Origin of the sequence: Plantibacter sp. LMC-P-059a (genome assembly GCF_030209505.1) — a bacterium.
Lineage (GTDB): Bacteria > Actinomycetota > Actinomycetes > Actinomycetales > Microbacteriaceae > Plantibacter.
Genome location: NZ_JARVRZ010000002.1, coordinates 396515 through 619354, shown reverse-complemented (window position 1 = coordinate 619354; position 222840 = coordinate 396515). Strand labels below are relative to the sequence as shown.

223 protein-coding genes (1 of these 223 running past the window's edge) are annotated in these 222840 nt (G+C 70.4%); 119 read left to right on the top strand and 104 right to left on the bottom strand.

Going from position 1 to position 222840, the window contains the following annotated elements:
- Nucleotides 1-575: the end of an aromatic acid exporter family protein gene (locus QRN27_RS06395; protein ID WP_285041198.1), read on the top strand. It extends 610 nt beyond the left edge of the window; only the last 575 of its 1185 coding nucleotides appear in the window; its start codon lies beyond the left edge, outside the window; it ends in the stop codon at nucleotides 573-575.
- A gap of 67 nt (nucleotides 576-642) precedes the next feature.
- Here QRN27_RS06395 and QRN27_RS06390 read toward each other — a convergent pair whose 3' ends face one another.
- Nucleotides 643-1482, bottom strand: a complete 840-nt coding sequence (locus QRN27_RS06390; protein ID WP_285041197.1) for an SDR family oxidoreductase — start codon at nucleotides 1480-1482, stop codon at nucleotides 643-645.
- 187 nt (nucleotides 1483-1669) lie between these two features.
- On the opposite strand from QRN27_RS06390, the gene QRN27_RS06385 reads away from it, so the two are divergent.
- The 3 genes from QRN27_RS06385 to QRN27_RS06375 all read left to right on the top strand — a co-directional run bounded on the left by QRN27_RS06385 (nucleotide 1670) and on the right by QRN27_RS06375 (nucleotide 5412).
- Nucleotides 1670-3454, top strand: a complete 1785-nt coding sequence (locus QRN27_RS06385) for a glycoside hydrolase family 15 protein (protein ID WP_285041196.1) — start codon at nucleotides 1670-1672, stop codon at nucleotides 3452-3454.
- 106 nt (nucleotides 3455-3560) lie between these two features.
- Nucleotides 3561-4466, top strand: coding sequence for an SMP-30/gluconolactonase/LRE family protein (locus QRN27_RS06380; RefSeq protein ID WP_285041195.1), 906 nt, complete (start codon nucleotides 3561-3563; stop codon nucleotides 4464-4466).
- A 49-nt stretch (nucleotides 4467-4515) separates the two neighbouring features.
- A complete protein-coding gene (locus QRN27_RS06375) occupies nucleotides 4516-5412 on the top strand; it encodes an SDR family oxidoreductase (protein WP_285041193.1) in 897 nt (298 codons plus the stop codon).
- 145 nt (nucleotides 5413-5557) lie between these two features.
- Here the strand turns inward: QRN27_RS06375 and QRN27_RS06370 are convergent, their stop codons facing one another.
- Genes QRN27_RS06370 through QRN27_RS06360 form a run of 3 tightly spaced genes read right to left on the bottom strand, consistent with a single transcriptional unit; the run spans nucleotide 5558 to nucleotide 7324 of the window.
- Nucleotides 5558-6637 carry a YihY/virulence factor BrkB family protein gene (locus QRN27_RS06370; RefSeq protein ID WP_285041192.1) on the bottom strand — a complete coding sequence of 360 codons (1080 nt, stop codon included), beginning with the start codon at nucleotides 6635-6637 and terminating at the stop codon, nucleotides 5558-5560.
- On the bottom strand, nucleotides 6630-6872 hold the full coding sequence (locus tag QRN27_RS06365; RefSeq protein WP_056009218.1) for a DUF3618 domain-containing protein: 243 nt from the start codon (nucleotides 6870-6872) through the stop codon (nucleotides 6630-6632). The genes QRN27_RS06370 and QRN27_RS06365 overlap by 8 nt, the downstream gene beginning before the upstream one ends.
- Nucleotides 6869-7324: a phage holin family protein gene (locus QRN27_RS06360; RefSeq protein ID WP_285041191.1), complete on the bottom strand. Its 456-nt coding sequence runs from the start codon at nucleotides 7322-7324 to the stop codon at nucleotides 6869-6871. Before QRN27_RS06360 ends, QRN27_RS06365 begins: the two co-directional genes overlap by 4 nt.
- A gap of 166 nt (nucleotides 7325-7490) precedes the next feature.
- Between QRN27_RS06360 and QRN27_RS06355 the strand changes: the two genes are divergently transcribed.
- Together QRN27_RS06355 and QRN27_RS06350 are read left to right on the top strand one after the other, a co-directional pair.
- Nucleotides 7491-8405, top strand: coding sequence for a VOC family protein (locus QRN27_RS06355; RefSeq protein ID WP_285041190.1), 915 nt, complete (start codon nucleotides 7491-7493; stop codon nucleotides 8403-8405).
- Nucleotides 8402-9034, top strand: a complete 633-nt coding sequence (locus tag QRN27_RS06350) for an alpha/beta hydrolase (RefSeq protein ID WP_285041189.1) — start codon at nucleotides 8402-8404, stop codon at nucleotides 9032-9034. Before QRN27_RS06355 ends, QRN27_RS06350 begins: the two co-directional genes overlap by 4 nt.
- 19 nt (nucleotides 9035-9053) lie before the next feature.
- Here the strand turns inward: QRN27_RS06350 and QRN27_RS06345 are convergent, their stop codons facing one another.
- The gene (locus QRN27_RS06345) at nucleotides 9054-9518 is read right to left on the bottom strand and encodes an Lrp/AsnC family transcriptional regulator (RefSeq protein WP_285041188.1); all 465 of its coding nucleotides are present in this window, start codon (nucleotides 9516-9518) and stop codon (nucleotides 9054-9056) included.
- 106 nt (nucleotides 9519-9624) lie between these two features.
- Here QRN27_RS06345 and QRN27_RS06340 point away from each other — a divergent pair, with 106 nt between their 5' ends.
- Both QRN27_RS06340 and QRN27_RS06335 read left to right on the top strand, forming a co-directional pair.
- On the top strand, nucleotides 9625-10098 hold the full coding sequence (locus tag QRN27_RS06340; protein WP_285041187.1) for a DUF2000 domain-containing protein: 474 nt from the start codon (nucleotides 9625-9627) through the stop codon (nucleotides 10096-10098).
- 59 nt (nucleotides 10099-10157) lie between these two features.
- Complete coding sequence (locus QRN27_RS06335; protein ID WP_285041186.1) at nucleotides 10158-10892, top strand: Pr6Pr family membrane protein; 735 nt, start codon at nucleotides 10158-10160, stop codon at nucleotides 10890-10892.
- Here the strand turns inward: QRN27_RS06335 and QRN27_RS06330 are convergent.
- Nucleotides 10864-11916 (bottom strand): medium chain dehydrogenase/reductase family protein, encoded by a 1053-nt coding sequence (locus tag QRN27_RS06330; RefSeq protein ID WP_285041185.1) that lies wholly within the window; start codon nucleotides 11914-11916, stop codon nucleotides 10864-10866. The genes QRN27_RS06335 and QRN27_RS06330 overlap by 29 nt on opposite strands.
- A gap of 80 nt (nucleotides 11917-11996) precedes the next feature.
- On the bottom strand, nucleotides 11997-12542 hold the full coding sequence (locus QRN27_RS06325; protein WP_285041184.1) for a TetR/AcrR family transcriptional regulator: 546 nt from the start codon (nucleotides 12540-12542) through the stop codon (nucleotides 11997-11999).
- A gap of 57 nt (nucleotides 12543-12599) precedes the next feature.
- Here QRN27_RS06325 and QRN27_RS06320 point away from each other — a divergent pair, with 57 nt between their 5' ends.
- Nucleotides 12600-13085 (top strand): SRPBCC family protein, encoded by a 486-nt coding sequence (locus QRN27_RS06320; RefSeq protein ID WP_285041183.1) that lies wholly within the window; start codon nucleotides 12600-12602, stop codon nucleotides 13083-13085.
- A gap of 6 nt (nucleotides 13086-13091) precedes the next feature.
- Here the strand turns inward: QRN27_RS06320 and QRN27_RS06315 are convergent, their stop codons facing one another.
- Nucleotides 13092-13856 carry a YqjF family protein gene (locus tag QRN27_RS06315; protein WP_285041182.1) on the bottom strand — a complete coding sequence of 255 codons (765 nt, stop codon included), beginning with the start codon at nucleotides 13854-13856 and terminating at the stop codon, nucleotides 13092-13094.
- Nucleotides 13853-15082, bottom strand: coding sequence for an FAD-dependent monooxygenase (locus tag QRN27_RS06310; RefSeq protein ID WP_285041181.1), 1230 nt, complete (start codon nucleotides 15080-15082; stop codon nucleotides 13853-13855). The genes QRN27_RS06315 and QRN27_RS06310 overlap by 4 nt, the downstream gene beginning before the upstream one ends.
- Nucleotides 15083-15209: 127 nt before the next feature.
- Here QRN27_RS06310 and QRN27_RS06305 point away from each other — a divergent pair, with 127 nt between their 5' ends.
- Entirely contained in the window at nucleotides 15210-16193 is a 984-nt protein-coding gene (locus tag QRN27_RS06305; RefSeq protein ID WP_285041180.1) for an alpha/beta fold hydrolase, read from the top strand.
- A gap of 63 nt (nucleotides 16194-16256) precedes the next feature.
- On the opposite strand, the gene QRN27_RS06300 is transcribed toward QRN27_RS06305, so the two are convergent.
- The 5 genes from QRN27_RS06300 to QRN27_RS06280 all read right to left on the bottom strand — a co-directional run bounded on the left by QRN27_RS06300 (nucleotide 16257) and on the right by QRN27_RS06280 (nucleotide 22522).
- Nucleotides 16257-17711, bottom strand: a complete 1455-nt coding sequence (locus QRN27_RS06300) for an FAD-dependent monooxygenase (protein WP_285041179.1) — start codon at nucleotides 17709-17711, stop codon at nucleotides 16257-16259.
- Between the two features lie 168 nt (nucleotides 17712-17879).
- Nucleotides 17880-18473 (bottom strand): class I SAM-dependent methyltransferase, encoded by a 594-nt coding sequence (locus tag QRN27_RS06295; protein ID WP_285041178.1) that lies wholly within the window; start codon nucleotides 18471-18473, stop codon nucleotides 17880-17882.
- A gap of 73 nt (nucleotides 18474-18546) precedes the next feature.
- Nucleotides 18547-19770: an MFS transporter gene (locus QRN27_RS06290; RefSeq protein ID WP_285041177.1), complete on the bottom strand. Its 1224-nt coding sequence runs from the start codon at nucleotides 19768-19770 to the stop codon at nucleotides 18547-18549.
- 153 nt (nucleotides 19771-19923) lie between these two features.
- Complete coding sequence (locus tag QRN27_RS06285; protein ID WP_285041176.1) at nucleotides 19924-21321, bottom strand: epoxide hydrolase N-terminal domain-containing protein; 1398 nt, start codon at nucleotides 21319-21321, stop codon at nucleotides 19924-19926.
- Nucleotides 21322-21325: 4 nt separating this feature from the next.
- On the bottom strand, nucleotides 21326-22522 hold the full coding sequence (locus QRN27_RS06280) for a DUF418 domain-containing protein (RefSeq protein ID WP_285041175.1): 1197 nt from the start codon (nucleotides 22520-22522) through the stop codon (nucleotides 21326-21328).
- 45 nt (nucleotides 22523-22567) lie between these two features.
- Here QRN27_RS06280 and QRN27_RS06275 point away from each other — a divergent pair, with 45 nt between their 5' ends.
- The gene (locus tag QRN27_RS06275) at nucleotides 22568-23146 is read left to right on the top strand and encodes a TetR/AcrR family transcriptional regulator (protein ID WP_285041174.1); all 579 of its coding nucleotides are present in this window, start codon (nucleotides 22568-22570) and stop codon (nucleotides 23144-23146) included.
- A 7-nt stretch (nucleotides 23147-23153) separates the two neighbouring features.
- On the opposite strand, the gene QRN27_RS06270 is transcribed toward QRN27_RS06275, so the two are convergent.
- The 3 genes from QRN27_RS06270 to QRN27_RS06260 form a co-directional block, all read right to left on the bottom strand.
- Nucleotides 23154-23744, bottom strand: a complete 591-nt coding sequence (locus QRN27_RS06270; RefSeq protein ID WP_285041173.1) for a DUF6578 domain-containing protein — start codon at nucleotides 23742-23744, stop codon at nucleotides 23154-23156.
- Nucleotides 23741-24343 (bottom strand): GNAT family N-acetyltransferase, encoded by a 603-nt coding sequence (locus tag QRN27_RS06265; RefSeq protein WP_285041172.1) that lies wholly within the window; start codon nucleotides 24341-24343, stop codon nucleotides 23741-23743. Before QRN27_RS06265 ends, QRN27_RS06270 begins: the two co-directional genes overlap by 4 nt.
- Before the next feature lie 89 nt (nucleotides 24344-24432).
- Nucleotides 24433-24870: an HIT family protein gene (locus QRN27_RS06260; RefSeq protein WP_285041171.1), complete on the bottom strand. Its 438-nt coding sequence runs from the start codon at nucleotides 24868-24870 to the stop codon at nucleotides 24433-24435.
- Between the two features lie 85 nt (nucleotides 24871-24955).
- On the opposite strand from QRN27_RS06260, the gene QRN27_RS06255 reads away from it, so the two are divergent.
- Complete coding sequence (locus tag QRN27_RS06255) at nucleotides 24956-25843, top strand: exonuclease domain-containing protein (RefSeq protein ID WP_285041170.1); 888 nt, start codon at nucleotides 24956-24958, stop codon at nucleotides 25841-25843.
- 72 nt (nucleotides 25844-25915) lie between these two features.
- Here QRN27_RS06255 and hpaD read toward each other — a convergent pair whose 3' ends face one another.
- Genes hpaD through QRN27_RS06225 form a run of 6 tightly spaced genes read right to left on the bottom strand, consistent with a single transcriptional unit; the run spans nucleotide 25916 to nucleotide 32517 of the window.
- Nucleotides 25916-27055: a 3,4-dihydroxyphenylacetate 2,3-dioxygenase gene (gene hpaD / locus QRN27_RS06250; protein ID WP_285041169.1), complete on the bottom strand. Its 1140-nt coding sequence runs from the start codon at nucleotides 27053-27055 to the stop codon at nucleotides 25916-25918.
- 52 nt (nucleotides 27056-27107) lie between these two features.
- Nucleotides 27108-28622: a 5-carboxymethyl-2-hydroxymuconate semialdehyde dehydrogenase gene (gene hpaE, locus QRN27_RS06245; RefSeq protein WP_285041168.1), complete on the bottom strand. Its 1515-nt coding sequence runs from the start codon at nucleotides 28620-28622 to the stop codon at nucleotides 27108-27110.
- The gene (locus tag QRN27_RS06240) at nucleotides 28619-29344 is read right to left on the bottom strand and encodes a GntR family transcriptional regulator (RefSeq protein ID WP_285041167.1); all 726 of its coding nucleotides are present in this window, start codon (nucleotides 29342-29344) and stop codon (nucleotides 28619-28621) included. The genes hpaE and QRN27_RS06240 overlap by 4 nt, the downstream gene beginning before the upstream one ends.
- Nucleotides 29341-30879, bottom strand: coding sequence for a fumarylacetoacetate hydrolase family protein (locus QRN27_RS06235; RefSeq protein ID WP_285041166.1), 1539 nt, complete (start codon nucleotides 30877-30879; stop codon nucleotides 29341-29343). Before QRN27_RS06235 ends, QRN27_RS06240 begins: the two co-directional genes overlap by 4 nt.
- Nucleotides 30880-30937: 58 nt before the next feature.
- A complete protein-coding gene (locus QRN27_RS06230) occupies nucleotides 30938-31750 on the bottom strand; it encodes an HpcH/HpaI aldolase family protein (protein ID WP_285041165.1) in 813 nt (270 codons plus the stop codon).
- Nucleotides 31735-32517 carry a 2-keto-4-pentenoate hydratase gene (locus QRN27_RS06225; protein ID WP_285041164.1) on the bottom strand — a complete coding sequence of 261 codons (783 nt, stop codon included), beginning with the start codon at nucleotides 32515-32517 and terminating at the stop codon, nucleotides 31735-31737. The genes QRN27_RS06230 and QRN27_RS06225 overlap by 16 nt, the downstream gene beginning before the upstream one ends.
- Before the next feature lie 156 nt (nucleotides 32518-32673).
- Between QRN27_RS06225 and QRN27_RS06220 the strand changes: the two genes are divergently transcribed.
- Complete coding sequence (locus QRN27_RS06220; RefSeq protein WP_056779436.1) at nucleotides 32674-34047, top strand: MFS transporter; 1374 nt, start codon at nucleotides 32674-32676, stop codon at nucleotides 34045-34047.
- A 6-nt stretch (nucleotides 34048-34053) separates the two neighbouring features.
- On the opposite strand, the gene QRN27_RS06215 is transcribed toward QRN27_RS06220, so the two are convergent.
- On the bottom strand, nucleotides 34054-34752 hold the full coding sequence (locus QRN27_RS06215) for an IclR family transcriptional regulator (RefSeq protein WP_285041163.1): 699 nt from the start codon (nucleotides 34750-34752) through the stop codon (nucleotides 34054-34056).
- A gap of 26 nt (nucleotides 34753-34778) precedes the next feature.
- On the bottom strand, nucleotides 34779-35663 hold the full coding sequence (locus tag QRN27_RS06210) for a TolB family protein (RefSeq protein ID WP_285041162.1): 885 nt from the start codon (nucleotides 35661-35663) through the stop codon (nucleotides 34779-34781).
- Nucleotides 35664-35745: 82 nt separating this feature from the next.
- On the opposite strand from QRN27_RS06210, the gene QRN27_RS06205 reads away from it, so the two are divergent.
- Both QRN27_RS06205 and QRN27_RS06200 read left to right on the top strand, forming a co-directional pair.
- Entirely contained in the window at nucleotides 35746-36228 is a 483-nt protein-coding gene (locus QRN27_RS06205) for a MarR family winged helix-turn-helix transcriptional regulator (RefSeq protein WP_056009170.1), read from the top strand.
- A 97-nt stretch (nucleotides 36229-36325) separates the two neighbouring features.
- Nucleotides 36326-36604: a hypothetical protein gene (locus QRN27_RS06200; protein ID WP_285041161.1), complete on the top strand. Its 279-nt coding sequence runs from the start codon at nucleotides 36326-36328 to the stop codon at nucleotides 36602-36604.
- A gap of 11 nt (nucleotides 36605-36615) precedes the next feature.
- On the opposite strand, the gene QRN27_RS06195 is transcribed toward QRN27_RS06200, so the two are convergent.
- Nucleotides 36616-37824, bottom strand: coding sequence for a cysteine desulfurase-like protein (locus QRN27_RS06195; protein WP_285041160.1), 1209 nt, complete (start codon nucleotides 37822-37824; stop codon nucleotides 36616-36618).
- Between the two features lie 328 nt (nucleotides 37825-38152).
- Between QRN27_RS06195 and QRN27_RS06190 the strand changes: the two genes are divergently transcribed.
- The gene (locus tag QRN27_RS06190; RefSeq protein ID WP_285041159.1) at nucleotides 38153-38647 is read left to right on the top strand and encodes an FBP domain-containing protein; all 495 of its coding nucleotides are present in this window, start codon (nucleotides 38153-38155) and stop codon (nucleotides 38645-38647) included.
- Between the two features lie 77 nt (nucleotides 38648-38724).
- Here QRN27_RS06190 and QRN27_RS06185 read toward each other — a convergent pair whose 3' ends face one another.
- Both QRN27_RS06185 and QRN27_RS06180 read right to left on the bottom strand, forming a co-directional pair.
- Nucleotides 38725-39210, bottom strand: a complete 486-nt coding sequence (locus QRN27_RS06185) for an SRPBCC family protein (RefSeq protein ID WP_285041158.1) — start codon at nucleotides 39208-39210, stop codon at nucleotides 38725-38727.
- Nucleotides 39211-39237: 27 nt separating this feature from the next.
- Nucleotides 39238-39618, bottom strand: coding sequence for an ArsR/SmtB family transcription factor (locus tag QRN27_RS06180; RefSeq protein WP_285041157.1), 381 nt, complete (start codon nucleotides 39616-39618; stop codon nucleotides 39238-39240).
- A gap of 132 nt (nucleotides 39619-39750) precedes the next feature.
- Between QRN27_RS06180 and QRN27_RS06175 the strand changes: the two genes are divergently transcribed.
- From QRN27_RS06175 to QRN27_RS06145, 7 genes are all read left to right on the top strand, one after another.
- Nucleotides 39751-40614, top strand: coding sequence for a CPBP family intramembrane glutamic endopeptidase (locus tag QRN27_RS06175; RefSeq protein WP_285041156.1), 864 nt, complete (start codon nucleotides 39751-39753; stop codon nucleotides 40612-40614).
- Between the two features lie 30 nt (nucleotides 40615-40644).
- Nucleotides 40645-41304: an IMPACT family protein gene (locus tag QRN27_RS06170; protein WP_285041155.1), complete on the top strand. Its 660-nt coding sequence runs from the start codon at nucleotides 40645-40647 to the stop codon at nucleotides 41302-41304.
- 23 nt (nucleotides 41305-41327) lie between these two features.
- Nucleotides 41328-41939: a DUF1349 domain-containing protein gene (locus QRN27_RS06165; RefSeq protein ID WP_285041154.1), complete on the top strand. Its 612-nt coding sequence runs from the start codon at nucleotides 41328-41330 to the stop codon at nucleotides 41937-41939.
- A gap of 79 nt (nucleotides 41940-42018) precedes the next feature.
- Entirely contained in the window at nucleotides 42019-42402 is a 384-nt protein-coding gene (locus QRN27_RS06160; RefSeq protein ID WP_285041153.1) for a PadR family transcriptional regulator, read from the top strand.
- Nucleotides 42399-43166: a hypothetical protein gene (locus QRN27_RS06155; protein ID WP_285041152.1), complete on the top strand. Its 768-nt coding sequence runs from the start codon at nucleotides 42399-42401 to the stop codon at nucleotides 43164-43166. Before QRN27_RS06160 ends, QRN27_RS06155 begins: the two co-directional genes overlap by 4 nt.
- Nucleotides 43163-43786: a hypothetical protein gene (locus QRN27_RS06150; protein ID WP_285041151.1), complete on the top strand. Its 624-nt coding sequence runs from the start codon at nucleotides 43163-43165 to the stop codon at nucleotides 43784-43786. The genes QRN27_RS06155 and QRN27_RS06150 overlap by 4 nt, the downstream gene beginning before the upstream one ends.
- Before the next feature lie 38 nt (nucleotides 43787-43824).
- Entirely contained in the window at nucleotides 43825-44418 is a 594-nt protein-coding gene (locus QRN27_RS06145; RefSeq protein ID WP_285041150.1) for a short chain dehydrogenase, read from the top strand.
- A gap of 39 nt (nucleotides 44419-44457) precedes the next feature.
- Here the strand turns inward: QRN27_RS06145 and QRN27_RS06140 are convergent, their stop codons facing one another.
- The gene (locus QRN27_RS06140; protein ID WP_285041149.1) at nucleotides 44458-45738 is read right to left on the bottom strand and encodes a LuxR C-terminal-related transcriptional regulator; all 1281 of its coding nucleotides are present in this window, start codon (nucleotides 45736-45738) and stop codon (nucleotides 44458-44460) included.
- Between the two features lie 101 nt (nucleotides 45739-45839).
- Between QRN27_RS06140 and hxlB the strand changes: the two genes are divergently transcribed.
- The 5 genes from hxlB to QRN27_RS06115 all read left to right on the top strand — a co-directional run bounded on the left by hxlB (nucleotide 45840) and on the right by QRN27_RS06115 (nucleotide 49522).
- Nucleotides 45840-46460: a 6-phospho-3-hexuloisomerase gene (gene hxlB / locus QRN27_RS06135; protein ID WP_285041148.1), complete on the top strand. Its 621-nt coding sequence runs from the start codon at nucleotides 45840-45842 to the stop codon at nucleotides 46458-46460.
- Between the two features lie 71 nt (nucleotides 46461-46531).
- Nucleotides 46532-47158, top strand: coding sequence for a 3-hexulose-6-phosphate synthase (hxlA, locus tag QRN27_RS06130; RefSeq protein WP_285041147.1), 627 nt, complete (start codon nucleotides 46532-46534; stop codon nucleotides 47156-47158).
- A gap of 268 nt (nucleotides 47159-47426) precedes the next feature.
- Nucleotides 47427-48947, top strand: coding sequence for a carboxylesterase/lipase family protein (locus tag QRN27_RS06125; protein ID WP_285041146.1), 1521 nt, complete (start codon nucleotides 47427-47429; stop codon nucleotides 48945-48947).
- Between the two features lie 80 nt (nucleotides 48948-49027).
- A complete protein-coding gene (locus QRN27_RS06120; RefSeq protein WP_285041145.1) occupies nucleotides 49028-49204 on the top strand; it encodes a hypothetical protein in 177 nt (58 codons plus the stop codon).
- 153 nt (nucleotides 49205-49357) lie between these two features.
- Complete coding sequence (locus tag QRN27_RS06115; RefSeq protein ID WP_162852292.1) at nucleotides 49358-49522, top strand: hypothetical protein; 165 nt, start codon at nucleotides 49358-49360, stop codon at nucleotides 49520-49522.
- A gap of 91 nt (nucleotides 49523-49613) precedes the next feature.
- Here QRN27_RS06115 and QRN27_RS06110 read toward each other — a convergent pair whose 3' ends face one another.
- A complete protein-coding gene (locus QRN27_RS06110) occupies nucleotides 49614-50363 on the bottom strand; it encodes a type 1 glutamine amidotransferase (protein ID WP_285041144.1) in 750 nt (249 codons plus the stop codon).
- 135 nt (nucleotides 50364-50498) lie between these two features.
- On the opposite strand from QRN27_RS06110, the gene dcd reads away from it, so the two are divergent.
- Nucleotides 50499-51089: a dCTP deaminase gene (dcd, locus tag QRN27_RS06105; protein WP_056009122.1), complete on the top strand. Its 591-nt coding sequence runs from the start codon at nucleotides 50499-50501 to the stop codon at nucleotides 51087-51089.
- Nucleotides 51090-51152: 63 nt separating this feature from the next.
- Complete coding sequence (locus QRN27_RS06100; RefSeq protein ID WP_285041143.1) at nucleotides 51153-51680, top strand: hypothetical protein; 528 nt, start codon at nucleotides 51153-51155, stop codon at nucleotides 51678-51680.
- Between the two features lie 21 nt (nucleotides 51681-51701).
- On the opposite strand, the gene QRN27_RS06095 is transcribed toward QRN27_RS06100, so the two are convergent.
- Entirely contained in the window at nucleotides 51702-52181 is a 480-nt protein-coding gene (locus QRN27_RS06095) for a MarR family winged helix-turn-helix transcriptional regulator (RefSeq protein ID WP_285041142.1), read from the bottom strand.
- Nucleotides 52182-52226: 45 nt separating this feature from the next.
- Here QRN27_RS06095 and QRN27_RS06090 point away from each other — a divergent pair, with 45 nt between their 5' ends.
- Both QRN27_RS06090 and QRN27_RS06085 read left to right on the top strand, forming a co-directional pair.
- A complete protein-coding gene (locus QRN27_RS06090; protein WP_285041140.1) occupies nucleotides 52227-53150 on the top strand; it encodes an EamA family transporter in 924 nt (307 codons plus the stop codon).
- On the top strand, nucleotides 53147-53584 hold the full coding sequence (locus QRN27_RS06085) for a YdeI/OmpD-associated family protein (protein WP_285041139.1): 438 nt from the start codon (nucleotides 53147-53149) through the stop codon (nucleotides 53582-53584). The genes QRN27_RS06090 and QRN27_RS06085 overlap by 4 nt, the downstream gene beginning before the upstream one ends.
- A gap of 39 nt (nucleotides 53585-53623) precedes the next feature.
- Here QRN27_RS06085 and idi read toward each other — a convergent pair whose 3' ends face one another.
- The gene (idi, locus tag QRN27_RS06080) at nucleotides 53624-54169 is read right to left on the bottom strand and encodes an isopentenyl-diphosphate Delta-isomerase (protein WP_285041138.1); all 546 of its coding nucleotides are present in this window, start codon (nucleotides 54167-54169) and stop codon (nucleotides 53624-53626) included.
- An 85-nt stretch (nucleotides 54170-54254) separates the two neighbouring features.
- Between idi and QRN27_RS06075 the strand changes: the two genes are divergently transcribed.
- The 6 genes from QRN27_RS06075 to QRN27_RS06050 are packed head-to-tail and all read left to right on the top strand — an operon-like array spanning nucleotide 54255 to nucleotide 59463.
- Nucleotides 54255-55328 carry a polyprenyl synthetase family protein gene (locus tag QRN27_RS06075; protein ID WP_082455943.1) on the top strand — a complete coding sequence of 358 codons (1074 nt, stop codon included), beginning with the start codon at nucleotides 54255-54257 and terminating at the stop codon, nucleotides 55326-55328.
- Nucleotides 55325-56293, top strand: a complete 969-nt coding sequence (locus QRN27_RS06070; protein ID WP_082455942.1) for a phytoene/squalene synthase family protein — start codon at nucleotides 55325-55327, stop codon at nucleotides 56291-56293. Before QRN27_RS06075 ends, QRN27_RS06070 begins: the two co-directional genes overlap by 4 nt.
- The gene (crtI, locus tag QRN27_RS06065) at nucleotides 56290-57870 is read left to right on the top strand and encodes a phytoene desaturase family protein (RefSeq protein ID WP_285041137.1); all 1581 of its coding nucleotides are present in this window, start codon (nucleotides 56290-56292) and stop codon (nucleotides 57868-57870) included. The genes QRN27_RS06070 and crtI overlap by 4 nt, the downstream gene beginning before the upstream one ends.
- Complete coding sequence (locus QRN27_RS06060) at nucleotides 57870-58223, top strand: lycopene cyclase domain-containing protein (RefSeq protein ID WP_285041135.1); 354 nt, start codon at nucleotides 57870-57872, stop codon at nucleotides 58221-58223. The genes crtI and QRN27_RS06060 overlap by 1 nt, the downstream gene beginning before the upstream one ends.
- Complete coding sequence (locus tag QRN27_RS06055) at nucleotides 58220-58600, top strand: lycopene cyclase domain-containing protein (protein WP_285041134.1); 381 nt, start codon at nucleotides 58220-58222, stop codon at nucleotides 58598-58600. The genes QRN27_RS06060 and QRN27_RS06055 overlap by 4 nt, the downstream gene beginning before the upstream one ends.
- On the top strand, nucleotides 58597-59463 hold the full coding sequence (locus QRN27_RS06050) for a prenyltransferase (protein ID WP_285041133.1): 867 nt from the start codon (nucleotides 58597-58599) through the stop codon (nucleotides 59461-59463). The genes QRN27_RS06055 and QRN27_RS06050 overlap by 4 nt, the downstream gene beginning before the upstream one ends.
- Before the next feature lie 99 nt (nucleotides 59464-59562).
- On the opposite strand, the gene QRN27_RS06045 is transcribed toward QRN27_RS06050, so the two are convergent.
- A complete protein-coding gene (locus QRN27_RS06045) occupies nucleotides 59563-60363 on the bottom strand; it encodes an isocitrate lyase/PEP mutase family protein (protein ID WP_056009092.1) in 801 nt (266 codons plus the stop codon).
- 218 nt (nucleotides 60364-60581) lie between these two features.
- Here QRN27_RS06045 and QRN27_RS06040 point away from each other — a divergent pair, with 218 nt between their 5' ends.
- The 6 genes from QRN27_RS06040 (at nucleotide 60582) to QRN27_RS06015 (ending at nucleotide 68531) form a co-directional block, all read left to right on the top strand.
- The gene (locus QRN27_RS06040; RefSeq protein WP_285041132.1) at nucleotides 60582-61691 is read left to right on the top strand and encodes a LacI family DNA-binding transcriptional regulator; all 1110 of its coding nucleotides are present in this window, start codon (nucleotides 60582-60584) and stop codon (nucleotides 61689-61691) included.
- Nucleotides 61692-61878: 187 nt separating this feature from the next.
- Nucleotides 61879-63555, top strand: coding sequence for an ABC transporter substrate-binding protein (locus QRN27_RS06035; protein ID WP_285041131.1), 1677 nt, complete (start codon nucleotides 61879-61881; stop codon nucleotides 63553-63555).
- A gap of 8 nt (nucleotides 63556-63563) precedes the next feature.
- Nucleotides 63564-64535, top strand: a complete 972-nt coding sequence (locus QRN27_RS06030; RefSeq protein ID WP_056011596.1) for an ABC transporter permease — start codon at nucleotides 63564-63566, stop codon at nucleotides 64533-64535.
- Nucleotides 64532-65452 (top strand): ABC transporter permease, encoded by a 921-nt coding sequence (locus tag QRN27_RS06025; RefSeq protein ID WP_285041130.1) that lies wholly within the window; start codon nucleotides 64532-64534, stop codon nucleotides 65450-65452. The genes QRN27_RS06030 and QRN27_RS06025 overlap by 4 nt, the downstream gene beginning before the upstream one ends.
- Nucleotides 65449-67218: an ABC transporter ATP-binding protein gene (locus QRN27_RS06020; protein ID WP_056009084.1), complete on the top strand. Its 1770-nt coding sequence runs from the start codon at nucleotides 65449-65451 to the stop codon at nucleotides 67216-67218. Before QRN27_RS06025 ends, QRN27_RS06020 begins: the two co-directional genes overlap by 4 nt.
- A gap of 134 nt (nucleotides 67219-67352) precedes the next feature.
- Nucleotides 67353-68531 carry a glycoside hydrolase family 1 protein gene (locus tag QRN27_RS06015; protein WP_285041129.1) on the top strand — a complete coding sequence of 393 codons (1179 nt, stop codon included), beginning with the start codon at nucleotides 67353-67355 and terminating at the stop codon, nucleotides 68529-68531.
- Between the two features lie 288 nt (nucleotides 68532-68819).
- Here the strand turns inward: QRN27_RS06015 and QRN27_RS06010 are convergent, their stop codons facing one another.
- A complete protein-coding gene (locus QRN27_RS06010; RefSeq protein ID WP_285041128.1) occupies nucleotides 68820-69584 on the bottom strand; it encodes a winged helix DNA-binding protein in 765 nt (254 codons plus the stop codon).
- Between the two features lie 53 nt (nucleotides 69585-69637).
- Here QRN27_RS06010 and QRN27_RS06005 point away from each other — a divergent pair, with 53 nt between their 5' ends.
- Entirely contained in the window at nucleotides 69638-70303 is a 666-nt protein-coding gene (locus tag QRN27_RS06005; protein WP_285041127.1) for a MarR family winged helix-turn-helix transcriptional regulator, read from the top strand.
- Between the two features lie 149 nt (nucleotides 70304-70452).
- Here the strand turns inward: QRN27_RS06005 and QRN27_RS06000 are convergent, their stop codons facing one another.
- Together QRN27_RS06000 and QRN27_RS05995 are read right to left on the bottom strand one after the other, a co-directional pair.
- Entirely contained in the window at nucleotides 70453-71223 is a 771-nt protein-coding gene (locus QRN27_RS06000) for an SDR family NAD(P)-dependent oxidoreductase (protein WP_285041126.1), read from the bottom strand.
- On the bottom strand, nucleotides 71220-72131 hold the full coding sequence (locus QRN27_RS05995) for a fumarylacetoacetate hydrolase family protein (RefSeq protein WP_285041125.1): 912 nt from the start codon (nucleotides 72129-72131) through the stop codon (nucleotides 71220-71222). Before QRN27_RS05995 ends, QRN27_RS06000 begins: the two co-directional genes overlap by 4 nt.
- A gap of 181 nt (nucleotides 72132-72312) precedes the next feature.
- Between QRN27_RS05995 and QRN27_RS05990 the strand changes: the two genes are divergently transcribed.
- Genes QRN27_RS05990 through QRN27_RS05975 form a run of 4 tightly spaced genes read left to right on the top strand, consistent with a single transcriptional unit; the run spans nucleotide 72313 to nucleotide 75853 of the window.
- Complete coding sequence (locus QRN27_RS05990) at nucleotides 72313-73602, top strand: L-fuconate dehydratase (RefSeq protein WP_285041124.1); 1290 nt, start codon at nucleotides 72313-72315, stop codon at nucleotides 73600-73602.
- Nucleotides 73595-74548, top strand: a complete 954-nt coding sequence (locus QRN27_RS05985) for an aldo/keto reductase (RefSeq protein ID WP_285041123.1) — start codon at nucleotides 73595-73597, stop codon at nucleotides 74546-74548. Before QRN27_RS05990 ends, QRN27_RS05985 begins: the two co-directional genes overlap by 8 nt.
- Nucleotides 74548-75387 carry an amidohydrolase family protein gene (locus tag QRN27_RS05980; RefSeq protein ID WP_285041122.1) on the top strand — a complete coding sequence of 280 codons (840 nt, stop codon included), beginning with the start codon at nucleotides 74548-74550 and terminating at the stop codon, nucleotides 75385-75387. Before QRN27_RS05985 ends, QRN27_RS05980 begins: the two co-directional genes overlap by 1 nt.
- Before the next feature lie 49 nt (nucleotides 75388-75436).
- On the top strand, nucleotides 75437-75853 hold the full coding sequence (locus tag QRN27_RS05975; protein ID WP_285041121.1) for an RbsD/FucU family protein: 417 nt from the start codon (nucleotides 75437-75439) through the stop codon (nucleotides 75851-75853).
- Between the two features lie 18 nt (nucleotides 75854-75871).
- On the opposite strand, the gene QRN27_RS05970 is transcribed toward QRN27_RS05975, so the two are convergent.
- From QRN27_RS05970 to QRN27_RS05955, 4 genes are all read right to left on the bottom strand, one after another.
- On the bottom strand, nucleotides 75872-76282 hold the full coding sequence (locus QRN27_RS05970; RefSeq protein WP_285041120.1) for a hypothetical protein: 411 nt from the start codon (nucleotides 76280-76282) through the stop codon (nucleotides 75872-75874).
- On the bottom strand, nucleotides 76279-77376 hold the full coding sequence (locus QRN27_RS05965; protein WP_285041119.1) for a serine hydrolase domain-containing protein: 1098 nt from the start codon (nucleotides 77374-77376) through the stop codon (nucleotides 76279-76281). The genes QRN27_RS05970 and QRN27_RS05965 overlap by 4 nt, the downstream gene beginning before the upstream one ends.
- A gap of 26 nt (nucleotides 77377-77402) precedes the next feature.
- Nucleotides 77403-77975, bottom strand: a complete 573-nt coding sequence (locus QRN27_RS05960) for a helix-turn-helix domain-containing protein (RefSeq protein WP_285041118.1) — start codon at nucleotides 77973-77975, stop codon at nucleotides 77403-77405.
- A gap of 64 nt (nucleotides 77976-78039) precedes the next feature.
- On the bottom strand, nucleotides 78040-79506 hold the full coding sequence (locus QRN27_RS05955; RefSeq protein WP_285041117.1) for an MFS transporter: 1467 nt from the start codon (nucleotides 79504-79506) through the stop codon (nucleotides 78040-78042).
- A gap of 159 nt (nucleotides 79507-79665) precedes the next feature.
- On the opposite strand from QRN27_RS05955, the gene QRN27_RS05950 reads away from it, so the two are divergent.
- The 14 genes from QRN27_RS05950 (at nucleotide 79666) to QRN27_RS05885 (ending at nucleotide 95539) form a co-directional block, all read left to right on the top strand.
- Nucleotides 79666-82248, top strand: coding sequence for an ATP-dependent Clp protease ATP-binding subunit (locus QRN27_RS05950; protein ID WP_285041116.1), 2583 nt, complete (start codon nucleotides 79666-79668; stop codon nucleotides 82246-82248).
- A gap of 313 nt (nucleotides 82249-82561) precedes the next feature.
- Nucleotides 82562-84424, top strand: coding sequence for a molecular chaperone DnaK (gene dnaK, locus QRN27_RS05945; RefSeq protein WP_285041115.1), 1863 nt, complete (start codon nucleotides 82562-82564; stop codon nucleotides 84422-84424).
- A gap of 2 nt (nucleotides 84425-84426) precedes the next feature.
- Nucleotides 84427-85101, top strand: coding sequence for a nucleotide exchange factor GrpE (locus QRN27_RS05940; RefSeq protein ID WP_056009048.1), 675 nt, complete (start codon nucleotides 84427-84429; stop codon nucleotides 85099-85101).
- A gap of 2 nt (nucleotides 85102-85103) precedes the next feature.
- The gene (locus QRN27_RS05935) at nucleotides 85104-86105 is read left to right on the top strand and encodes a DnaJ C-terminal domain-containing protein (RefSeq protein ID WP_194669003.1); all 1002 of its coding nucleotides are present in this window, start codon (nucleotides 85104-85106) and stop codon (nucleotides 86103-86105) included.
- A gap of 24 nt (nucleotides 86106-86129) precedes the next feature.
- Complete coding sequence (locus tag QRN27_RS05930) at nucleotides 86130-86546, top strand: heat shock protein transcriptional repressor HspR (RefSeq protein WP_285041114.1); 417 nt, start codon at nucleotides 86130-86132, stop codon at nucleotides 86544-86546.
- 78 nt (nucleotides 86547-86624) lie between these two features.
- A complete protein-coding gene (locus QRN27_RS05925) occupies nucleotides 86625-87287 on the top strand; it encodes a hypothetical protein (RefSeq protein ID WP_285041113.1) in 663 nt (220 codons plus the stop codon).
- Between the two features lie 67 nt (nucleotides 87288-87354).
- On the top strand, nucleotides 87355-87747 hold the full coding sequence (locus QRN27_RS05920) for a RidA family protein (RefSeq protein WP_285041112.1): 393 nt from the start codon (nucleotides 87355-87357) through the stop codon (nucleotides 87745-87747).
- 42 nt (nucleotides 87748-87789) lie between these two features.
- Nucleotides 87790-88992: a class I SAM-dependent methyltransferase gene (locus QRN27_RS05915; RefSeq protein ID WP_285041111.1), complete on the top strand. Its 1203-nt coding sequence runs from the start codon at nucleotides 87790-87792 to the stop codon at nucleotides 88990-88992.
- A 107-nt stretch (nucleotides 88993-89099) separates the two neighbouring features.
- Nucleotides 89100-90017, top strand: coding sequence for a DUF817 domain-containing protein (locus tag QRN27_RS05910; protein WP_285041110.1), 918 nt, complete (start codon nucleotides 89100-89102; stop codon nucleotides 90015-90017).
- A gap of 104 nt (nucleotides 90018-90121) precedes the next feature.
- Nucleotides 90122-91921, top strand: coding sequence for a sensor histidine kinase (locus tag QRN27_RS05905; protein ID WP_285041109.1), 1800 nt, complete (start codon nucleotides 90122-90124; stop codon nucleotides 91919-91921).
- Between the two features lie 52 nt (nucleotides 91922-91973).
- Nucleotides 91974-92258, top strand: coding sequence for an ATP-dependent Clp protease adapter ClpS (clpS, locus tag QRN27_RS05900; protein WP_056009029.1), 285 nt, complete (start codon nucleotides 91974-91976; stop codon nucleotides 92256-92258).
- Nucleotides 92255-92821: a DUF2017 family protein gene (locus QRN27_RS05895; protein WP_285041107.1), complete on the top strand. Its 567-nt coding sequence runs from the start codon at nucleotides 92255-92257 to the stop codon at nucleotides 92819-92821. The genes clpS and QRN27_RS05895 overlap by 4 nt, the downstream gene beginning before the upstream one ends.
- Before the next feature lie 36 nt (nucleotides 92822-92857).
- Entirely contained in the window at nucleotides 92858-94063 is a 1206-nt protein-coding gene (locus QRN27_RS05890) for a glycosyltransferase (RefSeq protein ID WP_285041106.1), read from the top strand.
- 9 nt (nucleotides 94064-94072) lie between these two features.
- Nucleotides 94073-95539 (top strand): MGDG synthase family glycosyltransferase, encoded by a 1467-nt coding sequence (locus QRN27_RS05885; protein WP_285041105.1) that lies wholly within the window; start codon nucleotides 94073-94075, stop codon nucleotides 95537-95539.
- Between the two features lie 19 nt (nucleotides 95540-95558).
- Here QRN27_RS05885 and QRN27_RS05880 read toward each other — a convergent pair whose 3' ends face one another.
- Nucleotides 95559-97811, bottom strand: a complete 2253-nt coding sequence (locus tag QRN27_RS05880; protein WP_285041104.1) for a beta-glucosidase — start codon at nucleotides 97809-97811, stop codon at nucleotides 95559-95561.
- A 105-nt stretch (nucleotides 97812-97916) separates the two neighbouring features.
- Between QRN27_RS05880 and QRN27_RS05875 the strand changes: the two genes are divergently transcribed.
- Together QRN27_RS05875 and QRN27_RS05870 are read left to right on the top strand one after the other, a co-directional pair.
- A complete protein-coding gene (locus tag QRN27_RS05875; RefSeq protein WP_285041103.1) occupies nucleotides 97917-98585 on the top strand; it encodes an ABC transporter ATP-binding protein in 669 nt (222 codons plus the stop codon).
- Entirely contained in the window at nucleotides 98582-100321 is a 1740-nt protein-coding gene (locus tag QRN27_RS05870; protein WP_285041102.1) for a hypothetical protein, read from the top strand. The genes QRN27_RS05875 and QRN27_RS05870 overlap by 4 nt, the downstream gene beginning before the upstream one ends.
- Before the next feature lie 97 nt (nucleotides 100322-100418).
- Here QRN27_RS05870 and QRN27_RS05865 read toward each other — a convergent pair whose 3' ends face one another.
- Nucleotides 100419-101420 (bottom strand): iron-siderophore ABC transporter substrate-binding protein, encoded by a 1002-nt coding sequence (locus tag QRN27_RS05865; protein WP_285041101.1) that lies wholly within the window; start codon nucleotides 101418-101420, stop codon nucleotides 100419-100421.
- Nucleotides 101421-101729: 309 nt separating this feature from the next.
- Here QRN27_RS05865 and QRN27_RS05860 point away from each other — a divergent pair, with 309 nt between their 5' ends.
- Together QRN27_RS05860 and QRN27_RS05855 are read left to right on the top strand one after the other, a co-directional pair.
- On the top strand, nucleotides 101730-102287 hold the full coding sequence (locus tag QRN27_RS05860; RefSeq protein WP_285041099.1) for a hypothetical protein: 558 nt from the start codon (nucleotides 101730-101732) through the stop codon (nucleotides 102285-102287).
- Nucleotides 102284-103129: a hypothetical protein gene (locus QRN27_RS05855; protein WP_285041097.1), complete on the top strand. Its 846-nt coding sequence runs from the start codon at nucleotides 102284-102286 to the stop codon at nucleotides 103127-103129. The genes QRN27_RS05860 and QRN27_RS05855 overlap by 4 nt, the downstream gene beginning before the upstream one ends.
- A 158-nt stretch (nucleotides 103130-103287) precedes the next feature.
- Here QRN27_RS05855 and QRN27_RS05850 read toward each other — a convergent pair whose 3' ends face one another.
- From QRN27_RS05850 to QRN27_RS05835, 4 genes are read right to left on the bottom strand one after another with little or no spacing between them, the layout of a single operon-like run.
- Entirely contained in the window at nucleotides 103288-104091 is an 804-nt protein-coding gene (locus QRN27_RS05850) for an ABC transporter ATP-binding protein (protein ID WP_285041096.1), read from the bottom strand.
- 1 nt (nucleotide 104092) lies between these two features.
- Nucleotides 104093-105136, bottom strand: coding sequence for a FecCD family ABC transporter permease (locus tag QRN27_RS05845; RefSeq protein ID WP_285041095.1), 1044 nt, complete (start codon nucleotides 105134-105136; stop codon nucleotides 104093-104095).
- Nucleotides 105133-106203, bottom strand: a complete 1071-nt coding sequence (locus tag QRN27_RS05840; RefSeq protein WP_285041094.1) for an iron chelate uptake ABC transporter family permease subunit — start codon at nucleotides 106201-106203, stop codon at nucleotides 105133-105135. The genes QRN27_RS05845 and QRN27_RS05840 overlap by 4 nt, the downstream gene beginning before the upstream one ends.
- Before the next feature lie 4 nt (nucleotides 106204-106207).
- Entirely contained in the window at nucleotides 106208-107158 is a 951-nt protein-coding gene (locus tag QRN27_RS05835; RefSeq protein WP_285041093.1) for a siderophore-interacting protein, read from the bottom strand.
- Nucleotides 107159-107279: 121 nt separating this feature from the next.
- Here QRN27_RS05835 and QRN27_RS05830 point away from each other — a divergent pair, with 121 nt between their 5' ends.
- From QRN27_RS05830 to QRN27_RS05815, 4 genes are all read left to right on the top strand, one after another.
- Nucleotides 107280-109442: an ATP-dependent Clp protease ATP-binding subunit gene (locus QRN27_RS05830; RefSeq protein WP_285041092.1), complete on the top strand. Its 2163-nt coding sequence runs from the start codon at nucleotides 107280-107282 to the stop codon at nucleotides 109440-109442.
- A 228-nt stretch (nucleotides 109443-109670) separates the two neighbouring features.
- On the top strand, nucleotides 109671-110648 hold the full coding sequence (locus QRN27_RS05825) for a PrsW family intramembrane metalloprotease (RefSeq protein WP_285041091.1): 978 nt from the start codon (nucleotides 109671-109673) through the stop codon (nucleotides 110646-110648).
- 93 nt (nucleotides 110649-110741) lie between these two features.
- The gene (locus QRN27_RS05820; RefSeq protein ID WP_285041090.1) at nucleotides 110742-111161 is read left to right on the top strand and encodes a hypothetical protein; all 420 of its coding nucleotides are present in this window, start codon (nucleotides 110742-110744) and stop codon (nucleotides 111159-111161) included.
- A 60-nt stretch (nucleotides 111162-111221) separates the two neighbouring features.
- Nucleotides 111222-111875 carry a DUF1345 domain-containing protein gene (locus QRN27_RS05815; RefSeq protein ID WP_285041089.1) on the top strand — a complete coding sequence of 218 codons (654 nt, stop codon included), beginning with the start codon at nucleotides 111222-111224 and terminating at the stop codon, nucleotides 111873-111875.
- 154 nt (nucleotides 111876-112029) lie between these two features.
- Here QRN27_RS05815 and QRN27_RS05810 read toward each other — a convergent pair whose 3' ends face one another.
- Together QRN27_RS05810 and acs are read right to left on the bottom strand one after the other, a co-directional pair.
- Nucleotides 112030-112611 carry a nitroreductase family protein gene (locus QRN27_RS05810; protein ID WP_056008984.1) on the bottom strand — a complete coding sequence of 194 codons (582 nt, stop codon included), beginning with the start codon at nucleotides 112609-112611 and terminating at the stop codon, nucleotides 112030-112032.
- A 79-nt stretch (nucleotides 112612-112690) separates the two neighbouring features.
- A complete protein-coding gene (gene acs / locus QRN27_RS05805; RefSeq protein ID WP_502929471.1) occupies nucleotides 112691-114787 on the bottom strand; it encodes an acetate--CoA ligase in 2097 nt (698 codons plus the stop codon).
- A 174-nt stretch (nucleotides 114788-114961) separates the two neighbouring features.
- Here acs and QRN27_RS05800 point away from each other — a divergent pair, with 174 nt between their 5' ends.
- The gene (locus tag QRN27_RS05800; RefSeq protein WP_285041088.1) at nucleotides 114962-115918 is read left to right on the top strand and encodes an NADP-dependent oxidoreductase; all 957 of its coding nucleotides are present in this window, start codon (nucleotides 114962-114964) and stop codon (nucleotides 115916-115918) included.
- A 121-nt stretch (nucleotides 115919-116039) separates the two neighbouring features.
- On the opposite strand, the gene QRN27_RS05795 is transcribed toward QRN27_RS05800, so the two are convergent.
- Nucleotides 116040-116384 (bottom strand): hypothetical protein, encoded by a 345-nt coding sequence (locus QRN27_RS05795; protein WP_285041087.1) that lies wholly within the window; start codon nucleotides 116382-116384, stop codon nucleotides 116040-116042.
- 61 nt (nucleotides 116385-116445) lie between these two features.
- Nucleotides 116446-116823, bottom strand: coding sequence for a hypothetical protein (locus QRN27_RS05790; RefSeq protein ID WP_285041086.1), 378 nt, complete (start codon nucleotides 116821-116823; stop codon nucleotides 116446-116448).
- Between the two features lie 126 nt (nucleotides 116824-116949).
- Between QRN27_RS05790 and QRN27_RS05785 the strand changes: the two genes are divergently transcribed.
- A complete protein-coding gene (locus QRN27_RS05785; protein ID WP_285041085.1) occupies nucleotides 116950-118398 on the top strand; it encodes a lipase maturation factor family protein in 1449 nt (482 codons plus the stop codon).
- A 15-nt stretch (nucleotides 118399-118413) separates the two neighbouring features.
- Here the strand turns inward: QRN27_RS05785 and thrC are convergent, their stop codons facing one another.
- The 8 genes from thrC to QRN27_RS05745 form a co-directional block, all read right to left on the bottom strand.
- Nucleotides 118414-119859 (bottom strand): threonine synthase, encoded by a 1446-nt coding sequence (gene thrC, locus QRN27_RS05780; protein WP_285041084.1) that lies wholly within the window; start codon nucleotides 119857-119859, stop codon nucleotides 118414-118416.
- 87 nt (nucleotides 119860-119946) lie between these two features.
- Nucleotides 119947-121056 (bottom strand): threonine aldolase family protein, encoded by a 1110-nt coding sequence (locus QRN27_RS05775; protein ID WP_285041083.1) that lies wholly within the window; start codon nucleotides 121054-121056, stop codon nucleotides 119947-119949.
- A 161-nt stretch (nucleotides 121057-121217) separates the two neighbouring features.
- Nucleotides 121218-121652: a hypothetical protein gene (locus QRN27_RS05770; RefSeq protein WP_285041082.1), complete on the bottom strand. Its 435-nt coding sequence runs from the start codon at nucleotides 121650-121652 to the stop codon at nucleotides 121218-121220.
- Nucleotides 121649-122803 (bottom strand): ABC transporter permease, encoded by a 1155-nt coding sequence (locus QRN27_RS05765; protein WP_285041081.1) that lies wholly within the window; start codon nucleotides 122801-122803, stop codon nucleotides 121649-121651. The genes QRN27_RS05770 and QRN27_RS05765 overlap by 4 nt, the downstream gene beginning before the upstream one ends.
- Complete coding sequence (locus QRN27_RS05760; protein WP_285041080.1) at nucleotides 122800-123684, bottom strand: ABC transporter ATP-binding protein; 885 nt, start codon at nucleotides 123682-123684, stop codon at nucleotides 122800-122802. Before QRN27_RS05760 ends, QRN27_RS05765 begins: the two co-directional genes overlap by 4 nt.
- A gap of 177 nt (nucleotides 123685-123861) precedes the next feature.
- Complete coding sequence (locus QRN27_RS05755; RefSeq protein ID WP_285041079.1) at nucleotides 123862-124866, bottom strand: aldo/keto reductase family protein; 1005 nt, start codon at nucleotides 124864-124866, stop codon at nucleotides 123862-123864.
- Between the two features lie 63 nt (nucleotides 124867-124929).
- On the bottom strand, nucleotides 124930-125640 hold the full coding sequence (locus QRN27_RS05750) for a response regulator (RefSeq protein WP_285041078.1): 711 nt from the start codon (nucleotides 125638-125640) through the stop codon (nucleotides 124930-124932).
- On the bottom strand, nucleotides 125637-127037 hold the full coding sequence (locus tag QRN27_RS05745; RefSeq protein ID WP_285041077.1) for a sensor histidine kinase: 1401 nt from the start codon (nucleotides 127035-127037) through the stop codon (nucleotides 125637-125639). Before QRN27_RS05745 ends, QRN27_RS05750 begins: the two co-directional genes overlap by 4 nt.
- Nucleotides 127038-127201: 164 nt before the next feature.
- Here QRN27_RS05745 and QRN27_RS05740 point away from each other — a divergent pair, with 164 nt between their 5' ends.
- The gene (locus QRN27_RS05740) at nucleotides 127202-127846 is read left to right on the top strand and encodes a SatD family protein (protein ID WP_285041076.1); all 645 of its coding nucleotides are present in this window, start codon (nucleotides 127202-127204) and stop codon (nucleotides 127844-127846) included.
- Nucleotides 127846-128610 (top strand): hypothetical protein, encoded by a 765-nt coding sequence (locus QRN27_RS05735; RefSeq protein WP_285041075.1) that lies wholly within the window; start codon nucleotides 127846-127848, stop codon nucleotides 128608-128610. Before QRN27_RS05740 ends, QRN27_RS05735 begins: the two co-directional genes overlap by 1 nt.
- 63 nt (nucleotides 128611-128673) lie before the next feature.
- Here the strand turns inward: QRN27_RS05735 and QRN27_RS05730 are convergent, their stop codons facing one another.
- The 5 genes from QRN27_RS05730 to QRN27_RS05710 all read right to left on the bottom strand — a co-directional run bounded on the left by QRN27_RS05730 (nucleotide 128674) and on the right by QRN27_RS05710 (nucleotide 133966).
- On the bottom strand, nucleotides 128674-130107 hold the full coding sequence (locus QRN27_RS05730) for a DUF6421 family protein (protein ID WP_285041074.1): 1434 nt from the start codon (nucleotides 130105-130107) through the stop codon (nucleotides 128674-128676).
- Nucleotides 130108-130262: 155 nt separating this feature from the next.
- A complete protein-coding gene (locus QRN27_RS05725) occupies nucleotides 130263-131108 on the bottom strand; it encodes an ABC transporter permease (RefSeq protein ID WP_285041073.1) in 846 nt (281 codons plus the stop codon).
- Between the two features lie 104 nt (nucleotides 131109-131212).
- Nucleotides 131213-132274 (bottom strand): aliphatic sulfonate ABC transporter substrate-binding protein, encoded by a 1062-nt coding sequence (locus QRN27_RS05720; protein WP_285041072.1) that lies wholly within the window; start codon nucleotides 132272-132274, stop codon nucleotides 131213-131215.
- 61 nt (nucleotides 132275-132335) lie between these two features.
- Nucleotides 132336-133253 carry an ABC transporter ATP-binding protein gene (locus tag QRN27_RS05715; RefSeq protein WP_285041071.1) on the bottom strand — a complete coding sequence of 306 codons (918 nt, stop codon included), beginning with the start codon at nucleotides 133251-133253 and terminating at the stop codon, nucleotides 132336-132338.
- A gap of 131 nt (nucleotides 133254-133384) precedes the next feature.
- On the bottom strand, nucleotides 133385-133966 hold the full coding sequence (locus tag QRN27_RS05710; RefSeq protein ID WP_285041070.1) for a TetR/AcrR family transcriptional regulator: 582 nt from the start codon (nucleotides 133964-133966) through the stop codon (nucleotides 133385-133387).
- A 138-nt stretch (nucleotides 133967-134104) separates the two neighbouring features.
- Here QRN27_RS05710 and QRN27_RS05705 point away from each other — a divergent pair, with 138 nt between their 5' ends.
- Complete coding sequence (locus tag QRN27_RS05705) at nucleotides 134105-134491, top strand: DUF1304 domain-containing protein (RefSeq protein ID WP_285041069.1); 387 nt, start codon at nucleotides 134105-134107, stop codon at nucleotides 134489-134491.
- 103 nt (nucleotides 134492-134594) lie between these two features.
- Nucleotides 134595-135608 carry an NADP-dependent oxidoreductase gene (locus tag QRN27_RS05700; RefSeq protein WP_285041068.1) on the top strand — a complete coding sequence of 338 codons (1014 nt, stop codon included), beginning with the start codon at nucleotides 134595-134597 and terminating at the stop codon, nucleotides 135606-135608.
- Between the two features lie 67 nt (nucleotides 135609-135675).
- On the opposite strand, the gene QRN27_RS05695 is transcribed toward QRN27_RS05700, so the two are convergent.
- Nucleotides 135676-136773, bottom strand: a complete 1098-nt coding sequence (locus QRN27_RS05695) for a Glu/Leu/Phe/Val dehydrogenase family protein (RefSeq protein WP_285041067.1) — start codon at nucleotides 136771-136773, stop codon at nucleotides 135676-135678.
- A gap of 162 nt (nucleotides 136774-136935) precedes the next feature.
- Here QRN27_RS05695 and QRN27_RS05690 point away from each other — a divergent pair, with 162 nt between their 5' ends.
- The 3 genes from QRN27_RS05690 to QRN27_RS05680 all read left to right on the top strand — a co-directional run bounded on the left by QRN27_RS05690 (nucleotide 136936) and on the right by QRN27_RS05680 (nucleotide 141358).
- Nucleotides 136936-137856, top strand: coding sequence for an AEC family transporter (locus QRN27_RS05690; protein ID WP_285041066.1), 921 nt, complete (start codon nucleotides 136936-136938; stop codon nucleotides 137854-137856).
- 162 nt (nucleotides 137857-138018) lie between these two features.
- A complete protein-coding gene (locus tag QRN27_RS05685; protein WP_502929470.1) occupies nucleotides 138019-139611 on the top strand; it encodes an amino acid permease in 1593 nt (530 codons plus the stop codon).
- A 160-nt stretch (nucleotides 139612-139771) separates the two neighbouring features.
- Nucleotides 139772-141358 (top strand): DUF4832 domain-containing protein, encoded by a 1587-nt coding sequence (locus QRN27_RS05680; RefSeq protein WP_285041065.1) that lies wholly within the window; start codon nucleotides 139772-139774, stop codon nucleotides 141356-141358.
- A 19-nt stretch (nucleotides 141359-141377) separates the two neighbouring features.
- Here QRN27_RS05680 and QRN27_RS05675 read toward each other — a convergent pair whose 3' ends face one another.
- Nucleotides 141378-142253: an exodeoxyribonuclease III gene (locus tag QRN27_RS05675; RefSeq protein WP_285041064.1), complete on the bottom strand. Its 876-nt coding sequence runs from the start codon at nucleotides 142251-142253 to the stop codon at nucleotides 141378-141380.
- Between the two features lie 171 nt (nucleotides 142254-142424).
- Here QRN27_RS05675 and QRN27_RS05670 point away from each other — a divergent pair, with 171 nt between their 5' ends.
- On the top strand, nucleotides 142425-143123 hold the full coding sequence (locus tag QRN27_RS05670) for a DedA family protein (RefSeq protein ID WP_285041063.1): 699 nt from the start codon (nucleotides 142425-142427) through the stop codon (nucleotides 143121-143123).
- 16 nt (nucleotides 143124-143139) lie between these two features.
- Here the strand turns inward: QRN27_RS05670 and QRN27_RS05665 are convergent, their stop codons facing one another.
- On the bottom strand, nucleotides 143140-144090 hold the full coding sequence (locus QRN27_RS05665; RefSeq protein WP_285041062.1) for a LysR family transcriptional regulator: 951 nt from the start codon (nucleotides 144088-144090) through the stop codon (nucleotides 143140-143142).
- A gap of 71 nt (nucleotides 144091-144161) precedes the next feature.
- On the opposite strand from QRN27_RS05665, the gene QRN27_RS05660 reads away from it, so the two are divergent.
- Nucleotides 144162-144284 carry a hypothetical protein gene (locus QRN27_RS05660; protein ID WP_255353622.1) on the top strand — a complete coding sequence of 41 codons (123 nt, stop codon included), beginning with the start codon at nucleotides 144162-144164 and terminating at the stop codon, nucleotides 144282-144284.
- An 83-nt stretch (nucleotides 144285-144367) separates the two neighbouring features.
- Here QRN27_RS05660 and QRN27_RS05655 read toward each other — a convergent pair whose 3' ends face one another.
- The 5 genes from QRN27_RS05655 to QRN27_RS05635 all read right to left on the bottom strand — a co-directional run bounded on the left by QRN27_RS05655 (nucleotide 144368) and on the right by QRN27_RS05635 (nucleotide 149681).
- The gene (locus tag QRN27_RS05655; protein ID WP_285041061.1) at nucleotides 144368-145132 is read right to left on the bottom strand and encodes a FadR/GntR family transcriptional regulator; all 765 of its coding nucleotides are present in this window, start codon (nucleotides 145130-145132) and stop codon (nucleotides 144368-144370) included.
- Between the two features lie 52 nt (nucleotides 145133-145184).
- Complete coding sequence (locus QRN27_RS05650; protein WP_200921041.1) at nucleotides 145185-145973, bottom strand: 3-oxoacyl-ACP reductase; 789 nt, start codon at nucleotides 145971-145973, stop codon at nucleotides 145185-145187.
- Nucleotides 145974-146126: 153 nt separating this feature from the next.
- The gene (locus QRN27_RS05645) at nucleotides 146127-147482 is read right to left on the bottom strand and encodes an aldehyde dehydrogenase family protein (protein WP_285041060.1); all 1356 of its coding nucleotides are present in this window, start codon (nucleotides 147480-147482) and stop codon (nucleotides 146127-146129) included.
- Nucleotides 147479-148327: a gamma-glutamyl-gamma-aminobutyrate hydrolase family protein gene (locus QRN27_RS05640; protein ID WP_285041059.1), complete on the bottom strand. Its 849-nt coding sequence runs from the start codon at nucleotides 148325-148327 to the stop codon at nucleotides 147479-147481. Before QRN27_RS05640 ends, QRN27_RS05645 begins: the two co-directional genes overlap by 4 nt.
- The gene (locus tag QRN27_RS05635; protein WP_285041058.1) at nucleotides 148314-149681 is read right to left on the bottom strand and encodes a glutamine synthetase family protein; all 1368 of its coding nucleotides are present in this window, start codon (nucleotides 149679-149681) and stop codon (nucleotides 148314-148316) included. The genes QRN27_RS05640 and QRN27_RS05635 overlap by 14 nt, the downstream gene beginning before the upstream one ends.
- A gap of 238 nt (nucleotides 149682-149919) precedes the next feature.
- On the opposite strand from QRN27_RS05635, the gene QRN27_RS05630 reads away from it, so the two are divergent.
- The 3 genes from QRN27_RS05630 (at nucleotide 149920) to QRN27_RS05620 (ending at nucleotide 155494) form a co-directional block, all read left to right on the top strand.
- Nucleotides 149920-151476 (top strand): amino acid permease, encoded by a 1557-nt coding sequence (locus tag QRN27_RS05630; protein ID WP_285041057.1) that lies wholly within the window; start codon nucleotides 149920-149922, stop codon nucleotides 151474-151476.
- A gap of 161 nt (nucleotides 151477-151637) precedes the next feature.
- Entirely contained in the window at nucleotides 151638-152186 is a 549-nt protein-coding gene (pyrE, locus tag QRN27_RS05625) for an orotate phosphoribosyltransferase (protein WP_056008912.1), read from the top strand.
- Nucleotides 152186-155494, top strand: a complete 3309-nt coding sequence (locus QRN27_RS05620; protein ID WP_285041056.1) for a hypothetical protein — start codon at nucleotides 152186-152188, stop codon at nucleotides 155492-155494. The genes pyrE and QRN27_RS05620 overlap by 1 nt, the downstream gene beginning before the upstream one ends.
- 63 nt (nucleotides 155495-155557) lie before the next feature.
- Here QRN27_RS05620 and QRN27_RS05615 read toward each other — a convergent pair whose 3' ends face one another.
- Entirely contained in the window at nucleotides 155558-156598 is a 1041-nt protein-coding gene (locus tag QRN27_RS05615; protein ID WP_285041055.1) for a zinc-dependent alcohol dehydrogenase family protein, read from the bottom strand.
- Nucleotides 156599-156652: 54 nt separating this feature from the next.
- Nucleotides 156653-157447 carry an HAD-IIA family hydrolase gene (locus QRN27_RS05610; protein ID WP_056008903.1) on the bottom strand — a complete coding sequence of 265 codons (795 nt, stop codon included), beginning with the start codon at nucleotides 157445-157447 and terminating at the stop codon, nucleotides 156653-156655.
- Nucleotides 157448-157609: 162 nt separating this feature from the next.
- On the opposite strand from QRN27_RS05610, the gene QRN27_RS05605 reads away from it, so the two are divergent.
- Both QRN27_RS05605 and QRN27_RS05600 read left to right on the top strand, forming a co-directional pair.
- A complete protein-coding gene (locus QRN27_RS05605) occupies nucleotides 157610-158224 on the top strand; it encodes a TrmH family RNA methyltransferase (RefSeq protein ID WP_285041402.1) in 615 nt (204 codons plus the stop codon).
- Between the two features lie 254 nt (nucleotides 158225-158478).
- Complete coding sequence (locus QRN27_RS05600) at nucleotides 158479-158799, top strand: hypothetical protein (RefSeq protein ID WP_285041054.1); 321 nt, start codon at nucleotides 158479-158481, stop codon at nucleotides 158797-158799.
- Nucleotides 158800-159209: 410 nt separating this feature from the next.
- Here QRN27_RS05600 and QRN27_RS05595 read toward each other — a convergent pair whose 3' ends face one another.
- The 3 genes from QRN27_RS05595 to QRN27_RS05585 all read right to left on the bottom strand — a co-directional run bounded on the left by QRN27_RS05595 (nucleotide 159210) and on the right by QRN27_RS05585 (nucleotide 162463).
- On the bottom strand, nucleotides 159210-161087 hold the full coding sequence (locus QRN27_RS05595) for a YhgE/Pip family protein (protein WP_285041053.1): 1878 nt from the start codon (nucleotides 161085-161087) through the stop codon (nucleotides 159210-159212).
- Nucleotides 161088-161157: 70 nt separating this feature from the next.
- On the bottom strand, nucleotides 161158-161814 hold the full coding sequence (locus QRN27_RS05590) for a P-loop NTPase family protein (protein ID WP_285041052.1): 657 nt from the start codon (nucleotides 161812-161814) through the stop codon (nucleotides 161158-161160).
- Nucleotides 161804-162463, bottom strand: a complete 660-nt coding sequence (locus QRN27_RS05585) for a TetR/AcrR family transcriptional regulator (RefSeq protein ID WP_285041051.1) — start codon at nucleotides 162461-162463, stop codon at nucleotides 161804-161806. Before QRN27_RS05585 ends, QRN27_RS05590 begins: the two co-directional genes overlap by 11 nt.
- A gap of 125 nt (nucleotides 162464-162588) precedes the next feature.
- On the opposite strand from QRN27_RS05585, the gene QRN27_RS05580 reads away from it, so the two are divergent.
- Nucleotides 162589-163065 carry a DUF3151 domain-containing protein gene (locus QRN27_RS05580; protein WP_285041050.1) on the top strand — a complete coding sequence of 159 codons (477 nt, stop codon included), beginning with the start codon at nucleotides 162589-162591 and terminating at the stop codon, nucleotides 163063-163065.
- A 95-nt stretch (nucleotides 163066-163160) separates the two neighbouring features.
- Here QRN27_RS05580 and QRN27_RS05575 read toward each other — a convergent pair whose 3' ends face one another.
- Entirely contained in the window at nucleotides 163161-163913 is a 753-nt protein-coding gene (locus QRN27_RS05575) for an HAD-IIB family hydrolase (RefSeq protein ID WP_285041049.1), read from the bottom strand.
- Between the two features lie 251 nt (nucleotides 163914-164164).
- On the opposite strand from QRN27_RS05575, the gene QRN27_RS05570 reads away from it, so the two are divergent.
- The 11 genes from QRN27_RS05570 (at nucleotide 164165) to QRN27_RS05520 (ending at nucleotide 174596) form a co-directional block, all read left to right on the top strand.
- On the top strand, nucleotides 164165-165451 hold the full coding sequence (locus tag QRN27_RS05570; protein ID WP_056008884.1) for an adenylosuccinate synthase: 1287 nt from the start codon (nucleotides 164165-164167) through the stop codon (nucleotides 165449-165451).
- 25 nt (nucleotides 165452-165476) lie between these two features.
- Nucleotides 165477-165770, top strand: a complete 294-nt coding sequence (locus QRN27_RS05565; RefSeq protein WP_285041048.1) for a winged helix-turn-helix transcriptional regulator — start codon at nucleotides 165477-165479, stop codon at nucleotides 165768-165770.
- 42 nt (nucleotides 165771-165812) lie between these two features.
- Nucleotides 165813-166928, top strand: a complete 1116-nt coding sequence (locus QRN27_RS05560; RefSeq protein WP_285041047.1) for a lactonase family protein — start codon at nucleotides 165813-165815, stop codon at nucleotides 166926-166928.
- 45 nt (nucleotides 166929-166973) lie between these two features.
- On the top strand, nucleotides 166974-167612 hold the full coding sequence (locus tag QRN27_RS05555) for a GNAT family N-acetyltransferase (protein WP_285041046.1): 639 nt from the start codon (nucleotides 166974-166976) through the stop codon (nucleotides 167610-167612).
- A gap of 253 nt (nucleotides 167613-167865) precedes the next feature.
- Complete coding sequence (locus tag QRN27_RS05550) at nucleotides 167866-168975, top strand: ABC transporter substrate-binding protein (protein ID WP_285041045.1); 1110 nt, start codon at nucleotides 167866-167868, stop codon at nucleotides 168973-168975.
- Nucleotides 168975-169943: an ABC transporter permease gene (locus QRN27_RS05545; RefSeq protein ID WP_285041044.1), complete on the top strand. Its 969-nt coding sequence runs from the start codon at nucleotides 168975-168977 to the stop codon at nucleotides 169941-169943. Before QRN27_RS05550 ends, QRN27_RS05545 begins: the two co-directional genes overlap by 1 nt.
- Nucleotides 169940-170752, top strand: a complete 813-nt coding sequence (locus tag QRN27_RS05540) for an ABC transporter permease (protein ID WP_194669062.1) — start codon at nucleotides 169940-169942, stop codon at nucleotides 170750-170752. The genes QRN27_RS05545 and QRN27_RS05540 overlap by 4 nt, the downstream gene beginning before the upstream one ends.
- Nucleotides 170749-171849 carry an ABC transporter ATP-binding protein gene (locus tag QRN27_RS05535; protein ID WP_285041043.1) on the top strand — a complete coding sequence of 367 codons (1101 nt, stop codon included), beginning with the start codon at nucleotides 170749-170751 and terminating at the stop codon, nucleotides 171847-171849. Before QRN27_RS05540 ends, QRN27_RS05535 begins: the two co-directional genes overlap by 4 nt.
- Nucleotides 171850-171978: 129 nt before the next feature.
- A complete protein-coding gene (locus tag QRN27_RS05530) occupies nucleotides 171979-172281 on the top strand; it encodes a hypothetical protein (protein WP_285041042.1) in 303 nt (100 codons plus the stop codon).
- A 102-nt stretch (nucleotides 172282-172383) separates the two neighbouring features.
- The gene (locus QRN27_RS05525; RefSeq protein WP_285041041.1) at nucleotides 172384-173205 is read left to right on the top strand and encodes an ABC transporter ATP-binding protein; all 822 of its coding nucleotides are present in this window, start codon (nucleotides 172384-172386) and stop codon (nucleotides 173203-173205) included.
- Nucleotides 173202-174596 (top strand): FtsX-like permease family protein, encoded by a 1395-nt coding sequence (locus QRN27_RS05520; protein ID WP_285041040.1) that lies wholly within the window; start codon nucleotides 173202-173204, stop codon nucleotides 174594-174596. The genes QRN27_RS05525 and QRN27_RS05520 overlap by 4 nt, the downstream gene beginning before the upstream one ends.
- Nucleotides 174597-174685: 89 nt before the next feature.
- Here QRN27_RS05520 and aztD read toward each other — a convergent pair whose 3' ends face one another.
- The 4 genes from aztD to aztB are packed head-to-tail and all read right to left on the bottom strand — an operon-like array spanning nucleotide 174686 to nucleotide 179101.
- Nucleotides 174686-175933, bottom strand: coding sequence for a zinc metallochaperone AztD (gene aztD / locus QRN27_RS05515; RefSeq protein WP_285041039.1), 1248 nt, complete (start codon nucleotides 175931-175933; stop codon nucleotides 174686-174688).
- Nucleotides 175934-175962: 29 nt separating this feature from the next.
- Nucleotides 175963-176895 (bottom strand): zinc ABC transporter substrate-binding protein AztC, encoded by a 933-nt coding sequence (aztC, locus tag QRN27_RS05510; RefSeq protein ID WP_285041038.1) that lies wholly within the window; start codon nucleotides 176893-176895, stop codon nucleotides 175963-175965.
- Nucleotides 176896-176897: 2 nt separating this feature from the next.
- Nucleotides 176898-178223, bottom strand: a complete 1326-nt coding sequence (locus tag QRN27_RS05505; RefSeq protein WP_285041037.1) for a hypothetical protein — start codon at nucleotides 178221-178223, stop codon at nucleotides 176898-176900.
- Nucleotides 178115-179101 (bottom strand): zinc ABC transporter permease AztB, encoded by a 987-nt coding sequence (aztB, locus tag QRN27_RS05500; RefSeq protein WP_285041036.1) that lies wholly within the window; start codon nucleotides 179099-179101, stop codon nucleotides 178115-178117. The genes QRN27_RS05505 and aztB overlap by 109 nt, the downstream gene beginning before the upstream one ends.
- 50 nt (nucleotides 179102-179151) lie before the next feature.
- Between aztB and aztA the strand changes: the two genes are divergently transcribed.
- The 3 genes from aztA to QRN27_RS05485 all read left to right on the top strand — a co-directional run bounded on the left by aztA (nucleotide 179152) and on the right by QRN27_RS05485 (nucleotide 181270).
- Entirely contained in the window at nucleotides 179152-179844 is a 693-nt protein-coding gene (gene aztA / locus QRN27_RS05495; RefSeq protein WP_285041035.1) for a zinc ABC transporter ATP-binding protein AztA, read from the top strand.
- A 61-nt stretch (nucleotides 179845-179905) separates the two neighbouring features.
- The gene (locus QRN27_RS05490; protein WP_056008853.1) at nucleotides 179906-180247 is read left to right on the top strand and encodes a chorismate mutase; all 342 of its coding nucleotides are present in this window, start codon (nucleotides 179906-179908) and stop codon (nucleotides 180245-180247) included.
- An 81-nt stretch (nucleotides 180248-180328) separates the two neighbouring features.
- A complete protein-coding gene (locus QRN27_RS05485; RefSeq protein ID WP_285041034.1) occupies nucleotides 180329-181270 on the top strand; it encodes an SDR family NAD(P)-dependent oxidoreductase in 942 nt (313 codons plus the stop codon).
- 21 nt (nucleotides 181271-181291) lie between these two features.
- Here the strand turns inward: QRN27_RS05485 and QRN27_RS05480 are convergent, their stop codons facing one another.
- Nucleotides 181292-181984 (bottom strand): FadR/GntR family transcriptional regulator, encoded by a 693-nt coding sequence (locus QRN27_RS05480; RefSeq protein WP_056008848.1) that lies wholly within the window; start codon nucleotides 181982-181984, stop codon nucleotides 181292-181294.
- 236 nt (nucleotides 181985-182220) lie between these two features.
- Between QRN27_RS05480 and QRN27_RS05475 the strand changes: the two genes are divergently transcribed.
- From QRN27_RS05475 to QRN27_RS05455, 5 genes are all read left to right on the top strand, one after another.
- Entirely contained in the window at nucleotides 182221-183453 is a 1233-nt protein-coding gene (locus QRN27_RS05475; protein WP_285041033.1) for an aminotransferase class V-fold PLP-dependent enzyme, read from the top strand.
- Between the two features lie 97 nt (nucleotides 183454-183550).
- Nucleotides 183551-184849, top strand: coding sequence for an ABC transporter substrate-binding protein (locus QRN27_RS05470; RefSeq protein WP_056008845.1), 1299 nt, complete (start codon nucleotides 183551-183553; stop codon nucleotides 184847-184849).
- 6 nt (nucleotides 184850-184855) lie between these two features.
- A complete protein-coding gene (locus tag QRN27_RS05465) occupies nucleotides 184856-185836 on the top strand; it encodes a carbohydrate ABC transporter permease (protein WP_138946329.1) in 981 nt (326 codons plus the stop codon).
- Nucleotides 185833-186669: a carbohydrate ABC transporter permease gene (locus QRN27_RS05460; RefSeq protein WP_056008838.1), complete on the top strand. Its 837-nt coding sequence runs from the start codon at nucleotides 185833-185835 to the stop codon at nucleotides 186667-186669. Before QRN27_RS05465 ends, QRN27_RS05460 begins: the two co-directional genes overlap by 4 nt.
- Nucleotides 186670-186742: 73 nt before the next feature.
- Entirely contained in the window at nucleotides 186743-187735 is a 993-nt protein-coding gene (locus QRN27_RS05455) for an NADP-dependent oxidoreductase (protein WP_285041032.1), read from the top strand.
- Between the two features lie 196 nt (nucleotides 187736-187931).
- Here the strand turns inward: QRN27_RS05455 and QRN27_RS05450 are convergent, their stop codons facing one another.
- The 3 genes from QRN27_RS05450 to QRN27_RS05440 all read right to left on the bottom strand — a co-directional run bounded on the left by QRN27_RS05450 (nucleotide 187932) and on the right by QRN27_RS05440 (nucleotide 193098).
- On the bottom strand, nucleotides 187932-188072 hold the full coding sequence (locus QRN27_RS05450) for a hypothetical protein (protein WP_285041031.1): 141 nt from the start codon (nucleotides 188070-188072) through the stop codon (nucleotides 187932-187934).
- A 36-nt stretch (nucleotides 188073-188108) separates the two neighbouring features.
- Complete coding sequence (locus tag QRN27_RS05445; protein WP_285041030.1) at nucleotides 188109-190223, bottom strand: YhgE/Pip domain-containing protein; 2115 nt, start codon at nucleotides 190221-190223, stop codon at nucleotides 188109-188111.
- A gap of 76 nt (nucleotides 190224-190299) precedes the next feature.
- Entirely contained in the window at nucleotides 190300-193098 is a 2799-nt protein-coding gene (locus QRN27_RS05440) for an MMPL family transporter (protein ID WP_285041029.1), read from the bottom strand.
- Between the two features lie 159 nt (nucleotides 193099-193257).
- Here QRN27_RS05440 and QRN27_RS05435 point away from each other — a divergent pair, with 159 nt between their 5' ends.
- Nucleotides 193258-193938, top strand: coding sequence for a TetR/AcrR family transcriptional regulator (locus QRN27_RS05435; protein WP_194669077.1), 681 nt, complete (start codon nucleotides 193258-193260; stop codon nucleotides 193936-193938).
- 87 nt (nucleotides 193939-194025) lie between these two features.
- Here the strand turns inward: QRN27_RS05435 and QRN27_RS05430 are convergent, their stop codons facing one another.
- The 4 genes from QRN27_RS05430 to QRN27_RS05415 are packed head-to-tail and all read right to left on the bottom strand — an operon-like array spanning nucleotide 194026 to nucleotide 197568.
- The gene (locus QRN27_RS05430) at nucleotides 194026-195249 is read right to left on the bottom strand and encodes an ABC transporter permease (protein WP_285041028.1); all 1224 of its coding nucleotides are present in this window, start codon (nucleotides 195247-195249) and stop codon (nucleotides 194026-194028) included.
- Nucleotides 195246-195965 (bottom strand): ABC transporter ATP-binding protein, encoded by a 720-nt coding sequence (locus QRN27_RS05425; RefSeq protein ID WP_285041027.1) that lies wholly within the window; start codon nucleotides 195963-195965, stop codon nucleotides 195246-195248. Before QRN27_RS05425 ends, QRN27_RS05430 begins: the two co-directional genes overlap by 4 nt.
- An 8-nt stretch (nucleotides 195966-195973) precedes the next feature.
- Nucleotides 195974-197038, bottom strand: a complete 1065-nt coding sequence (locus QRN27_RS05420; protein WP_285041026.1) for a peptidoglycan-binding protein — start codon at nucleotides 197036-197038, stop codon at nucleotides 195974-195976.
- The gene (locus QRN27_RS05415) at nucleotides 197035-197568 is read right to left on the bottom strand and encodes a hypothetical protein (RefSeq protein ID WP_285041025.1); all 534 of its coding nucleotides are present in this window, start codon (nucleotides 197566-197568) and stop codon (nucleotides 197035-197037) included. The genes QRN27_RS05420 and QRN27_RS05415 overlap by 4 nt, the downstream gene beginning before the upstream one ends.
- A 203-nt stretch (nucleotides 197569-197771) precedes the next feature.
- On the opposite strand from QRN27_RS05415, the gene QRN27_RS05410 reads away from it, so the two are divergent.
- Both QRN27_RS05410 and QRN27_RS05405 read left to right on the top strand, forming a co-directional pair.
- Nucleotides 197772-198434 (top strand): response regulator transcription factor, encoded by a 663-nt coding sequence (locus tag QRN27_RS05410; protein WP_285041024.1) that lies wholly within the window; start codon nucleotides 197772-197774, stop codon nucleotides 198432-198434.
- The gene (locus tag QRN27_RS05405; RefSeq protein WP_285041023.1) at nucleotides 198434-199768 is read left to right on the top strand and encodes a sensor histidine kinase; all 1335 of its coding nucleotides are present in this window, start codon (nucleotides 198434-198436) and stop codon (nucleotides 199766-199768) included. The genes QRN27_RS05410 and QRN27_RS05405 overlap by 1 nt, the downstream gene beginning before the upstream one ends.
- Here the strand turns inward: QRN27_RS05405 and pnuC are convergent.
- Both pnuC and QRN27_RS05395 read right to left on the bottom strand, forming a co-directional pair.
- Complete coding sequence (gene pnuC, locus QRN27_RS05400; protein WP_194669083.1) at nucleotides 199699-200364, bottom strand: nicotinamide riboside transporter PnuC; 666 nt, start codon at nucleotides 200362-200364, stop codon at nucleotides 199699-199701. The two genes, QRN27_RS05405 and pnuC, sit on opposite strands and share 70 nt — an antisense overlap.
- A 107-nt stretch (nucleotides 200365-200471) precedes the next feature.
- Nucleotides 200472-201158: a GntR family transcriptional regulator gene (locus QRN27_RS05395; RefSeq protein WP_285041022.1), complete on the bottom strand. Its 687-nt coding sequence runs from the start codon at nucleotides 201156-201158 to the stop codon at nucleotides 200472-200474.
- Nucleotides 201159-201417: 259 nt separating this feature from the next.
- Between QRN27_RS05395 and QRN27_RS05390 the strand changes: the two genes are divergently transcribed.
- Together QRN27_RS05390 and QRN27_RS05385 are read left to right on the top strand one after the other, a co-directional pair.
- Nucleotides 201418-201873, top strand: a complete 456-nt coding sequence (locus QRN27_RS05390; protein ID WP_285041021.1) for a DUF8817 family protein — start codon at nucleotides 201418-201420, stop codon at nucleotides 201871-201873.
- A gap of 95 nt (nucleotides 201874-201968) precedes the next feature.
- Nucleotides 201969-202382, top strand: a complete 414-nt coding sequence (locus QRN27_RS05385) for a GntR family transcriptional regulator (protein ID WP_285041020.1) — start codon at nucleotides 201969-201971, stop codon at nucleotides 202380-202382.
- Nucleotides 202383-202613: 231 nt separating this feature from the next.
- Here QRN27_RS05385 and purL read toward each other — a convergent pair whose 3' ends face one another.
- A complete protein-coding gene (gene purL, locus QRN27_RS05380; protein ID WP_285041019.1) occupies nucleotides 202614-204947 on the bottom strand; it encodes a phosphoribosylformylglycinamidine synthase subunit PurL in 2334 nt (777 codons plus the stop codon).
- Nucleotides 204948-205188: 241 nt separating this feature from the next.
- On the opposite strand from purL, the gene QRN27_RS05375 reads away from it, so the two are divergent.
- From QRN27_RS05375 to QRN27_RS05350, 6 genes are all read left to right on the top strand, one after another.
- Nucleotides 205189-205647 carry an Asp23/Gls24 family envelope stress response protein gene (locus tag QRN27_RS05375; RefSeq protein WP_056008793.1) on the top strand — a complete coding sequence of 153 codons (459 nt, stop codon included), beginning with the start codon at nucleotides 205189-205191 and terminating at the stop codon, nucleotides 205645-205647.
- Nucleotides 205644-205835, top strand: a complete 192-nt coding sequence (locus QRN27_RS05370; RefSeq protein ID WP_056008790.1) for a DUF2273 domain-containing protein — start codon at nucleotides 205644-205646, stop codon at nucleotides 205833-205835. The genes QRN27_RS05375 and QRN27_RS05370 overlap by 4 nt, the downstream gene beginning before the upstream one ends.
- The gene (locus QRN27_RS05365) at nucleotides 205832-206245 is read left to right on the top strand and encodes a hypothetical protein (protein ID WP_285041018.1); all 414 of its coding nucleotides are present in this window, start codon (nucleotides 205832-205834) and stop codon (nucleotides 206243-206245) included. Before QRN27_RS05370 ends, QRN27_RS05365 begins: the two co-directional genes overlap by 4 nt.
- Nucleotides 206242-206850 carry an Asp23/Gls24 family envelope stress response protein gene (locus tag QRN27_RS05360; protein ID WP_285041017.1) on the top strand — a complete coding sequence of 203 codons (609 nt, stop codon included), beginning with the start codon at nucleotides 206242-206244 and terminating at the stop codon, nucleotides 206848-206850. Before QRN27_RS05365 ends, QRN27_RS05360 begins: the two co-directional genes overlap by 4 nt.
- Nucleotides 206847-207470, top strand: coding sequence for a hypothetical protein (locus QRN27_RS05355; RefSeq protein WP_285041016.1), 624 nt, complete (start codon nucleotides 206847-206849; stop codon nucleotides 207468-207470). The genes QRN27_RS05360 and QRN27_RS05355 overlap by 4 nt, the downstream gene beginning before the upstream one ends.
- A gap of 152 nt (nucleotides 207471-207622) precedes the next feature.
- Nucleotides 207623-207841, top strand: a complete 219-nt coding sequence (locus QRN27_RS05350) for a hypothetical protein (RefSeq protein WP_056008777.1) — start codon at nucleotides 207623-207625, stop codon at nucleotides 207839-207841.
- 140 nt (nucleotides 207842-207981) lie between these two features.
- On the opposite strand, the gene QRN27_RS05345 is transcribed toward QRN27_RS05350, so the two are convergent.
- Nucleotides 207982-208839, bottom strand: coding sequence for an SDR family oxidoreductase (locus QRN27_RS05345; RefSeq protein WP_285041015.1), 858 nt, complete (start codon nucleotides 208837-208839; stop codon nucleotides 207982-207984).
- A gap of 114 nt (nucleotides 208840-208953) precedes the next feature.
- On the opposite strand from QRN27_RS05345, the gene QRN27_RS05340 reads away from it, so the two are divergent.
- On the top strand, nucleotides 208954-209328 hold the full coding sequence (locus QRN27_RS05340) for a winged helix-turn-helix transcriptional regulator (RefSeq protein WP_285041014.1): 375 nt from the start codon (nucleotides 208954-208956) through the stop codon (nucleotides 209326-209328).
- A gap of 66 nt (nucleotides 209329-209394) precedes the next feature.
- Here the strand turns inward: QRN27_RS05340 and QRN27_RS05335 are convergent, their stop codons facing one another.
- The 11 genes from QRN27_RS05335 to gabT form a co-directional block, all read right to left on the bottom strand.
- A complete protein-coding gene (locus QRN27_RS05335; protein ID WP_285041013.1) occupies nucleotides 209395-210648 on the bottom strand; it encodes a four-carbon acid sugar kinase family protein in 1254 nt (417 codons plus the stop codon).
- A 49-nt stretch (nucleotides 210649-210697) separates the two neighbouring features.
- The gene (locus QRN27_RS05330) at nucleotides 210698-211585 is read right to left on the bottom strand and encodes an NAD(P)-dependent oxidoreductase (RefSeq protein ID WP_285041012.1); all 888 of its coding nucleotides are present in this window, start codon (nucleotides 211583-211585) and stop codon (nucleotides 210698-210700) included.
- Between the two features lie 234 nt (nucleotides 211586-211819).
- On the bottom strand, nucleotides 211820-213091 hold the full coding sequence (locus QRN27_RS05325; protein WP_285041011.1) for an HNH endonuclease signature motif containing protein: 1272 nt from the start codon (nucleotides 213089-213091) through the stop codon (nucleotides 211820-211822).
- Between the two features lie 245 nt (nucleotides 213092-213336).
- Nucleotides 213337-214044, bottom strand: a complete 708-nt coding sequence (locus tag QRN27_RS05320; protein ID WP_285041010.1) for a FadR/GntR family transcriptional regulator — start codon at nucleotides 214042-214044, stop codon at nucleotides 213337-213339.
- A gap of 274 nt (nucleotides 214045-214318) precedes the next feature.
- Nucleotides 214319-215020, bottom strand: coding sequence for a phosphoribosylformylglycinamidine synthase subunit PurQ (gene purQ / locus QRN27_RS05315; RefSeq protein ID WP_194669097.1), 702 nt, complete (start codon nucleotides 215018-215020; stop codon nucleotides 214319-214321).
- Entirely contained in the window at nucleotides 215017-215277 is a 261-nt protein-coding gene (purS, locus tag QRN27_RS05310) for a phosphoribosylformylglycinamidine synthase subunit PurS (RefSeq protein WP_056779175.1), read from the bottom strand. Before purS ends, purQ begins: the two co-directional genes overlap by 4 nt.
- 104 nt (nucleotides 215278-215381) lie before the next feature.
- Nucleotides 215382-216959 (bottom strand): APC family permease, encoded by a 1578-nt coding sequence (locus QRN27_RS05305; protein WP_285041009.1) that lies wholly within the window; start codon nucleotides 216957-216959, stop codon nucleotides 215382-215384.
- Nucleotides 216956-217852, bottom strand: a complete 897-nt coding sequence (locus QRN27_RS05300) for a universal stress protein (protein ID WP_285041008.1) — start codon at nucleotides 217850-217852, stop codon at nucleotides 216956-216958. Before QRN27_RS05300 ends, QRN27_RS05305 begins: the two co-directional genes overlap by 4 nt.
- A 230-nt stretch (nucleotides 217853-218082) precedes the next feature.
- On the bottom strand, nucleotides 218083-219441 hold the full coding sequence (locus QRN27_RS05295) for a flavin monoamine oxidase family protein (protein WP_285041007.1): 1359 nt from the start codon (nucleotides 219439-219441) through the stop codon (nucleotides 218083-218085).
- 330 nt (nucleotides 219442-219771) lie between these two features.
- The gene (locus QRN27_RS05290; RefSeq protein WP_285041006.1) at nucleotides 219772-221238 is read right to left on the bottom strand and encodes an NAD-dependent succinate-semialdehyde dehydrogenase; all 1467 of its coding nucleotides are present in this window, start codon (nucleotides 221236-221238) and stop codon (nucleotides 219772-219774) included.
- Between the two features lie 203 nt (nucleotides 221239-221441).
- Nucleotides 221442-222806 (bottom strand): 4-aminobutyrate--2-oxoglutarate transaminase, encoded by a 1365-nt coding sequence (gabT, locus tag QRN27_RS05285; RefSeq protein ID WP_285041005.1) that lies wholly within the window; start codon nucleotides 222804-222806, stop codon nucleotides 221442-221444.
- Nucleotides 222807-222840: the final 34 nt, after the last annotated feature.

The window sequence follows — 222840 nt, the reverse complement described above, 5'->3', positions numbered from 1 at the left end:
TGTGCACGACCCTGTCATCCGAGACGGAGCCGGCGGCCGACGACCCACCGCCGTGGGAACGGTCCGTGACGTCGCTGCGGCACGACATCGACGCCGCCAGGGGACTCGTGCGCGACGCGGCGGAGAGTCGCCGCGCCAACCCGCGGACCCGGTGGAACAAGCACGACTTCCGCGGCGACCAGGGTGCGCTGGAGGCGCTCGAGCGGATCGCCCCAGCAATCGTGGAGCTCGGCGACGCGCTCCGCGCCGCGCTGTGGGGGATCCCCGTGCCCGTGCGGCTCGGCACGGAGGTGCGCGGGACGCTCGCCGAGGCCTTGGACGCCGCCGCCGACCTCGTCGACGCCGCGATCGACGACGAACGGCTCCCGGAAGCCCTCGAGACCTCGGATCGGACCCTCGTCGCCCTGCGGCGGGCGGTCAGGTCCGCTCACGTCGATGCGGTGAACCAGGCCGGCTCGGACAGCGGATCGGCAGACGACCCGGCCGATGACCCGGGCGGGGAGAACCTGCTGTTCGCGCTCCGACGCATCCACGCCGAGGTCGAGAGCTCGAAGCGGACCGACCAGGCGGAGTGACGGGCCGGCCGACGGGCCGGAGCCGACGGAACGCCCGCTTGGGACGTCCCGTCGGCCCGGGCGCCGGTCAGAGGATCGGCTTGCCGCCCGTGACCGCGATCACGGCACCCGAGATGTAGCTGCCCTCGTCGGAGGCGAGCAGCACGTACGGCGGCGCGACCTCCGCGGGCTGGCCCGGGCGTCCGAGCGGTGTGTCCGTCCCGAACGATTCGACCGTCTCCGGCGGCATCGTGGACGGGATGAGCGGCGTCCAGATCGGGCCGGGCGCGACGGCGTTCACCCGGATCCCGTCCCCACCGAGCATCTGCGCGAGCGACGCGGTCATGCTCGCGAGGCCCGCCTTCGTCATGGCGTAGGGCATGAGCTGCGGCGACGGCGAGTCGGCCTGCACCGAGCTGGACGCGATGATCGCGGAGCCGGGCGCCATGTGGGGGACGGCCGCCTTGCTCAGGTGGAAGAACGCGCTCAGGTTCGTGGCGAGCGTGTGGTCCCACTCCTCGTCCGGGATCTCGGCGAGGCTCTCGCGGGTCATCTGGTAGGCGGCGTTGCTCACGAGGATGTCGACCTTGCCGAAGCGCTCGACCGTAGCTCGGACGATCTCGCGGCAGTGCTCGGGGCTCGTCAGGTCGCCACCGATGCTGAGCGCGGTCCGGCCGGCCTCCTCGATCCAGCGGACCGTGTCGGCCGCGTCCTCGTCCTCGTCGAGGTAGCTGACGACGACGTCGGCGCCCTCCCGCGCGTAGGCGATGGCGACGGCCTTCCCGATGCCGCTGTCGCCACCGGTGATGATGGCGACCTTGCCCTCGAGCTTGCCGGAGCCCTGATAGCTGGTCTCGCCGTGGTCGGCCTGCGGCGTGAGCGCTCCCTCGGTTCCGGGCGGCTGCTGCTGCTGAGCGGGCTGATTCATGGTGTTCCTCCCTGTGCTGCTGTGGATGTCGGCATGCTGCGGTGTGCGGTCCTTCCACCCAAGCCGATCCGGGAGATCCGCCTCCAGGGGTTGACGCCCGGCCCGGGCGGGGCGGACGGCGCTAGCAGTCGCGTGGGGGCCCCGCCAGCCCCGACGATTCCTGGAGGCGGCTCGTAGGGTGAAGCGCATGACCGCAGCTGGCGAGGACCTCCGTTCGTACGCACCGATCGGAGACGGCCGTACCGTCGCACTCATCGGGCTGCGAGGCCAGGTCGACTGGTTGCCCATCCCCGACCTCAGTTCGATGCCCGTGTTCGCAAGGCTCCTCGACGACGACACCGGTGGGTGCATCGAACTCGAACCGGTCGGCGAGTACACCGTGAAGCGGCGGTACGTCGCCAACACGAACGTGCTGCGGACGACGTTCACCACCGAGCACGGGCGCGCGTCCATCACCGATGCCCTCGTGACCGGCATCGCGGGGCGCCTCCCGTGGGCCGAACTCGCCCGCCGCATCGACGGCATCTCCGGCAGCGTCGAGTTCCGGTGGCGGGTGCGACCGGGGACCGCACTCGGCACGGCCTCACCGTGGATCGAGGACAGCACCCGGGGCCCGATCATCCGCTCCGGCGCCACCACGATCGCGGTCGTCGGCGACGAGCACGGCGCGGCACCGGTCGACGGCGACGGATCCGGCGCCACGGAACTCAACGGTGGTTTCACAACGAGCGAGGACTCCCGCCACCTGTTGATCGTCGTCGCCACCCATGGCGAGCCGATCCACCTGCCGGTGCCCGCCAACGTCGACGCCGGCATCGACCGGACGATCGAGAACTGGCGTGCGTGGTCGCGGGCGTTCTCCTACGACGGCCCGTGGGGTGAGCAGGTGCAGCGGAGCGCACTCGCCCTCAAGCTGCTGATCTTCAGCCCGACGGGCGCGATCGCCGCCGCGGCGACGACGTCCCTGCCGGAGAACCCCCGCGGGGCGAAGAACTGGGACTATCGCTTCGCCTGGGTGCGCGACCTCGCCTACACCGCGCACGCGCTCGTCCGCTTCGGCCTCCGCGAGGAGACCCACGCCGCGGTCTCGTGGCTGCTGAGGACCATCCGCGAGAACGGGCCGGAGCTCCACATCTTCTACGGCCTCGAGGGCGGGGTGCCCGACGGCGTGGTCGAGCACGACGTCGCCGGGTGGCGCGGCATCGGCCCGGTGGTCAGCGGGAACCCGGCGCAGGGGCAGCTGCAACTCGGTGTCTACGGGGACCTGATCGCGATCTGCCGCACCTACGTCGACGCCGGCAACGTACTCGACGTCGAGACGGGACGGCTGCTCGCCGAGGTCGCCGACCGCACCTGCGACCTGTGGCGCAACCGTGACGCAGGTATGTGGGAGCTGCCCGACGAGGAGCACTACGTCTCGTCCAAGATGGGCTGCTGGCAGGCGCTCGGCGACGCCGTGCACCTGGCGGAGCTCGGTCAGGTGGCGGGCAGTGCCGATCGTTGGCGGGCCGAGCAGACGAGGATCCGCGAGTGGATCGACGAGCACGGCTGGTCGGAGGAGCGCGGGGCGTACGTCATGCACCCGGGCAGCGACGACCTCGACGCCTCGGTGCTCCTCCACGCGATGAGCGGCTTCGACCAGGGCGAGCGCATGTCCTCGACGATCGATGCCATCACGGCCGAACTGGGGGACGGCGCGCTGCTGTACCGCTACTCCGGGGTGCAGCAGGAGGAGTTCACCTTCGTCGCCTGCGCGTTCTGGCGGGCGTCCGCCCTCGCCTGCGTCGGCCGCCACGAGGAGGCGATCGCCGCCATGGACGAACTCGTCGGCATGACGAACGACGTGGGCATCCTCGCCGAGATGATCGACCCGGCCGACGGCGCGCACTGGGGCAACCTGCCGCAGGCGCTCAGCCACCTCGCGCTCATCAACACGGCCCTCACGATCAAGGAGCTCACGGGCGAGGAGTGAGCAGCCGATCGGCGCTGACCGGCACGGTCGCGCACGGGAGTAACCCCTCGGCTCCACGATTGCAAGCCCCGGGGTCGGAGCCCGCGGAATCCGTACCGTTGCAGCGATGGATGTTCAACCGCAGGTCTTCCGAGACACCCCCGCCATCCTCGTCGAGAGCATCTGGTGGGACGCCCGCACGGACGAGCTCGTGTGGGTCGACATCGCTGCCGGAACGCTGCACCGCGGCCCGCTCGACGGAGCCGTCGACGGCAGCGACGACCGTGTCACCGAGCTGCCTCCGCCCCTCAGCGCGGTGCAGCCGCGCGTCGGCAGCGGGTACATCGCCGCACTCGGTGATCGCATCGTCACCCTCGACGAGGACGGGCTCATCGCCGAGACCGTCGCGCGGATCGACCACGCGCACGCCGGCATGCGGAGCAACGAGGCGAAGGTCGACCCGTTCGGACGCTTCCTCGTCGGATCGATGAACACGACCACCGGCGAGCCTGACGCGGCGCTGTACCTCCTCGACGACACCGGGCTCCGCACACTCCTCGGCGGTTTCGGGGTCGCCAACGGTTTCGAATGGTCCGACGACGGGCGGACGGTCTACCTCACCGACACCGCCGTCAAGACGGTCTATCGTGCCGCCTACGGCGAGGACGGCCGTCTCGGCCCGCTCGAACCCTTCCTCGTCGACTACGACTCGGACGGGCTCGCCCTCGACACCGATGGCCGGTTCTGGAACGGCGTCTCCGGAGCCGGAACCGTCCTCCGATGGGGCCCGGACGGCGCCGTCGAGGACCGACTCACCGTCCCGGTGCCCGGCGTCACCTCCGTCGCCTTCGGCGGGCCGGACCTCTCGATGCTCTTCGTCGGCACGTCCCGCGACGGCCTCTCCGAGGACGAGCTCGAGCGCGCCCCGCTGAGCGGCGCCATCTTCCGGTTCGACGGGCTGGCGACCGGCCGACCCGTCCACACCTACGGACGTCGGTCGACCGCCGCCGCCCCAGCAGGCACCCCGACCTGACCCCCCACGACCACCCACCGACCGAACACTGAACGAGAGGACCATCACCATGGCCGACGACCAGTACACCTTCACCGACCCGGCGAAGCTCTACGCCCACATCTCCGCCGAGAAGCAGCACCAGCCCGAGCCCGGGCTCGACGCGGAGCTCGACCCCAAGGCCGACCTCGGCGAGGAGAGCTACCGGGGCACCGGGCGGCTCACCGGCCGCAAGGCGCTCATCACCGGTGGTGACTCCGGCATCGGTGCCGCCACCGCGATCGCCTTCGCCCGCGAGGGTGCCTCCGTGGCGCTCTCCTACCTCCCCGAGGAGGAGGAGGACGCGCAGCGCATCGCGGGCATCGTGCGCGAGGCCGGCGCCACCGTGCTCACGCTCCCGGGCGACCTGCGCGACCCCGCCTATTGCCGCGACCTCGTCGCCAAGACCGTCGAGGGCCTCGGTGGCCTCGACATCCTCGTGAACAACGGCGGCAAGCAGAAGTTCAACGAGGACCTCACCACCCTCACGGACGAGCAGTTCGACGACACCTTCAAGACCAACGTCTACGCGATGTTCTGGATCACGAAGGCCGCCCTGCCGCACCTGCCGGCCGGTTCGTCGATCATCAACACCACGTCGATCCAGGCGTACTCGCCGTCGGACATCCTCGTGGACTACGCGTCGACGAAGGCGACCATCAACGCCTTCACGAAGGCACTCGCCCAGCAGCTCGCGCCGAAGGGCATCCGCGTCAACGCGGTCGCTCCCGGGCCGATCTGGACCCCGCTGCAGGTGTCCGACGGGCAGCCGCAGGAGAAGATCGCGGAGTTCGGCGAGGACACCCCGCTCGGACGCATGGGCCAGCCGGCCGAGCTCGCCCCCGCGTACGTCTTCCTCGCCTCCCCGGAGTCGAGCTACGTGCTCGGTGAGACGCTCAACGTCAACGGCGGCATGCCCACGCCGTAACCGCCGGCGACACGACGAAGCGCACGGTCCCTCGGGGCCGTGCGCTTCGTCGTGTGGGGCGTGCTGATCGTGGAGGTTGTGCTCAGTCGGCGCGGTCTGCCGCTCGGCGGACCCTGCGCAGTGTCGTCGGGCAGGTCGTGTTCCGTCAGTCCGCGCGGTCTGCCGCTCGGCGGACCCTGCGTCCCTCGAGGACGTCCTTGGCGTCACGCTCGGCCACGGCCTTGATGGCGGCGTCCGACCGCAGGGGGAGCTGCAGCTCGGTCTCCGCCGCCACCCCCGCCGCCAGCTGCCGGCCGCGCTGGATCTCGATGTCGAGCTGGGCGCCGAACAGCAGCGCCAGGTTCGCGATCCAGATCCACAGCAGGAAGATCACGATGCCGGCGAGCGAACCGTAGGTGGCGTCGTAGTTGCTGAAGTTCGCGATGTAGAACCCGAAGCCGAGCGAGGCGACGAGCAGGATCACCAGGGCGACGAGGGCCCCGATGCTGATCCAGCGGAACTTGGCGGGCTTCACGTTGGGTGTGGCCGAGTACAGCACCGCGATGACGAAGACGAGAGCCACGGCCATCACCGGCCACTTTGCGATCGACCAGACGGTGAGGCCGGTCTCGCCGAGGCCGACCGCCTGCCCGATGGCCTGGGCCACCGGGCCGGAGACGATGAGTGCCAGCGCGATCACCGAGATGACCAGCAGGACGACGAGCGTCACGCCGAGCTGCGTGGGGCGCAGCGACCAGATCTTCCGGCCCTCTTCGACGCCGTACATGCGGTTGAGCGCACGCCCGAACCCGCCGACGTAGCCGGAGGCCGACCACACGGCGCCGGCGATACCGGCGAAGAGCGCGAACCCGATCGCGGGGGATTCGACGAACTGGTTGACGGCGTCCGTCAGGAATCCGAGGCTGTCACCGGGTGCGAGGTTGCCGACGATCTCGAGGAGCGCGTCGGTGCCGCTGCGGCTCTGACCGAACAGGCCGAGGATCGACACGAGCGCGAGGACGGCCGGGAAGAGCGACAGGATCGCGAAGTAGGTGAGCCCCGCGGCGAGGTCGGTGCACTGGTTCGAGGTGAAGGAGTGCAGCGTCCGCTTCAGCACGTAGCCCTTCGGCACGGGGACCCGCTGCGGCCGCATCGTCTCCTCGCCGTCGTCCGCGTTCCGGTTCTCCGGGTCGTCGGGCTGGCTCGCGTCGCTGCGCTCACGGCTCTGCTTGGTGGTCTCAGACACGGTGTCCCCGGTTCGCGCGCCACAGCAGTACCCCGGCACCGACGACGGCCACCGAGGCGACGACGATCGCCGTGGTCCGGAGGTGGTACGCGACAGCGGTCCGGACGTCGAACTTCCGGAACAGCAGGTCGAGCGTCTGCGCGAGGTGCTCCCGCGTCTCCTCGACCTCGAGCTGGAGGCTGTTCAGACCGGCGCCCTCGGGCGGGGTGGGGCGGGTGAGGTCTTGGTCGCTCATGCTGCGGCCTCCTTGCGGTCGTGCTTCGAGTCGTGGTGCGGCTGGTCGGCGACGTGGTCGCCGGTGAGGGCTTCGACGCTGCGCTCCGGGACGGGCTTGGCACCGGCCTTGAGCTTCTTGACGCCCACGAGGGCGAGGATGACGGCGACGAGGATCAGGACGACGCCGACGATCAGGGCGGCGAGCCACGCCGGGAGGATGGTCGCGAGGCCGAGGACGGCCGCGGCGATCAGGGTCCCGAATCCGAAGAGGACGAGCACGAGTGCTGCGACGAGCAGGCCGGCCCCGATCCCGAGGTCCTTCGCCTTCTTCGTCATCTCGGCCTTGAAGAGGGCGATCTCTCCCGTGACGAGGCGGACGACGTCCTCGCGGAGATCGGTGAGGAGGGTCTTCATCGGGGGAAGTCCGCGGCGACTCCGTCTGCGGTCCGCCGCGCTTCTGGCATTGGTCATGTCAGCACTCTTCTCGTTGTGGTCCTCCAGCCCACACTCCTCACGCGCGCGAGGCAAGGGCTTGACAGGCGTGTCCGGCGATTCGGAATATCAACGCGCAGAAATGGTTATAGCTACAAGTAATGTCGACCTCGTGCGCACCGCCGCACCACCGAACGGAGACCGCATGTCCACTGTGCTCGACGAGCGTCTGCTCGCCCCGGAGACGACGATGGGTGCGGTCACGCTGCGCGTCGGCGACCTGGACCTCATGTCCGGGTACTACGCCAACGCCTTCGCGATGGAGCCGCTGGAGGAGCGGAGCCGTGCTCGCGAGGTGCACCGGGTCCTCGGGCGCGGCGACACCCCACTCGTTCGTCTCGTGCACACACCGGACCTCCCGGTCGTGGATCGCCGTCAGGCCGGTCTCTTCCACACCGCGTTCCTCTTCGAGGACGAGGCGAGCCTCTCGGCGACGGTGTACCGCGCCGCGCAGGACCCCCGCGGCCAGTTCGTCGGGTCGAGCGACCACTTCGTGAGCGAGGCGTTCTACTTCACCGACCCCGAGGGCAACGGCGTCGAGCTGTACACGGATCGCCCACGCAGCACCTGGGTGCGGTCCGGCGACCAGATCGCCATGACGACCACCTACCTCGACCCGAACGCCTACCTGCAGCGGCACCTCACCGAGGACGCCCTCGACGCCGGCCCCTCCCGCGCCGGCGCCGTCGGGCACGTGCACCTGCAGGTCGGCGACCTCGCGATGGCGCGTGCGTTCTACGTCGACGCCCTCGGCTTCGAGACGACGCAGACCGAGTACCCCGGAGCGGTCTTCGCCTCCGCCGGCGGGTACCACCACCACATCGCGATGAACGTGTGGAACAGCCAGGGCGCCGGGCCGCGGGCGGCAGCGCTCGGCCTCGGGGACGTCGCCATCACCGTCCCCGACCTCGCGAACCTCGATACGCTGACCGCACGACTGCGTTCGCACGCCATCCCGTTCGACGCGGACGGCCGGTCCGTGAGCGTGTCCGACCCGTGGGGCACGCGCGTCACCGTCGCCCTGCCCGACCTCTCGACCGAGGAGCTGCTGTCCCGATGACCACGACCCTGCGCGACGTCCGATCCGCCGACTGGGCGGACACCGCCGCCTCCGCGCCGACCGTCGCCGTGCTCCTCCACGGCTACGGCTCCCACGAACACGACCTGACCGGGCTCGTCGAGCCGCTCACCCTCGGGATGCCCTGGGTGTCGCTGCGTGCGCCGCTCGAGCTGGGCCACGGTGGTGCCGCGTGGTTCGAGATCACGACGCCGGGCAACCCCGACCCCGAGCCGATCGCCCGCGCCACGGACGCGGTCTGGGGCTGGATCGACGAGCACGTCCCGGCCGAGGCGCGCATCGTGCCCATCGGCTTCTCGCAGGGCGGCTTCATGGCCTCGCAGCTCCTGCGCACGCGCCCGGAGCGGGTCGTGGCTCCGGTGATCCTCGCCGGGTTCGTGCTGAGCGCCTCGCAGCCCGGCGACGAGGTGCTCGCCGCGACGAAACCCGCGGTGTTCTGGGGGCGCGGTCTCGAGGACCGCGTCATCGCCGCACCGGCCGTCGCGCGAACCGCGGCCTGGTTGCCGCTGCACACGACGCTCACCGAACGCACCTACCCCGGGCTCGCGCACGGCATCGACCAGGCCGAGATCGCCGACGTCCGGTCGTTCCTCGACGAGCACGCGCGCTAGCGGTCCGCGGAGCGCTTCCTCAGTCGGACGGCTGGGCCGGCGACACCACCTGGGGCCGGACGTGTTCATACACGACACTCGTCCGGACGTCGGCCACCTCCTCGCGCTCCGTGAGCTTGTCGATCACGAACGCGTAGAGGGCGTCGTTGTCGGCCACGGCGACCTGGAGGAGGAAGTCCTCGTTGCCGGACACGACGAAGACGCCGATCGTCTCGGGGAGGGTGATCGCCCAGCTGCGGAACGCGTCGATGTTCACCCGCGACGGTGGCCGGATCCGGATAGCGATGAGCGCCTGGACCGAGCGACCGATGGCCGGCAGATCGACGTCGAGTCGTGCACCGCGGATGACGCCTCGGCGGAAGAGCCCGCGCGTCCGGTCGAGTGCCGTGGTGGGGGAGACGCCGACCGCCGCGGCGATGTCGCGGTTGGTGCGCCGCGCGTCGCGTTGCAGTTCGCGCAGGATCGCCGTATCAAGTTCGTCCATGTGGTCGATTCTCGCAGCATCCCCGTATGACGTACGGCGTGGATTCCGAGCACGCGTCGATCGTCATAGCCTAATGGCCGTTCCACGCACGACATCAGGGAGAGACATGACGGAAGAGCAGTTCGTCGGCTTCGCGCCGGAGGAGATCGACACGGCCGCACCCACCCGGTCTGCGCGGCTGAAGTGGGTCGTCGTCGTCCAGGAGGGTGTCCCCGCCGGGCGCGCCGTGAACGCCGTCGCCTGCGTCGCCGCAGCCGTCGGCGCCGGGGTGCGCGGCCTGCTCGGTCCGGACGCCGTCGATGCCGACGGTTCGACCCACGCCGGCCTGCCGTGGGCGGGATGCAGTGTGCTCGCTGCATCGGTCGAGCAGTTGACGGCGATCCGGAGTAAGGCGGCCGGTTCCGACGGCGTGCTCGTCGTCGATATGCCGGAGGCGGCTCAGCTCACGCGGGTCTACGACGAGTACCGGCAGGCGGTCGCCGAGACGCCGTCCGAGGCCCTCGCCCCGCTGGCGGTCGCGCTCGTCGGCCCGCGCAACCGGGTGGACCGTATCGTCGGACGACTTCCGCTGCTGGCCTGAAAGCGCACTCGTCACGGCTTGAGGGAGGTGGGGTGGCGCGCGCTGGTTAGGGTTGGCGGGTGCGTTCCCCTGTCCAGCCCGCCGAGAGCGCGCCTCCCGCCGAGCGTGTCCCTTCCGCCGCGGCGGTCGCCACGAGTCGTGTGGTGTACCTGCTGATCGCCGTCATCATCGCGATCTCGCTCGTCATCCAGATCGTCCTCGTCATCACCGGCGGAGCCGACGCACGCTCGGGCGGCGTGGACATGTCCGTCGGCCTGGCGACCCGCTTCGCCCGGATCTTCAGCGCCTTCACGATCCTCAGCAACCTCATCGTGCTCACGGTGTCCGTCCTCCTCGCCATCGATCCGCTCCGCGACGGACGGCTGTGGCGGGTCGCGCGCCTCGACGCCCTGCTCAGCATCGTCATCACCGGCATCGTCTACGCCGTGGTGCTCGCGCCGCAGGTGAACCTCACCGGCTGGGCGCTCGTCATCACGATCGGGTTCCACTACCTGTCGCCGTGGCTCACGCTCGGCGCGTGGCTCGTGTTCGGCCCACGCCCGCGGTTCACCTGGGGCACGGTCGCGTGGGCGTTCATCTGGCCGCTCACCTGGGTGGTGTTCACCTTCGTCCGCGGTGGGATCACAGGCTGGTACCCGTACCCCTTCCTCGATGTGACCGAGCTCGGTCTGCCGGGGGCCGTACGGAACGCGCTACTGGTGCTCGTCGTGGCCATCGTGTTCGCCGTGCTCCTCAAGCTCGTCGACCGCGTGCTGCCGGCGACGCTCAGGGGTGCAGCACGACCTTCCCGTTGAGCGTCCGGGACTCGGCGAGTTCCATCGCGGGGACGATGTCGGCGAGCGGGAACCGGGCTGCGATGTTGGCCGTGAGGTCGCCGGGCTCGAGGAGCCGGAAGAGCTCGCCGAGGTCCGCTTCGAGGTGACGGCGGAAGCGGGCCGGGCGGAGTCGGTGGCCCGCCCACAGGTCGTAGAAGGTCGCGCTGCGGCCGTTCGGGAGGGCTGACCACAGCACCGCCTGCACGATCGCCTTGAGGAACGGGGTCATGAGGGCGCCGGAACCGCCCACCACCGAGATGATCGAGTAGGTCACGAGCGAGCCGCCTCGCGCGAGCAGCCTGAACGCCGTGCGGGTGGTCTCCCCGCCGACGTTGTCGAACACCGCGTCGACCCCGTCGGGAGCCAGCTCGCGCACGCGCTCGGCGAGCGCCGGGTCCGCGTAGTCGACGGGGATGACGCCAGCGGCGCGCAGGGCGTCGTGGTGTCGCGGTGAGGCGGCTCCGATGACCCGGACGCCGTGGAGTCGTGCCAGCTGGATGAGGATGCCGCCGACGCCGCCGTTCGCGCCGAAGAGGAGGATCGTCTGGCCCGGCCGCACGCGTGCCGTGCGGTGCAGCATCTGCCAGGCGGTGACGCCGTTCACGACGACGGTCTCGGCATCCTCCGAGCTGACGCCGTCGGGGACGAGGACGCTGTCGCGGGCGGCGACGAGGGCGTGGGTGGCCCACGCGCCCGTCTTCGTCAGGGTGGCGACGCGCTTGCCGAGCAGGCTCCGGTCGCCGCCGTCGCCGATGGCCAGCACACGTCCGACGAGGTCGTATCCGGGGACGAAGGGGAAGGCCGGCTGGCCGAGATAGCGGCCCTTCCGCATGGACTGCTCCGCGAAGGAGATGCCGGTCGCCTCCATCTCGACGAGCAGCTGTCCGGGGCGGGGCGACGGGAGGGTGCCCGTCGTGACGACGAGGCCGAACGGTTCGACGAGGCCGGGGAGCACGACCTGGGTGGTGGCGAGCTCGGATGCGGGGGTCGGTGTGGTGTTCATGATGGTCGACTTTCTGATTGTGTGTGACTGGACAGTCACTTCGTGGGTAGGGAACGATGACGACCGGCGGTCGTCATGGGTCAGTCGTGTCGGATGCCGTGGTCGACGACGCGAGCCCAGTCGGCGTCGACGTCGCCGAGCCCCGCCTGGACCACGAGGTGGCAGAGCTGGCCGTAGGCGAGACTGCGCTGCACGGAGACGGCGTCGGCCCCCGAGTCGCGCGACATCACGCGGACGACGAGGGCGATGCCGGCGCGGACGGCCTCCCGGATCTCCGGGACGTCGCACGCGCTCTGGGCGTGCACCTGGAGGGCGATGAGGCTGCGGTCGCGGATGAGTTCGATGTAGGCCTGGGTCATCGCGTCGAGCTTGTCCGCTGGACTCCACTCGGGGTGCTCGGCGACGGCGCCCGACATGGCGGCCGCCACCTGCTCGTAGCAGTGGTCCACGGCGGCGACGAAGAGTCCGAGCTTGCCGTCGAAGAGTCGGAAGACGTAGGCGGGCGAGATCTTGGCCGCCTTGGCGACGTCAGTGACGGGGGTGGCCCGGTAGCCGGCGATCGCGAAGACCTCGACGGCGCTCGCGATGGTGCGCACGCGCTGGTCCTCTGCGGTCGATCGGCTCATGTGACTGATTGAACACAAACAAACGACGGATGTCAAGGGCGCGTGCCAGGATGGGGCATGCCCGTCGTCGAATCCCGCTGCACCGTGCCCGTCACCCCGGACGTCGCCTTCGCGATCTCCCAGACCACCGGCGCGATCAGGATGCGCTGGGACCCGTTCATCCGTCGTCAGCACTTCCTCGACGGCGCGACGGCCGCGGCGAAGGGCGTGCGCACCTTCACCGTGCAGCGCTTCGGGTTCCGCATGGTCAGCGAGTACGTGTCCTACCACCCGCCTACCAACGTCGGCATGAAGATGACGAAGGGCTCGTGGTTCTTCGAACGGCTGGCCGGTGGATGGCGCTTCAGCGCGGTCGAGGGCGACGCGGGGAGCACGCTCGCCGTGTGGCGGTACAACTTCACCTGCCAGCCGCGCTGGTTGGCTCCCATCGCCGAACGCATCGGTGCGTTCGTCCTCCAGCGCGACATCGACCGCCGGATCCGCGGGTTCGCGCGCGGGTGTGAGGACCCGGTGGTCGTCGCCGCGGTCACCACCACCGACTGACCGGGCTCACGGTCGCAGGAACGACCCGATCCCGAAGCGGGCGTTCACGCCCGGACTGAACAGGACCGAGTCGGGCTCCCGCTCCACGACGCCCGGCAGACCCGCCGCCGCTGTCAGCTCGTCACGCAGGGTGGTCACCCGCGCCGGGTGGAGCACCCACGGCTCATGCTCGTTCGGCAACCACTGCGTCCGCCCGAATCGGCTCTGGAACAGGCCCCAGCGCGCGGTGAGGAACTGCGACAGCTCGTCGTCGACGGTCGTGGTGCTGTCGACGTCGACGCCCAGCTGGAATCCGGGACCGCGCTTCGTCGGTGACGCGGTGATCCGGCGGGACGCGTACTCCCAGCCGCCCGTCGTCGGACGTTGCGCGGTCCGCGCCCACTCGTATGGCAGGCCGAACATCGCTCGGGCCGCGAGGACCGCCGGCAGGCTCGACGCCTCGAGCGAGCGGAACACGACCCCGCGGCGCCCCTCGGCGTCGACCCCGTACAGCCGCACGTTCACCTCGGTGAACGACCCGCCGATCGGCGACGGCGGCAGTGGTCCGATGCGGGCGTCACCCAGTTCGAACGCGATCAGCCCGACCCAGGTGGAGCCGTCGAAGACGTCCGGGACGACGCCCGGCGGGAGGAGCGGCGCGACGGCGCTCGCCGGGACCCGCCAGTGCACGAAGGCGAGGTGTCGCCACTCCTGTGCCGCGACGACCGGACCTGCGAGTGCCGTTGCCGTGGGGGAGATGGTGGCGAGACGGGTTTCCGGGGCGTCGGTCACGCGCGGTCCCGGAGGGGTTCGAGGTGCTCGTACTCCGGGAGGTCGATCGTGTCGGCCGGCGGCGAGAAGAGCTGTGCGCCGACGAACTTCGCCGGTTTCGACCCGGCCACCCGCAGCGCCGTGCGGAAGGCGGTGACACCGGCCTTCGAGGTCGGGTTGGCGAGCTGCGGCGTGCCCGGCGGGAGCGTCTGCGCCTGTTCGACGTACGGACGCATGATCCGCTCGTACCCGCGGAACGCGTCCCGGTGGTGCACGTGCGCGGCGAGCTCGCCCGCGAGAACGTAGGCGCCCACGATCGACAGGCTCGTCCCCATGCCGCTCACCGGTGACGCACACCAGGCGGCGTCACCGAGCAGCGCGACCCGGCCGGACGCCCAGCGTGGCGTCCGGACCTGGCCGATGGACTCGTAATACACGTCGTCGGCGTGGTCCAGGGCGTCGAGGACCCGGTTCGCCTGCCACGGGAGCCCGGCGAACCGGTTCCGCAGGTGCCGTCGCTGCGCCTCGAGGTCGCGGCGTGCCGGCACGACCCCGTCGCCGCGGTCGGAGGTGACCTCCGTCAGGACGGCCCGAGTGGTGCCGTGGCGGTCCGGACGCAGGGTGACACTGCGGCCGCCGACGCCCGAGTACCACTGCCACCACGGGACGTCCGAGGCGTCGCGGGGGATGGTGAGGTAGGTCATCTCGAGCCCGAGTGACCTGATGACCGCTTCGCCGGGGAACGCAACCTCGCGCGTCGACGAACGCATGCCGTCCGCCGCGACGACGAGGTCGAACTCCTCGTCGTCGCCGTGCGCGAACGACACGCGCACGCGCTCGCCGTCGTCGTCGAGCCCGGTGATGTGGTCGCCATACCGGTAGGTGGTCGCGCCCTCGGTCGCGTCGACGAAGATGCGCGCCAGGTCGCCCCGGAGGATCTCGACCTCGGCCGTCGCGCCGTCGGTCTCCGAGGACTCCGACACGGGGAACTCGGCGATCGTCTCGCCGGCGTCGCCCACGAACCGGGTGCCGCGTTCACCGGTCGTCGCCTCCTTCGCGGCGTCCTCGAGGCCGGCGCGACGCAGGACCTCGCGGGCCGCCCCGCGCACGTCGATGTTCTGGCCGCCGTCGCGGAAGGCCGGAGCCCGCTCGATGACGGTGGTCTCCCAGCCGTAGCGGTTCAGCCAGAAGGCGAGGGAGGGGCCGGCGATGCTGGCTCCGGAGATGAGGACGCGGGGGACGGTCATGGTGGTGCACCTCTCGAGGAGCGAGGGATGGCCGCTCCGGTCTCTCCATCTTCGCGCCCGCCTGGCCGGATCCCGCACGGTTGACAGCTCCCGTCATCGGGGTGCCCACCACTTGTACGCTTGGGGCATGTCGAGGATCGAGCGCAAGCGTCGCAAGCGGAGTGTGCGGGTCGATCGCGTGTACGACGGCGACGTCTACGTCCGCGTCAACTCGGTGGGCTCCAGCGGCGACCGCTCCTTCATCCTCATCCCCGGCATCGGCGTCTCCTCGACCTACTTCGAGCGACTCGCCCCGCACCTCAACGAGTTCGGTCCCGTGCACGCCCTCGACCTGCCCGGGTTCGGCGGTGTCCCGCACCCGACGTCGACGCTCACGATCCGCGAGTACGCCGATCTCGTCGGCCGGGTCATCGACGAGCTCGACCTGAAGGACCCGATCATCGTCGGTCACTCGATGGGCAGCCAGGTCGTCAGCGACCTCGTCTCGCGTCGTCCCGAGCTGTCGACGCTCATCCTCATCGGCCCGGTGGTCGTCCCCGGTCAGCGTCGCGTGCTCACTCAGGCGGTGCGGTTCCTGCAGTCGAGTTGGCACGAGCCGTTCACCGTCAAGGTGCTCGCCATCAGCGCCTACATCTTCTGCGGCTTCAAGTGGTTCTCGCGGGTCCTCCCGGAGATGCTCAGCTACCCCATCGAGGAGGCGCTGCCGAAGGTCGAGGCGCACACCCTCGTGATCCGCGGCGAGTACGACGCGGTCGCTCCACGCGAATGGGTGGAGCGGGTCGGCGAGCTGCTCCCCTCCTCTCGGCTCTGGGAGATCCCGGGCGCGGCGCACTCCGTCATGTACGCGCACGCCGAGGAGGTCGCCAAACTCTGCGTCGATCACGCCAGGCGCACGGTGGCCGACGGCGACGACGACCGCCTCCAGGTCTACCCGGAGGACCAGGACCGGAGCGACGACCGGGAGCCGGAGACGCCGCAGCCCGCCGCAGTGCTGCAGGCCGTGCAGGGGCGGATCGTGGAGACCATCGGCATCGTCACGGACGACGACGACCGCGTCGCGGAAGGCAAGTCGCAGGTGGCCGACGCGGTCGCCTCGATCGACCACGACTGAGCGCGTGCCGCGGTGCGCGGGTGATCCCGCCGCGGTCAGCCCCGACTCGCGTGACGGATCGGCTCACCGCGACGCCGGTTCGCCGAACCAGCGTCGGAGGACGGGTTCGAGCGACTCACCGCCATCGGCCGACCAGACGACGTGTCCGTCGGGCCGCAGCAGCATCGTCGGAGTCGGGAGCTCGGGGCTCGTGGCGGCGACGCGGTCGACGCGGTCCTCCCATCCGCTCACGGCGGAGGCACCGGTCTGGTCGAGCAGGAGCCCGCGGCCCTCGTGGAGGAGGTCGTAGAGGCGCCTGCCGTCGTCCAGCTGGAGGTCCCGAAGCCGCAGGCCGAGCAGCGATCCGGGGTCCTCGGCGCCGTCCGAACCCCCGACGTCGTACCGGATGCCGGTGGAGGCGATCCGCTCGCCCAGGAAGCGGGCCACGTCGTCGAAGCGCATCAGCTCGGAGAAGAGTCGGCGCACCGCCTGCGGGCCGGGGTCCGGCGACAGGAGCACGCTCTGCGCCCTCGTCAGCGTCAGGACGTCGGCGGCGACGGGACGCCGCTCGCTCCCATAGCTGTCCAAGAGGCCGTCGGGTGCCCAGCCGCTCACCTCGGCCGCGAGCTTCCAGCCCAGGTTCGAGGCGTCCTGGATACCGAGGTTCAGACCTTGTCCACCGAGTGGTGGATGGACGTGTGCGGCGTCGCCGGCGATGAGCACGCGGCCGTCGCGATACCGCTCGGCGAGCCTCGTCGCATCGGTGAACCGCGACAACCAGCGCGGCGAGTGGGCGCCGAAGTCGGTCCCCGCGTGATGCTCGAGTCGCGCGCGGAACTCCTCGATCGTCGGAGCCGCCGACCGTTCGTCGGCAGGGGCGGCAGCGGGTGCCACCGCACGGAAATAGCCGTCGGACACCGGCCCGATCCCGAAGCCCCGGTGCGTCTTCCGCACCTCCTCGGCGATGGACGCGACCTCATCAGCGGGGAGCGTGACCTGGATCTCGCCGAGGATCCACTCGGTCTGCGCGGGCTCGCCGGGGAATCCGATGCCGAGCGCCTTCCTGACGGTGCTGCGCCCGCCGTCGCACCCGACGAGCCAGCGGGAGCGCAGGCGCGCGCCGTCGGCGAGCTCCACGGTGACGCCGTCCTCGTCCTGGTCCAGCCCGACGAGTTCACACCCGCGACGCAGCTCGACGCCGAGTTCGATCGCGCGTTCGGTCAGCAGCTGGTCGGTGATGGGCTGCGGGAGCCCGAGGATGTAGTCGTGCGCCGTGTCGAGCTGGATCGGCCGTGGCGGGACGATGCCGGCGAAGTGGCCCGAAGTGCCCGGGTACGGCGTGCCCTCCGCCAGGAAGCGGTCGAGCAGCCCGCGCTGATCGAGGATCTCGATGCTGCGCGGGTGGAGGCCGAGCGACCGCACCGCATCGCTCGGCCGATCGTCCCGCTCGACGACGAGCACGTCCACCCCGTGGAGTCGCAGCTCGGCCGCCAGCATCATGCCCGTCGGCCCGCCGCCGCTGATGATGACGTCGTACATGTCGACCCCGTTCCCGTGGCCACCGACGGCCGCGGCCACCCATTCTGAAGGCCCGTGGGGGTCTTGCGGCAAGCCCCGGTGCCAGGCATACTCTGGAACTGCAGGGAGACCGGCAATCGTGCTCGGATCCCGGCACCGCCGAAGCGGCGGGTCAGCCCCTCCGGGCTGTCAGGACCGTCTGGCGAGGATCGCTCCGTGCGGTCGGTGATCGAGGCTCGTCCGGCTGTACGTCTCCACGACTTCGAAACCAGTGCCCCGCAGTCGTTCGCTGAGTTCCGCGAGCGGCCACCGGTAGGCGGTCACGACGGCGTGGTCGAACGCCTCGACCGTCGGACCTTCGAAACAGCCGATGAGCAGCTCGCCGCCCGGCCGGAGGACGCGTGCGAACTCGGCGAGCGGCGTTCCGATCGTCTCGGGATCGTGGTGGATCAGCGAGTACCAGGCGAGTACTCCGCCCACCGAACCGGTGTCGGCATCGAGGGCGTCGACACTGCCGAGGTCGAACCGGGTCTCCGGGTGGTGGGCGCGGGCGTGCTCGATGAAGTCGGGGATCAGGTCGATCCCGCGGATGTCGAGTCCGCGTGCGGCGAGGTGCGCCGTCCAGTGACCCGGGCCACAGCCGGCGTCGATCGCGGGACCGGTGATCCGGTCGGCCCAGGAGGTCACGAGCTGCGCGTCGGACGGGTGCACCGAGGCCATCGATCCGAGGAGGTCGGCGTACTCCGCGGCCCGGTTTGTGTAGGCGTCTCCGACGATGCTCATCCGGCCACGGTAACGCGCGCCGGCCAGAGCTCCGCGACCGCGAGCTCTGACCGGCGCCGGATCACGATGCTGCTTATCCGTCCGTGGAGGACGCCCGACCCGGGGCGAGCCGGGTGAGCGCTGCCGCGACGACGACGAGGACGGCCGCCGCCGCACCGATGCCGACGACGGCGGTGGGGGCTCCGGCCGATTGGATGAGGACGCCGGCGAGCGCGCTCCCCGTCGCCGCACCGATGTTGTGACCCGTGTTCACCCAGGTCGTCGCGGCGTTCTGCTGGTACCGCCCGCCGGCCGCGTGCGCGGCGACGTAGGACACGATCATGATGGGTGAGAAGAACAGACCGGCGACCGCCAGCACGATGCTGACGGCGAGGAACCCGGTCACCGCGGCGATGAGCGATGCCGCGACGAGCAGCGCCCCCGCGAGCGCGACCAGCTGGCGGATGGCGGACCCCGGGACCGAGAGCGCGCCGTAGAGCAGCCCGCCGAGGGCGCTCCCGCCGGCGAAGAGGCCGAGGGCGATGCCGGCGGCCGCCGCGCCGCCGTGGTTCGCGAGGACGACCGGCACGGCGACACTGATCGTGCCGGAGACAGCGCCCGCGACCAGCACCGGCAGGAGCACGGCGATGAACCCTGCATCGAGGAGGAGCGACCGCCCACGGTCCTTCCGGGGGACGCTGTGATCCTGCGGAGCCATGCCACCGACGGTCGACGTGCTCACGAAGAGGAGCCCACCGATGAAGACGAATGCGGCGGGCACGAGGAGCGCCGTCCCCGGGGCGATGACGGCGAGGGCCAACCCGGCTGCCGCCGGTCCCGCGAGGTAGAGGAGCTCCTCGATGACCGCATCCAGGCTGAGCGCTTTCCGGAGCAGCGCGCCGTCCGGGGTGATTCGACCCCACGCGACGCGCATCGTCGGCCCGAGCGGCGGTGCGAACGCCCCCGCGAGCCCGGCGAGCGCGATCAACGACGCTCCCGGGGCTGCGGTGAGTGACGCGACGGCCAGGGCCGCGACGGCGGCACCGAAGACGAGGATCAGGACGGTCAGGACGCGACGTGCGCCGAAGCGGTCGATGAACCAGGCCCGGACCGGGGCGAGGAAGCTCGCCGTGGCGCCGTAGACGGCCACCGCACCACCGGCGAGGGCGATCGAACCGGTCGCCTCGGACACCGCGTAGAGCAGGGGGAGCAGGACCAGCGCGTACGCGGATCTGCCGACGAGTGCCGACCCGAAGGTCAGCCGGACATGGGGAAGAGCGAGCACGTCGAGATGGCGTGCTGTCGGGGTCGCAGACAAGGGGAAGACTCCAGGAAAAGGGCGCGCCGAACGGCGCGCGGGTGATCAGGATCGGTACGACGGGCGTCGGGAACGACGCACGGGCCGATCAATCACGAACTGGAGACATGTGGGGCAGCCTACCGGTGACAGCGCTTGTCGCGCCGGCGTCCGCTACAGCGTCGCCAGGAATGCCCGGATGTCGTCCGCGAGGAGCTCGGGTTCCTCATGCGGCGCGAAGTGGCCGCCGCGAGGCATGACCGTGTACCGGCGCACGTCGTAGCTCCGCTCGGCCCAGCTGCGCGGCGGGCTCGCCAGATCGTGCAGGAAGAGTGCGACCGCCGTCGGCACGTCCACCCGGTCGACGCGCGTCGTGATCCCGGTCGCGGACTCGTAGTACGGGCGGAGCGAAGTGCCGATCGCGTTCGTGAACCAGTAGACGGAGGCGAGCGTCGCGAGGTAGTCGTCGCTGAACCGGGATGAGACGTCACCGTCGCAATCGCTCCAGGCCCGGTGCTTCTCGAGGACCCACGAGAGCACGCCGGCGGGGGAGTCGGACAGCGCTGGGGCGAGGGTGAGCGGACGCGTGTGGTGCTGATGCTCGTACGCGCCCTCCTCGGCGTCCCAGACCTCCACCCGGGCGACATGTGCCCGCTCCTCCTCCGTAAGCGTCTCGGCGTCGACCTCGCGCGGTGCGGCGACCGCGAGGAGATGGATACCGGCGACCGCCTCGGGATGCGCCTGCCCGAGACGCGAGGTGATCCCCGCGCCGAGGTCCCCGCCGTGGGCCGCGTACCGGCTGAACCCGAGGTGATCGTGCATGAGCGTGTGCCAGAGCTCGTGCGTCTGCTGGCCGAGCGTCGGCCGCTGCGGGGAGAACGGCAGCCCGGGCAGGGCGGGGACGATGACGGTGACGGCGCTCGCCGGGTCGCCGCCGAAGCGGGATGGCGTCGCGAGGCGCCTGGCGAGTTCGACGAGTTCGAGGGCGGTGCTCGGCCACCCGTTCGTGAGGACGATGGGGATCCCACCAGGAGCCTCGGCGTCGAACCGGAGGTAGCCGATGTCCGCACCGTCGATCTCGACCCGGTGCCACGGCAGGGCGTTGATCGCCGACTGCTGCGCCGTCCAGTCGAACCCGTCCGCCCAGTAGGTGACGAGCCGCCGCAGCTCGTCCTGGTCGGTGCCGGCCTCCCAACCGTCCATCGGCCACCGTTCGGGCCAGCGGGTGTCGTGGAGTCGGCGGCGGAGGTCGGCGAGCTCGTCGGCACCGACATCCATGACGGTCTGGCCCGCTGGCGACCGCGTCACCTGATAGCGGCGCTCGATGCCGGCGGTCGCGCGGCCCCACTCGCTCGACGCGACGCGCGTCTGGTGCGCTGCGAACGCCTCATCACCGTCGAAGACCTCGGCGACGTCCCAGACGAGCGGGTCGTCCGACCGGGTCACCTCGAACGACACGCAGCCCGGTTCGGCGCGGGTGAGCGCGAGGTGCTGCGCGAGATGGGCCTCCACGGTCGCCGCCTCGGTCGGTGTCGCGCAGATCAGCTGGCCGGTCAGATGCACGGTGGTCATGGTCTCACCGTAGCGAGGGTCGGTCGCCCGAGCGCTTCGCCCCGAGCTCGGCGCCGCGCTTCCAGAGCCATTCGACGGGTCCGAGGGTGAAGCGGCGGAGCCAGAGGTGGGCGAAGCCGGTCACGAGGGCGGCGATCACGACGAACGCGGCGACCGTGACCGGGACGCGCCACTCGGCCGTGAGCTCGGCGAGACCGAAGCCCCAGCCGAAGAAGATCGCACCACCGAGGAGGTTCTGCAGGAGGTACGCACTCAGGGCCACCTTGCCGAGTTCCCGGAGGCGTCGCGCGACCCATCCGTCCGTGCCGAGGCGCCGGCACAGCTCGACGGTGGCCCCGAGGAGGCCGAGGGCGACGAGTGGTGCGGCGAGGTAGCGCTCGGCGAGGAGCCCCGCGGTTCCTCCGGCGATGCCGAGCAGGAGGTCGACCGGCAGCGCGCAGGCGCCGATGATCATCAGTCGGCGTCGGAGCGGACCGCCGGTCTCACCGAAGACGCCGGCCCGGAAGAGGTGCGCGCCGGCGAGGAACATCGCCAGGGTGAGGAAGCCGATGAGGACCGGTTCCGCGCGGAACACCGCGAGGTTGTCGAGGCGGAAGACCGCCAGCCCGAGGAAGGAGTCGGTGGCGTACGGGCTCGGCCCGGCGGGGAGTTCGAGGTCGCCGGACGCCGACGGTGTCGTGGCGATGAACGCGACGATCGCGGTGATGAGGAGGACGTGGAGCGTGCCGAAGACGACGATCATGACCCGCTGTGTCCTCGGTCTCGTGAGGAGGAGCCAGGCGACGATCGCGCCGGTGATCGCGTAGCCCATGAGGACGTCGAACTCCGCGATGAGGACGTAGTTCACCGCACCGTCGATGAGCAGCAGGGTCGCCCGCCAGAGGTAACGGCCGGGCCAACGGCGTCCGCGGCGTCGGGCTGCGTCGTGCTGGATGACGAGGCCGACGCCGAACATGAGGGTGAGCAGGGCGAGGAACTTCCCCTGGGTGAGCGCCATCAATGCGAGCTGGGTCACCCCGGCGGCGGGGCCGGTCTCCGGTGTGACTGGGGCGGCGAGCATGCCGAGCAGCCCCCAGGGGTGCGAGAAGACCCAGATGTTCGTGCCGAGCGTGCCGAGGATCGCGAGTCCGCGGACGACGTCGAGGGCGGCGATGCGCGGGGACGGCCGGACAGTCGAAGGCAATACGCTCGTATTGGTCATGGGAAGACCGTACCCTGTCGAGAGGACCGAGTGAAGGCGGAGGCGATGGCGGACGAGGGTGGCAGTCGGGCTCGGATCGTCGACGCCCTGCTCCGGATCATGTCGTCGCAGGGCGCCGACGCGCTGACGATCCGCACCGTCGCAGGCGAGGCCGGTCTCTCCGTCGGTGCCGTCCAGCATCATTTCGCGACGAAGGACCGCCTGCTCGTCGCGGCGATGACCGAGGTGAACGAGCGGTTCCGGGCCCGGGTCGCCAAGCGTCTCGAGGCCCTCACCTCGGACGAGGAGCGGCTGCGCGTCTTCTGTCGCGAGATCGCCTGCATCGAGGGCTCGGACCTCACCGACGGTGTCGTCTGGGTCGCGTTCGCAGCGCGGGCCAGCACGGACACCGACATCCGGGCGATCCACGCCGAGGACTGGGCCCGGACCGAGGAAGTGCTGCTCCGCCTCCTAGTCGCCGCATTCCCCGACGCGGCCCTCACCGGCGATGACGCGGCACTCCTCCTGGCCGTCCTCGACGGCATCGCGGTGGCGCGTGCGGCGGAGCAGTCCGACCGGATGACGTCGGCGCGGGCCGAGCGCCTGATCGACGCGACGCTGCGGAGCATCGGGCGCGCGGGCTGAACGCGGTTCAGTCGACGTCGAGCTCGACGAGGTAGCCGACGAGTCGGGGCTCGATCGGACCCGGTGGGGGGACGGTCCCGCGCGCTGCATGCGCTTCGGCTTCCGCCTCCGCGGCCGCGTGTTCCGCTGCCCGTGCTGCTGACCGGGCGTCAGGGTCCCCGGCCCCGTGCCGGGGTGGGATCCTCGGCGTCTCCTGCACGATGGGCTGCCCTGGCACGGTTTCGTGGTGCGTCACGAACGGGGAGTGCGGTACGCCGATGTACACGCCGCTGCCCGGGGGCCCGACGAGGCGTCTCGCCGCAGGCAGGGCTCCGAGTGGCAGCGGAGGGCGTTCGCTGTGGACGAGACGTGAGGGCATCGACACCGTCGACAGGGTTGCCAGAGTGCCCGTGAGCCGCTCCGGCGCCGGGTCTTCCTCGTGATGCATCTCGACGCCGTCGACCTGTGCCGTGAGTTCGGCCCCGATCGCTTCGGCCAGCCAGCTCCGCTGCCCGTCGTCCACGGGCCAGACCGAGAGGGTCACCCGCTGCCCAGGTTCCAGGGGCCCGCCACAGCATCCCCACTCCCAGCAGCTGAGCCAGAGCGTGCGCCGGGTCATCCGCCCACCTCCGGGTCCGGGACGCTGAGTTCCGCCGCCAACTCGGTGGTGGGCGCGGTGAGGACCCGGAGCGCGATCGCGTCACCCGGCATCGGTACCCGACCGATCTCATCGAGTCCCCAGTGGCGGTACATCGCGGCGACCGCGGTCGCGCGCTCGTAGACGCCGATGAAGGTCTGTGACTCCGTGCGATCCTGCAGCAGCGCGGCGAGGCACTGGCGTCCGATGCCGCGTCCGCGTTCGGGCGCCGTGACCGCGAGCTCGTGGACGACGACCGCATCGTCAGGCTGGGCGAGCGCTGCGCTCGCCGCATCGCTTTCCTCGGCGAGCTGAGCGAGGATGCCGAGCCAGGCAGGGTCGGCGTCGAGCCCGTGTGCGAGCGCGAAGCCCACGAGGCGACCGTCGGTGGACGCGGTGACGAGCCGCCCACCCCGGTGCCCGAGGTGCTCGGGACCCCACTGTCGGATGGTCCCGAGGTCGAGCGCGTCCTCCAGGTAGGGCTCGGCCGTGAACGCCTCCACGAACAGCGCGGTGACGTCGTCCCACACGGCATCGGGTGCGGATCCGGTGAAGGAGGTGTAGCCGACCGGGCTCATCATCCAGCCAGCATAGGGAGGAGGCGTGCGGGTGATCGAGCCCTGAGGTGGGACCGGGTGCCGTTCGATCGACGAAGTCGCGCCGCTCCACGTCACCTGTGCGAGTCGAGTTCGGAACCCAGCGCCGCGCGCTCTGCTGCGCTCAAGGGGGTGAGCGGGTATCGGCCCACATCTTCCCGGAACTCGTAGCCGTCGCCGGCGATACGCGGAATGACGTGCAGGTGGGCATGGGGAACACCCTGATCTGCAGCGGCCCCGTTCGACATCACCAGATTCGTTCCTTCGACGACAGAGCCGAAGACGGTTCGGATCGCTCGATCCGCTCGCTGCGCGAACACCGCCAGGTCGACGATCTCCTCACGTTCGAGTGACGCGAGGTCCGGAGTATGGCGCACCGGCAGGACGAGCACATGACCCCGATTGATCGGGTGCCGGTCGAGCACGACGACGACCGTGGGTCCCTGCGCGACCATCTCGAACGTGCCGTTCTCGAGGTTCGTGCAGAAGTCACAAGCATCGTCCTCGTTCATTGATCCGACGATAGCCGAGAGACGAGCGGGTCTTATGGGGTCTGCCCGCTTCCGAGGAGTCGGGTGTTCACCTGAAAATAACGATGTGCCCCTGAACTTCGTCGCCATCGACTTCGAGACCGCCAACTTCGACCGTGCGTCCGTGTGTGCCGTCGGTCTGACCAAGGTCGTCGACGGTCGAGTCACCTCGACCGATTCGTGGTTCGTCCGACCGCCGACCGGCCTCGACTTCACGAACACCTACCTCCATGGCATCGGCCCCGCGCACGTGGCATCGGCGCCGTCGTGGACGGAGACCCTGGAACGCATCGCCCGAGTGACGGAAGGCGTGCCGCTGGTCGCGTACAGCTCGTTCGACAAGGGTGTCTACAACGCGGCGAACACGCTCACAGGAACGGCATCAGGCGGGTTCGACTTCCTCGACGCACTCGCCGTCGTCAGGCACCACTGCCAGTTGCCCAGTCATCGGCTGCCTCTGGTCGTCGCCCACTTCGGGATGCCGGACTTCGACCACCACGAGGCCGGAGCCGACTCGCTCGCGTGCGCGCTGATCACGCTCCGCATCGCCGAGGAACGTGGCGTGGGGTCGCTGGAGGAGCTGTGGTCCTCCATTCCGACGCGTCAGCGCGCGAGAGCGGCCCGCCCGTACACGAGGCAGGCGGATCTGCCCCAAGCCAGCGCCGAAGCGGACCCGGGTCATCCACTCTTCGGCGAGGTCGTCTGCTTCTCGGGCGACCTCGACAGCTACACCAGGCCCGAAGCGCAGAAGATCGTGGCATCGTTCGGGGCGACGATCTCCGCCAGTGTGACGAAGAAGACCTCATTGGTCGTGATGGGCGGGTTCGATCCGGCCACACTCCGCCCCGGGGCGACACTCAGCACGAAGATCCAACGCGCGCAGGAGTTGGCCGCCGGAGGTCAGTCCGTCGAGATCGTCACCGAGCAGACGTTCCTCGAGATCCTGAGCGTCTGAGTCCCCGTTCATTCGCCCATCTTTGGGCGACGCGGCGCTCGCTCGCCCGAAGATGGGCGAACGAAACGGGCCCTAGAGCGTGTTGCCGAGCTTGAAGCCCTGCGCCTCGTCGCCCTTGCGGGTGTAGGAGAAGCCGTCGGCACCGATGGTGACTTCGAGCTCGGAGTCGTCGGTTCGGGAGAGGACCGGCTTCGGCTCGCCGTCGAGGTCGAGCACGAGGGAGGCGTCCGTGTACCAGCTCGGCACGACGGCGTTGCCCCACCAGTCACGCCGCTGGTTGTCGTGCACGTCCCACGTGACCACCGGGTTGTCCGGGTCGCCCGTGTAGTAGTCCTGCGTGTAGATCTCGATGCGGTGGCCGTCGGGGTCGCGGATGTACAGGTAGAACGCGTTCGACACCCCGTGACGGCCCGGCCCGCGCTCGATGACGTCCGACATCCGCAGTGCGCCGAGCTTGTCGCAGATCGCGATGATGTTGTGCTTCTCGTGCGTCGCGAACGCCACGTGGTGCATGCGCGGGCCGTCGCCACCCGTCATCGCGGTGTCGTGCACGGTCGGCTTCCGCCGCATCCACGCCGCATACGTGGTGCCGGCCTCGTCCTGGATGTCCTCCGTCACCCGGAAGCCGAGGTCCTCCATGTGAGCGACCGCGCGGGGCACGTCCGGCGTCACCTGGTTGAAGTGGTCGAGCCGCACGAGCGCACCCGGCGTGTACAGGTCGTACCGCCACGCCAGCCGCTCGACGTGCTCGACGTCGTAGAAGAACTCGATGGGGAACCCGAGCGGATCCTCGACGCGCACCGAGTCGCCGATGCCCTTCACATACCCCTCCGCACGACGCTCCACCCGGCAGCCGAGCTCCGTGTAGAACGCGACCGCCCGATCGAGGTCCTCAGGGCTCCGCACCCGGTAGCTGAACGCCGCGACGGCCGCCACCGGCCCCTGCCGCAGCACGAGGTTGTGGTGGATGAACTCCTCGAAGCTCCGCAGGTAGACCGTGGTCTCGTCCTCCTCCGTCACCACAAGGTCGAGGACCTCGACGTAGAACTTCCGACTCGCCGCGAGGTCCGTCACGACGATCTCCATGTACGCGCACCGCAGGATGTCCGGCGGCGTCGCGGTGGGCGTCGGGATCCGGTTCCCGGGCGTGGGGATCGGGTCGGTGTCGGTCACGACGGGCTCGGGGCCGGCAGGGGTGATGGGGTTCGACATGGGTGCGTCCTTGCGTGATGTCTGATGGGAGAAGGGTGTCGCGGGTGGCGCGTCAGTGGGCGGGCTGCAGCGGCCCACCCGTGCCGAAGCGCGGGGAGTGCGCCTGGTTCAGGGTGATGTGGACCGCCTGCTGATCGGTGTAGAAGTCGATGGAGCGGTAGCCGCCCTCGTGACCCAGCCCCGACGCCTTCACGCCGCCGAACGGGGTCCGCAGGTCGCGGACGTTGTTCGAGTTCAGCCAGACCATCCCGGCCTGCACGTTCTGCGAGAAGGTGTGCGCACGCTTCAGGTCGTTCGTCCAGATGTAGGCCGCCAGCCCGTACTTCGTGTCGTTCGCGAGCGCGAGCGCCTCCTCGTCGGAGTCGAACGGCGTGATCGCGACGACCGGACCGAAGATCTCCTCCTGGAAGATCCGTGCGGTGGGGGCGACGTCCGCGAAGACCGTCGGCGCGACGTAGTTGCCGGTCGGGAAGCCCTCCGGCCGCCCGCCACCGGCGACGAGGCGGCCCTCGCCCTTGCCGATCTCCACGTAGCCCATGACCTTCTCGTAGTGCTCCGGGTGCACCAGGGCACCGACCTCGGTGGCCGGGTCGTTCGGATGACCGACGACGATGTTGCGGGCCCGCTCCGCGTAGCGCTCGACGAAGTCGTCGTACACACTGCGCTCGACGAGGATGCGGCTTCCCGCGGTGCAGCGCTCGCCGTTCAGGGAGAAGACCCCGAACACGGTCGCGTCGATCGCGTCGTCGAGGTCCGCATCGGCGAACACGACGGCGGGCGACTTGCCGCCGAGCTCCATCGACAGCCCCTTCAGGAAGGGCGCGGCGTTCGCGAAGATGAGCTGACCGGTGCTGCTCTCGCCGGTGAAGGAGATGAGCGGCACGTCCGGGTGCTTCACGAGCGCGTCGCCGGCGTCCTCACCGAGGCCGTTCACGAGGTTGAACACGCCGTCCGGCACCCCTGCTCCACGGAAGATGTCCGCCCAGAGGCTCGCCGACAGCGGGGTGAACTCGGCCGGCTTCAGCACGACCGTGTTGCCCGTCGCGAGTGCCGGGGCGAGCTTCCAGCTCTCGAGCATGAACGGGGTGTTCCACGGCGTGATGAGCCCGGCGACGCCGATCGGTTTGCGGTTCACGTAGTTCACCTGGCGACCGGGCACCTTGTAGGTGTCGTCGTGCTGCGCGACGATCAGGTCCGCGAAGAACCGGAAGTTCTCGGCGGCCCGCTTCGCCTGGCCGAGCGCCTGCGTGATCGGCAGGCCGGTGTCGAAACTCTCCAGCTCCGCGAGACGTGCGTCCTGGGCTTCGACGGCGTCGGCGACCCGATGCAGGATGCGGCTGCGCTCGCGGGGGAGGAGCTTCGGCCACGGCCCCTCGTCGAAGGCACGCTTGGCGGCCGCGACGGCGAGGTCGATGTCGGCCTGTTTGCCCGCAGCGGCCTGCACGTAGGTCTCGTTCGACACCGGGTCGAGGACGTCGAAGGTGTCGCCGTCGACCGAGTCGACGAACGCACCGTCGATGAAGTGCCGGATACGGTCGGGCAGCGCTGCCGGAACGTGCTGGGTCATGAGTGGTTCCTCCGGTGGGTGGTGGATGACGACGACGACAACGGTGCCGCGCTCGGCGGCTTGTGGTCAGCCTGGTAGGCGAGCATCGCGTCGAGGGTCGCCGTGCGGTGGTCGCGCGCGGCGATCTCGATCTCGAGCGGCTGCGCTCCCGCAGCGATGAGTTCGAGGATGCCGTCGTGCTCGGCGACCGACTCCCGCGCGCGACCGGGCACGAAGCTGAACGTCGAATCGCGGAGCGCGTTGAGACGTCGCCAGCCGCGGTGCACGAGGTCGAGCACGTGCGGGTTCGGGCACTCCTCGAAGAGGACCGCGTGGAACTCGAGGTTGAGTGCCGTGAACGCGTGCGGGTCGAAGTCGTCGAGGGTGCGGCGCATCCGCTCGTTGATCTCGTGGGCGCGAGCGAGGTGGTCCTCGGTGAGGTACGCGGCACTCATCGACGTCGCCGCGCCCTCGACGAGCGCGAGCGTCTGCATGGTGAAGAGGTACTCGGTCTCCTGCAGCAGCGCGACCTGCGCGCCGACGTTCCGCTCGAAGGTGACGAGCCCCTCCGCCTCGAGGCGGCGGATCGCCTCGCGAACGGGGACGACGCTGATGTCGAGCTCGCCGGCGATCTGCCCGAGCACCAGGCGGTACCCGGGGACGAAGCGACCCTCGTCGATGCCCTCGCGGATGAAGCGGTAGGCCCGCTCGGACTTGCTCAGGGTGGGTCGCTCGGCGGTCATCGGCCCTGCTCGCTCTCGTATCGTGCCCGCCACTCGGCGTTCAGCGGGAACAGGCCGTCGACCGCGGCACCCTTGAGCACCTGCTGGGCGATCCAGGCGTCCTCGGCCTCTTGCGTCACGGCCTCGGCGGCGACCTCGGCGGCGAGCGCCCGGGGGATCGCGATGACCCCGTCGCCGTCGCCGACGATCACGTCGCCGGGCAGGACGGTCGCACCGCCGCAGGTGACGGCGACGTCGATCTCCCACGGCACATGCCGGCGCCCGAGGACGGAGGGGTGCGGTCCCTGCGAGAAGGTCGGGAGCGCGAAGCCGGCCACCTGTTCGGCGTCGCGGATCCCGCCGTCGGTGACCACTCCGGCCGCACCGCACTGCTGGGCACGCAGGGCGAGGACGTCGCCGACGGTGCCGGTGCCGCGCTCGCCGCGCGCCTCGATGACGATGACCTCGCCCGACTCGACCGTGTCGAAGAGGCGCTTCTGCGCGTTGAAGCCGTTGCCGCGTTCGGCGAAGAGGTCGGGCCGGTGGGCGACGAAGCGGAGGGTGCGGGCGACGCCGACCATGCGCGTCCCGGGACGTGAGGCGTGCACGCCCTCCACGAAGACCTCGGTGTAGCCGCGTGCGCGGAGCTTGGCGCTGAGCGTCGCGGTCGAGACAGCGGCGAGCTGCTCGGCGACCGCGGGATCGAGCGGTTCGACCACCCGGGAGGTGGCCTCCTGCGCACCGAGCGCGTTCTGGTCCCTGAGCGCGTTCTGGTCCCTGAGCTTGTCGAAGGGCACCCCCGCAAGCTCAGCATCGCCCCAGGCCTCGACGCGCTGCCGGTCGTCGACGGCCGGCTTCGACCCGACGTCGCCGAAGGGCACGGTGCCCTCGACGACGGTGGTCCCGAGGCGGCCGCTCGTGGGCGCGCCGGGAGCGGTCGGGGCGTCGACCTCGACCTCGACGACGTCGCCCGGGACGACGACCGAGGAACCGGCGGGCGTGCCCGTCAGGATCACGTCGCCAGGTTCCAGCGTCGTCAGCTGCGAGAGGTCGGCGATGAGCTGGGCGAACGGGAAGAGGAGCGTGCCGCTCGTGTCCTCCTGGACGAGCTCGCCGTTGACCCAGGTGCGGACGCGGAGGCCCCCGGGGTCGATGCGGTCGGCGGGGATGACGGTCGGGCCGAGGGGCGTGTAGCCGTCGCCGCCCTTGGACCGGAGGTTCGAGCCCTTGTCGGCGGTGCGCAGGTCGTAGAGGCCGAAGTCGTTCGCGGCCGTCACGCCGGACACGTGCTGCCAGGCGTCCTCGACCGTGACGCGCCGGGCTGCGGTGCCGATGATGATCGCGATCTCGCCCTCGAAGGCGAGGAGTTCCGCACCGACCGGTCGCTCGATGGTGTCGCCACTGCGGGCGACGGAGGACCAGGGCTTGAGGAAGTACGAGGGGTGCTCGGGGGTACGTCCACGTTGTGCGGCACGCGAGGGGTAGTTGAGGTGTACGGCGATGATCTTGCCGCCCGCGGCGGCCCGGAGGTCGCCCTCGTCATCGTGGTTCGTCATCGTCTGTCCTCAGCTTGATATACGGAATCATATACGATCCCGTGGGATTCGGAAAGGGTCAGTACCCGTCGCCACGCGGAGCGGCACGACGGCCGTCGATGAACCGCTCGGCCAGGCCCTCCGACGCCCGCGCGAGCAGCGAGACATCGGCCCCGACGAGGACGAACGACGCGCCGTGGTCGAGGTAGTGCTCCGCCACAGCAGGGTCGAAGGCGTTCACGCCGGCCGGCTTCCCCGCGGCGGCAGCGGCGTCGAGGACGCGCTCGACGGCCGCGATCACCGTCGGGTGGCCCTGCTGGCCGAGGAGGCCCATCGAGGCCGAGAGGTCCGCCGGCCCGACGAACACCGCGTCCACCCCGTCCACCGCGAGGATCTCGTCCGCGTGCTCCACCGCGTCCGCCGACTCGATCTGCACCGTCAAGGAGACGGACGCGTTCGCCAGTGACAGGTAGTCGTCCACCCGGTTCCAGCGGGACGATCGGGCCAGGGCGCTGCCGACCCCGCGGACGCCCTGCGGCGGGTAGCGCACGGCCCGGACGAGCTCGGCGGCCTGAGTGGCCGAGCCGACCATGGGCACGATGAGGTTCTGCGCTCCGAGGTCGAGGACCTGCTTGATCACGACGGGGTCACCGAACGGCACCCGCACGAGTGGGCACACCGGGAACGCCGCGACGACCTGGAGCTGCACCTGGATGCTCTCGAGCGTGTTCGCGGAGTGCTCGCCGTCGATGAGGAGCAGGTCGAGGCCACTGCCCGCTGCGATCTCCGCGGCGACCGGACTCCCCGACACCACCCACATGCCGACCAGGGGGCGATCGGCGGTGCGCAGGCGCTCGCCGAAGGTCGGCGGCAGGGTCATTCGAATCGGCATGTGACGGCTCCCAGTCCCTGGTACTCGGCGTGCACGGTGTCGCCGCGCTCGACCCACATCGGTCTCGTGAAAGACCCGGCGAGGACGATCTCCCCGGCGGCGAGGCTGCCGCCGTGCTGGGCGAGCTTGCCCGCGAGCCACGAGACCCCGAGCGCCGGGTGGCCGAGGACCGCCCCGGCGACGCCGGACTCCTCGATCGTCTGGTTGCGGTAGAGGAGCGCCGACACCCAGCGGGGGTCGATCGCGTCGGGTCGGACCGGATTCCCTCCGAGCACCATCGCCCCGAGTGCCGCGTTGTCGGCGATCGTGTCGACGATCGTGCGGCCCTCCAGCTCGATGTGCGAGTTGAGGACCTCGAGTGCCGGCACGACGTAGTCGGTCGCGTCGAGCACCTCGAAGATGGAGCAGCCGGGGCCCTGGAGCGGGCGGCCGAGGACGAAGGCGAGCTCGACCTCCACCCGCACGTTGGAGTAGGCGTCGAAGTCGAGCGTGGCGCCGGAGTCGAACACCTGGTCGTCGAAGATCACGCCGTAGTCGGGCTCGGTGATGCCGGTGGCCTGCTGCATCGCCTTGGAAGTGAGGCCGATCTTGTGGCCGACGACGTGGTGTCCGGCGGCGATCCGGCTCTCGGCCCAGAGGGCCTGCACGGCGTAGGAGTCCTCGATGCCCATGTCGGGGTGGCGGGCGGTGAGGAGCGGGATGATGCTCCGCTCGTCGTGGGCGGTGGCCAGTTCGGCGGCGATCGCCCGGCGTTCGTGATCCTGCATCGGTCCCGTCCTCATCTGCGTCGACTGCGGTCTGCGATCACGATACGGTGCGTCGTCATCGACTGCCTCTTGCGCGTTCCCCACGATTGTATACGATGTGGTGTACATTCTGGCGGCCCAACGGTGGGTCGCGACGGACAAAGGGGTCTCGAGACAATGACAACCGCATCTCTGGCGCGGGCGACGACGCCCGCGGAACTCCGCCGGGTGGCCTTCGCCACCGTCATCGGCACCACGGTCGAGTGGTACGACTTCTTCCTCTACGCGAGTGCTGCCGGACTCGTCTTCTCGCAGCTCTTCTTCCAACCGGCCGGTCCGCAGGCGGCGCTGCTGCTGTCGTTCGCGACCGTCGGGGTCAGCTTCCTGTTCCGTCCGCTCGGGGCGTTCGTCGCCGGCCACTTCGGTGACCGCATCGGGCGCAAGCGCATGCTCGTCATCACGCTCTTCCTCATGGGCGCGGCGACGACCCTGATCGGTCTGCTGCCCACCTACGACCAGATCGGCATCCTCGCTCCGGCCCTGCTCGTCTTCCTCCGCATCCTGCAGGGGCTGTCCACCGGTGGCGAGTGGGGCGGAGCGGTCCTCATGGCCGTCGAGCACGCACCCACCGGCCGACGCGGGCGGTTCGGCGCGTTCCCGCAGATCGGCGTGCCCATCGGGCTGCTGCTCGCCTCCGGCATGCTCGCGCTCATGACCGGCGTGATCTCGCCCGGTGCCGCGTTCCTCGAGTGGGGCTGGCGGGTCCCGTTCCTGCTGAGCTTCGTGCTGATCATCGTCGGCTACGTCGTGCGCCGCAAGGTCGACGAGAGCCCGGTCTTCGTCGCCCTCGCGCGGAACAAGGAGCGTCGCCGCGTCCCGATCGTCGAGCTGTTCCGGCACCACTGGTTGCTCGTCCTGCTGGCCGCCCTCACCTTCGCGGGCAACAACGCCGCCGGGTACATGACCACCGGTGGGTACATCCAGAACTACGCGACGACGCCGCTCGCCGACGGCGGCCTCGTCGGGATGGAACGCACGCCGGTCCTCCTCGCGGTCACCGGCTCGGCCGTGGTCTGGCTGATCGTCACCTGGTTCGCCGGCTCGTTGTCGGACCGCATCGGGCGGCGCAACACGTACATCATCGGCTGGGTCGCGTTCCTCGCCACCGTGTTCGTCCTGTTCCCGCTCGTGAACACGGGAAACCCGGTCCTCCTGTTCCTCGGGCTGGCGCTGTTCACGATCGGCAACGGCTTCACGTACGGACCCCAGGCGGCGTACTTCGCCGAATTGTTCCCCGCGTCCATCCGGTACACGGGCGTCTCGGTCACCTATGCGATCGGTGCAATCCTCGGCGGTGCGTTCGCGCCCACGATCGCGACCTGGCTCGTGCAGCTCACCGGCTCGGCGACGAGCGTCGCGTTCTACATCGCGGGCATGATCGTCATCGCGTTCGCGGCGACGCTGCTCCTCCGCGACCGCACGGGCATCCCGCTCGGTGGCGAGGCCGAGGAGCAGCAGGGTCGCGGCCAGGTGTACGGCACGCGGATGTAGCCGGGCTCAGACCGACGACGCGATGGTCGCGGCCCCCTCGATGAGGCGGGCCGCGATTTCGTTCTCCGGGCGGCTGCTCGCGACGTAGACGACGGCGAGGGCCGCGGCCGGGGACCCGTGCACGGTGAGCGGGACGGCGACCGACCGAAGGCCCGTGATGACCTCGTCGTGGCTCGACGCCCAGCCCTGCTCGGCGGCCGCCGAGAGCTCGGCGCGATGCGCGTCGTCGAGGGTGTCGGGCCACTGCGTCCGCGGTAGCCGGGACGCGATCGCCTTACCCGGCGCACCCACACCGATCGGGTGTCGGGTTCCCGGTCGCTGCGCGATGGAGCCGATGGTGTGCCGCGGTTCGACGCTGACGAGCGTGACGATCTCGTCGCCGTCGAGCACCGTGAGGAAGCAGGTCATGCCGAGTTCGTTGGCGACGGCCGTCAGCTCCGGGAGGGCGGCCGCCTGCAGGTCGTGGGAGACGCCGGCGGCGAGGGCGGCCAGCCGGGAGCCGAGGGCGATCCGACCGGCGGTGTCGCGCACGACGAGTCGGTGGTCCTCCAGGGTCCGCAGCAGCCGGTAGGTGACGCTGCGGTGGAGGCCGAGCGCCGTGCTCAGCTCGTCGATCGTCAGCGGGGCCCGGGCGTCGGCAAGGACCTCGAGGATGCGGATGCCGCGCGAGAGCGTCTGCGAATGGGCGCTTCTGGCATCGGTCACCTCTCGACAGTACCCAGTGGCGACGGTCAGGGCGCGGTCGGGTAGGCGACGAACGCGAAGCGGGTGCTGTCGGGGGCCCAGCTGTTCACGTTGATCGTGCCCTGGCCGCCGAACACCGGGTACCGGCGGAGCGGGGCCGCCCAGTCGTCGGTCGAGACGAGCCGGACCTCGACGTCGAGGTCGGCCGGGTGTCCGATCGTCCCGGCGGGGAACGCGATGTACGCGGCGAGGCGGGCGTCGGGGGAGAGATGCGGGAACCAGTCGACGGTGTCGCTCGCCACGAGGTGTTCGAGGGTGCCCCCGCCGTCGGGGATGCGGGCGAGCTGTGCGTGACCGGGCTCGGTGCCGAAGTGCTCGGTGTTGCAGACCAGCCATCGGCCGTCGGGCGACCACTCCGGACCGTCGAGGTGCCCGTCGCCGGTGTCGAGGACCGTGACCGGGCCGCCACCCTCGACCGCTGGGGCGACCGCGAGCCGGCCGGGGTGCTCGAAGCCCTCGAGCTCGACGTAGGCGATGCGCTCGCCGTCGGGCGAGACGCCGTGCAGGAAGTGCCAGCGGTCGTCGTCGGCGGTGAGCTTCGTGACGGAGCCGCCGGAGAGGGCCCCGCGGTAGATGTGCCCGTCCATGGCCGAGAGGAGGATGTGCTCACCGTCGGGGTCGAGCACGTGGTCGTTGTTGAGCTCGGGGAGGCCCGTGAACTCGATCCCGGTCAGGCCCGCGCCGGGATCCTCCACGCTCAGTAACCACAGGTGGCCGTTGCCGTTGAGGACCAGGGTGCGCCCGTCGAGCGACCAGTTCGGCGCCTCGACGAGCAGTTCGTCCGTCTCGAACAGGACCTCAGGCTCAGCATCGGACGGGCCGCCGAGGAGGACTCGGGAACGCTGGCCGGGGATGAGGGCGCGGAAGGTCATGGGTCCATCGTCCTCCTCCGAGGCGGTGCCCGCACGGTCGGATCGCGGCCTTCGTTGTAGCGGCAAGCATTACGCTGGGACCATGACGGACACCCGCTGGCTGAGCGATGCGGAGCAGCGGGACTGGGTGCGGTTCGCGGCCGTCCTCGAGCTCCTCCCCGCGGCTCTCGACCTGCAGTTGACGCGGGACGAACATCTCACGCACTTCGACTACTTCACCCTCGCGATGCTGTCCGAGGCACCCGAGCGCACGCTCCGCACCTCGGCGCTGGCCGCACGGACGAACGCGACGCTCCCACGTCTGTCGCGAGTACTGACCCGTCTCGAGGGGGAGGGCTTCATCGCACGCTCACCGGTGCTGGAGGACCGACGCGCGACGAACGTGACGCTCACCGATGCCGGGTGGGACAAGGTGGTCCAGGCCGCACCCGGGCACGTCGGGAACGTCCGCTCGCTCGTGCTCGACGCACTCAGCGCCGAGCAGGTCGAGCAGCTCGGAGCGATCTCCGCGGCCCTCCTGACGCGACTCGACCCCGACGGGCGGATGTTCGCCAGCGAGGCCTGATCTCCGTCGCGTGGGGGATTCCGCCCGGCGCAGCACGGCGTAGCGTGTCGACGGATGCCACGTGCACCACCGACAGCGTGGCGGATCGGAGCGAACCATGACCGGATCGACCCAGCCCGAACCCGGACCGGAACGAGGCGAGGTGCCTGTGGCCGGCCCGGCGTCGTCGGAGCCCGCGTCCTCGCAGCCCACGTCGTCCAACGGGAGCTCCACCGCCGTCTGGTACTTCGTCGGCGCCACGTTCCTCTTCGCCGGACCGCTCATCTTCGGCGTCAACGACTTCGGGTTCTTCCGGATCATCACCCTCGTGCTCGGGGCGGTCGTCATGGTCGCCGGGTTCGTCGTGCTGCGGCGGGAGACCACCAAGCGTTCCTGACCCGCGACGGGTCAGCCCGCGAGGAACGCCCTGACGCCGTCCAGCAGACGGTCGACGTCCTCGTCCGAGGTGTAGGGAGCGACGCCGACGCGCAGGCCGCCGACGTCGTCGAGGCCGAGCGCCGCGAAGGGTTCGACCGCGTAGAACGAGCCCGACGGTGCGAGCACGTCGCGGGCCGCGAGGAAGGCCGAGACGTCCGCCGAACGTCGTCCCGGGAAGGTCATGAACAGGGTCGCCGTGCGTTCAGCGGCCCGCGAGTGCAGTACGACGTCGGGGGCGAGGGCGCCGAGTTCCTCCTCGATCCGGGTGCGCAGCGCGAGCTCACGCTCGTGGACGGACGCGGCGGAGGCGACCAGGCGGTCGCGTCGCGTCTCGGCGGCACCGGGATCGATCGTGGCGAGCACGCCGATCGCCGCGGTTACGCCGGCCAGGAGCTCGTAGGGCAGCGTGCCGAACTCGAAGCGCTCCGGCACCACGTTCGTCGACGGCTGCAGCTTGTCGGGGTGGATCGATTCGAGGAGCGCCGGGGATGCGGCCAGGACGCCGCAGTGCGGGCCGAAGAACTTGTAGGGCGAGCAGACGAAGAAGTCGGCGCCGAGCGCTTCGACGTCGACGACGTGGTGCGCCGTGTAGTGGACGCCGTCCACCCAGACGAGCGCGCCGACCGCGTGTGCCCGGTCGGCGATGGTGCGGACCGGCGGGATCGTGCCGATGAGGTTCGACGCCGCCGTCACGGCGACGAGGCGCGTGCGCTCGCTGAGGGCCGCGTCGAGCGAGTCGAGGTCGAGCTCGCCCGTCGCGGCGTCGAGTTCGATCCACCGGACGGTCGCCCCGGTGTGTTCCGCGGCCTGGATCCAGGGCCGGACGTTCGCATCGTGGTCGAGGCGGGACACCACGACCTCGTCACCTGCCGACCAGTCGCGGGACAGGTGCTTTGCGAAGTCATAGGTGAGCTGGGTCGCGCTGCGTCCGAAGACGATCCCGCGCGGGTCCGCGGCGAGGAGGTCGGCGCAGGCGGCTCGGAAGGCGGTGACCGCGTCGTCGGAGCGGCGCTCGGAGGCGACCGAGGTCCCGCGGTTCGAGAGCGGACCGGTGAGCGTGTCGAGGATCGCCTGCCCGACCGCGAGCGGTGTCTGGGTGCCGCCCGGGCCGTCGAAGTGGGCGATGCCCGAGGCGAGGGAGGGGAACGCGGTCCGGAGTCGTGCGACGTCGAGGGTCATGCGTCCATCCTGCCGCGCCCACCACGTCGAGGACGGGAACGACGGGGGAGCAGGCGCGCCGTCGCTTGATACAGTGCCTGTGTGTCCCTGATCATCGCTCCGCCCCGTGTCGGGCGTCTGGAGGTCGTCGGCGTCTCCAACGCCGGCCCGAGAGCACGATCCATCCGGTCGATCACCTCACCCACCCGGTGAGGACGTCGGCTCCGTGCAGCGCGCTCATCCGAGCCGCCGACGGGGTCGCGCACCCGACGTACCCGCTGCGGCGCCCAGGCGCCCGGAGGGTCTCTCCGCCGTCGCTCCGACGGCCCAGCCGAAACCGGTGAACCACATGATCCCCCTGAACGAATCCCAGATCAGAGCCTCCTTCGTCAACGCCTCACGCAAGGAGGTGAGTGACGTGTCACTGCCCGCCGAGCTCGAGACGATCGACTTCGAGGTCCGCGACTTCCTCGGGTGGCGCGACAAGAAGCTGCCGCGGCGCGCCTATGTCGTGACGATCGTCGACGGAGCACCCGTCGGCATCCTCCTCCGGCAGGCCGACGCGATGCCACGGACCCGGCCCCAGTGCGCCTGGTGCCAGGACGTGACCCTCAGCAACGACGTCGTCTTCTACAGCGCGAAGCGCGCCGGCCAGGCCGGGAAGAACGGTGACACGGTCGGCACGCTCGTGTGTGCCGAGTTCCAGTGCTCGGCCAACGTGCGGAAGCTGCCGCCGCTCGCCTACGTCGGATTCGACGCTGAGGCCGCGCGGCAGGAGCGCATCGCGACGCTGCAGCAGCGTGCGGTCGCGTTCACCTCGTCCGTGCTCAACGGCGTCGGCTGAGCCGGCCGCATCGCCCGCCGTCCCCGTGACCGGGGGCGGCGGGCGATGGGTGGCCAGCGGGTTCGGCGTCCGGCGGTCTACGCCGCGAGGAGGGCGTCGATCTGGCCCATCGCCTGCCCCATGCCCTCCTCCATGCCCATCGCCAGCAGCTGCTCGAGCTGTTCGAGGCTGTCGAAACGGTTCTCGATGGTCATGCGCGTGCCGGTCCCGAAGGCCTCGAGCGTGACGGCGGCGTGCACGACGCCCATGCCCTCCTGGCGTGCGCCGTGTTCGTCCGCGAACCCGTCGTCGTAGCTCAGGGATTCGGGCGCCCGGACGGCGGTGATCTCCCACCAACCATGTGCACGCTCGCCGTCAGGCCCGGTCATGAAGTACGCGGACTCGGAACCGGGGGTGAGCTCGTGCCGCGAGAAGGTGGCCGGCCAGGTCGGCGGCCCCCACCAGCGCTCGAGCTGGCGGGGATCCTCCCAGATCTCCCAGACGCGCGAGGGAGGGGCGTCGAATTCTGCGACGAAGGTCAAGGTGAGCTGGTCGAGGTCCTTCTCGGCGGTGAGTGTACTCATGGTCCAGTCCTGCTTCCGGTCGGTGTGTCAGGGGGTGTTCGGCGTGTCGCCGTGCTCCGGTCCGTCCTCGGCGAGGATCGCTCCGATGCGCAGCGCCCGCTGGTTCCAGACGTCCGCGTAGGCGTCCAGGAGGCGGGCGGATCGCTGCACGGTCGTGACGTCGCCGTGCACGATCTGCTGTCGGCCGCGTCGTTCCTTCATCACGAGTGCAGCCCGTTCGAGGACGGCGACGTGCTTCTGGACGGCGGCGAACGACATCTCGTACTGCTCGGCGAGCGCGGTCACCGACTGCTCCCTGGCGAGCACCCTCGTGAGGATGTCCCGTCGGGTCGCATCGGCGAGCGCGTGGAAGAGGCGGTCCACCTCGTCGGTGGACAGCTCCGGTCCTGCGTCAATTTGTACAACCATTTGGTTGTAGGTTAGGAGGCTCGCGTCGTCCGCACAAGCCCCTGTCTGCTGCGGGTCGTGCGGAGAGCGCCTCGCTCGACTACGGTTCGAGCAGGTGCGCGAGGCGCATCGGCGCGGGGGGAGGGCGGACGAATGGGCGAGCAGCGAGGTCAGCGGACACTGACGACCCGGGGATGGCACGACTTCTGGGCGAAGGGCGGCATCTGGCGCTCGTTCGTGCTGGCCGTCGTGTACCTGGCGCTCTACCTCGGTGCGGGTTGGCTCGTCGGGCAGCTGTTCGGCGACCAGATCGAGGCGGACCTGTTCGCGACACCGCAGAGCGTGTTCTTCGGGCTCATGCTGCCGCTCATCGTCGGATCGCTCCTCCTCACGGCCTTCGTCCTCTCCGTCGGCTGGTTCCACGAGCTGTTCGCCCGACAGCCGATCCGCGGCCGCTGGTGGATGTGGATCGCGCCCGTCCTGATCCTCGCCGCCATCGTCCTACGACTCCTCGGCATCGACTACGGCAGCTACCAGGGCTCCGTGGTCGCGCTCGCGATGCTCTCCGGACTCTTCATCGGGTTCGCCGAGGAGCTCCTCACCCGTGGCATCGTCGTGAAGATGCTCCGCGACGCCGGAAGCTCCGAGTGGATCGTGATGGTGATCTCCTCGCTGGTGTTCGCGCTGCTCCACTCCGCCAACCTGCTGTCGGGCCAACCGCTCACCACCGTGCTCGTCACCGTCGTCTACACCTTCGGGTTCGGTGTCTGCATGTACCTGACGCTGCGGGTGACCGGCAACCTCGTCTGGCCGATGCTGCTCCATGCCCTCTTCGACCCGACCCTCTTCCTCTCCACCGGTGGCATCGACCACGCGGGTGCCGCGGCCGGACAGAACGTCTTCCTGACGATCGCCGGGCCGGCGAACCTCTTGATCATGCTGGTGGCCGTCATCGGACTCGTCTTCGTCCGCGGGCACGTGCAGGCCAGGCCCGTCGACGACGTGCTCCGGCCGTAGCGCGGCGACGCGCTCGGTACGCTCGACAGGATGACCACCGTGCGGCAGTACCCGTCGACGATCGCGGCGCCGGTCCAGCACGAGCTCGTCGTCAAGAAGTCGCGGTTCATCGGGCTGGCGCACCCTCTCGCCTCCCCGGACGACGCCGAGCAGGTCATCGCCCGGGTGAAGAAGCAGGCCTGGGATGCGCGGCATCACTGCGTCGCGATGGTCACCGGGCTGCTCGGTGACCAGGCGAGGTCGTCAGACGACGGCGAACCGTCCGGTACCGCCGGCATGCCCATCCTCGAGGTCCTGCGCCGACGGGAGCTGACCGACGTCGTCGTGGTCGTCACGCGGTACTTCGGCGGCGTCAAGCTCGGTGCCGGCGGCCTCGTGCGCGCCTACTCCTCAGCGGCCTCGGAGACACTCGACCTCGCGACGATCGTCCGCCGAGAGACCCTCACGCAAGCGACCCTCGTCGTGCCCCACGCCGACGCCGGTCGTTACGACCACCTGCTCCGGGACTGGGCCCAGGGCAACGGCGCGACGCTCGGTGAGACGCGGTACGCGGCTCGGGCCGAGTTGGAACTGTGGGTGCCGCCGGTGCACCTCGCGCGGCTCGAGGCGGACATCGCGTCGGCCTCCAACGGCTCGCTCACGGTCACAGTGGGCGAGGAGCGGGTCGTCGACGTCCCGGGCGCGCCCTGACCTCTCACCGATAGGGTCGCAGCATGCACACCGACGTGACCCGCATCGCCGGGCTTCCCGACCTCACCTGGACCTCGACCGCCGGCCAGGCCCACTATGACGCCGACGCCGGGGCGCTGACGATGACCTCCGCCGCGCGGGTGGACTGGAGCAACAGCTCCCACGGCGGCCCGCAGGAGCTCGGGGCGACGGCGCTCGCGTTCGCAGCGCCCGAACGGTTCACGCTGTCGGCCCGCATCGCCGTCGTGAGCGAGCGCAGCACCTTCGACGCCGGGGCCATCGCGCTCTGGGTGGACGGCGACCACTGGGCGAAACTCTGCTTCGAGCAGTCGCCGCAGGGGCAGGCGATGGTGGTCAGTGTCGTGACCAACACCTGGTCGGACGACGTGAACTCGACGCCCGTCGACGACGACGCTGTGTGGATGCGCGTCAGCCGACTGGGCGAGGCGTGGGCGTTCCACAGCTCGACCGACGGGGTGCGCTGGGACTTCGTCCGACTGTTCCGACTCCACACCGACGCCCCGGTGCAGGTGGGCTTCCTGTCGCAGGCGCCGGTCGGTCCGCCGTGCACGGCGCGCTTCGACGAGATCGTGCTCGGCGACGAGCCGCCGTCGGACCTCCGCGACGGCAGCTAACGGAGGAACGGTGTCGCTCGGGTGTCGCTCCGGCGGCTCTCCGCTTGCGATTGGGAACCTATCTTCCTAGAGTGATCGCATGGCACGCAGACGACCCGGCACGCTCTTCCCGCTCGAGCTCGACATCCTCGACGTCGGCACGGTGCTGCAGTCCATGGACGGCAGCTTCTACGGGTTCGCGATCGCGAAGCAGCTCGCCGCGGGTGGCGACGGCGGCCTCACCGCCCACGGCACCCTGTATAAGGCGCTGTCCCGGATGACCGGGGCCGGCCTCATCGAGGCGAGCTGGGAGGACCCGGCGGTCGCCGAGGGGGAGGGCAGGCCGCGGCGCCGGCTCTACCGGATCACGGGCGAAGGCGCGACCGTCCGCGACCGGGAGCACGCCAGGCTCGCGAGCGAAGCAGCGGCCACAGCCCGCCCGGCCGGCGCCGCCTGGTCGCAAACGCCGGGGGTGATCGCGTGAGCGCCCTGCGGACACCCCAGTACCGCTCGGCGTCGCGGCGGGTGCTCGGCTGGTGCGGCTGGTACACCCGTGATCTCGTGCCTGAGGTCGCCGGCGAGCGTCGGGACGAGATCGCGTCCGACCTCCACGAGCACGCCGTCTGGGCGGATGCGGAGGGGATTGCGCCGACGCGACTGCGCCGCGACATCCTGCTGCGCGCCGTCCGCGGCATCCCGCACGACCTGTCCTGGCGCTCCGGACAACTGCGTGCCGGCCAAGGCCTCGACCCGGTGTCGCTCGGCACGAGACGTACCGGGAACGTCCTCACCGCCCTCGTCCTGACCGGCGGCGTCATGGTCGCGGCAGCCGCGGTCTTCCTCCTCGTCCGCGTGGTCCGCGCGCTCTGGATCGGGGACGTCGTCGAAGCGCCGATCGGAGCGATCGGCGTGGCGTTCGCCGCACTGCTGGCGGTGGTCGGGCTCCTCCTCGCGCTCCGTCAGCGGTCGCGGTGGCTCGGATCGGCCGTGCTGGCCCCGGCCGCCGCGCTCGTCGGCCTCCTCGCCGGCGACATCCTGTACCGCGTCAGCGCAACGGGTGTCCTCCTGATCTCTCGGATGACGTCCCACAGCGGCGGTCTCGAACCCTGGTGGGTGCTGAGCCTGTCCATCGGTGTCGGCGCAGCGCTCGGCTTCATCGGTGCCGCCGTGTGGTGGTGGCCGGGTGGTCGACGGGTGGTCGGACGGGATGCGGGCGGGTCCGCACGGATGCAGGGGGAGTCGGCATGACGCAGGACGGGATCGGGGAGTCGACCGCTTCAAGGCCGGCCGGAACCATCCGTCGCCGGATCGGACTCGGTATCGCGATGAGCGGGGTGCTCGCGGTCGTGGCCGGAGGGGTGTTCGTGGGCGTCACCAACAGCAGAGCGGCAGCCGACGACGCGCGGTCGATGGACGCGGTGGCCGAGGCGGCGGCGTCCCTCGACGAGCTCCCGCCCGTCGAGCCCGTGGTCCCCGCCGACCCGATGCGGGATCCTGGTGCGCCGGTGTCGCCTGCGGCCAGCGTCGACTACTCGAAGACCCCCGAGGGGTGGTTCGACGCCACGACCGACCCGGCCGACGTCGTGATCCCGCCGACCGACGACCGGGGTGAGCCGAGTACCGGGATCTGGGAGAAGCAGCGGCAGATCACGGCGAGGTGCATGGCTGATCAGGGGTTCTGGTACGCATGGACGAACGATCGATCCAAGCTGGCCGACCCGACGAGCGGGATGATCCTGTCCGACCAGGATGAGGCCGCGAGGCTCGCGCTCTGGGGCACGAACCCCGATGACCAGCCCTACGACTGGCGGCTGGGAGGCTGCGACGGCTACGCCGTCCACACCACCGGGATGGACGACGCCCACTGACGAGCCCGCTGTCCGAGCCCGGTGCTAGCGTCGCTCGCATGAGAATCCTGTTGATCGGCGCAAGTGGACACATCGGACGAGCGGCGGAGGCCGCGCTGGGCGACCGGCACGAGGCGATCACGGTGTCGCGGTCCACGTCACCCGCGGTCGACACGACGGACGAGGCCTCGATCGAAGCGCTGTTCGCGGAGGTCGGTGAGGTCGACGCCGTGATCGTCGCCGTCGGGTCCGTGCCGTTCAAGCCGCTCGACGCCCTCACCCGCGACGACTACCGTGCCGCGTTCCTCGGCAAGGTGTTGAGCCAGCTCGACGTCGTGCGGATCGGGACCCCGTTCGTCCGCGACGGCGGCTCGTTCACCCTCACCACGGGCATCCTCGCCCGGGAGGCGATCGCGACCGGTGCCGCCGCGTCGATGGCCAACGGTGCGCTCGAGTCCTTCGTGATCGGTGCCGCCGTCGAACTGCCTCGCGGCATCCGCATCAACGCGGTCAGCCCGACGGTCCTCGCCGACGCCCCCGGATACCACGACACCTTCCCCGGCTTCCTCCCGGTCGCCTCCGAGGTGGTCGGCCTCGCCTTCGTCAAGGCCGTCGAGGGTGTCGGAACCGGCCGGGTTCTCGCGCTCGACTGAGGGCGCCGTGCCGCTGAGCGGTGATGATCGGGCGGGTGCTCAGCGGCCGGAGGACAGGGCGGCGGCCAGTTCGACACGACTCGCGACGCCGAGCTTCCGCAGCACGTTGGCGACGTGGAACTTCACGGTGTTCTCGCTGATCGTGAGGGCTTCGGCGATCGCACGGTTCCGGGCGCCGCCGGCTGCCAACTCGGCCACACTCCACTCCCGCTCCGTCAGCGCCGCCGACGCGCCGGAACGGTTCTGCGCGCTGGGCGGTGGGTCGAGGGGGAGCGACACATGCAGTTCGGAACCCCAGCCGGGCGTCGCCTGCACCTGCAGCTCGCCACGCAACGCCGTGACGCGCGCGCCGAGCTGCTGCACGCTCGGGGTGTCGATCGTCAGTTCGCCAGGGCCGTCGTCGCGGATGCCGATGAGGAGGTTGCTCCCGTCGCAGTCCCACTGCACCCGCACCCGTCCGACGGTCGACTGCTCCACGAGCGCGAGCACCGTCCCACGGACGATGGCGCGGCCGGCGTGGGCGACCTCGCCCGGCAGCGCCCGACCGTCGACGGGAGGCTCGATGAACTGCACCTCCGGTCCGCCGAAGCGGGCGAGCGGGCGCAGGTCGTCCTTCAGTCGCGCGAACGCCTGCGCGACGGGCTCCGAGGCGAGCTGGCGGTCGCGGTCGGAGACGGCGCGGAGCTGGACCATGGCCGACGAGGCGATCTCCGTGACCGCCCGGCGCGCGTCCTCCGCCGTGGTCTGCCGCGAGCGGGTGACGGCGAGGATCGACTCGAGGGTCGTCGCGTGGGCGTCGGTCAGCTCGGCGATCGCATCCGCCCGCTCGCTCGACGCGGCGCGCGAGTCGCGGAGGTAGTCGGGAGCCGCGGTGGTGACCTGCTGGCGGATCTCGGCCGCGACGATCTCCCAGAGCGCGCCGATGAGGGCGTCGTCGATGGGTCCTCGGGGGTCGGTCAGGACGAGGAGCGCCCCGGTGTCGGCCAGCCAGGCGGCGATGGGCCGTTCCGCTCCGGCGATGACGGCGGTCGTCGGGCGGTCGGCGGGCGCCGCGTGCGCTGAAACGTCCTGTCGACGCGGCGTGCGCTGCCGGACGGCGTCCAACTCGGCGATGGTGACACCCTCGACGATCGACGGGTCGCCCGCCTTCTTGCGCGGACGCCCGGTGCAGTCCTCGGTGAAGATGACGAGTGCTGAGTGCTGGACGACGGGTTCGAGGACCGCCCGGAAGGCGCCGGCGATGCGGAGCAGCGAGCTGGACGCGACGGCGGCCATCCCCTGCAGCAGTTCGATCGGGTAGGTGTCTCGGTGTCCGTCCATCGTCGAACCCTACCCCAGCCCACCTGACCCACCCGTTCGGGTAGGGGAAACCGTCCTCCCGACCAGCGGTGTACCTACCCGTTCGAGGGCAGGATGAATGGATGCCGAGTACGACGCCCCCCGATCACCAGCCCGGAACCGACCCGCAGCGTCCGCCGACGACCGTGCAGGGTGCGCTCGCCGCCATCGACACGGAACTGCATCGCACCGTCACGACGCTGCGCTCCGCCGACGCGGCGCCGTTCGCCGAGACCCTCACGCGGCTCCAGGATGCCGATCGGATCTTCGTCCTCGGTGCCGGTCGTTCCGGCCTGGCGCTGCGGATGACCGCCATGCGCCTCATGCACCTCGGACGCACGGTCCACGTCGTCGGCGAGACCACGACACCGGCCATCGCCGCGGGCGACGTCCTGCTCGTCGCCAGTGGCTCCGGGACGACCGCGGGCATCGTCCGCGCGGCCACGACCGCGGTGTCCGTCGGCGCCGGCGTCATCGCCCTCACGACCGACGCCGACTCCGAGCTGGCCGAGCTCGCCTCCGTGGTGGTCGTCGTGCCCGCCGCCCAGAAGACCGACCACGGCGGCACGCGGTCGGTGCAGTACTCCGGCGGCCTCTTCGAGCAGTCGGTCATGCTCCTCGGCGACGCGATCTTCCACGCGCTCTGGCAGTCCGCCGGGGTCAGCGCGGAAGAGCTATGGCCGCGCCACGCGAACCTCGAATAGTCCGCCCCATCCGCTCCCCACGCGACCGACGGACGTCGGTCGTCTCCCCTCACGACAGAAAGCAGCACCACATGAAGCTCCAGGTAGCCATGGACGTCCTCACCACTGAGGCAGCCCTCGAACTCGCCGGGAAGGTCGCGCCCTACGTCGACATCCTCGAGCTCGGCACCCCGCTGATCAAGGCTGAGGGCCTCCGCGCCGTCACCGCGATCAAGGACGCCCACCCCGACAAGATCGTCTTCGCCGACCTCAAGACCATGGACGCCGGCGAGCTCGAAGCCGACATCGCGTTCTCGGCCGGTGCGGACATCGTCACGGTGCTCGGTACCGCCGGCGACAGCACCATCGTCGGCGCGGTGAAGGCCGCCAAGGCGCACGGCAAGTCCGTCGTCGTCGACCTCATCGGCGTCGCCGACAAGGTCAAGCGCGCCAAGGAGGTCACCGCTCTCGGCGCCGCCTTCGTCGAGATGCACGCTGGTCTCGACGAGCAGGCGGAGGAGGGGTTCACCTTCCAGACGCTCCTCTCCGACGGTGAGGCCGCTGCCGTGCCGTTCTCCGTCGCCGGTGGCGTCAACGCCTCGACGATCGCCTCGGTCCAGCAGGCCGGTGCGCAGGTCGCCGTCGCCGGTGGAGCCATCTACTCGGCCGACGACCCGGCCGCTTCCGCCGCCGAGCTCCGCGCGGCGATCGTCGCGTAACTCCTCCCGATCCCGCACTCGTCGGGTTCGGCCAGCGCGGTGCGCTGAGCCGAGCGCGGTGCACCGCACGTGAGCGCGGGTCTCCAGAGACCCGCGCTCACGCGTGTGTGGCGCGCCCACGTGGCAGCACCGCGCCGGCCTCCCCAACAGCTGGCTGAGTGAACCCCGAGCGTTGGACGGGATTCGGGGTCCGGAGCGGCATACTGAGCAGATCACCACCCGACGTCCGTCGCACATCCTGCCGGACGAGCTCCCGGAGGACCTGCCGATGACGCCCGATCCCAGCCCAGCGCACCCCATCGTCCAGACGATCGCGGGTGCGGTCCGCGGCGTTCGTCGGCCAGACGGCTCGTCCGCCTTCCTCGGCATCCCGTTCGCCGAACCCCCGTTCGGCGCCCGCCGCTTCCAAGCGCCCGAGCCGACCGCCCCGTGGGAGGGTGTGCGCGACGCCACCGCCTTCGGCGCGACGCCGCAGCGGAAGGCCATGGCCGAGATCACGACGATCCCCGAGCCGTCCATCCCCGGCGAGTCGACCCTCAACGTCAACGTCTTCACCCCGGACCCCTCGCCCGCGTCGGACGGCGCCGGACTCCCGGTCCTCGTCTGGATCCACGGCGGCGGCTTCATTGCGGGTTCCCCCGCCAGCCCCTGGTACGACGGCCGCTCGTTCAACCGCGACGGCGTCGTCACCGTGTCGATCTCGTACCGGCTCGGATTCGACGGCTTCGGCTGGCTGCCCGACGCCCCGGCGAACCGCGGGGTCCTCGACTGGATCCTCGCCCTCGAATGGGTCCGCGACAACATCCAGGCCTTCGGCGGCGATCCCCGACGCGTGACCATCGCCGGTCAGTCCGCCGGCGGTGGCTCGGTCATGACCCTGCTCACCACGCCTGCCGCCCAGCAGCTGTTCCACCGGGCGATCGCGCTGTCCGGCGTCCCCGGCGACGTGCCGGTCGAGCAGGCCCGCTCGCTGACCGAGCGCCTCGCCGCCCACCTCGGGGTCGCGCCGACGGCTGCCGGCTTCGCGAGCGTGCCGGAGACCGCCCTCATCGAGGCGCCGGGCTTCGAAGCGACCGCTGGCGGGCCTCGGGACGCGGAGTCGATCCTCCGCGGGATGACGACGATGGACGGCCGCCTGGGCCTCGGCCCCGTGGTCGACGGCGAACTCCTCGTCGACACCGTCGACGCCGGCCTGGCCGCCGGTCGCGGGGCCGACAAACCCCTGCTCGTCAGCGCGACCCGTGAGGAGTTCGCCGGCTTCTTCACCGGGCGGCCGGACGACTTCGACGCCGTACCGCCGGCCCGTGCCGTGCACCTCATGGGGGCTCCCGAGGCGCTCGCCGACGCCTACGTCGCGGCGCAGGTCGGCGAACCCACCAGCCTCGTCGCCGGCCGCTTCATCAGCGACGTCATGTTCCGCGAGCGCATCATCCGTTGGTTGGCGGCGCGCGGTGACGCCGAGACGTGGGTCTCCGACTTCGTCTGGCCGTCGGCGGTCAGCGGTATCGCCGAGCACTGTCTCGACGTGCCGTTCCTCTTCGACGTCCTCGACGACCCGGACGTCACGCGGGTAGCCGGTCCCGCCGCACCGCAGGAGTTGGCGGACCGCCTCCACGGTGCCGCCGTCGCCTTCATCCGGGGCGGTTCGCCGGGCTGGTCACCCGCCGGCCGGTCGGCGTCGGTCATCGAGGTGTTCGACGCTGTCGGGGCGCCGGCCACGGTGCCGTTCGCGAGCGCCCGGGTGATCGCCGAAGCCAGGCGGCTCGCGGCCGCGTCGCCGACGGCGTAGGCGGTCCCGGGTGGTCCCGCCAGGGGCTGTCACGAGCGCGCGCCGCGCGTTACGGTCTCCACACGACGAAAGGAATCAGCATGAGCGACCCACGAGACGAGATCGACGACGCGATCGGCGACGCCCAGGAGGCCATCTCCCGAGCGCTGCCCGACAACGCCCCCGAGAGCGACGACCCGATGGCGGCACCGACGGACGACGACCCGCGTCGCGAGGCCGGCGACGGCGACCCATCCGACCAGCCGGGCCTCCTGTAACCGCTGCGGCAGCGTCGTCGCCCGACCCCCGCGCAGTGTGCAACGCGGGGGCGCTTCGCGCGCGTATCGGAACGGCTGCGGACGATGTCAACCCCAGGACGGAATGACCGCACCCCAATACGGTGGTCACAGTTCTGCGAAAGGAGCTTCACCATGAACATCCTGCTCATCATCGTCATCGTCGTTGCCATCGTTCTCGCCATCACCGGTGGGTTCGTCCAGTCCCTCAACTTCCTGCTGTGGGTCGGCCTCGTGCTGCTCGCGATCGCGATCATCGCGTTCTTGATCAGGACGATCACGGGTCGCAAGGCCCTCTAGCTCGAACTCGAGCTTCACGAAGCGGTCGGAACCTCAGGGTTCCGGCCGCTTCGCTGTGTCCGGGCCACGGCACGCGCCGGAGCGTCGGTCGTCAGCGCAGCGAGGGGTCGACGCTCGTCCGGCGCAGCACCGCGTCGGCGAAGGCGCCGAACAGTCGCTCGCCGGCCGCTCGCATGGGCTCCGCGATGGCGGTGAGGTCCGCCCGCAACCGATCGGCGGCCTCGGCGGCGGTGCCCGTCACGAACGGCAGGTCGCGGAGCATCGCGGGCTCCTCGAGCCAGTGGTCGAGTGTCGCCGGGTCCACCTCGAGGTGGAACTGGGTTGCGAACACCCGGTCGTCGATCCGGAACGCCTGGTTGGGCGTCGAAGGCGAGGACGCCAACACGGTCGCCCCGTGCGGTGCCTCGACGACGTCGCCGTGCCAGTGCAGCACGGGGACCTGTTCGCCCCGCATCCCGAGTTCGCCGTCCACGAGCAGCTCGACGTCGCCGACCCCCACCTCGTGCGCGGACGCGCTGTGGAGCGTCGCCCCGAGGGCCGTCGCGATGAGTTGATGCCCGAGGCAGATGCCGAACACCGGGATGCCGAGCACCGCGGCGTCGCGGACGAGTTGCGCCTCGAGGCCGAGGCCAGGGTGTTCCTCCACGTCCAGCGCGCCCATCGGACCGCCGAGGAGGACGAGGCCGTCGAACCCGGTGATCTCGCGTTCCGGCGGGAGTTCGCGACGCGAGACGACGGTGTCGAGCGTCCAGTCGATGCCGGACGCCGTGAGGACCTCGCCGAGCACGGCGGGCTGCTCCCAGGCGACGTGTTGCAGGATCAGGACGTGCGGTCTGGTCATCAGAGGCCTCCGGGTCGCTGCGGCGTCGACTGCTCGCCGCCCGGTCGGGGGAGTCGTCGCCGTGCGAGCATCGTAGCGAATCCGCGCGAGCGCACCCGCCCTCGGCGTCGCGCTCCCGGCCGATACACTGACAGCGTGCTGCTCTCGGACCGTGACATCAAAGCCGAACTCGACGCCTCCCGCATCGCGCTCGACCCGTACTCGCCGGAGATGATCCAGCCCTCGTCGATCGACGTGCGGCTCGATCGCTTCTTCCGGCTCTTCGACAACCACAAGTACCCGTTCATCGATCCCGCCGAGGACCAGCCGGAACTCACCCGGCTCATCGAGACCCTGCCGAACGAGCCGTTCATCCTGCACCCCGGCGAGTTCGTCCTCGGCTCCACCTACGAGCGCGTGTCCCTCCCGGACGACGTCGCCGCGCGGCTGGAGGGGAAGAGCTCCCTCGGCCGCCTCGGCTTGCTGACGCACTCGACCGCCGGCTTCATCGACCCCGGGTTCACGGGGCACGTCACGCTCGAGCTCAGCAACGTCGCGACCCTGCCGATCAAGCTGTGGCCGGGCATGAAGATCGGTCAGATGTGCTTCTTCCGGCTGACCTCGCCGGCCGAGCGCCCCTACGGGTCGAGCGAGTACAGTTCCAGGTATCAGGGACAGCGTGGACCCACCGCCTCCCGTTCCTTCCAGAACTTCCACCGGACCGACGTCGGCGAGACGCAGCGCTGACGGAGGTCTGAGGCGGGCGTTCCGACCGCGGGCCCGCTGGTGGACCAGTAGAAAGGCTCCGCCATGAGCACGTCAGAGCGTCCGGACTTCGCCAGCGCGATCACGGCAGACGGGCCGACGCCGTTCTACCCGCGCCGGATGGTGCGGTTCGGGCAGTTCGTCGGCTCCTGGGACGTGCACTCGAAGCGGCTGGACGACGAGACCGGCGAGTGGGTGGAGTCCGACTTCCGCTGGATCGTGTCGTACGTCCTCGAGGGCCGCGCCGTACAGGACGTCCAACTCGTGGTGAACGACGACGAGCCGTCGGGCTGGGAGACGGTGAGCACCGCGCTGCGGGTCTACGACCGGCTGATGGGTGCGTGGCGGGTCAGCTACGTCGAGCCGCGCCGTGGCGAGTTCTGCCAGCTCGTGGCGACGCCGCACCGATCGGACGGCATCCGGCAGGACGGCACCCGCAACGACGACAAGTTGATCCGCTGGAACTTCAGCGCGATCACCGAGACGTCCTACACCTGGGAGAGCTGGGTGTCCGACGACGAGGGCGCCAGCTGGTGGCTGCAGGAGCACAACGAGGGACGCCGGATCGTCTGAGGGGCTCGTCTGGGGGCGGGCTCAGGCGCCCGCAAGGCGCTCCAGGAGTGACGCGAGCTGTTCGCGTTCGGTGGCGGAGAAGCCTGCCAGGAGCCGTTCCTCGGCGGCGAGGTGGTCGGGCAGAGCCTGCTCGACGAGGTCCTTGCCTGCCGTCGTGAGGGCGACGACCGTCCCACGCCCGTCGTGGTCGCTCGGTCGACGGGTCACGAGGCCGCGGTCGACGAGTTTGTTGACGCGCTGGGCGATCGCGCTCGACGTCACCATCGACCAGTGGGCGAGGTCCTTCGGGGGGAGCTCGTGCGGCGCGCCGGCGCGGAGGAGGGTCGCCAGGACGTCGAACGACGCGCTGTCGAGACCGTGCTCAGCGAAGGTCGCCGCGAGGCGGGTGTCCACCGTCGTCGCGGCCCGCGAGAGTCGTCCGATCACGGCCATGGGGGAGACGTCGAGCTCGGGTCGCTCGGCTCGCCACTGGTTCAGGATGTCGTCGACGCGCGTGCTCATGCGACCACTCTAGCGATTTGCTTAGCACTGAGCTATATTTGCTCAGTGCTAAGCAAAAACCTCCGTGTCGCCGCGATCACCGCGGTCGCCCCCATCAGCTGGGGGACCACCTACCTCGTCACGAGCGAACTGCTCCCGCCCGGACGGCCGCTGCTCGCCGCGGTCCTCCGGGCGTTGCCCGCCGGACTGCTGCTGCTCGCGATCACCCGCACCCTTCCGGTCGGTGGCTGGTGGTGGCGGTCGCTCGTCCTCGGCACCCTCAACATCGGTGCCTTCTTCGCCTTCCTCTTCCTCGCCGCCTACCGCCTGCCCGGCGGGGTCGCGGCCACCATGGGTGCCATCGGTCCGGTCCTCGTCGCCGTGCTCGCCAGCGTGCTCGTGGGGGAGGCGTTGACCCTGCGCCGCGTCCTCGCCGGCCTCGCGGGGATCGGCGGCGTCGCGCTCATCGTGCTGCAGGCGGACGCACGCCTCGACGTGCTCGGGGTCGCCGCCGCGCTCGCCGGTGCGGTGTCCATGTCGCTCGGCTCGGTGCTGAGCAAGCGGTGGGGCAGGCCGTCGGTGGGCCGGCGACTCGGTGGCCGACGCGCGGGTTCGTCGAGCCCCGTGTCGGGGCTCGTGGTCACGGCCTGGCAGCTCGTCGCGGGCGGTCTCGTCCTCGTGCCGGTGCTGCTCCTCGTCGAGGGCGTGCCGACGGATGCACCCGATCCCGCCGCGGTGGGCGGCTACGCATACCTCGCCGTCGTGGGCACCGCGCTCGCCTACGCCCTGTGGTTCCGAGGCATCGGCCTCCTCCCGGTCGGCTCCGTCTCGTTCCTCGGGCTGTTGAGCCCGGTCGTCGCCGTGCTCCTGGGGGTCGCCGTGCTGGGTGAGGGGCTGAGCCTCGGCCAGCTCCTCGGCATCGGGGTCGTCGCCGGCTCCCTCATCCTGGTCTTCACCGCGCGGGCACCGAAGACCATACTGAGCGCATGAGATTCCGCACCGTCATCGAGCTGCAGGGCAACAACACCGGCATCCTCGTCCCCGACGTCGTCATCGACGAGCTCGGCGCCGGCAAGCGCGTCCCGGTCGTCGTGACCGTCGGCGCGACCACCTACCGCAGCACGATCACGCCGATGGGTGGCCGCTTCCTCATCGCCCTCAGCGCCGCGAACCGGGCTGCGGCCGGGGTCGCCGGCGGTGACGAGGTCGAGGTGGAACTCGAGGTCGACACGGCTCCCCGGGTCTTCCCCCTGCCGCCGGAACTCGAACAGGCGCTCGCGGGTGACGAGCAGGCGCTCGCCGCCTACGGGGCGCTGTCGTTCAGTCGTCAGCGTGCGCTCGCCGAGCCGATCGCGCTCGCGAAGACGGACGCGACGCGCGACAAGCGTCTCGCCGCGGCCGTGGAGGCGCTGCGCGGCGCGTGACGGCGAGCCGAGGCGTCCGGAGCAGCGTCGGGGCCGGACTCAGCGCGCGGGCGTCTCGGCGAGGAGCGGGACGACGAGCGGCAGCTGCAGGGTGAGCCACGGGCTGAACGCGAAGGGCGCACGCTCCACCGACTCAAGGAGGGACGCGGGCTCGGCCCAGGCCCATTCCATGACCTCGGCCGGGTTCGGCTCGGGCACAGCGTCCGTGTAGGCGACGTAGACCGGGCAGATCTCGTACTCGACCACGCCCGAGGCGTCGACGGCGCGGTAGCGGAAGTCGGGCAGGACGAGGTGCGGAGCCGAGATCGGCAGGCCCAGTTCGGCGCTGGCGCGACGGAGGACCGCGTCGACGCTGTCCTCGTCGGGGCCCGGGTGTCCGCAGAACGAGTTCGTCCAGACGCCGGGCCAGGTCAGCTTCGACAGCGCGCGGCGGGTCACGAGGATGCGGCCGTCGGGACCGATGACGTGGCAGGAGAACGCGAGGTGGAGGGGCGTCTCCTGCGTGTGGACGGTCGCCTTCGGCGTGGTGCCGATGCGGGTGCCGTCCTCGGCGAGCAGGACGACGAGTTCTTCGGGTACCGACATGTGTCCATTCTCCCCGACGATCGGGGTGAACGCGAATGGACAGCTAGCGTACTAATCTCCAGGCTCGGTGAAGTAGCCTCGTGCTATGGAGACCCACCACGTCGTCGACGTGCCCTACCGGCAACAGCACCAGGTCGAGGACGCCCTCGAGCGGTTCCTCGAACTGGCGAAGACGCAGGCGGTGTCGTTCGGCGGCGCCGGGTACCTGCGGCTCTGGGAGACCATCGAACGCAGCATGGCCGGCGGCAAGCGTTTCCGGCCACGCATGGTCATGACCGCCTACGAGGCGCTCGGCGGAGACGACGTCGTCGCCGCCGCCCATGTCGCGGCCGCCTACGAGCTCCTCCACACCGCCCTGATCGTGCACGACGACGTGATCGACCGCGACTTCGTCCGGCGCGGCAGCCCCAACGTCTCCGGCAGCTACCGGGACATCGCGCAGACCGCCGGCATCCCCCTGCCGCTCGCCGAGCACCGCGGCATGTCCGTCGCCGTCATCGCCGGCGACCTCGCACTGTCGGCCTCCTACCGCCTGATCGACCGCGCCGGCAGTGCCGACTCGGTCCGCACCCGTCTCCGCGAGATCCTCGACGACGCCATCTCCGCGTCGGCCGCCGGCGAACTCGCCGACGTCGACTTCACCGTCGGCGGCGTCGTCCCGACGGTCGACGACATCATCCGCATGGAGCGCCTGAAGACGGCGTACTACTCCTTCGAGGCGCCGCTGCAGTCCGGCGGGGTCCTGGCGGGAGCGCCGGAGGCCACGATCGACGCACTGGGTGCGTTCGGGCAGCAGATCGGCATCGCCTACCAGATCATCGACGACGTCCTCGGGGTCTTCGGCGACGCGAAGACCACGGGTAAGACCACGATCGGCGACCTCCGCGAGGGCAAGCTGACAGTCATGGTGGCGTTCGCCGCCGAGCAGCCCGAATGGCACGCCGTGGAGCACCTCTTCGGTGACCCGGACCTCGACGAGGACGGTGCCGCCGTGCTGCGGGACGTCCTCACCTCAACAGGCGCACGCCAGCACGCGACACTGCTCGCGGGGGACTACGCCAACCGGGCCTGGGAGCAGCTGGCGTCGCCGAGCATCCCACAGCAGCTCCGCGAGGAACTGCGTCCCATCGTGGCCACGGTGCTCGAGCGGTCGCGATGACCGCGGGCGGCAACGGGACGGGGCACCCGAACGACGACGACTCGGCTGTCGGCGACGCCCGACGACTCTACGACCGGGTCGCGCAGGAGACGGCCAGCATCGTGATCCGGCGCTACTCCACCTCCTTCGGGCTCGCGGCCAGGCTCCTCGGCGGCGAGATCCGGCAGGACGTGGAGAACGTCTACGCGCTCGTCCGGATCGCCGACGAGATCGTCGACGGGGTCGCCGCGGCCGCCGGGCTCGACCCCGAGCGGGTCCTCGCCATGCTCGACGCGCTCGAACGCGACACGGAGGACGCCGTCGAGACGGGGTACAGCAGCAACCTCGTCGTGCACGCCTTCGCCATCACCGCGCGGTCGGCGGGCATCGAGACCGACCTCACCCGGCCGTTCTTCGCGTCCATGCGTGCGGACCTCTCGCGCACCGTCCACACGCCCGAGACCTTCCGCGACTACGTGTACGGCTCCGCCGAGGTCGTCGGCCTCATGTGCCTCCGGATCTTCCTGCGCGGCCACGACGTCGACGACGCCCAGCGCGCCGCCTTCGTCGTCGGAGCCAGGAGCCTCGGCGCGGCGTTCCAGAAGGTCAACTTCCTCCGCGACCTCTCGGCCGACCACGACGAACTGGGCCGCAGTTACTTCCCAGGCGTCGCCGTCGACGACCTCACCGAAGCGCAGAAGCACAGCCTCCTCGACGACATCGAGGCCGACCTCGACCGCTCGGCCGCCGTGCTCGCCCAGCTGCCGAAGTCGAGTCGTCGTGCCGTCGCCCTCGCGCAGGAGCTGTTCTCCGAGCTGGCGAGACGGATCCGCACCACCCCCGCCTCGGACCTCGTCCGCACCCGCGTGCGCGTCCCCGACCCCGTGAAGCTGCGGATCGCCGCCGGCGCGCTCGCCGGCCGGACGCCCACCTCCACCGGCACCACCGCCTCCATCCCGACGATCGACGAGAGCTCCCTGTCATGACCACTTCCCCCACCCGCACCGTCGTCATCGGCGGCGGCATCAGCGGACTCGCCACGGCGGCCCTGCTCGCCCGCGACGGTCAGCAGGTCACCCTGCTCGAACGCCGCGACGTGCTCGGCGGGCGGGCCGGCACCTGGGAGCAGGACGGGTTCACCTTCGACACGGGGCCGAGCTGGTACCTCATGCCGGAGGTCTTCGACCACTTCTACCGACTCCTCGGCACCTCGGCTGCGGAACAGCTCGACCTGGGCCGTCTCGACCCGGCCTACCGGGTCTACTCCGAGGGCCGCGACGGCCACCTCGACCTCGCGGCGAACCGCGCCGACAACCTGGCCCTGTTCGAATCCGTCGAGGCCGGCGCCGGCGCGAAGATGGACGAGTACCTCCGCAGCGCCAAGGAGACGTACGAGATCGCGATCCGGAGCTTCCTCTACACGACCTTCGAGTCGTACCGCACGCTCGCGAGCCGCGAGGTCCTCGCGCGCATGCCGAAGCTGGCGAAGCTCCTGACCGAGGACCTCGACACGCTCACCGCCCGCACGGTCTCCGACGTCCGCCTGCAGCAGATCCTCGGGTATCCGGCGGTCTTCCTCGGATCCTCGCCGTTCGACGCGCCGAGCATGTACCACTTGATGAGCTACCTCGACCTCGAGGACGGCGTGCTCTACCCGCAGGGCGGGTTCTCCCGGATCATCGACACCATCGCCGAGCTGGCGCGTGCCGAGGGCGTCGAGATCGTCACGGGCGCAGAGGTCACGGGAATCACGACGATGCCGGCCGGTCGTCGCTCGCGGGTCGCCGGGGTCAACTACCTCGACGCCGACGGCCGTCGTCAGCTCCTGCACGCCGACAACGTCGTGTCCGCGGCCGACCTCCACCACACCGAGACCACCCTCCTCCCGCGCGAGCTGCAGACCTACCCGGCCGAGTACTGGGAGAAGCGCACCGCCGGCCCCGGCGCCGTGCTCGTCATGCTCGGCGTCCGCGGTGAGCTCCCCGAGCTCCTCCACCACAGCCTGTTCTTCACCACCGACTGGCGCGACAACTTCGGCCGCATCTTCGGCGAGGTGACGAGCGTGCCCGACCCGGCATCGCTCTACGTCTGCCGCCCGAGCGCCACCGACGCCGGGGTCGCCCCTGAGGGACACGAGAACCTGTTCATCCTCGTGCCCATTCCGGCGGACCCCACCATCGGCGGCGGCGGCGACGCCCAGGTCACGGAGATCGGCGACGCGGCCATCGCGCAGATCGCTGCCTGGGCGGGCGTGCCCGACCTCGCCGACCGCATCGTCGTCCGCCGCGACGTCGGTCCCGCCGACTTCGTGAACGACCTCAACGTGTGGAAGGGCACCTCCCTCGGGCCGGCGCACATCCTCTCGCAGAGCGCCATGTTCCGCAGCGGCAACGTCAGCAAGAAGGTGGACGGCCTCTACTACACGGGTGGTTCCACGATCCCCGGCATCGGACTGCCCATGTGCCTCATCAGCGCCGAGCTCGTCGTGAAGCGCATGCGCGGCGACATCACGACCGGGCCGATGCCCGTGCCGTTGCGCAGACGTTCCGTGGCCGCCGACTGATGGGTCTGCTGTACCTGCTCGCGCTCCTCGTCTCGATCACCGGGATGATCATGCTCGACCGGCGCTTCCGACTGTTCTTCTGGGCGGACCGGCGGCGTGCCGCCGTCATCCTGCCGGCCGGCGTCGTGTTCTTCCTCGTCTGGGACCTGTTCGGCATCGGCCTGGGGATCTTCTTCCGTGGCGAGACCTCGTTCATGACCGGACTGCAGGTCGCTCCCGAGCTGCCGATCGAGGAGGTCTTCTTCCTGACCCTCCTCTGCTACCTGACGATGAACCTCTTCGGGGCGGCGCGGCACCTGACCGGGCGCACGGCCAGAGGGACGGACGCCGCCACCGGGGTGAGCGGACGATGACGTACGCCGGACTCAACGCGTGGTTCCTCGCCGTCGTGGCGGTCGTCGCCCTCCTCGCCGTCGTGCGGCTCGACGCCCGGCGTCGTCGTGGCGCGCCGACGAGTGGCCCGACGGCCGGCACCTGGCTGCTCGGCGTCGGCGGCGTGCTCGTCGTGCTGCTCCTCATGACCGCCCTCTTCGACAACGTCATGATCGGGATCGGGCTCGTCGGCTACGACCCCGAGCTCATCTCCGGCGCCTTCATCGGGGTCGCCCCGCTCGAGGACTTCGCCTACGCCATCGCCGCCGCCGTCCTGCTCCCGTCGCTCTGGGTGCTGCTCGAACGTCGCACCCCGGCTCCCGTCTCCCCATCCCTGTCCCAGGAGGACCCGGCATGAACCGACTCGGCCAGCTCGTGCTGTCCTCACGACCGCTGTCGTGGATCAACACCGCCTACCCGTTCGCAGCGGCCTATCTGCTGACCACCCGCGAGCTCGACCTCACGTTCTGGCTCGGGACGCTCTACTTCCTCATCCCGTACAACCTGGCCATGTACGGGATCAACGACGTGTTCGACTACGAGTCCGACCTCCGGAACCCGCGCAAGGGCGGCGTGGAGGGCGCGGTGCTCGATCGGCGGATGCACCGCCTGACGATCTTCGCGGCGATCGCGACGAACGTGCCGTTCCTCGTCTACCTCGTCGTCGTCGGGTCGCCGCTGTCCTGGCTCGTGCTCGCGATCAGCGTCTTCGCACTCGTCGCCTACAGTGCGCCCGGGCTGCGGTTCAAGGAACGGCCGTTCATCGACTCGCTCACCTCGAGCACGCACTTCGTGAGCCCCGCGGTCTACGGGCTGGTGCTCGCCGGCGCGGTGTTCACCCCGGCGCTCTGGGCCCTGCTCGTCGGCTACTTCCTGTGGGGCATCGCCAGCCACGCCTTCGGCGCCGTGCAGGACATCATCGCGGACCGGGAGGGTGGGATCGGCTCGATCGCGACGGTCATCGGAGCGGCCCCGACGGTGCGCTTCGCCTTCGTCGCCTACCTCGCCGGTGGCGCACTGATGCTCGTGACGCCGTGGCCCATCCCGTTGGCGGGCCTCCTCGCGCTGCCCTACGCCGCGAGTGTGCTGCCGTTCTGGAATCTCCGCGAGGAGGACGCCGAGGGCGCCAACGCGGGCTGGAAGCGGTTCCTCCGCCTGAACTTCCTGACGGGCTTCCTCGTCACGATGCTCATCATCTGGTACTGGTTCCTGACGTCCTGATCGGACGCCGCGACCCTGTCTCAGGAGTCCGTCGGTGCGCCGCCCGCATCATGCGGCGCCGCGCCCGGGAACTCCTGAGACAGGGTCGTCGGTCGAGACTCAGAGCTCGAAGGAGAAGCCGAGGTCCTCGGGGTACTCGCCGAGCTCGGTGAGGCCGGTCGCGGCGCGCTGCAGGGCGGCAAGCGTCAGGCCGAGCGTGCCGGGTCCGAAGCTGACGCGGGAGACGCCGAGCTCCGCCAGGCGCTTGAGCGGCACGGCGCCCGGGTAGCCGATGACGGAGATGCGGCCGTGGACCTGCTCGATCGCCTTCGCGACGAGCTCCTCGGTGCCGAGTCCGAGGAAGAAGATCACGTCGGCACCCGCCTCGAGGTAGGCGTTGGCGCGTGCGACGGCCTCGTCCCACGCCTCGGGGTCGCCCGCGAGGGTGTCGACGCGGGCGTTGATGACGAGCGGGACACCGGCGTCCTCGGCTCCGGCCCGAGCGGCTGCGACGCGGGCCGCGGCCTCCTCGATCGGGAACTGCGGAGCCTTCGCCGCGCCGACGGAGTCCTCGAGGTTGATGCCGACGGCACCGGCCTCGACGATCAGGCGACGGACGTTCTCGCGGACGCCCGCGGCGTCGTCGGCGTAGCCCTTCTCAAAGTCGATCGTCACCGGCAGGTCGACGGCGCTCACGATGATCTTCGCGGCGGCGATCGCCTCGTCGACGTCGAGCCCGCCGCCGTCTTCGAGGCCGCGCACGTTCGAGACGGAGTGGCTCGCCGAGGCGAGGGCGACCACGCCGGGCGCCTCGGAGACGACCTTGGCGGTGATGGCGTCCCACACGTTCGTCACGATGAGGGGCGTACCCGGCTGGTGGAGGGAGTTGAGGAGGGTGGCTTTCGCCTGCAGATCGGTCATCTCCGCAGTCTGGCAGCGCGCGCGCACCGGCTGCCCGACAAGTGTCGGGAATTCAGCGAACGTTCGGGTTCGATGCGCTCCGGGGATGGTCTGTGAGCACCTCGACACCGGTTCCCGTCACGGAAGACGGTCCTCCGGCGCACTCCATCCCGCGGAGGCCGACGACGGGGCGACCGTGATGCCCTGCGTATCATTGGTCCCCGAAGGAAGGCGTTCCCATGACGAAACCGCCGACGGTCTACGACGTCGCGCACCACGCGGGCGTCTCCATCGCCACCGTCTCGCGGGTCCTCGGCCGGCCGGACGACGTGAAGCCGGCCACCCGCGACAAGGTGCTGGCCTCGGTCGCGGAGCTGGGATACGTCCCGAGCGGTGCCGCCCGTGGACTCGCGGCCCGGCGCACGGGCGTCATCGGCCTGTTCTTCCAGGGGCTCGACGCCATGGACGATCTCGGCGACATCGCGCTCGAGGGTGACGAGGCCGCCGCCGGGGGAGCCCGCGTCGTCCGCGACATCCCCGAACGGACCGACACGAGGACGCTGAACCTGTACTTCGACGAGGTCCTTCGCGGCTGCGAGCTCGAGTCCTGGCGGAGCGGCTTCGCGCTCCTCGTCGGTGTCGGCCGTGGGTCGACGGCGACGCAGACCGTGCGCGACATGGCGGGCCGGGTGGACGGGCTGATGGTCCTCGCCGGCAGTGCGAGCGAGGAGGAGCTCGCCAAGCTGTCGCGTCACGTCCCGATCGTGGTCATGGCCGGCCCTCGCCGCGGCGACGACCTCGACCACGTCTCGGTGAGCAACACCGAGGGTATGCGGACCCTCACGGCGCACCTCATCGACGACCTGGGCGCCCGCGAGCTCGAGTACGTGTCGGGGAGCCTCGGCTCGCCCGACGACGCGGAACGCTGGAGCGGCTTCCAGGCGGCCCTCGCGGAGCGGTCGCTCGCCGTCCCCGACGCTCCGACCCTGCGCGGTGACTTCACGCGGGAGGGCGGTCGCCGGGTCGGGCGGGAGCTGCTGAACCGCGGCGGCCTGCCGCGGGCGGTCGTCTGCGCCAACGACCAGATGGCGCTCGGCGTCATCGACGCCGCCCGGATCGCCGGGGTGGGGGTCCCTGACGAGCTCATCGTCACCGGCTTCGACGGTATCGACGCCGGTCGCCTGTCGACGCCACGGCTCACGACTGTGCGCCAGCCGATGGAGACCCTCGGCCGGGTCTCGGTGCAGGCGCTCACCCGTCGGCTCGCCGAACCGAAACTCCCGGCGATGTCCGTCCGCCTGCCGGTCGAGGTCCTCCTCCGGGAGAGCTCCGAGCCGGTCACGTCCTGACCATCGCTTCTGCTCGCGTTCGCAATTCAGGACGTTCTCGGCGTGCCGCGCCGTGTCCGTGCGCCGCGAGGCCGCCGCGCCGGGGCGGTCCTGAGTTGCGAACGAGACGGGAAATCCGACACGGGTTGCACAGGGCAATGTATGCGCTTACAATCAACGGGTACAGACTTCAGCAAGGACGGTGGCGATGACGCACACGACGCACGAGCGGACCAAGGTCCGCAGGCGCAGACGACTCGGAGCGGCGGCGATGATCGCCGCGGCGGCCCTGCTCGTCTCCGGCTGCAGCATCCAGATCAAGAGCGAGCCGGATCCCTCGATCCCCGCCGACACGATGCTGCTGGCCTCCGACAAGGGCACCCCGATGCTCGAGCGGAACTTCAATCCCTACCTCGTGAACAAGCGTTCGGCCTCGAGCTACATCTACGAGCCGCTCGTGATCATCAACGTGCTCGACGGCAAGGAGACGCCGTGGCTCGCCGAGCAGGTCGACCTCCCCGACGCGCGCACGATCGACTACACGATCCGCGAGGGTGCGACCTGGTCGGATGGCGAGGCCTTCACGCCTGAGGACGTCAAGTTCACCTTCGACCTCATCAAGCAGTACCCGACGCTCGACCAGAAGGGCGCCTGGCAGCACATCGACACGATCGAAGTGAAGGGTCAGCACGTCATCATGCACCTGCTCGACGACGACGCCCCCGCGGCCGACATCGTCTCGCAGACGCTCATCGTCCCCGAGCACATCTGGAAGGACGTCAAGAGCCCCGACACCTGGCGGAACCCGAACCCCGTCGGCACCGGTCCGTACGTCCTCGGCAACTACACCTCGCAGCAGTACACGATGGACAAGAACGAGACGTACTGGCAGGCCGACAAGATCGAGGTCAACCACCTCGTGATCCCCGCGGCCACCGGCGAGCTCGACATCGTGACCAAGGGCTTCGACTGGGCGTACTCGTTCCTGTCGAACGTCGAAGGCACCTGGGGCGCGGCGAACGACCACAACAAGTTCTGGTTCCCGCCGGGAGGTGTGATCGGGCTCGTGCCCAACATGGACGTCGCCCCGTTCGACAACGTCGACGTCCGCCGTGGCATCGCCCTGGCACTCGACCGCGACAAGATCGCCGACGCGGCGACCGAGGGCTATCTCGGTGCCGCCGGCCAGTCGAGCCTCATGCTCCCCAACCAGGAGGACGAACTCGATCCGACCCTGCCGAACCAGGGCATGATCACCCAGGACACCGCCGGGGCCCTCGAGGCCTTCGCTGCCGCCGGGTACACGCAGCAGGACGGCAAGCTCGTCGACGCGGCGGGCAAGCAGTTCAGCTTCTCGATCACGACGGCCAACGGCTACGCCGACTGGCTGCGTGCGGTGCAGGAAGTCCGCAAGGAGCTCGGCGCCCTCGGCATCGACGTGCAGATCAAGCAGCCGCAGCCCCCGGGCTACCAGCAGGCCATCCAGAGCGGCACCTTCGAGGTCGCGATGGGCGGCATGGGCAACGGCATCATGTTCCAGGGCTTCAACAACAGCTTCAACAGCGAGTTCGCGAAGCCGCTCGGCGAGACGACGTCCAGCAACTTCGGTCGCTACCGGAACCCGCAGATGGACGCACTGCTCGCGCAGTACAAGGCGACCACCGACGAGGCGACGCGCCTGGGGCTGAGCCACCAGATGCAGCAGATCGTCTACAGCGACTTCCCGGTCATCGGGATGTACTACGGCGGACTCTGGGGCCTGTACAACGACAAGAAGTTCACCGGCTGGCCCGATGCGGACAACCCGTACGCGCCGTTGCAGACCTACGACCAGACCCCGCTCCTCGTGTTCACGCACCTCAAGCTCCGGAAGGACGGTGAGTGACCGTGTACATGGTGCGCAAACTCGGCCTCTTCGTCCTCACGTTGTGGGCGGCCGTCACGCTGAACTTCCTCCTGCCGCGGCTCATGCCCGGATCCCCGACCGATGCCGCGATCGCGAAGCTCGCGCAGAACGGCCCCGTCTCCGCGGCGACGCGGGCGGCGATCGAGGCCCAACTCGGTGTCCCCGGCGGCAACCTGTGGGAGCAGTACGTCACGTACCTCCACCAGGTCGTCACCCTCGACTTCGGGGTCTCGTACACCTTCTTCCCGCAGTCGGTCGGTGAGCTCATCTGGCAGGCGTTCCCGTACACGATCATCCTGCTGGGCATCGTCACGATCGTCGCCTTCATCCTCGGCACGCTCATCGGTGTGCTGGCGGCCTGGCGACGGAACACCTGGCTCGACGCCCTGCCGACCCTGACCGGCACCTTCGCGAGCACGTTCCCGTACTTCTGGACCGCGCTGCTCCTGCTGTTCTTCGCCGGATACGTCCTCCACTGGTTCCCGACCTCGGGCGCCTTCGGACCGACGGCCTCGCCGGCCTTCACCTGGGACTTCATCGTCGACGTCGCGTACCACGCGGTGCTGCCGGCGCTGACGATCCTCGTCACCAGCCTCGGCGGGTGGATCATCGGCATGCGCAACGCGATGATCAACACGCTCGGTGACGACTACGTGACCTTCGCCGAGGCGAACGGGCTCCGCGGTCGCACGGTCGCCGTCAAGTACGCGGCCCGCAACGCGATCCTCCCGAACCTCACCGGCTTCGGGCTCGCGCTCGGCGGTGTGGTCGGTGGCTCGATCCTCGTGGAGCAGGTGTTCGGATACCCCGGTATCGGCTTCCTCCTGTTCAACGCGGTGATCGGTCAGGACTACCCGCTCATGCAGGCGCTCTTCCTGCTCATCACGGTGAGCGTGCTCGTCGCCAACTTCCTCGTCGACATCCTGTACGGCGTACTCGACCCAAGGACCCGCCGATGACCACCACACAGCACGTCAAGACACTGCAGTCGGACGACGCCGTCCGTCCGCCGAGGAAGTTCGCCTTCATCGGTCGATCGGCGGCGACGCTCTGGGCCAACTGGAAGTCACGCCTCGGCCTGATCATCCTCGGCTTCTTCATCCTCGTGGCGATCTTCGCGCCGCTCCTCGCCCCGTACGGTGCCAGCCAGGACGGCTTCCCGCGGAACGCCGACTCGAGCCCCGAGCACTGGTTCGGGACGACGGCGGCGGGCGAGGACGTCCTCAGTCAGCTCATCTACGGCTCGCAGATCAGCGTCACCGTCGGCTTCATCGCCGGCATCCTGTCGACGATCGTCGCGGTCCTGATCGGCCTCAGCTGGGGCTACATCAAGGGCTTCGGCGCCGAGGTCGTGAACTTCATCGTCAACCTGTTCCTCGTGGTGCCGGGTCTGCCGCTCATGATCGTGATCGCCGCGTACCTCCAGAACGGTGGACTGGTGATGATCGTCGCGGTCATCGTCATCACCGGGTGGGCGTGGGGTGCCCGCGTGCTCCGCAGCCAGACGCAGTCGCTGCGTTCGCGGGACTTCGTGACGGCCGCCCGCTTCTCCGGCGACCGCCCGTTCCGCATCGTGTTCAACGAGATCCTCCCGAACATGACCTCGCTCATCGCCGGTGGCTTCTTCGGTGCCGCGACGAGCGCGATCCTGGCCGAGGCGGGCCTCGAGTTCCTCGGACTCGGCGACTCGTCGATCGTCAGCTGGGGAACGATCCTCTACTGGGCGCAGAACTCCAACGCCCTGCTCACCGGTCAGTGGATCCTCCTCTTCGCCCCCGGTCTCTGCATCGCGCTCCTCGCGATGAGCCTCACCCTCATCAACTTCGGTGTCGACGCGATCAGCAACCCGCGCCTCCGTGAAGGGAAGTCCCGATGAACGCCGTCAACCTCCAGGCCGACAGCGCACCGGCTCCGGCCCCCGGCACGGGAGCGCTGCTCGAGGTCCGCGACCTCTCCGTCGTCTACGAGTCCGTCGGTGCCGCACCGGTGCAGGCCGTCGACCACGTGTCGTTCTCCGTCGGCGCCGGTGAGTTCATCGGTCTCGTCGGCGAGTCGGGCTCGGGCAAGTCGACGCTCGGTTTCGCGGCCACCCGGCTGCAGAAGCCGCCGGCCCGCATCAACGGTGGCCAGATCCTCTTCGGGGGATCCGACATCCGCGAGCTCGACGAGGAAGCGCTCCGCGAGCAGCGTCAGGGCGGGTTCGCCATGGTGCTGCAGTCGGGCATGAACGCGCTCAACCCGGTCCGCACGATCCGCAACCACTTCGTCGACATCTTCAAGGCGCACGGGCACGTCTCCCGCGACCGCTGGGATGCACGGATGGCGGAGCTCGTCGAGAAGGTCGGGCTCACGCCGCAGGTCCTCGCCCGCTTCCCGGGCGAACTGTCCGGCGGTATGCGTCAGCGCGTCTCCATCGCGCTCGCCCTCTCGCTCGAACCGCGACTCATGGTGTTCGACGAACCGACGACCGCGCTCGACGTGCTCGTGCAGCACGCGATCATGGACACGATCACCGAGCTGCAGCAGTCGGAGGGCTTCACCGCCATCCTCATCAGCCACGACCTCGGCGTCGTCCTCGAGGCGACCCAGCGCGTGCTCGTCATGCACGAGGGCCGCATCGTCGAGGACGCCCCGAGCCGCGACATCCTCGAGCGTCCGCAGGATCCGTACACACGGATGCTGCTCAGCCACTACGCCGACCCGCGTGCAGCGGTCGTCGAGCTGCCCGGCTTCCCCTCGCGGGCGAACCGCGGAACGGCTCCCGTCTCCGGCACCACGACGAGCGTCCCGACCGCGACGAGCGCGAGCTCCGAGTCGGGCAAGGCCTCGTCTCGCGCCGGTCGTTCGGCGGAGTCGGCGGTCATCGTGGACGCCGTCTCGAAGGTCTACCCGCCGCCGCGCCGTGGTGAGTCCGCGGTCACGGCCGTCGACGACGTGTCGTTCACGCTCGAACCTGGTCAGTCGCTCGCACTCGTCGGTGCCTCGGGTTCCGGCAAGTCGACGATCGCGAAGCTCATCACGGGCATCGAGAAGCCGACCTCCGGCGCGGTCCGGTTCGGCGACCTCGACGTCGCCCAGCTGAACCGGAAGGGCATCCGGAACCTGCACAAGAACGTGCAGATGATCTTCCAGGACCCGTATGCGGCGCTGAACCCGCTCCACACGGTGGAGTACACGCTCACCCGCCCGGTCGTGAACTTCACGGGGCTGAAGGGCGACGCTGTCCGCAAGCGTGTGCTCGAGCTCCTCGAGACGGTTGGGCTCTCGCCGGTCGAGCAGTTCGCGGCGAAGCTTCCCCACCAGTTGTCGGGTGGGCAGCGGCAGCGTGTCGTGATCGCCCGGGCGCTCGCGAGCGACCCGCAGGTGCTCATCGCCGACGAGCCCGTGTCGATGCTCGATGTGTCGCTCCGGGCTGGCGTGCTCGCGCTGCTCGAGGACCTCCGCGAGCAGTGGGGTGTCTCGATGCTCTACATCACGCACGACCTGCTGTCGGCACGACTCGTGACCGACAACATCATGGTCCTCAACCAGGGTCGTGTCGTCGAGCGCGGCGAGACCGCGCACGTCCTGCAGCACCCGCAGGATCCGTACACGATCCAGCTGCTCGACGCCGTCCCCAACCCGGCGCGCGCCAAGCGTTGAGCCCCCTCGGTCCCTGAGCTTGTCGAAGGGCCTGGTCTTCATCCCGGTCCCTGAGCTTGTCGAAGGGCCACACCGCTTCCGGTCCCTGAGCTTGTCGAAGGGCCACACCCCAACATGAAACAGGAGCTACACCCGTGCTGACCTTCCCCGACGGCTTCCTCTGGGGCGCCGCCACCGCTGCCCACCAGATCGAGGGCAACAACATCAACAGCAACTGGTGGGTGCACGAGCACGAAGCCGGGACGAACATCGTCGAGCCCTCGGGCGACGCGATGGACAGCTACCACCGCTACCGCGAGGACATGCAGCTCCTCGCCGACGCGGGGCTCAACACCTACCGCTTCAGCATCGAGTGGGCTCGCATCGAGCCCGAGCGCGGTGTCGTCTCGCGCGCCGAGGTCGACCACTACCGGCGCATGGTCGACACCGCGCACGAGCTCGGCCTCAACCCGGTCGTCACGCTCATGCACTTCACCGTGCCGCGCTGGTTCGAGCGTGACGGGTTCTGGCGGGCGAAGGACGCCGCCGACCTCTTCGCGCGGTACACCGAGCTGACCCTGCCGATCGTCGGCGAGGGCGTCGAGCACGTCTGCACGATCAACGAGCCGAACATCGCCGCCATGCTCGCCGGCGGTGAGGACGCCGCGAACCTCGTCGCGTACGGGCTCCCCAACCCGGACCTCTTCGTCGCCGATGCGCTCCTCGAGTCCCACAAGCGTTCGCGTGAGGTCCTGTCGCAGGTCTCGGGGCTGAAGTCCGGTTGGACCATCGCCACCCAGGCGTTCCGCTCGAACGGTGAGCCCGGTTCGGACGAGATGCTGCGCGAGTACGGCTACCCGCGCGACGACTGGTACCTCGAGCAGTCCGCCGGCGACGACTTCCTCGGTGTCCAGGCGTACACGCGCACGTTCATCGGACCGAAGGGTCCGCTGCCCGTCGAGGATGGCGTCGAGACGACGCTCACCGGTTGGGAGTTCTACCCGCCGGCCGCCGCCGAGGGTGTGCGGAGTGCGTGGGAGCTGTCCGGCGGGGTGCCGATCATGATCACCGAGAACGGCATCGCGACGTCCGACGACACGCGTCGGATCGACTACACCGACGTTGCCCTGCGCGAGCTGCACGCGTGCATCCAGGACGGCATCCAGCTGGAGGGCTACCTCCACTGGAGCGCCCTCGACAACTACGAGTGGGCGAGTGGTTTCCGGCCGACCTTCGGTCTCATCGCCGTCGACCGCGAGACCTTCGTGCGGACGCCCAAGCCGAGCCTCGCGTGGCTCGGAAACGTCGCGAAGGCCAACGGCCTCACCGACTAGCGGAAGTTCGCAATTCAGGACGTCTCCGGCGTGTCCGTCCCCGGAACCCGCTGACGAGTCGCGCCACGCGACGGGTCTCCTGAGTTGTGAACGAAGGGACCGCAGATTGTGTGTGTCCGCAATTCAGGACGCCTTCGGCGCGGCGCCCCGATTGCGGTCCGGTTGGCCGCGACGCGCGGTGCTGGTCCTGAGTTGTGAACGGAAAGAGCCCCGGGCAGCGGTTGCTGCCCGGGGCTCTTCGGATGGTGGTGGGTGCGGGACGCATGGGACGGTGACGCCGGCGACCGGTCAGCGGTCGCCGCGAGGGCCGCGACCGGAGCGACCACCTGGGCCGCGTCCGTGGGCCGTGCGCTCGTCCCAGCCGAAGGCCCGGGCGATGCTCCCGAGGCTGGCGAGGGTGGTCGCGAGGTCCTCGGGCGAGACGGCGTCGGTGACGGTCTGGCGGACGGCGTCGACCTTGGTGCGGAGCGCGTCGTGCGCCTCGCGACCGGCGTCGGTCAGCGTGATGCCGTCGGCGTCCACGGTGACCCAGCCGCGTGCGGCGAAGTCCATGACGATCTCGGCGGTCGAGCGACGGGGTCCGCCGTGCCCGCGGTGGTGGCCCGGCCCGAACGGTGCACCGCTGGAGCGGTGGTCACGGCCGAAGCCGCGACGGGCGTCTCGTCCGGGACCGAAGGCGTGGTCGCGGTGACCGTGCTCGTGATCGCTAGGACGTTCTGCCGAATCGGTGCCGTTGTCGGCCGTCGCCTCGGCGGTGCGCTCGGGGCGAGCGAAGCCGCGACCCGGGCCGAACCCGCCGCGGCGACCGAATCGTTCGGGGCCGTGCGATCCGCGGCGGTGCGGCGGGAAGGACACGTCGATCTCGTCGACGCTCGTCGCACCGGAGGCGATGACCTCGAGGGTGCGCCAGCTTCGGCGACCGAGGCCGTCCTCGGCGAGCACGTCGTGCATCGAGTGCTTGATCGCGTGATCGACGGTGCGGAGCCAGAAGCCGAGCGGGCGCTCGGGGGACTGGCTGGTGGACTGCTCTGGGGAAGTCGATGGGGTGTTCATGTGTGGTCTCCTTATTTGCATGCTCTGTTACATGTAAATGTATAATGACATGTATGTCCGACGATCGTCAAGCGCAGCCCAGCGAACCCACAGCAAGCGACCCCGTGGAGCTGATCGAGCACGCCCTCAGTCGGATCCGGCGCGACCAGGCAGGCCGTCGTTTCGGCGGCCGCGGCGGGCGTGGTGGCCCCGGGCATCGTCATCACGATGAGCACGGAGGAGACCATCACCACGACCACCACGGCGGCGGCGGGGACGAGCGCGGACGTGGGCGTGGTCCGGGCTTCGGGCCCGGCGTCGGTGGCCCTTGGGCTTCCGGCGCTGGCACCCGGCATCCGCGCGAGCAGGCGATCGCCCAGGCCGCCCGGTTCCGGATGCTGGACGCGCTCGCTCGTGAGGCGGCGTCCGGCGGCATGGGCATCAGCGCGCTCGCGGAGGCGATCGGGGTCGATCAGCCGCGAGCGAGCCGACTCGTGGCCGAGGCGACGAAGCGGGGCGAGGTCGCCCGCGCGGTCGACCCGAACGACGGACGACGGAGTGTGGTGCAGCTGAGTGCCGCCGGTCGCGCGGTCCTGCAGGAGGCGCACCGGGGTCGGCGTGAGGCGGTGACCGCGGCGCTCGCGGACTTCACGCCTGAGGAGGCGGCGCAGTTCGCCGCCTTCCTCGAGCGTTTCGTCGCGGCGTGGCCGCGCCCCGACGTCGCGGATCCGCCCGCCTGAGTTGTGGACCACACGACCCGTCCGGTCTCAGCGGTCCACAACTCAGGACGAGTCAGGCGTGTCGGTCCGGGAACGGCAGGCTCATGGCAGACGCGCCGGGACGCTCCTGAATTGTGAACCGTGCAGCAGGCATCGAGACTCGGCTCGCGCTACTGGGGACGCAGGCGCAGCTCCTGCATGCCACCGTCGACGGCGATCGAGGTGCCGGTCGTGGAGCCGGACCGTGGACTCGCGAGGTAGGCGACCGCGTCGGCGACCTCGGTCGCCGAGACCAGACGGCCGTGCGGCTGTCGTGCCTCGAGGGCTGCGCGTTCGGCGGCCGGGTCGTCGGCGCTGTCGAGCAGGCGGCCGACCCACGGGGTGTCGGCCGTGCCGGGGTTGACGCAGTTCACCCGCACGCCCTCGCGGAGGTGGTCGGCGGCCATCGCCCGGGTGAGCGAGAGGACGGCGCCCTTCGTCGCGGAGTAGAGCGCGCGCTGCGGGAGGCCGGCGGTCGCCGCGATCGACGCGGTGTTGACGATCGATGCGGCGGGCGACTCGCGCAGGTGGGGGAGTGCCGCCCGGGCGACTCTGGCCATGCCGATGACGTTGATGTCGAAGACGCGGTGCCATTCCTCGTCGTCGTTGTCCTCCACGCTGCCCTGCGCGCCGATCCCTGCGTTGTTCACGACGATGTCGAGGCGACCGAACCGGGCGACGACGGCGTCGACGGCCGCCCGCACGGAGGCGTCGTCGGCGACGTTCGTGCGCACCGAGAGTCGGTTGTCGGAATCACCGTCCACTGCAGGGTTGAGGTCGAGGATCGCGACCTTCGCGCCGTCCGCGGCCAAGCGGTCCACGATCGCCGCCCCGATGCCGGAGGCTCCGCCGGTCACGACGGCCACGAGCCCCGCGAACGCGCCCGTCTCCGAGTCGCTCATCGGCCGGCCTCCATCGCTGCGAGGGCTTCCGCGGGCTTCGCGGCCGGTGCGACTCCGGGAACCGGATCGACGAACCGCTGACGCTGTCGGCCGAGTCCCTCGATCTCGATCTCGCACACGTCGCCGGCAGAGAGGTAGGGGAAGCGACCCGACAGGGCGACCCCCTCCGGCGTGCCGGTGAGGACGAGGTCACCCGGTTCGAGCTGCAGGTACTGGCTGAGGTGCCAGATCACGGTCGCGACGTCGAAGATCAGGTCGGCCGTGGTGGAGTCCTGACGTGGTTCGCCGTTGACCCAGCTCCGCAGGCGGAGTGAGCCGGCGTCGACCTCGTCCGGGGTCACGAGCCAGGGGCCGGTCGGGTTGAATCCGGGGGCGCTCTTGCCCTTCGACCACTGCCCGCCGCTCACCGCGAGTTGGAAGTCCCGCTCCGAGACGTCGTTCGCGGTGACGAAGCCGGCGATACGGCTGAGGGCCTCGTCCGGGCTGTCGAGGTAGGAGGTGCGCTCGCCGATGACGACGCCCAGCTCGACCTCCCAGTCGGTCTTCGTGCTGCCGCGGGGGATGCGGACGTCGTCGTTCGGACCGACGACCGTGTTCGGCGTCTTGAGGAACATGATCGGGATCTCAGGCGGCGCCGACCCCGACTCGGCGGCGTGCGCGGCGTAGTTCATCCCGATGCAGACGACGGCGCTCGGCCTCGCGATCGGTGCTCCGATCCGGAGGGACACCGCGTCGTCGAGCGCTGGGAGGGCGCCGGACTCGAGTGCGGCTCGTGCCCGTTCGACACCGCCGCCGGCGAGGAACGCCCCGTCCACGTCGGCGGTGATCGATCGGAGGTCGTGGGCGGTGTCGCCCGAATACACGACGGGGATCTCCTCGTCCACGGGGCCGAGTCTGGCGAAGCGCATGCTGATCCTTCCGGTTCCGCCGGGTGTCCGCAGGCGAGGGACCCGGCCTCCTAGCCGATAACGTCTGAACTCTACCCCGAGGAAGTCGTCGATAGGAGGGGATTCGCGGGTTCATCCCAGCATTGACAGCACAGACATCGGATGTTTATGCTCAGGGCACCAGCCGAAGGAGCCCACCGCCGTGAGTAGCATCATCGGATTCGAGACGCATGACGTCCGCTTCCCGACCTCGACCACCCTCGACGGTTCAGACGCCATGAACCCCGACCCCGACTATTCGGCCGCGTACCTGCGTCTCGTCACCGACGCGGACGACGGGCACGAGGGTCACGGCTTCGTCTTCACGATCGGCCGCGGCAACGACGTCGAGGTCGCCGCCATCCACGCCCTCCGGGAGCACCTCCTCGGGCGCGAGGTCGAGCCGATCCTCGACGCCATGGGTGCCTTCTGGCGTGAGCTCGTCTACGACTCCCAGCTCCGCTGGCTCGGCCCGGAGAAGGGCGTCATACACATGGCGATCGGTGCCGTCGTGAACGCCCTCTGGGACCTCAAGGCGAAACGCGCGGGTCTGCCGCTCTGGCAGCTGCTGTCCACCATGACGCCGGAGCAGCTCGTCGAACTCGTCGACTTCCGCTACCTGAGCGACGTGTTCACCCGCGACGACGCGCTCGAGATCCTCCGGGTCGCGGAGCCGGGTCGCGCGGCCCGTACGGAAGCCCTCCTCGCCGCCGGCTACCCCGCCTACACGACGACACCCGGCTGGCTCGGGTACTCCGACGAGAAGCTCGACCGCCTCTGCCGGGAGGCCGTCGCGGACGGCTTCGCGCAGGTGAAGCTCAAGGTCGGTGGTGCCGTGGAGGACGACGTCCGTCGCCTCGCCATCGCCCGGAACGCGGTCGGTCCGGACATCCGCATCGCGGTCGACGCGAACCAGCGCTGGGACGTCGCCGAGGCGATCGACTGGATGGCGCGACTCGCTCCGTACGACATCGCCTGGATCGAGGAGCCGACGAGCCCCGACGACATCCTCGGCCACGCGGCCATCGCGCGCGGCGTCGCCCCGATCCCCGTCGCGACCGGTGAGCACATGGCCAACCGCATCATGTTCAAGCAGTTCCTGCAGGCGGACGCCCTCCAGGTCCTCCAGATCGACTCGACCCGCGTGGCCGGGGTCAACGAGAACGTCACGATCCTCCTGCTGGCGGCGAAGTTCGGCGTACCCGTGTGCCCGCACGCCGGCGGCGTCGGCCTCTGCGAGGCCGTGCAACACCTCTCGATGTTCGACTTCATCGCCGTCTCCGGCAGCGAGGATGGACGCATGATCGAGTTCGTCGACCACCTCCACGAGCACTTCGTCGAGCCGGTGGAGATCGTCGCCGGCCGGTACCGCGCTCCCCTCGCCCCCGGTGGCGGCTCCGAGATGCTCGCGACGTCGATCGCCGAGTTCACCTTCCGGGCTGCCGATGCCTGAGCTGCTCGTCCCCCGCCTCGCCTACGGCGCCGCCAATCTCGGCAACCTCTACCGCAAGCTCAGCGATGAGGAGGCCTGGGCGATCCTCGACGCGGCCTGGGAGCACGGGGTCCGGTTCTACGACACTGCTCCGCACTACGGACTCGGCCTGTCCGAGCGTCGACTCGGTGCCTTCCTCCGCACGAAGCCGCGAGACGAGTACGTGCTGTCCACCAAGGTCGGGCGGCTGCTCGTGCCGAACCCGGACGGCGCGGGCACGCTCGACACCGACAACGACTTCGTCGTCCCGGCGACGCTGCGCCGCGAATGGGACGCGAGCGAGTCGGGCGTCCGTCGCTCCCTCGACGAGTCCCTCGAGCGTCTGGGACTCGACCACGTCGACGTGCTCTACCTCCACGACCCCGAACGCAACGACCCGGAGTCCGGGATCGCGGAGGGCATCCCGGCGCTCGCCGCCCTGCGTGACGAGGGGCTCGTCGGTGCCGTCGGTATCGGCTCGATGGACGTCGAGGCGCTCCTCGCCGCCGTCCGCACCGGGCTGACCGACCTCATCATGATCGCCGGTCGGTTCACGCTCGCCGAGCAGCCCGCCGCGGCGGAGGTGCTCCCGGCCTGCCTCGACCACGGGGTGGGGGTGGTGGCCGCATCGGTCTTCAACTCCGGGCTGCTCGCGCGCTCGGTGCCGGATCCGGACGGTCGGTACGAGTACGGTGCCGTCCCACCCGAGGTCTTCGACCGTGCGGTCGCCATCGCCGAGGTCTGTCGCCGGTTCGACGTCGAGCTGCCCGCCGCGGCGCTCCAGTTCCCGCTGCGGCATCCCGCCGTGCGGACGGTCGCGGTCGGTGCCTCCCGACCGGAGCAGATGGTGCAGAACATCGAGCGCTTCGAGGCGCCGATCCCCGAGACGTTCTGGGCGGAGCTCCAGGCCAGCGGACTCCTCGGCTGATGCGTACGGTCGACGCGCACCTGCACCTGTGGAACCGCGCCGACGGGTACCGCTGGCTCGACCGCGCCGACGAGGCCCTGCGTCGGGATGTCACAGCGGAGGAGGCCGAAGCCGAGCTGCGCGCGGCCGGTGTCGACACGGCGGTCCTCGTCCAGGCGGACGACACGGAGGCCGACACGGAGTTCCTGCTCGACACGGCTGAGGCGCACGACTGGGTCGCCGGTGTCGTGGGCTGGGTACCGATCGACGACGCCGCGCGCGCGGAGCGCCTGCTCGACCACTGGGCGGATCGACGCCTGCTCCGTGGGGTGCGTCAGCTCTTGCACGACGACCCGCGCGACGGCCTGTTGGCCACACCGGATGCGCGTCGGCTGGCCGTGCTGCTCGCCGAGCGCGACCTCGTGCTCGACGTGCCGAACGCCTTCCCGCGGCTGCTCGGCGACGCCACGGCGCTCGCAGCAGCGGTGACGGACCTGACGGTCGTCGTCGACCATCTCGCGAAACCACCGACCGACCCTGCCGGGTTCGACGTCTGGTCCGCGCAGCTGACGGCGGTCGCCGCGCTGCCGAACACGGTCGCGAAGGTGTCGGGGCTCAGCACGGCCGGCCGTCGGTTCGCTGCCGACGACGCCCGGCGGGCGTGGGACGTCGCCCTCGACGGATTCGGTCCTGGTCGGCTCATGGTCGGTGGCGACTGGCCGATCACCATCACGAGTGGCGGGTATGCGCCCGTCTGGGCGGCGCTGACCGAGCTGGTCGGCACGCTCTCACCCGATGAGCGGGCCATGCTGCTCGGCGGGACCGCCGCGCGGGTGTACCGACTGGACGACGTGGCGTGACCGTGGACGGACAGACTGACATGATCGAAACACCGACGAGGAGGTCACCATGTTGACAGGGATCGATCCGATGCTGAGCGGCGAGCTGCTGCTGCACCTGGACGCGATGGGACATTCGGACGCGCTGGTGATCGCGGACGCGCACTTCCCGGCGGCACGGCTCGGCGCACGCGTCGTCGTCCTACCGACGCTGTCCACACCCGAAGTGCTGCGCGCGGTGCGGACGGTCATCCCGCTCGACGACGAGCCGGTCCTCGACCTCATGACGAGCGCCGACGGGACGGTGCTCGACGTGCAGCGCGAACTCATCGCCGCGGCCGGCACGACCGAGGACGCGGTGCGCTTCGTCGACCGCTTCGCCTACTACGACGAGGCGGCGACGGCGTTCCTCATCATCCGCACGGGCGAGACCCGGAAGTACGGGAACGTGACCCTGCGGAAGGGGCTCGTGACGCCCGGCGCCTGAGCGCGACCCGCGTCGTGCTCACCAGCAGAGCGCGACGATCGCGATGCCCACGGCCGCGTAGATCCCCGCAGTGACCTGCTGGCGGCGGGTGCGCGGCTCGACGGCGGTCTCGACCGTCGCGCCGTGTGCATCGAGCGAGCGCTTCGGCTTGGGTGCGTGCCAGGGGAGTGAGCGCCAGCGCAGGGCTGCACCGGCCAGCCCGAATCCGGTGATCGCGACCGCGAGCACCCAGACCCACGACCAGACGCCGACCGGCGAGGCGAGCGCACGGACGAGGGCGAGGATCACGATGCTGTCGACCGCGTCGACGACCAGTCGATGGCGATCGGTCGCCGCCCACCGGCCCGTCGACCACGCGTGGACGGTCTGGAGGGCGACGAACCAGGCGATGACGAGTGACACGACCACGGGGATGAGGATCTCGGTCATCGTCGTGCTCCGATCTGTTCGAGGAGGGCGACGCCTGCCGCGTCGACCGACTGCTGGGTGGCCGAGACGAGCACGACCGTGGTGCCGGTCGCCGGGACGACGCCGACGAAGGACGCGAACCCGCCCGTCGCACCGTTGTGCCACACGAGGTCGTCGCCGTCGATGGCCTCGCGGTCGACGATCCAGGCCCATCCGATCTCACGATCGCCGAACGCCGCCTTCGGGCCGAGTGCGTCGATGCCCGGCGCGCTGCCGTCGGCCAGCCGTTCCGCGAAGCGGGCGAGATCCTCGGTGTCCGAGCGGATGCCTCCGGCAGGCCCGATCGCCGTACCGGTCCATGCGGCGGCGGTCCGTCCGCCGGCGGTCTCACCGAGGAGGTCGCGGTCGCCCAGCTCGGCCGCATCGGCCACGGGGGCAGTCGAGTCAAGTCCCATCGGACCGGTGATCCGTTCCTCGAGCAGTTCGGCGTAGCTGGTGCCGGCTGCCGCTCCGAGCGCCGCGCCGAGGAGTTCGAAGCCGAGGTTGGAGTAGGTGCCCTTCGGGGTGTCCAGGGAAGCGGACCGGGCCTGCTCGAGCAGCTGGTCGAGGTCTTCGCCGTAGGGGTTCGCCGTCGTGAGCGCGAACCAGCTCGAGGAGAGGATGGTCGAGAGGTCGATCGGGAGCCGGGGCAGCCCTGAGCTATGGGTCGCGAGCTGCTCGAGGGTCACCTCGGCGGCGGGTGCGTCGCCGAGTTCGAGGAGTTCGCCGAGCGTGGTGTCCGGGGTGACCTCGCCGCGCTCGATCGCGTCGGCGAGGAGCAGCCCGGTGAAGGCCTTGCTGACCGAACCGATCTCGAACCGGGTGTCCGGTCGCGCGCCGATCGTCGTGGTGCGGGTGCCGTCCGGAGTGACGACGACGGCCAGGAGGGCCCGGTGGTCCGAGCCGGCGAGCTCGCGGACGGTCGCCGCGAGCTCCGCGTCACCCGTCGCTTCGGTCGGGAGGGTGGACGGGCCCGGCCGGACGGCGAGGCCGATCGCGAGGGCGACGGCCGTGCTGGCCGCTGCGATGATCCAGACCCGTCTGGATCGCGACGTGCGGCGTGCGGTGGTGGTCATGCTGAGTCCTCTCCGTGGTTCGGTGGTCATTCCATGGCGGCGACGGCGACGAGCAGCGGCACCAGCCGCGTGGGCGGGACGGCGACGCGTCCTCGTCCGGCTGCCTGCAGCCATCCCGCCGCGGTGAGCACGCGAACGTGGTGGTAGATCTGGCCGGTGGTGCCGATGCCGTCGAGCTCGCCGAGCTCGGTGAGGGCCGTCGTGCCGTTCGCGACCGCGAGGAGCAGCCGGAGGCGTACGGGCGACCCGATGGCCGCGAGCCGCGCAGCGGTCGTCGCGAGCGGGACGGATGCCGCGGCGTCGGCGGGCCCGGCGTCGTCGCCGAGGGCGAGGAGGTCGTCGGTGGCCCTGGCGTACTGCCACTGGACCGGTGCCCCGCCAGCGACGACGGATCCGGTGAAGAGGACGGCACCGTGTTCGAGCGACGCGGTGCGCTGCTCCAGTCCGCGGAGCGCCCAGAACGTGTCGTCCGACGTGGCGCTCGGCAGGACGTCGTCGGCGTCCTCCGCGGCCGGATCGTCGCCGGTCGTCCCCCCGAAGACCGCGGCTTCGAGCCGACGGAGGCGTGCCTCGTGATCACCAGGGTCGACGGTCGTCATGCCCCAAGTGTACAAATAACGTAATTACGAAATCAAGAGGTAGGGCGGTGCCGCCCGCCTCGGATCACTGGCGGGCGGAGAGCCTGCCCTGCTTCGCATGGACCGGGAGGAGGAGTCCGAGGCCCACCAGGAGGACGAGCACGATGCCGAGGATGCCCCAGAACTGCTCGCCACCGAGGGTGACGAACAGGGCGAAGGCGGTCGGCGCGAGGAAGGAGACGGCGCGGCCGGTCGTGGCGTAGAGGCCGAAGACCTCACCCTCGCGGCCCTCCGGGATGATGCGTGCCAGGAACGAGCGGCTCGCGGACTGTGCCGGGCCGACGAAGAGGCAGAGCATGAGTCCGAAGATCCAGAAGATCGTCGCGCCGCCCTCGTGCAGGAGGAAGACCGCGCTCCCGGCGATCACGAGGCCGATGAGCGACGCGACGATGACCGGCTTCGGGCCGACCTTGTCGTCGAGCAGGCCGATCGTGATGGTCGCGATGCCGGCGACGACGTTGGCGGCGATGGCGAAGATGATGACCTCGCCGGGCGAGAAGCCGAAGGTGCCTGCGGCCAGGACGCCGCCGAAGGTGAAGACGCCCGCGAGGCCGTCGCGGAACACGGCGCTCGCGAGCAGGAAGTACAGCGTCTGCCGACTGTCGCGCCAGAGCTCCGCGATGCTCTTCGCGAGCACGCCGTAGGAGGCGAAGAACCCGACGTGCGGCCGGGCGACGGCCTGGGGTGCGTGGTATTCGGGCACCGCGAACAGCACCGGCAGGGCGAAGATGCCGAACCAGGCGGCCGAGACGAGCATCGCGACCCGGACGTCCATGCCGTCGTCGCCCGTCATGCCGAACAGGCCGACCTCGGGGGAGATGAAGCCGAAGTACACGACGAGCAGCAGCACGATGCCGCCGATGTACCCCATGCCCCAGCCGAGGCCCGAGACCTTGCCGATGGACGACGGCGTCGAGACCTGCGCGAGCATCGCGTTGTAGTTGACGCCGGCGAATTCGAACACGATGTTGCCGACCGCGAGGAGCACGAGGCCCAGCCAGAGGAAGTTCGGATCGGGTGCGACGAAGAAGAGGAGCGCGGTGATCGCGACGACGACGTAGGTGTTGAAGCCGAGCCAGAACTTCCGTCGGCCGGCCGAGTCGGACCGCTGCCCGACGACCGGCGCGAGGATCGCGATGAGCAGGCCGGCGGCGGCGAGTGCCCATCCGAGCGAGGCGGACACCGCGGCCTCGTCGCCGAAGGCGTCACTCGTCAGGTAGACGGTGAACACGAAGGTGGTGACGACGGCGTTGAAGGAGGCGGAGCCCCAGTCCCAGAGGCTCCACGCGAAGATGCGTCCCTTGCGTCCCGATTGCGCCTTCACGGCGGCGACCTGCGAGGTGTCGAGGTCGACGGTGGCCGCCGCGGCGTCCGGGTCGACGAGCGGTGGAGGCGGGAAGTTGCGGGGGCGGGATCCGAGGCGTGGCGTGTCATCGCCGGTGCCGCTCCGCTTGCCGGTGCCGTCGGTGCCACCTGGGGGTGTCGTGCTCATGCACCGAGGCTAGTGCTCCGCGGTGAACGGCCGGTAGCGCACGGCCGTCGCACCGTTGCTGGGGGTTCGCTGGGACGCGGATCGAGCGCGGGAATAGCCGGGAGGGTCCCGCGTTGGACTTGAGCGTACGACACTCAAGTTTGAATCCAGGAGGTTCACGTGCCCGAAGACTTCACCCAGGGCGGCGCAGCAGCAGACGGCGGATCGTCGTCGTTCGACGACTTCCTCGCCCGATACCTCGAGGGCGAGCGGGCGCGTTCGGCGCGCACCATCGACCTCAGCCGCTTCCTCACCTCGCGGACGCAGGAGATCCTGCAGCGCGCCGGCCGGTTCGCACTCGAACGCGGTCAGAACGAGCTCGACGCGCTCCACATCCTGCGCGTCATCGTGAGCGAGGAGCCCGCGAAGGACGCCGTCGCGCGTCTCGGCGTCGACCCCAAGACCATCGCCCGCGCCGCCGAACAGCGGCTCCCGCAGGCGTCGTCGCCGAGCGTCAAGGACCCCGCGATCACGCCGTCCGCGCAGCGAGCCCTGTTCCACGCCTACCAGGTCGCCCGGGCCGCAGGCTCCACCTACGTCGACCCGGAACACCTCTTCTTCGCCCTCGTCATCAACCAGGACTCGCCCTCCGGCGAGGTGCTCGCGCGCGCCGGTGTCACGGCCGACGCGCTCACGCAGGGGATGCGCCAGACCGTCGGCGACCCCGGCGTGGCGACCGAGGACCGGACCGACGCGGACGACGACGACACGGATTCGGACACCCCGATGCTCGACCGCTTCGGCACGGACCTCACAGCCCTGGCCGCCGGTGGCTCGCTCGACCCCGTGATCGGCCGTGCCGACGAGATCGAGCAGACCATCGAGATCCTCTCGCGCCGCACCAAGAACAACCCGGTGCTCGTCGGTGAGGCCGGCGTCGGCAAGACCGCCGTCGTCGAAGGCCTCGCGCAGGCGATCGTCGACGGCGGCGTGCCCGAGCAGCTGCGCGGTAAGCGCGTCGTCTCGCTCGACCTGCCCGCCATGGTCGCCGGAACCCGCTACCGCGGCGACTTCGAGGAGCGCCTCACCGGCCTCCTCGACGAGATCGCGGCGAACCGCTCCGAGCTCATCGTCTTCATCGACGAGGTGCACACGGTCGTCGGCGCCGGCGGGTCCGGCGAGGGCGGCATGGACGCCGGCAACATCCTCAAGCCACGTCTCGCGCGCGGTGAACTGCACCTCATCGGAGCGACCACGCTCCGCGAGTACCGCGGCATCGAGAAGGACCCCGCGCTCGAGCGTCGGTTCCAGCCCGTGCGCGTCGGTGAGCCCTCCATCGAGGACGCCGTCCTCATCCTGGGCGGCCTCCGTCCCGCGTACGAGGAGCACCACGACGTCCGCTTCACCGACGACGCCCTCCGCGCCGCGGTGGAGCTCTCGGCCCGCTACCTGCCCGACCGCGTTCTCCCGGACAAGGCCATCGACCTCATCGACCATGCCGGCGCCAGGCTCCGGCTGCGGCTCGGCAAGACGGTGGACGTCAGTGCCCTCGTCGAGGAGCTCGCGACCCTCGAGGCCTCGAAGAACGCCGCGGTCTCGGCCGAGCACTACGAGGAGGCCTCGCGCATCCGCGACGAGATCACCGCCGTGCAGGCCAAGCTCGACGCCGCGTCCAACGGCCCCGGTGCCCGGACGGACAGCGCGGCCGTGGTCGACGAGACGCAGATCGCCGGCGTCGTCTCCCGCGCGACCGGCATCCCCGTCAACCGCCTGACCGAGGGCGAGCGGGAACGCCTCGCCGGCCTCGAGGACGAACTCCACGCCCGCGTCATCGGTCAGCACGACGCGGTCGCCGCGGTCTCGAAGGCCGTACGTCGCAACCGGACCGGCATGGGCGACGCGAACCGCCCCGTCGGCAGCTTCCTCTTCCTCGGCCCGACCGGCGTGGGGAAGACGGAACTCGCCAAGGCGCTCGCCGGATCCCTCTTCGCCGACGACACCTCGGTGATCCGCTTCGACATGAGCGAGTTCGGCGAACGCCACACGGTGTCGCGACTCGTCGGTGCCCCTCCCGGGTACGTCGGGTTCGACGAGGCCGGTCAGCTCACCGAGCGCGTGCGGCGCAACCCGTACTCGATCGTGCTCTTCGACGAGATCGAGAAGGCCCACCCGGACGTCTTCAACCTGCTCCTGCAGGTGCTCGACGACGGACGCCTCACCGACGGCCAAGGTCGGACGATCGACTTCCGCAACACGGTCGTCGTCATGACCTCGAACCTCGGTTCCGAGTTCCTCGCCTCCCGGTCGGGGGCGATGGGGTTCGTCGCCGGCGGCGCGGACGACCCGACGGGCTTCGGCTCGGAGGAGGCGCTCCGAGCCCGGGTCATGGGCAAGCTGCGTGAGGCGATGCGGCCCGAGTTCCTGAACCGGATCGACGAGATCGTCCTGTTCCGGAAGCTCGACCAGGCACAGCTGCAGGAGATCGTCGGGCTCATGCTCGGACGCACATCCGAGCGTCTCGCCGCTCGAGGCGCGTCCCTCGAGACGACGCCTGCGGCACTCGCGCTCCTCGCCGAGCTCGGATACGAGCCGGAGTACGGAGCTCGTCCACTGCGCCGCCTCATCCAGCGCGAGGTCGACGACCGGATCGCCGAACTCGTGGTTGCCGGCGGTGTCGGCGCGGGCTCCCGCATCCACGTCGGCGCGGCCGACGGGGCGATCGTCGTCACCGAGCAGAACGCGGTGCTCGCCGACGCAGCCTAGGGATCACCCCTTCGACAGGCTCAGGGACCGGACCTCCGGCCCTGGGCCTGTCGGCGTCTCCGGCCCCGGGTCCCTGAGCTTGTCGAAGGGCACCCTGGCCATCCGCTGGGAGTTGAGCCAGCAGGACTCAACTTTCTTGACGACGAAACGGGCCTTCGCTAACATTGAGTCATCGGGGCTCAAGTCTCGTACATCATCGCAACACCCATCCAATCAGCTCGGTGCCGAGCTCGTCGAGTCGGCCGGAAGCGGCAAGCATGCCGTCCGGGTCGACGAGTTCTGAACCGGCAGTCAACACAAGGAGAACCAACACATGGCACGTGCAGTAGGCATCGACCTCGGTACCACCAACTCGGTGGTCGCCGTCCTCGAAGGTGGAGAACCCACCGTCATCGCCAACGCCGAGGGCTTCCGCACCACCCCCTCCGTCGTCGCATTCACGAAGGACGGCGAGGTGCTCGTCGGCGAGACCGCGAAGCGCCAGGCCGTCACCAACGTCGACCGCACCATCGCGAGCGTCAAGCGCCACATGGGCACCGACTGGAAGTTCGACGTCGACGGCAAGAAGTACACCCCGCAGGAGCTGTCGGCCCGCATCCTGGCCAAGCTCAAGCGCGACGCCGAGCAGTACCTGGGCGACACCGTGACCGACGCGGTCATCACCGTCCCCGCCTACTTCAACGACGCCGAGCGTCAGGCCACGAAGGAAGCCGGTGAGGTCGCAGGCCTCAACGTGCTCCGCATCATCAACGAGCCGACGGCCGCCGCCCTCGCGTACGGCCTCGACCGCGGCAAGGAGGACGAGCTCATCCTCGTCTTCGACCTCGGTGGCGGTACCTTCGACGTCTCGCTGCTCGAAGTGGGCAAGGACGACGACTTCTCCACCATCCAGGTGCGTTCCACCTCCGGTGACAACCGCCTCGGTGGCGACGACTGGGACCAGCGCGTCGTCGACTACCTGATCAAGCGCTTCAAGGACTCGACCGGTGTCGACGTCTCGGGCGACAAGATCGCGAAGCAGCGCCTCAAGGAAGCCGCCGAGCAGGCGAAGAAGGAGCTCAGCTCCTCGATGTCGACCTCGATCCAGCTCCCGTACCTCTCCCTCACGGAGAACGGTCCGGCGAACCTCGACGAGACGCTCAGCCGCGCGAAGTTCGAGGAGCTCACCAACGACCTCCTCGAGCGCACCCGCAAGCCGTTCAACGATGTCATCGCCGAGGCCGGCGTGAAGGTCTCCGACATCGCGCACGTCGTGCTCGTCGGTGGATCGACCCGTATGCCCGCCGTCGCCGAGCTCGTCAAGAAGCTCACCGGTGGTCAGGAGCCCAACAAGGGCGTCAACCCTGACGAGGTCGTCGCCGTGGGCGCCGCCCTCCAGGCCGGCGTGCTGAAGGGTGAGCGCAAGGACGTGCTGCTCATCGACGTCACCCCCCTGTCGCTCGGTATCGAGACCAAGGGTGGCATCATGACGAAGCTCATCGAGCGCAACACCGCGATCCCCACCAAGCGGAGCGAGACCTTCACCACGGCAGACGACAACCAGCCGTCCGTCGCGATCCAGGTGTTCCAGGGCGAGCGCGAGTTCACCCGCGACAACAAGAACCTCGGCACCTTCGAGCTGACCGGGATCGCTCCGGCTCCGCGCGGCGTGCCGCAGGTCGAGGTCACCTTCGACATCGACGCCAACGGCATCGTGCACGTGTCCGCCAAGGACAAGGGCACGGGCAAGGAGCAGTCGATGACCATCACCGGTGGCTCGTCCCTCGGCAAGGAGGACATCGAGCGCATGGTCCGCGAGGCCGAGGAGCACGCTGCGGACGACAAGGCCCGCCGCGAGCAGGCCGAGGTCCGCAACAGCGCCGAGCAGCTCGCCTACTCGATCGACAAGCTCATCAAGGAGAACGACGACAAGCTCCCCGAGGACGTCAAGACCGACGTCCAGGGCGACGTCGACGCCCTGAAGAGCGCGCTCGCCGGTGAGGACGAGGACGCGGTGAAGGCCGCGTTCGACAAGCTCAACGAGAGCCAGGTCAAGCTCGGTGAGGCCATCTACGCCCAGGCGCAGACCTCCGAGTCCGCCGCAGGAACCGAGGCCCCGGCCGAGGACACGACCTCCGATGAGGACGTCGTGGACGCCGAGGTCGTCGAGGACGAAGACGACAAGGACAAGAAGTAACCATGACTGACGAGAACCAGAACCAGAACCAGGACGATCCCATCATTCGCGACAAGCGTCGGATCGACCCGGAGACCGGCGAGGTTCGTCAGCCTGGCACCGAGGGGGCTGACGCCGACGCGTCGGCCCCCTCGGGCGCACCTGCCGAATCCGCCGACGCCGCCGCGTCGGGTGCCGAGGACGAGCTGACCGTCGAGGACATCCTCAACGCCGCTCCCGAGGAGCCCGTGCAGGCAGGCGACCTCTCGCCCGCCGAGCAGCTCGCCGCAGAACGCCTCGGCGACCTGCAGCGCGTCACGGCCGAGTACGCGAACTACCGCAAGCGCACCGAGTCCGGCCGCGAGGTGGAGCGCGAGCGCACCACCGGCGAGGTCGCGAAGGTCCTGCTGCCGGTGCTCGACGACCTCGACCGTGCCCAGAAGCATGGCGACCTCGAGGGAGACTCCCCGTTCGCGCAGATCGCGGCGAAGCTGCGCACCTCCGCCGAGCGACTCGGTCTGAAGCCCTTCGGCACGGTCGGAGAGACCTTCGACCCCAACGTGCACGAGGCCATCTTCCAGCAGCCCACCCCGGGCGCCGAGGGCGAGACCGTCCTCGACGTCGTGGAGACCGGATACACCCTGGGCTCCACCCTGCTGCGCGCCGCGAAGGTGGTCGTCGCGGTCCCGGCGAGCTAGCCATGGCGAGTCAGGACTGGTTCGACAAGGACTTCTACAAGGTCCTCGGCGTCTCGAAGGACGTGACGCCGGCGGAGCTGAAGAAGGTCTACCGGAAGCTCGCCAGGCAGTATCACCCGGACTCCAATCCGGGCGATGCGAAGGCCGAGGCGAAGTTCAAGGAGATCAGCGAGGCCCACTCCGTGCTCGGCGACCCCGAGCAGCGCAAGGAGTACGACGCCGTGCGCGCGATGGGCGGTGGAGCACGCTTCACCGCTCCGGGTGCCGGCGGCGGCCAGGGCGGCTTCGAGGACGTCTTCGGGTCGATGTTCGGTGGGGGCGCCGGCGGTGGCGGACGCCAGAGCTACAGCTACCAGCAGGCCCCTCCGGGCTACGAGGACATCCTGGGCGGCATGTTCGGCCAGGGTGGCTTCGGCCAGACCACCGGCGGGTTCCGCGGCTACGGCGGACCGACGCCCGGACGCGACATCACCGCGCACACGACGATCGACTTCATCACGGCCACCCAGGGCGACACCATCTCCCTGCAGACCTCCGAGGGACGCACCATCAAGGTGAAGATCCCGGCAGGAGTGTCCGACGGCCAGAAGATCCGACTGCGCGGCAAGGGACAGCCGAGTCCGGACGGCGGTGAGGCCGGCGATATCGTGGTCACCGTGAGTGTCCGCAAGCATCCCGTGTTCGAACGCGACGGCCTGAACCTGCGCGTCACCGTGCCGGTCACCTTCGTGGAGGCCGCGCTCGGCGCGACGATCGAGGTTCCGACGCTCGGCGGCGAACCCGTCAAGCTGCGGGTCGCCCCCGGTACGCCGAGCGGACGCGTGCTCCGCGTCAAGGGTCGGGGCGTCGCGACGACGAAGGGCACGGGTGACCTGCTCGCCGTCGTGCAGATCGTCGTCCCGGCACACCTCGGCGGCGAGGCGAAGGAAGCACTCGAACGGTTCCACGAGCTGGAACCGAAGGACAACCCCCGCGACGAGCTCATCGCCCGCGCGCGGGGCTAGGCACCACCGGAAGGGATTGGGCGCATGGACGAGAACTCGCCGGTCTTCGCGATCGCGATGGCTGCTGAGCTCGCCGGCATGCACCCGCAGACCCTCCGGCAGTACGACCGGCTCGGCCTCGTGTCACCCACGAGGACGGCCGGGAAGTCGCGCCGATATTCGATGCGCGACATCGCCCAGCTCCGGGAGGTCTCCAGGCTGAGCGCCGAGGGCGTCAGCCTGGAGGGCATCTCCCGCATCCTGACCCTGGAGAACGAGGTCACCTCGCTCCAGGGTCGGGTGCGCGAACTGGAGCACGCCCTCGCCAACGCCCTGCTGCGGTCCCCGGGGAACCGGGTGTTCGCCGCCGGCATGGAGGGCAGCGTCGTGCCGATGCGGAGCGGCACCCGCACGCGTCGGCGCACGGAAGTCGTCGTCTGGCGGCCGTCGCACTCCGAATAACCGAGCACCGCGCACCCGTGGTCGTCATCCCGAGTGGATGACGGCGCGGGTGCGCTGTCGTATGCGTAGGGTTGGGGCATGAGCGCGCAGCCCGTGGTGACGAAGCCGGATCCGGCACAGACCGCTCCGGCGACCGCACGCCGGCGTCGCGGCGCGCGGCTGACGGGACTGTCGGCCTATCCGCTCATGTACTTCGGCGTGATCGCCGGGGTCCTCCCGCTCGTCACCCTCGTCGTGATCGGTGCGCCGATCCTGTTCGGCGTGCTCTTCGGTGCCGGCGAGGCGGAGTGGGTCAACGGCTTCTCGCGCGCGTTCGGGTTCATCCTGCTCTTCCTGACGCCGCCGTTCGGTGCCTGGGTGTGGGGGTATGTCGCCCTCGGCGTCGTCGCCTTCCTCGGCGGCATCGCCCTCAGCCTGCGGATCCTGCGCAGCCACGGCGTGCGTCGTGCCGGGGCCGTCACGCACTGGGGCATGTGGGCGACGGTGCCGTTGCAGCTCGTCTTCGCCGTCGTCAGCCTCCTCGTCGTCGTCGGAGCGACCGCATCCCTGCGGGCCGAGGACACGAGCGGGGTCGAGACCGTTCGGGCGTTCGGTCAGGGGATCGCCATCGCGACCGGCGTGAACCTCCTCGTCTCCGCCGGCCTCGGTGTCCTCATCTTCCCGGCCGTCCTCCGAGCCGTGAAGGCGGAGAAGCCTGTGAAGCCGGAGAAGCCCGGGAAGCGGTCGCGCCCGCGCGGCTGAGCTCTGGACGGTGTTCGCCCCCGAGGGGGAGAATCGCCATCACAACCGGTCCAGAGAGGATGCCGTCATGACCACGTCGCCGATTCCCATCGATCCGCCCTCGATGTACACGAGCCCCGCTTTCGCGCAGGGGATGGTCCTCCCAGCCGGACCGACACTGTTCGTCGGCGGCCAGAACGGTGTCGATGCCGAGGGCGCCCTCGTGGACGGGCTCGGCCCACAGACGGAACAGGCGCTCCGCAACGTCCTCACCGTGCTCGCCGAAGCCGGCTCCGGGCCCGAGTACGTCGCGAAACTCACCATCTATCTGGCGCCCGGTATCGACCCCTCCGACGCCTACGCCGCGACGGCGACCGTCTGGGGCGGACGGCGGACCGCAGTCACGGTCGTCTCGGTCGCGCCGGCGCGCCCGGGAGCGCTCGTCGAGATCGACGCGGTCGCGGCGGTCCCGGCGTCCTGAGCGGACGAACCGCCGCCGACGACCCGCCGGTACGCTGAGGGGATGCCCGAGTTCTCCTTCGACGCACTGCGTCGGTTCCCCGATCACGAGGCACCGAACCTCTTCGCCGTCGACGCGACCGACCGGTTGCTGCTCGACGAAGCGGCCGCGGCCCTCGACGGACGGGTACCCGCCGCCGGTGAGATCGTCGTCGTCGGTGACGCCTATGGCGCCCTGACGCTCGGCGCGCTCGCCCTCCTCGGGGCGACGGACGTCCGGGTCCACCAGGACGCCGCGGTCGGTGAACGCGCCCTCGCGGCGAACGCCGAACGGCTCGGCGTCGACGGCAGCTTCCGCAACCTGCCGCTCGGCGAGGAACTGTTCGCGGGCGCATCACTCGTGCTCCTCCAACTCCCGAAGCACCTCGAAGCGCTGCACGAGATCGCCGCCGCCGTGGCCCGCTGGAGCACGGCCGACGTCCTCCTCCTGGCCGGCGGGCGGGTGAAGCACCTGACGCCCGCGATGAACGACGTGCTCGGGCGGAGCTTCTCGACCGTCGCCGCGAGCCTGGCCCGCCAGAAGTCGCGGGTGCTCCGCGCGAGCGGACCGGTGGTCGCAGCGGGCGCAGAGGGCCAGCCTGCCGACGCCGACACCACGGCCTCGACGACGGTGCGCACCGAGCACCACGCCGACATCGGCCTGACCATCGCCGCCACCGGCACCGCGTTCGCGGGCACGAAGCTCGACATCGGCACCCGGTTCCTGCTCGAGCTGCTGCCGGACATCGCGCCGTCAGCCCGGACCGCCATCGACCTCGGCTGCGGCACCGGCGTCCTCGCGGTGTCCCTCGCCATCGCCAGACCCGAGCTCGCAGTCATCGCGACCGATCAGTCGGCCGCCGCGGTCACGTCGACCACCGCGACCATCGCCGCCAACGACGACGCGGATCGCCGGTTGGCCGAGCGCATCACGGTCGTCCGCGACGACGGCCTGTCCACGCAGCCGGACGCGTCAGCCGACCTCATCGTCCTGAACCCGCCGTTCCACAGCGGCACCACCGTCCACACCGGCGTCGCGCACGACCTCTTCGCCGAGGCCGCTCGCGTCCTCCGGCCGGACGGCACCCTCGCCGTCGTGTGGAACTCGCACCTCGGCTACCGGGCGGTCCTCGAACGGCTCGTCGGTCCGACCACGCGGCTCGCGCGGAACCAGAAGTTCACGGTGACGCTCTCGCACCCCCGGGCCGCCGGCGGCACCACCGACTGACGTCGGCGCGCGGGCGTCAGGCGGCGTTCCACAGTCGCTCGATGCGCCCGCGTCGGGGTCGCCCCGGGTCTCAGCCCGGGTGCGGGCCTGGCCCGTATGCTGGCCCGATGTCCGAGCCGTCCCTGCCAGCAGACGCAGCGGGTCGAGGCTCCCGCCGGGCGGGCGGACACGAGCTCACGGTGGTCGAGCGGTGGATCGACGACCGTGCGAACCGGCTCTTGCGGGACGCCCCCGGCGGCGGGGTGCGCGCACGGCTCGTCGAGTTCCTCGTGTTCGGGGCGAAGCAGGCCTGGGCCTGCGTCTTCGGTGCCGCGATGCTCCTCGTCATCGTGGCCGCCCGGCTCTGGTACCCGGACGACGTCTGGCTCGCACGGAACGACGCCCTCGTCGTCGCCGCCGTCGTGATCCAGGTGGTCATGATCGCCACCCGGCTCGAGACCGGCCGCGAGCTGTGGGTGATCGTCCTGTTCCACCTCGTCGGGACGGGCATGGAGCTGTTCAAGACCGGCGTGGGGTCCTGGGAGTACGACGGCGGCGGGGTCCTCCATCTCGGCGCCGTGCCGCTGTACACGGGGTTCATGTACGCGGCGGTCGGCTCGTACCTGGTGCGTGTGTACCGACTGTTCGACCTCCGCTTCGACCGCTACCCGCGCGTCTGGCTGACCACCCTGGTCGCGGCCGGCATCTACATCAACTTCTTCAGCCAGCACTACATCGTCGACCTGCGGTGGGTACTGCTCGCGGCCGTCCTCGTCATGTTCGCCCGGACGATCATGCACTTCCGGGTCTTCCGCCGGACGTATCGGATGCCGGTGCTGCTCGCGTTCCTCCTCGTCGCCGGGTTCATCTGGATCGCCGAGAACATCGGCACAGTCACCGGCGCCTGGCTCTACCCGAACCAGGAGGACGGGTGGCAGCTCGTGCCGCTGACGAAGCTCGTGTCATGGTTCCTGCTGATGATGATCTCCGTCGTGATGGTGACCTGGGTCTACCCGCCGAAGCGGCCGGACCCGCGCCCGGCCTGAACCGCCGCGCGCCGGGGATTGTCGGGCGTGTCCCGGTACCCGGTAGGGTTCCGAAGTGAGCGGCCCGATCCCGGTGTCCCGCTCGTCCACTCCGGAGAGCAGCCATGGCCCAGCGTCAGCCCCAGGACCCACGGTTCCGCGAACGTGCCGGCGCGCAGCCGCGTCCCGTTCAGGCGCGTCCCGCGCAGCCGGGTGCCGATCGGCCGCAATCCACGCAGCCGGCTGCTGCTCGGCCGGATGCCGCCCGTCCCTCCGCGACGCCGGTCGTCGGCATCACCGTCCCGGCTGCGGCCGCCGCGCCCCTGCCCCGGACGAACCACCTCTTCGCCGGCGCGCAGTTCGCGTTCATCGCTTCGATCGTGATGCTCGGTGGCTACATCGGCCTGACCTCGACCTGGACGCTCCTGGCGCCCGACTTCCTCATCGGGCTCTCGCTCACGGCAGCGGCCACCTCCCTGCTCTTCGCCGTGCCGCCGTCGGGTGCGCTCCGCGGACTGCTCGTGCTCGTGCCGACCATCGACATGCTCGCCGTGGGGTTCTTCCGCGACACCCTGCCGAACCTGCCGACGTCCGGTCTGCTGCTGGTGATCCCCGTCCTCTGGCTGGCCGGCGGGTTCGGGGTCTCTGCCCTGCCCGTGCCGGTGTTCGGAGCGATCTTCGTCTCGCTCGTCCCGGTGGCGCGTGCCGGAGCCTGGCCGACGACGCCCGGCGGCTGGGGCGCACTCTGCATCCTGCCCGCGCTCGTCCTCATCATGACCGTCACCGTGCACCTGGCCGCACGGCAGCTCCGCGCCCACGAGGGACGCGCACGCATCGCGCTCGCCGCAGCGACCGAGGCGGCGGCCGTTGCGACGACGGTGTCGGAATCCGTCGACGCCGCCGTGGTCTTCTTCCGCCCCGACGGTTCGGCTGCGCTCCGCAACCAGGCGACGTACGAACAGGCCGCACTCGCCGGGTTCGACCCGAAGACCCGCTCCGGTGTCCACGTGTACGGAATGGACCGGACCACGAGGTTGCGGCCCGAACAGCAGGTCATCAACCGGGCGCTCCGCGGGGAGAGCTTCCGCGGCGAGCTCTACTGGGTGGGGGAACCGGGCGACCAACGCGCCATCATCGGGAATGCACGACAGGTGCACTCCGAGGACGGCACCTTCCTCGGGACCATCACCGTCGGTCACGACGTCACCGACCTCGCCAACGCGGTGGCGCTGCGGGAGGCGTTCCTCATCGACGTCTCCCACGAGCTCCGCACGCCGCTGACCTCGATGATCGGCTACCTCGACCTCCTCACCGAGGGACACGACCTCAAGGGACTCGGCCTCGAGCGCGAGGTCGCGACGATCCAGCGCAACGCCGAGCAGTTGTACGCGATCATCGGCGACCTCCTCGCGGCCGGTGACGCGGAGATGCGGGTGCGCATCGCGCTCACCGACCTCGGCGACATCGCCAGGGAGAGCGTGGCCGCGATCCTGCCGCGCGCCTCGGACGCCGGGGTCGCCGTCCGCGCCGAGGTCCCGCCGCACGTCGAGTTGGAGGGTGACGGGTCGAGGCTCCGCCAGGTCCTCGACAACCTGCTCTCGAACGCGGTGAAGTACACCCCGCGCGGTGGTCGCGTCGTCCTGACCGTCTCCGCGGACGACGACACCTCCACCGTCACCGTCGCGGACACCGGTATCGGCATCTCGCCGGACGACCAGCGGCAGCTCTTCGACCGCTTCTTCCGGGCCAGGGAGGTCCGCGACGAGGCGCAGCCCGGTGTGGGCCTCGGCCTGTCGATCGTGAAGTCGATCACCGAGGCGCACCACGGGTGGATCGCCGTCTCCAGCCGCCCCGGCCGCGGCTCCACCTTCACCGTGACCCTGCCGCTGCGCCAGCCGCGCGCCGGCACCCCCGCGACCGCCTGAATCGGTCGCCAGCGGGGAGGCACAGCCGCACGCATCGTGGGAGGCTTGGAGGATGGCGCAGATCCTCGACCAGCCGATCGTCGACGAGGCGACCCTCACCATGCAACCGTGGGTCACCATCGTCTGGAACGATCCGGTGAACCTCATGTCCTACGTCTCGCTCGTGTTCCGCAGCTACTTCGGCTACACGCACGAGGAGGCCGAACGACTCATGCTCGCCGTGCACCACGAGGGCCGCGCCGTCGTCGCGACCGGCAACCGCGAGGAGATGGAACGCCACGTCGAAGCCATGCACGGGTACGGGCTCTGGGCCTCGCTCGCGAAGGCCGACGCATGAGCGCCTTCGTCCGGCCACCGGCCGGCCCCGTCGTGCTGCGGCTCGACGAGCAGGAGACCTCCATCCTCGGGCAGCTTGCCGGGCAGCTCGTCGAGATGCTCGAGGACGCGACCCGTGCCGGCCTCGCGAACGCCGTCGAACTCGACCCCGCGATGGCCCGTCTGGTGCCCGAGGGCTACCGCGACGATCCGGAAGCGGCCGCCGAGTTCCGTCGATTCACCGCCGACGACCTCGTCGGCGGGAAGGTGGACGCCGCCCGCACCGTGCTGGCCGCGCTCACGACGGACGACGGTGACACCTCGGTGTCCGGCGCGTCGACCGGACCCGAGGACGGCGCAGCGGTCACGCTCGAGGGCGAGACGGCGTGGACGTGGTTGCGGTTCCTCAACGACACCCGGCTCACCATCGCCGCCCGGCTCGGGATCGAGGAGGACGACGCCGAGGGCTTCGAGCCGCCGACGCCCGAAGCGGACCACGAGCAGGACCCGCAGCTCATGCTCGCCATCTACTCCTGGCTCGGCTACCTGCAGGAGTCGATCGTCGCGGTGCTCGACGAAGCCTGAGCGGCTCCGCGAGCGCCACGGGTAGCCTTGGGGACCATGCACATCCTCGTCTTCAGCGACCAGCATCCCGAGTCGTCCGGCGGGGCCCAGGTCTCGATCCGCCTGCAGCGTCGCTTCCTGGAGGCGGCCGGTCACACCGTGACGGTCTGTGCACCGCGGATGCACCAGACCCACGACGACGACCCCAACTACCTCGACACCCCGTCGATCCCCATCACGCTCGACCGCGAGTACTCGATGACCGTGCCCGGTCGCCTCACCGACCGGTGGCTCGACGCGCGTCTGGCCGCGCTGCCGCCGGTCGACGTCGTGCACGTGCAGGCCGACTTCTGGCAGGCCATCACCGCCTACCGGTACGCCGAGCGGCACGGGATCCCGGCCGTGCACACGATGCACAACCGGATGGACGTCGGGATCGAGCAGACGATGCCGGCCCCTGAGCTCGTCATCGGTGCCCTCTCCTGGTGGCAGCGCCGGGTGCTCCGTCCGCGCCTCTCGACCCTGCCCACCGGCGTGTGGGCCTACCTGCAGGAGTTCGCCAAGCGCGCGGCCGTCGTCATCGCTCCGTCCCACCACTTCGCCCGGGTCCTCCGCGAGCAGGGCGTGACCGCGGAGGCCGAGGTGCTCTCGACGGGTGTGGACGACGCGGTCCTCGACGAGATCCTCGACGAACGGGCCACGACGCTCCGCGTGCCGCACCGCCTGCCGTCCTTCGTCTGGATCGGTCGGTTCAGCCAGGAGAAGCGCCTCATGGAGTTCCTGGAGGCCGTCCGGCTCGCCGAGGTCGATGCGGTGTTCCGCCTGTACGGGGCCGGCCTGCTGCTGTCGAAGGCGCAGGCGTTCGTCGCGGAGCACGACCTCGCCGACAACATCGTGTTCGCCGGGCGCGTGTCCTATCCGGACTCGCTCCGCGCCATCGCCGACGCCGACGCGCTCGTGCAGACCTCGATCGGGTTCGAGACGCAGGGCATGACCGTCTTCGAGGCCGCCGCCCTCGGCACGCCCTCGATCATCAGCGACCCGAACATCGCCGCCGAACTGCCCGACGGCACGATGTGGCAGCCGACGGACGGGAGCGTCGAGGCGCTCGCCGCATCGATCCGCCGCGCGGTCGCCGACATCGACGCCGGCACGGCACCGGTCGTCCCGCCGGAACTCGCGCGCACCCTCCGTCAGTCGACCCAGACCACCCGGCTCGTCGCCCTCTACGAGTCCGCCGTGGCGGATGGAGTGGCGCGCTAGCATCGCCTCATGCAGCGGACGACGACACGGGACCCCGCCACGGGCGGCGACGAACGCATCCTGATCCTGTCGGCGGGGGTCGGTTCCGGCCACAACAGTGCGGCCGCCGCCGTGGAGCAGGCCTGCGTCGGGCGGGCGGACGTCAGCGAGGTCCAGGTCCTCGACGTGCTGCAGGCGAGCACCTCGCTGTACCGCGACGTCCTCGGCAAGGGCTACTTCGTGCTCGTCGAGGAGACGCCGTGGCTCGTGGAGTGGGGCTACGACATCAGCGACGCGCCGTTCCGGCGTCGCGGTCCGCTCGACCCGTGGACCCGGGCGAACGCGATGCCCGTCGTCGCGGCGATCAAGCGGTTCAAGCCGACGGCCATCGTCTGCACCCACTTCCTCCCGGCCCAGCTGCTCGCGTCGCTCATCCTGCGCGGCACCGTGGACGCCCGGACCGCCGTCGTCACGACGGACTACGACTTCCAGGGCCTGTGGCTGACGAGCGCCTTCCACTCGCTGTCGCTCGCGCGGGAGGAGGGACGTGTGCAACTGACCGCCCTCGGTCTGCCGCCCGACCGGGTCGCCGCCACCGGCATCCCCATCGCCGCCCAGCCGAGCAGCCCCGCCGAACGCGATCCGGATGCTCCACCCGCGCTGCTCGTCTCCGCCGGTGCCTCGGGCGGCGACTACGCGCTCGCGGTCGTCCGGCAGACGCTGCACCTGCGTTCGCCGTTCACGGCCACGGTCGTGTGCGGCCGGAACGACGCGCTCCGGCACCGCATCGAGGAACTCATCGCACCGACCGACGACCGGTACACGGTGCTCGGCTTCACCGACGAGATGCCGCAGCTCCTCCGCCGCGCCGACCTCTTCGTCGGCAAGCCGGGAGGGCTGTCGGCGTCGGAGTGCATGGCGGCCGGGCTCCCGATGGTGCTCGTGAACCCCATCCCCGGGCAGGAGGTCCGCAACGGCGACTACCTCATGGAGCAGGGCGCCGCGGTCCGGTGCAACACCGCGACGACGATCGGCTGGAAGATCGACGAGATCCTCCGGGAACCGGGGCGGCTGCAGCGGATGCAGGCGGCCGCTCGGTGCATCGGTCGCCCGGACGCCGCGCGGGACGTCGTCGGCCGCTTGCTCGACGGACCGTCGCGACCGTTCGTCGTGACGAGGGCCGCGCAGAAGACGATCTTCGACGCGAGCGCACGTCGCGTCGTCGCGAGCGAGTTGACGGGGGAGGCTGCACTCGTCCGCCTCGTCGACCCGGTCGCCGAGAGCACGGTCGCCCTGCTCCGCGCTCGCGAACTGGACGAGCTGCAGCAGCGCTACACCGGTCCGGACGGCACGCTCGTCCTGCGCCGCGACGACGCCGTCCTGTCCGTCCGCCGCGACACCCAGCGACTCCTGCGCGCCGTGCTCGGCCGGGACGAGGAGCTGGCCGTCCGGGTGGACGGGCTCGCCGGATCCGAACCGCCGGCACTCACGCGCTGAGCCGGCCGGACGCCGTGGCTCAGCCGGCCGCGCCCTCCGTCGCGACGTCGTCCTCGGTTACCGCGCCGTCGTGCCGGAGCGCCACGGCCGCCGACCAGTCGTCCGGGCTGTGCTGGGCGGCCTGGAGCATCCAGTCGCCCGGACGGGCCGACCAGCGCGTGGTGAACGGGTCGCGTTCGAGCGTCGGTGTCGGGTCGAGGGCGACGCGGACGATCCGCTCCTCACCCGCCTGCAGGGTCACCTTCCGGAACCCCAGGAGCTGGGAGACCGGCCGCGCCCTGGCGACGTCCGCGGCGTAGAGCTGCACGACCGTGGACCCCTCACGCCCGCCGGTGTTCGTCACGCGGACCTCGGCGGTCCCGCCCGACGCGTCGAAGCCGTGGCCGAGCAGACGGTGCTCGATGGTCGTGTAGCCGAGCCCGAACCCGAACGGGAAGGCGGGCGTCCGGCCCTCGTCGTCCAAGCGGCGCTGGCCCCAGCGGTCGTCGTACACGACGGCCTTGGCCGTGCGGTCGAACGGCGGGAGGTGCGCCGGGTCGGTCGGGATCACGAACGGCAGTCGCCCGCCGGGTTCGACCACACCGGTGAGGACGTCGGCCAGTGCTCGACCGCCCTCCATCCCGCCGTACCAGGCGAGCACGAGCGCGGGGACGCGGTGGCGCCACGTCTCGGTGAGGATCGCGCTGCCGCCGACGAGGACGACGACCGTCCTCGGGTTCGCGGCCGTCACGGCGAGGATGAGTCGCTCGTCCGAGGGGCGGAGCCGGAGCGAGGTGCGGTCGCCGCCACGTACGAAGCGCGACGCCAGATGGGCCACCGCGGTGATGGCGCCACGCAGTCGACCGGAGTCGAGGGCTGCTCCCAGCACGCCGACGTCGACGCCGCCGGTGACGACCGACTCGCCCTCGTCGTGCTGGTCGAAACCGACGACGACGATCGCCGTGTCGGCCGCCGCAGCCGCCGCGACGGCAGCCCGAACGTCCCGCGACGGCGCGGTCGTGATCTCCACCTGCGGCAGAGCGTCCCGCAAGCCCTGCAGCGGCGAGACCGTGGAGGGCGGGCGGACGCGCGAGGAGCCGTGGTCGCCGAGGTTCTCCTGGTCGGCGAGGCGACCGAGCACGGCGAGCCAGCGCGTCGTCGCCGGCAGCGGGAGGAGCGGTGTGCCGTCGACCGGGGCGTTGGCGAGGAGGACGATCGACTCCTCGGCCACGTGCCTCACGAGTGCCCGGTGCGCCGAGCCGGCCACGATGTCGGCCGGTGGCTCAGCCGGAGCACGGGTCGCCGCGTGCAGGAGCGTGGTCCGCAGGATGCGTCGCGCGGACTGCAGCACGGTGGCGCGATCCAGGGTGCCCTCCCGCAGGGCAGCGGGCAGCTCGTGCGCCCGTCGCAGGCGGAGCGGCATCTCCACGTCCATCCCGGACTCGAGGCTCCCGACGGCGTCGTGGGTGCCGAAGACCCAGTCGCTCGTCACGAACCCGGTGAACCCCCACTCCTCGCGGAGGACCCCGGTGAGGAGCGGACGGTTGACGTCCATGTACTCCCCGCGCACCCGGTTGTAGGCGCTCATGACCGAGTCGGCTCCGGCGTCGACCACGGCCTTGAAGTGCGGGAGGTAGACCTCGTGCAGGGCGTGGTCGTCGACCGAGACGTCGACCTCGAAGCGTTCGTCCTCCATCGAGTTGAGGGCGAAGTGCTTCACGCAGGCCATCGTGTGCACCCGGACACCTCTGGTCATCGCCGAGCCCATCCGTCCCGTCAGCACCGGATCCTCGCCGTAGCACTCCTGCGCGCGCCCCCAGGCGGGATGCCGGAGCAGGTTGACACAGACCGAGGCCGAGTAGTTCGCGCCGCGGACACGGGTCTCCGCACCGATGGCCGTCCCGACCTGCTCCTCCAACTCCGGATCCCAGGTGGCCGCGCGCGCCATCGTCACGGGGAAGGCCGTGGACGAGCCGATGACCACACCGCGGGCACCGTCGCTGAAGCGGATCCCCGGGATCCCGAGGCGGGGGACCGCGCCTGCCACGAACGGCCGACGGTGGAGCAGGAGGGGGATGAGGGGCAGCAACCGCCGCGGGGAGTCGCCGTCGAGCAGTCCGAGGAGCTCCCGGTCGGTCAGCCGCTCGATGAGCCGCTCGGCACCGGTGTCGGCGTCGATCCGTCCGTCGCGGATCTGCCGGACGACCTCGTCATAGGCGTCCGGGTCGGGTGATCCGCCTGCGCGGCGCTGTCTCGGCGGACGAGCGTTGCGACGCCCGGTGACGATTCCCATGCTCTGCATTCTGCACCCTCGTCGGGCCCCAGGCGGTGCGAGGCCCTCGCCCGGATCCGTCGCGCGGCGGAGGACACCCGGGCACCCGCCTGCAAGGATGGAACGATGTCGGAACACGTGGGGGGACCGGCTGCCGAGACGCAGCCGCTGATCGAGGCCGACGAGGTCAGCGCCGTGATCGACGGCGAGACCCTGTTGGCGCCGACGGACATCCGGGTCGAGCGGGGGATGGCGCTCGCCGTCCGTGGGCGCAACGGCTCCGGCAAGACGACCCTCCTCCGGATCCTGAGTGGCCGGATGCGTCCGTCGAGCGGCGCCGCGACGATCGACGGCCGGACGATCGACGATCGCGACCACGCGGTCCGTAGATCGGTGTCCGCGCTCGTCGGCACCCCCGCCTACGCCCCTGACCTGACGCTCCGCGAACACCTGCGCTACATCTCCACCACCTGGGGCGTGACCGGGGGCGCGGCCGATGACGCGGCCGATGAGTTGCTCGCCGAGCTGCGCATCGACGCGCTCGCGCGACGCTTCACGACGGAACTGTCCTCGGGCCAGTCGCAGATATTCGCCCTGGCGACGGCGCTCGTGCGGCCCTTCGACGTGCTCATCCTCGACGAACCCGAGCAGCGCCTCGACGCCGAACGGCGGGCACTGGTCGCGGATCGCATCGTCCTCGCGAAGGAACGCGGAGCGGCGGTCGTCTTCGCGAGCCACGACCCCGGACTCATCGAGCGGATCGCCGACGAGGCGATCACGGTCGAAGCCCCGTGACCACCCCCGAGCTCGGCACGGCGCGCGAGGACCGTCGCATCTTCCGCGCGAGCCGCGCTGTCCTCGCCGCGCGCGACGGTCGCCCGCGGGCCACCGACATCGCGTTCGTCCTCTACGCCGGGTTGCTCGTTGCGCTCATCGCGGGTGCGCCGCTCGTCCGGTTCGCGGTGCTCGGACTGATCGAACCCGATGCCGCCAGCGTGGTTTCGGCCGTGCGCCCCGGGGTGGTCGCGCTGATCGCGGCGGTCATGACGATCGTCGTCGTGCTCGGCGCGCGGTCGCGTGGCCCGGTCGTGCCCCGCCCGATGTCCGTGCAGTTCCTCGCGGACTCGCCGCTCCCCAGGCGACTGACCCTGCGCCGGCCCTTCGTCGGCTCCGTCCTCGCGCTGGCGGGGCTCTCGGTCCTGGCGGCCGGGGTGGTCGGCCTGTCGCGCCTCCTGGTGTCGGGGGAGCCCGCCGCCGTCTCCGTCGGGGCGGCAGCCGAGAGCGCCTCGCTGATCGGCCTCTCCGGCCCGACCTCGCCCGCCGCCGTCGTGGCCCTCCTCATCGGCGCCCTCGGGTTCGCGCTCCTCCTCTCGGTGGCCTGGCTGGTGGGTCAGCAGGGCTCGCGGCGCGCCGTTGCCGTCATCGCCTCCGTCGCCGGCGGCGTGGGGATCCTCGGGCTCCTCGTCCCCGGAGGGCTGCTCCTCTCCCCGTGGGGATGGCTGGGACTGCTCTGGTCGCCCGTCGTGGGTGGTGTCGAGAGCCTCGTGCTCGGGAGCGCCCTCGCGACCGGCGACTGGGCGGCGCTGTTCACCTGGGGCGGTGGCGGCTGGTTCGCGGTGGTCGGCGTACCGGTCGCCTGGTGGCCGGCGGTGGCCCTGGTCCTCCTCGGGCTCCTCGCGCTCCTGCTCGTCCCGCGCGAACTGGACCGCCTCCGGAGCGGGCCGCTCCTCGAGCAGGCGCTGCGGTGGCAGCGCGTCGGGATGATGGTGCAGAGCGGCGACGCCTCCGGTGCCGTCGGCGGCCTCCGCGCCTCGCCGACGCGAGGCCGACGGATCCCGCTCCGGATGGGTGGTCCGTTCTGGCTCGTCGTCCTCCGCCGGTCGGTCGTCGGTGCGCGTCGCACGCCGGCACGGATGCTGCTCGGCTCGTCGGTGCTCGTCGCGTCGGGAGCCGCGGTCGTCATCGCGCTCGGTCTTCCGGACGGCGTTCGGTGGATGCTCGCCCTCCCGGCGGTGTTCGGCGCCTACCTCGCGGTCGGTGTGTGGTGCGATGCCGTCCGGCACGGCGTCGACAGCGCCGGTGCTCCCACCCTCTACGGCCGGAGCCCGCGCGCGCTCGTCCTCGCCGGTGCGCTCGCACCCCTCATCGCCGTCCTCGGATTCGGTGGTGTCGGTGCCGTGCTCGGGCTCCTGGTGGTCTCGATGTCCGGCGGGACCCTGCTCCTGCAGCCCCTGGGGTGGTGGCTGCTGCTCGGACCCTGGCTCGTCGTGCTGCGGGTCTTCGACGCCGCAAAGGGGCCGCTGCCGATCGGCCTGCTCATGCCGATCCCGACGCCGGTCGGTGACGTCTCGTCCCTGAACGTCCTCATCTGGCAGTCGGACGCCGTCCTGTTGGCGTTCCTCATCGGTGGCGGGCTGACGGTGCTCTTCCCGGTGTCGGGAGGGGTTGCCGTCGCACTGCTCCTGGTCGCCCTGCTGCTCGTCGGGTTGCTGGGCGCGATGCGGCTGCGGACGCTGGTGCGGCCGGCCTGACCGACGCGGGCGGTGGAGGCGGAGAGCACGAGAGCCGGAGGGAACACGTGGTTCCGTCCGGCTCTCGGGTGCAGCCCCTCGCGGGGTGCCGCTGTGCCTACTTCGCGACCTTGGCGGCGGCCTCGGCGAGCTTCGGGACGAGCTGCTCGAGGACCACGGGGATGCTCAGCACCGATGCGGCGCTGTAGGCCTGCGTGAGCTCGTCGGTCGGGTCGAGGATGATGGCGCGGCCGTCCTGCACGACGGGGAGGCTTGCGAGCAGAGGGTCGCCGGTCGTCTCGGCGGCGGTGAAGCCGATCGGGAGCATGACGGCGACGTCGGCGTCGAAGGCCGAGACCTGCTCCGCCGACACGGCCGCGTAGAAACCGGCCGTCTCGAGGTCGAGGACGGCGGGGTTCTGTCGGAAGCCGAGGTCGGCGAGGATGTCGAAGCGCCCGTCGCCCTCGAGGTAGGCGCCGTAGGCGTCGCCGAACTTCGTCGCCGCGACCGCGGTCAGGCCGGCGAACTCCTGGTGGAGGTCTGCGGCTTCGTTGATGGACTGCTTCGTGGCGGACACGAGCGCGTCGCCCTCCTGGGTCTTGCCGAGCGCTGCGGCGACCTGCTCGAGCTGGACGTCCCACGGGGTCGCGAACGCGGCGGTGCCCTTCGGTGCGAAGACCGTCGGGGCGATCTTGGAGAGTCGCTCGTACTGCTTCTCGTCGCCCGCGGAGCGCGTGTTGAGGATGAGGTCGGGCTCGAGGGCCTGGATCTGTTCGTAGTTGACGGTGTCGCCGCTGTCCTCGATGATCTCCGGGGTGACGTCGCCGAAGAGCTCCGTCGCCCAGGGGCCGACGCCCTTGTTGTCGGCTCCGAGGGACTGCCAGTCGTAGACGCCGACGGGCACGACGCCGAGGGAGAGCGCCATCTCCGCGTCGGACCAGCCGAGTGCGACGACGGTGAGGTCGCCGGCGGGTTCGGGGACCGTGACCTGGCCGAACATCGTGTCGACGGTGCCGAGCGTGCCCGTTGACGCGTCGTCGGTGGAGGACCCGGCGGTGCAGCCGGCGAGGGCGAGGCCGGCGACCGCGAGAGCGGCGACGGCGGTGAGGGTGCGGGGCATGCGGCGCATGTTCTGCTTTCCGTAGAGAGTGCGGGGGATGAGGTAAGCCTAAGCTTCCTGGGTCACGTCCCGGTAACGACTGGTGGTTCGGCCAGCGCGGTGCGCTGACGTGAGCGCGGTGCGCTGACGTGAGCGCGGGTCTCTGAGGCGAGCGCGGGTCTCCGGAGGGGCGAGCTCACCTCCACGGGGCGCGCTCGCGTCAGCGCACCGCGCTGGCAAAAGGGCCAGTTGCGCAGCATATGTCGGTGTAGGCATATCTGCTCTGTGGATAACCGCAGGAGGGCGGAAGAGCAGCCATAGCGTCGATGGATGCCAGTCACCCAACTTCCTCGCGCCCTCACCGCCCTCGTCCTCGTTGGATCGATCCTCGCCCTGGCCGCGTGCACCGGCCCTGATCCATCACCCCCGACGAGCAGTTCGCCACCGCCGGTGTTCGCGAATGAGGAGGAGGCGCTGGCAGCCGTGACGGAGAAGCTCGATGCCTTCATCCTTGCCGTCAACACGATCGGGGCGACAGGCGAAGACCTAGAGCAACTCGACGAGGTATTCACGCCCGAGCTGTCCGAGGCAGAGTCTGCGGGCTTCGCCGAGATGACCTCGAACGGATGGCACACCACGGGGGAGGCCTCAGTGACGCGAGTCGAACTCGTCCACTGGTGGGACCGGCCGGATGCTGTCCACGTTGTGGCGGTTGTTCGAGCTTGCATCGACTACACCGGCGTCGATGTTCTCGACGCAAACGGAGCGTCGGTTGTCAGGCCGGAGCGGGACGAGCTACGCGCCACGGAGATGCAACTGGTTTCGGAGAACGAGGCGCTTCTCATATCCAGCAAGAACCCCATCTCGGAAAGTGACATCTGCGCATGATCAAGCAAGCCTTTCAGGCCCTGGCCATTTCTCTAGCGATCGCGATGACTGTTACTGCTCCGCTCTCCGCCGCCCAGGCGAGTGGTTGCACGGAGGTGGACTATCTCAATGGCGCCTGCATCGGCAGCGGTTCGGTCGACATCGGCGGCAGCGTCGAGCGTCCCGGAACCGGTGGTGGCGGCTCCGGGGGCTCTGGCGGTGGTGAAAGCGGCGGGGGTTCGGCCGAGCTTCCACCCGGCGTGACCGACGGGCCCAATGGCGAACGGACCGTGTGCAGCCTCATCCGCCCCGACGACTGCTACACGATCACTCCCGGTGAGCTGATCCCCGGCTTCGAACCCACGCCCGCCGCACAACCGGTCACCATCCGTGAGCTCATCAGCTTCGCGCCCGCGGCCCCGACCATCACCACGGAACCTGACGCATGGGGCATCCGCGGGCTCCACACCAACGTCATCGCCGGCGCATCGGGCCACACGCGCTCCGGGACCCTCCTCGGGCAGACGGCGGAGGTGAACTTCATCCCCGTCGGATTCACCATCGACTACGGCGACGGCACGACCACCACCAGCAGCACCGGCGGTGCCACCTGGGCCTCGCTCGGTCTCCCGGAGTTCTCCAAGACGCCCACCAGCCACCGCTACACGACCGTCGGCACCAAGACCATCACGGCCGAGGTGGAGTACGCGGCCGAGTACCGGATCGGCGACAGTGGTTGGCTCCCCGTCTCCGGAACCCTCAGCATCCCGACGGACACCCCGCACCCCATCCAGGTCGTCCGCAACGCGACGGTCGGCGTCGACCAGCCCTGCCGACCCGGCAAACGGACCGTCGGCTGCTGAACCCGGCACCCGTTCACTGCCGTGAGCGCGCCCCGTCGGCGTGAGCGCACCTCTCCGGAGGCCCGCGCTCACGTCACCGGGGCGCGCCCGTGCCCGCAGCACCGCGCTCACGCCAGCGCACCGCGCCGGCAGCGCCCCACCGTGATCGACGGGTCGCGTCAGTGCGCGCCCATGAGCGGGATGACCAGGGGCGTGTGCGACTCGGGGTCATCGATGATGCGGCAGCGGAGGCCGAAGACCTCCTCCACCAGCTCCGCGGTCACGATGTCGGATGGCGCCCCCTGCGCGACCACACGACCGTCGCGCATCGCGATCAGGTGCGTCGCGTACCTGGCCGCCTGGTTCAGGTCGTGCAGCACCGCGACGAGCGTGCGGCCACCCTCCTGATTGAGGCGGGTGAACAGGTCGAGGAGCTCCACCTGGTGCGTGATGTCGAGGAACGTCGTCGGCTCGTCGAGCAGCAGCAACGGGGTGTCCTGGGCGAGCGCCATCGCGACCCACACGCGCTGACGCTGGCCACCCGACAGCTCGTCGACGAGCCGACCGGACAGCTCGGACACGTTCGTCGCCTCCATCGCCGCGATCACGGCCGCCTCGTCAGCAGCCGACCAGCGCTTGAGGATCGACTGATGCGGGTACCGCCCGCGCGACACCAGGTCGATCACCGAGATGCCGTCGGGCGCGATCGACGTCTGCGGCAGCAGGCCGATGCGTTTCGCGACCTCCTTCGACGGGAACCGGGTGATCTCCTGCCCGTCGAGCAGCACGTGTCCCTGCGTCGGCTTGAGCAATCGGGCCAGGGCGCGGAGGAGCGTCGACTTGCCGCAGGCGTTCGGGCCGACGATGACGGTGAACGAGTCGTCGGGGATCGCGAGGTCGAGCTCGTGGATGATCGTCCGCTGGTCGTAGCCGACGCGGAGTCCGGAGCCGGCGAGTCTCGGGGTGGGGGATTCGGTCTTCATGTCAGCGCTTTCCCGCCTGCGTGATGAGCAGGGCGATGAGGTAGATGCCACCGAGGGTCACGGTCACCGCGCCGACCGGCAGGGCGGCCGGGGCGATGATCCGCTGGGCCACGACGTCGCTCACGAGGAGCAACGCCGCGCCCATGGCGGCCGAGGGTACGAGGGTGATGCCGGCCGACTTCGTCAGTCGTCGTGCGAGTTGGGGTGCGGCGAGGGCGACGAAGACGATCGGGCCGGCGACCGCGGTCACGGTCGCCGTCAGGGCGACCCCGACGACGAGCAGTAGCAGTCGCGTGCGCTCGACCGGGATACCGAGCGCCTTCGCGATGTCGTCACCGAGTTCGAGCATGCCGAGCCGACGCGACAGGAGCCCGAGCAGCGGCACCAGGACCGCGACGGCGATCGTCACCGGGACGACGTCGCTCCAGCCGAGGTCGGCCAAGGAACCCATGCCCCAGCTCGCCGCCGCGATCGCCGCGTTGAGGTCGGCGCGCAGCTGCAGGTAGTCGTTGAACGCGTTGAGGACGGCGCTGATCGCGATGCCGATCACGATGAGCCGGAACCCCTGGACGCCCCTCGACCAGGCGAGGACGTACACGACGAGCGCGGTCGCGAGCCCGCCGATCAGCGCGCCCGTGACCGTCGCGGCATACCCACCGCCGACGACCAGGGTGACGATGAGCGCACCCGTGAAGGCGCCGGAGTTGAAGCCGATGATGTCCGGGCTGCCGAGCGGGTTGCGGGTGATCGACTGGAAGATCGCCCCGGACAGCCCGAGGGCGATCCCGCCAACCACCGCGATCACCACCCGGGGCAGTCGCCACTCCAGCACGATCCGCAGCACGCTCTCCGAACCGTCACCCGCGAACGCCGCGAGGAGCTTGCCGAGCGGGATGCGGTACTCGCCCTGGGTGACCGCGAACGCCCCGACGGCCACGACGATCACGGACAGGATCGCGACGACGGCGAGCTCGCGCCGATGCACCACCCAGCTGATCGGACCGAGGCGCACGGTGCGGCGCCCCGGCTCGGCGAACGCGGTCACAGCCCCTGCGCTCTCGACCGGCGGATCAGCACGATGAGCACTGGCGCACCGATGAACGCGGTCACGATGCCGACGGGCATCTCGCCGGGCACGGCCACCCGCCCGAGGAGGTCGGACAGCAGGAAGATGATCGGAGCGAACACCATGGTGAACGGCAGCGTCCAGCGCTGGTCCGGACCGACGACGGCTCGGGCGAGGTAGGGCGACATGAGCCCGAGGAACGCGATCGGCCCGGCCGCCGCGGTGGCCGAACCGCACAGGAGGGTGATCGCGACGACTGACAGCACGCGCGTCCGGAGGACCTTCGTGCCGAGCGAGGTCGCGAGGTCGTCCCCGAGGGCGACGGCGTTGAGCGACCAGGAGACGACGAGCGCGAGGAGCGCGCCGACGACGAGGAACGGCAGCACCCCGAGGAACACGTCCAGCTGGCGGTTCTGCAGGGAGCCGGCCTGCCAGAAGCGGATCTTGTCGAAGATGTCGGGGTTCCGGATGGTGATGGCGAAGGTCACGCCCTGCAGCGTCGCGGAGAGGGCGACCCCGGCGAGGACGAGGCGCACCGGCGTGGCCCCTGCCCGCCCACGCGAGCCGATCACGTAGACCACGACGGACGCGACGCCCGCGCCGGCGAACGACCACCAGACGTACGAGCCGAGGTCCGCCGCCCCGGCGATGGCGACGGCCAGGACGACCGCCAGGTACGCGCCCGCGTTGACGCCGAGGATGCCCGGGTCGGCGAGTGGGTTGCGGGTGACCGCCTGCATCATCGCCCCGGCGAGTCCGAGTGCCGCACCGACGCCGATCGCGAGGAGCATGCGGGGCACCCGGAACCCGCTCACCAGGATCGCGTTCGTGTCGTCGCCGCCCTGCGTGAGCGCCCGCCACACCTCCGACACGCTGATGGTGCCGGAACCGATGAAGAGACTCGCGGCGGCGATGACCGCGAGGAGGAGGAGCGCGGCGACGAGCAGGAGCCAACGCGCGGTCGTCGTCCGCGCGATGCCGGTGGAGGCCTCGCGGGCGCGGGCGGCCGCGGTCGGGAGCCGCAGGCTGTCGAGGTCGGCGCTCACCGGCTCATCGGTTGTCTTCGGCCCTGCCGTGGCGCCAATAGCCCATGAACGCGACCGACTTGCGGTCGACGCCGCAGCCGGAGACGAGGTGCCTGCGCAGCGTCTTGATGGCGGAGGCTTCCCCTGCCAGCCAGGCGTAGAGCGGCGCACTCTCGAGCACCGGCCCTCCGGTCGCGTTGACGGGTGCCTCCCAGAGCAGCTCGGTGTCGACGTCGACGTCCTCCAGCGCGGGCTGCGTGGCGATCGTCGCGGTGTCGACCGACGGTGCGAGACGACCGGCGATCCGCTCGACCTCGGGGATGAGGAGGGTGCCGACGGGCTGCGTTCCGCGGGGGAGCACGATGAGCTCGACGCCGTCGGGCTTCGTGGAGAGGGCGGCGACGTCGTCGGCGTGGGGGAGCTCGACGACGGCGATCCCGCGGGCGGTGTCCGGCAGGCTCTCGAGGATGCCGGCGATCGCCGGGAGCGCCGTCTCGTCACCGGCGAGGAGGACCTGGTCGACCGTCGCCGGCGCGTGCCAGTCGATGCCGCCGGCCGCCACGGCAGACCGCGCGTTCGGGACGTTGACGACGAGCTCATCGCCCACCTCGGCGTCCATCGCCCAGGAGGATGCCGGTCCGACGCGGCCGTGGATGGCGATGTCGACGTCGAATTCGGCGAGCTCCGGCCGGACCTCGCGGATCGTGTAGGTCCGCATCGGGTGACGCTTATCGTTGGGCAGCATCCGCCAGGCCTGGTACCAGTCGTCGTGCATGGGCAGCTCGTCGAACCCGGTGTCGGGCAGCGGGAAGAGCAGTTTGATGCGCTGATCATGGCGGTTGTCCGCGATGTGCTGGACCTCGGGACCGGTGAACGTGAATCGCCGATAGCTCGGGCTCACCTGCTCGATCCGCCGGACGACGGCTGCGAGGAGGATGAAGATCGAGTCGGGGGTCTGTTCACTGAGGCGAGGCATCGATAGGTAAGCCTACCCTTCTACGAGCTGGAGGGCACCTGTCGGTCGCATCTTGTCGCCTGGTTGGCGCGGTGGTAAACTTGAGTCAGATTCACTCAAGTTTGAACAGGAGACCGTACCCATGCCAGCAGGCCAGACGCCTCAGCAGGAGGATCAGCGCAGCGCGCTCGAGCAGTACGGCGTCAACCTGACCGAGATCGCCGCGTCGGGCAAGCTCGACCCGGTCATCGGCCGCGACGCCGAGATCCGTCGTGTGAGCCAGGTGCTCACCAGGCGTACCAAGAACAACCCCGTCCTCATCGGCGAACCCGGGGTCGGCAAGACCGCCGTCGTGGAGGGCCTCGCCCAGCGGATCGTCGCGGGCGACGTTGCCGAGAGTCTCAAGGGCAAGCAGCTCGTGTCGCTCGACCTCTCCGCCCTCGTGGCAGGTGCCATGTACCGCGGGCAGTTCGAGGAGCGACTCAAGGCCGTCCTCAAGGAGATCGACGAGTCCGACGGTCAGATCATCACCTTCATCGACGAGCTGCACGTGCTCATGGGCGCCGGCGGTGGTGAAGGCTCCGTCGCCGCGGCGAACATGCTGAAGCCCATGCTCGCTCGCGGTGAACTGCGACTCATCGGCGCGACCACCCTCGACGAATACCGCGAGTTCGTCGAGAAGGACGCCGCCATGGAGCGGCGGTTCCAGCAGGTCTTCGTCGGGGAGCCGAGCGTGGAGGACACCATCGCCATCCTCCGCGGGTTGAAGGAACGCTACGAGGCCCACCACAAGGTGGCTATCGCCGACAACGCGCTCGTCGCCGCGGCCTCGCTCTCCAACCGGTACATCACGTCGCGCCAGCTGCCAGACAAGGCCATCGACCTCATCGACGAGGCGGCCAGCCGCCTCCGCATGGAGATCGACTCCGCCCCGGTCGAGATCGACGAACTCCGACGCAGCGTCGACCGTCTGAAGCTCGAAGAGCTCGCGCTGAAACGGGAAAAGGACGACGCCTCCAAGGAACGCCTCGCCCGCCTGCGGGAAGACCTCGCCACACGCCAGCAGGCGCTCGGTGAGCTGCAGGCCCGGTGGGAGAAGGAGCGCGCGAGCCTCAACCGGGTCGGCGACCTCAAGAAGCAGCTCGACGCCGCCCGCAGCAAGGCCGAACGCGCGCAACGCGAGGGCAAGCTCGAGCAGGCCTCGAAGCTCCTCTACGCCGACATCCCCCAGCTCGAACGCGAGTTGGCGATGGCGGAGTCCGCCGAGCAGGATGCCGACGGTGAGCCCCGCATGGTCAACGACCAGGTGACCGCCGAAGACATCGCGGCCGTGATCGCCGCCTGGACCGGCATCCCCGTGGGCCGACTGCTCCAGGGCGAGACGGAGAAGCTGCTGCACCTCGAGCAGGAGCTCTCCCGCCGCCTCATCGGTCAGCACCGCGCGGTCGCCGCCGTGTCCGACGCCGTCCGCCGCACCAGGGCCGGCATCTCCGACCCCGACCGCCCGACCGGGTCCTTCATGTTCCTCGGCCCCACCGGCGTCGGTAAGACGGAGCTCGCGAAGGCGCTCGCCGAGTTCCTCTTCGACGACGAGAAGGCCATGGTCCGGATCGACATGTCCGAGTACGGCGAGAAGCACTCGGTCTCCCGACTCGTGGGAGCCCCTCCCGGCTACGTCGGCTACGAGCAGGGCGGTCAGCTGACCGAGGCCGTACGTCGGCGCCCGTACTCGGTGGTCCTCCTCGACGAGGTGGAGAAGGCGCACCCGGAGGTGTTCGACATCCTGCTCCAGGTGCTCGACGATGGACGACTGACCGACGGTCAGGGCCGCACGGTCGACTTCCGGAACGTGATCCTCGTGCTGACATCCAACCTCGGCTCGCAGTATCTGATGGACGCCTCGCTCTCCCTCGAGCAGAAGGAGGAGGCCGTCCAGCAGCTCGTGCGCCAGGCGTTCAAGCCGGAGTTCGTGAACCGGCTCGACGACATCGTCGTGTTCCAGCCGCTCAGCGAGGAGGAGCTCGGCCAGATCGTCGAGCTCTACATCGACCGCCTGCAGCGTCGCCTCGGCGAGCGTCGACTGCACCTGGCCGTGACGCCCGATGCCCGGGCCTGGCTCGCTGAGCGCGGCTACGACCCGCTCTACGGCGCGCGTCCGCTGCGTCGACTCATGCAGCGGGAGATCGACGACCGCCTGGCGCGGTCGATCCTCGACGGGTCGATCCGCGACGGCGACACGGTCCACGTCGGGCTGGCGCTCGACGGCGATGGCCTGACGGTCGAACGTGCGGAGGTCCCGGCCTAGCGTCGCCCGATCGTCGTGGCCGGCGCGGTGCGCTGACGTGACCGCGGCCCACCGACGTGAGCGCGGCCCACCATAGGGGCGCGCTCACGCGTGTACCCCGCGCTCACGCGACAGCGCCGCGTCGGAAGTCACCCCCGAATGGGGGAGGAACCCCCTGTCGTGCGGCGGGCGACGCGCACTAGCGTGATCCTCGCCATGGGCCCGATCGGCGCGCCCTGAGAGGACCCGATGTCACACGCAGCCCCGAGCACGACCCCCGAGACGATCGAGCCGCCAGCCCCGATCTGGCGACGCCGCCACGCGACCACCTGGTTCTTCTTCGGTGGGCTGGGTCTCTGGGCGTTCCTCCTCCTCGTGCCGCACGTGCTCCTCGGGAACCCGGCGGTCATCCCCGCCTGGATCCTCCTCGGCTCCGGCCTGGCCGCCGCCACGCTGCTCCTCGTGATGGTGCGGCGCCTGCAGCCGGGCGACGGGGTCACCATCCCCGTCCTCCTGTGGGCGGTGCTCGTCGGTGGTTTCGTCGCGATCTCGCTCGGCAGCACCTTCGACTCCCTCATCGGAGTGGCCGCGACCGATCTGCGCGACAACCCGCGCGACGTCGGCCTGTTCTTCGCCGGTGTCGCGGAGGAGCTCGCGAAGATCATCGCGGTCGTCATCATCGCCTGGCGCCTGCCGCGCAAGACCGCTCGCGGAGGACTCTTCGTCGGCGGGGCCGTCGGCATCGGGTTCGCGGTCCTCGAGAACCTCTGGTACATCGGGCAGGGCTGGGCGCAGGGCGTCGAGGACACGCAGAAGCTGGCCGCCGGCGCGACTCCGATCGAGACGATCATCGCCCACCCATCGTTCGAGGCGGCACGAGCGGCCGTCGGGAGGACGATCTTCGACCCTGTCGGTCACCCGCTGTGGACGGCGCTCCTGGCCGCCGCTGTGTTCGCCGCCGCACGCAACGGCCGCTTCCGGGTCACCCTCGGCGTCGTGCTCGCCTATCTGGGGGTCGCGATCATGCACGGGCTCTGGGACGGGAACGCCGTGGTCTGGGGGCTGCTCTTCCCCGACAACCCGGCCCTCGGCATCCTCAGCCTGCCCACCCTCGTGGTCCTCGTGGTCGTGTTCGCCCTGGTGTGGCGTGCCTGGGCGCGCCGGATCAACCGCGAGGCCGGGGTCGTGTCGCTCCACGTCCCGCGTCGCCGCCGGACGAAGGCCTGACCGCCGCGCCTCGACTCCTGCGCCCACGACGTGTCGGGCACGCGGGGGAGTAGCGTGAGGCGCACCCGATCCGAGACACCCGAGGAGACGCCCATGCTGGGACGCAAGACCTTCGAACAGCGCGAGGTCGACCAGGCGAAGGCGATGATCGCTGCCCTCATCGCCGGACGGGCGACCCTCGCCGAGGCCGGAGCCGACCCCGCGGCTGTGGCGGTGGTCGACCCCGAGTTCTTCACCGGCCTGACCCTCGTGCTCGACCGACCCTTCGTCCATCGGGTGCGGTCGGTGCTCGGCCGAGGGCCGGGTGCCCTGAACGAGCTGGAACTCATCGTCGCATCGATCATCGAACACGAGCGGGTGTTCACGGTCGGTACCGTCCTGACGTACGCGGTGGAGGGCTCGTTCACCGGCCTCGTCCCCGGCGAGACGATCCGGCTCGGTGCCGAGCAGTTCGAACGCCTCGCCGTCGGCGTCTTCGCCGAGCTGGAGGAGCTGTTCGTCGGTCCGGCGTGACCTGCGTCATCGGCCGCGAGCCTGCGCCGTGAGCCAGGCGGACGGTGCCACGATCAGCTCGTGAGCTCATCGACCCCAGGACCGATCATGGTGCGGCACGGCGCGAAACTCCGGCTGTCCGTCTCCGCCCTCATCGGCCTGGTCGTAGGGGTGGTCGCCGGTCTGCAGTGGTTCTGGGCGGGCGCGATCCTCGCCGGCTGGGGTGCCACCTGTGTGGTCTTCGTCGGATCGCTCTGGGTGCGGATCTGGCGGATGGGCCCGGACCGGACGCGGGAACACGCGACATCCGAGGAGCCGGGGCGGACGACGAGCGAGGTGCTCATCGTGCTCGCGAGTGTCGGGAGCCTCGTGGCGCTGAGCGTCGTCATCCTCCAGGCGCGGGCGTCGTCCGGCGTCGAGCAGGGCGTGCTCGCGGGCTTCGCCGTGCTGAGCGTGGCGCTCTCCTGGGCGCTCATCCACACGATCTACACGCTGCGGTACGCGCGCATGTACTTCGCCGCTCCGGAGGGTGGGATCGATTTCAACCAGGAGGAGGCTCCGCAGTACAGCGACTTCGCCTACCTCGCCTTCGACCTCGGGATGACGTACCAGGTGTCCGACACGACGCTCCGCACCAGCGAGCTGCGACGCACGGTGCTGAAGCACACGCTGCTCTCGTACCTCTTCGGTTCCGTGATCCTCGCGACCGTCATCAACCTCGTCGCCGGGCTGTAGCGACGCGACGGACACGCCCTTCGACAGGCTCAGGGACCGCGAGGGTGCTCGGGGACCGCGCGAGGGTCTCAGGGACGGTTACGACGAGTGAGCCCCGGAACGACGACTGCGCAGCCCGGCGGACCGGACTGCGCAGCAGGGTGGAGCGGGCGGACTACTCCTGGACGATCACGAGGTCCGCGATGGGGCGACGCTCGCGCGGAGCGCTCTCGCGGTCGCGGAGCATGCCTTCCGGCAGCAGCTCGGGCTCACCGAGTTCGCCGAGGGCCGTGACGGTGAAGGGCAGCAGGCCGTCCGGCAGCGAGAAGGCCTCGCGGAGGCCGTCGGCGGAGAACCCGGCCATCTGGTGGGCGAAGAGCCCGTCGCTGTGGGCCTGGACGCTCAGGTGCGCCATGGCCTGGCCGAGGTCGTAGATCGCCCACGGGCGCTCCTTGCCCTCGTCGTCGAGGGTCTCGGCGACGGCGACGACGAGCGCGCCCGCCTGGGCGGCCCACCCGCGGTTGAACGGCACCAGCTGCTCGGCGATCTTGTCGAACGTCTCCGTGCCCTTCGTGCCGACGATGAACCGCCAGGGCTGGCTGTTGTTGGCGCTCGGCGACCACCGTGCGGCTTCGAGCGCGGAGGCCAGCTTCGCCGCGTCGACGGGCTCGCTGACGAAGGCGCGGGGGCTCCAGCGGTCGGCGAGGACGTCGAGGATGGGGGCATCGGTCTGGGCGGTGCGAGTCACGATGGACATGGATCTCCAAAGGGGGACGGGGAATGGAACAGGGTCGGCGTCTCCATTGACGATGGATGCAACTGCATGGATCCGCGGGCTATTCCCCGGCCTGCACGATTCGGGCGGCGTTCACGATCTCGGCGATCCGGTGCGGTGCGGACTCGTCCTGGAGTGACGTGGTGTCGCCGAGCGGACGGCGGTCGACGATGTCGCCGAGGAGGCGGCGCATGATCTTGCCTGACCTCGTCTTCGGGAGGTCGGGGACGACGAAGACGTCGCGCGGTTTCGCGATCGGCCCGATCTCGTTCGCCACATGCGCGCGGAGCGCCGCCTCCAGGCTCGCGGAACGCTCCAGCCAGTACGCCTCCTCGTCGGCCTCGGGCCCGTGCGAGCGCGAGGAGGGGATGACGAAGGCCGCGATCGCACTGCCGGTGATCGGGTCGTGCACCCCGACCACGCCGGCCTCGCCGACGTGCGGGTGCGAGACGAGGGCGGACTCGATCTCGATGGTCGACAGCCGGTGGCCCGACACGTTGATGACGTCGTCGACCCGGCCGAGCACCCAGATGTCGCCGTCGGCGTCCCACTTCGCGCCGTCTCCGGAGAAGAAGTAGCCCTGCTTCCAGTACGTCGCCCAGTAGGAGTCGCGGTACCGCTCCGGGTTGCCCCAGACGGTGCGTGCGATCGAGGGCCCGAACCGGCTGACGACGAGGTACCCGCCGGAACCGTAGGGCACCGTCTCGCCCGCTTCGTCGACGACGAGTGCTTCGAGGCCCGGGAGGGCGCGACTCCCGGAGCCCGGCTTGATCGTGGTCGCACCGGGCAGCGGCGCGATGACGGCTGAACCCGTCTCGGACTGCCACCAGGTGTCGATGACGGGGGCCTCGCCGCGGCCGATGCGCTCGCGGAACCACATCCAGGCCTCGGGGTTGATCGCCTCGCCGACGGTGCCGAGCAGCCGGATGCTCGAGAGGTCGTGCTCTGGCGGCGGGCCTTCCGGGAACCACGTCATGAGCGTCCGGATGAGCGTGGGCGCCGTGTAGTACGTCGTCACCCCGTACCGCTCGATGATCTCGAAGTGCCTCGCCTGGTGCGGGGTGTTCGGTGTGCCCTCGTAGATGACCTGGGTGAGGCCGTTGGAGAGGGGCCCGTAGATCTCGTAGGTGTGCGCCGTGACCCAGGCGAGGTCGGCGGTGCACCAGTGGACGTCGTCGTCCTTCGCGTCGAAGACCGCCCAGTGGGTCCAGGACGCCTGAGTGAGATACCCGCCTGAGGTGTGCACGAGGCCCTTCGGCTTCCCGGTCGTGCCGCTCGTGTAGATGATGAACAGCGGGGTCTCGGCGTCGAAGGCCTGGGCCTCATGGGTGTCGGCGGCGACGCCGACCGTGTCGTGCCACCAGACGTCGCGCCCGGGCGTCCACGGCACGTTCGGGGTCTCCTCGCCCGTCCGCGCGACCACGAGGACGTGCTCCACCGAGGGGACGCCGTCGACGGCGGCGTCGGCGTTCTGCTTGACCGGCACCGCAGCACCGCGACGGTACTGGCCGTCGGTGGTGATGAGGAGCTTCGCCTCCGTGTCCTCGACGCGGAACCGCAGTGCCTCCGCCGAGAAGCCGCCGAAGACGAGCGAGTGGATGGCACCGATACGGGCGACCGCGAGCGTCGCGATGACCGTCTCCGGGATCACGGGGAGGTAGATGACGACGCGGTCGCCCTGCCCGATGCCGAGTTCGGTGAGGGCGTTCGCCGCCTTCGAGACCTCGCGCTGCAACTCGGCGTAGGTGATCGAGCGGCGGTCGCCCGGTTCGCCCTCGAAGTGCAGCGCTACCTTGTCGCCCCGCCCGGCGTCGACGTGTCGGTCGACGCAGTTGACCGCGACGTTGAGCGTGCCCCCGGCGAACCAGGTCGCGGCGGGGACGGTGAGTTCCGACGAGGGGTCGTCGGGATCGGAGCCGTCGACCGGGCGCGCAGGCTCCCAGGTGTGCGCCGTCTCCCAGGGGGTGACCCAGTCGAGTCGGCGTGCCTGTTCCTCCCAGAACGCGACGGGGTCGGCCGCGGCACGCGCCCACTCGCCCGGGCCGACGTTCGCCTCACGCGCGATGTCGGCGGGCGGCGCGTAGCTGCGGGTCTCGGCGAGCAGGTTCGCGATGGTCGCGGAGGCCGCGGCGGACATCGATCCATCAGTGGGAGGCATGTTCCAACGCTACGGGGGCCGCACCGACCGGTGCCATCCGGCGGTCATCCGGCGTCATGCTCGGCCACCCCCGAGGCGCTGTGGAGGAGGGTCGGGAGTAGCCTCGGAACGCCGTCTTCCAGGGCGGCGACCGTCGACGAGCGGCACTCCGCCGCGTCACGAGAAGGGAACGACATGGCCACCGTCATCCAGTATCGGGAGCTCGGGTCCGCAGACGTCCTTGAGACCGTCGAGGTGCCGACCCCGCACGCGGGTCCGGGCGAGCTCGTCGTGGAGGTCCGCGCCGCCGGGGTGAACCCCATCGACTGGAAGCTCCGGAGCGGCATCCGAGGCGGCGAGCTGACCGGGCCGCGCCGGGTCGGGAGCGACGGTTCCGGCGTGGTCGCCGAGGTCGGCGAAGGGGTCGAAGGCTGGTCGGTGGGCGACGAGGTCGTCATCACGAACGCCTCGGGGACCTACGCGACGCACGTCGTCGTGACGCCGCAGCAGATCATCGCCAAGCCGGCGGGCGTCTCCTTCGAGGAGGCGGCGGCGATCGGCATCCCGGTGAGCACCGCCTATCAGGCCCTGCGCTCGCTCGGGGTGACCGAGGGGACGACCCTCCTCATCCATGGCGGCTCGGGCGCGGTCGGGCACGCGGCCGTGCAGTTCGCCGTGGCGTGGGGCGCGACGGTCGTCGCGACGGCCAGCGAGCGGAACCACGAGCGTCTGCGCGAACTCGGAGCCGTCCCGGTCGCCTACGGACCCGGCCTGGTCGAGCGCGTCCACGAGGTCGCGCCGCAGGGCATCGACCGCGTGCTGGACGCCGTCGGGACCGACGAAGCGCTCGACGCCTCCTTCGAGCTCGTCGACGACCGCCGGAACATCGGGACGATCGTGGTCGGCGCGAGGGCGGCCGCGCTCGGGATCCAAGCGTGGTCCGGTGGCAATCCGCTCCCGCTCACCGAGCAGGAGCAGGCGTGGCGCGCTGAGGCGATCCCGGCCGTCGCGGAGCTCGCCTCGGCCGGATCGGACGGTCACCGACGGTTCAGCTTCGAACTCGGCACGATCCGACCGCTCGCCGAGGCCGCAGACGCACACCGCGAGAGCGAGTCGGGGCACCCGAGCGGGAAGCTCATCCTCATCCCCTGACCGCCCTCGACCGTCTCGCAGACCGGGAGCGCCCGGAGCGGAAGCGCCCTTCGACAGGCTCAGGGACCGGGGTGAGCCGGGCGAGGCCCGCTTGCCGTCGCCGCCCGAGCGCGACTCCGGTCTACTCGGGGCCCTCGCCGTTGTCGTCGCCGACCGGCGCGTGGTCCGCGAGGTCGTCGGCGTCGTCGAGGTCCTCGAGCGAGTCCTCGGTGTCGTCGGCCCCGTCGAGTCCGGCGTCGCCGACCACGTCGTCTCCGCCGACGCCGTCGCCGGCGTTGCTCAGGCCGCCGTCACCCGGGGCGGCGTCGTCGCCCGAGCGGTCGAACGCGTCGCCGTCTGGGACGACGCCGCCGACGGAACTGTCGGTCGAGTCCTCACCGGGCACGTGCGCCTGAGCGCCGGGGCCGCCGTGCGCGAGGGCGTCGCGCTGCGCGTCTGCTGCTGCTGCATCCATGGGATCGGTCATGTGGGCAGCCTAGGCATCCCCTGCTCCCGCCGCTCGGGCTTGGCTGAGGGCGCTCCGACGCCTATCCTCTGCGCTGCTCGCCGAGCTCCGGCGCCGTGCCGTCGTCCTGCAGTTCGGAACCGTCGTCGGCGTCGTCGATGTCGTCCGCGAGCTCGTCGTCGCCGGGGCCGACGCGGGTGTCGTCGAAGGGGTCGAAGGCGTGGTCGTCCGTCGGACGGTCGATGGGGACCTCGTCGCCCGTGTCGTCCAGATCGGATCCGTCGTGTCCGTCGGGGGTGGCGTCCTGCGCGTCGGTGACGAGCGGGCCGTCGGTGCCGTCGGGGACGGTCGCGCCGCCGTCGTCGATCGGTTCGCCGAGGAGGGGAGCGCCCGCGCCCTGGCTGATCGGCTCCTCGCGGGCGCTCATGGGGTCGTCTGGTCCATGCGTCGTGTCGGTCATGCCCGCCAGCGTAGGTCGGTGCAGCGGGCGCCGTGCAGGGCTGGTGTGCTCCGGCCGACCGATCTATCCTGTCCGCGCGGGAGCATGGGGACCTCCCGAGGGATCGAGGAGCGAGGGGAGACGCCGATGACCTGGAGCTGGTTCGACGCCGGTGACTCGTTCATCGCCCGCGAGGTCCTGCAGCGAGGGGTCGCCGCCATCTTCCTCGTCGCATTCGTGTCGACGGCGAACCAGTTCCCCGCGTTGCTCGGCGAACGCGGGCTGCTCCCGATCCCCTCCTTCCTCCGCCGCATCCGGTTCCGCCAGTCGCCGAGTCTCTTCCACTGGCACTACTCCGACCGGCTGCTGCTGGTGGTCGCCTGGGGCGGGGCACTCGTCGCCGCGACCCTCGTCGTCGGCCTGCCGCAGCTCGGACCGCCCTGGCTGCCCATGCTCGCGTTCCTCCTCCTCTGGGCGGGGTATCTCTCGATCGTGAACGTCGGACAGACGTTCACCTCGTTCGGCTGGGAGACGCTTCTCCTCGAGGCCGGGTTCATCGTCGCCTTCCTCGGGTCCGGTGCGGTGGCACCACCGGTCCCGGTGGTGCTCTTCCTCTGCTGGCTCGTGTTCCGGCTGGAGTTCGGTGCCGGGATGATCAAGATCCGCGGCGGGCGGGAGTGGCGCGACCTGACGGCGATGGAGTTCCACCACGAGACGCAGCCGATGCCCGGCCCGTTCAGTTGGCACGCGCACCGGCTGCCCCGCTGGGCGCACCGCGTGGAGGTCGTCGGCAACCACGTCGTGCAGCTCGGGGTGCCGTGGTTCCTGTTCGCGCCGCAACCGGTCGCCTCGGTGGCGGCAGGTCTCGTCATCCTCAGCCAGCTCTGGCTGATCGTGACGGGCAACTTCGCCTGGCTCAACTGGATCACCGTCGTCCTCGCGTTCGCCGCGGTCGACGACCGGAGCTTCCGTGCGGTCATGCCCTGGCTGCGGTCACCGGACGGGGCAGCGACCCCGGAGCCCGGATCGTCACCGCTCTGGTGGGTGCTCCTCGTCACCGCCGTGACCACCGGGCTCGTGCTCCTCAGCATCCGTCCGTTGGTCAACCTCTTCTCGCGCCGACAGCTGATGAACGCGAGCTTCAACCGCTACCACCTCGTCAATGCCTACGGGGCGTTCGGCACGGTGACGAAGGTCCGCCGCGAGCTGATCGTGGAGGGCACCGACGCCGCGGACCCGGACGACGAGACCGGGTGGCGCGAGTACGGATTCCGCGGCAAACCGGGCGACCCGCTGCGTCGCCCGCCGCAGTTCGCGCCGTACCATCTCCGACTCGACTGGCTCCTGTGGTTCCTGGCGCTCGGCGTTCGCGACACCGCCTGGTTCGAGCGGTACCTCGAACGCCTCCTACAGGGTGACCGGGCGGCGCTCGCGTTGCTCCGCGACGACCCGTTCCCCGACGGGCCACCCCGGTGGATCCGGGTGACGGTCTGGCGGTACCGGTTCACGACGCGACGGGAACGCCGCGAGACCGGGGCGTGGTGGGTGCGGACGCGCCTCGGGGTGCTGGTGGAGCCGATGACCCTCGGGGAGTGAGCGCGCCGTTCGGCGTCAGCGCCCGCTGTGCTCCGCGATGATCGCCTTGATGCGGTCGACGTCGGCCGGCACGATCTCGAAGCGCTGCTCCAGACCCTCGATGCCCTCGAACGCGGCCGGGCGCTCCGGCTCCTCGCCCAGCGCCTCGCGGACGATCTCAGCGAACTTCGCGGGCAGCGCGGTCTCCAGGACGAGCATCGGGACGCCCTCCCGCAGGTGGCGCCGGGCGACGGTGACGCCGTCGGCGGTGTGCGGGTCGATCGTGACGCCGTAGCGCTCGTGCACGTCGCGGATCGTCGCGACCCGGTCGGCGTGCGTGCTGCGGCCGGAGACGAACCCGAACTCGCTGATGCGCTCGAACTCGGGCGTGCCGGAGAGGTCGAACCCGCCCTCCTCGTCGAGTGCACGGAACAGCTCGCCGAGCCGCGAGGCGTCCTGGCCGACGAGGTCGTAGAGGAAGCGCTCGAAGTTCGACGCCTTCGAGATGTCCATGCTCGGGCTGGAGGTGTGATGCGTCTCGGCCGCGGACCGCGGGCGGTACACGCCGGTGCGGAAGAACTCGTCGAGCACGTCGTTCTCGTTGGTGGCGACGACGAGCTGGTCGATCGGCAGCCCCATCGAGCGCGCGATGTGGCCGGCGCAGACGTTCCCGAAGTTGCCGGACGGCACCGAGAACGACACCTTCTGGCCGGGACCGTCGGTGGCCAGCAGCCAGCCGTGGACGTAGTAGACGATCTGGGCGACGACGCGGGCCCAGTTGATCGAGTTGACGGTGCCGACGGCGTGGAGCGCCTTGAACGGTGCGTCCTTCGAGACGGCCTTCACGATGTCCTGGCAGTCGTCGAAGTTGCCCTCGACGGCGAGGTTCACGATGTTGTCGTCCTGGAGGCTGAACATCTGCGCGCGCTGGAAGCTGCTCATACGGCCGTGCGGGCTCAGCATGATGACCCGGATGCCCGTCTTGCCGCGCATGGCGTGCTCGGCTGCGCTGCCCGTGTCGCCGGAGGTCGCGCCGAGGATGTTCAGCTCGTCGCCGCTCTTCGCGAGCGTGTACTCGAAGAGGTTGCCGAGGAGCTGCATCGCCATGTCCTTGAAGGCGAGCGTCGGGCCGTTCGACAGGCCGAGGAGCCGGAGTTCGGTGCCGCCCTCCTCACCGAGGGTGCGCAACGGGGTGATGAGTGAAGCGTCGTCGCCCTGGCGACCGTTCGAGTAGACCTCGGCGGTGTAGGTGCGGCGCGTGATGTCCTGGAGGTCGGCGGCCGGGATGTCGTCCGCGAACTTCGACAGCACCGCGAAGGCGAGGTCGGCGTAGGAGAGCTCGCGCCACGACTCGAGCTCCTCGGCCGTCAGCTGCGGGTACTCCGCCGGCAGGTAGAGCCCGCCGTCGGGTGCGAGCCCGCCGAGGAGGATGTCCGAGAAGTGCTGGGGCAGGTCGTGTCCCCGCGTCGACTGATAGTGCATGACCGTCTCTCTCATCCGGATGGAAGCCCGACCACCAACCTTGCCACATCGTGGTTGGGCTCGCGTGGGTGGGTCGTCACGCAGGAGCTAGCCGCGCGCGAGTTCCTCTCGGATCGCGGCGACGAACGCGTCGATGTCCGCTTCGGTGGTGTCGAAGGAACACATCCACCGCACCTCGCCCTTCGCGGCGTCCCAGTCGTAGAACCGGAACCGTTCGCGCAGGCGGTCCGGCACCCCGGCCGGCAGGGTCGCGAAGACCGCGTTCGCCTGGGTCGGCTGGCTGAACCCGAGACCGGGTGCCTCGCCGGCTTCGATGAGGGCCTCGAGCGAGGAGCGCAGACGTGCGGCCATCGCGTTCGCGTGGGAGGCGGAGCGCAGCCACAGGCCGTCGCCGCCGTCAGCCGCCGGTTCGAGCAGGGCGATGAGCTGCGCGGCGCCGAAGCGCATCTTCGATGCCAACTGCATGTTGAGCTTGCGCAGGTAGATCAAGCCCTCCGACGCCGAGGGCTCGAGGACGACGATGGCCTCGCCGAACATGAGTCCGTTCTTCGTGCCCCCGAACGACAGCACGTCGACGCCGGCGTCGGTGGTGAACGCCCGCAGCGGGACCCCGAGCGCGGCCGCGGCGTTGGCGATGCGGGCGCCGTCGAGGTGCAACTTCATGCCGTGCCCGTGGGCGTGGTCGGCGATGGCCCGGATCTCCTCCGGGGTGTACAGCGTGCCGAGCTCGCTCGTCTGGGTGATCGAGACGACGAGGGGCTGGGCGCGGTGCTCGTCGCCCCACCCCCAGGCCTCGCGGTCGATCAGCTCAGGGGTGAGCTTGCCGTCCGGAGCCTCGACCGTGAGGAGCTTGATGCCGCCGACGCGCTCGGGTGCGCCGCCCTCGTCGGAGTTGATGTGCGCGGTCGTCGCCGAGATGACGGCACCCCAGCGCGGAAGCATGGACTGCAGGCCGACGACGTTCGCGCCCGTGCCGTTGAACACGGGGAACACGGCGACGTCGCGACCGAAGTGGTCGGCGAACACCTCGTGCAGGCGACGGGTGTAGTCGTCCTCGCCGTACGCGATCTGGTGGCCGCCGTTGGCCGCAGCGAGGGCTTCGAGGATCTCGGGGTGGACCCCGGAGTAATTGTCGGAGGCGAAGCCGCGGATGGAGGAGTCATGCAAGGAGTCGGTCACTGATCCATCCTCGCGCATGCCACACGCAGCTTCCGTGCATCGCGGGCGGACTTCCTGCGTGGATGGAACCCGGTCAAGGCTGTTCACAATTCAGGAGCGCCCGGGTGCGGCGTCATCGGACGAGGCGAATCGGCCGCGACGCGCCGTGGCGCTCCTGAATTGCGAACCCGAACGTGCGGTCAGTCGGCGGCGTGACGCGGGCCGTCGGAGGAGGGGACGACCTCCTCGGGGACGGCGTCGATCGCGGCGTCGACGTCGGCGTGCGCACCCGGCTCGGGTTCGGCGTCCGGCGTCTCCTGGGCGAGCGCATGCTCGTACGCGAGGGCGTGCACGGCGATCGAGGACGCGACGGCGGCCTCCTCGTCGTCGCCCACGGTCGGCGTCGCGGTCGAGGCCGCGTTCGCGGCGGCCTGCTCGGGCGTCAACCGCGCGTCCTGGTCCTCCTCGTCCTCGTCCACGAGGTCGAGCACGATGGGCTCGTCGCCGTAGATGTCGCCGACCGGGTCGCCCGCGAGCGGGGCGGGCGCGGGGAGGCGCTGCTCCGCGTCGAGGAACTGCTTCGCCTCGAAGGCACCGGGGTTGAAGACCTCGTCGATCCCGCCGAGCCCGCTCATGCCTTGAGCGCTTCCGAGATCTTGACGCGCCCACCCATTTTGAGCAGCGAGTTCTCGTAGATGCGCGAGCCGACGAGGATGACGAGCGCCGCGGAGACCGCGAGGATGAGGAGCGACAGGATCGGCTCCCACCACTGCGCCGAACCCACGAACAGGCGGACGGGCATCCCGACGGCGGCCGAGAACGGCACGTAGGACATGATCGTCATGATCAGCGGATTGTCATTGAAGAGGATGACGGCGAAGTACGGGATCATGATGAGCATCGTAATCGGCGTGGTGGTCGATCCGATGTCCTCTTGCCGCGAGACGAGCGATCCGGCGGCCGCGAACAGCGCGGCCAGCAGGATGAAGCCGAGGATGAAGAACACCACGAACCAGACGACGGGGGTTCCGAGGCCCGCGAGGAGTTCGCTCTGGCCCGTCACCGTCAGGCCGATGACCGACAGCGCGGCGATCGCGAGGATCTGCCCGAACGCCAGGATGCTGTTGCCGAGCACCTTGCCGGCGAGCAGGGCCTTCACCGGGATCGCGGACATGAGGATCTCGACGACGCGCGTCTGCTTCTCCTCCACGACGCTCTGCGCGATCGACGCACCGAAGGTCGTGGCCGACACGAAGAAGACGAGTCCGAAGCCGAGCGAAACGATGTAGAGCAGGAAGCCCGCCGACCCATCGCTGTCGGGGTCGAGGATCGTGACCTGCGGCTGGACGCTCATCTGGGAGACGAGCGCCGGGTCCGCCTCGGTCGCGAAGATCAGTTCGAAGCCGGTGGCGTTGCTGTCGCTCGGGACGATCGCCGCCTCGACGTCACCGTCCTTCACGAGCTGCTCGGCGGCTGCGGCGTCGGGCACGCCGGTGATGTCGAACTTCCCCGCGGCACCCTCGGTGAGTCCACCGCCTGGGCTCCCCACGACCGCGACCTTCATCGCCTCGGACGCCGTGTTCTTCGCCATGAACCCGCCGACGACGATGCCGGCGAGGATCACGAGCAGCAGGATGCCCGTCGAGATGAGGAAGGTCTTGCTCCGGAGGCGCATCTTGACCTCGCGCTCGGCGACGAGGCCGATGCTCTGGACGAGGCTGGGGGAGGCGGGGCCGGCGTGACGGCGTCCGCTCGGCTGAGTCGGCGTGTGCGTTGCGGTGCTCACTGGATGACCTCCTTGAAGATCTGGGCGAGGGTGGGACGGAGTGGGGCGAAGCTGGTGACGTCGCCGTGGGTGAGCGCCTCGCGGAGGACGGCCTGGGCGGCAGCGGCATCGTCGGCGTCGAAGAGCGCGTAACCGCCGTCGAAGTCGACGACCGTGATGCCCGGACGTTCACGCAGCCAGCCGGTGTCCGCCGTGGTGAGGAGTTCGTAGCGGTTGCCGGCGTGCGCCTCGCGGAGGGTGTCGCGCGAGCCGGAGGCCCGGATGGTGCCGGACGCGATGATCACGAGGTCGTCGCAGAGTCGCTCGACGATGTCGAGCTGATGGCTCGAGAACAGCACGGGGGCTCCACCCGAAGCGACCTCGCTGAGCACGCCCACGACCACGTCGACCGCCATCGGGTCGAGACCGGAGAACGGCTCGTCGAGGACGAGGACCTCGGGGTCGTGGACGAGCGCCGCCGCGATCTGGGCGCGCTGCTGGTTGCCGAGCGACAGGCTCTCGAGGGTGTCGTTCCGGCGCTCGCCGAGGCCGAGCCGCTCGAGCAGTTCGCCGGCGTTGCGCTTCGCGGCGTGCGTGGTGAAGCCGTGCAGCCGCGCGAGGTACACGAGCTGCTCCTCGACGCGCATCTTCGGGTAGAGGCCGCGCTCCTCCGGCATGTAGCCGAAGCGACGACGGTCTTCGGGGGTCAGAGCGGTGCCGTCGAGGGTCACGGTGCCGGCGTTGGCGGTGAGGACCCCGAGGAGGATGCGCATGGTGGTCGTCTTGCCGGCCCCGTTCCCGCCGACGAAGCCCGTCATGCGTCCGGGAGCGACCTGGAAGCTGACGTCGTCGAGCACCTTCCGTTCGCCGTACGACTTGTCGATGTGGCTGAGTTCGAGCATCGGCCGCCTCCAGTGAGCGTGTGTCCGGCGGGGGCCGGGGCGGGGGTCTCCCCGTCTGCTCATCACGCTACGGCCGTCCCGCGTGCACCGGCATCCCCCGCGGGGCGGGTTGACGCGACGACGCCCGGCCTCCCCGTCCGTCTGACGGGGGAGACCGGGAGTCTCGGTGCGGCCTGATCAGGCGGGACGCGACTCCGGGGAGACGGTCTTCGCCGGGTCGGTCTCGGCGACCGATGCGACGGCCTCGTCGATCCGGGCGATCACCGAGTCGTCGAGCTTCACGCCGGCAGCGGCCGCGTTGGCTGTGACCTGCTCCGGGCGTGAAGCGCCGACGATCGCACCCGCGATGTTGTCGTTGTGGAGCACCCAAGCGAGCGCCAGCTGCGCCATCGTGAGGTCGAGCTCCTCGGCGATCGGCTTGAGCTGCTGCACGGCGGTCAGCACCTCGTCGTCGAGGAAGCGCTTGATCGTGTCCGCTCCACCCTTCTCGTCCGTCGCGCGGCTGCCCTGCGGCAGTTCGGCACCCGGGAGGTACTTGCCGCTGAGGACGCCCTGCGCCACAGGCGACCAGACGATCTGCGAGATGCCGAGCTCGCGGGAGGTCGGGACGACCTCCTCCTCGATGACGCGCCACAGCATCGAGTACTGCGGCTGGTTCGAGATGAGCTGGAAGCCCAGCTCCTTCGAGAGCGCGTGGCCGGCGCGAAGCTGCTCCGCGTTCCACTCGCTGACACCGATGTAGAGGGCCTTGCCGGCACGCACGACGTCGGCGAAGGCCTGCATCGTCTCCTCGAGCGGGGTCTCGCTGTCGTACCGGTGCGCCTGGTAGAGGTCGACGTAGTCGGTGCCGAGGCGCATGAGCGACCCGTCGATCGACTCCATGATGTGCTTGCGGGACAGGCCCACGTCGTTGTGTCCCTTGGGGCCGGTGGGCCAGTAGACCTTCGTGAAGATCTCCAGGCTCGCGCGTCGTTCGTCCTTGAGGGCGTCGCCGAGCACCTGCTCCGCCGCCGTGTTCGCGTACGCGTCCGCGGTGTCGAAGGTGGTGATGCCGGCGTCGAGGGCGGCCCGGACGCTCGCCGTCGCGACGTCGTTCTCCACCTGTGAGGCGTGGGTCAGCCAGTTGCCGAAGATGATCTCTGAGATCTTGAGTCCGCTGTTGCCGAGGTATCGAAATTCCATGGTCGTCACGGTACTCCTCCCGCCGGATCGGGGGACGGGGTTGCGCCGAGGCGGAGCGAACCCTCAGCTGCGCGGTGCGGCGAGCCCGTGCTCGTAGGTGTAGATGACCGCCTGGATGCGATCGCGGAGGGCGAGTTTCTGCAGCACCTTCGAGACGTGCGACTTCACGGTCGCCTCACCGACGAAGAGGGTCGTGGCGATCTCCTGGTTCGACAGCCCCTGGGCCACCAGATGCAGGACCTCGCGCTCGCGCTCCGTCAGCTGCTCGTAGTCGGAGCCGGTCGTGCGGACGACCTGGGTGGGCGCCTGGCCGGCGGCTGGGTCGGCGACCGCCGTGGTCTGCCGGGTGAAGCCCTCGATGACCCGACGCGTGACCGCGGGGGACAGCAGCGCCTCTCCGTCGGCGATCACCCGCACCGCCGCGACGAGCTCCTCCGGGGACGAGTTCTTCAGCAGGAAGCCGCTCGCGCCGGCCAAGAGCGCTTCGGCCAGGTAGTCGTCGCGGTCGAAGGTGGTGAGGATGAGGACCGCGGCGTGCACCTCGGGGTCGGCCACGATCCGACGGGTGGCCTCGAGGCCGTCCGTGCCGGGCATCTGCACGTCCATGCAGATGACGTCGGGCGCGAGCGTCGTCGCGAGTGCCACCGCTTCGGAACCGTTCGACGCCTCGCCGACGATCTCGATGCCCGGCTGTGAGCCGAGGATGATGCGGAACCCCGCGCGGAGGAGTTCCTGGTCGTCGACGAGGAGGATGCGGGTGGGGTGCTCGGTCATGCTGGGTCCTCCGTCATCGGGGTCGAGGGGTGGGCTGCTGCGGACGACAATGCCCTGGTGTCGTCGCGGGCGGAGTCGACCGGTTCCATCGCCTGGTCACCGGACCGTCCGAGCGGGATGGCCGCGCGGACGAGGAAGCCACCCCGGGCGCGGGCGCCGACCTCCAGGACGCCGCCGGAGGATGCGACGCGCTCGCGCATGCCGATCAGTCCGAGCCCGCCACGTCTGGCCACCGCGGGGACGGTGCCCGTGTTGGTCACCTCGAGCTCCACGGCGTCGGTCAGGTAACGGAGCCGGACCTCCGCCGTGGCTTCGGTGCCACCGTACTTCCGGGCGTTCGTCAACGCCTCCTGCGCGATCCGGTACAGGTTGAAGGAGACCACCGCCGGGATGGGGACCGGATCGCCGATGCGCTCGAACCGGGTCGGCAGGCCGTTCGCGCTCGACTCGTCGGCGAGCTGACCGAGCCGGCCGACGCCCACTGTCGATGGTCCGTCCTCCGGGTTCGTGTCGCCGTCCGCTCGCAGGGTGCCGAGCATCTTCCGCAGTTCGTCGATCGCGCTCCGGGCACCGAGCTCGACGTTCGTGAGGGCGTCGCGCGCGGCCGCGGGGTTCGCATCGAGCACGGTGCGCGCCGCCCCCGCCTGCACGCCCATCACGGAGACGTGGTGGGCGACGACGTCGTGCAGTTCACGGGCGATCCGCACCCGTTCGAGCGCGACCGCCTGCCGGGCCGACCGCGCGCGCTCCTGCTCGAGCTCGATCGTCCGCGCTTCGAGCACCGCCCGCTCCCTCGCGGACTGGTACGCGCGCTCGCCGAAGAAGTAGGCGCCGCCGAAGTACAGGATGTTCGTGAGGATCTGGATGAGGATGAACGCGACGAGCGGCGAGAAGAGGCCGACCCGGGACAGGTTCGGGAGGGCGTCGGGGTCGGTGGCCTGGATGAACATGTAGACGAGGAGCCAGGCGAACATGGCGAAGATGATCAGCACCCGGACGAGCACCGCTCTGCGTCGGTCCGACACCCAGGCGCCGACGGTGTAGATGGCCATGAACAGGGCGATGTTCGTGAACAGCACCTCGGGGACGAGCACCGTGCCGCCGATGATGAACATGACCCCGACGATGACCGACACGGTGCAGGGGGCGCGGCGACGGACGGCGAGGGGCGTGGTGATGCCGATCGCCCACAGCACCGAGGCCCACATCGGGGCCGGCTCGGCGTAGAAGCCGGCGATCGTGTAGAGCGTGAGGCTGAGGAGGGTGCCGACGCCGAGCGCGATGGCGAGGACGACGTCCGAACGGAGCTCGGCGGTGGTGGCCTTCGGTCGTCGCCACCCGGCGTCGTACGGGTCGAGCGGGCGTGACTCGTGCTGCTCGGCGGCGGTGGCGCTCATGCCGTCAACGGTAGCGCGGCACCTGTCGGGGCGGCATCCGTCGTCCGGCGGAGGGCGCCGCCACGGAGGCGGACGTCCACGTTCCGTCTGAAGTTCCTGGCTTCATTCCGCGATTCTGAAGCCAGAAGCTTCATTCTCCGAGAGTGAAGATATAGGCTTCACTCATGAACGCGCCCATCGCAGTGATCGTCGACATCTCGAGATCGAAGGAGCACGCGGATCGCGTCGCGCTGCAGCGGACCGTCGAACGCGCACTCGCGAAGGCGGATGAGCACGTCGCTGCCAGACAGCCGTTCGTCCCCACGGTCGGCGACGAGTTCCAGGCGGTCTTCGCCGACCTCCCCGCCGCACTCCTCGCGTCGTTGCTGGTGCGCCTCGAACTGCCCGCCGGTGTGGACTGTCGCTTCGGCCTGGGGTTCGGCGAGGTCAGGGAGATCGGCACCGGGCTGCGCGTCCCCCTGCAGGATGGACCCGGATGGTGGGCCGCACGCGCGGCGATCGACCGGGCCCGCGCCCACGAGTACGCCAGGTTGCACGAACTCAGGACCTGGTTCGCCGTGGGCGGCACGCACGCCGATGCCCCGGACGAGGCGCTGGTCAACGCCTACCTCCTCGGACGCGATCACCTCGTGGGGACGATGTCGGACCGCGGCCGTAGGCTCCTGCTCGGGAAGTTGTCGGGATGGACGCAACGCGAGCTGGCCGAGCGCGAAGGCGTGTCGGACTCCGCGGTGTCCCAGACCGTGCGGGCGCAGGGTGTGCTGGCCGTCTTCGAAGGACAACGGTTGATGACGGAGGTGCTCGGATGATGGTGGTCGCCACCCTGTTGATCGCCGTCGGTGCCTCGGACGTCGCACGGCTCGTGCTCGGCGCGGCTCTCGGCTGGCGACGGGATCGACTGCTCGGCACCGCCGTCGGCGTCGTACTCGGCGCGGCCGTCGCCCTGGGTGTGGGGATCGGCGCCTGGGTGGCCGTGCTGCTGTTCGTCCCCGTTTGGCAATCCGCCACCCGCCCCGGACGGCACCGCGCGGCGGCGGCCGCCGTCGGCCTGCTCGGGCTCCTCGTCGTCGCCGTCCTGGCCCTCGGCTCGCTGCAGCCGTCACCGCAGGGGCCGGTGGTCACCTGGTACGACGCCCTGCCCTACGCCGGCCTGGCGGCCGTGCCGCCGGAGGTCGCGGCGATCGTGGCCGGTTCCATCCTCTTCCTCATCGAATCGGCGAACGTGGTCGTCCGACTGGCGCTGGCTCCGCTCGCCGCGAAGGAGGCGACGGCGGAGCGGCGTGCCGACGACGGAGCCGTCCTGTTCCGCAGCCCCGACGACGTCCTCGAGCTCCCCCTCCCCGGCGGGCGACTCATCGGACCGCTGGAGCGCATCCTCATCCTCGCGCTCGCCCTCGCCGGGCAGTTCACGGCGATCGGCGCGGTCGTCGCGGCGAAGGGCATCATCCGTTTCCCGGAGATCTCGAAGGACTCCGCCGGAGGCTCCAAGGCCGAGTTCTTCATCGTCGGCAGTCTCGCCAGCTGGGTGCTCGTCGGTGGGGCTGTGGCGCTCGCCGGCCTGGGCTCAGCCTGAAGCTGAAGCCCGGAGCGGCACGCAGGGTGCGGCTGCTCCGGGCTCCTCCGCGGCATGGTCGGGTCAGGCCGCGGATCGCCCCGTGATGCCGGCGGTCGAGGCGATGACCTCGGTCATCTTCTTGCCGAGCGCCTCGTAGAACATCGACAGCGGGAACTCGTCGTCGAGGACCGCGTCGGTCAGCCCACGCGGCGGGCCGCTGAGGATCTCGTCCGACAGTCCTCGTGCCCAGTTCGACGCGGGGTGCGGGGTCAGCGTCGTCCGGACGAGGTCGTACGCCGCGAGCCAGTGGGCCGTCTTCGGGCGGTCGATCGAGCGCCAGTACAGCTCGTCGATGCTCTCCCCGAGCTGGACGACCACGTCCGAGACCTCGTCCCAGTCGATGGTGAGGCGGGTGTCGGTCCAGTGCAGCACCCCACGCTGGTGCATCCAGGCGAAGAGCAACTGGCCACCCAGCCCGTCGTAGTTGCGGACCCGGGAGCCCGTGATCGCGAAGCGGAAGATGCGGTCGAAGATGATCGCGTACTGGACGAGCTTCGCGTGCCCGAGGATCGCCGCGTCGGCGGGGTCGAGCGTCTCGGTCTCGGAGCGGAGGGTCAGGGACCGCTCCAACTGCACGGACTCGCGGAAGGCCGTGAGGTCGCAGCGCAGCTCCTCCAGGGAGTAGAGGAAGAACGGCATCCGCTGCTTGATCATGAAGGGGTCGAAGGGCAGGTCGCCGCGCATGTGCGTGCGGTCGTGGATGAGATCCCACATGACGAAGGTCTCCTCGGCCAGCTGCTGGTCGTCGAGGAGCGAGGCGGCATCGGCCGGGAGGTCGAGCTTGGTGATCTCGGCCGCGGCACGGACGACGCGTCGGTAGCGCGCGGCCTCCCGGTCCTGGAAGATCGCCCCCCAGGTGAACGGGGGGATAGCGCGCATGGCGACCGTCTCGGGGAACAGGACCGCCGAGTTCGTGTCGTAGCCGGGGGTGAAGTCGAGGAAGCGGATGGGGACGAACAGGGCGTTCGTGTAGTCGCCCGCTTCGAGCGCGGCGATGAACTCCGGCCAGATGACCTCCACGAGCACCGCCTCGAGGTGGCGGTCGGGGGAGCCGTTCTGCGTGACCATCGGGAACACGACGAGGTGACGGAGGCCGTCCACCCGGTGCTGCTCGGGGTGGAAGGCGACGAGGGAGTCGAGGAAGTCCGGGACGCCGAACCCGTCTCGTGCCCAGCGTTCGAGGTCGGTGACGAGGGCCTCGAGGTACTCGGCGTCGTGGGGGAAGCGTGGAGCCAGGGTCGTGACGCTCGCGACGATCGTGGCGATGTGCGCTTCGGCCGCGGCGTGATCGCCCACCTCGGGGATGGATCCGTCCTTCGCCTGGACGGTCTGCACGGCGGTCGCGGCGGCCTTGAGCTCCACCCAGGCCGGGTCCGCGGCGAGTGCGGCGGCGTCTTCGACGACCTCCGGCTCTCCGACGATGCTCTTCGTGTGGGTGGTGGCGACGTTCGACATGGTGAACCTCCTGACCGCTGCGCAGAGTGCCGCCTCACCGGGTGGGAGGCGATCTCTTCGAGCGTACGGGCGGACCAGGCGGTGGTTTCTTGCGTCGAGAGCGACTTCGCTGCAACATCCGGGCATTCGCGCCGCGGACGTGCGGCAGGCGTCGGTTATCCCCAGCGGCGCTTGATCCAGCGGTCGAACACGCCCACGAGCGCGTCGGTGAGGGCGCCGAGCAGGGCGAGGACGATGATGACGAAGAAGATCCGGTCGACACGGCCGTTGTTCTGCGAGTCGACGAGCCGGAAGCCGAGGCCCATCGACGACGCGATGAGTTCCGCGGCCACGAGGAACAGCCATGCCTGCGCGAGTGCGAGACGCAGCCCGGAGACCACCGAGGGGGTCACCGCCGGCAGCTGGACGGTGCGGAAGAGCGCGACCCCGTTCAGTCCGAACGCGCGGCCGGCCTCGACCAACTGCCGGTCGACATGACGGAGGGCGGCCGACACCGTCGTGTACACCGGGAAAAAGGCGCCGATCGCGATGAGGGTGATCTTCGACTCCTCGCCGATCTTCAGCCACAGGATGAGCAGCGGCACCCAGGCGAGCGACGGGACGGCGCGGATCGCGGCGAACGTCGTCGACAGCAGGATGTCGCCGAGGCGGGAGAGCCCGACGACCGCGCCGAGGACGAGGCCGAGCACGGCGCCGATGAGGAAGCCGATGAGGACCCGCTGCACCGAGATGGCGACGTCCTGCTGCAGCCAGCCGCGTTGCGCGAGGTCGACGCCCGCTGCCCACACCTCGGCGGGCGCCGGGAGCTGCGAAGCGGGCACGAGGCCGAGTGCCGTGACGAGCTGCCAGGCCACGAGGATGAGCACCGGGACCAGGAGGCCGCCGAGGACGACGACGATCCTGCGGGACCCGAGGACCGCACGCGCCTCGCGGCCGGACTGGGTGGCCTGGGCGCCCGCGAGCGCTACGGTCGGGGTGCCGAGGCCGGGTTCGTCGCTCACGGGTTCCTCTCGGGACGGGGCCCTTCGACAGGCTCAGGGACCGGGGGTTGGCTCAGGGACCGGCGGTTGGTTCAGGGGCCAGGATGTGGCTGAGGGACCGGGGGCTACTTCGCGCCGATGGCGGACGGATCGGCGTCCGTGACGAAGCTCGGGTCGAAGAGGTCCGCCAGGGCGTCGTCCACCTTGTCCTGCGAGGAGACGTCTCCGGACTCCACGAAGATCGGCCCGATGATCGACAGCACCTGCTCCTGCGCCTTCCCCGGGGTCGGGTCGACGTCGAGGTTGGAGCGTTCCGTGATCACCTTCGTCGCGACCGCGAGGTCGAGGCCGGCGGCGTCGGCGAGGATCTGCGCCGTCTCGTCGGGGTTCGACGTGGCCCACTCGCGGGCGTGCTCGTACGCGTTCACGACGGTCTGGGCGACGTCGGGTCGCTCATCGATGAAGGACTCCGTCGCGGCGAGGATGCCGAAGCTGTTGAAGTCGACGTTGCGGTAGATGAGCTTCGCACCCGCCTCCTCGGCACCGGCCATGATCGGGTCGAGCCCCGCCCAGGCGTCGACGGAGCCGTTCTGCAGGGCGGCCCAGCCGTCGGCATGCTGGAGGTTCTCGATCGTGACGTCGGAGGCCGAGAGCCCGGCCTCCTCGAGGGCCTGGAGGAGGAAGAAGTACGGGTCGGTGCCCTTCGTCGCGGCGACCTTCTTGCCCTTGAGCTCGGAGACGTCGGTGATGGGGGAGCCGGCGCCGACGACGATCGCGGACCACTCGGGCTGGGAGAACACGTCGATCGCCCGGATGGCGGAGCCGTTCGCGCGGTTCAGGAGCGCCGCCGAGCCAGCCGTGGAGCCCACGTCGATCGCGTCGGCCCGGAGTGCCTCGTTGGCCTTGTTCGACCCGGCCGACTGCACCCAGTTGACGGTGATGTCCTGGTCGTCGAGTGCGTCCTCGAGCCAGCCCTGGTCCTTGATGATGAGCGAGAGCGGGTTGTAGGTCGCGAAGTCGATGTTCAGGGTGCCGCCCTCGGTGGTGCCGGCGGTGCTGTCGCCGCCGGCTGCCGGGGCGTTCTCGCCGGCGACGCAGCCGCTCAGGAGGAGTGCGGCCGTGGCCGTGGCGGCGACGAGCGCGATGCGTCCGGCTCGGGAGGTGGTGAAGCGGCGTCGAATGGGCATGCGTTGGTCCTTGCTGTGGATCGGTGCGCGATGGGGTGGTGCCGGGTGGGTGCTGCCCGGGTCAGTACGGGAAGTGCGGGATGGACGGCAGCCGCTGATCGCCGCGGGCCAGGCCGTGGCGGTCGATGCCGAGTCCGTCGAGGAGGCGTCCGCGCAGTTCGGCGAGTTCGGCCGAGCCGCGGTCGCGTGGACGGCCGCCGGGGACGGTCACGGTCTGCGCGATGGTCGACCCGGGTTTCCCCGGCTCGCGTCCGAGGAGGATGACCCGGTCGGCGAGCTGGAGGGCCTCGTCGACGTCGTGCGTCACGAGGAGGATCGTGGTGGGTGCTGCGAGGTGGATCGAGAGCAGCAGGTCCTGCATCTTCAGCCGGGTGAGGGCGTCGAGGGCGCCGAACGGCTCGTCGAGGAGGAGGACGCCGGGGCGCCGGGCGAGCGCCCGGGCGAGTGAGGCGCGCTGGGCCATACCGCCGGACACCTCGCGGGGACGGTGCTCGGCGAAGTCGGCGAGGCCGACGAGCTCCAGGAGCCCGGCCACGCGCTCACGCCCCTCCGCCGAAGGCGTCCGCTTCGGGAGTCCGAGCGCGACGTTGGCCGCGATGGTGCGCCAGGGCAGGAGTCGCGGTTCCTGGAAGCCGAACGCCATGCGGGGGTCGATGCCGGCGACGGGGGTGCCGTCGATGAGCACAGAGCCTGCGGTGGGGTGGTCGAGGCCGGCGGCGATCCGCAGCAGGGTCGACTTGCCGCAGCCGCTCGTCCCGAGGATGGCGACGACCTCGCCGGCTTGGGCGGTGACGGTGACGTCGCGGAGCACCGGACGCGGGTCGGCGGAGGAGGTGCCGGGGCCGTTCGTGAAAGCGCGTCCCACGGCCTCGAAGGCGACCGCGGAGGCGCGGGTCTCCACGGCTGCGGCTCCGGTTCCCGCCGCACGGGCGGCGGCGGAGCTGCTCCCGGCGAGCGGGCTGCGGGCGGCGTTCGTCATGGGTCGATGGCTCCAGGGGGTGGGGTGCCCGCCATGCTACGGGAGCCCGTCCGACCCCTCTCGGCCGCTGCAACAGGGCGTCACATTCGTGCGCGCCCGTGACACCCTGGACCGCCTGGAGTCGGCGCCGACTACCAGCGCGCGACCTGCGAGACCGCGACGTCGAGGATCGCGACGGCCTCATCGCGGTTGACCCTCGCGAGCAGGAGGGCGCTGACCGAGAGCGAGGTGAGCTGGCGCGCCTCGCCGGCGAGTTCGGCCGCATCCGAGTCGGGCCGTGCGCGGGCGAGCGCGTCCGAGACCGCCGCGGTGAGCTCGGCCCGGTAGCCGTCGACGACCTCCCGCAGGGCGTCGTCGTGGGCGGCGAGGCCCGCTGCGCTGTTGAGGAGGAGGCAGCCGCGGCGGGGGGAGTCGTCCGGCAGGGTCGCGATCACGTGCTGCACCCCGGAGAAGTAGGCGGCGAGTCCTGCACGGCCGTCGTCCGCCTGGGCGAGAACGGCGAGCCGAGGTCGGATGACCGTGTCGAGGTAGTCCTGGACGGCGGCGTCGAAGAGTCCGCGCTTGCTCTCGAAGGCGTGGTACAGGCTCGATCGACGCAGCCCGGTGGCGGCCTCGAGGTCGGCGAGGGAGGTCGCCTCGAATCCGTGATCCCAGAACACGTCGCGCGCCGCCTGCACGACGGCGACGGTGTCGAACTCCTGCGTGCGTCCCATGGACGGCCTCCTCATGGCTCGGCCGTCCACGATGCGGACGGGGTTGTGGACCGAGCGTTCTACTATTATAGTAGACCTATCGGTACAGAAGTCCCTCATCCTGAGCGATTCGATCCCGACCTCTCGGAAGGCCCGTCCATGCTCGTCGTCAGTCTCGTCCTCGTCGGCATCGCCGCGCTCGTGCACGTCTACATCTTCGTCCTCGAGTCCCTGCGCTGGACCGAGCCCTCCACCCGCAAGACCTTCGGCACCTCCGAGCTGGAGGCCGAGACGACGCGGGGGATGGCCTACAACCAGGGCTTCTACAACCTCTTCCTCGCCATCGGCACGATCGTCGGCATCGTGTTCCTCATCACCGGCTCGACCGGGATCGGCGCCGCCCTCGTCTTCGCCTCCGCCGGTTCGATGCTGCTGGCCTCGCTCGTCCTCATCACCTCCGACCGCACGAAGGCCCGTCCGGCCGTCGTCCAGGGCCTGCCCCCGCTGCTCGGGCTCATCGCGCTCGTCATCGCCCTCGCCCTCTGACCCCGGTCCGACCGACCGCGTCGCCTTCCGGCGACACCCCGTCCGCAACCCGACGTCGTGCTGCGAGCTCCAACCGAATCACCGCACCAAGGAAAGGCACCACGTGAACACCTCCGCGCTCAGCACCCAGATCCAGCTCGTCTCACGACCGGAGGGCTGGCCGACCGAGTCCGACTTCCGCACCGTCTCCGTCGAGTTCCCCGAGCTCGCGCCGGGCCAGCTGCGGGTCCAGAACCTGTTCCTGTCGGTCGACCCCTACATGCGCGGCCGTATGAACGACGCCCGCTCCTACGTCGCGCCGTACCAGCTCGGCGAGACCATGACGGGCGGAGCCATCGGCCGCGTCGTCGAGTCCGCCGCCGAGGGGTTCTCCGCGGGTGACGTCGTCCTGCACCAGTTCGGGTGGCGCGACCTCGTCCAGGAGGACGCGAGCGGCTTCCGCGTCGTCCCCGAGCTGCCGGGCGTCCCGCTGTCCGCCTACCTCGGTGTCCTCGGGATGACCGCGCTCACCGCCTACGTCGGCCTCCTCGAGGTGGCGAAGTTCCGCGAGGGCGACACCGTGTTCGTCTCCGGTGCGGCCGGCGCCGTCGGCACCATGGTCGGTCAGATCGCCCGTCTGAAGGGCGCGAAGCGCGTCATCGGTTCCGCTGGCACGGCCGAGAAGGTCGCCCTCCTCACCGAGAAGTACGGCTACGACGCGGCCTTCAACTACAAGGACGGTCCGATCACCGAGCAGCTGGCCGCCGCCGCACCCGAGGGCATCGACGTCTACTTCGACAACGTGGGTGGCGAGCACCTCGAAGCGGCGATCGACGCCTTCAGCGACGGCGGACGCGCCGCGCTTTGCGGGGTCATCTCGCAGATCAACGAGACCGACCGTCCCGAGGGCCCCCGCAACCTGGCGAACATCGTCACCCGCGGCCTCACCCTCACCGGCTTCACGGTCGGCAACTACACGCAGCACTTCCCGGCGTTCTCCGCCGAGATGGCCGGATGGCTGCAGCGCGGCGAGGTCGTCTTCGACGAGACCGTCTACGAGGGCCTCGATCACACGCTCGACGCGTTCCTGGCGCTCATGCGCGGCGCGAACACGGGGAAGATGGTCGTCAAGCTCTGACGCACCCCCGGTTCCACCGCCCCGCGGCCCGTCCACCTTCCTCGGGTGAGCGGGCCGCGGTCCGTGGTCACACCGCCGCAAGAACCCCGGCGGCCGCGTCGATCCGCGACATCGCCAGCCGTTCGGCGGCGACGAGCGTGGTGTCGCCCGTGGCGGCGGCATCGCGGTAGACCGCCTGCACCGTCCGGCCGATCGCCGACACCCGCTGTTCGATGGCCGCAGCATCGGCATCCGGCTCCGACGCCATCGCGAGGTAGATCACGCCGCCGGCGTTGGCGACGAAGTCCGGAGCCCAGAGGATCCCGCGCTCCTCCAGGGCGAGCGCCTCGGCCCTCGTGGCGAGCTGGTTGTTGGCCGCCCCGACGACGGCGCGGCAGCGCAGCTGACCGACGACCCGCGCGTTGAGGGCTCCGCCCACGCCGCAGGGGACGAACACATCGGTCTCGACGAGGTGCTCGTCACCCGGTTCGATCCAGCTCGCGCCGATCTCCTCCGCGAGGGCCCGTTTGCGCGTGTCGACGTCGGTGACGATGAGCCGCGCACCCTCCGCGGCGAGCCGACGCGCCAGCCGCCCGCCGACCTGGCCGAGGCCGGAGATCGTCGCCCGGTGCCCGGCCACGAGCGGCGTTCCGAAGACCGTCTCGAGCGTCGCGGTGATAGCTGCGTGCACCCCGGCCGCGGTCGCCTCGCTCGGTTCTCCGACGCCGCCCCGGTCCGCCGGCAGGCCGCTCACGTGGGCGGTCCGCTCCGAGACGACCGCCATGTCCTCCGCCGTCGTCCCGACGTCCTCCGCGGTCCGGTACCGCCCGTCGAGGGCTTCGACCGCATCACCGAGGTCGAGCATCGCGTCGCGTCGTTCCGCATCGTCCAGGGTGCGGCCCGGTGGGAGATGGATGACCGACTTGCCGCCGCCGTGGGCGAGACCGGCCGCCGCGTTCTTCATCGTCATCCCGGCGGCGAGGCGGAGCGAGTCGTCCACGGCCTCGAGCCAGCTCGGATACCGCCAGAGGCGCGCACCGCCGAGTGCCGGACCGAGCGCAGTGGAGTGGAGGGCGACACTGATCGTGAGGCCGGAACGCGGACCGTGCGTGATCGACAGGCGTTCGTGGGGGAGGGTGGTGCTGTGCATCGCGTCGCCGGACGCGGCAGGGTCGAATGACGTCATCGTCGGATCTCCTCGTGGGTGATTGCTGCGGACTCCTCGTGGGAGCGTTCGGTGGGACCGTGGTGGTGGCACGGCTCCTGACCAGATTCTCCACGGCCGGTGGCCCGTCCACAACCGTCGGCTCACCGGGCGGCACGCGAACCTGCGCCTAGGCTGGGAGGCATGGGTGGAGTGTTGACGGGGTTCGCGATCATCGGCACCGTCATCCTCGTCGGCTACCTCGCCGGACGTTTCGGCGTCGGAGGCCCGACCACCGGCCACGTCCTCAACCGGGTCGCGTTCTTCGTCACCAACCCCGCGCTGCTGTTCACCGTCCTCGTCTCGGCCGATCTGCGCGAGGTGTTCAGCAGCTTCATCTGGGTCGCGCTCGCGAGTGCGCTCGCGGCCGCAGCCCTCTTCGTGCTGCTCAACGTTGTGTGGCTCCGGAAGGACCTCTCGGTCGCGACCATCGGCGCGCTCGGCTCGGGCTATGTGAACGCCAACAACATCGGCATCCCGGTCGCGGTGTACGTCCTCGGCGAGGCCGGGTACGTCGCGCCGGTGATCCTCCTGCAGCTCCTCGTCTTCGCGCCGATCGCCCTCACGATCCTCGACGTCAGACAGCGCGGTTCGGTGTCCTTCCTCGGCATCGTCACGCAGCCCTTCCGGAATCCGATGATCATCGCGTCGATCATCGGGGTGGTGCTGAACCTGTTCGGGGTGCGACTCCCCGAGCCGGTCCTGGCGCCGTTCGAGCTCATCGGCGGTGCCGCCGTCCCACTCATCCTCATGGCCTTCGGCATGTCCTTGCACGGCATGCGTCCGCTGCAGGCGGGCAGTGGACGCCGCGAGATCTTCGTGGCGACGGCGATCAAGGCCGTCGTGATGCCCGGCTTCGCGTACCTCATCGCCCACTTCGGCTTCGGGCTGAGCGGCACACCGCTGTTCGCCTCGGTCGTGCTCGCCGCGTTGCCGGCCGCACAGAACGTCTACAACTTCGCCAGTCGGTACGAGCAGGGGGTCGCGCTCGCCCGCGACACGGTGCTGTTGACGACCATCCTCTCGGTCCCGGTCCTCGTCGTCGTGGCTGCCCTCCTCACCTGATCGGGCGGCGTCGCGCGCCATCCGATGTCCTCAGAAGAACGGACACCTGTGGCCGAAAAAAGCGAACGTTCGCGACTAACGTGGGGCGGGCGCCTTCGAGATATACCAGCCGACGTCTCGATGGGCGGCAGCCCGAACGGCCCGTGATTCGAGGAGAACGACATGACCGACGGCACGACACCCAGGCACGGACGCGCAGGCGATCGGGCCGAATCCCGCGAGACGATCGGCGACGAGATGCTCGCCGTCCAGGACTTCTCGGGCGAGGAGCAGGGCTACCACAAGACGCTCAAGCCGCGCCAGATCCAGATGATCGCCATCGGTGGCGCGATCGGTACGGGACTCTTCCTCGGAGCGGGTGGCCGGCTGAACAGCTCGGGTCCCGCGCTCATCCTCGTCTACGCGCTCTGCGGCTTCTTCGCGTTCCTCATCCTGCGCGCGCTCGGTGAGCTCGTCCTGCACCGCCCGTCGTCCGGCTCGTTCATCTCCTACGCCCGGGAGTTCTACGGCGAGAAGATGGCCTTCGGCGCCGGCTGGTTGTACTTCCTCAACTGGGCCATGACCTCGATCGTCGACGTCACCGCCGCCGCGCTCTACATCAAGACCTTCGGCAAGCTCTTCGGGTGGAAGGAGCTCGAGGACTTCCCGCAGTGGGTCTTCGCGCTCGGAGCCCTCGTCATCGTGCTCGCGCTCAACCTCGTCTCCGTGAAGTTGTTCGGTGAGATGGAGTTCTGGTTCGCGCTCATCAAGGTGTCGGCGCTCGTCGTCTTCCTCATCGTGGGCGTCTGCTTCATCATCTTCGGCGGTCGCACCGACATCGGTGCCGTCGGGTTCTCGGTGATCGGCGACAACGGCGGGCTCTTCCCCGTCGGGGCGTTCGCGCCGATGATCGCGATCTCCGGGGTCGTGTTCGCTTACGCCGCGATCGAGCTCGTCGGGACCGCCGCGGGCGAGACGGCCGAGCCGAAGAAGATCATGCCGAAGGCCGTCAACACGGTCATCTTCCGCATCGCGATCTTCTACGTCGGATCCGTCCTGCTGCTGTCGCTCCTCCTGCCGTACACCGCCTACCAGGCCGGTGAGAGCCCATTCGTCACCTTCTTCTCGCACATCGGTTCCGAGCAGGCCGGCGCGATCTCGGCCTCGGTCATGAACTTCGTCGTCCTCACGGCGGCCCTGTCGAGCCTCAACGCGGGGCTGTACTCCACGGGTCGTATCCTCCGCTCGATGGCCGTCAACGGGTCGGCTCCCGCGTTCACCGGGAAGATGAGCAAGAACGGCGTGCCCTTCGGCGGCATCCTGCTGACGGCGGCGCTCACGCTGCTCGGTGTCCTGTTGAACGCGCTGTACCCGTCGAAGGCGTTCGAGATCGTGCTCGAGATCTCGGCCATCGGCATCATCGGCGGCTGGGCGACGATCATCCTCTGCCAGATCCAGTTGCAGCGGTGGGCGAAGCAGGGCAAGGTCGAGCGGCCGTCGTTCCGGTTGTTCGGCGCGCCGTTCACGTCCTACCTGACCCTGGCCTTCCTGGCATTCGTCCTCGTCACGATGGGCTTCTCGGAGACCGGGCGGTGGGTGCTCGCCTCCCTCATCATCCTCATCCCGATGCTCATCGTCGGGTGGTTCGCCGCGAAGCCGAGGATCCTGGCGGCGGCGAAGGCCCGGGAGGGGCACACGGGCACCTGGCCCGTGGTCGCCGAGCGGCCCGCGATCGACGCCAACAAGCGGAAGCGCGGTGGCGCACCACGCTCCTAGGGGCACGCACGAGCGAGGGTCGGTCGGCGATCCGAGGTGAATCGCTAAGCGATAGTGATCACTTGGAGCCGGTTCCGAGCATTCCCTTGCACCGCGGGATCCGGTTCTGCAGGATGTGGGCAACCTCTTCCGTGCACCACCGGATCCCGTTGGAGTTCCTGTGAACCGTCGTCTCCGTCTCCTCGCCGTCCTCGCCGCCTGCGGGTTCGTCGTGGCCACCCCGCTGAGTGCCGCGGCGCAGGCACCCGCCCCGACACCCGCCGACACCGTCGTCTACGAGCCGAGCGACGCGATCATCGCGAACCCGGAGCGCGGCTTCGACCACACGAACAACACCCACTACTACCCGGAGGGGACGGCGGGCGGCCCGGGCTACACGCCGCTCGACGTCCCGACGCTCGCCGCCTACCGCGAGGAGGGCATCACCGAGCTCGTCCGCGTGTTCTACCTGGAGCGGTTCGTGGCCGAGCCGACGCTCGACCCGGCCTGGCTCGCGCTCGTCCAGGCGGACTTCGACGCCGCCCGCGAGGCGGGCATCTCGATCATCCCGCGCTTCGCCTACCTGGCCGGCGGGGACTGGCCCTACACGCCGCCCTACGGCGACGCGCCGCTCGACATCGTGCTCGGGCACATCGAGCAGCTGACCCCGATCTTCCAGGACAACGCCGACGTCATCTCCGTGGTCCAGGCCGGCTTCGTCGGGCTGTGGGGAGAGGGCTACTACACCGACCACTTCGCGGCCGATCCGGCGAACCCGGGCGTGCTCACGGCCGAGGACTGGGCGAAGCGGCGTGCCGTCGTCGAAGCGCTCCTCGCAGCCGTGCCGGCCGACCGGTCCATCCAGGTGCGGACGATGAGCATGAAGCAGAACATCCTCGGGGTGCCGAGCGGCACGGAGGGGGCGATCACCGAAGCCCAGGCGTTCGACGGCAGCGCCATCGCGCGCATCGGTCACCACAACGACTGCTTCCTCGCCGCACCCGACGACTGGGGCACCTACCTCTCCGACCCGCTGACCCTCGACCAGGACTACCTCGCCCAGGAGAGCGACTGGGTGCCGGTCGGCGGCGAGACCTGCAACGTGAACCCGCCGCGCTCCGAGTGGGAGACCGCCTCGGCGGAGATGGAGCGGTACAACTTCAGCTACCTCAACTGGGACTACCTGCAGGACGTCCTGCAGTCCTGGGGCCAGGAGAATCTCGACACGACCGCGAAGCGCCTCGGGTACCGGTTCGTCATGACGGGGAGTTCGGTCGCCGAGGGCACCCTGTCGCTCACGATCCGCAACGACGGTTGGGCCGCGCCCTACAACAGCCGTCCCGCGTACCTCGTGCTGTCGAACGCCGAGCGCACCGTGCAGGTGCCCTTCGGTTCGGACGCCCGCACCTGGGCCGCCGGCGAGACGGTGACGCTGCAGGCGTCGCTCGCCGACGTGCCGGCCGGGCGGTACGACACCGCCCTCGCGCTCCCGGCCACGCATGAGACGGTCGCGGCCGACGCTCGGTACGCGGTGCAGACGGCAAACGTCGGCACCTGGGATCCGGCGACCGGGCTGAACAGCCTGCAGCGTCAGGTCACGGTCGCGGACGGCGTCGTCATGGCCGAACCGGCCGCGGGTGCCGCGCCCCGGTTGCCCGACACCGGTGTCGCCGCGGCGCTGCCGGCGGTGCTCGGCGTCGGCGTCGTCGGGCTGGGCGCGCTGGCGCTCGTCCTCACCCGACGTCGCCGGGTGGCAGCGGTCGACTGACCGGTCGGCTCGCGGTCGCTCAGCCGAAGATCATCGGTGAGTCGTCGTTCTCCTCATCGGAGAGTGAGAAGTCGAGGTCGACGACGACGGGCACGTGGTCGCTCGGACTGTCGCCCTTGCGCTCGTTGCGGTGGATCGACGCTTCGACGACGTGGTCCGCGAAGGCCTGCGAGCCGTAGATGAAGTCGATCCGGAGTCCTTCGTTCCGCGGGAACCGGAGCTGCTTGTAGTCCCAGAAGGTGTAGCCCTCCGGGACGAACGGGCGAACCGTGTCCTGCAGGCCGGCGTCGACGAACGCGGCGAGGGCGGCCCGCTCGGGCGCGGAGATGTGTGTGGAGCCCGGCCCGAAGCTCGGGTCGCCGACGTCGGAGTCGAGCGGTGCGACGTTCCAGTCGCCCATGAGGGCGAGCGGCAGCTCGGGGTTCTCGGCGAGCCAGGTGCGGGTGTCGGCCTCGAGGGCGGCGAGCCAGCGCAGCTTGTAGTCGTAGTGGGGGTCGCCGACCGCGCGCCCGTTCGGGACGTAGAGGCTCCAGAGGCGGACGCCGTCGACGGTCGCTCCGATCGCGCGGGCCTCGAGCGGGAGTCCGTCGGCGTCGAAGCCGGGGCCGTCGAGGGCGAGGCTCGCCGGTGGCTTCCCGAACCCGGGCATGTCGGGGAATCCGATCTGCACGTCCTCCATGGGCAGGCGGCTGGCGATGCCGACGCCGTTCCACTGGCTGAGTCCGTGGAGCTCCACCTGGTAGCCGGCCTTGGTGAAGGCCTCCATCGGGAACTGCTCGGGCTTGCACTTGAGTTCCTGCATGGCGAGGACGTCGACGTCCTCGCGGACGAGCCAGTCGACCACGCGGCCGACGCGGGTACGGATCGAGTTGACGTTCCAGGTGGCGATGCGCATGCCCCAACGCTATCGGTTCCCGTTCTCAGGAGACTCCGGGCGCGTCGCCCTCGGCACGGGCCGCCACGCCGGAGAGCTCCTGAGAACGGGCAGGTCCGACGGAACCGACGGGCGGGCGATTGAGCGGAGGTTCCCAGGGATAGCGACCAGGTGTCGCGTAGCGTCGATGGCATGACGACGTCCACCGCCGCCACGTTCAGCCTGCCCACCGCCTCGACCGGAGGCGACAGTGCCCTCGGGGGCGTCGCCGAATGGGCGGTCGGACTCATGGAGACCCTGGGTGGCCCGGGCGCCGCGCTCGCGATCGCGCTCGAGAACCTCTTCCCACCGCTGCCGAGCGAGATCATCCTGCCGCTCGCCGGGTTCGCCGCCAGTCAGGGCAAACTCGGCCTCGTCGAGGTCCTCATCTGGACGACCGCGGGCTCGGTGGTCGGTGCACTCGCCCTCTACGCGATCGGTGCCGTCCTCGGGCGGGACCGCATGCGTCGCCTCGTCGCGCGCGTCCCCCTCGTCCACGTCGAGGACGTCGACCGGGTGGAGGCCTGGTTCCAGAAGCACGGCTCGAAGGCGGTGTTCTTCGGGCGCATGCTGCCCATCTTCCGGAGCCTCATCTCCATCCCCGCGGGCGTCGAACGGATGCCGGTGCTGCGCTTCGCTCTCCTGACCCTGGCCGGCAGTGGCATCTGGAACACCATCTTCGTGCTCGCCGGGTTCTTCCTCGGGGAGCAGTGGCACATCGTCGAGGAGTACGCGGGCATCCTGCAGAAGGTCGTCATCGCCGGTGTCGTCATCGCCCTCGGCTTCACGATCTGGAAGGGCGTGAAGCGGTACCGCCGGGAGCGCAGCGAGGCCGCTTCGTCCGACGACTGAGCACGGTCCTGGCGGGTCACACCCAGCGCGGGGTGGTGAGCTCCTCGGGCTCCGGTGCGGTGTGCGAGGCGGCGACCGAGCGCGCCTCGGTGCGGATCGCCTCGAGGACCGTCCGCACGGCGAGCCGCTCGGCGCGGTCCGGGCGTGACAGCGCGACGATCCGCCTGGTCGCGTCGAGCCCGGCGAGCGGCCGGAGGACGATGCCCCGCTCCGGACCGCTCGCCGTGAACCGCGGGAGGAGGCCGATGCCGAGTCCAGCCGCGACCATCGCCTCAGCGATGCGGTTGTCACTCACCCGCTGTACGACGCGCAGCTCCGCGTCCGACTCCGCCTCGATGCTGCGCAGCAGGCGGTCGAGCGGGTAGCCGACCGGGACACCGATCCAGGACTCGTCCGCGAGGTCGGCCGGCGTCAGCACGGTCTGGCCGCTGAGCCGGTGCCCGATCGGCAGGACGACGTCGAGGGGCTCGGCGAGGAGCTGCGTGATCCGGAGGCCGCGACGCACCCAGGTGCGCTCGCCGCTGATCGCCTGCGCGATGACGATGTCGAAGTCGGCGGCGAGGTCGGGGAAGTCCTCCAGGTCCGGGTCGCGGTCGCTCACCTCGACCCGCAGGCCCGGGACGGCTTCAAGCGCGCGGAGTGCCGCCGGGACCACCATCTGCCCGAAGGTCGGGAACGTTGCGAGCGTGACCGTGCCGGTCGGGTGGTTGCGGTACTCGTCCCAGACGCTCGTCGCCCGCTCGATCGCGACGGCGACGTCCGTGGCGCTCGCGGCGAGCGCCCGGCCGGCGTCGGTCAGGACGAGGCCGCGCCCGCGGCGCTCGGTGAGGGGGAGGCCGGCCTCGCGCTCGAGCACCTTGAGCTGCTGGGAGACCGCCGACGGCGTCCGGTGGGTCGCCGCGGCGACCGCGTGCACGGTGCCGCGGTCGGCGAGTTCACGGAGGAGATCGAGTCGGCGCACGTCCATGTAGCGAGGCTACCGAGTATCGGCAGTATTGTGAGCTTGTCCTTCATCACAAACGGGCGTTTCATAGAAGCATGACCATCTACCTCGGCATCATCGCCCTCCTCGCTGCCAGTGCAGCCGTCGGTTCCGTCGTCGTCGTCAAGCGCGACGGCTACCGTGCCATCCCGGCCCGCACCTACCCGAAGTCCATCTGAGACCTCGCACCCGCCGGCACGTCCCGCGCATCCGACCTCCTCGCGATCCGTCGCCGGGAGGTCGTTCTATGTCCGCCCGCCGCTCAGGCGAGGAAGCCGCGGAGCAGGGCCTCGGATCCGGCGACGTGCTCGGCCATGGCCTGAGCGGCCTCGTCGGGATGCCCGCGCAGGATCGCCTTGACGATGCGCTCGTGCTGCTCGTCGGAGTGGGCGATGTTCACGGCCAGCAGCGGGATGCCGTTCAGCAGTTCGTTGACGCGCATGCGCGACTCGGCGACAAGCGGCAGCAGGCTCGGTGCACCGACGAGCTCGGCGATGAGCAGGTGCAACCGGGAGTCGTGGCGGCGGTAGTCGGCCGGGGCGGCGTCGCGGCACTCGCCGAGCGCCTGCCAGAGTCGTTCGCGGTCGGCGCCCGAGAGCTTGCACTGCGCCGCCTCGCGTGCCGCTCCCACCTCGAGGATGCTGCGGAGGACGAGGGTGTCCTCGATCCGTTCGGCCGAGACCGCGACGCGTGCACCCTCGTCGGCACCGCGCCCGCCGACGGTGTCGTCGTCGGGCAGCTCGTCCATGACGAAGGTGCCGCCGTAGCGTCCACGGCGAGAGGTGAGGTAGCCCGCCTCGGTGAGCGCGGCGATCGCGTCCCGGACGGTGTCGCGACTGACCCCCTGCATGGCGGCGAGGTCGCGTTCGGCGGGCAGGCGCCCACCGGGTTCGATGAGCCCGAGGCGGATCGACTGCAGGAGCCGCTGGACGGTCTCCTCGAACGCGTTACCGGCCCGGCCCGGGCGCAGGAGGAGTTCCGCGCTCAGCACCTCGGTGCCGTCGTCCCCCTTGCGCGTCTCGCTCATCGGATCAGTCTATTTCCCGCGAGTCGCCGCCCCGCCCGGGCACCCTGTCAGCTCATTCCGGGGTGACGTAGGCGGAGGAGATGCCGCCGTCGACGAGGAACGTCGAGCCGGTGATGAAGGAGGAGTCGTCGCTCGCGAGAAAGGCGACGGAGGCGGCGAGCTCCTCGGGCTCCGCGAACCGGCCGATCGGGATGTGGACGAGACGCCGTTGCGCGCGCACCGGGTCCTTCGCGAAGAGCTCCTGGAGCAGTGCGGTGTTCACGGGGCCGGGGCAGAGCGCGTTCACCCGGATGCCCTGCCTGGCGAACTGGACGCCGAGCTCGCGGCTCATCGCGAGGACGCCACCCTTGGAGGCGGTGTACGAGATCTGCGAGGTCGCCGAGCCCAGTACGGCGACGAACGAGGCCGTGTTGATGATCGAGCCCTTGCCCTGTCGCACCATGTGACGGATCGCGGCGCGCGAGCAGAGGTAGACCGACTTCAGGTTGACGTCCTGCACCCGTTCCCAGGCGGGCAACTCGGTCGTCTCGATGGAGTCGTCGTCGGGCGGCGAGATGCCCGCGTTGTTGAAGGCGATGTCGACGGAGCCGTAGGTGTCGGCGGCGGTGTCGAAGAGGTGGTCGACCTGTGCCTGGTCGGTCACGTCGACCTGGACGAAGAGCCCGCCGACGAGCTCGGCGGCCGCCTGCCCGCTCGTGGGGTCGAGGTCGCCGATGACGACGACCGCGCCCTCCGCCGCGAAGCGCTTGGCGGTGGCGAGGCCGATGCCGCTCGCGCCGCCGGTGATGACGGCGACCTTCCCGGCGAGTCGCTGCGTGAGGTCGATGGGGGTGATGGTCATGTGGTGCTCTTTCTGTCTGCCCGCCCTTCGACAGGCTCAGGGACCGGGGGTGGTGCTCAGGGACCGGGGTGGTGCTCGGGGACCGAGTGGTGCTCGGGGGGCGGGGTGGCGCTTGTGGAACGGGGTGCTGCTGGTGGAACGGCGTGGTGCGGGTCAGTCGGTGGCGATGAAGACGTTCTTCGTCTCGGTGAAGGCGAGCGGCGCGTCCGGTCCGAGCTCCCGCCCGAGGCCCGACTGCTTGAACCCGCCGAACGGCGTGGAGTAGCGCACGGAGGAATGCGAGTTGACGGACAGGTTCCCCGCTTCGACGGCGCGGGCCGCGCGGAGGGCGCGTCCCACGTCCCGCGTCCAGATCGATCCCGACAACCCGTACTCCGTGTCGTTGGCGAGGGCGAGGGCGTCGGCCTCGTCTTCGAAGGGGAGCACCGTGACGACCGGCCCGAAGATCTCCTCGCGGACGCTCCGGTCGTCACGCTCGGGCGTGAGCACCGTCGGCGCGAACCAGTACCCGGGGCCGCTCGGAGCGCTTCCCGTGAACGCGACGGGCGCGTCGTCCGGCACGTACGAGCGGACGGACGCGAGGTGCGGCGCCGAGACGAGCGGGCCCATCTCCGTCGCGGGGTCGTTCGGGTCCCCGACGACGACGCCCTGCACGGCCGGTTCGAGCAGCTCCATGAAGCGTTCGTAGACGCTCCGCTGGACGAGGATGCGGCTGCGGGCGCAGCAGTCCTGGCCGGCGTTCTCGAACACCCCGTACGGGGCGGTCGCGGCTGCTCGTTCGAGATCGGCGTCGGCGAACACGATGTTGGCGCTCTTGCCGCCGAGCTCGAGGGTGACCCGCTTCACCTGTTCGGAGGCGCCCGCCATGATCCGTTTGCCGACGGCCGTCGAGCCGGTGAACACCACCTTCCGCACGGTCTCGTTCGTGACGAACCGCTCGCCGACGACCGATCCGCGGCCGGGGAGCACCTGGAACAGGCCCTCGGGGAGGCCGGATTCGAGCGCGAGCTCGCCGAGGCGGATGCTCGTGAGGGGCGTCCACTCCGCCGGCTTCAGGACGACGGCGTTTCCCGCCGCCAGCGCGGGAGCGAAGCCCCAGGCGGCGATCGTCATCGGGAAGTTCCACGGCGTGATGATGCCGATGACGCCGAGCGGCTCGTGGAAGGTGAGGTCGATCCCGCCGGCGACGGGGATCTGCTGCCCGAAGAGCCGCTCGGGCGATCCCGAGTAGTACTCGAGCACGTCGCGCACGTGACCGGCTTCCCAGCGTGCCTGCGTGATCGGGTGCCCGGAGTTGACGACCTCCAGGCTCGCGAGGTGCTCGCGGTCGGCGTCGACCGCGTCGGCGAACCGGCGGAGGGCCTGCGCCCGGTCGGCCGGTGCGAGCGCGGCCCACGCGCGCTGGGCGACGGCCGCGCGGGTGATGGCGGCGTCGGTCTCGGCGACGTCGAGGTGCTCGACGGTCGTGACGACGTGCTCGTTCGCGGGGTTCAGGATCGTGTGACTCACTGGGCGGTGCTCCTGTCGGTGGTGCCGGTGGTGCCGGTGGTGCTGGGGGCGTGGTCGGTGCCGTCGCGGTGCCGGCGGGCGGCGTCAACGAGGCCGGCGAAGAGGCGTCGGTCGGCGGTCTCCTCCTCGGGGTGCCACTGCACCGCGAGGCCGAACGGCACGTCGGGCAGCTCGACGGCCTCGATCACGCCCTCCTCGGTACGGGCGGTCACCACGAGTCCGTCGGCGACGCGGTCGATCGACTGGTGGTGGTAGACGTGCACGTCGAGCTCGTCGTCGTCCTGGCGGAGCAGGGCGGCGAGCCGCGAGTCGGCGTCGATCGCCACGGTCTTCGGCCCGAAGACGCCCTCGCCGGGCTGGAAGGAGTCGTCGCCGACGACGTCGGGCAGGTGCTGGATGAGCGTCCCCCCGAGGGCGACGTTGAGGAGCTGCGCACCGCGACAGATGCCGAGGAACGGCAGCTCGGCGTCGATCGCCGCGGCGAGCAGGGCCTCCTCCCAGGCGTCCCGATCCGTGCGGGGTCGACCGGTGCGCGGATGGGCGGCCTGCCCGTACAGGCCGGGGTCGACGTCGGCGCCGCCGGAGACGATCAGCCCGTCGAGGCGGGACAGCACGGAGGCCGCGACCGCGCGGTTCACGGGTTGCGGGGGGAGGAGGACGACGATCCCGCCGGCGTCGGTCACCGCGTCGAGGTAGACCTTGGGGAGGAAGGACGCGGGCACGTCCCACACACCGGTCTGCGCCTGCTCCAGGTAGGTGGTGACGCCGATGAGCGGAGCGCTCGAGACCGGCGCCTCCGGAGTCGGCGCGGACACCTCGGGGCCGTCCTGATCAGAGGCGCTCAAAGCCGCGCACCCGTTCCCAGTCCGTCACCGCCGCGTCGAAGGCGGCGAGCTCCACCTTCGCGAAGTTGAGGTAGTGGTCGACGACCTCGTCGCCGAAGGCCTCGCGGGCGATCGTCGACTGGGAGAACAGCTCCGCCGCCTCCCGCAGCGACGTCGGCACGCGTGGGGCGCCGCCCGTGTAGGCGTTGCCGGTCGTCGCCTCCTCGAGTTCCAATTCGTTCTCGATCCCGTGCAGTCCGGCCGCGATGAGCGCGGCCACCGCCAGGTACTGGTTGACGTCGCCGCCCGGCACCCGGTTCTCGACGCGCATCCCGAGGCCACGGCCGACGACCCGCAGCGAGCAGGTGCGGTTGTCGTGACCCCAGGCCACCGCGGTAGGGGCGAAGCTGCCGTCGACGTAGCGCTTGTAGGAGTTGATGTTGGGCGCGAAGAACATCGTCAGTTCACGCATGGCGGCGATCTGTCCGGCGAGGAAGTGCCGGAACAGCTTCGACATGCCGTCGGGGGCATCCGGGTCGGCGAAGACCGCCGAGCCGTCCTCGCCGCGGAGGCTGATGTGGATGTGGCAGCTGTTGCCCTCGCGCTCGTCGAACTTCGCCATGAACGTGAGGCTCTTGCCGTGTGCGTCCGCGATCTCCTTCGCACCGTTCTTGTAGATGGAGTGGTTGTCGCAGGTGACCAGGGCATGGTCGTACCGGAACGCGATCTCCTGCTGGCCGAGGTTGCACTCGCCCTTGACACCCTCGCAGTACATCCCCGCGCCGTCCATCGCGTTGCGGATGTCGCGGAGCAGCGGCTCCATGCGGGTGGACGCGAGGATCGCGTAGTCGATGTTGTAGTCGGTGGCCGGGGTCAGCTTCGTGTAGTCCTTCGCCCAGGCCTCGCGGAAGGTGTCGTCGAACACGAGGAACTCGAGCTCCGTGCCGACGAAGGGGACGAGTCCGCGTTCGGCGAGCCGTTCGAGCTGGGCGATGAGGATCTGCCGGGGGGAGGCGATCACGGGGGAGTCGTCGAGCCACTGCAGATCGGCGGTGACGAGGGCCGTCCCCGGGAGCCAGGGCACGTGACGGAGGGTCGAGAAGTCGGGGATCATCGCCATGTCGCCGTAGCCGCGTTCCCAGCTCGACATCGCGTAGCCGTCGACGGTGTTCATCTCCACGTCGACCGCGAGGAGGTAGTTGCAGCACTCGGCGCCATGCTCGGCGACGTCCTCGACGAACAGCCGTGCCGAGACGCGCTTGCCGACGAGTCGGCCCTGCATGTCGGTGAAGGCGAGGATGACGGTGTCGATCTCCTTCGCCGCGACCGCGGTCGTGAGCTCCTCGAGCGTCAGGTTTCCTGAACGTGGGTGCATGGGAGCTCCTCGTGGGTCGGGGACCCGCCGTCGGTCGTTCTGCAGCGGCGGAGAACTGAAAGGTCGTGAACTCGACCATTACACCACAGCATGCCCGAGACGCGAAGTAGTTCGACGGACCGAATCTGCCACAAAGGTATGTACACGCGACCATTGCAGGTCCTATAGTCGGGCCAACCGATCTGAGGACGTTGTGCGGGCCCGACGAGCGCGCAACCCGAGCGAACAGGACCTGTCGATGGCCAACGAAACGCGCAAGATCTCCGGGGTGACCTACACCGCGGCCGGTGAGGGCTACTTCGAGAAACGCAGCTTGAAACGATCCGCCGGCGTGTGGGGGCTCTGGGGCCTCGCCGTCGCGGCGGTCATCTCCGGAGACTTCTCCGGCTGGAACTTCGGCATCGACTTCGCCGGGTTCGGCGGCATGCTCATCGCCTTCATCATCCTCGTGGCGATGTACTACGGCATGATCTTCTCGATCGGGGAGATGGCCGCGGCCATGCCCCACACAGGCGGTGCGTACTCCTTCGCGAGAGCGGCGATGGGTCCGCTCGGCGGCTTCGTCACCGGCCTCGCCGAGACGATCGAGTACGTCGCCACGACCGCGGTGATCGTGTACTTCTCGGCCTCCTACGCCGACGCCATCACGAGCGAGCTCCTCGGGTTCTCGATGCCGTCTCCGGTCTGGTGGGCGATCCTCTACATCGCCTTCATCGCGCTGAACTCCGCCGGTGCGAGCATCTCCTTCCGCTTCGCGATCGTCGTCTCGATCATCTCCATCGGCATCCTGCTCGTCTTCTCGGCCATGGCGGTCTTCTCCGGCCAGTTCGCGTGGGCGAACCTCTTCGACATCGCGCCCGACCCCGGGCAGACGGAGTTCCTGCCGCACGGCGTGCTCCCGATCCTGTTCGCCCTGCCGTTCGCCATGTGGTTCTTCCTCGGCATCGAGGAGCTGCCGCTCGCTGCGGAGGAGTCCCACAACCCCGCGCGCGACATCCCGAAGGCCGGCTTCTGGGCTCGGGGCACGCTCATCGTCACGGGCCTCCTCGTCCTGTTCCTCAACACCGGCGTGATCGGTGCCGAGGCGACGGGGACCGCGGGCGAACCGCTGCTCGACGGCTTCCGGGCCATCGTCGGTGACGGTGCCGCCGCCGTGCTCGCGCTGTTCGCGCTGATCGGCCTGCTCGCCTCGCTGCAGGGGATCATGTTCGCCTACGGGCGCAACATGTACTCGCTGTCGCGCGCCGGGTACTACCCGCGCTTCCTCTCCCTGACCGGCAAGCGGCAGACGCCGTGGGTCGCGCTCGTGGCCGGCGCCCTCATCGGGTTCGTGGCGCTCCTCATCGTGGAAGCAGCCGGCGGCTCGGGCGGTGTGGCCGGGGCGATCGTGCTCAACATCGCCGTCTGGGGCGCCGTGCTGGCGTACCTCATGCAGATGATCGCGTTCCTGCTGCTCCGGAAGAAGTTCCCGAACGCGAAGCGCCCCTACCTCAGCCCGTGGGGTGTTCCCGGTGCGGTCATCGCGGCCGTCATCGCCGCACTCATCTTCGTCGGCTTCCTCCTCAACCCGACGTTCCTGCCGGCGATCATCGCCATCGTCGTGGTCTACGTCGTCATGCTCGTCGCCTTCGCGGTCTGGGGGCGCCACCGCCTCGTCATGTCGCCGGAGGAGGAGTACGCGGTCTCCGGCGGTCTGCACGGCGACCCGGAGACCGAAGGCTACGGTGGCGCGACGGAGGCCGGACTCCTCGCGACCGACCCGCCTGAGCAGCCGGGGTCCGGCCCGGTGCGTTGACCCCCGGCCCCGCTTCCCCGTCTCAGGACGGTGGCGGCGTGGCCGCACCGAGCCCCGGCGAGTCGACCCCGACACGCCGGGGCTCTTCTGCGTCGAGGAGATCCGATGCCCCCATCCGGGCGACTGCGGTGATGGGGGTCACAGCTTGTAGACTCGTCGGCGTGACGGACGCACGAGCTCAGCTCATTGACCACATCTCGGCAGAAGCCGTGTTCCACGGTGACTTCACCCTGACGAGCGGCAAGAAAGCGACGTACTACGTCGACCTCCGCAAGGTGAGCCTCGACCACCGCGTCGCGCCGCTCATCGGCCAGGTCATGATCGACCTCATCGCCGACGTCCCCGACGTCTTCGCGGTCGGTGGGCTCACCATGGGGGCCGACCCCGTCGCCGCCGCGATCCTGCACCAGGGTGCCGCCCGCGGGCTGACGTACGACGCGTTCGTCGTCCGCAAGGAGCCCAAGGACCACGGCCGCGGCAAGCAGGTCGAGGGCCCGGACCTCCAGGGCAAGCGCGTGATCGTCCTCGAGGACACCTCGACCACGGGCGGCTCGCCGCTCAAGGCCGCCGAGGCACTCGAGAAGATCGGTGCCGAGGTCGTCGCCGTCGCCGTCGTCGTCGACCGCGCCACCGGTGCCCGCGAGATCATCGAGGCAGCCGGCTACCAGTACCTGGCCGCCATCGGCCTGGAAGACCTGGGACTCGCCTGATGTCCGGCGACGGGACCGACCGCGGCGGCTCCGGCCTGCCGGACGATTCGGCAGACGGAACCGACTGGCTCCTGTCGCAGCTCGACGCCGACGACACGGAGGCGATCGAGACCCAGGCGGACGACGACGAGGACGATCGACCGTCCGCGCCCCCCGTCGTCACCGGCCCCGTACCGGCTGAGACGCCCGCACCCGAGTCGGCCCCCGCTCCCGCCTGGACGCCCGCACCCGAGTCGGCCCCCGCTCCCGCGTGGACGCCCGTGTCCGAGACGACGCCGGTCGCCGAGCCCACTCCGGCGCCCCAGTCCACCCCGGTACCCGAATCCGCGTCCGCCGAGTCGGGCGCGCTCCGGCACCCGAACGCCCTGGAGCTGCCCGTCGTCCCGCCGACCCCGGCCCCCGCGGCTCCGATCCCGCCGGCTCGCAACGAGCTCACGGTCGACACCGATTCCGTCCTCCAGCACGCTCCCGCCGGCACGTTCCGTCCCGCGCCGACCAACCCGGTCGTCCTCCCACCCGTCGACGACGAGCCCTGGAGTCTCGGCACGAGCGACGACGATGCGCAACCGGCCGCGGAAGACGTCTCGACGATGGCCCTGCCTACGGCGCGGGCCCTCGCCGCTGATGATCCCGAGGCCTGGGCGGCGGTCGACGCGGAGCACGCGGCCCCGGCGACCGACACCCCGGCGCGCCCGAGGGGCTTCGACACGGCGCCGGACGCCGAGCCGGCAGCGCCGCAGCCCGTCGACCCGGCGCAGCCTGCTTATGCACCGCAGCCCGCCGATGCACCGCAGCCTGCCGCCGCGTCGTTCGGCGCGCAGCCGGTCGAGCCGGCCTTCGCCCCTGTGGATGGGGGCTCGGACGACGACCTCCCGGAGGGTTCCTGGAGCCTCTCCGAGACCTTCGGTGACGACGTGCTCGGCGGGGAGACCGTCGAGGTCCGCGACCGCTCCACCGACGCCGCCCCCGACCAGGCCTCCACAGCCGACGACGCCACGGCCTCCGCTCCGCGGACCGACCCGCTCGCCTGGCTCACGGAGCCGTTCGGCGAGACGTTCGGCGCGAACCAGACGTCACCGGCTGCCCAGTCGGCCGATGCTGTCGATCCGGTCGACACGGACGCGGCTCCCGAGTCGGCTGCCGCCTCCGACCCGATCGCGGCGCAGCCCTGGCCGGTCGAGGCCGAGTCGCTCACCGACGCCGTCGGCACGGACGCGGCTTCCGAGCCGGTCGATGTCGTCGACGACTCCCTCGCCGCGCAGCCCGCCCCGATCGAGCCCGAGCCGGTCACCGAACCGGCACCGGACGCCACCGCAAGCTCCGCGCCCGTCACGCCTGCCGCCCCGTTCCGCTGGGACACGGTCGTCGCCGCGCCGGCGCCGGACGCGCCGAGTGCACCGGCCGAGGTGCCGTGGCCCGAGACGGTGCCGGACGCCTCCGCCGAACCACTCGACGAGACACGGCCCTTCGACAGCCTCGGTGGCCCCGGGTTCTCCGCCCTCGGTGGCGCGGCTGCAGACCAGCCGTTCCCGGTCGACCCCGAGCCCGTCGCCACGGACGGATCCGCCGGCACCGACGCCCCGGTGGACGACGCGGCCACGGAGACCTCTGAGGTCCCGCCCGCCTTCGGCCCGCCGACGCCTCAGGCCGAGCGCTCCATCACCGAACTCATCTCCCTCGACGGCGTGCAGCCCGAGCCGACGGTCAGCCCCTTCGGGAGCGCGCCCTTTGTCTGGGACCTGGCTCCCAACGACGCACTCGACCCCCTCGTGCACGCCGCTCCCACGACGCAGCCGATCCCCGTGCCCGCTGTGCAGTGGGAGGGCACCGACACACCTGCGGTCAGCGCCGAGTCGCCGTCGGAGCTCGCCCTCGAGGGCGAGGTCCCCGATGCGGCGTTCATCGCCGGCGACGTGCAGCCGTTCGCTCCCGGCCTCGCCGCGGAGACCCTCGGCCGCCCGCTCGTCGACGGCCCGGGCGACGAGTTCGCGAGCTGGCGCGACGACGCGGTCGATGACGCCGACTCGGACACGCCTCCCGTGATCCCCGCCGCGAACGACACGGTCGACCTGTTCCCGACGCTGTCGCTCGGTGGACTCGACGCGAGCCTGGATGCCGCAGCCGCAGCCGGTGGTCTCGGCGTCCTCGGATCCGCGGGCTCGATCTCTGCGGCCGACCTCCACGAGCGGACATCCGACGACGACGAGGGTGCGGATGCCTCCGTCGACGCACCCGCGTCGCCGACGGACGATGCCCCGCCGGCCACGCCGGCCGAGCCGGCCGAGTTCGCGGTCGACCCGGAGGAACTCGACGACGAGTTCGACGAGGAGATCGTCCAGTTCGACGCGGTCCCGCTGTCCGCGGCCGCCGCCACGCCGTTGCCGTCCTTCGCGCCCGATGCGCCCGATGCCGAAGCAGCAGACGCCGACGCGACCGACACCGGTGCACGCGACGCCGACACGACGGCCGCCACCGAGCCCGAGCCCGTCAGCGAGGAGCTGCGGCTCGAGTCGCTGTTCGACGTCGGCCCCGACACCGAGACGGTGGAGGTCCCGGTGCCCGACAACGAGCCGTCCGACACCGAGCCGTCCGACACCGAGCCGACGGATGGTCCGGCCTCGGACGCTCCGACGACATCGTCCGATTCCCTCGCGGACGCCTTCGCCGCCGAGGGCGGATGGTCGCTGCAGACGGACGCCGTCGCCGATCCGGAACCAGCTCCCGCCGAGGCCACGGTGCCGGGCGTCGAGGACGCGACGGATCCGGTCGAGCGCAGCGACGACGACGGCTCTGACGATGTCACCGCAGGCGAGCACGGAGCCGGTCCGGCACCCGCATACGGTGCGGCTCTGGGCGCGCACGCCGCCGCCGTCCCGTCGCAGGGTCCGGCCACGCACCCCGTGCAGACGGCCCCTGCCGCGCTGCCCGGTGAGACGGTCGCCTTCCCCGAGCTCGACGGCTCGAACGGCTTCGTGACCCCGGCCGCGGCCGCAGGGATCGTCGGTGCTTCTCTGCCACCGCAGCCCACGACCGCACCGTCCCCGACGCAGCAGCCCGCCACGTCGACGTCGGTCCCGGATCGCGACCTCCCCGAATACCGGGGCGAAGCGCTCGACCAGAGCATCCCGAAGGCGCTCCTCTGGGCGGTCGTCGGGCTCGGTGCGGCGGTCCTCCTACTCCTCGCGTTCTACTTCGGCACCCTCGTCGGCGCGGCGAACGCGGCCGGTGCGTCGGATGCGGCGGGAGTCACCCCGCAGCCGACGGTGTCGTCCCTCTCCTCGGACACGTCCGAGGAGGGTTCCGCCTGACGCTCGCCCGTCGAGCGCAGCACACGCGTCGGGCGGGCAGGGTGAGCGCGGCCGCGGCCCTGCTCAGGCGACGTCGATGACCGTCACGCCCGTCGACCGGTCGCCGGACGCGAGGGCGACGAGCGCCGACGGTGCCTCGTCCAGGCCGATGCGGTGCTCGATGAGGTCCTGCGGGCGCAGCGCGCCGCTCGCGACGAGGTCGAGCAGCTCGCGGTAGTCGGATGCCGGCATGCCGTGGCTGCCGTGCAGGGAGAGCTCCTGGGCGATGATCCGCGGCATGGGGAGCGTCGGCTCGGAGGAGAACAGCCCGATCTGCACTTGGCGTCCCAGGGGTGCGAGCGCCAGAAGACTCAGCCGCATCGTGGACTCCCGGCCGAGGGCCTCGACCGAGACCTGGACGCCGCCCGGGCTGACCTCGGCGATGCGCGCGAGCACGCCGGCCTCGTCGAGCCCATTGGAGTCGATCGTGTGCGCGACGCCGATCGACCTGGCGCGGGCGAGGGCTGCGGCGTCGATGTCGACGGCGATGACCTCGGCACCCAGCGCCACCCCGATCATCGCGGCACTCAGCCCGACGCCACCGCAGCCGACGACGAGCAGGCGCTCACCGCTGCGCAGCGCGGCCCGGTGTACGAGCCCCCTGAACGCCGTCGCGAAACGGCAGCCGAGGAGGGCTGCGGCGCCCGCGTCGAGCGACTCCGGTACGGGGATGAGGTTGACGTCCGCATCGTGCAGGGCGACGAGTTCGGCGTACGACCCCCAGTGGGTGAAGCCGGGCTGCGTCTGGTTCGGGCAGACCTGGCCGTTGCCGGCGAGGCATTCGGCACAACGGCCGCACGCGCACACGAAGGGGACGGTGACGCGGTCTCCGACCTGGAACCGTTCGACCAGTGGCCCGACGGCTTGGACCCGCCCGACGAGTTCGTGACCGGGCACCTGCGGGAGGGCGATCCCGTCGTCGTGGCCGAGCCACCCGTGCGCGTCGCTCCGGCACAGGCCGGTCGTCTCCACGCGCACGACCACGCCGGCGTCGGAGGGTTGCGGATCCGGGACCTCCCGGACGGTCGGCTCGGTGCTGAACTGGTCGTAGACGACGGCGCGCATGGGCGATCCTCGAAGCTGGGGGAGTGGGTCGGTGTGGCTGCGGAAGGGGCTGGACTAGATCTCGACCTCGACGGGGTCGGTCACGAGGTCGATGACCCCGCTGAGGATCTCGTTCGGCCGGAACGGGTAGCGGTTGATCTCGGCCTCGTCGCTGATGCCCGTGAGGACGAGGATCGTGTGGAGACCCGCCTCGATGCCCGCGACGATGTCGGTGTCCATGCGGTCGCCGATCATGCCCGTGTTCTCCGAGTGCGCGCCGATCTTGTTGAGGGCGGAGCGGAACATCATCGGGTTGGGCTTGCCGACCACGTACGGCTCCATACCGGTCGCCTTCGTGATGAGCGCCGCGATCGCGCCGGTCGCCGGCAGCGGGCCGTCCTTGCTCGGCCCGGTGGCATCCGGGTTCGTGACGATGAACCGCGCGCCGCCGGCGATGAGTCGGATCGCCTTCGTGATGGCCTCGAACGAGTAGTTGCGGGTCTCACCGACGACGACGTAGTCGGGGTTCGTCTCCGTCATCGTGAAGCCGGCCTCGTGGATGGCGGTGGTGATCCCGGCCTCGCCGATGACGAAGGCCGATCCGCCCGGCTCCTGCTCGGCGAGGAAGGCAGCCGTGGCGAGGGCGGAGGTCCAGATGAACTCCTCCGGCACGTCGAGGCCGGAGGCGCGCAGGCGGGCACTCAGGTCGCGCGGGGTGAAGATCGAGTTGTTGGTGAGCACCAGGAAGGGCGTCCGCTGGTCCTGCCACTGCTGCAGAAGTGCTGCTGCACCTGGGAGGGCGTGGTTCTCGTGGACGAGCACCCCGTCCATGTCGGTGAGCCAGCACTCGACCTCGTCGCGACGTGACATGCGTTCCTCCAGGTGGTTCGAGCGGGCCGAGGGAGCGGCGCGCCTCATGGGGTGGCGCGGCGTCGGGCCCGGATCTCCAGTGTGGCACGGCGCGGGTAGGGTTGGCTGGTGCCAGAGACCCCGCCCAGCCAGGAAGATCCGGCCGTCCACCCCGCCGATCCCGTGGCACCCGCGAGCCAGAGCGGCGTCGGTCCGTGGCAGGGGGACTGGCCTGCGGAGCCCTGGTACGACGAGGCACTCCTGCGCGACGGTGACACCCGCAACGTCGTCGACCGGTACCGCTACTGGACGATGGAGGCCATCGTCGCCGACATCGACGAGCACCGTCACCCGTTCCACGTCGCCATCGAGAACTGGCAGCACGACATGAACATCGGGTCGATCGTGCGCACCGCCAACGCGTTCGCCGCCGACACCGTGCACATCGTGGGTCGACGTCGCTGGAACAAGCGCGGGGCGATGGTCACCGACCGCTACCAGCACGTCGAATACCACGCCGACGTCGCGGGCCTCGTCGCCTGGGCGCGCGACGCGGGGCTACCGATCATCGCGATCGACAACGTCCCCGGTTCGGTCCCGATCGAGACCACCAGCCTCCCCGAGCGATGCATCCTGCTGTTCGGACAGGAGGGCCCCGGTCTGTCGTCGGAGGCGATCGCCGCCGCCGATGCGGTGCTCGAGATCACGCAGTTCGGCTCGACGAGATCGATCAACGCGTCCGCTGCAGCGGCCGTCGCGATGCACGCGTGGGTCATGCAGCACGTGTCCTTCGACTGACGTCGACAGGGTTGTCCCCCGTCCGCGGGTGGTTCCGAGGGATGCCCCTATGCGTTCCTCAGGAACACCTCAAGATTCCCTCAATTGCGGACGTAGTCCCCCAAAGTGCCGACACGGACCGGCATACTTTGTATCGGAGCAATGCTCCACCGCTGAACCCGAATCCCTCCCGGCACCCGAAGCCACTGAGGGCCACCGCACGGACCCGAATCCGTGCGGTGCGCATCGGCGGTCACCCGAAGGATGAACTGAAGATGAAGCACAGCTCCGCCCTGGGAGTCTCGCCCGAACGAGGATCCCGCCCGTCCCTGGTCCGAGGCGTCACCGCGCTCGCCGTCCCCGCTGCCCTCGCTGTCGCCCTCCTGGTGGGCGTCGCTGCGCCGGCTCAGGCGGACACCCGCGCCGACGACACCTCGGTGTCGATCAGCGCGACGCAGACCGGCCCGAGCGAGCTCATCGCCCCGGCCGGTGCGTTGTTCGCCTCGCTCCTCATCTGGGGTGCTGGCGCCGCATTCGCGACCCGTCGTCGGATGCTCGCCGAACAGCGCGAGGAGGCGTCGCTGATCCCCTTCTGATCAGCACGCGTCGTACCTGCACCTGATCGCGGTGGCCCGAACCGCCGCGATCGTGTGCGCCCAGACGGAACAGCACCGTTCCGTCGCACCGGTGGCCGCCGGGAGTCCCCCCACTCCCGGCGGCCTCCGGTGTTTCCGGGGAAGGCCTGAGGGGTTCCGCCCGCTCGTGACCAGTTCCGAGGAATCTGCCGCATTCCGCGTCATGATCGCTCGCTCCGTCGATCACTCAAGGGAGCGAGACGACGGCGGGCGCACCCGAACCCGATCGAGGTCGCGCTCTTCCCGCCGTCAGCGATCGATGCCCGACCCGAATGGGCGTCGCACGGAAGCGGCGAACCACGCGCGCCGGAGCGTCGTCCCCACCCGAGGACGACGCTCCGACGCGGATTCCGCCGCGTCCGGCCCGACCGCTAGCCGATGAGGCTGGGGCGGAGATCGCGCAGGGTCCTGGCGTGCGTCATCCGGGTGACCCCGATGGCGGAGAGGCTCAGCGCGATCGCCAGCCATGCGAGCAATACGCCGGCGTCCTGCAAGGCCGCGTCCATCCGACCCCCGTACATCAGCTGCCGCATGCCGTCGACGGCGTACGACATCGGGAGCACGTGGTGGAGCGCGGCGAGCGGGGCCGGCAGGGTTTGCCAGGGGAACGTGCCGCCGGCGGTGACGAGTTGGGCCACCATGAGCACGAGCCCGAGGAACTGGCCGACACTGCCGAACCACACGTTCAGGGTGAGGATGATCGCGGCGAACGTCAGCGAGGCGAGCGCCATCATCCCGTAGGTGCCGAGCGGGTTGTGGACCTCGAAGTGGAGGGCGCCCGCGAGGATGCCGAACAGGGCGACCATCTGGATCGTGCCGAGGAGGCCAGGCGTCAGCCAGCCGGCGACCGTCACCTTGATCGGGCTGTGGAGGGCGGTGATCGCTCGGCGTGACACCGGCTTGACGATGAGGAAGAGGGCGTAGATGCCGATCCAGGCGGCGAGGCTCACGAAGAACGGGGCGAGTCCGGCGCCATAGGTGCCTGCACTCGTCACCGAGGCGTTGGTCAGCTTCACCGGGTCGGCGATCGTCTTCGCCTGCAGCGTGCGGGAGTCCGGTGTGGTCGCCGGGATCGCGTCGGCGCCAGACTGCAATCCGTCGCGGAGGGTGACGATGCCGTCGCGCAGCGTGCCGAGGCCCGTCTGCAGGGTGGTGAGGCCGGTCTGCAGCGATGCCGCGCCGTCGGCGGCCTGCTGCGTCCCGGCGGCGAGTGCGGGCATGGCGTTGCTCAGGGTCCTGGCACCACCTGCGACCTGCTGGGCGCCGCTGTTCAGCTGGTCGACCTGGGCCACGACGGTCTGGACCCGCTCGTTCGCCGTAGAGGCGTCGGCCGCCACCGGGTCGAGGAGGGCGAGGACCTGGGCGATCTGCTCGGGGGTGAAGCCGTTCTCCGTCAGGGTCTGCGTGATCTGTGCACGCGCCGTGGGGATGGAGTTCACGAGCCGTTGGGCGGCCGCGCCGACCTCGTCGCCCTTGCCGGCGAGGGTCGAGGTGCCGGCGGCGACCTGCTCGGCCCCCGACGCCAGCTGGTCCGTCTGGGCGGGCAGGCTGGCGGTGCCGGCGGCGATCTGCGCCGTGCCCGACGCGAGGGTCGCCGCGCCGGCCTGGGCGGTCCCAGCGCCGTCGAAGGCCTGCTGGGCGCCGTCGGCCAGCTGCGTGGCGCCAGACGTGGCGTCGACGAGCTTGGTCTTGATGGTGTCGAGGGCGGTGAGGAACCGACCGGCGGCCTGGCGGTTGACGGTCTGCACGATCGTCGCCTTGATCTGCTTGACCGCCTGCTCGCCGATCGTCGTCGCCAGGTAGCTGTTCGCGTCGTTCGTCGTGAGCTGGACCGTCGCCTGTCGCGGGGCGTCGCCGGACGCGGAGGTCAGGGAGGTCGAGAAGTCCGCGGGGATCGTGACGCTGAAGTCGAACGTCCCGTCGTTCACGCCCCGGGCGGCGTCGGCCGCGCTGACCTCGTGCCAGGCGAAGGAACCGTCCTCGATGAGCTGCTCGGCGATGTCGTCGCCGTAGTTCTCCGTCTCACCCGTCGCGTCGCCGGTGGTGTCGTCGGTCGCCGGCGCACCGGAGTCCTCGACGACGAGTGCCACGGGCACCTGGTCGAGCTTCGCGTACGGGTCCTGGTTGGCCCACAGGTACAGGCCGCCGTAGAGCAGCGGCACGCACATGAGGGCGACGAGGGCGAGGCGCGACATGGGGGTCGCCCACAGGCGGGAGAGTTCGGCGCGGATCATCGCGAAGATCTTCACAGGAGGTCCTTCTGGGGACGGGTGGTGCTGGCGGAGGGGAAAGTGGGGCGAGGTCGGCGCACGCGGTGCGTCATGACCAGTCCTGCTGGAAGAGGGGGACGAGTTCGTCCGTGGCGTTCTCGGAGACGGGTGCGTCCGACATGGCGTTGATCGCGGTGGCCGAGGCGTCTCCGGCGATGACGAGGACGCCGTAGCCGCGGGACGCGAGCCGGCGGGCGATCGTCCACCAGCCGAGCGGATCGCCGCCGTGCCGGTCGGGGGAGACGAGGACGAGCGCGGTCACGTCTTCGCGGAGGACCGCGAGTTCGGTGAGCAGGCGCACACGCTCGGTCGGCGCGACGGTGGAGATCGGCTGCTTCGCGAGCGAGGCGAGGCCGAGGGAGTCGAGGAGTCTCGCGACGGCGAAGGGGTGGCTCGCGCGACCGGCGAACATGAGTTCCTCGGCGACGACACCGGCGACCGCGACGCCGCTGGCGGGTTCGGAGACGTCGGGCGCGTCGATCAGGGCGATCGTGCGGCGCATCGTCTTGCGGTCGGTCGTGCCGTCGACGAGCACGGTGCCGGTGTCGGGCTTCATGCGCCCGGAGGCGATGAGCCCGAGGACGGTCGGGCGCTGCTCGGTCTCGGCGCGGGCGAAGGTCGCTTCACCGGTCCGGAAGGAGAGCGAGGTCGGTTCGAGGACGATGCCGCCCTTGCCCTTCGAGACGCCGTCGAGTTCAACGCGCATGGGTGGTCTCCTCGTGGGTGTGGGTGGCTGCGCGATCGGCGACGGCGCTCGCGTCCTGCCAGGAGAGGCCGACCGCGCCGAGGGTGGCGAGCATGACGAGCCGGCGACCGGCGTCGGTCGAGAGCTCGGAGCGGCTCGCCTCCTCCAGGACGCCGATCGCGGTGCTCTCGACGAGTCGGGCCAGGATGTCGGCGTCGATGTCCGGACGGATGGAGCCGTCGGCGATCCCGGCCTGGACGGTGTGCAGGAGCAGCGTGCGGACCGGCTCGAGGGCCGCTGCCGTGACGGCGCGCAGCGGGCCGCGAACAGCGAGCGGCGCCATGATGCGCACGTGGTCGACCTGGGCCCAGAGGACGTCGCCGATGAGCGCGATCGTCGTGAGCGGGTCGTCGCCGCGGACGGCCGTGATCGAGGAGGCCACGCGTTCGGCGCCCGCCACGACGACGGCGTTGACGAGCTCGTCGCGGGTGGCGAAGTGCCCGTAGACCGAGCGGCGGGTGAGACCGGCGGCCGCCGCGATCGTCTCGAGGCTCGCGTCCGGGTCGCTGCGGAGGGCGAGGCGGGCGGCCTCGAGCAGTGCGACGCGGTTCTCGGTGGCGTCCCGGCGCGGTGCCCGGGGTGGGCTCGGCGGCACTTCGGTGGTGGTCATGACAGCGATCGTACTATCTTGCACAGCAGTGTGCAATATCGTTCGTGACGCATGCGGCGAGCTCTCAGCGAGGGCTGCCAGCTTCCTCTCACGCCGGTCCCGGACAACGGAGCTATGGTTGAACGATGACCGGTGAGAATCTCATGGCAACCCCTCCGACACTGCTGCCGGACGACAGCGCCACCGACGCCGAGTTCCACGCGGCGATCGGTTCGATCGAAGCGCTGGCCGAGCTCCTCGCAGCCCACCCTCGCTCATCGCTCGGCTGGGCCCTGCTCGCCGACGCGGTCCACGACCCGCAGTCGCCGATCCCCGGCTACGCGGCAGCGCGCGTCGGCTACCACCGGGGCCTCGACTCCCTCCGCGCCGCCGGCTGGCGCGGCCAGGGGCCGATCCCGTGGTCGCACGCCCCGAACCGCGGCGTGCTGCGGTCGCTCTATGCCCTGCGCCGCTCCGCGAAGGCGATCGGCGAGACGGAGGAGGTCGAGCGACTCGACACCTTCCTGCGCGAGGCCGACCCGACGGCGTCCGAGGAGATCGAGTACCTCGTCGCCGCAGCCGCACCGCCCACCTCGGCGATCGTCATCCTCGGCTCCGACTAGCCCTTCGACAGGCTCAGGGACCGGGCGGGACCGGGGCACGGCTCAGGGGCCGGGGCGCAGCTCGGGAACCCGCAACACGCTCTCGGACCGACGCCCTACAGGCCGAGCGACTCCAGGTATGCGGCCGTGTCCTGCCATCCGTGGACCGCGACGGACGGCACGCCCAGGGCGAGCACGGGGTAGTCGTTGCCACCCTCGTCGAGGCGGTCTCCCACGAACACCATCTCCTCGAGCGGGATGCCGGTGTGCTCGGCGAGCCGGGTCATGCCGAAGGCCTTGTCGACCCCCGCCATCGTGATGTCGACCGACGTGGATCCGCCGGAGCGCACCTCCAGGTCGGGCAGCAGCGCCTGCACCGCGGAACGCAGCGACTCCTTCTTGGTGCCGTCCGGGTCCCAGGCCGTCTTCTCGGCGACCGGTGCGGCCTGCCCGAGTGCGGAGAAGGTGATCTGCGAACCACGGTCCTCGAGGATCGGGCCCCAGGTCTCCTCCGCCCAGAGGCCGAGTCGCTTCGCCTCGGTCTCGAGGGCGCCCATCGCGCGGGCCTTCTGGTCGTCGCTCAGGTCGTGCCGGTAGACGGTCGTCCACGCGGTGCCGTCGAAGCGGTCGTAGCGGGTGCCGCACGTGGGCATGAGGTGGAGGCGTCCGAGGGCCTCTGGAGAGGCGGCGCCGATCCGGTCGAGGACCTGGTTCTGGAACTGGACGATCTGGCCACCGGAGATGATGCACGCGGAGGTGCGCTCGAGGAGCGCGACGAACAGCTCGGCCATGCGAGGGTCGAGCGCGGACTTCGACGGGGCGAGGGTGTCGTCGAGATCGAAGGCGACGAGGCGCGGCAGGGAGGTCATGGATTCCGTTCGGTCGGTCGGGAGGTCGGTCGTCGAGGGCGATCGGCGTGCGGGACGGCCGGCCGGGGCCTGAGCATCCCATCATGGTATCGAGCGCGGGCCGGAACTCGATGCCCGAGACCCGGCTCCGGTACGATGGACGGGTGCGTGCACGAGACGCCCGCCCGCAGAGGGTGGGCGTCCGGCCTGTCAGGGCTGGGTTCCTCCGGGGTCCGCCGGGCACACGAGAATCCGGAAGGGGCGGCATCCAGATGCCAGCAATCGTGATCGTCGGCGCCCAGTGGGGCGACGAAGGCAAGGGGAAGGCCACCGACCTGCTCGGTGACCGCATCGACTACGTCGTGAAGTTCAACGGCGGCAACAACGCGGGGCACACGGTCGTCATCGGCGACGAGAAGTACGCCCTGCACCTCCTGCCGTCCGGCATCCTGACGAACGGCGTCGTGCCCGTCATCTCCAACGGTGTCGTCATCGACATCGAGGTGCTGTTCCACGAGCTCGAGGCACTGCAGGCCCGCGGGATCGACGTCTCGCGCCTGCTGGTGAGCGCCAACGCGCACGTCATCACCCAGTACCACCGCACCATCGACAAGGTGACGGAGCGCTTCCTCGGCAAGCGCCAGATCGGCACCACCGGCCGCGGCATCGGCCCGGCCTACGCCGACAAGATCAACCGGGTCGGCATCCGGATCCAGGACCTCTTCGACGAGAACATCCTGCGCCAGAAGGTCGAAGGCGCGCTCGACCAGAAGAACCACCTCCTCGTGAAGGTCTTCAACCGCCGGGCGATCACGGTCGACGAGATCGTCGCCGACCTGCTCGCGTACGCCGAGCGCCTGCGCCCCATGGTCGCCGACACCGCCCTCGTGCTGAACGAGGCACTCGACGAGGGCAAGATCGTCCTCTTCGAGGGCGGCCAGGCCACGATGCTCGACGTCGACCACGGCACCTACCCCTTCGTCACCTCGTCGAACGCCACCTCGGGCGGCGCGGCCACCGGTTCCGGTGTCGCACCGAACCGACTCGACCGCGTCATCGGCATCGTGAAGGCGTACACTACGCGCGTCGGTGCCGGTCCGTTCCCGACCGAGCTGTTCGACGAGTCCGGCGACTACCTGCGCTCGAAGGGCTTCGAGTTCGGCACCACGACGGGGCGCCCGCGCCGTGTCGGCTGGTACGACGCCCCGATCGCGCGGTACGCGGCACGCATCAACGGGGTCACCGACTTCGTCCTGACGAAGCTCGACATCCTCGACGACCTCGCCACCATCCCGGTCTGCGTCGCCTACGAGGTCGACGGCGTGCGGGTCGAAGAGGTGCCGGTCTCCCAGAGCGACTTCCACCACGCGGTCCCGATCTACGAGGAGTTCCCCGGCTGGCAGGAGGACATCACCGGTGTCCGCCGCTTCGAGGACCTGCCGAAGAACGCACAGGACTACGTGCTGGCGCTCGAGTCGATGAGTGGTTCGCGCATCTCCGCGATCGGCGTCGGCCCCGGCCGCGACGCGATCGTCGTGCGTCACGACCTCGTCGACTGAGCCGAGGACGAGCGTCGCGCCTGCCGTGGTGAACGAATCCGGTCAGCCGTCCCTGCCAGGGCTCCCGCCGGTCGAGGAGCTCTCGACCGGCGAGGTCCGGCCACGGCCGGCGGTGCGTCCCGCGCGTGACACCGGCACGCTCGACCCACGGGTCCGGCGTGCTCTGGCGACCCTCGACGACGACCCGGACCTCTCGCTCGTGACCCTCGCGAACGCCCTCGGCATCACGCGGGCGACGCTCATCCGGATCGTCAGGGAAGCGATCGGCATGAGTCCGAAGGAGTATGCGGCCGGGGTCCGAGCCCGCCGCTCCAGCTGATCCGACACCGGTGGGCGTCGGTGCAGGTGGGAGACTGTGGGGATGAGCGACGACACCCCTTACCTCCTCCTCGGTTCCTACACGGCTGAGGCCGACGGCACCGGTGCCGGGATCAGCCTGCTGCGGCAGGACGAGGCGGGCACCCTCCGGCTGGTGCAGTCCTCGGAGGCGCAGTCGCCGTCGTTCCTGACGCTGCACCCGACGCTCCCGATCGTCTACGCGGCGAGCGAGTCGACCGGCGCGGTGGAGGCGTTCAAGCGCTCCGGCGAGTTCGGCCTCGCACCGTTCGGCAAGCCCCTCGAAGCGGGCGAGGGCGTCTGCCATGTCGCGACCGTCCCGGGCGCCGACCTGCTCGTCGCGAGCTGTTACGGCGACGGTCGGGTGGTGTCCGTGCCGCTCGCGGACAACGCGGCGTTCGGAGGCGACCCACGGCTCGGGGAGGCGTCCGTCGACCCCTGGGCCTCACCCACCGCGCTCGCCGCCGAAGCCGCGGACGCCGGTGAGGACGCCCTGACGCTCCTCGCGCTGGAGGCCGCCGTCGGCGAGGCGCTTCCGTCCCGGCCGTCCCGTGCACACGCTTCCGCCCTCCTGCCCGACGGCCGGATCGCGACGACCGACCTCGGCCACGACACGGTCCGGATCTGGCAGCTGCGGGGGAGCCGGCTGGTCCTCGACCACACCGTCGTGTTCCCGCGCGGCACGGGTCCGCGGCACCTCGTCGTCCACCCGAGCGGTCATCTCCACGTCATCACCGAGTACTCGGTCGAGGTCTTCACCCTCGGAGTGGACGGGACGGACGGCCACTGGCACATCCTCGCGGCCACGGTCGCACCCGCGGAGGGGGTGTCGGAGGGCGACACGGGTGCCGAGATCAGCCTCGCCGCGTCGCGCGAGCAGCTGCACGTCGGGGTTCGGGGGAGCGACCGCATCGCCACCCTGCGCGTGACGGGCGACGGCTCGCGCGTGGAGGCCGTGGCCGACGTCGAGTGTGGCGGGACGATGCCGCGCCATCACCGGGAGTCGGGCCGCTTCCTGCATGTCGCGAACCAGCTGTCGAACGGCGTCGCGAGCTTCCGACTCGACGAACGCACGGGCGTCCCGACGACGCTGCTCGGCACCCTCGACGCGGGTTCGCCCACCTGCCTCATCCTGGCCTGACGTCGACATCATGGTGATCGGCTCGCCAGCGGATACGGTGGAACGGTGACCGCACGACGACCCGAACCCCAGCCGATCGACGGCCGGACCATCCGACTCGAACCGCTCGACCGCTCGCACTATCCCGAGCTGTTCACGGCGATCGCGCACCCTGAGGTGTTCGCCGGCGGGTACGGAGGCGGGCCGGAGGGCCTACCGACGACGCAGGCCGAGTTCGACGTCTTCGCCGACGGGTACTTCACGAGCGGCGTGCGCAACACCTACGTCATCCGACTCGTCGGTGGTGAGCACGACGGGCTCCTCGTCGGCACGTCCACGCTAGGCGACTTCGACGAGCCGGGGGAGGCCGCCCACCTCGGCTGGACGGCCTACGACCCGCGCGTCTGGGGCACCGCCGTCAACGCCGAGACGAAGCTGCTGCTCCTCGGGCTCGCCTTCGACGCGGGCTTCGGGCGGGTGAAGATCCAGGCCGACGAGCGCAACGAGCGCTCGCGCACCGCGATCCTGCGCCTCGGGGCCACTTTCGAGGGCCTCATCCGCCGCGACAAGCAGCGGGCGGACGGCACCTGGCGGACCACCGCCCTGTTCTCCGTGATCGCCGAGGAGTGGCCGGAGGTGCGGGCCGGTCTCGAGGAGCGTCTCGCCAGGAGCCCCGGGCCCGTCGCGCTCCGCCCTGGTCCCTGAGCCTGTTGAAGGGCGGTCCCTGCACCTCGACAGGCTCGGTGACCGACGGGCGGTGCCCCTCCCGGTCCCTGAGCCCACCCCCGCCGGTCCCTGAGCCTGTCGAAGGGCACTGTTCACCCGCGAGACACCGCGCGGTCCCGATCGCGCTACGTCGCGACCCTAGCTTGTCCTCCAGACGACGGACGCGGTATCCGACGGCCCGACAGCACGGGCGGCCGCCGACGTCACTGGAGGAACCGTGAACACCAGGCGTATGACCGCCCTCGCTATCGTCGCGCTCGCCGCGACGACGCTCACCGCATGCTCCGCTGGAGCGGACACCGGAGCCGCCTCCGACGTCGACGCGAAGAAGGCGACCTCCGCCGAGGACTTCGGCGGCATGGACGCGCTCGTCGAAGCAGCCAAGGCGGAGGGTGAGCTCAACGTCATCGCCTTGCCAGACACCTGGGCGAACTACGGCAAGATCATCAGCGCGTTCGAGGACAAGTACGACATCACGGTCAACTCGGCCGACCCGGACGTCTCGAGCGCCGAGGAGATCACGGCCGCCAAGAACCAGCAGGGCCAGGACACCGCCCCCGACGTCTTCGACCTCGGATCCGCCGTCGCCCTCGACAACCTCGACCAGTTCGCGCCGTACCAGGTCGCCAACTGGGACGACATCCCCGAGGGCTCGAAGGAGAAGACGGGCCTCTGGGTGTACGACTACACCGGTCTCGTCTCCATCGGGTACGACGCGGACGCCGTCCCGGCACCGAAGTCGCTCGACGACCTCCTCGGTTCCGAGTTCGCGGGCAAGGTCGCGCTGAACGGCGACCCGACCCAGGCGGGTGCCGCCGCAGCCGGCGTCTACCTGGCCGCGCTGCAGTCCGGTGGTTCGGCCGACGACATCCAGCCCGGTGTCGACTTCTTCCAGCAGCTGAACCAGGCCGGGAACTTCCTGCCGCTCGACCCGACGCCCGCGACGATCGCGTCCGGTGAGACCCCGGTCGTCATCGACTGGAGCTACAACAACCTGGCCGCGGCGACCGAGAACGAGGGTCAGCGCAACTGGAAGACCACCGTCCTCCCCGGTTCGGCCGTCGGCAGCTACTACAACCAGGCCATCAACGTCGACGCTCCGCACCCCGCTGCAGCCCGTCTCTGGCAGGAGTTCATCTTCAGCCCCGAGGCGCAGAACCTGTACCTCGCAGCCGGCGCGTACCCGTCGACCCTCGCCGCGATGGTCGAGGCCGACACCGTCGACCAGAAGGCCCTCGACGCCGTCGGTGAGATGCCCGCCGACCTCGTGCAGTTCACGCCGGAGCAGACCGAGCAGGCCACCTCGCTGCTCGCCGAGAAGTGGGCGGCAGCGATCTCCTGATGAGTGCCTCCGCCACGCGGCGGAGTGGGGCGGGGTCGGCGGAAGCCGACCCCGCCGTCTCGCTCCCGCCGACCACCACACCGGGCGCCTCGGCCGATCCCGTCGCGGCGCGCCCCCGTCGCCGTCCGCGCTGGGCGCTCCTCGGGCTGACGCCCTTCGCGCTGTACACCCTGCTCTTCCTGGCGATCCCCACGGTCACCGCGCTCGCCACCGGCTTCTTCGACGGTGAAGGCGCGTTCACCCTCGACAACCTGACTGCCCTCGGCGAGCCGGCGGTGCTCGGCGCCTTCGCGAGCTCGTTCTGGGTCTCGGCGGTCACCGCGGTCGCCGGCGCCGTCATCGGAGCCCTCGTCTCCTACGCCCTGCTCGCGGTCCGACCCGACGGGCTCATCCGCACCTTCGTCGACGCGGCCTCGAGCGTCCTCGCCCAGTTCGGCGGCGTCATGCTCGCGTTCGCCTTCATCGCGACGATCGGCATCCAGGGGCTCGTCACCGTGTTCCTCAAGGACCGGCTCGGGATCGACCTCTTCGCGGACGGCGTCTGGCTCTACCAGGTGCCCGGTCTCCTCCTGCCGTACCTGTACTTCCAGGTGCCGCTCATGGTCATCACCTTCATGCCGGCGATGGAGGGGCTGAAGCGCACCTGGTCGGAGGCGAACGCCACGCTCGGCGGTACGCGCTTGACCTACTGGACCCGCATCGCGATGCCGATCCTCGCCCCCTCCTTCCTCGGGTCGCTCCTGCTCCTCTTCGCGAACGCGTTCTCGAGTTACGCGACCGCCGCCGCGCTCATCAGTCAGGGCGCCCAGATCGTGCCGCTGCAGATCCGCGGTGCCCTCATCAGCGAGACCGTCCTCGGGCGGGAGAACCTCGCCGGTTCGCTCGCGATCGGCATGATCGTGGTGATGGTGGTCATGATGACGGCGTACTCCGCGCTCCAGGCCCGGACGGAACGGTGGCAGCGATGAGCGCCGTCCGCGACTCGGCCACGCCGTCGAAGCTCACGAGCCGGATCATCCTCGTCGTCGTCGCGCTCGTGTTCGCCGTACCGATCCTGTCGATGCTCGAGTTCACGCTCCGCGCCGGGATCGACGGCGGTCACGACCTCGGCCACTGGGCGGCGATCGTCGACCCGGAGAACTCGCGGAAGTACCGCGTGCTGTTCCAGGGCATCGGCAACTCCGTGGTGCTCGCGGCGGTGACGGTGCTCATCGTCGTCGTCCTGCTCCTGCCGACGATGATCCTCGTCAAGCTCCGCTTCCCGAAGCTGCAGCGGGTGCTGGAGTTCGTCTGCATCATCCCGATCACCGTCCCGGCGATCGTGCTCGTCGTCGGACTCGCGCCCGTGTACTCGGTGGTGGCGAAGCTCCTCGGTAGCGCCCCATGGACGCTCGCGTTCGCGTACGGGATCACGGTGCTGCCGTACGCCTACCGGGCGATCGCCGCGAACCTGCAGTCGGTCGACGTCGGCACCCTCGCCGAGGCCGCCCGCACGCTCGGTGCCGGATGGGGGACCGTCCTGTTCCGCGTGCTCCTGCCCAATCTGCGGCGCGGCGTGCTCACGGCCGCGGTCATCTCGGTGGCCGTCGTCCTCGGCGAGTACACGATCGCCTCGCTCCTCGGGCGCAACACCCTGCAGACCTCGCTCGTGCAGGTGTCGAAGAGCGACCCGTTCGTGGCGGTGGCCTTCGCCCTGCTCGCGCTCGCGTTCGCCTTCGTCCTGCTGTTCATCATCGGCCGCGTCGGATCGATCCGCCGCATCAGGGAGACACCATGACCTCGATCGACCAGTCGGCATCCCCGGCTGCACCGGAAGCCGACCGCCCGACGGGCGCCGCGGTGCGCTTCGAACGCGTCGTGAAGGACTACGGTTCGGGCGCTCGTGCCCTCGACGGCGTGAGTCTCGACCTCGCGCCGGGCGAGTTCGTCGCCCTCCTCGGCCCCTCGGGCTGTGGCAAGACGACCGCGCTGCGGAGCCTCGCGGGGCTCGAGGACATCACCTCGGGCAGCGTGCTGATCGACGGGGTCGACGTCGTGTCGGTGCCCACGAACAAGCGCGACCTCGGCATGGTGTTCCAGTCGTACTCGCTCTTCCCGCACCTGACCGTGCTGGAGAACGTGGAGTTCGGCCTGCGCATGCGTCGGGTGCCGAGCGCGGAGCGGCAGGCCCGCGCGGCCGAGAGCCTGGAGCTCGTCGGCCTCGGCCACCTCGGTGGCCGTTACGCCCACCAGCTGTCGGGCGGGCAGCAGCAGCGCGTCGCCCTCGCGCGGGCGCTCGTGACGAGACCGCGGGTCCTGCTCCTCGACGAGCCGCTCAGCGCCCTCGACGCCAAGGTGCGCGTCCAGTTGCGCGACGAGATCCGTCGCATCCAGTCCGAGCTGCAGATCACGACGCTGTTCGTGACGCACGACCAGGAGGAGGCGCTCGCCGTCGCCGACCGGGTGGCCGTCATGCGGGCCGGGGTCATCGAGCAGATCGGTACGCCCGAGGAGTTGTACTCCCGGCCGTCCTCGCCGTTCGTGGCCGAGTTCATCGGGCTGAGCAACCGGATCCCGGGAACGCTCGTCGACGGTGGTGTGCTGGTGCTCGGTCAGGTGCTGCCGGTGCTCGGCGAGCCGACGGGCGATGGGGACGTCGTCGCGCTCGTGCGGCCGGAGGACGTCGTGTTCACGGACGAGGGGGAGCAGCCCGCTGGCTCGTCCGACGCGGTGGTGCTCACCTCGAGCTTCCTCGGGCCCGTGCGTCGCACGACCGTGGAACTGCCCGACGGGACGCTCGTCGCGGTGCAGCATGGCGCGACCGAACGCCTCGAGGCGGGGGAGCGCGTCGGGATCCGCTTCGTCGGTCGGCCCGTGCCGGTGCAGCCGGTCTGACCGCGCCGGCTCTGCCCGATACGAGGCGCGTGCTCCGACGTCCGTGTGGTACCGGAGGATGAGTCCGCGCCGGTGAGGATCACCCGACTGCGGGATGTACCTCGGACGGCCGCTCGGCACGATGGGAGCATGTCCTCCATCACCCAGTCGCACGCCGTCCACACCCGGGTCACCGCTCCACTGCGGGCGGTCCCGCTGCCGGTCCCGGTGCAGGGTGCGGTCGAGGACGACGCCGCTCCCGTGGAGGTCGCCGAGCGCGTCAGGGCCTCGGCGCACGTCGCCGCCGGTGCTGCGGGTGTCGACCTCTCGGCGACGCCGGCCCCAGCGCCCTCGAGTGACGCCTCCGACACCGGCTCGGGCCTCCGCTTCCTCGGCGCGGGCTGGGCCGCCGACGCCGCCCTCTTCGCGCAGTACCGCCGCCGCGGCGTCTGACCTCGCGGCCGACCCAGGGTCCACCTCGCGGATGACCGGCGCCGGGCAGCGTGCATCGCCCGGCCGACGCGCCGCACCCGGTCCGCCGCGCACGATGGGATCATGAACACATCGATCCTCTCCGCCCGCGGACTCACGAAACAGTACGGGGCCACCTTCGCCCTCGCCGGCGTCGACCTGGACATCCTTCCTGGCGAGTCGGTCGCCATCATGGGTGCCTCCGGCTCCGGCAAGACCACCCTCATGCACGCGCTCGCCGGGATCGTCACCCCGGACACCGGTTCGATCGCCTTCGCCACCCCGACCGGCGTCGTCCGCGTCGACCAGCTCGACGAGAAGCGGCGCTCGCAGTTGCGGCGCGAGTCCTTCGGGTTCGTCTTCCAGCAGGGCCTGCTCATCCCCGAGCTGACGGCCGTCGAGAACGTCGCCATCGCCCTCATGCTGGGCGGCACCCCGCGGGCCGCGGCCGAAGCGAGTGCGGCCGCGTGGCTCGCCGCCCTCGGTCTCGCCGGCCTCGAAGGCCGCCGGATCGGCGAACTGAGCGGCGGTCAGGCGCAGCGCGTCGCGATCGCGCGTGCCCAGGTGACGGGTGCCCCCATCGTGTTCGCCGACGAGCCGACCGGCGCGCTCGACTCCCGCACCTCGGCCGACGTGATGGGTGCGCTCCTGCACGCCACCACCGGGCAGGGCCGGACGCTCGTCCTGGTGACGCACGACGAGACGGTGGCTGCCCGCTGCTCGCGCACCATCCGTCTCGCCGACGGCCGCATTGTCGGACAACGCCAGGACGCGGGGCCGGTGCACGCGCCGTCCCCGGCGCAGTCGTCGTATCCGATGGCGCAGCAGGGTCAGCCGTACCCGCCGCAGCCGCAAGGCCAGCCGTACCCGCAGACCGGCGTCGTCCCGAGCGGCGCACGCTCATGAGCGCGGTCGTCGACACGGCCCCGCCGCGGACACCGGTCCCTGCCGGGTCGGGTCGGAGCCCCGTCCTCCGTCTCACCTGGATGCTCGCCCGGCCGGGAGCCCAGAGCCCCGCGACGATCGTCCTCCCGGCGGTCGCGTTCGCCGTCACCACGGCCCTCGTGCTCACCGTGCTCGGCGGCGCGATGATGTTCTGGCGGTGGACCGGCGAGACGGCACTGCTCTACCAGGTGCTCAGCGTGCTGGCCCTGGCGCTGCTGCTCGTCCCGCTCGGCTCCCTCGGTGGAGCGGCCGCGCGCTTGTCCGCGCGCCGTCGCGACGACCGACTCGCCACCCTCCGACTGCTCGGCGCGACGCCCGGCACCGTCTCTGCGATGACCGTGGTCGAATCGGCAGCGGTCGCCCTGCTCGGCTCCTTCGCCGGCATCGTGCTGTACCTCGGCATGCTGCCCCTCGTCGGCCTCATCCCGTTCGGCGGTTCGCCGATCGGCGTCGAGGGCGTCTGGGTCGGTGTGCCGGTCGCGGCGGCCGTCGTCCTCGGTGTCACGCTCCTCGCGGCGGCCAGTGCGGCCATCGGTCTGCGCGCCGTGAACGTGAGCCCGCTCGGGGTCCGCACGAAGCAGCAGGCGCCGACCGTGCACTGGGTGCGCGTCGTCATCGGTGCCGCCGTGGTCCTCGTCGCCTACGCCCTGCTGTCCGTCGTGACCGGGCTGCAGGAGGTCGCCGCCATCGTCGCCGTCCTGGGTGTGGGCTTCGGCGCCGGCGTCGGCGTGCTCGGCTTGATCGGCCCCTGGGTCGTCGGGATGATCGGGCGGGGATCGGCGAAGCGCGCCTCGACCCCGGAGCGGTTGCTCGCGGCTCGGAGCATCCTCGAGTCGCCGAAGGCCGCCTGGCGGCAGGTCAGCGGCGTCGCGATGACGAGCTTCGTCGCCGTCGTCGCCGGCACGGGTGTCGCCCTCATGGACGCCGCCGGAGGTGCGGACCTCGACCGGGAGAGCGCCATCCTCATCGACGACATCCGCACCGGCGTCATCATCACGCTCGTCGCGTCGTTCCTCATGGTCGCCTGCTCCGTCGGGGTGAACCAGGCCTCCGCGGTGCTCGACCGACGAGACCTGTACGTCAGCCTCGACCGCCTCGGAGTGCCGCGGCAGGTCATGGAGCGGGCTCGGACCCGCGCCGTCATGCTGCCGCTGCGGGTCGTGGCCCTCGGCTCGGCCGGACTCGGCGTCCTCCTCGTGCTTCCGATGGCGGGCATCAGCATCATCCTCGCCCCGCTGTCGGTCCTCGTGATCGTCGGATGCTTCGCCGGCGGCATCGCCCTCGTCTGGGCGGCGCTCCACGCGACCCGACCGGTCGTCACCCGGGTGCTCGGCGCGCCGGAACGCGTCTGACCATCCCTGGCGTTCCAACGCAGAGCGCCCGTCCCGTCGGCTGGATCCCAGCACATGACGGAACGGGCGCTCTCGGCTTGCGGTCGGTCCTAGCCCGTGACGACCGCGATCTCGTTCGGGACACCGGGCAGCTCACCCGTGGTGATGTCACCCGAGGCGAGGTCGACGGCGTGGAGCGTCTTCGTCGCCGGGTCGGTCACGTAGGCGACACCGTCGTGGACGACCAGTGCCGGGTGGGCGTCCTGCCACTCGGCCGGCGGCTCCCACACGTCGATGACGGCGATGGTGTCGGTGACAGCGCCGGTCTGCTCATCGAGGATGTGGAGCGACCCGTCGTTGCCGAGGACGACGACCTCGTCGTTCGGCCCACGGGCCACGTCGCGCCAGGTGTAGCCGACGCCCTCCGGCAGGTCGACGATCTTCGTCGTCTTGGCGACCGTGTCGGTGAACGCGAGCTGACGGAGGTCGTAGCCCTCAGCGTCGGGGTCGCTGTTGTAGTCGCCGACCGCGATGGACGACGTCTCGCTCACGTACTGGTTGCCGGTCCGACCGTAGGTGTCCGGGGCCTGGATCTTCGTGAAGACGCCGTCGTCGTAGACGAGGACGCCGTCGCTGCACCCGAAGACGACGGTCTCGTCCTTGACGGTGCCTTCGCCGTGGACCGAGGGGCACTGCTCGTTGCGGGCGATCTCGGTGCGCGACTCGTCGAGTACGCGCACGCCGGTGCGGGCGTCCGGGGTACCGATCGTCGACAGCAGGGTGCCGTCCTCGAGCTCGATGGCCACGCCGTGGTGCGCGGCCTCCGAGGGGACGGTCTCGGTCTCGGGCAGCTCGTCGGTGGCGTCGAGGAGGTCCGCGCTGTCGAAGATCGTCGTGTCACCGGAGCCGTCGGCGAAGAGGATGGTCTTGCCGGCGTGACGTACGACGTGGCCGGCGGTGTCGGCGGGGAACACGAGGTCTGTGAGGACCGGCTCGGCCTGCTTCGAGGTGCCGTCCTCGTCCGTCCACGTCCCGGTGTCGAGGACCTGGAAGCCCTTCGTCGTCGTGACGAGGACGTGGCGGCCGTCGCCCGCGGCGTTCACGCGGTTGAAGCCGGCGAGCGGCAGGTCGCCCACGACGTCGAGGGTGGCGGCGTCGACGACGAGGAGGCCACCGTCGTAGGTGAGGGCGATCCGGCTCTGCGGCCCGTCGGACGCGGAGGCGCTCGGGTCGGGCGCGGAACCGCTCGCGGTCGAGCATCCGGTGAGGAGGAGGGCTGCGGCGGTGCCGACGGCGAGGAACGGGGTCCGGCCGCGCTTCGTGCGCGAGGCCAGGGGACTGCGGTGGTGCTGCTGCATGGTTTCCTTCTGGGTTCGTGGACGCCCGCTCATGGCGAGAGTCCGGTGGCGATGCGCTCGGTGTTGGCGCGCATCATGGTGAGGTAGGTGGGGGCTTCGCCCGATCCGGCGGTCAACGACTCGGTGAAGAGCGGGACGACGGCGACGTCGACGTCCGCCTCATCGGCGAGCACCTGGACGAGCCGGTCGGGTTGCGAGGAGTCCGCGAAGATCGTGTGGACCCCCGCCGTCTCGATCGCGGTGGACAGCTCGTCGAGGTCGGAGGCACTCGGCGCGGCGAGTGTCGTCCCGCTCGGGATGACGGCGCCGATGACCGCGAAGTCGTACCGCGCGGCCAGGTAGCCGAACACGTGGTGGTTGGTGACGAGCTTCCGCTGCTCGACCGGGATGGCGGCGAAGGCCTCGGCCATCTCCGCGTCGAGTGCCTCGAGCTCCGCGGTGTACGCCTCGGCGTTCGACCGCACCTCGGCGGCGTCGACACCCGGCACCTCGTCGATCACGGCCTCGGTGACCCCTTCGACGACCGCGACCATCTGCACCGGGTCTGTCCAGAAATGCGGGTCCGCCGCGCCGGACTCCGTCTCGAGGACGTCGACGAGCGACCCCGCCTCGACGAGCGGCACGCCCTCCTCGGTCGCGGTCTCGAGGTGCTGGGTGAGTCCCTCCTCGAGCCCCAGCCCGTTCGAGACGATGAGCTGCGCACCGGTGATCCGAGCCGCGTCCCTCGCCGAGATCTCGAAGGAGTGCGGATCGGCGTCCGGCGGCATGAGGGTCATGACCTCGGCCTGGTCGCCGAGGAGTTCGCCGACGACGTCACCGAGGATGTTGGTCGTCGCCACCACCAGCGGGCGGTCGTCGGCGCTCGCCGCACAGCTCGTGAGGCCCGCGCCGAGCACGAGGGTCGACGCGAGCACGGCTGCGGTGCGGAGGAGGGCTGTCGGTCGGGGGATGGTCGCACGCATGGTCAGCGTCCCGTCTCGGCGAAGAACGCCGGTGCCGTGTCGAAGGTGAAGGTGCGGGCGATCCGCGCGGCGTCGCCGTAGTCGATCTCGACCACGGTGCGGGTGCTCGGGAGGTTGAGGTAGGCGCGGTTCTGGTCGACCTCGAGCTGGACCCCGGCGGCGAGGTCGGCGGCACCGACGAGCGCGGTCGCAGACCCGGTCACGGCGCCGGTGGCACCGTCGAGGACGAGGAGGTCGCCGGTCGTCGTCAGGCCGACGACGTGCTGGTCCCGGTCGTCCACGGCGGTGACCAGCTGCAGGGGTGTTGGCGTCGGAAGCAGGGTCCAGCGGCGTTCGCGGGTGTCGAGGAGCCAGGCACCGGACGCACCGGCGACGGCGGCGACGGTCGGACGACCGGGACGCGCATGGAAGGACGTCGCGCGCTCGTCGGCGGAGACGGCCTGCGGGTACGGGATCGCCTCGAACGCGGGGACCGGGTCGGGGTCGCTCGAGCTGCGGTCGACGACGGCGAGGAGCGCGCCCTCCGCGCAACCGATGACGACGCCGACGTTCGTCGCGATGGTGCCGGTCGGTTCGGTACAGCCGGCGAGGAGGACGTCGGCCGCGGTCACGGACGCGGACGAGGGGTCGAGGAGCTCACCGTCGGTGCCGTGGACGCGCAGCCTGCCACTGCCGTCGGTGGCGACGACGGTCTCGCCGATCGGGACGGCCAGCCCGGGGGCGCCGGGGGAGGTCTCGATCCGTCCGGACTCGGCGAGGTCGCCCGTGCCGAGCGCGGCGGTGTCGAGGAGGACGGTCTCGCCCGAGCCCGCGAACCGCACGGCGGTGGTCGTCGAGCCGGCGATGACGTCCGCCGGTCCGTCGCCCTCGACCTCACCGACCACGCGCGGCTCGGCCCGGTAGTAGTGCTGGTGGTCCTCGTGGTCGACGGTCCAGACGCCGGTGTCGATGATCGTGACGGTCCCGGCCGGCTCGGAGTGTGCGGCGACGAACCGTCCGTCGCCCGTGAGCGCTGCGAGCGGGCCGAGCTCGGCGATCGTCGCACGCTCCTCACTGAGGAGGTCCGTCAGTTCCACGGTGCCGGCCTGGTCGGCCGTCGCGAGGTGCAGTTGCGGCTCGGCGAGCTCGCTCGCCCCCTCGACGTAGCCGTGGCCGCGCGCCTCGCCGGTGTCGGTCGGGGTCGGCGACGCCCCGCCGGGAGACGCGCAGGCGGTGAGGGTCAGCGCGAGCGCGGCGAGAGCGAATGCGCTCCGCGTGGTGCGGCGGCCGCGATGGTCGGTGCCGGGAGTGGGGCCGGTTCGGATGATCGGTCGGGGGAGTCGGTGCACGGTGCGCTTTCCAGGTGGGTCGGATCGGTCGATGGTTCGAGATGGGGGCTAGCCGGCCGCCGGATGCGTGCGACGAGCGACCGCACGGCCCATGACGCGGCTGCGAGCAGGATCGAGCAGGCGGCGATCGAGGCCCCGGCGGCGGTGTCGCCGTACCAGGAGATGAGCAGGCCGAGGAGGACGGCGAACGCGCCGAAGCCGGTCGCGAGCAGCATGATCAGCGGGATGGATCGGGCCCAGTGGGCGGCGGCGACCGCCGGGCCGAGGAGGAGCGCGACGACGAGGAGGGTGCCGACGGCGCTGTAGGAGGCGACGACGGCGAGGGTCACGAGGCCGACGAGCGCCGCGTGGGCGAGGCGTGGGCGGAGACCCATCGTCGCGGCGACCCGACGGTCGAACGCGAGGGCGACGAACGGGCGGTGGAACGCGATCGCGACGAGCACCGTGACGACGAGGGCGACGGAGAGGCCGAGCAGGTCGGCGTCCCGGATCGCGAGGATGTCGCCGAAGAGGATCGCCGTGAGGTCCGTCGCGAACGATCTGCTGGACGAGACGATGATGACCCCGAGCGCCAGCATGCCGACGAAGAGCAGGCCGATGGAGGTGTCGTGGGAGAGCCTGCCGCGTCGGGAGACGAGGCTGATGCCGGCGCTCATGACCACGGCGCTGACGGCTGCGCCGGCGACCGGCGGGAGCCCGAGCAGTGCCGCGGTGGCGACACCGGGGAGCATCCCGTGGGCCATCGCCTCGCCCAGGAAAGCGAGTCCGCGGAGGACGACCCAGGTGCCGACGACACCACAGATCCCCGCCACCAGCACGCCGCCGACGAGGGCGCGCAGCAGGAAGGCCGCGGTGAACGGCTCGGTGATCCAGGTCATGGTCGAGCACTCTACATGAAAATGATTCTCAGTATTGATAGGATGGGGCCATGCGAACCCCGTCGAACCGTCCTGCGCAGGCGGCGCCCGACCGTCCGACGCCCGTCGTCGTCCGACTGCGCCAGGTGTCGGCCGAATACGACGGCGAGCGGGTACTGCACGGGATCTCCGCCGAGGTCCGGTCGGGCGCGATCACCGCCGTCACCGGCGCGAACGGAGCAGGGAAGTCGACCCTGCTCTCGGTGCTCGCCGGGATCCACCGCCCGATCGCCGGCGAGGTCGACGGACTGGCAGGGCGTCCTGTCGCCTACGTCCCGCAACGGAGCGCCGTGCCCGAGCACTTCCCGGTGACGGCACGCGACGTCGCGTCGATGGGGCGGTGGCCGACGCTCCGTCACCGATGGGCCCGGCTCGACGCCCGCGATCGCCGCATCGTGGACGCGAGTCTCGATCGCCTCGACGTCCTCCCCCTCGCCCCGCGATCCTTCGGGGAGCTCTCGGGCGGCCAGCGTCAACGGGTCCTCATCGCGCAGGCGCTCGCGCGCGAAGCCGAGCTCCTTCTGCTCGACGAACCGACCGTCGGCCTCGACCTGGCCGCAGGGCGGGCGATCCGAGCGGTCCTCCGCGCTGAGGCGGATCGGGGCGCGACGGTCGTCGAGGTGACGCACGACCCGCTCGCGGTCGCGGAGGCCGACGCACGCTTGCACCTCGAGTCCGGCCACCTCGTCCCGGCGTTGCGGTGAACCGGCTGCGTATCGCCTGGTCGCCTGCTGCGCGGGCTCGGCGCGTTGCTAGAGTTTCGGCATGAGCCAGGCCGACCAGCACCCCGAACCCACCGCCGGCGCAGCTGCGACGGATCCAGCGGCCACCGAACGTCTCGGCCGGCTCCGGAGCAGCATCGACAACATCGACGCCGCCCTCGTCCACCTCCTCGCCGAGCGCTTCAAGTGCACGCAGGAGGTCGGCCGGCTGAAGGCCGAACACGACATGCCCGCGAGTGACCCGGCGCGCGAGCAACGCCAGATCACGCGGCTGCGGGCGCTCGCCGAGGAGTCCCACCTCGATCCGGCCTTCGCCGAGAAGTGGTTCAACTTCGTCGTCGCCGAGGTCATCCACCACCACGAGCGCCTCGCCAACCAGCACTGATCCCAGATACCCCTCGAATCCCGCCGCGCAAGGGGTGACCACCTTCGGACGGCGTCCAGCGTCCTGCGCCAGGATGGGTCCATGACCTGGAACGCCGACTCCCTGCCCGATCAGACCGGACGCGTCGTCCTCGTCACCGGAGCGAACGCCGGCCTCGGCTTCTGGACGAGCCTCGGGCTCGCTCGGGCCGGCGCGGAGGTGATCCTCGCCTCGCGGAGCGCGACGAAGACCGAAGCGGCCATGCGTGCCATCCAGGTGAAGGTGCCCGATGCCCGACTCAGCCACCTCCCGTTCGACACCTCCTCACTCGACTCCGCGCGCGCGACGGCCGGCCGGCTGTCGGAACTCGAACGCCTCGACGCCCTCGTCGCGAACGCCGGCATGGTGCACATGCCGAAGGACCGCCAGGAGACGGCCGACGGCATCGAGTTGGTCTTCGCGACGAACGTCGTCGGTCACGCCGCCCTGCTCGCCGAAGCGCTCCCCGTGTTGCAACGCACGGCGGACCAGCACGACACCGCACCCCGCGTCGTTCTGCTCGGCAGCCTCTCCACCCTGCTCGTGCGGTTCCACGGCGACGATCTCCAGCTCCGTGATGGGTACAGCGGCTGGCAGGCCTACGCGCAGTCGAAGATCGCCCTGTCGTCGCTCGGCTTCGAGCTCGACCGCCGGCTCGCCGCGTCGCACAGCACCGTCCGGGCCCTCGTCGCGCACCCCGGCTACTCCGTCAACGGACTCGACCGTCGTGTCCCCGGTGTGAACGAACCGACGCGCGGACGCCGCTTCTCCGACACGCTGCAGTCCGTCTACGCGCAGAGCAAGCAGCGGGGTGCCGAGCCGACGCTTCGCGCGGTCACCGACGAGTCGGCCGACGGTGGTTGGTTCTTCGGTCCGCGGTGGCTGACGAAGGGCGACGCCGTGCGCCAGACCCCTGCGGCGATCACCACCGACCGCGACGTCGCCTCGGCGCTGTGGACGGACCTCGAGCGGCTGATCGGCACGCCCATCCTCCCGACCCGCTGACCAGCGCCCGAGTCGGGCCGTTCAGTCGGCGGGGGTGGCCGGGGGTTGGAGGACGCGCAACCATTCCTCGGTCTGTGCGACGTGGGCGGAAGCCGCCCCGGCCGCACCCACCGGGTCGCGGGCGATGATGGCCTCCGTCATCGAGCGATGGCCTCGGTTGCTCACCCGGCGCAGCTCGTCGCCGTCGGGCAGGCTGAAGACGTCGTAGGCCCGCGAGCGGGAGCGGAACACCTGCAGGAGTGCCGTCAGGGTCGCGTTGCCGGCGGTCCGAGCGATCAGTTCGTGGAACCGGTGGTCGAGTTCGCTCGACTCCGCGGGGTCCGTCGTCTCCTCCATCGCCGCGACGAGCGATGCCAGCTCGGCGTGGACCTGCTCGCCGGCGCGGGCGGCCGCCTGTGAGGCCGCATGGGTCTCGAGGACCCGGCGGAGCTCGTACATCTGCAGCAGCCCGTCGAGGGGGAGGAGGTCGACGGTGAGCGACAGGCTGCCGATGATCTCCTCGGGACGCAGCATCGACACGTAGGTGCCCGAACCGTGGCGTGACTCGATGATGCCGAGCGCCGCGAGCATGCGGACGGCCTCACGCAAGGAGCCGCGGGACACGCCGAGTTCGTCGCACAGTTCGCTCTCGGCGGGGAAACGCTGGCCGGCGACCAGGCGCCCGGAGGCGATCATGTGCCGGAGCCCGTGGAACGCCGTGTCGACTGCTGACATGCCGGTCCTCCCAAGGGTCGTCACGCCATCGTAGCGGCCGAGGCGACGTCCGCAGGGGAGCACCTGAGTCACCGAGACATCCGATGACTGGAGGTGTCCCTCGCAAGTCATCCGATGAATCGGCCTCCCGAGCGCGGTTTCAACGAGTTGTAACACGATAGAAACCAAAGTCATCAAACGTGGCCCCTATGGTTATCGGACAATCCACTGCATAATCGACTCGGAGGAACGTCACTGTGGACACTCGCACCATCGCACGGCCAGCGCCGCTCATGCTCGGCGACGGCCGACCGGCCACGGCCGCGTGGACGCTGGACCCGACCAAGCGCCACATCAACCACGGTTCCTTCGGTGCTGTCCCGATCGTCGCCCAGGACCACCAGCAGGCGCTCCGCCGCGAGATGGAGGCCGCGCCGCTCACCTGGTTCCCCGCACTCCCCGCCAAGGTCGCCGCAGCGCGCGTCGGCATCGCCGAGTTCCTCGGCGCATCGGTCGACCAGCTCGCGATGGTCCCGAACGCCAGCGCCGGCGCCAGCGTCGTCTTCTCCAGCCTCCCGGTGCAGCGCGGCCTGGAGATCGTCGTCACCGACCACGGCTACGGCGCCGTCACGATGGGTGCCGAGCGACTCGCACGTCGGTGGGGCGGCACCGTCCGGACCGCGCGGATCCCGCTCGACGCCGACGCCCAGGCCGCCCACGACGCCGTGGTCGCCGAGTTCAGCGACCGCACGGCCCTCGTCGTGATGGACCAGATCACCTCGCCGACGGCCCGCCTCCTGCCGGTCCAGCAGATCGCGGACACCGCCCGTGCCGCCGGGATCCCCACCCTCGTCGACGCCGCCCACGTCCCCGGCCTGTACGCCGATCCGATGCGCGACCTCCACTGCGACTTCTGGGTCGGCAACCTCCACAAGTTCGGGTGCGCGCCGCGAGGGGCCGCCGTCCTCGTCGCCCGCAGCCCGCTCGCGCAGGAGCTGTACCCGCTCATCGACTCCTGGGGCTCGCCGTACCCGTTCCCTGAGCGCTTCGACACCCAGGGCACCGTCGACGTCACGAGCTACCTCGCGGCCGGCACCTCGCTCGGGTTCATCGAGGACAGCTGGGGCTGGGACGAGGCGCGCACCTACATGACGGAGCTCGCGGACTACGCCGTCGAGGTCGTGTCCGACGCGGTCTCCGCCATCACCGGCGAGGACAGCCGGGTCGACGTCGGGATGCCCGTCAACGCCCTCCGACTGGTGAAGCTGCCGACCGGTCTCGCGACGACGCACGCCACCGCCGACGGCCTCCGCGACCGCGTCTCGGCCGAACTCGGTGTCGAAGGGGCGTTCACGAGCCTCGACGGGATCGGCTACGTCCGCCTCTCGACCCACGTCTACAACACCCCCGAGGACTTCGAGGACTTCGCCGAGCACGCCGTCCCGGTGCTCGCGCGATGGGCCGAGCAGGAGCGCGCGGCCACGAGCTGAGCGTCGAGAGCGGCCCCGCCACACCAGCACCCCCACATCGTCACACCAGCACCCCCACACAGCACCCCCACCAGCACCACTCAAAGGAGAAGCGAGCATGAGGAAGTCACGTGCATCGGCCGCCATCGGCCTGTCCGTCGTCGCCGGCCTCGCCCTGTCGGCCTGCGCCGGCGGAGCGAGCGACGGCACCGTCACCCTGCAGATGGTCGAGAGTCTGACCAACCCCGCCCGGACCGAGGTTCTGAAGACGCTCATCGCGGACTTCGAGGCCGAGAACCCGAAGATCAAGGTCGAGCTCATCTCGCCGCCGACCGACCAGGCCGACCAGAAGATCACCCAGATGCTGCAGTCCGGCTCCGGGGTGGACGTGCTCGAGGTCCGCGACATCACCGTCGGTCCGTTCTCCACCAACGGCTGGCTCGCCGACATGGACAGCGAGCTGAAGGACTGGAAGGGCTGGGACGACCTCACCGACAACGCGACGAAGTACGCGAAGGGTGAGGACGGCAAGGTCTGGTACGTGCCGTACGGCTTCTACGGCCTCAGCCTCTTCTACCGCACCGACCTCGTGAAGGAGGCCGGATTCGACGGCCCGCCCGCGAGCTGGGAGGACCTCCTCGAGCAGGCCTCGGCCATCCAGGACCCGTCGAAGAACCAGTTCGGCTACGCCTTCCGCGGCGGTACCAACGCCAACAGCAACGTCGTCGCCGCGATCGAGGCCTACGTCGCCGACGACCTCGACACCGAGAACGCGTTCAAGCTGACGAACGGCGACACGATCTTCTCCGCACCGGAGGCGCTCGACGCGGTCAACACCTACTTCGACCTCTTCAAGGAGGCTTCGCCGCCGTCGTCCGTCGCGTGGGGCTACCCCGAGATGGTCGAGGGCTTCTCCAACGGCTCGACCGCGTTCCTGCTGCAGGACCCCGAGGTCATCGCGACCGTCGAACAGTCCGAGGCGATCACGGCCGAGCAGTGGAGCACGGCACCGCTCCTGACCGGACCGACCGGCAAGGCCGCGCAGCCCATGGCGACCGCTGGCTGGGGCACGGCGGCGTCGAGCGAGCACAAGGCGGAGGCGGCGAAGCTCATCGAGTTCCTGTCCGAGGACAAGCAGGCGACGACGTTCGCCCAGGAGAACAGCCTCGTCCCGATCGTGAAGAGCGCCGCCGAGAGCGACTTCTACAAGACCGGTCCGTGGGCCAGCTACGTCACGATGAACGAGAACCCGGACACCTACCTGAGCGTCACGCAGCCGCGCGGCTCCTCCTGGTGGACCGAGTGGATCCAAAAGTCCGACTCCGAGATCCAGCAGGTCCTCATCGGCCAGCTGACGCCGGAGAAGCTCCTCGCGGGCTGGGACGAGTACTGGACCGAGAAGTGGAAGAGCGAGTAACCGTCCATGACGACCACCACTGACGAAGCGGGTCGCAGGCAGCAGCCTGCGACCCCGACACCCCCGGCCGGTCCGTCCCGGACCGCCGGCGGGCGTCGGCGGCGCACCTTCACGGTGCGCCGCGGCTTCGGCCTCCTCGCGTTCCTCGCTCCGGCGTTCATCTTCGTCGCGATCTTCATCTACTACCCGATGATCGCCGGCTCCCAGATGGCGTTCCGCAACTGGAACCTCGCCAACCTCACCGACACCTCATGGGTCGGTTTCGCGAACTTCCTCGCCGTCTTCGCCGACCCCGCGTTCGGCAAGGTCGTGGCGAACACCGTCCTCTGGGTGGTCGCCTCGATCGTCCCGCAGTTCGTCATCGGCTTCGGCATCGCCCTCTGGTTGCGCCGGAAGTTCCGGTTCCGCGGCCTGTACCAGGCGATGATCTTCTTCCCGTGGGCGATCTCAGGCTTCCTCATCGGCATCCTGTTCCGCTGGATGTTCAACAGCGAGTTCGGCGTGATCAACGACCTCCTCCAGAAGGTCGGGCTCATCGACACCCCGATCCCGTGGCTGGCCGACCCGAACACCGCGATGTTCGCCGTCATCGTGGCGAACGTCTGGTACGGCGTCACCTTCTTCGCGATCATGATCCTCGCCGCCCTGCAGTCGGTGCCGGAGGACCTCTTCGAAGCCGCGGCGCTCGACGGCGCGGGCAAGGCGCGCATGCTCTTCCAGATCACCATCCCGTACATCCGCACGACGCTCGCCCTCACGGTGCTGCTCCGGGTCATCTGGATCTTCAACTTCCCCGACATCATCTACGGCATGACGGGTGGTGGTCCGGCGAACCAGACGCACATCCTCACGACCTGGATGATCGCGACCACCCAGCGCGGTGACTACGGCCGGGCGTCCGCGATCGGACTCATCGTCGTCGCGATCCTGCTCGTCTTCACGGCGTTCTACCTGCTGTCCATGCGCGAAAAGAAGGTGAAGGCATGATCGACCAGGAGACCCGGACCGCGAAGGTCGTCAAGTTCCTCTTCCTCGGGCTCTGGCTCGTGATCACGGTGTTCCCGCTGTACTGGATCGTCGTGACCTCGTTCAAGAAGCCGGGGGCGATCTTCTCCTACCCGCTGACGTACTGGCCGGAGGTGTTCTCGATCGAGAACTACCTGGGTCTGTTCAGCAAGGCGCAGTTCGGCACCTACGTGCTGAACAGCCTCATCGTCGCGACGGTCGCGGCCGTCGTGGCGACCTTCATCTCGATGCTGTCGGCCTACGTGCTGGCCCGGTTCGAGTTCCGGAGCAAGGGAGCGATCCTCCTCGCGTTCCTCGCCACCCAGATGATCCCGTCGTTCATCGCGCTGGGGCCCCTGTACCTGCTGATGACGCAGTTGAAGCTCGTCGACAACCGGTTCGGGCTCATCCTCATCTACATCGCGGTGTGCATCCCGTTCTGCACCGTGATGCTGCGTGGGTTCTTCGAGAACATCCCGGATGCGCTCGAGGAGGCGGCCATGATCGACGGCTGCTCGCGGTTCGGGGCCCTGTTCCGGGTGCTCGTCCCGGTGCTGAAGCCCGGCATCGTGGCTGCGTTCATCTTCAACTTCGTGAACTGTTGGAACGAGCTGTTCCTGTCGGTGACGCTCATCAACAGCGACGCGAACAAGACGATCCCGACGGCACTCAACGGCTTCATCACGAGCTACAACATCGACTGGGGCTCGATGTCGGCGGCGGCCGTGCTCACGATCATCCCGACGATGGTCCTGTTCGCCTTCGCCAGCCGGTACATCGTGCAGGGCCTGACCTCGGGGGCGGTGAAGGGCTGACGCCTGAGCGAATCGAACCTGGATGCGAGCTGGTAGTTCGACTGTCTAGCGACCTCCAGGTGGATGATGAACCATGTTCGGTTCGAAGCAGACGACGAAGTCCCTCCGCTACGCCCGCTACGGCGGCCCAGACGTGCTCGAGTTCGTCGAGTCGGAGATGCCGCATCCGCGATGGGGTGAGGTCGTCGTCGACGTCCTCGCGAGCGGGATCAACCACATCGAGGCCTTCGTCCGCGAGGGGAACCTCGCGGACACGGTCCCGATCGAGTTGCCGACCGGGCAGGGGAGCGACTTCGCCGGGCTGATCCGTGAGGTCGGCACGGGCGTCACCGGGTGGAAGCGTGGCGACGAGGTGATCGGCCACGCCGTCCGCGGGGCGCACGCCACGCAGGTCGTCGTCCCGGCGTCGTCGCTCGTCCGCAAGCCGAAGCGCGTGAGCTGGGAGGAGGCGGGCGGTCTCTACCTCGCCGGGCTCACCGCGCTCGAGACGCTCGACGGGCTGCACCTGAAGCGCGGTGACACGCTCGTGATCTCTGCGGCGGCCGGCGGCATCGGGAACATCGAGGCGCAGTTGTCGACCTTCGCGGGGGTGCGGGTGATCGGCACCTGCGGTGAACGGAACCACGACTTCCTCCGCGAACAGGGCGTCAAGCCGGTCGTCTACGGCGACGGGATGGCCGATCGGATCCGGACCCTCGCTCCCAACGGCGTGACGGCGTTCATCGACAACTTCGGCCAGGACGGGCAGCAGCTCGCCGCCGAGCTCGGTGTCCCGTCGGAGAAGTACCGGTCGAGCGAGGACCGGAAGGCGATCGAGCTCGCCGCTCTCGAGCCCGACGAGGAGTTCGCCGCGCACGCCACGAAGCAACTCGAGCGACTCGCGGAGTACGCGGCCGACCACGCCTTGAAGGTCGTCGTCTCGGCGTTCTACCCGTTCGACCTCATCATCGACGCCTTCGAGGACCTCGAGCGGCTGCACGCGCGCGGCAAGATCATCGTCGGTATGCGACCGGCGAACCCCGACCGCATCGTGAAGCAGCGCGACCTGCACGACGCGAGGCCGTAGCCTCGGTCGGCGCGGTGCGATGGCCTGAGACGGCGGGTTTCGGGGCCAGCGCGGTGCGCTGACCCGAGGTGTTCGGTTCCGGCTTGGGCGCGGGTCCCGCGCGTGAGCGCGACCCTCCGGAGACCCGCGCTCGCGCGTGTGGGGCGCGCTCGCGTCAGCGCATCGCGCTGGCAACCGGGAGGACCGACGCCCTCGACTAGTTGAAGATGAAGCCGAGGACGGTCGCGCCGCCTCCACCGAGGACGAGGGCGACGACGAGCACCCAGGCGATCAGCCGCTGACGACGCTTGCGCTGCTCGCCCCACTCGGCCAGTTCCCGGTCTTCGCCACTGCTCATCGCCCCAGCCTATCGGCGAGGGGGTTCACCCCGGCATCAGGCGGTGGCCGGGACGAGCGCCTTGACCGAGGTGGTCCTCGCCCGAGCGACCGCGAAGGTCGTCGCGGCGAGTGACCCGAGGAGCCAGAGGACGAGGCCCACCACGCCGGCCGCCGCTCCCGTGTCGCCGATAGCGATCGCCTGCAGACCGCCGAGCGCTGGGGCGATCGGCAGGAAGGCGAGGAGCTGGTCGAGCACCTGGGGGACGGTCGCGATGATCCCGGTCGCCAGACCGACGATGGCGACGATCATCGAGATGAACCGACCCGCGCCACCGAACAGGGCGTTGAGCGCCTGGTTCGCCGCGGCGAACGCGAGCCCGGCCAGCACGGCGATCCCGGCGAACGCGGCCCACCCCGCCGGGTCGAGGTCGAGCAGCGGCGCGGTGATCACGGCGACGAGGAGACCCTGCAGCATCCCGATCGCGCCTGCGGGCACAAAGGCGCCGAGCGCGAGTCGCAGCGAGGAACGGGTGGAACCGAACGCCCGCGTCGGCACCGGCCGGAGCACGAGGAAGCCCGCGAGGGCCCCGAGCCAGAGGGCGAGGACGGCGTAGAAGGGGGCGCTGTTCGTCCCGAACGACACGGTCGCCGAGTCCCCAGCGGACACCGGGTCGGCGACGACGTCGGCGAGGTTCTTCCGATCGTCGCTCGTGTACGTCGGCAGGCTGTCGACGGCACTCCGCAAGCCGGAGGAGAGGGAGGTGATCCCGCCGGACAGGGTCCCGGCGCCCGACGCGAGCTGGTTGGACGCGTCGGCGAGCTGGGCGGTGCCCGTGGCCGTCTGACCGGCGCCGTCGGCGAGCGCGGACGCACCGGTCTGCAACTGTGCCGTCCCGGTGGCGGCCTGGGACGCACCGTCGGCGAGCCCGGCCGCACCGGCGGCGATCTGTGCCGCGGCCGTGTTGAGCTGGGCGATGCCGGCGACGAGGGCGGGCATCTTCGAGGACAAGGTCGTCGCCCCGGCCGCCAGACCGGCGGCGCCGCCGGCTGCCTGGGCGGTGCGGTCGGCCAGCGACGCGGTCCCCGGGTAGTCCGTGGGCCCGCCGACGGGTCCGCCGGTCGTGACCGTGGTGGCGAGTCCACTCGCCCTCGCGACGTCAGCGCAGTAGATCGCGGACGCTCCGGATGCGGCGCAGTCGGCGGTGAGCGTGGCCAGCTGTGCGGCGACGGAGGCCGTGAGCTGCTCGGTGGCCTGGGCGCCGGCCGACAGCCCCGCCAGCCCGGACGACACCTTGCCGGCACCACTCGCGAGCTCCGCCGCTCCAGCGATCAGCCCCGGGTTCTCGGTGCTGCCGTCGCCCTGCGCCCCGGCGTTCAGCGTCGCGGCGCCGCTGGCGAGCTGGCTCGCGCCGCCGCTCAGCTGGGTCGCGCCGGAGGACAACTGCGTCGCGCCGGCGGCCAGCGCCCCCACGCCGTCGCTCAGCTGCGTCGCGCCCGTCGACAGTTGTGTCGCGCCGGTGGCGAGCTGCGTGGTGCCGTTCGCGAGTTGTTGCGCGCCCTGCGCCAGGGACAGCCCGCCGACGGAGAGCTGCTCAGCGCCGTCGGCGGCCGTCCCGAGCTGGTCGTGGAGGGTGTTGAACCCCACGTAGACGTTCTCGAGGTAGGTGGTCGTGAGCTGGCGCCCGAGGAGGGAGGCCGCGGTCTGCGTGATGGTCTGCGAGATGGCGTCGTCGACGAGTTTGCTGCGGTCGCTCGTCGTGACGTCGAGGCGCGCCCGTTCGGCGTCGGCCGCGTCGCCCGAGAAGGAGGTCGCGGCCTTGGAGAAGTTCTCCGGGATCGTGACGACGGCGGTGTACGACCCGTCGGCGAGCCCGGCCTTCGCGTCCGAGGCGTCGGTGATGACCCAGGTGTAGTTGGTCTCCTGGTCGCCGTCGACGAGCCCGGCCGACAGCTGTCGACCGAGCGGCACCGTCTGTCCGTCGACGGTGACCGGCTCGTCCTCGTTGACGATCGCCGCCGTGACCTGGCCGAGGCGCTCCGCCGGGTTCCACAGGGCCCACACGAGGCCGCCGGCGATCACGAGGGGCACGAGGATGAGGCCGATGATGGAGACGACCGTGACGCCCTTGCCGGTGCGGGCCCGTTCGAGACGGTTCAGGATGGTGCTCATGCGTCGACCTTCGATTCAGCGCTGGTGGTGGGGGAGGGGGCGGCGTGATCGAGGTCGAGACGGTTCAGGATGGTGCTCATGCGTCGACCTTCGATTCAGCGCTGGTGGTGGGGGAGGGGGCGGCGTGATCGAGGTCGAGCACCTGGGTCGCGCCGCTGGGCAGCACGTCCGACAGCGACGCGACGTCGTCGGTGCCGATGACGACCGTGAGTGGCCGGGCAGCCCGTGCTGCTGCCTGCTTCGCGACGAGGAGCCGCTCGTACAGGGCGCGCCTGGTGTCCGCGTCCGGTACGGTGTCGACCCCGTCGAGGACGACGACCGCCGGACGCTCTGCGAGCGCCGAGGTGAGGGTGGCCACCGGTTCGCCGTGGTCGAGACGCACATACGCCACGCGGGACCGGACGGCGCCGGCCCGGACGGGCAGGACCAGTCCGGCGACCTTGAGGCGTCCGCGGTCGGGTTCGAGACGGCCTGCGAGCGTCAGGAGGAGCGCGGTGACGGAGACCGGTCGGGATCCCTGGACGGCGAGCACGTCACCGACGGACACCGTCGTCTGGACCTCGCGGTACAGGGCGCCGTCGGGGCCCTCGAGCGTGAGCCCGTCGGCGGCGATCGCCACGTCTGCCTCGCCACGCCAGGTCCGCAGCTCGAGTTCCCGCTGCAGCCCCTCGCCCTCGACGTCGAAGGAGGGGAGGACCCGGTCGAGCCATCGCGGCAGATACCAGGCGCGGTCGCCGAGGAGGGCGAGCACCGCGGGGACGAGGGTCATCCGGACGATGAACGCGTCGACGAACACGCCGACGGCGAGCCCGAGCGCGATGGGTTTGATGTTCGTGTCGCCCTCCGGCACGAAGGCGGCGAACACGGCGAACATGATGACCGCGGCCGCGGTGACGACCTTGGCGGAGCCGAGGAAGCCGGTCTCCACGGATCGGCGGGCGAGCTTCGAGTGGACGAAGTCCTCGCGCATGCGGGAGACGAGGAAGACCTCGTAGTCCATCGCGAGTCCGAACAGCACGCCCATGAGGATGATCGGCATGAAGCTGATGACCGGCCCTGTGCGTGCGACGTGCAGGGCCTCCGCGAACACGCCGTGCTCGAACACGAGCGCGACGACCCCGAAGGAGGCCGCGACGGACAGGAGGTAGCCGAGCGTCGCCTTGATCGGCACCCAGATGGATCGGAACACCATCGTGAGCAGCACGAGGGAGAGGCCGACCACGATGAGGCCGAAGGGCAGGAGCGCGCCGCCGAGGCGGTCGGAGATGTCGATGCCGATCGCCGTGAACCCCGTGACCTTGAGATCGACGTCGTACTCGTCGAGGAAGTACTGGTGCAGCCCGCGGATCTCGGCGACGAGGTCCTTGGTCGCCTGCGAATCGGGGCTGCCGCTCGGGATCACCTGGATGATGCCCGTGTCGGCCGTCGCGTTCGGGGTGGCGAGCGGGACGGCTGCGACGCCGTCGAGTCCTTCGATCTCCTGCTTGAGGTCGGCCATGAGCCCGAGCGGGTCCGTGCTGCCGACGATGCTCCCCGTGACGACGAGGGGGCCGTTGAAGCCTTCGCCGAAGTGCTCGGAGACGAGGTCGTAGGTGATGCGGGCGCTGTCGCCCTCGGGGAGGGAGCCCGCGTCGGGGAGCGCGAGCCGGAGCGACAGGGCGGGGATGGCGAGGGCGCCGAGCACGGCCACGACGGCGACGATCGTGACGATGGGCAGGCGGGTGACACCGCGGACCCAGCCGAGGAAGAAGCGGTTGGGACGCGCTTCGGCCGGCTCGGCGGCCGGGTCGTGCCCTTCGACAAGCTCAGGGACCGGGGCTCCGGTCTTCGCCTGCCGCTTGGCCCGCTTCACCTTCGGCCGGAGCTGTTCGCCGGCGAAGCCCAGCATCGCGGGGATGAGGGTGAGCGAGATGACGACCGCGATCGCGACGCCGACCGCCGCTGCCACGCCCATCGTGGTGAGGAAGGGGATGTTCGCGACGGCCAGGCCGAGCAGCGCGATGATGACAGTGAGGCCGGCGAAGATCACGGCTGAACCGGCCGTGGCGGTGGCGCGGGCGGTCGCCTCCTCCGGACCGAGACCGGTGCGCAGACCGTCCTGGTGCCTCGAGATGATGAAGAGGGCGTAGTCGATCCCGACGGCGAGGCCGAGCATGAGTGCGAGCATCGGCGTGGTGGAGGAGATCGGTCCGAAGACCGTCGCCACGAAGATGAGCGCCATCGAGATGCCGACCCCGAGCAGCGCGGTGATGAGGGGCATGCCGGCGGCGAGGAAGGAGCCGAAGGTGAGGACGAGTACGACGAGGGCGACGACGACACCGATGAGCTCGATGATGCTCAGCGTGGGCAGGCTGTTGCTGAACAACTGCCCGCCGAGCGACGACTGCGCACCGGTCGGCAGGCTGTCGGCGAGGTCCGCCTCCGCTCGCTCGAGGCCGGCGACGGTCTTCGCGGTGATGTCCGACTGGGCGCTGTCGAACTGGATCGAGATGAGGGCGGCCCGCTGGTCGTCGGAGACGGCGCCGGTGATGTTCTCGTCGAACGGCGACACCGCCTGCTCGACCTGGTCGATACGGCCGAGCGAGGTGACGGCGTCGTCGATGGCGGACCGGACAGCGGTGTCCTCGACGGTGTCACCTGCGGGTGCGACGACGACGATCTGGGCGGACGCGCCGCTGACCTGCGGGAAGGTGTGCTCGAGCGAGTCGAGCGCCTCCTGCGACTGCGTGCCGGGGATGGAGAAGGCGTTGTCGGTGCCCTGGTTGAGGAGCAGTGCGCCGGCGCCGGCGAGCGCGAGCACGGCGATCCAGAGGATCAGCACGAGCTTCCGGGCGCGGAAGGCCCAGCGGCCGAGGGTGTACAGCAGTGAGGACACGCGTCGCTCCTAGCGAGGCCGGTGCGCTGCGAGCAGTCGGACCGGCCGACGGGTTCGGACAGATTCGATACAGCGGTGTATCCGATACATGACTGTATTCGATACACTCGTGTATCGGCAAGGGGTCGGAACCGCTGTCAGTAAGGTGTCAGGATGCACGTGCGCGAAGGAGTCGAGTCCCCGAACGACGAGGCGCCGGTCGAATCGGCTCGCCGGCAACGGACCCGCGAGCGGCTCGTCGACGCCGCTTACGAGGTGTTCGCCGAACTCGGGGTGCACGCCGCTTCGGTCGAGCAGATCAGTGAGCGCGCCGGCTTCACCCGGGGCGCCTTCTACTCGAACTTCGACTCGAAGGAGGAGCTCTTCTTCGCGCTCGAGTCGCGCGAGAACCAGCTCCGGCTCGACCGCCTGGAGGCCGGACTGCAGACCGTCAGCCCGTCGCTCCTCGACGCCGCCGGCCGATACACCGAGGGATCACTCGAAGCCCTGATCCGCGCATTCCTCGAACTCCAGCCGGACGACCGCCGCTGGTGCCTCGTGCAGTCGGAGTTCCGGATGCTGGCGATGCGCGACGCCGACGTCGCGGCCCGGTACCTCCAGCACCAGGAGAGCGCGGGCCGGCAGCTCGCCGCGTGGCTCGACCAGGCGGCCGGGCTGGCGCACGTCAGGTTCACGATCCCGACGCCCGACATCGCGAACATCGTCGTCGCCCTCTACGAATCGGCGATCCAGACGGCGGTCCTCATGGATCCGGACGGCGACGAGGGCTCGCCGCGCGAACTCGCCATGCGCACGCTCCCGGCCATCGTCCGTGCCCTCACGGAGGCCGTCGACGACTGAGCGCGGGCCCGCGCGTCCGGGCCCGCTCCGGTGTCGCCGGGAGCGGGCCCGAGACGGATGCGTCGGGTTCCGGGGCGCTCAGTCGGCTCAGCCGCTGAGAGCCGAGGTCGGTGGCGTCCTGGCCGCGCGGATCGCCGGGTAGAGGCCGGCGATCGCCCCGATCACCAGGGTGGCGCCGACGCCCGCGAGCAGCACCTCCGGCGGTACGGCCGTGGGCCAGTCGTTCATCGCCGCCACGACACTCGTCACCGCCGTTCCGAGGCCGGCGCCCGCGACCCCGCCGAGGGCGGAGAGCAGGAGGGCCTCGGTCAGGAACTGCGACCGGATGTGGCCGCGCGTGGCACCGAGCGCCCGACGCAGGCCGATCTCGCGGCGTCGTTCGAGCACCGAGATCACCATCGTGTTCGCGACCCCGATGCCCCCGACCAGCAAGGCGACCGAGCCGAGCCCGAGCAGCAGCCCGGTGAACGCCTGGTCAGCGGCCTGCTTGGCGGCGAGGGCGTCCGACGGCCTGGAGACCTCGACCTCCTCGGGCGCGGCGGGGTTCACCGTGCGGGGGAGGAGCTCGCGGACGGCCTCGACGCGCTCGTCGGTGGACCGTTCGTACACCGTGGTCGGTTCGCCGTCGTACCCGAAGCGTTCGGCGGCGACGGTCTCTCCGATCATCGCCGTGGTGTCGAGTTCCGGCGCGAGGTCGAGTGGATCCAGGATGCCCACCACCGTGACGTACTGGTCGCCGAGCTGGACCATCGAACCGACCGTCGTGATGCCGAGACGTTCGGCGGCCTTGGACCCCAGGACGACGGCGGGATAGCTGCCCGTCGCCCGGTTCAGCCAGTCGCCGGTGGCGAGCCTCCCGCCGACGACGTCGAGGAGACCCTCCGACACCGCGGCCGTCCAGAGTCCGCCGCTCGACGCCCGGTCGATGAGGCTGCTGCGGTAGACGAGCACACCGTCGAGCGCTGCTGCCGAGCCGGCCTGTTCGACGCCGTCGATCAGTCCCACCTTGCCGACGGTGTTCGCGGGCAGGGTCGCCGCCTCGCCGAACAGGTTCTTGCCCGGTTCGACGGTCAGGAGGTTCGTCCCGAGGGCCGCGAGCTGCGCCTGCAGTTTCGCCTGACTCGACGAGGAGATCCCGACGACCGCGATCATCGCCGCGATACCGATCGCGATCCCCAGCGCGGACAGGACCGCACGCGTCGGCCGTGCCCGGAGGCCCGTCGTCCCGAGCCGGAGGATGTCGCGACCGAGGAGCCGTGACCGCCGGTCGTGGTCGGGATTGTGCTCGGGGTTCCAGCGGGGCCCGCTCATGCGGCGCGCCCCGAATCACTCACGATGTGACCGTCACGGATCGCCACCTGCCGGGGGAGTCGGGCTGCGAGTTCGGCGTCGTGCGTGATGACGACGACGGTGGTCCCCGCTTCGTGCAGTTCGTGCAGGAGGTCGACGATGCTCGCCCCGGACACGGAGTCCAGATTGCCGGTGGGCTCGTCGGCGAGGAGCAGCGGCGGGTCGCCGACCACGGCGCGTGCGATCGCGACCCGCTGCCGTTCACCGCCGGAGAGTTGCGTGGGGCGGTGGCCGAGACGGTGTCCGAGGCCGACGCGTTCGAGGGCGACGACCGCTCGTCGTCGGCGTTCGGCCCGGGGGACGCCGGCGTAGATGAGGCCGTCGGCGACGTTGTCGACCGTGGTCGAGCCGTCGGCGAGATGGAACTGCTGGAACACGAACCCGATGCGGTAGGCGCGGAGGGCCGAGAGCTTCGCGTCCGAGAGGCGCCCGACGTCCGAGCCTGCGATCCGGGCGGTCCCGCTCGTGGGACGGTCGAGCGTCCCGATGAGGTTGAGCATCGTCGACTTCCCGGAGCCGCTCGGCCCGACGATCGCGACGAACTCGCCCTCCTCGACCGCCAGGTCGACGCCGGCGAGCGCGAGGGTGGGTGGCTCTCCGTACTCGCGGGTGACTCCCTCGAGGTGGATGATCGGTGGTCTGGCCGTCCGCGCCGGTGTGGCGGACGATGCCGTCATGAGGTCGCTCATGACACCGGCACCACGACGTCGAGGCCCTCGCGGACACCGTCTCCCGAGACCTCGACCCGCCCGTCGGCGAACAGTCCCGTCGTGACGGGGATCTGCCGGTGCTTCCCCTTCCCGTCGACGACCTCGACGCCGAAGGTCGTGTCGTCGATGGCGATGAGCGCTTCGACCGGCACCGAGAGGACGTTCTCGCGTCGTTCCGTGGGGAAGCCGACCGTGACGGTCGCCCGCTGGAGGTCCGCGGCCGCCGCCGGGTCGTCCAAGGTGATGCCGACGGGGATCGTGACCTTCTTCTGCCCGTCTGCGTCCGATTCGGTCGGGACGCCGACCTCGCTCACCGTACCCGTCGTGTGCTGGCCGCCCGGGAGGTTCACGTCGACCTTCGTCCCGACGACGCCGAGACGCTGATCCGCGAGCTTCAGCGGAACGTCGATGCGCTTGATCAGCGACGACACGGTGACGGCCTTGTCCGAGGCGGCGGTGCCGACCGCGGTGTCCACCGAGGCGATGCGCACATCGCCCGGCAGGAACACGACCGAGCCGAGCTCCAGTCGTCCCGTCTCCTGTACGCCGAGGGCCTTCTGCCAACGCTCGATGGCACGCGCGGTGGACGCGGCGAACTCGTCGTCCGGTTCGCGTTCGAAGTACCCGAGCGCCGCGAGGCTCATCTCGAGTTGCCGGACGTCCGGTCCGTCGCTCATGCCCGATTCGAACGCACGCCAGGCGGGGAGTGGTCCGTGGAGCAGCGTGACCGGGACGTTGTCGACGGCGTAGAGGGTGCCGCCGAGCGACACCGTGCTGCCGGGGGTCGGGACCGCGGTGACGATGCCGGCTCCGCCGCCGATGGTCCGCTGATCGGCGTAGTCGAGGGTGCCGGTCGCCTGGGTCGTGCCGGCGAGGTCGCCTGCCGTGATCGGCGCGGTGCCGGTGCGGACGGTGTTCGACGGCTCCTCCTGACCGGTGGCTTCGGCCGAGGACAGGGCCGCGATGCTCGCGACGGTGCCGCCCGCGATGAGGACGGCACCGACGCAGAGGGCTGCGATGATCCGAGGACGGATGCTCATCGGTCGGTCGAACCGAGTGAGCTGCCGTTGCTCAGGTCGAGGCCGCAGGCGTCGAGCACGTCTTCGGGGATGTCACTCGGGATGTTCATCGCCTCACCCTTGACCGGGTCGGGGACGTCGATGCCGTGCTCTCGGAAGCACTCGGCCATCGTGAGCTGATCGTCGAACCGGTCCGAGACGGGTACGTCGCCGCTCGACGGCGCGGGCGGGGCCCCGAGCTTGTCGGTACACGTCTTGGACGCGGCCGTGAAGGCTTCCGGGTCGGCGTCGCCGAGGCTGATGGCGGCACCTGAGCCGTCCTTGCCGGGGTCGGGCAGGTCCACCCCCTCGTCGCGCATGCAGGAGGCGAAGGCGAGCTGCCAGTCCTCGAAGCTCTGGACGGTCGGGGAGGTCGTGGACGTGGACTCGGATCCGGATGAGCCTGACCCGCAGGCGGCGAGCGATCCGACGAGGAACGGGATGGCGATCAGTGCGGCGAGCTTGGTGAACGGCCGACGGACGGGGCTGGTGGTGGTGGTGTTCAGGGACATAAGCGCTCCTTCGTTGCGTGCTGACTGGTGACGACCAGTCCACTCGGCGACGCGTTGGCCGGGCGTCAAGGAAAACGTTGACGTTCTCGGAACGTGGCGCAGCGCACGATGAGTAACCGACATTCGGGGGATGCCCGATCGGTGTCCGTACGCTCGCCGGGTCACCCATCCACCCACCCATCCGCCCCATCGAAAGGAATCTCATGCGCGTCCTGATCGCCGAGGACGAGGCCTACCTGGCCGAAGCGATCCGTGCGGGCCTACGCCAGGCCGCGATCGCCTCCGACGTCGTGCTCGACGGTGATGCCGCGCTGGAAGCGCTCACGATCACCGACTACGACGTCATCCTCCTCGATCGGGATCTCCCCGGCACGCATGGCGACGACGTCTGCCGCACGGTCGTCGCCGAGCACCCTGAGGTCCGCGTCATGATGCTCACCGCGGCCCGCCGACTCGACGACACCGTCTCCGGACTGGGGCTCGGCGCCGACGACTACCTGGCGAAGCCGTTCGAGTTCCCCGAGCTCATCGCCCGGCTGCGTGCCCTGGCGCGCCGCACCACGGAGTCCCGCCCTCCGGTGCTCGAGCGCGCCGGTGTTCGACTCGACCCGTTCCGACGCGAGGTCTTCCGGGACGGCGCCTACGTCAAGCTGTCGCGCAAGGAGTTCGCCGTCCTGGAGCAGCTGCTGCTCGCCGACGGCGGTGTGGTGAGCGCGGAGACGCTCCTCGAGAAGGCGTGGGACGAGAACGTCGACCCGTTCACGAACACCATCCGCGTGACGATCTCGAACCTCCGCCGTCGCCTCGGCCGGCCGTGGGTGATCACGACGGTGCCCGGTGTCGGGTACCGGATCGAGGGCGACTGATGCCGCGCACCGCCGCCACGGACCGGGTCACCAGACCCAGCCGCCTGACCGTCCGCCTCCGCCTGACGCTCACCTATGCGGCACTGTTCACGATCGCCGGGTCCGTCATGCTGGTCCTCATCTACACCTTCATGCGGTACGTCCCGACCTACGCGATCACCTCGATCCGCGCGACGGCGGGTGCCGGCGGCAGGACGCCCCTGGAGACGGCGACACCGATCGACGGTCCGGGCGGCGTCGCCACCTACCGGCCGACCGAAGGTCTGACCTCGGCCGGCGGAGGCGCCGCCCTGGTCGTCTCCGATCAGGGCGACATCCTCAACACCCTGCTCGTCTGGTCGATCATCGTCCTCGTCGTCCTGGCCGGGGTCAGCGCCTGGGCGGGATGGATCCTGGCCGGCCGACTCCTCCGCCCACTGCCGGAGATCAACCGGGCGGCGCAGCGCGCGGCCGCCGGCTCGCTCGACCACCGGGTCGCACTCGCCGGACCCCGCGACGAGATCACCGAACTCTCCGACACGGTCGACCACATGCTGGAGCGTCTCGAACGGTCGTTCCAGGCCCACCAGCGGTTCGCCGCGAACGCTTCGCACGAGTTGCGGACGCCGCTCGCGACGACGCAGGCGATGCTCGACGTCGCCGCACAGGACGAGCACCTCGACGAGGCGACGTTCCGCGACCTCATCGCCCGCCTGCGTGACACGAACACGCGCAGCATCCGGACCGTTGAGGCCATCCTCGACCTCGCCGACCTCGGACACGCCGAACTCGGGGCCGCGGAGGTCGGGCTCGACGAGATCGTCGCGGACGCCGTCGCCGCGGTGTCCACGGCCGCAGCGGCCCGCGGTCTCCGGTGCACCACCGATCTCGAGGAGTGCTCCGTCCTGGGCGACGCGGGGATGCTGCAGCAGCTGTGCGGAAACCTCGTCCAGAACGCCGTCCGACACAATGTCGACGGCGGGTTCGTGCACGTGTCACTGGCTCGCGCGGGCACACCGGCGGGTGCCGCGATGCTCCGGGTCGAGAACTCCGGCGAGCACCTCCCGGCCGAGGTCGTCGCGCGGCTCACGGAGCCGTTCTACCGCGTCGGTGGCCGCGTCGCGGGCGACGCCGAGCGGTCACGGGGGCTCGGGCTCGCCATCGTGGAGAGCATCGCCGAGGTGCACGGCGCGGAGCTGCGCCTCGCCGCCCGGCCATCGGGCGGCCTCGTCGTCACCGTCACGTTCCCGGCACGCGGTGCCGACGCTGTCATCGGGTCGGCGGGTCAGCGGGCGGGCACGACCCGTTCACCGCGCGCCCACACGAAGAAGCCGGCGAGCGTGAATGCGCCGTAGAACAGGTACATCGACGCCGAGACCCAATATCCGGCCCCGAACAGGAGCGGCACCCCGACGATGTCCACCGCCACCCAGATGAGCCAGAACTCGACCCAGCGCTTCGCCATGCCCCAGGTGGCGAGCAGGGATCCCATGAAGATCCAGGCGTCGGCCCAGACCGGTTCGTAGGAGCCGAGCGCACGGAACAGCGGGGTCAGGAGGAGCGTCCCGCCCACCAGCAGGGCGACGAGCACGAGGCGGACTCGCGTACCGGCCCATCGTGGCCTGATGACCGACACCGGACCGGTCGCCGTCTCGACGTGCTCGTTGCGCCGCCACTGCACCCAGCCGTAGACCGAGACGACGATGAACATGAGCTGCCGGCCGGCTTGGCCGAGGAGGTTCGTCGGGTTCGGCGTGTGGAACACGGCACCGAGGAAGACGGTCAGCAGCAGGGCGTTCCCGATGATCCCGACGGGCCAGGCCCAGGCTCGGCGGCGCATGCCGCCGAGGGCGCTCGCCAGGCCGAACAGGTTGCCGACGACCTCACGCCAGAGGACGACCTGGTCACCGATCGTGAAGGTCGCGTCGAAGAGCCAGAGGAGGAATCCCACTGCTGTGCTCCGTTCCGACGACCCGCGGCCACGCGGCCGACGGTCCACCGTACAACGAGCGGAGCCGCCTCCCGATCGGGAAGCGGCTCCGTGACGGTGTGAGGCGTCTAGCTCCCGGCGGGGACGCCGCCGCCGGCCGCGACGACCTGCTCGAGGAAGGCGTCGGTGGCCTCCGCCTGAGCGCGCATGACCCGCTCGGCGTCCTCGGCACTCCGGGCCGCTGCGGCCGCGACGAGCCCCGTGACGTACGCGGCGAAGATGTCCCACTGGAAGAACTCGATCGTGGGCAGCGCGGTGTACGTCACCCGCGTGTTCATCTGGCGGGCGACCTGCTGCAGCAGGGAGTTGCCGGAGCGCTCGACCATGAAGTCGGCGAAGTCGGCGGAGGAGCGGAGCACGCGCTTGTCGCGGGCCTCGATGTCGGCGAGGACGGCGTCACCGAGCGCACGGAACGTCTCGACGTCCTCGTCCGAGAAGTGCGGGATGCTCCAGCGTGCGCTGAGCTCGTGGAACCCGTTCAGGAGTCGCAGTGCTTCCGCGTACTGCTCCAACGTCGGCTTGGCGACGCGGGTGTACCGCTGCGGGGCGGTCTCGACGAGGCCGATGTCGGCGAGCTTGCTGATGGCCTCGCGGATCGGCGTGCGGGACACCCCCAGCCACTTCTCGAGTTCTTCGTCGTTCAGGCGTTCCCCTGGCTCGAGCGTGCCGTCCTCGATGGCGGTCAGCAGCTGGTCGAACACGATGTCGCGGAGCAGCTTCCTGGGGCTCGACTCGACGGTCTTGGGCACGGGCATGGGTCTCCGATCGTCGAGCTGGGATGTGACCTGTTCAGGATACCGATATCCGAGGTGTGTTGGACAGTTTCACGCCTCATGTGTTGTTGATCATCCTGAAAACGTCGACATCTTTACAGATATTTGATACTTTAGTTACACCCTCGACGCCCTGCGTGGCGTCCATCGCTTTGTACCCGTTCCCGCTCGGCCGCCATCCAGCGCCTCCACGCTGCCAGCAGGCCAGAGGCGTCCCGAGCGCCCGATCACTGGAGTCATCATGTCAACCGGTCTCGCCGTCAGTGTCCTCGAATGCCCATCGGTCCCCGAGGTGGCTGGCTTCTACGCCATGCTCGGGGTGCGGCTGAGTCGGCTGGACACGGCGACCGAGCACCGCCTCCACGTCTCGATCGGTGGCGGCGAGCTCCTGTACGTCGAGCGACGCGGGAGCGCACACGTGCCGGCCGGCGGCGAGCGGGACTCGGTCTGCATCCTCGCGGCGGTGAGCCCGAAGGCGCTCTATCTGGAGTTCGCCCGACGCATGTTGATGCACTGCGGTGAGGTGTTCGAAGTCGGTGCACCGGCGCTCCTGCCGGAGGACCATGGCGGTCGGCACGGAGAGCGCTACCCGGGGTTCGGTCTCGTCGACCCAGCGGGGAACCTCATCCGCTTCGTCCGCGCCGGATACTTCGACCGGTTCCGGCCGATGCCGACGGAAGCGCTCCTCACGGCCTGAGAGTCGGGCTGTTGCTATCCTGGCGCGCACGCATGCACCCCCAGCATCGCGGGAAGGCGGGACTCATGTCGGTCGCAGCTGTTGAGGGGGATGGGGTGCGTCCTCGACGGATCCACCTGTTCCAGACCCTCGGTGCGCTCATCGGTGGCGTGACCCGGGTCACCGTCCCCTCGCTCGGCGATGCCGAACGCGCCTCGCTGGTCGCCGAGATGGATGTGATCGTGCGACTGATCGGGCGGGCCGACCCCGTGGGCTACGCCGAACACTCCTGGCGGCTCATGGACCATCTCGTGGCCTGCTGCCCGAACCGTATCCTCGTCACGACCGCGCGTGACGCCCTCGCGCTGCTGTCCCCACAGCTCTCGGTGACCGCCGAGACCGAGTGGTTGGACTGGGCCGAGCTGGGCGTCGACTTCCCGATCCTCCGCAATGCCGTCGCCGAGGGCGACGCGATCGCGGCTGAGCTGGCCGTCGAGCGCTTGTTCGGCATGGCGGCCTCTCCTGCATGAGGTCTTTCGATGCATGACGCATGACCCGGACGCATTCCAACATCTGATATGCTGATGGAGTCGCTTGCGACCACATCCACGGAGACGCCGGCCCGGACATTCGGGTTCCCGGCCTGAGCGCCCGTGGGTGAGTCGGGTGGGTGGGTTTCGGGTATCCGCCCACCCGACGAAACAGCCCCCGTGCCGTCAGGCGCGGGGGCTGTGTCATGGCTTCGGATCAGCCGATGCCGATCAGCCGATGACCGGGCCGAAGCGCTGCGGGAGCACGCTCTTCGACACCTGGCGCAGCTCGGAGACCGTCATGGTCAGGACGTCCTGGATCTCGAGTGCCGGCTCGGTCGCCTCGCCGACGGCGGAGGCGTCGGTCACGCCGATGCGGAGCACGGGGTACCCGCGGCCCTCGCACAGCCCCTGGAACTTGACGTCGTCCTCGCGCGGAACGGAGACGAGCACCCGGCCCGTGGACTCCGAGAAGAGCGCCGTGGTGAGGTCGACGCCGTCGCGGCTGAGGACCTCGCCCAGGAAGACGCGCGCGCCGACGCCGAAGCGCATGACGCTCTCGGCCAGCGCCTGAGCGAGGCCGCCGTCGGAGAGGTCGTGGGCGGAGGACACGAGGCCCTCCTTCGCCGCGGCGTGCAGCAGCTCGGCCAGCGTCTTCTCGCCGGCGAGGTCGACCTTCGGCGGACGTCCGCCGAGGTGGTCGTGGATCGTGCCTGCCCAGGCGGAACCGTCGAGTTCGAGTGCCGTGGTGCCGAGCAGGTACAGGTTGTCGCCCTCGTCCTGCCAGCCGCTCGGGATACGGCGCGCGACGTCGTCGATCACGCCGAGCACGCCGACGACGGGCGTCGGGAAGATCGGGACGTCGCCCGTCTGGTTGTAGAACGACACGTTGCCGCCGGTGACGGGCACGCCGAGTTCGAGGCAGGCGTCCGACAGGCCGGCGACGGCCTCGGAGAACTGCCACATGACCTCGGGGTTCTCCGGTGAACCGAAGTTCAAGCAGTCGGTGACGGCTGCGGGCACCGCGCCGGTGACGGCGACGTTGCGGTACGCCTCCGCGAGGGCGAGCTGCGCGCCCTGGCGGGGGTCGAGCTGGCAGTAGCGGCCGTTGGCGTCGGTCGCGATCGCGAAGCCGAGACCGGACTCCTCGTCGACCCGGATCATGCCACCGTCGTCGGGGAAGGAGAGCGCCGTGTTGCCCATGACGTAGTAGTCGTACTGGTTGGTGATCCAGCTCTTGTCGGCCAGGTTCGCGGAGCCGAGGAGCGCGCGGAACTGCTGCTCGAGCTCGGCCGGAGCGTCGGTGCGGGGGAGGCGCGCCGCCGAGTCCGCCTGCAGGGCGTCGATCCACGTCGGGTACGCGACCGGACGCTCGTAGACGGGGCCGTCGACCGCGACGGTCGAGGGGTCGACGTTGACGATCTCCTCGCCGTGCCAGTTGATGACGAGGCGGCCGGTGTCGGTGACCTCGCCGAGCACGGAGGTCTCGACGTCCCACTTGTCGGTGACGGCGAGGAAGGCATCGAGCTTGCCCGGCTCGACGACGGCCATCATGCGCTCCTGCGACTCCGACATGAGGATCTCCTCGGGCGTGAGCGAGGGGTCGCGGAGGAGGACGTGCGAGAGCTCGACGAACATGCCGCCGTCGCCGTTGGCCGCGAGCTCACTCGTGGCGCAGGAGATCCCGGCGGCGCCGAGGTCCTGGATGCCCTCGACGAGGCTGTCGCGGTACAGCTCGAGACAGCACTCGATGAGCACCTTCTCGGCGAACGGGTCGCCGACCTGGACGGCCGGTCGCTTCGTCGGCCCGTTCGCGTCGAAGGAGTCCGACGCGAGGATCGAGGCACCGCCGATGCCGTCGCCACCGGTGCGGGCACCGAACAGGACGATCTTGTTGCCGACGCCCGAGGCGTTGGCGAGGCGGAGGTCCTCGTGACGCAGGACACCGACGGACAGGGCGTTGACGAGCGGGTTGCCCTGGTACACCTTGTCGAAGTAGGTCTCGCCGCCGATGTTCGGCAGGCCGAGGCAGTTGCCGTAGGAGGAGATGCCGGCGGTGACCCCGTGGACGACGCGCGCCGTGTCGGGGTGGTCGATGTCGCCGAAGCGGAGCTGGTCCATGATCGCGACCGGACGTGCACCCATCGAGATGATGTCGCGCACGATGCCACCGACGCCCGTCGCCGCACCCTGGAAGGGTTCGATGTAGGAGGGGTGGTTGTGGCTCTCCACCTTGAAGGTGACGGCCCAGCCCTCACCGACGTCGATGACGCCCGCGTTCTCGCCCATGCCGACCATGAGGTTCTTCTTCATGTCGTCGGTGACCTTCTGCCCGAACTGGCGCAGGTAGATCTTGCTGGACTTGTACGAGCAGTGCTCGCTCCACATGACGGAGTACATCGCGAGTTCGCCGCTCGTGGGACGCCGGCCGAGGATCTCGCGGATCTTCGCGTACTCGTCGGCCTTCAGACCGAGCGCGCCGTAGGGCTGCTCGCGATCCGGGGTCGCGATCGCGTTCTCGACGGTGTCGGCGACGGCGGAGCTGGTGGGGGTGGTGGTCGTCACGAGGGCAGGACTCCAAAGGAAGAGGGGGGATGCCGGACCCACCAATCTTAGCGGCGCGCGGTGACGAACAGATCCTCGGATGGGCGTCGGAGGTCGAGGCCGATTCGTCACGGTGTGGTGCTGGATTCGGGGTCGCTTCACGAGCTTCGAGATCGACCGTGACGAACGGCGTGATGGCTGCGTCCTATCACCAACGAAGCGATCAACCGCTCGCTCGAGACGAACCAGGAAGGGCAACACCATGTCGAACACCACCTCCTCCCCGAAGCCCACCGTCACGAAGGGTGTCGTCGGTGAGAACAACGCGGCGACCCAGGCGAACACCTACGGCAAGACGGTGATCGACAACGGTGTGGTCGCGAAGATCGCCGGCATCGCCGCCCGCGAGGTCCGCGGCGTGCACGCCCTCGGTGGCGGCGCAGCCCGCGCCTTCGGTGCCATCCGCGACGCCATCGGCTCCTCCGACCTGTCGCAGGGCATCCGCGTCGAGGTCGGCGAGACCCAGGTCGCCGTCGACGTCGTGATCGTCGCCGACTACCCGGTCGACCTGCAGGCCGTCGCCGGCGAGGTCCGCGCCTCGATCATCCGCGCGATCGAGCAGTTCGTCGGTATGGAGGTCACCGAGGTCAACGTGACCGTCAGCGACGTCTTCATCCCGTCCGAGGACGAGGACCAGGACGCTGAGGCGCGAGTCCAGTGACCGCGACCAACACCGGCATCCTGATCGGAGCCGTCCTCGCCCTCAGCTGGGTGGCCTTCGGGTTCTGGGCGTTCGTGTTCGTCGCGGTCGCGATGGGGATCGGCGCCCTCGTGGCCCGCATCGTCACCGGCCAGACCGACCTGAACGCGATCGTCGACGCCGTCCGCGGGAAGCGCGTCTCGTCATGACCACCGCCGTCCTCGACCGCGGGGCCACCCCGGTCGCCGAAGCGCCCGTCGTGCCCCCGCACGGCGGGCCGGGCCGGACGCGGATCACCGCGAAGGCCCTCGAGCACGTCGCCGTCAACATCGCGGCCGAATCGCTCGGGGTCCCGGCGGGACGCGTGAAGGTCGACCTCGCCGACGACCGGGGCGCGCTCGCGCTCATCGTCACCTCGCCGATGCGCGCGATCCCGTTGGCGCGCATCTCGGCCACTCCCGAGGCGCTCGAGCGCTCCGGGGGTTCCATCGTCGAGCGGGTCTCAGCCGCCACCACGGCCATCGCCGCCCGCGTCGAGCAGTTGTCCGGCTCGCACGTCTCGCGGGTCTCCATCCGCGTGAGCGGACTCGAGATCGACCAGGAAGGACGGGTCTCATGACCGCCACCGCTGCCACGACCCCGGCCGCCGGGCCCACGAAGGTGCTCCGTCGCCTGGCTCGCCGCGAACTGCACTCGCCGCGTTCCACCGCCGCGATCCTCCTCGCCGTCCTCCTCGTGCTCGTCGCGCTCTGGATCGCCGTCGAGACGGTGCTCGCCCTCATCGGCATCCGCCCGCTCCTCGTCGCTCCGGGCGAGATCCCGAGCGCTGCGGCGAGCCTGCCGAACACGCAGCCCGTCATCCTCGGCGTCGCGGGGGCGCTCGTGCTCGTCCTCGGCGTGATCCTCCTCGGGATCGCCCTCGGACCCGGGCGTCGGCACCGTCACTTGATGTCGACCGGCCGCGTCCTCGCGGTCGTGGACGACGAGGTCATCGCCTCCGCCCTCGCGCAACGCGCCTCGACGACGGCCGCCACACACCCTGACGGTACCTCGGTGGCGGTCGGGCGGCGGTCCGCGGCGATCCGGATCACCCCGGCCAGCGGCATGCCCGTCGACCGCTCGGAGGTCGACCGCGCTGTCGCAGCAGACCTCGACGCGTTCGGGCTCCAGCCGTCGCTCCGGGCCACCACCTCCATCTCGTCGAACGGGAAGGTCGGACAGTGAACTCCACCAACCGCGGACTCAACCGTCTGCTCATCCTGCTCATCGGACTCGTCCTCATCGTCCTCGGGGCTGCGGCGCTCGCCGTCGTCACCGTGCCCGTCGTCGCCGACTGGTGGCGCGACAACCGCGGCGCCGTGCTCGACACGATCGACGGCTGGTTCGCCTGGAACCCGTTCGCCGCGTCGTCCGGCTCGGACGCCGGTCGGACGGCACCGATCATCGTCCCGATCGCCGGGATCGTGCTGCTCGTGATCGTCGCCGCCCTGCTCATCTCGTTCATCCTGCGCCAGGGGCGCGGCCGTTCCGGTATCGTGCACCGCGCGACCGTCGAGCACGGCGACATCGTGCTCGAGACGGACGTCGCGGCCGACGCCCTCGGCGATGCGCTCGACGACACCGAAGCGTTCTCGGCCGTCCGCGTCTCCGCTTGGGACGTGAACCGGGCGCAGGCGCTCAAGGTCGCCGTGACCTGCCGGCGCGGTGTCTCGCCCCGGACGGCGGTGGAGACCGTCAGCTCGGCCGTCGAATCACTCGACCGCCTGCTCGGCGTCGAGCTTCCCGTCCTCGTCGAGGTCGGCGGTGGCTTCCGAGCCGCCAAACCGAAACGCGTCCTGCAGTGATCGTCACTGCGCCGGACGCGGCGGTGCAATTGCAAGCCCCCGTCCGAATCGGCTGATCCGCAGCGATGCGTCGCAGAATGCCAGTGTCGCGGGACGAACCATCGGGACACATCAACGCCCCACGGCGCATCCGTGGGAGAGGGAGCAACACCATGGGTAAGAAGATCCTCCTCATCATCGTCGGCCTCGTCGCCTTCGGCGCCTACACGCTCGGCGCGAAGGCCGGGCGGACGCGGTACCGCGAGATCAAGCACGCCGCCGAAGAGTTCTGGAACGACCCGCGCGTCGAGAAGGCACGCAAGCAGGCCGTGAAGAAGGCGAAGAAGGCCACGGCGAAGGCGCAGAAGGAAGTCCAGAAGAAGCTCCACTGAGCTGAGCTGAGCTGAGCTGAGCTGAGCTGAGCTGCACCGGCCCCTGGGTCGGTCGCGCGGCCGGCCCGCCGCAACGAGAACGCCGTCCGCCCGCCTGAGTTCAGGCGGGCGGACGGCGTTCTGTCGTGGAACGGCGTCGATCAGCCGACGAGCGGGCGGAGCCCCTCGACGAGCGGCGTCGTCGGCCGGCCGATCAGGCGGCTGAGGTCGCCGGAAGTGTCGCCGAGCAGGCCGTCGCGGGTGTTGCCGTCGAGCGCGACGACGAAGCCGACCGTGCCCTCGTCGAGACCGGCGGCCAGGAGCGCCTTCGAGTGGTCCTCGGGGGAGAAGTCCTGGTAGGTGACCTCGCGACCGATGAGCTCGCTGATCGCCTGAGCCAATTCGGGCTGAGTCCAGGCGACGTCTCCGGAGAGTTCGTAGACGGCGCCCTCGTGGCCGTCGGTGGTGAGGACGACGGCTGCCGCCTCCGCGTAGTCGGTGCGGGACGCGCTCGACACGCGTCCGTCGCCGACGCTCCCGACGAAGGACCCGGTCGCCTTCGCCTGCTCGACCGACTGGCCGTAGTTCTCCGTGTACCAACCGTTGCGCAGGATGGTGAACGGGACGCCGGAGGCGCGGATGAGTTCCTCGGTCGCCTTGTGCTCCGGCGCGAGGATGAGGGGCGAGGTGTCGGCCTTCGAGGCGCTCGTGTAGACGATGCGGGCGACGCCGGCGCGCTTCGCTGCGTCGATGACGTTGGCGTGCTGGGCGACGCGCTGACCGACCTCGCTGCTGGAGACGAGCAGGACGGTGTCGCCGGCCTCGAGGGCGGCGTCGAGGGTCGCCGGGTCGGCGAAGTCGACCTTCGCGGTGCGCACACCCTGTGCGGCGAGGTCGGCGAGGGCCTCGGTGCGGCGGCCGGTGGCGACGATGGAGGCGGGATCGGTTCCACGGGCGAGCAGGTGCTCGACGACGAGGTGGCCGAGGTGGCCGGTGGCTCCGGTGACGACGAGAGACATGATGGTCCTTTCGTTGGGGTTCGCTCAGGAGGAACCCGCTCGCCATCACATTACTTCCCGATCTGCAGTACCCACTTTGAGGTAAGCTACTGTCCTCGACGTAAGGAATGAGCCATGACAAGCGGAACCGTTCAGCTGGGAAGACGCCCGGGATTCACCGACGGCATCCTGCCTGCTGCGTGCCCGTCGCGCACGGTGCTCGACCATGTCACGAGCAAGTGGGGTGTGCTCGTCCTGCTCGCCCTGTCCGACGGCACCCATCGCTGGGGCGAGTTGCGGCGGGTGGTCCAGGGCATCAGCGAGAAGATGCTCGCGCAGACCCTGCGGACCCTCGAGGAGGACGGGCTCGTCGTCCGGGTCGCCCACCCCGAGATCCCGCCCCGGGTCGAATACAGCCTGAGTGACCGGGGCCGGGACCTCAACGAGCACCTGATGCCGCTCATGGCGTGGATCGACGGGAACGCGTCGGAGATCCTCGGTCGCGCCTGATCCTTCGTTCGCCCATCTTTGGGCGAACGAGCCTCGCGTCGCCCAAAGATGGGCGAACGAAGGGCACTAGGCGGTCCGGCCGAGCGCCGCAAGGACGTCGACGAGGGTCGACGGATCGCCGACATTGCCTGGCACGACGACGTAGAGCTTCTCCTCGTCCTCCGGGGTCACGACGCTCCAGACGCTCACGCCCGGCAGTACCTGGCCGAGCACCCGTGCGCGCCGTGCACCGAGTCCGACCCGGGCGACCTCGGCGGAGGTGATGCCGCCCTTCGACACGACGACCTCCACCGATCGTCGGAGCGCAGCGGTCGCCGACGTCAGCGCGATCATCACGCGCTCGCCGTGGTCGAGCGTGTTGTGCGAGGCGTCCCGTTCCCGCTCCGACGAGATGGCGGCGAACCCCGTCGCGTCGAGTCTCGGTCGTGCGGCGTCCGCCACGGCCCGTCCGGTGGCGACCGCATCCTGGAGGGCGTCGCTCGTGGGGACGATCTCGGCGGGGCCAAACGCCGCCTCGACGGGCGCGAGCTGTCGCGTCGCCCCGATGGTGTGGGAGCCGCAGACGAGGAGCACGGCGACCGGCTCTGCCACAAGCGGCGAGGGGAGCAAGCCGTCGCTCTCGACGCCCGCGATGGCCGCGGCGAGGGGTGACGCGGACCGGACGACCACGTCGGCTCCGTCGGCCCAGGCCGCCGTGATGGCCTGCGCGATGATCCGGACGTCGTCACCGGTCTCCGCGTCCGGAAGGAGCACCGTCCGGGGAGCGGCATCACGGAGCGCTGCACGGAACTCGGCGGCGCCGTCGCGGAGACCCGCCAGATCGAAGTGGGCGGCCTCCCGCCCGGACCGTTCGCGCACGTAGTCGGGCAGGTGCCCCGAGCGGAACGGGAACACGGGGTCTTGGGCGTACTCCGTCTCGTGGGCGGGCAGCGTCTCGTCGCCGATCCGGACGTAGTGGGTGCCGTCGATCGTCGTGCGCCCACCCTCCGGGAAGGCCGGGACGAACACGATGACGCTGCGATCCCCGGTGAAGACGGCGGTCTCGGGGAACACGTGCCCGCGCAGGGTCGAGTCGCCGCGGAGCACGACATGGATGCGTTCTCCCAGACGACGCCCGGCCTCCGCCGCCTGGTCACGAGTGCGTTCGAGGAGCGACACGGCCTCGTCCTCCGGGACGGCGCGGGTGTTGGTGAGCAGGTAGACGGCGTCGGCGGATCCGAGTGCGGTCTCCAGGAGGTCGGCATCCCACTCCAGGAGCACGTCTACGCCGGACGCCGACTGGGTGCCCGTGGGGTCGTCGTCGAGGATGAGGGTCTTCATGCGGTGACCTCCTGATCGGCCGGGTGTGCGGTGTCGGTTCGGAGCCCGCTCACGCGTCGGCATCCTGATAGGTCTCGATCACTCGGGAGTCATCGCGTGCGCCGAGGCCGGCTGCCGCCGCGGCGAGGAAGCGTTCGCGCGCTGCGTCGAGGACGGGGGTCGCGGCTCCGGCAGCGCTCGCCGCACTGGCGACGAGGCCGGTGTCCTTCACGAAGATGTCGACGCGGCTCATGACCGGTGCGTCGGTGTCCTGCAGCATCCGCGGTCCGCGGTCCGACAGCATCCAGGACGCGGCCGCGCCGGACTCGACGAGGGGGAGGACGGCCGCGGGGTCGAGACCGAGCGAGGTCGCGAGTGCGAGCGCTTCCGCGGCAGCGGCGATGTGCACGGCGCAGAGGTGCTGGTTGACGACCTTGATCGCCTGGCCGTCGCCGATCGCCTCGCCGACGATCCTGGCGGTCCCGAGGGCGGCGAGCGGCCCGGTGGCGGCGGCGGTCGCGGTGGGGGAGCCGGAGATGAACATGGTGAGTTCGCCGGTGCTGGCGCGTGCCACGCCGCCGGTCACCGGGGCGTCGACGACTGCTGCGCCCGCGGCTTCGAGGCGGGCTGCCTGGTCGATGACGGAGGCGGGCCCCACGGTGCTCATGATGATCCAGGTCTGGCCGGCTGGGTCCGTGTCGGTGAGGGCGAGGTCGACGAGTTCGGCGAGTTGATCGGGTGTCGCGACCATGACGACGACGGTGTCTGCGCGGGGTGCTTCGGTGATCGACCCGACCGCGGCGACGCCGGCGGCGGACGCGCGTTCCCGTGCGGCGGGGAAGGGGTCGACGCCCGTGACCTGGTGTCCGGCCGCCGCGAGCTGAGTGGCCATCGGGAGGCCGATCGCGCCGATGCCGACGAAGGTGATGGTGGATGCGGGCTGTGGCGTCGATGCCATGGAGTCCTCCAGGAGATTGGTTGGACCAATCGTACCGGCGGTGGTGTGCAGAGGCAAGCATCGGAGCCACACCTCCGGTCACTGAGCCTGTCGAAGTGCTCACGGGGAACCCTTCGACAAGCTCAGGGACCAGAGTGTTCCGGGCAAACTTCTTCCGGGCAAACTTCTTCCGGTCACTGAGCTTGTCGAAGTGCCCACGAAGATCCCTTCGACAGGCTCAGGGACCGGAGATGGTCAGAATGGCGCGGGGTCCGGCTCGGTTCGATGGCGTTTGCCGTCGGGTGTGGTCCAGTCCAGCACCCCGCCGGGGCGGTGGCTGAGGTTCCAGCCGGGGAGGTGTTTCATCCGGTGGTGGTGTCGACAGAGGCAGGCGAGATTCCCGACATCCGTCGTGCCGCCGTCTTCCCACGCGAGCGAGTGGTCGAGGTCGCAGGCCCGAGCTCGCCTCCCGCAACCGGGTGCCCGACACGTGCCGTCCCGAAGCCGCACCGCCCGCTGCAAATCGGCGGGAACGCGATACTGCTTCCGCCCGACGGAGAGGACGGCGCCGGTTTCCGGCTGGACCAGGATCCGGGTCAAGCTCGGCGCGTTCACCGCAAGCCGGGCGGCGGTCTCCGGGTCGATCGGGCCGTAGCCGTCGAGCGTCGCGGGTGCATCGGAGACACCGGCCACGCTGAGCGCCGGGACCGTGATCTGCACGGTCGGCTTGAGGTGCTCCTGGACCTCGATCGGGTGCGGGAGCGCCGGGCTCGACATCACATCTTCCGGGGTCACTCCGGTGAGGGCGAGGGCTGCGAGGGCGTCCGCCTGGAGTTGCGCGCAGGTGCGGGTATCCCCGGCGGCGCGTGACTCCGCGGCCGCTGATTCGACGCGCTCGATGATGCCCTGCGCAACCGGTGCGGTGGTGAAGAGGTGCACCCACGCCATGCCGTCGGCTGCGGGCTCGAACTCGAGGCGGCGGTCAGCCTCGGACCGATGGGCTCGGGCGGTGATCGACTCGGGGTGGAGGCGCTCGCGCAGGACGCGGGCTCGCTTCCGAAGGTTCGCGTTGGTGAATCGTTCTGCGACTGGCAACACTGCCTCCAGGAACGCCGCCCGACCCGCGGTCGGCACGTCGCTGAGCTGGTCGACGATGGTCTGGGCGTGCCGGGCAGAGATGCGGCCGGCTTCGAGCGAGGCGAGCACGGCAGGTGCCTCGTTGACGAGCCGTTCCGCGTCGTTCGTCGCCCGTTGGACCGTCTGCTCAGGCGTTCGCGTCGCCATGGCGAGGGCAGCGCAGGTGGACCGGCGTGAGAGGGCCTGGCGTTCGGCCGGTGGGTACACGGCCGGGACGACCGAGTCGGCGAGGGCGTCGGCGTAGGCCGCCGAGCGGGCCAAGAGCCGCGCCGCCCGAGCGGCCAACACGGCTTGCTGTCGACAGATCTCCGCATACTCGTCCGAGAACTCCGCGAGCTGCGCGGCGTACTCATCGCCAGCTCGAACTTTGGTGTTGGTGCTCTCGGTCATGACTCCAGTCCAACATGGACCACTGACATTCCAGATTCTGATCTGCGTCGGCGGTGGGCGTCCCCTCGTGTGCCCTTCGACAAGCTCAGGGACCGAACGCCGAAGGCGGTGCGCGAGGCCCAGGGACCGAGACTCGCGGCCCTTTGAATGGCTCGGAGGGGAGGGCGTGCTGGATGGAGGTCTACCCTGGGCACCTCGACAAGCTCAGTGAGCTGAACGGGTCCCGGCTCGGAGGGCCGAGCAGGTCAGCGCAGGCGGTCGTCGACGCCGAGCTGCAACCAGTCCTCGAAGTGCTGATGCATCGCCCGCCGTGCGGCATCGCCGTCCCGTGCCGCCAGGGCCTCGACCACCGCGTAGTGCACGCTGTCCGTCCGTCGAATGCCGCGATCGTCCGGCTGCTCCACCTCGACCGCCTGGAGGCGACGCTGCCGGATCGTCTCCCGCAGCACATGACTGAACCCATCGTGCATGAGCCGGAGGATCGGATCGTCGACGATCGAGTTCAACCGGGTGTGGAAGGTCACGTCCGCCTCCAGCGCCAGCTCGTGATCCTCGCTCAGGGTCGCGGCGATCATCCGGTCGACGTCCGCGCGCAGCAGTTCGACCTGCTCGTCACTCACCAACCCGGCGGCCGCCTCCGCGACGGTCTCCTCGAGGAGCATCCGCGACCGCGCGAACTGCGCGTCCGTGAGGTACCCGAGCTGGCGGGAGATCGTGAACCAGCTGCGGACGAAGTCGTCTCCGGGGGCATCGATGTACGTGCCTCTGCCCTGGGTGCGATGCAGGAAGCCGAGCCGTTCGAGCACGGCGAGTTGCTCACGGAGGGCTCCTCGGCTCATCTGCAGGGCTTCGCCGAGTTCACGTTCCGGCGGCAGGCGTCGAGCGGCGGTGCCTGGCTCCAGGGTCGCCAGTTCCACAAGCTTCCCGACGAGCGCCTCGAGCGGCTCCGACATGCTGCCCCCTCGATTGGTCCGACCAGTGACGATGGTAGCCGGTGGTGCCCTTCGACAGGCTCAGGGACCGGGTGTGGGGTCGGGGACCGCGGCGGCTCGGATGGGGGAGCGCCCTTCGACAGGCTCAGGGACCGGAGGGGTTCAGGGACCGGGGGAGGGTTCGGGGGTGGGGCCGAGGGGCTCAGGGTCCGGGTGCGAGGCCGAGGACCCGCCCACCGACGCAAGCACGCCCGCCCCGACGGATCGGGACGGGCGTGGAGGTGACGGCTGCTGGCTAGACGGCCTGGAGGGCCTGCACCGCACTGGTGAAGAAGGCGAGGCCGTCGACACCGGAACGCATGGCGAGCGGGGTGTCGGGACCGAAGCCCGGCTCGATGGCGTGCTCGGGGTGCGGCATGAGCCCCACCACGTTGCCGGCCGGGTTCGTGAGGCCGGCGATGTCGTCGAGCGAGCCGTTCGGGTTGACGCCGGCATAGCGGAACGCGACGAGCCCCTCGCCCTCGACGCGCTTGAGCGTCTCGGCATCGGCGATGTAGCCACCGTCGGCGTTCTTGAGGGGGATCGTGATCTCCTGCCCCTTCGAGAACTGGTGGGTCCAAGCGGTGTCCGCGTTCTCGACCGTGAGCAACTGGTCGCGACGGATGAACTGCTGGTGGGCGTTCCGGATGAGGCCGCCGGGCAACAGGTGCGCCTCGACGAGCATTTGGAAGCCGTTGCAGATCCCGAGGATGGGCATGCCCTTCCCGGCGGCGTCCTTGAGCTCCGTCATGATCGGCGACACGGCCGCGATCGCGCCGGCCCGCAGGTAGTCGCCGTAGCTGAAGCCTCCGGGGAGGATCACCGCATCGACACCCTTGAGGTCGTGGTCGCCGTGCCAGAGCGCGACGGGCTCCGCATCGGCCATGCGGACGGCGCGCTGGGCGTCGCGGTCGTCGAGTGAACCCGGGAAGGTGATGACGCCGACGCGGGTGGTCATGCCTCGGAGCCCTCGGGGTAGTGGATCGCCACGACGTCCTCGATCACGGCGTTCGACAGGATGTCGTCGGCGATCTGCTGCACCGTCGCGCGCGTCGCGTCGGTGATGGGGCCCTCGACCGTGAGCTCGAAGCGCTTCCCGATGCGGACATCGGTGAACTCGCTCTTGCCGAGACGCGCGAGGGCGCCGGCGACGGCCTTGCCCTGGGGGTCCAGCAGTTCGGCTTTCGGCATGACTTCTACGACGATGGTCGGCACGGAGATCTCTTTCGTTGCGACGCGGCGGGGATGGGAACAGTCTAGCGTCGAGCGCACGACACCCGTCCGATGGGAAGCGTCGGACGGGTGTCGGGATCGGTCGGTCACTCGGGCAGTGCGGCGTCCGCCTCGTTCGCGTCGCCCGCGATGCCGCGTGCGAGGGTCTTGTTGCGGAAGAAGTCCGGACGGAGCTTCGCCTGGATGAACATGATCACGATGCCCGCCACGATGATGATCATGCCGAGGATGAACACGAGGCCGACGCCACCGATGTTCGAACCAGAACCGTACGACGGGTCGGCGCTCTCGATGATCGTCGTGAAGAACAGCACACCCAGGATGAGGCCACCGAGGAGTGGGGCGACGAACTGGAAGAAGCAGTTCCGCACGCTCGAGAACCACTGCTTCCGGAAGTACCAGACGCACGCGAACGCGGTGAGTCCGTAGTAGAAGCAGATCATCATGCCGAGCGTGGTGATGGTGTCCCAGAGCACGTCCTCGGAGATGAAGCGCATGACCGCGTAGAACACCGAGGCGACGACACTCGAGACGATCGTGGCGTAGCCGGGCGTGAAGAACTTCGGGTGCACCTTGGAGAACTTCGGCGACAGGGCGCCGTAGTGGCCCATGGCGAGCAGGGTGCGCGCCGGTGAGACGAAGGTCGACTGCAGGGAGGCCGCCGAGGACGACAGCACGGCGATCGACACGAGGATCGCCAGGGGCCCGAGGATGGGGCCCGCGAGTGAGAAGAACACGTTGCCCTGGATGTCCTCGTTGCCGAGCCCGAACTCCCCGTCGCCGACACCCGCGTAGTTGATGAGGGCGACCGACAGGAACAGGTACAGGACGACGATGATGACGACGGTGGCGGTGGCCGCCTTGCCGGGCGTCGAGCTCGAACCCTTCGTCTCCTCGCTCATCGTCAAGGTGACGTCCCAACCCCAGAAGATGAAGATCGAGAGCGACAGGCCGGCGGCGAACGCACTGAACGAGCCGACCGCGAACGGGTTGAACCAGTCGAGCGAGATCGGCAGGGCGTCGAACGCGTCGCCGCCCGCGACGTGCGCGAACGCGACGATGCCGAACAGCACCATGACGAGGAGCTGGAAGCCGACGAGCACGTACTGGAGCTTCTGCGTCGTCTGCATGTCGCGATAGGAGATGAGCGTCGCACCGAGCATGAACGCGAGACAGGTGATGACGTTGATGAACGGGTTCGACGTCAGGCCGGCGATGTCGGGGTTCTGGAAGATCTGCGACAGCATCAGGTAGAAGAAGTCGACCGCGATGCCAGCGAGGTTCGACAACACGACGATCGTCGCCGCGATGAGGCCCCACCCGGCCATCCACCCGACCCAGGGACCGAACGCGCGCGTCGCCCAGGTGAACGAGGTGCCGGAATCCGGCATGCGGCTGTTGAGTTCGCGATAGCCGAAGGCGACGAGCAGCATCGGGATGAAGCCCACGAGGAAGATCGCGGGCACGTGGGTGCCGACCTCCGCGACCGTCGGGCCGAGTGCTCCGGTGAGGGTGTACGCGGGCGCGATGCACGAGATGCCGATGACGATCGCGCCGACGAGGCCGACGGTCCCGGCACCGAGGCCCTTCTTGGAGAGGGCGCCGGTGGCCGTCGTCTCGGGGTGGGCGACGTCGCGTGCCGGGGTGGATTCGGGAGGAGTCATGTCGGGTCTCCGAGGGTCAGCACGGAGTCGCGGGGTACGACCACCATGGGTACGGGGAGCTCGCGCAGCATCTTCGCTGCGGTGGAGCCGAGGAAGAGGTGCTTCGGGGTGGCGAGCCGGCTGGACCCGACGAGGACGATCTCCGCCGGCTTCCAGTCGAGCCCGGCGACGGCGTCCTCGATGCGGGTGCCGGAGGCGATCTCCGTGGTGACGTCGACGTCGGACGGCAGATGCTCGGTCGCGTACGCGAGCACCTCCGCCGCGTGTGCCTCGGCCCGGGTGGTCGCCTCGGGGTGCTCGGCGCCCTCCGGCTGGTCGAGGGCGACGAGCGACACGAGACGGAGCGGGATGACCGCGTTCTTCGCGACGACGATCGCCGCGTCGAGCAGCTGGTGTGCGCCGGCCCTGGTACCGATCGCGCAGGTGATGCGGCTGACCGTCCCGCCGGTGGGTTGCGCCTCGAGGAGGTCGCGACTCCCGACCGGTGCGAGGGCGACCGGAACGACCGCCGAGTGCAGGAGGGTGTTCGCGACGCTCCCGAGGGTGAACCGCCCGAGGAGTCCGCCACGGGCCGCGCCGATGATGATGAGCCCGCCCTCGAGGATGCGGGAGGCCTCCAACAGCCCTTCCGCGAACGACTCGTCGTACACGAGGTGGGTCTTCGCCGTTACATCGGAGGGGACGGCGGCCAAGGCGTCCGCGAGCCAGCGTTCGGCGGTCTCGCGGAGGAACCGTTCGTAGCCGGGGTCCGCCGGCGTGATCGTCGGGCGCTCCTCGTTGGCGAGCACGAGGACGATGTCGAGACGCGCGCCCGTCGTCCTCGCGATCCTGATGCCGAGCGCCAGCGCATCGCGACCGGCCGGGGTGTCGGTGTAGCCGACGATGTATCTCATCTGGTGTTCGCTTTCGATCGGGTGCGAGCGTGTGATGGCGGTTCCTGCCCTTCGACAAGCTCAGGAACCGTCGGTCGAAGAACAGGGACCGGGATCGGGATGCACGGCGGTGTGCGGGTGTTTCGTTGGTGCAGGGTATCGACGGGGGTGGCCCTTCGACAAGCTCAGGGACCGGACTGTGGGTGGAGCGGACTGCGGCCGGGGAGCGGAGCGCCCGCTCCCCGGACCGCTTACGCCTGGTGGCGGGCGATGATCGCCGCGGCGGTGTCGGCGCCCTTGCGGATCGCGCCGTCGACGTGCTGGTAGCCCTCGGCTGCGAGGTCGCTCGTCGACCAGTAGATCGGTCCGACTGGCGTCGACTGCATGGCGCCGTAGCGGGACAGGCCGCCGAGGTCGAAGCTGGCCGCGTACGCACCGCGGGTCCACTCCTCGCTACCCCAGTCGCTCTCGTAGTACACGACGGGCGACAGTGCCTGCTCGCCGTAGTAGTGGGAGAGCGAGGTGAGGATCCGTTCGCGGCGCTCCTCGGCGCTCAGCTTGAAGACCTCGTCGGCGCGTTCGTCCGAGACGAACCCGACGAGGGTGCCGCGTGGGTCTTCGTGGTTGGTGTTGTCGTACGCCTCGTGGACGAGCTCGTACGGGCTGAACGCGGTGGCGGAGAGCCCGTCCTCGCGCCAGAACGGCGTCTCGTACACCGCGTGCACCTTGATGACGAGACCGAGCGACATGTGCTGGTGCATCTGGTGGCTGAGCCGCGGCAGCGGCGGCTGGAAGTCGATCCGCGAGTACAGGTTCGGCGGGACCGCGACGATCGCGTAGCGTGCGTTGACCGTCACCTTGTCGGCCTCGGCGGAGACGCCGGTGTCAGACCACTCGAGTCGGCGGACGGGCGAGGAGAGGTGGACGTCGTCGCCGAGGGCCTCCGCGAGCTTGATCGGGACCTGCTGCAGCCCGCCGACGACCCGCTTGTCGAGGATGAAGTCCGCCTCGACGAGGTGGGTGAAGCTGCCCGCCGACGCCGCCATGAGCAGTGCCTGCAGCAGCGAGAAGGAGTGCGAGGGCTTCGTGAGCATCGCGGCGGCGATGAACAGGGCGATGTTGTCGCGCGCTTCGACGTCGTCGGTCTGCTCCGCCAGCCAGGCGCTCCAGGAGATGCGGTCGTACTCGGTCGCCTGCTCGTGCGCCCACGGCTCGGTGACCCCGACCTGCTCCACGAGCTCGTCGAGGAGGGTGATCAGTCGCTCCATCTCGGCGGCCGTCGACTCGGCCACGGGGAAGATGTCGCCCGTGAAGCGGGTCCGCACGCCGTCGGCGTTGACGTAGACGCTGTCGCCCTCGCGGTAGCGGGAGTAGGTGTCGAGCCCCAGCTCGTCGAGCGTGGCGAGGAGTGCCGTCTGGTCCGGGGAGACCCACTGACCGCCGAGCTCCAGCATCGCGCCGTCGATGTGGTTCGTCCACAGTCGGCCACCCACGCGGTCGCGAGCCTCCAGGACGGCGACGGACAGGCCGGCCGCGCGGAGCTTGGTGGCGGCGGTGAGCCCGGAGGCCCCGGCGCCGATGATGACGACGTCGCGTTCGATAGCGCTCATGAGGGTGTCTTCCTGTTCAGGGCCCTTCGACAAGCTCAGGGACCGGGGGGTGCTCGGGAACGGGTGGTGCGGGTGGTGCTCGGGAACGGGTGGTGCTCGGGAACGGGTGGTGCGGGTGGTGCGGGTGGTGCACGGGAACGGGTGGTGCGGGTGGACCGGGGTGATGCTGGCGGCCGGGGTGCTTGGGTTGTTGCCCGGTCGGGATCCGCGTCGATAGTCGAGTATGGCGGTTCGCGCCGTCGGATGGAACCTCCGGTGTCGATCTCGACGGTCGATCCGGCGGACGGCGACGCTTTCGGTCGTCGCCCGCCGGACCGGCGGTGGCGACCGTCAGTCGATGGGCGTCATGGTGTACTTCGGGTACAGGTACTCGTGGATGCCCTCGAGCCCACCCTCTCGGCCGATGCCGGACTGCTTGATGCCGCCGAACGGAGCAGCCGCGTTGGAGATGACGCCGACGTTCAGGCCCATCATGCCGGTCTCCAGCTTGCCGATCATGCGCTGTCCGCGCGCGAGGTCGGTGGTGAAGACGTAGGAGACGAGGCCGTACTCGGTGTCGTTCGCGAGGCGCACGGCGTCGTCCTCGTCGTCGAAGGGGACGATCGCGAGGACCGGGCCGAAGATCTCCTCGCGGAGGATGTCGGACCCGGGGACGACGCCCGTGACGACGGTCGGCTGGAAGAAGGTCCCGGCCCCCTCGACGGCCTCGCCACCGGTGAGCACCTCGGCGCCACGTCCCACGGCGTCGGCGACGAGCGTCTTCGCCTTCGTGACCGCCCGGTCGTCGATGAGTGGGCCGATCGTGACGCCGTCCTCGGTGCCGCGGCCGATGCGGAACGCCCGCACCCGCTCGGTGACGCGCTTCGCGAACTCGTCGGCGACGTCGCGGTGGACGATGAAGCGGTTGGCGGCGGTGCACGCCTGCCCGATGTTCCGGAACTTCGCCGCCATCGCGCCCTCCACGGCCTTGTCCAGGTCGGCGTCCTCGAACACCACGAACGGGGCGTTGCCGCCGAGCTCCATGGAGGTGCGGAGGACGTTCTTCGCCGACTGCTCGATGAGCTTCTGGCCCACCGGCGTCGAGCCGGTGAAGCTGAGCTTCCGGAGGCGCGGGTCGGCGATGATCGGTGCGGACACGGCCGAGGAGCTGGCCGTGGTGATGACGTTCACGACCCCGGCCGGGAGACCGGCGTCCTCGAGCAGCTTCACGAAGTACAGGGTCGTCAGCGGGGTGAGCTCTGCCGGCTTCACGACGACCGTGCACCCGGCGGCGAGCGCCGGAGCGATCTTGCGGGTCGCCATCGCGAGCGGGAAGTTCCATGGCGTGATGAGGAAGCAGGGCCCGACGGGGTGCTGAGAGACGGTCATCATGCCGGTGCCCTCGGGGTTGGACCCGTAGCGACCCGAGATGCGGACGGCCTCCTCGGAGAACCAGCGGAGGAACTCGCCGCCGTAGGTCACCTCGCCGTTCGCCTCGGCGAGCGGCTTGCCCATCTCGAGCGTCATGAGCAGGGCGAACTCGTCCCGACGCTCCTGGAGGAGGTCGAACGCCTTCCTGAGGATGTTCGAACGGGTGCGGGGCGCGGTCGCAGCCCACTCATCCTGGGCGGCGACGGCGGCGTCGAGCGCGGCGGTGCCGTCCGCCACGGAGGCATCGGCGATGGTCTTGATGACGTCGCCCGTGGACGGATCGCTGACCGTGAGCGTGCCGCCGTCGGACGCGTCACGCCAGACACCGCCGATGAAGAGGCCGTTCGGGACCTTGCTGAGCAGTTCGGTTTCGCGTGCATCGGTCATGGGTGGAGCTCCTTGCTGGGGTCGATGGCGTCGGTGACAGTGTTTCAGCGTGTGTGCCCCTCGACAAGCTCGGGGAGCGGGGTTGCGGTGTCGTGGAGTCGCCGGGGGTGCTGGGGAGCGGGCTCGTGTCGTTCCGCCCGTCGGCCGGCTCAGGGACCACCCGTCGACAGGCTCAGGGACCACCGCCGCCGACGGGTGGGTCGTCAGCTCGTGGCGAGCGCCTCGAGCACGACGTCGAGTCCTTCGTCGAGCAGCTCGAGCGGGATGGTGAGCGGCGGGAGGAACCGCACCACGTTGCCGTAGGTGCCGCAGGTGAGCACGATCACACCGGCCTGGTGCGAGGCTTTCGCGACGCGTGCGGTGAGCGTCGCATCCGGTTCGCCGGTCGCGAGGTCGACGAACTCGACGGCCATCATGGCGCCGCGCCCGCGGATGTCGCCGATGCGCGGGTCGGTCGCCTGTGCGGCGGTGAACCGTTCGACGATGCGAGTCTCGATCGCACGGGCCGCAGCAGCCAGGTCGTCCTCCTCGTACGCCTCGATGGCGGCGAGGGCGGCGACGCAGGCGAGCGGGTTCCCGCCGTAGGTGCCGCCGAGACCGCCGGCGTGCGGGGCGTCCATGATGTCGGCACGACCGGTCACGGCCGAGAGCGGCAGCCCGCCAGCGATGCCCTTGGCGGTGATGATGAGGTCCGGGACGACACCGAAGTGCTCGGACGCGAACATGGCACCGGTGCGGGCGAACCCGGTCTGCACCTCGTCGGCGATGAAGACGACGTCGTTCGCGCGGGCCCAGTCGAGCAGGGTGGGGAGGAAGCCGTCCGCCGGCACGATGAAGCCGCCCTCGCCCTGGATGGGTTCGATGATGATCGCCGCCAGGTTGTCCGCGCCGATCTGCTTCTCGATCTGTGTGATCGCCCGCTGCGCCGCCTCGGCGCCGGACAGTCCTCCGTCACGGAACGGGTAGGAGAGGGGCGCGCGGTACACCTCGGAGGCGAACGGCCCGAAACCGCTCTTGTAGGGCATCGACTTCGCGGTGAGGGCCATCGTGAGGTTGGTGCGGCCGTGGTACGCGTGGTCGAACGCGACGACCGCCTGCTTCTTCGTGTGGCTGCGCGCGATCTTGACGGCGTTCTCGACGGCTTCCGCACCGGAGTTGAACAGCGCCGTGCGCTTCGCGTGGTCACCCGGGGTCAGTCGGTTCAGGGCTTCGGCGACCTCGACGTAGGAGTCGTACGGGGTGATCGTGAAGCAGGTGTGGGTGAACTCCTGGAGCTGACGGGTCACCGCTTCGACCACGCGTGGGTTGCTGTTGCCGACACCCGTCACGGCGATCCCGGATCCGAGGTCGATGAGCGAGTTGCCGTCGACGTCGACGAGGACGCCGCCGCCGGCGCCCGCTGCGAAGACGGGCATCGTGGTACCGACACCGGACGCGACCGCAGCGTGTTTCCTGGCCATGAGCTCCTCGGAGATCGGTCCGGGGATGGCGGTGACGAGACGACGCTCCTGGGGGAGTGAGGGTCCGCCGAGGACGTCGGTCGTGGGGGCGCTGCTCGTGCTCGTCATCGATGCTCCGTTCGATCTGGCGGTCGGACGTCGC

Coding starts and splice junctions, on each gene's coding strand:
- QRN27_RS06390 (WP_285041197.1), bottom strand. CDS start 1,482: ATGAATCAGCCCGCTCAGCAGCAGCAGCCGCCCGGAACCGAGGGAGCG.
- QRN27_RS06385 (WP_285041196.1), top strand. CDS start 1,670: ATGACCGCAGCTGGCGAGGACCTCCGTTCGTACGCACCGATCGGAGAC.
- QRN27_RS06380 (WP_285041195.1), top strand. CDS start 3,561: ATGGATGTTCAACCGCAGGTCTTCCGAGACACCCCCGCCATCCTCGTC.
- QRN27_RS06375 (WP_285041193.1), top strand. CDS start 4,516: ATGGCCGACGACCAGTACACCTTCACCGACCCGGCGAAGCTCTACGCC.
- QRN27_RS06365 (WP_056009218.1), bottom strand. CDS start 6,872: ATGAGCGACCAAGACCTCACCCGCCCCACCCCGCCCGAGGGCGCCGGT.
- QRN27_RS06360 (WP_285041191.1), bottom strand. CDS start 7,324: ATGACCAATGCCAGAAGCGCGGCGGACCGCAGACGGAGTCGCCGCGGA.
- QRN27_RS06355 (WP_285041190.1), top strand. CDS start 7,491: ATGTCCACTGTGCTCGACGAGCGTCTGCTCGCCCCGGAGACGACGATG.
- QRN27_RS06350 (WP_285041189.1), top strand. CDS start 8,402: ATGACCACGACCCTGCGCGACGTCCGATCCGCCGACTGGGCGGACACC.
- QRN27_RS06345 (WP_285041188.1), bottom strand. CDS start 9,518: ATGGACGAACTTGATACGGCGATCCTGCGCGAACTGCAACGCGACGCG.
- QRN27_RS06340 (WP_285041187.1), top strand. CDS start 9,625: ATGACGGAAGAGCAGTTCGTCGGCTTCGCGCCGGAGGAGATCGACACG.
- QRN27_RS06330 (WP_285041185.1), bottom strand. CDS start 11,916: ATGAACACCACACCGACCCCCGCATCCGAGCTCGCCACCACCCAGGTC.
- QRN27_RS06325 (WP_285041184.1), bottom strand. CDS start 12,542: ATGAGCCGATCGACCGCAGAGGACCAGCGCGTGCGCACCATCGCGAGC.
- QRN27_RS06320 (WP_285041183.1), top strand. CDS start 12,600: ATGCCCGTCGTCGAATCCCGCTGCACCGTGCCCGTCACCCCGGACGTC.
- QRN27_RS06310 (WP_285041181.1), bottom strand. CDS start 15,082: ATGACCGTCCCCCGCGTCCTCATCTCCGGAGCCAGCATCGCCGGCCCC.
- QRN27_RS06305 (WP_285041180.1), top strand. CDS start 15,210: ATGTCGAGGATCGAGCGCAAGCGTCGCAAGCGGAGTGTGCGGGTCGAT.
- QRN27_RS06300 (WP_285041179.1), bottom strand. CDS start 17,711: ATGTACGACGTCATCATCAGCGGCGGCGGGCCGACGGGCATGATGCTG.
- QRN27_RS06295 (WP_285041178.1), bottom strand. CDS start 18,473: ATGAGCATCGTCGGAGACGCCTACACAAACCGGGCCGCGGAGTACGCC.
- QRN27_RS06285 (WP_285041176.1), bottom strand. CDS start 21,321: ATGACCACCGTGCATCTGACCGGCCAGCTGATCTGCGCGACACCGACC.
- QRN27_RS06280 (WP_285041175.1), bottom strand. CDS start 22,522: ATGACCAATACGAGCGTATTGCCTTCGACTGTCCGGCCGTCCCCGCGC.
- QRN27_RS06275 (WP_285041174.1), top strand. CDS start 22,568: ATGGCGGACGAGGGTGGCAGTCGGGCTCGGATCGTCGACGCCCTGCTC.
- QRN27_RS06270 (WP_285041173.1), bottom strand. CDS start 23,744: ATGACCCGGCGCACGCTCTGGCTCAGCTGCTGGGAGTGGGGATGCTGT.
- QRN27_RS06265 (WP_285041172.1), bottom strand. CDS start 24,343: ATGATGAGCCCGGTCGGCTACACCTCCTTCACCGGATCCGCACCCGAT.
- QRN27_RS06260 (WP_285041171.1), bottom strand. CDS start 24,870: ATGAACGAGGACGATGCTTGTGACTTCTGCACGAACCTCGAGAACGGC.
- hpaD (WP_285041169.1), bottom strand. CDS start 27,055: ATGTCGAACCCCATCACCCCTGCCGGCCCCGAGCCCGTCGTGACCGAC.
- hpaE (WP_285041168.1), bottom strand. CDS start 28,622: ATGACCCAGCACGTTCCGGCAGCGCTGCCCGACCGTATCCGGCACTTC.
- QRN27_RS06240 (WP_285041167.1), bottom strand. CDS start 29,344: ATGACCGCCGAGCGACCCACCCTGAGCAAGTCCGAGCGGGCCTACCGC.
- QRN27_RS06235 (WP_285041166.1), bottom strand. CDS start 30,879: ATGACGAACCACGATGACGAGGGCGACCTCCGGGCCGCCGCGGGCGGC.
- QRN27_RS06230 (WP_285041165.1), bottom strand. CDS start 31,750: ATGCCGATTCGAATGACCCTGCCGCCGACCTTCGGCGAGCGCCTGCGC.
- QRN27_RS06225 (WP_285041164.1), bottom strand. CDS start 32,517: ATGCAGGATCACGAACGCCGGGCGATCGCCGCCGAACTGGCCACCGCC.
- QRN27_RS06220 (WP_056779436.1), top strand. CDS start 32,674: ATGACAACCGCATCTCTGGCGCGGGCGACGACGCCCGCGGAACTCCGC.
- QRN27_RS06210 (WP_285041162.1), bottom strand. CDS start 35,663: ATGACCTTCCGCGCCCTCATCCCCGGCCAGCGTTCCCGAGTCCTCCTC.
- QRN27_RS06205 (WP_056009170.1), top strand. CDS start 35,746: ATGACGGACACCCGCTGGCTGAGCGATGCGGAGCAGCGGGACTGGGTG.
- QRN27_RS06200 (WP_285041161.1), top strand. CDS start 36,326: ATGACCGGATCGACCCAGCCCGAACCCGGACCGGAACGAGGCGAGGTG.
- QRN27_RS06195 (WP_285041160.1), bottom strand. CDS start 37,824: ATGACCCTCGACGTCGCACGACTCCGGACCGCGTTCCCCTCCCTCGCC.
- QRN27_RS06190 (WP_285041159.1), top strand. CDS start 38,153: ATGATCCCCCTGAACGAATCCCAGATCAGAGCCTCCTTCGTCAACGCC.
- QRN27_RS06185 (WP_285041158.1), bottom strand. CDS start 39,210: ATGAGTACACTCACCGCCGAGAAGGACCTCGACCAGCTCACCTTGACC.
- QRN27_RS06180 (WP_285041157.1), bottom strand. CDS start 39,618: ATGGTTGTACAAATTGACGCAGGACCGGAGCTGTCCACCGACGAGGTG.
- QRN27_RS06175 (WP_285041156.1), top strand. CDS start 39,751: ATGGGCGAGCAGCGAGGTCAGCGGACACTGACGACCCGGGGATGGCAC.
- QRN27_RS06170 (WP_285041155.1), top strand. CDS start 40,645: ATGACCACCGTGCGGCAGTACCCGTCGACGATCGCGGCGCCGGTCCAG.
- QRN27_RS06165 (WP_285041154.1), top strand. CDS start 41,328: ATGCACACCGACGTGACCCGCATCGCCGGGCTTCCCGACCTCACCTGG.
- QRN27_RS06160 (WP_285041153.1), top strand. CDS start 42,019: ATGGCACGCAGACGACCCGGCACGCTCTTCCCGCTCGAGCTCGACATC.
- QRN27_RS06150 (WP_285041151.1), top strand. CDS start 43,163: ATGACGCAGGACGGGATCGGGGAGTCGACCGCTTCAAGGCCGGCCGGA.
- QRN27_RS06145 (WP_285041150.1), top strand. CDS start 43,825: ATGAGAATCCTGTTGATCGGCGCAAGTGGACACATCGGACGAGCGGCG.
- QRN27_RS06140 (WP_285041149.1), bottom strand. CDS start 45,738: ATGGACGGACACCGAGACACCTACCCGATCGAACTGCTGCAGGGGATG.
- hxlB (WP_285041148.1), top strand. CDS start 45,840: ATGCCGAGTACGACGCCCCCCGATCACCAGCCCGGAACCGACCCGCAG.
- hxlA (WP_285041147.1), top strand. CDS start 46,532: ATGAAGCTCCAGGTAGCCATGGACGTCCTCACCACTGAGGCAGCCCTC.
- QRN27_RS06125 (WP_285041146.1), top strand. CDS start 47,427: ATGACGCCCGATCCCAGCCCAGCGCACCCCATCGTCCAGACGATCGCG.
- QRN27_RS06120 (WP_285041145.1), top strand. CDS start 49,028: ATGAGCGACCCACGAGACGAGATCGACGACGCGATCGGCGACGCCCAG.
- QRN27_RS06115 (WP_162852292.1), top strand. CDS start 49,358: ATGAACATCCTGCTCATCATCGTCATCGTCGTTGCCATCGTTCTCGCC.
- QRN27_RS06110 (WP_285041144.1), bottom strand. CDS start 50,363: ATGACCAGACCGCACGTCCTGATCCTGCAACACGTCGCCTGGGAGCAG.
- QRN27_RS06100 (WP_285041143.1), top strand. CDS start 51,153: ATGAGCACGTCAGAGCGTCCGGACTTCGCCAGCGCGATCACGGCAGAC.
- QRN27_RS06095 (WP_285041142.1), bottom strand. CDS start 52,181: ATGAGCACGCGCGTCGACGACATCCTGAACCAGTGGCGAGCCGAGCGA.
- QRN27_RS06085 (WP_285041139.1), top strand. CDS start 53,147: ATGAGATTCCGCACCGTCATCGAGCTGCAGGGCAACAACACCGGCATC.
- idi (WP_285041138.1), bottom strand. CDS start 54,169: ATGTCGGTACCCGAAGAACTCGTCGTCCTGCTCGCCGAGGACGGCACC.
- QRN27_RS06075 (WP_082455943.1), top strand. CDS start 54,255: ATGGAGACCCACCACGTCGTCGACGTGCCCTACCGGCAACAGCACCAG.
- QRN27_RS06070 (WP_082455942.1), top strand. CDS start 55,325: ATGACCGCGGGCGGCAACGGGACGGGGCACCCGAACGACGACGACTCG.
- crtI (WP_285041137.1), top strand. CDS start 56,290: ATGACCACTTCCCCCACCCGCACCGTCGTCATCGGCGGCGGCATCAGC.
- QRN27_RS06060 (WP_285041135.1), top strand. CDS start 57,870: ATGGGTCTGCTGTACCTGCTCGCGCTCCTCGTCTCGATCACCGGGATG.
- QRN27_RS06055 (WP_285041134.1), top strand. CDS start 58,220: ATGACGTACGCCGGACTCAACGCGTGGTTCCTCGCCGTCGTGGCGGTC.
- QRN27_RS06050 (WP_285041133.1), top strand. CDS start 58,597: ATGAACCGACTCGGCCAGCTCGTGCTGTCCTCACGACCGCTGTCGTGG.
- QRN27_RS06045 (WP_056009092.1), bottom strand. CDS start 60,363: ATGACCGATCTGCAGGCGAAAGCCACCCTCCTCAACTCCCTCCACCAG.
- QRN27_RS06040 (WP_285041132.1), top strand. CDS start 60,582: ATGACGAAACCGCCGACGGTCTACGACGTCGCGCACCACGCGGGCGTC.
- QRN27_RS06035 (WP_285041131.1), top strand. CDS start 61,879: ATGACGCACACGACGCACGAGCGGACCAAGGTCCGCAGGCGCAGACGA.
- QRN27_RS06030 (WP_056011596.1), top strand. CDS start 63,564: ATGGTGCGCAAACTCGGCCTCTTCGTCCTCACGTTGTGGGCGGCCGTC.
- QRN27_RS06025 (WP_285041130.1), top strand. CDS start 64,532: ATGACCACCACACAGCACGTCAAGACACTGCAGTCGGACGACGCCGTC.
- QRN27_RS06020 (WP_056009084.1), top strand. CDS start 65,449: ATGAACGCCGTCAACCTCCAGGCCGACAGCGCACCGGCTCCGGCCCCC.
- QRN27_RS06010 (WP_285041128.1), bottom strand. CDS start 69,584: ATGAACACCCCATCGACTTCCCCAGAGCAGTCCACCAGCCAGTCCCCC.
- QRN27_RS06005 (WP_285041127.1), top strand. CDS start 69,638: ATGTCCGACGATCGTCAAGCGCAGCCCAGCGAACCCACAGCAAGCGAC.
- QRN27_RS06000 (WP_285041126.1), bottom strand. CDS start 71,223: ATGAGCGACTCGGAGACGGGCGCGTTCGCGGGGCTCGTGGCCGTCGTG.
- QRN27_RS05995 (WP_285041125.1), bottom strand. CDS start 72,131: ATGCGCTTCGCCAGACTCGGCCCCGTGGACGAGGAGATCCCCGTCGTG.
- QRN27_RS05985 (WP_285041123.1), top strand. CDS start 73,595: ATGCCTGAGCTGCTCGTCCCCCGCCTCGCCTACGGCGCCGCCAATCTC.
- QRN27_RS05980 (WP_285041122.1), top strand. CDS start 74,548: ATGCGTACGGTCGACGCGCACCTGCACCTGTGGAACCGCGCCGACGGG.
- QRN27_RS05975 (WP_285041121.1), top strand. CDS start 75,437: ATGTTGACAGGGATCGATCCGATGCTGAGCGGCGAGCTGCTGCTGCAC.
- QRN27_RS05970 (WP_285041120.1), bottom strand. CDS start 76,282: ATGACCGAGATCCTCATCCCCGTGGTCGTGTCACTCGTCATCGCCTGG.
- QRN27_RS05965 (WP_285041119.1), bottom strand. CDS start 77,376: ATGACCACCACCGCACGCCGCACGTCGCGATCCAGACGGGTCTGGATC.
- QRN27_RS05960 (WP_285041118.1), bottom strand. CDS start 77,975: ATGACGACCGTCGACCCTGGTGATCACGAGGCACGCCTCCGTCGGCTC.
- QRN27_RS05955 (WP_285041117.1), bottom strand. CDS start 79,506: ATGAGCACGACACCCCCAGGTGGCACCGACGGCACCGGCAAGCGGAGC.
- dnaK (WP_285041115.1), top strand. CDS start 82,562: ATGGCACGTGCAGTAGGCATCGACCTCGGTACCACCAACTCGGTGGTC.
- QRN27_RS05940 (WP_056009048.1), top strand. CDS start 84,427: ATGACTGACGAGAACCAGAACCAGAACCAGGACGATCCCATCATTCGC.
- QRN27_RS05935 (WP_194669003.1), top strand. CDS start 85,104: ATGGCGAGTCAGGACTGGTTCGACAAGGACTTCTACAAGGTCCTCGGC.
- QRN27_RS05930 (WP_285041114.1), top strand. CDS start 86,130: ATGGACGAGAACTCGCCGGTCTTCGCGATCGCGATGGCTGCTGAGCTC.
- QRN27_RS05925 (WP_285041113.1), top strand. CDS start 86,625: ATGAGCGCGCAGCCCGTGGTGACGAAGCCGGATCCGGCACAGACCGCT.
- QRN27_RS05920 (WP_285041112.1), top strand. CDS start 87,355: ATGACCACGTCGCCGATTCCCATCGATCCGCCCTCGATGTACACGAGC.
- QRN27_RS05915 (WP_285041111.1), top strand. CDS start 87,790: ATGCCCGAGTTCTCCTTCGACGCACTGCGTCGGTTCCCCGATCACGAG.
- QRN27_RS05910 (WP_285041110.1), top strand. CDS start 89,100: ATGTCCGAGCCGTCCCTGCCAGCAGACGCAGCGGGTCGAGGCTCCCGC.
- QRN27_RS05905 (WP_285041109.1), top strand. CDS start 90,122: ATGGCCCAGCGTCAGCCCCAGGACCCACGGTTCCGCGAACGTGCCGGC.
- clpS (WP_056009029.1), top strand. CDS start 91,974: ATGGCGCAGATCCTCGACCAGCCGATCGTCGACGAGGCGACCCTCACC.
- QRN27_RS05895 (WP_285041107.1), top strand. CDS start 92,255: ATGAGCGCCTTCGTCCGGCCACCGGCCGGCCCCGTCGTGCTGCGGCTC.
- QRN27_RS05890 (WP_285041106.1), top strand. CDS start 92,858: ATGCACATCCTCGTCTTCAGCGACCAGCATCCCGAGTCGTCCGGCGGG.
- QRN27_RS05885 (WP_285041105.1), top strand. CDS start 94,073: ATGCAGCGGACGACGACACGGGACCCCGCCACGGGCGGCGACGAACGC.
- QRN27_RS05880 (WP_285041104.1), bottom strand. CDS start 97,811: ATGGGAATCGTCACCGGGCGTCGCAACGCTCGTCCGCCGAGACAGCGC.
- QRN27_RS05875 (WP_285041103.1), top strand. CDS start 97,917: ATGTCGGAACACGTGGGGGGACCGGCTGCCGAGACGCAGCCGCTGATC.
- QRN27_RS05865 (WP_285041101.1), bottom strand. CDS start 101,420: ATGCCCCGCACCCTCACCGCCGTCGCCGCTCTCGCGGTCGCCGGCCTC.
- QRN27_RS05860 (WP_285041099.1), top strand. CDS start 101,730: ATGCCAGTCACCCAACTTCCTCGCGCCCTCACCGCCCTCGTCCTCGTT.
- QRN27_RS05855 (WP_285041097.1), top strand. CDS start 102,284: ATGATCAAGCAAGCCTTTCAGGCCCTGGCCATTTCTCTAGCGATCGCG.
- QRN27_RS05850 (WP_285041096.1), bottom strand. CDS start 104,091: ATGAAGACCGAATCCCCCACCCCGAGACTCGCCGGCTCCGGACTCCGC.
- QRN27_RS05835 (WP_285041093.1), bottom strand. CDS start 107,158: ATGCCTCGCCTCAGTGAACAGACCCCCGACTCGATCTTCATCCTCCTC.
- QRN27_RS05830 (WP_285041092.1), top strand. CDS start 107,280: ATGCCAGCAGGCCAGACGCCTCAGCAGGAGGATCAGCGCAGCGCGCTC.
- QRN27_RS05825 (WP_285041091.1), top strand. CDS start 109,671: ATGTCACACGCAGCCCCGAGCACGACCCCCGAGACGATCGAGCCGCCA.
- QRN27_RS05820 (WP_285041090.1), top strand. CDS start 110,742: ATGCTGGGACGCAAGACCTTCGAACAGCGCGAGGTCGACCAGGCGAAG.
- QRN27_RS05810 (WP_056008984.1), bottom strand. CDS start 112,611: ATGTCCATCGTGACTCGCACCGCCCAGACCGATGCCCCCATCCTCGAC.
- acs (WP_502929471.1), bottom strand. CDS start 114,787: ATGCCTCCCACTGATGGATCGATGTCCGCCGCGGCCTCCGCGACCATC.
- QRN27_RS05800 (WP_285041088.1), top strand. CDS start 114,962: ATGGCCACCGTCATCCAGTATCGGGAGCTCGGGTCCGCAGACGTCCTT.
- QRN27_RS05795 (WP_285041087.1), bottom strand. CDS start 116,384: ATGACCGATCCCATGGATGCAGCAGCAGCAGACGCGCAGCGCGACGCC.
- QRN27_RS05790 (WP_285041086.1), bottom strand. CDS start 116,823: ATGACCGACACGACGCATGGACCAGACGACCCCATGAGCGCCCGCGAG.
- QRN27_RS05785 (WP_285041085.1), top strand. CDS start 116,950: ATGACCTGGAGCTGGTTCGACGCCGGTGACTCGTTCATCGCCCGCGAG.
- thrC (WP_285041084.1), bottom strand. CDS start 119,859: ATGCACTATCAGTCGACGCGGGGACACGACCTGCCCCAGCACTTCTCG.
- QRN27_RS05775 (WP_285041083.1), bottom strand. CDS start 121,056: ATGCGCGAGGATGGATCAGTGACCGACTCCTTGCATGACTCCTCCATC.
- QRN27_RS05770 (WP_285041082.1), bottom strand. CDS start 121,652: ATGAGCGGGCTCGGCGGGATCGACGAGGTCTTCAACCCCGGTGCCTTC.
- QRN27_RS05760 (WP_285041080.1), bottom strand. CDS start 123,684: ATGCTCGAACTCAGCCACATCGACAAGTCGTACGGCGAACGGAAGGTG.
- QRN27_RS05755 (WP_285041079.1), bottom strand. CDS start 124,866: ATGGAATTTCGATACCTCGGCAACAGCGGACTCAAGATCTCAGAGATC.
- QRN27_RS05750 (WP_285041078.1), bottom strand. CDS start 125,640: ATGACCGAGCACCCCACCCGCATCCTCCTCGTCGACGACCAGGAACTC.
- QRN27_RS05745 (WP_285041077.1), bottom strand. CDS start 127,037: ATGAGCGCCACCGCCGCCGAGCAGCACGAGTCACGCCCGCTCGACCCG.
- QRN27_RS05740 (WP_285041076.1), top strand. CDS start 127,202: ATGAACGCGCCCATCGCAGTGATCGTCGACATCTCGAGATCGAAGGAG.
- QRN27_RS05735 (WP_285041075.1), top strand. CDS start 127,846: ATGGTGGTCGCCACCCTGTTGATCGCCGTCGGTGCCTCGGACGTCGCA.
- QRN27_RS05730 (WP_285041074.1), bottom strand. CDS start 130,107: ATGTCGAACGTCGCCACCACCCACACGAAGAGCATCGTCGGAGAGCCG.
- QRN27_RS05720 (WP_285041072.1), bottom strand. CDS start 132,274: ATGCCCATTCGACGCCGCTTCACCACCTCCCGAGCCGGACGCATCGCG.
- QRN27_RS05715 (WP_285041071.1), bottom strand. CDS start 133,253: ATGACGAACGCCGCCCGCAGCCCGCTCGCCGGGAGCAGCTCCGCCGCC.
- QRN27_RS05710 (WP_285041070.1), bottom strand. CDS start 133,966: ATGGGACGCACGCAGGAGTTCGACACCGTCGCCGTCGTGCAGGCGGCG.
- QRN27_RS05705 (WP_285041069.1), top strand. CDS start 134,105: ATGCTCGTCGTCAGTCTCGTCCTCGTCGGCATCGCCGCGCTCGTGCAC.
- QRN27_RS05695 (WP_285041067.1), bottom strand. CDS start 136,773: ATGACGTCATTCGACCCTGCCGCGTCCGGCGACGCGATGCACAGCACC.
- QRN27_RS05690 (WP_285041066.1), top strand. CDS start 136,936: ATGGGTGGAGTGTTGACGGGGTTCGCGATCATCGGCACCGTCATCCTC.
- QRN27_RS05685 (WP_502929470.1), top strand. CDS start 138,019: ATGACCGACGGCACGACACCCAGGCACGGACGCGCAGGCGATCGGGCC.
- QRN27_RS05675 (WP_285041064.1), bottom strand. CDS start 142,253: ATGCGCATCGCCACCTGGAACGTCAACTCGATCCGTACCCGCGTCGGC.
- QRN27_RS05670 (WP_285041063.1), top strand. CDS start 142,425: ATGACGACGTCCACCGCCGCCACGTTCAGCCTGCCCACCGCCTCGACC.
- QRN27_RS05665 (WP_285041062.1), bottom strand. CDS start 144,090: ATGGACGTGCGCCGACTCGATCTCCTCCGTGAACTCGCCGACCGCGGC.
- QRN27_RS05660 (WP_255353622.1), top strand. CDS start 144,162: ATGACCATCTACCTCGGCATCATCGCCCTCCTCGCTGCCAGTGCAGCC.
- QRN27_RS05655 (WP_285041061.1), bottom strand. CDS start 145,132: ATGAGCGAGACGCGCAAGGGGGACGACGGCACCGAGGTGCTGAGCGCG.
- QRN27_RS05650 (WP_200921041.1), bottom strand. CDS start 145,973: ATGACCATCACCCCCATCGACCTCACGCAGCGACTCGCCGGGAAGGTC.
- QRN27_RS05635 (WP_285041058.1), bottom strand. CDS start 149,681: ATGCACCCACGTTCAGGAAACCTGACGCTCGAGGAGCTCACGACCGCG.
- QRN27_RS05630 (WP_285041057.1), top strand. CDS start 149,920: ATGGCCAACGAAACGCGCAAGATCTCCGGGGTGACCTACACCGCGGCC.
- QRN27_RS05620 (WP_285041056.1), top strand. CDS start 152,186: ATGTCCGGCGACGGGACCGACCGCGGCGGCTCCGGCCTGCCGGACGAT.
- QRN27_RS05615 (WP_285041055.1), bottom strand. CDS start 156,598: ATGCGCGCCGTCGTCTACGACCAGTTCAGCACCGAGCCGACCGTCCGG.
- QRN27_RS05610 (WP_056008903.1), bottom strand. CDS start 157,447: ATGTCACGTCGCGACGAGGTCGAGTGCTGGCTCACCGACATGGACGGG.
- QRN27_RS05600 (WP_285041054.1), top strand. CDS start 158,479: ATGAAGCACAGCTCCGCCCTGGGAGTCTCGCCCGAACGAGGATCCCGC.
- QRN27_RS05590 (WP_285041052.1), bottom strand. CDS start 161,814: ATGCGCGTTGAACTCGACGGCGTCTCGAAGGGCAAGGGCGGCATCGTC.
- QRN27_RS05585 (WP_285041051.1), bottom strand. CDS start 162,463: ATGACCACCACCGAAGTGCCGCCGAGCCCACCCCGGGCACCGCGCCGG.
- QRN27_RS05580 (WP_285041050.1), top strand. CDS start 162,589: ATGACCGGTGAGAATCTCATGGCAACCCCTCCGACACTGCTGCCGGAC.
- QRN27_RS05575 (WP_285041049.1), bottom strand. CDS start 163,913: ATGACCTCCCTGCCGCGCCTCGTCGCCTTCGATCTCGACGACACCCTC.
- QRN27_RS05570 (WP_056008884.1), top strand. CDS start 164,165: ATGCCAGCAATCGTGATCGTCGGCGCCCAGTGGGGCGACGAAGGCAAG.
- QRN27_RS05560 (WP_285041047.1), top strand. CDS start 165,813: ATGAGCGACGACACCCCTTACCTCCTCCTCGGTTCCTACACGGCTGAG.
- QRN27_RS05550 (WP_285041045.1), top strand. CDS start 167,866: ATGACCGCCCTCGCTATCGTCGCGCTCGCCGCGACGACGCTCACCGCA.
- QRN27_RS05545 (WP_285041044.1), top strand. CDS start 168,975: ATGAGTGCCTCCGCCACGCGGCGGAGTGGGGCGGGGTCGGCGGAAGCC.
- QRN27_RS05540 (WP_194669062.1), top strand. CDS start 169,940: ATGAGCGCCGTCCGCGACTCGGCCACGCCGTCGAAGCTCACGAGCCGG.
- QRN27_RS05535 (WP_285041043.1), top strand. CDS start 170,749: ATGACCTCGATCGACCAGTCGGCATCCCCGGCTGCACCGGAAGCCGAC.
- QRN27_RS05530 (WP_285041042.1), top strand. CDS start 171,979: ATGTCCTCCATCACCCAGTCGCACGCCGTCCACACCCGGGTCACCGCT.
- QRN27_RS05525 (WP_285041041.1), top strand. CDS start 172,384: ATGAACACATCGATCCTCTCCGCCCGCGGACTCACGAAACAGTACGGG.
- QRN27_RS05520 (WP_285041040.1), top strand. CDS start 173,202: ATGAGCGCGGTCGTCGACACGGCCCCGCCGCGGACACCGGTCCCTGCC.
- aztD (WP_285041039.1), bottom strand. CDS start 175,933: ATGCAGCAGCACCACCGCAGTCCCCTGGCCTCGCGCACGAAGCGCGGC.
- aztC (WP_285041038.1), bottom strand. CDS start 176,895: ATGCGTGCGACCATCCCCCGACCGACAGCCCTCCTCCGCACCGCAGCC.
- aztB (WP_285041036.1), bottom strand. CDS start 179,101: ATGACCTGGATCACCGAGCCGTTCACCGCGGCCTTCCTGCTGCGCGCC.
- aztA (WP_285041035.1), top strand. CDS start 179,152: ATGCGAACCCCGTCGAACCGTCCTGCGCAGGCGGCGCCCGACCGTCCG.
- QRN27_RS05490 (WP_056008853.1), top strand. CDS start 179,906: ATGAGCCAGGCCGACCAGCACCCCGAACCCACCGCCGGCGCAGCTGCG.
- QRN27_RS05485 (WP_285041034.1), top strand. CDS start 180,329: ATGACCTGGAACGCCGACTCCCTGCCCGATCAGACCGGACGCGTCGTC.
- QRN27_RS05480 (WP_056008848.1), bottom strand. CDS start 181,984: ATGTCAGCAGTCGACACGGCGTTCCACGGGCTCCGGCACATGATCGCC.
- QRN27_RS05470 (WP_056008845.1), top strand. CDS start 183,551: ATGAGGAAGTCACGTGCATCGGCCGCCATCGGCCTGTCCGTCGTCGCC.
- QRN27_RS05465 (WP_138946329.1), top strand. CDS start 184,856: ATGACGACCACCACTGACGAAGCGGGTCGCAGGCAGCAGCCTGCGACC.
- QRN27_RS05460 (WP_056008838.1), top strand. CDS start 185,833: ATGATCGACCAGGAGACCCGGACCGCGAAGGTCGTCAAGTTCCTCTTC.
- QRN27_RS05455 (WP_285041032.1), top strand. CDS start 186,743: ATGTTCGGTTCGAAGCAGACGACGAAGTCCCTCCGCTACGCCCGCTAC.
- QRN27_RS05450 (WP_285041031.1), bottom strand. CDS start 188,072: ATGAGCAGTGGCGAAGACCGGGAACTGGCCGAGTGGGGCGAGCAGCGC.
- QRN27_RS05445 (WP_285041030.1), bottom strand. CDS start 190,223: ATGAGCACCATCCTGAACCGTCTCGAACGGGCCCGCACCGGCAAGGGC.
- QRN27_RS05430 (WP_285041028.1), bottom strand. CDS start 195,249: ATGAGCGGGCCCCGCTGGAACCCCGAGCACAATCCCGACCACGACCGG.
- QRN27_RS05425 (WP_285041027.1), bottom strand. CDS start 195,965: ATGACGGCATCGTCCGCCACACCGGCGCGGACGGCCAGACCACCGATC.
- QRN27_RS05420 (WP_285041026.1), bottom strand. CDS start 197,038: ATGAGCATCCGTCCTCGGATCATCGCAGCCCTCTGCGTCGGTGCCGTC.
- QRN27_RS05415 (WP_285041025.1), bottom strand. CDS start 197,568: ATGTCCCTGAACACCACCACCACCAGCCCCGTCCGTCGGCCGTTCACC.
- QRN27_RS05410 (WP_285041024.1), top strand. CDS start 197,772: ATGCGCGTCCTGATCGCCGAGGACGAGGCCTACCTGGCCGAAGCGATC.
- QRN27_RS05405 (WP_285041023.1), top strand. CDS start 198,434: ATGCCGCGCACCGCCGCCACGGACCGGGTCACCAGACCCAGCCGCCTG.
- QRN27_RS05395 (WP_285041022.1), bottom strand. CDS start 201,158: ATGCCCGTGCCCAAGACCGTCGAGTCGAGCCCCAGGAAGCTGCTCCGC.
- QRN27_RS05390 (WP_285041021.1), top strand. CDS start 201,418: ATGTCAACCGGTCTCGCCGTCAGTGTCCTCGAATGCCCATCGGTCCCC.
- QRN27_RS05375 (WP_056008793.1), top strand. CDS start 205,189: ATGTCGAACACCACCTCCTCCCCGAAGCCCACCGTCACGAAGGGTGTC.
- QRN27_RS05365 (WP_285041018.1), top strand. CDS start 205,832: ATGACCACCGCCGTCCTCGACCGCGGGGCCACCCCGGTCGCCGAAGCG.
- QRN27_RS05360 (WP_285041017.1), top strand. CDS start 206,242: ATGACCGCCACCGCTGCCACGACCCCGGCCGCCGGGCCCACGAAGGTG.
- QRN27_RS05350 (WP_056008777.1), top strand. CDS start 207,623: ATGGGTAAGAAGATCCTCCTCATCATCGTCGGCCTCGTCGCCTTCGGC.
- QRN27_RS05345 (WP_285041015.1), bottom strand. CDS start 208,839: ATGTCTCTCGTCGTCACCGGAGCCACCGGCCACCTCGGCCACCTCGTC.
- QRN27_RS05340 (WP_285041014.1), top strand. CDS start 208,954: ATGACAAGCGGAACCGTTCAGCTGGGAAGACGCCCGGGATTCACCGAC.
- QRN27_RS05335 (WP_285041013.1), bottom strand. CDS start 210,648: ATGAAGACCCTCATCCTCGACGACGACCCCACGGGCACCCAGTCGGCG.
- QRN27_RS05330 (WP_285041012.1), bottom strand. CDS start 211,585: ATGGCATCGACGCCACAGCCCGCATCCACCATCACCTTCGTCGGCATC.
- QRN27_RS05325 (WP_285041011.1), bottom strand. CDS start 213,091: ATGACCGAGAGCACCAACACCAAAGTTCGAGCTGGCGATGAGTACGCC.
- QRN27_RS05320 (WP_285041010.1), bottom strand. CDS start 214,044: ATGTCGGAGCCGCTCGAGGCGCTCGTCGGGAAGCTTGTGGAACTGGCG.
- purQ (WP_194669097.1), bottom strand. CDS start 215,020: ATGACCACCCGCGTCGGCGTCATCACCTTCCCGGGTTCACTCGACGAC.
- QRN27_RS05305 (WP_285041009.1), bottom strand. CDS start 216,959: ATGACTCCTCCCGAATCCACCCCGGCACGCGACGTCGCCCACCCCGAG.
- QRN27_RS05300 (WP_285041008.1), bottom strand. CDS start 217,852: ATGAGATACATCGTCGGCTACACCGACACCCCGGCCGGTCGCGATGCG.
- QRN27_RS05295 (WP_285041007.1), bottom strand. CDS start 219,441: ATGAGCGCTATCGAACGCGACGTCGTCATCATCGGCGCCGGGGCCTCC.
- QRN27_RS05290 (WP_285041006.1), bottom strand. CDS start 221,238: ATGACCGATGCACGCGAAACCGAACTGCTCAGCAAGGTCCCGAACGGC.
- gabT (WP_285041005.1), bottom strand. CDS start 222,806: ATGACGAGCACGAGCAGCGCCCCCACGACCGACGTCCTCGGCGGACCC.